This is a genomic window from Vibrio tapetis subsp. quintayensis (assembly GCF_030409945.1).
GTDB classification, from domain to species: domain Bacteria; phylum Pseudomonadota; class Gammaproteobacteria; order Enterobacterales; family Vibrionaceae; genus Vibrio; species Vibrio quintayensis.
On record NZ_JAUFQV010000012.1, the window covers coordinates 57672 to 288357 of the forward strand.

Genomic DNA, 230686 nt, shown 5'->3' on the forward strand with positions numbered 1-230686 from the left:
AAGGCGCTGGTGTGAAACGCATCGCGTTGGCGGCGGAGAAAGGCTAATGCTGCGATTATTCATCGCGTTGCCTTTCGCTGCGGCAATTGCATTGAGTTTGTTTACCTTCATGGCATGGATGGTTGATAACGGTCATCAGCGAGCGGCAGATAACGAGTCTCCCCTTGCATTTGATGTCGTGATGGTAGAAGAAGAGCGTGAAGCGCAAAGAAGGCAACGAAGTGTTCCTGAAAAACCGAAGACTCCACAGCCTCCAGCAGCAACCACGCTAAAAACCAACGTCGCACAAACGGCGACGCCACCGATGCCTGCGATGCCGGATTTGTCTTTGCAAGGAGTGAATCAAGGGCTTGCGATTAATTTGCCCCAGTTTTCTGACTTTGGTTCTAATCAACAAGCGATGCCATTGTATCGCGTTGAGCCGCGTTATCCGTCAAGAGCTTTAAAGAAAGGAGCTGAGGGCTATGTGCTGATGTCATTTACCATTGATAAAACAGGCAGACCAACCGATATTACGGTAGTTGAAGCAAAGCCAAGACGTCTGTTTGAAAGAGAAGCGAAACGCGCTCTGCAAAAATGGAAGTATCAGCCGAAAGTTGTGGATGGTCGAGCGATCGCTCAAATTGGACAAACCGTGAAATTGGAGTTCAAAATAAGCCAATGATGAAGAGTATATTTGCCGTACTAATAGCGGGCTGTGTGTCGTTTTCTAGCGTGAGTATGGCACAGCAACTAACTCGCTATAATGCGAATAAAGTCCAGCAAGCTCATGAGCTTCAGCAAGAGGACAAAATTCAGCAAGCCATTGATATTTTGGCACAGCTTGAGCCTACTAAAGAGTACGATAAAGCATTTGTACAACGCATGCTGGGTGTATTTTACTGGCAAAATGGTGAGACTAACCAAGCGATTAAGCAACTCACGGCTGCGGTTGAAAGCGGAAAGCTGCAAGACTCGCAAGCTTGGGTCACGCAAAAAATGTTGGCCGATATTTTGTTATCTACCGAATCGTTCAAACAAGCCTTACCGCACTATTATCAGCTTGTAAAAACACGACCAGAATCAGAACCAGAATTACAGCTATGGCTTCGAATTGTGCAGGCTCATTATAGTCTAGAACAATGGAGCAAAGTGCTTACGGCGATGAAGTCTTACGAACGTGTGCAAAAGCAAGATGACGTACAACCTCTGACGATTAAGCTTGGCGCTCAGATGCAACTTAAGCAGTGGAAATCGGCGTTGCCGACGTTGCAAAGACTCATTACTTTACAGCCAAGTAAACTAGCGTGGTGGCAACAAACTGCAGGCATTCAGCTTCAGTTAAAACAATATAAGCAGTCGCTAGCAACCCTTTCATTAGCGAAAAGACAAGGGATAAAGCTACCTGATCAAGACTTACGAACCATGGCGCAGCTTTTTGCTCAACAAGGTGTTCCGGAGCAAGCGGCATTAGCTTTAGCGCAAGTAGATTCAGCTAAAACAGACGCTAAGTTACTCGCAGACCAAGCTAATTATTGGCAAATGGCGAAAGAGTGGCAAACAGCGACACAATATTGGGCGTTGGCGGCGAAATCGAACAACAAATACCGTTGGTCTTTGGCACAATTGTTATTGCAAGAAGGGCAGTACCGACAAGCGCTGGTTGAGCTGGAAAAAGTCTCTGGTAAAAAACACCCGGTTGAATTAGCAAGAGTAAGAGCCTACTACAAGCTAGAAGAAGTGGAACAAGCTCTAATTCATGCAAAGCGCGCTCATGCACTTAAAGCCAGCAATGAAAGCAAAGGCTGGATTCAGTACTTGTCTCAGCTACGCACAATGGAAGATAGCGATCAGGGTATCGGCCATCTGACCGCGAGATAGAGTTTCCGCTTAAAATGACATTAACGAAAAACGCTCGTAATGTGAATTACGGGCGTTTTTTGGTTTTGAACCTCTTGTTCTTTGGCTCTATCCCACAATTAGATATTGAGCTTAGAAGCGCTTTTATCGGCAATCACCAATTCTGTATAGCCAGTTGCATCATCGAATTCGCGTGAGAACGCTAGCGTAGGGTAGTGATGGATGACCAGCTCACCTGTGGTATCGATCAAACTGCCCTCCAGTAAATGGCCTCCGAAAACTCTACCCTTCGTGTCAGCGACTGAAATGTGAATGTGCTGATGATTAGGCGTTAACGTGCCCATTAACGAGACGATTTCTAGCGGTTCATTAAGCTGTAAGGTTTTCTCTGCACCAGCCAGTCGCAAGTTAACTGAATACAAACAACCCACACAAGACGCGATACTGCCAGCTTGGATATTTTCATCGGTTACTATCTTAGCAATCGATGTTTTAAGGTCTGCGCCGTTTGTTAGTCTTGTCGCGATTGGCATTAGCATAGCTTGTTTCCGTTGTCAGTCATTGGTTATTGGTTAAGTTCGAGTTGGTCAGATTTCATAGTTGGCTTTATTGCCAATATCAAAGTGCAAGGGCATTCGCCACTTTTGAACAGAAAGGTACAGCATAATTGTTCCCGCAATAGCAGAGCAAATCATCATACCTTGCCAATATTCAAGCATTACAAATAAGGTGTTTAATGCCAGTAAAATTGGCACAAGTTTGAGGCCATAGACGTTAAAGCAAAATGATTCTTTGAGGGCAATGCCTGAAAAAGTAACGAATATAAAACCTAAAGCAAGCCAGTAAACGCTGCTTTGTATACCACACAGCATGATCAGTAAACCAAGCCACGCTGACCAGACGATAATGGCTCTTACGTGTTTGTTATACACATGCAGGTTAGCCGCTGAGAGTGCACATGAAATACACATAACGAAGATACTTGCCCACTGCACGGAATCAGGTAGTGAAATGACCCCAAGTTTATTTGATGCCACAAGTGAGCAACACAGCAAAGCCAGTGAAAACAGAGTAATCCCAGAACGGTAAAGGCAGACGCTGAGTTGGTCTAGTTTATCTAATTTTTCTTGATGCTCTGTGTTAGCCATTGTCTATTCCAATTGATTCGTTGTGGGTATTCTAACAGTGATGTAGCAGGTGTTCGGATGTTTTGCTCTACATTGACGAATTTATGGTGCCAATAATGACATTATCGGTATTTAGTCTTAGGTTGCTCTATAAAGCTGATCGATAACAGCGTAGGATCACACTACTTTAGACTCAATACTAGGTCAGCACTTCGGTGCATAAACATATTAAATAATGAAACTAACAGCAAAAGCATCCCTAAATAACGCGTTACTTATTTCTATTACCACACCGGAATTTAAAGGTGATGAGGCGAAAGAGTCTCTCGCTGAACTTGCTCGTTTAGTGACAACCCTAGGGTTTAAAGTGGTTGGAACTCAGTCGCAAAAGCAGAGTTCAACACAAAATCTTAATGTCCTAGGTGTCGGTAAGATGGCGGAAATCGCCCACCTAACGGGTTATCAAGGTTCTATAGAAGAGGAAGAATACGACGAGTTTTTTGATGAAACGGATTTTTCCGACCTTTCAGAAGACGATTTACCTTCTTCACTTGCTGATGTTGTGGTGTTTGATTGTGATTTAAGCCCATCTCAGTTGCGTAATGTCGAAAGTCATTTAGGCGTAGAAGTGTTTGACCGTACCGGCATCATTATTGAAATATTTAGCCGCCATGCACGCACTCGCACGGCGCGCCTGCAAGTTGAAATTGCTCGCCTTAATTACTTAGTTCCACGATTGCGTGAGTCTGCAAGTGGTGATAAAGAACGCCAAATGGGGCAGGGTGCTGGTGAAACCGCGCTAGAGCTCGATCGCCGTAATGTACGTGACCAATTAGCCGCTCTAAAGCGCGAATTGGTGAGTGTACAGAGTGAATTGAAGAATCGCCGTACACAAAGATCAGAGCTGTTTTGTGTTGCTTTGGTTGGGTATACCAATGCGGGTAAATCCTCAATGATGCGTGCCATGACGGCAACAGAAGTGGTCGGTGAAGACAAACTGTTTGCCACTCTTGATACCACAGTGCGTGCACTGCAGCCTATTACTCAGCCGCGAATCTTAGTTTCAGATACCGTTGGCTTTATTAAAAAGCTTCCTCACGACTTAGTTGCTTCGTTTCATTCTACGTTAGCAGAAGCGCACGATGCGTCATTGTTACTGTATGTTGTTGATGCCTCTGATCCGTCATTCCGTGCACAACTTGATGTTGTCCATGAGGTGCTAGGGCAAGTTGGCGTAGAAGGCAGCGAAAAACTCTTGGTACTGAATAAGTCAGATCGCTTGAGTGAAGAACAACGACAAGCATTGCTGGAAGAGTTTCCTGATGCAATGCTAACCTCTACTCGCGATCCTCTTGATATCAAAAAGCTGCACAAATACATTGTGGGCGTTGCTGAACAAGGCATGATCGAAGAAGAGATTATAGTGCCTTATACGGCCAATGGCATAATGGGCGAGATACGTTCTAGCATGAGTGTGACGAAAGAAGAGTACGATTATGAGCATATTAAACTCACGGTACGCTCAAGCGCGATTGATTTGGCAAGGCTGAAAAAGCGTATGAAGAATCTTTAGAGTATGTATCGTGGCTAAATATGCCTTTAGCTTAATCGCCACTATATAAGTGTTCTGAAAACCAACAAACCTCGATGATTCATCGAGGTTTTTCATTTAGCGGCATTGATTTCGTCCTATCGTTTAAGCGTTAAAACGGAATCCTTAACGAAAGGTTCCTAATTGTAGGTCTATCACTCACCTCGCAACTTATCTCTATATTCACGATACTGCGTGATGGCTCCATAGAGGTTATACGCAATACCAAGCCAGTTAACTGCAAAGGTTAATGCCATCAAGGGAGTTGTTATGGGGAGGACCAAAGCCATCCATAGCGAGAGAAGCAATATTAAATAAGAATAAAATTGTCTCTTCATCCTAACTCGGCTGATCAGTTGATAGTGATCGGGTAATGGGATCATTGCCATTGGGTTTTTCATCATGAGTCTTTGTAAGTGCAAAGAAATCAGGAAGGGCACTATCTTAAGTAACATGCCTTGGATAATGGCTAACACAAACCCAAAGCCAAATAGAAAACCTAATAATACTTCTAATTTAGTTTGAAGTATCAGTGTCCACGCGGGTTTAGCGACGGGCAGTATCAACCATAACAAGAGAGCGCATGCCAACATCAAGTTAGTTAAACCAATTTGCCAATAGTTGATGACGACATCGGGCAATTTACGTTTACGTTTGGTCAGATGTTTTAGGGTGATGAGGCAATATAACAAGACAGCAGTAATGCATAGTAGCCATCCTCCAAGCCCAAGTAGGCTCCCCCCTAACGTATCACTTAATGCGTCAAAACTGGCAACAACTAACCCGATAACGAGCATGATGATTACAGAATTTCGACACTTTTTACCAAACGCTGGGGTAACGTGGAACATCGGAATGACTTGAAAACTCACCGCCATGACCAACAGTATTATCCAGCCAAAGCTACCAAAGCCAGCATGCAAATTTGTCAGAGCTTTTCCTGCAGTAGGAGAAACACCCCACAGGTAACCACCGAGTAGAACCAACCCAATGATGACTAAGCTCACGAACGCCAAGACTGCCAATAAAATAGGCATACGGGTTTGCTCACCTTTTGCTTGTGTGATCAATAACCAAGCCAGTGTCAGGGCGAAGTAGCCAAGGCTGAGCCCGAGCAACACAAAAGGGAGCAGAAAACTCAGCCAACCGAGAAAGGCGGCCGCTAAAGCGAGAACGCCGCTGGCGAAGGTCGCGTGGAACAGATGAAGCTTCCAGCCAGTAATCGGAATGGCGGCGCCACATAAGACGGGCATTACTTGAAATAGTGATCCAATCATGACCATTGCCATCACGCCCAGAGCAATCAGGTGAGTGATGGCAAGAGTGGCTGGCATCCAACGGCTGAGCCAAAGGGTTTCGCCGTGCAGTGCAATTAACATGGCTGCCAATAATGCAAAGACAGGTGCGGTTAGGTAAAACCGAATCGGGGATGAAATCGCTGGAATGGCGTCAAAGTTAAGGCCGGTCATTCTCATTACTTGTCATGCTCGCTGCTGGATTTGTGATTGCCTAGTTTTTTAAGTGCCAGTTTTTCAAGATCTAGTTTCTTAAGATCTCGTTGGTCTTTCGAGCGCGAGTTAAGAGACAAGTGTTCAGCCAAGGCTTTGGCTTTGCTGTCTTTAAGCTGCCAAAAGTAAATCTGATAATGAGAAGAGGTGATCTCGTCACAAAAGTAGTCAAAACGTCCGGCGAGCATGTCGAATAACGGAAAAGGGATGCGTCGGTGCTTAACCGACACTACTTCGCCATTCGCCAGTTTCTGTAGAGCGGCCGTGATCAGTTGCATTGGCTGCGGTGGCTCCAATTCACTGACATCTAATGATGTTACCTGCTGTAAATCCATTCCGGCCTCATCGTTTGTTTTATCAATAACGAAATGACTTATTGAGCTTTCATCTTATCAACGATCTCTGCACTGTTGTTAAGGTGGCTATCTGTCATTGGGTAGAGGATTTGCTCTTCTTTCATGTTGTGTTGCTGAATGAAAATCATGATGCTTTCACTGCTGCCCATTGCACGCTCAATGTCTTGTTGCTCAATGGCAGCCGCCATTTGTTGCATCATTGCTTTAACTTGAGCATGCTCTTGTCGCATCACCATGGTTGGGCCTGCCGTCATTCCTGTTTGTTCTTCAAAGGCTGGAAACAAGATCTGTTCTTCAAGATCAAAGTGATGAAGGGTTTCTTTTTCAAACTGTGCCCATTGTGTCGCAAAGGCTGCCCAGTCTTTGTTCGCTAACATAGCTTCAGCTTCTACCAGAAGGTCGTCGCATGTTTTATGGTGCTGAGTCATGAAGCCTTGAATTGTTGCCATGATGGATTCCTCATTACAGATGTCGTTACCTTCATAATATCGGTCGGAATAAGCCAAGACTATGCCAATAAAGGGGTAGTTCCACCTTGGTTTGATTTACATCATTATTTACCAGTAAAATTGTTAGGGTTTTATCCATGTTAAATATCTATTTAATCGTATTTCAATGTTGTTTAGATAGTTGCTTTCTATGAGTAAGAATGAATAGGAATTGATTTGGTCTTGTATAAAAATGAAGGCCAGTAGAGGGGCTACTGGCCTATGAAGGATTGTCTAAAAAGGAACGTCTTTAAAAAGAACTAAAGCGCTGCCTTTTTTGCCTCAGCAACCCAAGAGTTGAATAAGTTTTGGTTTGCTTTTATCCAGCCGTTTACGTGAGATTCAATATCCGAAGAGCTGTTTTTACCTTTGCTCATCATCATATTCTGTGCGCTGACATCATTGATGTTTAGCTTGATGATTTCGAACAGTTTTGCTGCTGAAGGATTTTGCTCAGCAAAGGCCTTGTTTGCGATGATTCGCATCGAGTTCATTTCAAAACCGTAGTTTTTACCGTTAGATAACGTGGTATCTACGTTTTTACGCTCACCGGGTAGAGCAGAAAACGGCACTTCAAGCCAAACCACATCTTCATTAGGAACGAGAACACCACTTACCCAGTATGGGGTCCAAGTATAATAAAGGATCGACTCGCCATTCTTATAGCGGGAAATGGTATCAGCAATGATAGCGGCGTAGTTACCTTGGTTGTGAGCAACAGTGTCGCGCAATTTATAGGCGGATAATTGTTCTTCGATGACTAATTCACAGCCCCAGCCAGGGTTACAGCCAGTCAGGTCTGCTTTTCCATCACCATCGGCATCAAAAAGTTTTGCAATTTTAGGATCGTTTAGTTGGCCGATATTGGTGATGCCGTATTTGTCGGCAGTTTTTTTATCGATGAGGTAGCCTTGAGCGGCGCCGCTGACGTATTGGCCTTGACGGTAAAACTTGTCGTCACCGCCAGACATGGTGTATTTGTCTGCATGTAGAGGGAACCAACCAACGGCAAGGAAAGTAGCATCACCTTTTGCTATCGACGTATACCCCACGTTGTAATCAACCTCTTTGGTTGGTTGAACGTCATAACCCAGAGCTTCCAATGCGCGATTGACGATCAGCGTTTGGAACGTTTCTTCTGCCACTGTCGATTGAACAGGTTGAACTTTGACGCCTTCACCGGGTAACTTCTCTGCCCAAACGTTAGACGACATTGCCAAGCAGGAAACGGCGCTGGTGGTTAAGATTCTCTTCCATGAATGATTCATTTTATTTCTCCGTAATTTTGGTGATGTTGGGTTGTCTTTTGTTCTTTGCAAAAATGGTGAGTAAAATCGATACTGGCCCCGTGTGGTACCAGCGTAGTTTCGTGTTACCTGCGTTAATGCCTAATACTTGAGTAATTCGATCTAGCAGGATGGCAAGAATCACAATGCCTAACCCGCCGACAGCAGCAAGGCCCATATCCAGTCGGCCAATACCGCGTAAGACCATTTGACCTAGGCCGCCTACCGCAATCATTGACGCGATGACAACCATAGAAAGTGACAGCATTAATGTTTGGTTCACGCCCGCCATAATAGTCGGTAGCGCAAGGGGTAATTGAATACGATAGAGCATCTGTTTGCGGCTGGCACCAAACGAATGGCCGGCTTCGATAAGCTCTTCGGGAACTTGTTGGATGCCAAGTATGGTTAGGCGAACAACGGGAGGTAGGGCAAAAATGATGGTTACCACGACACCAGGCACGTTACCAATACCGAATAGCATGACGATAGGGACTAAATAGACAAATGCCGGGGTGGTTTGCATGGCATCGAGGATGGGGCGGATAAATTTGGCTGCGGTGTTACTTTGTGCAAGCCAAATACCGAGTGGTAGCCCTATCAATAAGCAAAAGAACACCGATGTCATGACTAAAGAGAGGGTGACCATTGCTTGAGACCAAGCGCCAATTAAGCCAATAAATATCAGTGACGCGGCGGTCGCAAAACCGAGGCGGAGATTAGAAAATTGCCACGCTAGCATAAATAAAATTAGCAGCATGAAGGGTGACGGCGTAGAGACCAGAGCGGTTTCGAAGGTGGTGAGGATGAAGTCTATCGGCACTCGAATGGCTTGGAATACGGGACGGCCATGTTCAACCAGCCAATTTAATCCGGCTTCGACCCAAGTATCGACGGGTAATATAGCTTCTTCAAACGGATTCATGATATCGAACGGTTTGGTTTCAACGACTTCGCTATTGAGCCAGTCTGCTGAAGCGGGCGTCTCTGTTGATTGACCCCATGGGTCACTTTGTTCAGCCGCTGGTTGTGACCATGGATCATTATTGGTTTGTTCTGATGACATTGTCTATCCCTTGTCTAGCGTCTGAAGCAGTCGTGATTTGGTCACAACACCAAAATAATTGCCATCTTCGTCCACAACTGGAACGGAGTAGGGCACGCTAGCGACATCACCTAATATGTCGTTGATTGGTTGGTTCGGCTTGATTGTTAAACCTTCACTAAGCTCGGCACTAGCAAGAGACAATCCGTCTTTGTGGGCTTGGCGTAATGAATCCATAGAAACGATGCCCGAATAACGACTGGTTTTTTCTACCACGATGCCGTATTCCCGATCGTTGTCCATTAAGATTTGTAAGGCGGATGCCGGGCCGTCATGTTCTGATTTCTTAAATACGGCGGCTGGTTTTTTACGGGCAATGTCTTTTGCGGTGAGAACATTGGCGACATTGACTCCTCGGAAGAAGGCTTCAACGTAATCATTTGCAGGGTTACTTAAAATATCGTCAGGGGTGCCAACTTGAACCACTTCACCGTTTTGCATGATGGCGATGCGATCGCCTATTCTCATGGCTTCATCGAGATCATGGGAAATAAAGACGATGGTGCGTTTGTCGTCATTTTGTAGGCGTATAAGCTCATCTTGCATTTCAGTTCTGATCAGAGGATCAAGGGCTGAAAAGGCTTCGTCCATTAATAGGATATCTGGATCGCAAGCTAATGCTCGGGCAAGGCCAACACGTTGTTTCATACCACCAGATAACTCATCAGGATAAGACTCTGAGTATGCGCTTAACCCGACTCTCTCTAATGCACTAAGAGCACTTGATTTGCGCTCCTCTACTTCTACATCAGCCAGCTCTAGGCCAAAGGCTGCATTCTCGATAACAGTCATGTGCGGCATGAGAGCAAAGTTTTGAAATACCATAGAGATGTTGTTGCGGCGAACCTGGCGTAACTCTTGTTCTGAGATGTGAGCGATATCTTTGCCACGTAGAAGCACGTTGCCTTTGGTTGGCTCTATAAGACGATTGAGTAGGCGAACTAAAGTTGACTTGCCTGAGCCTGATAACCCCATTATGACGAAGATTTCGCCTTCTTTGATGCTGAGAGAAACATCATTAACACCGATTGTTAGGCCTGTCTGGTTAAACACTTTATCTTTGTCTGCGCCTTGTTCAATCATGGTAAATGCGCGATCAGTGTCTTCTCCAAACACCTTGTACAGTCCCTTAACTTCCAGTATGGGGGCCATGTTTTTAGTCCTTATAGGGCTTTGTTTAATTTAATAATGATTAGTGCTCTAAATAATCGAACACTAATTATCAAGGTTCATATAATTTGTACTGGTAAGAATGAATATGAATGTATTCTTACCAGTTAAGCAATGAATGGGTTTATTGGTATGTTTTTTCGACGTTTTTTGATTGGTTTCGATCGTTGGGGGGTTGTCTTGTTAATGCGTCAGAGTGTGGTTTATATTTACATGACGATGCATTTTTATGGTTTTTTTGTAAATAATGCTTTGTGTCCGAATGTTTTCACCCTCCTGACCTAACTCGTGACGAGGCTAACGTCGTAAAAGGTGCTGCTAGTGAAAGGGGCTAAAAAGGAGAGCCTATGTTTCAACGGGGAGGGGATAAAAAAGCCATTTTTTTGAAGAAAATGACTTTTATTCTGATTGCGATACAAACCTGTTTTAGAAGTTCATACCGTTTATTGGCTAGAGGACATTGTTCGGCCCAGACATTATTCGATAGGGAGCAGATCGATGAAGTCTTGCTCAAGAGATTGTCGGAAGAAGTCGGGCATTGTGTCCATTGTGAAAATAGCGGCGTTTTCAAAAATAGTGGTCGAGCCACTTAGTGTCCAGTAAGAGCTTCCTTTGCTGGTATTTACTTTGACTTTAAAACGCGTTGAAGTGGTAGTGACCATTTCTCTAATCCTTATAAAACACATCTCAACATGCTACCACTTTCATTGTGAGAGACCAGCCCTTTAGTTACTGTATTTTATGATTTTTATCGTTTGTAAGTGCCTTGTAATTCACCGGATATTGCCTTGTTAAAAAAGTATTTTCTGAATGTAGCACTATGCGTTTGTTCTATTTCAAAGGAGCAATAGTTAACTCTTCACGTTTGTAAATATTGTAAATTGAATGCCAATGAAAACTATTATCACTTACAATTTTTGCCATTAAAATAGCCTGTTCATTGTTGTACCCATGCTCAAAAACAAATCTGTCCAGCTGTGGTCTCGCCGACTGCATGTCTATATTTCCATGGCGTTATTGTTGGTGGTGCTGTTTTTTGCGGTCACTGGAATTACTCTCAATAGACCTCACCTGTATGTAAAAAACACACCTGACCTACAAACCATAACGTTATCTATCCCTAGCGAGCTTTTTCATTCTCAAGCGGGTCAATACGTGCCTAACGAAGCCCCATTGGTTGAATACCTCAGAAAAGAAGCCGCTCTTTCAGGACAAGCTTCCGCTTTGAGTGTGTTTACTGAGATTGAAGACGGTGAATTGGTAGCGGGAGAAATCGCGGTGGATTATAAAGGCCCCGGTTATAACGCTGCCGTGTTTATCGATATGGAGTCGATGACCGCAGAAGTAGAAACCACGAATTACGGTTTGATTGCGATGTTGAACGATCTGCATAAAGGGCGTAACAGTGGCGAAATATGGCGATGGTTTATTGATATAACCGCGGCGCTAATGGTTGTGTTTGTATTGACGGGTGTGTGTTTACTTATTCCCAAAAAACGCACGTTAGCGACGTCATTAAAGTGGTTCGCCTTGGGAAGCAGTATTTCCTTAGCTTTGATTATATTCGCGGTGCCTTAGATCTGGCGTGACGAGCGCTCTATTGAAAACGGAAGAATTAGGAAACAAACATGAAATTATGGACAAAATCGGCAGTGTTCGCTCTTTCTGCATTAAGCGCGGCTTCAATAAACGCGGAAACGTTACCTTCAAATGCACAGTTAGATGTTGAGTTTTCACTACCAACGATTGAAACCTCAATGTACGCCCGTCCTTATGTTGCTGTTTGGATTGAAGACAGTAAAAGACAACCGGTGCGCACTTTAGAGTTGTGGGTAGGTAAAGATGAATGGCTAAAAGACTTGCGTAGCTGGTGGAGAAAGGTTGGCCGGTACGACAAAGCGCTAGTGGATGGCGTAACTTCCGCAACCAGACCTGCCGGTGATTACCGTTTCGTCTGGGATGGCACCGATGAAAAAGGCAACCGTGTAGAAGAGGGGAGTTACACCTTCTATGCCGAAGTTGTACGAGAACATGGCGGCCGAGATTTATTACGACAAAAAATTCAGCTAGGTCAAAAAGGATTTAGCAAAACAATTGAGCCAACAGCCGAAACTGGTGTGGTGACGCTTAGCTACAAAGTCAGTAGCGCCAAAATTAAATAGGGAATTAACAATGACAATCATGAATAGTAAATTGAAAGCTGTCGCTTTGACATGCGCTGCAGTTGCTGGCTTAGCGGTGTCTGTATCGGCTAGTGCACACCCGCGCTGGATTCTACCTTCGCACTTTACTGTATCTAAAGAGGGTGGCGATTGGTTAACTTTTGACGTGACTGCATCCCATGGTGCATTTGTGTTTGATAAACCAGCCGGTAGCGAATCAGCACAAATTTTGATGCCAGATGGCCGCAAAGAGCGCCCTAATTTCGTGATTCGAGGAAAGCGCCGTTCAATTTTTGACTTTGAGTTCATTGAGCAAGGCACTCATAAAGTGGCTGTAAATGGTACGCCAAGTTATTGGACGAAATACAAAGCAGGCCGTCGTGATACGGTTAAATGGCTACGCGCAAATAAAGCAGAACGCGCAGTTGATTTACCTGAGAAGTCGCGTGATGTGATCACTCAGCTAAGCTTCACCCGCGCAGAATCTTACATCACAGTTGGCAAACCAACTCAAAGTGCCCTTGAAATTGAAGGTAAGCTTCTTGAGCTTAAGCCACTTACGCACCCAGCCGATATCGTTGAAGGTGAGCCAGTTGAATTCCAATTTTACTACAATGGCAAGCCTCAACAAGGAGTCACGGTAGATGTGACTCGCGAAGGGACTTTGTATCGTAACCAGCAAGATCAGCTTGATCTTGTGAGTGACAAAGACGGTGTCATTAAGTTTACCCCTGAAATCGCTGGTCGTTATTTATTACGAGCAAACCATAAAGGTGAGCTTGTAGGTAACCCACTGGCGGACGTTAGTAGTGTCAATGTTCACTTAACGTTTGAAGCTGTTCTGCAATAATTTTTGTGTTTTTCCCACGGCTGGTTGTCAGTCGTGGGTTTCTTTGGTTGTCGAGGTTGTTATGACAAATAAAATAATACGCCCTTTTTTAGCTGTAACTCTGTTTTTTTCCATGCAAGCTCACGCGCACTTTCCATTGATGAATTGCTGGTTTGATGCCTCTAAAAATGTGGTGTGTGAAGCTGGGTATAGCGATGCCAGCAAAGCGGTTGACTACACGATTAATCTCTATGATTACGACGATAACCTAGTTGATAAAGCGCAAACGAATAAAGCGTCTCAAGTGACTTTTAGCCAACCTCAAGGCGATTTTTACATTGTATTTGACGCGGGTCATGAAAGCCCTGTTGAAGTCGATGTTGTTGAGATCAAACAAAAATGATCATTGAGCGTGTGACCCCAGATAACGGTGGCCGTGAAGGGAAATGGGTAGCTTTGTCTGTCAGCTGTATTTTACTTTGTGCTGCATTGCTGTTGTCCTTGAATCATACAGAATCCTCCACTCCTGCTGTCGCGAAACATCAAATTGCGTTAGAAGACATCGAACAAAACTCTCTAGGATTGATCGCTGATCTGCGTCTTGCTCATGAAGAAATCAGACAATTACATGACGAACGATCTGAAAACTCTGAACGTGAACGTGACCTCTGGGCATCCATTACTGAGTTAAAAGAACTGTGGGTTGCGCCATTCATTGAGGATAAGAGTTGGCAATTTCAAGGGAAACACCAGTGGAAGCGTATTGCTCCTGGTGCATACCAAGGAATACATCAGTCTACGGACGGTGCGAAGTCTATGGTGCTGATCTCTCAACATCAGCAGCCTGAGTTATGGTTAGATTTACATAATCACGCCAAGCCTTTTGCTAAAAAGGAAATCGAATTAACTCAAGCTCAGTTGATCGAATCCGGTTGGGTCAACATTGCCTTTAATACTCGTCATAGTGCCAACGATACGCATTAATTCTGCCACTCATCAGTGATAATAATATGAAAAAAATAATTTTAACGCTTCTCTCATTTTGCTTGATCACATTCTCTACCTTTTCTGCGTTTGCAAAAGAAAAGCCCGTTGTGGGCATAACGCTTCAACCTTATTACAGCTATGTGAAGGCGATTGTTGGCGACAAAATGACGGTTCTTCCGTTGGTTGATGCAGGCTTTAATGCACATAATTATCAACCTCAGCCCAATGATCTGCGTCGCTTACGAGAGATGGATATCATCGTGGTTAATGGCATTGGCCATGATGATTTTGCCATGAAAGTGATAGCGGCAGCCGGTAAGGATGAGCTGACCGTGATTAAAGCAAATAAAGATGTGCCTCTACTGCCAGCTATTGGTCAATCTGTTGGTAATGGTGCGGTGAACCCTCACACTTTTGTTGGTTTATCGACCACTATTCAGAAGGTGTACACGATTGCGAGCGAGCTTGGCAAAGTTGACCCTGATAACGCGAAATTCTATCGTGCCAATGCTCGAAAATACGCCACGATTTTCCGAAAAATGAAACACGAAGCGATGATGGCACTGGGTGACTTAGATACTTCAGGAATGAAAGTAGCGACGACACATAATGCCTATGGCTATTTACTACAAGAATTTGGCGTAGACGTAGCAACGGTTATAGAACCCGCTCACGGTGTTGAACCAAGTGCGAGTCAGCTACAAGAAACCATTGAAAAAATTCGTAAATCTGGAATTGATATTTTGTTTTACGAATTGAATATGCCGAACCGCTATGTCGACACCATAGAGCAAGCAACGGGCGTTCAGCTTTATCGATTCTCTCATATGACTCACGGATCATACCAAGATGGAAAAGTCGAAGTAGAAACCGCCGCTAATCTGGCGACCTTAGTTGAGTCGATGAAGTTTGCTGCAGCCAAAAAGGCAGGCGAGTAATGGGCCCGAGTATCGAGTTAAAGCAGGTTGCGTTGAAATATGGAGACAACACCATATTGGAAAGCATCGATCACCAATTTGAGGCGGGAAAATGCCACATCGTGATGGGGCCAAATGGTGGTGGAAAAACGTCGTTGTTAAGATCGATTTTAGGTTTAACGCCATTTACGGGTGACATCAATATTCAATGGCCTGAAAAAAAAGGGCGATTGGGTTATGTTCCTCAAAAAGCCATGTTTGAAGCCAGCCTACCGTTGACTGTGATGGATTTTATTCTGTTAAACCAAAACACATCGCCATTGTTTTGGCGTCAGAGTGAGAAAGCAAAACAACGAGCGCTTGCGCAATTATCCCGTGTGGGAATGAGTAGCCGCTGTAGCCGTCGTATGGGGCAGTTGTCTGGAGGTGAACAGCAAAGAGTGCTGTTTGCTCAAGCGTTATTGGATGACCCTGAACTCTTGGTATTAGATGAACCGACAACCGGTATGGATGAGCAAGGCGTACGCTACCTTGAGTCTTTAATCACCGAATTAGTTGCGGAAAACCGAACCATTTTGGCCGTACACCATGATGTGAGTGCAGTACGTCGCTTGAATGGTACGGTGCACGTAGTAAATCGCCATATGGTCGACAGTGGCAGCGTTCAAGACGTTCTAACACCGGATAAGATTGAACGCTTGTTTAATCATTATTCAACTTCTCCGATGAGCGCAACTCAAGATACAAAACAGAAGGTGGCATCATGATGGATATGATTCGCCAGTGGGCGATGGCAGGAGTGGAAGCTGGCTGGTTGAGTGAAAGCTTTTCGTATGCTTTTTTGGTCAACGCGCTTGTTGCCGCTTTGATGGTAGGGCCTTTATTAGGTGGTCTTGGCACATTGGTGATTGCGAAGCGTTTGGCGTTTTTCTCTGAAGCGGTTGGCCATGCGGCATTAACCGGGATTGCACTGGGTGTGTTGTTAGGCGAAACTCCGGATAACCCAATCATCGGGTTGTTCAGCTTTTGTATGGTTTTCGCCATATTACTGCATTTTGTGAGAAACCGAACTAACGTGCCTTACGATACGCTCGTTGGCGTATTTTTGGCTCTAGCGCTTGCCGTTGGTGCCGCCTTGTTAATGTACGTGGCTCGTAAGATAAACATTCACCTGCTAGAAAACGTGCTATTTGGCTCAATCCTTACGGTAACGGACAATGATTTGGCTTTGTTAGCGTTAAGTTGTTTAGCGATCATTCTTGTCCTGATCCCAACCTTTAATCGCATATTGTTAACCTGTATCAGTCCCGATATAGCAAAGGTAAGAGGCTACGCCACCACATTTTATGACTATCTATTTGTCATGATGGTGACCTTGGTAACGATAGCATCAGTAAAAATTATAGGGGCAGTATTAGTGGGTGCTTTACTGTTGATCCCTGGCGCAACAGCGCGGCTACTGACCCAAAGTATGGGCCGGTTTGTTGTACTATCTGGCGTGTTAGCTACAGTGAGTTGTTTGATTGGCACATTGTTGCCAATGGAGCTGAAACTGCCGGTTCCTTCAGGTGCTGCCATCATCATAGTTGCGGCCATTTTCTTTTTAACTGCGACCTGTTATCGCATGATTCGTAAAGGGTAATTTCATGTTTAAACATTTTTTACGTCGCTATCGAATGCGCACAATGAGCCGTATTTTATTTGTTTTGGCATTGGGCTTAACGAGTAAAACCGTATTGGGCAATGATATTTTAACGGCGACGCCAGTGACGTATATGTTGGCGCAGGAGTTGGTAAAGGGGACGGGCATTAACACCACTTATTTGCCGCCTAAGCGTTACAGTGTCGCAAGACTGCCTAATTGGTTTGAAACTCGAGGCGAAAAGACGGTGGCAACGGCGGCTGAAAAAGCACAGGTCGCGATTACTCTAAGTGCCGTTTGGCCGCAAGACCCGTTATTTATTCATGCAAGGCAAGCCAATATCCGCTTAGTGGAAATTGACGCGAGCCAAGCTATTTCACCTAGAGCGACCGGCGTAGCGGCAATCCAGTTAGATGATGGCTCTATATCACCTTACATGTGGCTTAATCCAGCGAACTTGAGCCGAATGGCCATGATTGTGAGTGATGACCTAAAGAAAGTATGGCCGCAACATGCGCAGTTAATTGGAGATAACCGACAAGCGTTGATACGTAACGTGAGATCATTGATAAATCGCCAGCAGACGGCATTGCAAGAAGCGGAAATAGACACCGTTTTGCTGCTGTCTTCTGATTTAGAAGATTTTGCCGCGGGTCACCAGTTGTTTGTGGTCGAAAGGTTGACCAAGCAAGAGTTAGATTGGACCGAAGAAGACAAACAACAGATACGCCAATTATTGGAAGAAGATCCGAGTGTTTGGGTTCTGACATCGCGTAAGATGAACGCAAACTTAGCTCAACTACTTGGTGAGCATTCTAACGTTTTGGTCGTGGACAATATTGATCGCTGGGGCAGTAAAGGCATAAGTGGAGAAGAAGCCCTTAACCGCTGGGACATTACTACTCTGCCATAGTGTGAATAACCAGATGAGAAGTTAGAAAGAACAGAAAGTACAAACGCAGCCAGTTCATATTGATTAATGAACTGGCTGTTTTTTTAGGTTTTTATTTAAGTCTCTTCGCTATGCTTCTTAAAGTCTGTCATTAACTGGCTTGTTCACTTTGCTCAACGTTGGGTTGGCTGACATGCAGTGATTTTTCCTGACGAGAAAAGAACATAAAAGTGGCGGCCATCGCTACGTAACCAAAGGTCACATCTGGGTTTGGCATAATAGCCAGTGTATGAGCATGGATTAGGCCAATGCCACTAGCAAATGCGGCGAGCAGTGCTGCAACCGCTGCATTCTTGGATTGCCTTTCAATAGCAAATACCGCCATGCTACAAAGTAACATGCCCGATAATATAGAGCCTGAACCTAGTCGCTCTAACCCAACGTACAGAACGTTACTGTTGGCAAGGGTATCCATGCCGAGTTGAGCCGCATTCGTTCCTGCGGCATTTAACGCAGAATCCACCATGGTCTTTGCCCATTCCGCGATACTAGGAATGAATGCCAATATAATTGCTGGTGCATGTTTTGGTGAACAAACTTGAAAAGCTTGCGAACCGATCAACAAACCGATGTACAGCAATATAGGGAGAATGGCTGGCAATGGAATAAGTGCCAATAGCAGGCTGATAACACCAAACATACAGATTGCACCAACGCTGATGCCCGTTGCCATGGAGTAGCCAATACGAGCCCCTATACTCTTCCAACCTGGGTGACCAATATAAACAGCTGGTGGGAACGGGCTACCAAAGCTTGCACCAACCAAAGCGCCGATGCCATCGGCCAGCAACACTTGGCGAAGGTTGTAGCTGTCTCCGGCTGATTCTGCGCTTTCTACGTTATTCATGGCTTCAACAAAGTTGAAAATACCCAGTGGAATCGCCGTTGCCAAAAACGGAGTCACTACCAATAAACCTGTCATGACATCAAGTGAGAAAAGAGGGAAATAGAATGAAATGTTCTCATTTGCCGCTTGTAAGTTTTCAATGGCGACAACGTCTTGGCCGAATAATAATCCGCCCCATCCTAATGCAACGCCAACCACCATAATGGCTAACCCGCTGGGAATACCAAATGGCAGTTTATAATTACCAGCCCAGGTCACTAAGATCAACGCAAGCGCAATCAGTGAAATCCAAGGCGTTTCGAACATGCTAAACGCAGGGCCCATCGATATGAAGGCAATAGAAATCCCTGCGAGGGTGCCTAGCATGGCGGCTTTGGGAGTAAAGCGGCGTACAGCAGGCCCAACAAAAGCGCCGATGATGACAATAATACCAATAATGAAACACCAAGCGAGGCCAGCTTGCCACGCAATGATTGGGTCATTCGTTTTTAAGTAAGTAGGTAGCATCACCAAGAAGACGACAACAAACATGTGAGGCACTGATGGGCCATAAGGTAGAGCGGTAACATCGGTGCGGTTTTCTTTTTTTGCAAGACGATAGGCCATGTAAGCGTAATAGAGATTGCCCAACGGTAGCGCGAGGCCTAATGCTGGAAGTATTCTTCCAAAGACTAAGTCGTCTGGGAAGTTGAGTACTAACAGTGAAAGCTGGGTGAGTACCATTACGTTGAGCAAGACATTAGTGAAAAGCCCAAAAAAGCCATTCCAATCACTTTTTTGCCACAGGGGAATGTGAGTATTATTCATCATATTTTCCTTTAGATGTTTAGGGGGCATGGTTAGTTGTTAAGTGCGTTAAGGATGTCTTGTGAGTGAGAAACCCATCCGACAATGGCACCTTGTGCTTGGATCATATCGAGTGCGTATTTTTGAAATTCAGGAAAGTAAGACGCAACACAATCTTCAGGGATGATGCACTCGTAACCTCTGTCATTGGCTTCTCGTGCCGTTGTGTTCACGCACACTTCAGTGGTAACACCACAAATAATAAGAGTCTTTATTTGCTGACTTTGTAAGATCAAGTGCAGATCGGTTTGGTAGAAAGCCCCTTTACCGGGTTTGTCTATGATAGGTTCGCCGTTAATTGGATAGAGTTCAGGAATGATGTCGTGTCCGTATTCCCCTCTAATGAGAATCCGTCCTTTGGGGCTGTCAGTGCCGATGAACGTGTGACCTCCACGTGTCAGTTTCGCTGGTGGACAGTCTAAAAGGTCTGGTCTGTGGCCCTCTCTGGTATGAATGACGGTTAGTCCTATACTACGGGCCTTTTCTAATACCGCCATACAGGGTTCAATCGCACTTCTTACTAGGCTGACGTCGTTACCCAGAGCTTCGCCAAACCCTCCTGGTTCAACGAAGTCACGCTGCATATCAACCAAAATCAGCGCGGTAGACTTTGCTTCGAAAGGGAGTGGGAAGGGTTTAGCATTAAATGTGTTTTGCATAGTATCGTTACCTCTTTGATGTATTAGGTAACTTTAGCGATAAGCACGCATTGGCATTGCACTTAGTTTGGTAGTTGTGAAGTTGGTTTTGTAAATTTTAGAATCGTTGCGGTAAAAGCGAGATAAAAAAACAAAAAGGCTCAGCTAGGGACAGGGACGCTAAGGATAAGAGTGTTAGAGGTCAGAATATGAGGCACAAAAAAAGCCGAATCATCGGCTTTTCATTTTATAGAGTTAGATCGTTATTCTGTTCTATATTTTATTTTTATTCTGGTAGTGCCAGTAAAGAATTCGCAAGCGAAGGTGCTAAATTCTGTATTCAACATAACGAGATTTGACTGGTGTGTAAATGCCTATTTTATGAACTACTGGAAGAATTTATATATATCTGTGGAAATTGAAGTAGCATCACTTTTTAGGTGGCTCTGTTACATGGTTTGTATAATAGCCAAAACAGATTATGTTGTATGGCTGTGCTGGTTAATGGAAGTCACGAGACTTTGTCACTAACTTGGCTGCGTTATCGGTCAAGTCAATGAGTTTACCTGCAATCACATGAGTTACTTCTCCCTCACGTTCTAGAATCCCTTTTACTTTCAATATCCTGGCGGTTAAATAAGCTTGTTTTTGCGCTTTTGCAGTGCCAGCCCATACCACCACATTGATGTTTCCTGTGTCATCTTCTAAGGTCACAAAGGTGACACCAGCGGCTGTTCCCGGAGATTGTTTTCCCGTTACGACGCCAGTAACGGTGACTAAAGATTTATGTGACATGGAGAGTAAATCAGTCATGCGAGTGAAACGCCCGAGCTTGCCGGCTTCATCAAGTAGGGTGATGGGGTGTTTATTCAGCGATAACCCGGTTGCGGCGTAGTCTTCATTAAGAGTACTAAATTCATCAGGAGTGTATTGATGCGCATCATTACTGGGGGCAAGGTTTCTAAATAGAGGCAAGTCATTGAGGTTATCCATGACAGCCCAACGAGCAGAAAAACGGTCCCCTGCCAGTACCTTTAAAGCATCTGCTGAAGCCAGCAATTCGATGTCGCGGCGACTTAAACCTGCATTTTTAAGTTCACCACTGTGACGGTAGCCTGATACTGGGCGCTTCTGTACTAGAATTTTAGCACCGTCAAAACTGAAGCCTTTGATGAGGCGAAAGCCCAAGCGAATTAAGAAGTCGCCATTGTCATTGATAACCAGGTGATCATATTGTGATTGATTCACACAAATAGGTAAAATACGAATGCCATGGCGCTTAGCGTCTTGAACCAATTGAGAGCAGCTATAAAACCCCATAGGGTGGCTATTTAATAGTGCCGTATAGAAAGCCTCGGGGTAGTAATATTTTAGCCAAGCGGACGTGTAAGCCAGCACTGCGAAAGACGCCGAATGACTTTCGGGAAAACCGTATTCACCAAATCCACAAATTTGGTCAAAAATACGTTCAGCATAAGCCGTTTCATATCCCCGTTCTTGCATGCCATTGATTAACTTGGATTTAAACTGCATGAGCTGACCGTTCTTTTTCCAAGATGCCATCGCCCGGCGAAGCTGATCCGCTTCGCCTCCTGAAAATCCAGCTGCCACCATCGCCAGTTTGATGACTTGTTCTTGAAAAATAGGTACGCCCATGGTGCGTGAAAGTACCTCTTTAACTTCTTCTGACGGGTAGCTTATTGGCTCTTCGCCATTTCGTCGTTTCAAAAAAGGGTGCACCATGTCTCCTTGAATAGGCCCCGGGCGTACAATGGCGATTTGAATGACCAAATCATAATAGGTTGCGGGTTTAAGGCGTGGCAACATACTCATTTGAGCTCTAGACTCAATTTGAAAAACACCCACAGTGTCGGCTTTTTGCAACATGTGATAGACGTTCTTATCGTCTTGCATACGAGTGATATCAGCAATCGAAAGCGAACGGCCGTGGTGATGCGAAATTGAGTGGAAGCACTTTCGGATCGCCGTGAGCATGCCAAGGGCCAGGACATCTACTTTCAATAAGCCTAAGCTCTCCAAATCGTCTTTATCCCATTGGATCACGGTTCTATCGCTCATGGTGGCATTTTCCACAGGAACCAACTCATACAAAGGGCCGGATGAAATCACGAAACCACCTACGTGCTGGGACAAATGGCGAGGAAACCCCATGATCTCATCAACCAAGGCGATAAATTGCTTGCCTTTGCTGGCGTTAGGGTCGAGTCCGAGTTCAACAATTTGGGCTTGCCAGCTATCACGCCCTTCACGGCGATTGATGTTTTTAATGAAAAAATTGAGCTGAGTTTCAGCAATTCCTAGCGCCTTTCCGACGTCTCTTATGGCGCTTTTGAAACGATAGGAGATCACGGTCGCAGCAAGAGCGGCGCGTTCTCGGCCATATTTAGCGTAAATGTATTGGATGATTTCTTCACGACGTTCGTGTTCGAAGTCGACATCAATATCGGGCGGTTCGTTTCGCTCTTTACTGATGAAACGTTCGAATAAAACGGAAATTTGGCGAGGATCAACCGAGGTGATTTCTAGGCAGTAACACACCACGGAATTGGCTGCGGAACCTCGCCCTTGGTATAAAATACCTTGGCATTTGGCATACATCACGATGTCGTGAATGGTTAAAAAGAAAAAGGCGTATTTAAGCTCATCAATGAGTGTGAGCTCTTTATCAATGATGCTCTGAACCTGCGCTGGTAGCCCATTAGGGAAACGAAATTCACAGCCTTGAACAACAAGGTGTCGCAAATAATTCATCGCAGTAAAACCATCGGGGACTAATTCGCTGGGGTATTCGTAACGAAGCTGATCGAGGTTGAACTGGCAGCGTTCCAAAATATGCATACTTTCTGCTAGCCATTCGGCCCGAAAGAGCTTGTTCAGCTTTTCTTTTGAGCGCAATGTTCTTTCGGTATTAGACAACAGGCGCTTACCGGCTTTTTCAATGCTGGTGCCATGTTTCAAAGCGGTTAAGACATGTTGCAGTGGTAGGCGGTTAGCGTTGTGCATCAATACGCCTCCGCATGCGGTTATTGGCAGGGAGTATTCTCGGCTGAGTTGCTGGCAATGAGCAAGGTAGCCGGCATCGTCACTTTGTAAGTGCCGCTGCAAGCCAATCCATAAGCGATGAGTGTGATGCTGTTTTAACCATTTTCCCCATTCATGGTCGTTTTCTTTATTGCAAGGTAACCATAAAATTAAGCAGTGTTTGACCGACATGAGATCCCAGTCAGATAACGTATACTCGCCTTTTGGACTGCGTCTTCTCGCATTGGTGATGACTCGGCATAATTCAGCGTAGGCTTCGCGGGTAGGGCATAGCAAAATCACTTCCAACTCGTTACCGAGACGAAATAAGCTCCCAACGATAAGTTTAACGTTTAACTGGTGATCTCTGATGGCTGTGTGAGCGCGTACTACGCCGGCAACAGAGCACTCATCGGTGATCGCAATACCTGCATAACGTAAGAAATCGGCTTGAATTGTGAGTTCTTCAGCATGAGAAGCACCCTCTAAAAACGAGAAGTTAGACTGACAAAATAGCTCAGCGTATTGCATAGTATGTCCTACTCATGATTACCGATGAATCATTAACTAAAATAACCGTGAACAAACCAGTGCTGTTCTCGATTGCGAAATATCCATAACCACCGCCCGAGTTCGCTGCGAGCAATAAAGTAGTCCCGCACCATTGCGTTATCATCCCACCACCCAGTGGCAATTCTCTCTGGGCCTTGAATTAACGTCACCTGTTCATTAAGTCGTTGTGGAATTGGTAACATGAAGCTGGGCCTTGAAGTGGTATTTGATGCCACTTTTTGGCTTGGTTTTGGTTGTTTTTTTATGAGAGGGTCAATGTATTGGTTTGCGACTTCAGGCCGTGCGTCATCGGCTAATTGAATGCCTTGAATAGCACCTTTGCCAAGTTTGGCTTGCAAGAGTGACAGAAGTTCAAGAGAGGTGGTATTTCCCTGTTTTCCTGCAAATAGATCGTCATTAGACCCAGATTGTTCAGCTACGTGAATAACAGAAAGTTCAATGGCTAAAACGGGTGCAGTTAACGCAATGGATTCTAATGTCAGTCGTGCTAATTTTTGCCATTTCGAGGCTAAATAGTCCCCTTGAGCTGAAAATACACGCAGAGAAAGAATGCCGCCATCTCGTGAGTGAAGTTGGATCTCTAGTTCATTGGCCAGTTGATCGCGTAATTTTAGGTAATATTCGAGCTGTGTGAACAGTTTTTCCAGTGGCTTTTCCAGCCATTGCACATTGTCTATTTCAAAGAGTAAATCGAGATGGCGTAGGAATGATGATGGTGGGTGGTAGAACTCAATAGGGTGCTTAAATTGACCAATCAAACGGCCTATATAGTTGACCAAATCAATATCAAAACGTTTAGCCAGTTCGGCCATAGGAACGGTTAACAGATCGCCAAGTTTCTGTATACCCACACGCTCTAGTTTACTGACGGTTTTATGGGGTAAACGGCTCGCATTCAATGGATATTTATGGATGCAAGCGAGTAGGCTGTGGCGATCGGAGTTGATGCGGTTTGCACGATTTTCTGCTAATAACTGCGCCATCAACGGTGAGTAGCCACTAGCAAAATCATAGTGCAAATTTAGGGCGTTCAAATGTTGCTGCACCGTATGCCAATATTTATCGAGCCCCTCATAAAGGCTTAGCATATTCGTGACACGAAGTAAGACCCCATTTGGCTTAAATAAAGTGATATCACACGTGACCATATAGAGCCAATGAGCGATCTCTTTTAATTTTCGATGCTCAATGCTGGCTTGATATGGATGCACCTGCAGCGGATGACAAAGCGAAGCGGCGGTGCCTAAACCCATGTTGAGTCTAATACCAGCTTGTTGAGCTTGAATATTATATTGAACAACATGATGATCTTGGCCATCGACGACGATAATCGCTGGTGGTTTATCGGTGTTGTCTGGGCTTTGTGGGCTTTGTGGGCCAAAATAGCTGTCCAGTTGTAAGCTCGGAAAATTAAGATAAATCCACAGCATTACGCTCACCCTCGCTTTGCTTTTGGGAAAGATAAGATGGTTGAACTTGGTTGTTTTAAAGTCAGGTTAGGCCAAGCCGCTGCCATATTGATATGAAAAGAGCCTTGTGGCCAACCGCCTTTGTGTTTGATAATTTTTGCCTCTAAACCATATTGATCCGGCGTGAGGGCAATACTCAATGACACGGGTAAGGAAAGTACATTTGGCTGCTTCGATTTAAAGATGAACTGCACTGAGTTTCCTGTCTCACAAGCCACTTGTAAGCGTTTCGCTTGATGTACCTCTAAGCTTTGTTGCCACAATAAAACGCAACCACAAGCGCCGCTTTTTAAGCATTGTTCTGCCGCCCACAAGGCATCTTTATGGTTTTTAGGGCTAATGATAATAATTTTGGTTAAATCAAAACCTTGGCTTGCTAAAAACTCAGCACTCAAAGTGCCGGGTGCCTGAATGAAAGCGATTAAACGCTCTTCACAATGATTGTGCATAAATGATTTCAGCAAGCGTAACTCACCGATGCCGAGTTCTGTTTGGATTTCGATCACGCCATTTTTGGGCAAGCCACCATCCAGCTTATTATCAAGCTCTGGGTAGCCAGTAGGTAAGACATTTAGTGGGTTTCTAGGCTCATTGCCCCGCCAAATCAAGCGCTTATGTTCTAATAGTTCGATGATGTCATGCATAATAAATACCTGTATATATATACAGTATAGGCTCATAAAAATGAAACTAACAGCGTTTTCATTTTTCATCAAGACTTCATTATCTTTTACTGATAAATTATCCTGAGAAACTTTAATCATGGACTAAACAGAGGTGGTGGTCATGGTTAGCAAGTTAAGAGGCCGTCCAAAAACGACTTAATACGAAAGTTCAGCAAGTGAATCACCGCAAGAGATCGCCATTCAATAGGCGTAATAAATGGCATGGACAGCAATATGGCGACTTTTATTAGTGATCAAATCAATGCGAGTGATTAGGTGGCACTTTAGGTCAATTTAAAACCTAATCGTTATTGTATCGGAAATATTAAAATAGCTCGCAGCTGCGGGCTTATTTTTGGGGCAAATTTAACCCAAACTAATTTCATTCCATGATTTGAGTGTGACGCGAGCAATGTCGCCTTTTATAATGCATAAGTACACTGACATCTAACTTACAAGATGTAATTAGGTGTATATATGAATTGGTTTTCCTCTCGGTCATTAAGAAGCAAAATGATCTCTCCTGTGGCGAGTATGGTCATACTCTTCTCGGCTATTACCCTCTATAACTCGCAATTATTTTCCCAACAAACTCAGGCAACAGAGAAGCTGAATCAATCAATCCAGCCGGTTATGGATTCACTGGAAGATGGCTATAGAGATTTGTACCAAGTTATTGCGGCAGCGCAAGGCTTGATGTTAGCTAATGGGGAGGAAGTTGAAATTGAACACCATACGGCAGAGTTTAAAGATAACGCGTATCGAGCGGTCCCTCGCTTGGAAAGTATAGGGCGTCTTATTGATCTTGGTATTTTATCGAATAGCTCAAAGCCAATGTTGAAAGATCTATTAGCTGCGACTGAACAGTGGGTAAAAAGCTACGAACTGATGTTTCAGTCACCACTGCAAGCCAATAGCATTTATGCCACTAATAAGAACCAACTTAACCAAGAGTTTAAGACTATTCGTAAGAATTTAAAATCGTTAAGTAATGAAATTGAGAATCAACAAATAACGTTGCGAGAGCAGATATCAGAGTCTGTTTCGCGTTCTAAAATGGCATTGGAAGTTGGCAGTATTATCGCGATATTGATAGGTATTGCCTTAACTTGGTTATTGTCAGGCTGGATAGTCGCTCCCATACATAGACTAAACAAAACTATGTCGGAAATTGCGTCTGGTGATGGGGACCTGACTCAACGAGTCTCTGTGGAGTCAGGTGACGAAGTCGGCGAATTAGGTCGAAACTTTAATGCATTCGCTGATACGGTTCAGGTAACAGTGGCAGATGTGGTTGACTGTTCCATTCAAATTCGCAATGAAATGGAGCAATTTGCTATCTTAAGTGAAAAGGTCGCAACAGGGGTTAGCTCACAGCAACAAGAAAGCGAAATGGTGGCAACAGCAATTAATGAGATGCGCGTAACGAGCACAAATGTGAGTGATAATGCCTTGCAAGCTGCGGAAGCGAGTGAAAACGGCAGTGTCGAGGTGGTGGCCGCGGGAAGTATACTAAATCAAACGGTACAGTCGATACACGGCTTAGCTGATGAAATATCAACAGCGAATCAGGTGATCAATAAGTTAGATGATGACGTTGCGAATATAGCTTCTATTTTGGATGTGATTCGAGGCATAGCAGAGCAAACTAATTTACTTGCGTTAAACGCTGCGATTGAAGCTGCGCGTGCGGGTGAACAAGGTCGAGGCTTTGCAGTGGTTGCAGATGAAGTTCGTGCACTAGCGAGTAAAACTCAGGTGAGTACGGGGGAAATTCAAACCATGATAGAGAAGTTGCAAAGTGGTGCAAAACAAGCGGTATCAGTGATGGAATCGAGCAAGAAAGGGGGGGAGAGTACCGTAGAGCAGGCACAAAGTGCAGTGACTTCTTTAGCTGAAATTAATCGTTCTATTCAAGTTATTAATGAGATGAACGCTCATATTGCAACTGCTGCAAGCCAACAAACCTCTGTCAGTGAAGAAGTGAACCAAAATATCCAGCGCATTGCAGAAAACAGCCAGTCGATGGTAGAGGTAGTAGAGAGGGCCGATGAGGCCTCAGGTAACCTTGCTCAACAGTGCGAACGATTGGATACTTTAGTCAGTCGGTTCAAAATTTAGTTATTAGGCATCCTCAATGAGTTCCAATGCAATAGTATGGATTGGCAGTGTATTCGTATTTTGGTTTTCTGTGTTGAGGTCTTCATAAATTAGACGTAAAAGGCGCCAGGTGATGTGGTCATCTGGCACTTTTTTATCATGTATAACATTAGTTATTGATGCACGGTAATAGATTAATGGAAAACCAGTACTTTAACGCTTAAACACGAATTCATCGACCATTGTGACCATTCGGCCAATTTCTGGTTTAGTGATGGTGTCGTTTGCGCCTAGCTGTATGGCCTTTTGACGGTTATCATCACTCATTAGTGAGGAGAACATCACGATTGGCATGTCAGCGTAGGTTGCGTTATCACGTAGACGTTTTAATAAGTGCATGCCATCCATTTTAGGCATCTCTACATCACTGACTAAGCCATCAACAAACTCGGAGATAGGAACCCCTTCCTCTTTCGACAGCTTTTCAAATTCAACGAGTTTTTCTAACGCCTCACCACCATCTTTACAAGCAATGATGTTGTAGCCCGCAGAGCTAAGCGTGTTTTCAATTAAGCTACGAATGAACGCAGAATCGTCGGCAATCAGAATCGTACGAGCTTGACGCTTGGTTACCATGCGTTGGTTTAGATCAACAGAGCGATCAGACATAACATCGTATTTTTCCATGCTTAATTCTGGATTGATATCAGCAATGATTTTCTCGAAGTCGAGGATCATGATTAAGTGCGTATCTTTACGTACAACCGCAACCACACAGTCGTTCTCACCCGCTTCTAAAAACTGGCTCGGAGACTCAACGTCTTCCCATGAAATTCGATGAATACGGCTGATGCTGTCAATAAGAAAGCCATTCGTCATTCGGTTGAAATCAGTAACAATAACGAACTTTCGCTCAATATCGGGCTTAGTCGGTACACCTAACCATCCCGCTAAGTCTACCAAAGGGGTAAGCTTGTCTCGTGAAGAGAAGACGCCAACCATGTGAGCTTGGGCGTTCGGATAATCCGTTGTTTCTGGTACTTGGATAACTTCGCGAACTTTAGCGACGTTAATTCCGTAATAACATGTTTTAGTTGAACCGTCTGGCATCACTTTTTGCAAATGAAACTCTATGATTTCGAGCTCATTGGTGCCACTTTCTGTGAGGATGCTGCTGTTTAAATTTTCACTCATAGTTACCACATTTTTCATTGTTACTGCGATGCAGTGGTGTTTTATCTATTTTAGTATAAGTAGAGCGGGATAAATATCTTAATTGCTATTATTTACTCTACAAACACCAGTCAGCGTATTCTAATAGTATGTTTTTTATTCGATCCTAGTCGCGTTGATTATGATTTAACACAAACGGATTGAGCATCTTTAATTTGTTCAAGAATGCGTGTAATTGGAACCGCATGGCTATATAAAAAACCTTGGCCGACTGTAATCCCTAATGTTTTTAGCTTCTTCTCTTCATTGGGCGTTTCGATGCCCTCGGCGATGGCTTGCATACCAAGAGTTTGGCACAAAAAATTGATGACCTTGATGATTTGTACTGACTCAGGACGTTTATCCAAATCCATCACAAACTTTCGGTCGATTTTTAGCTCATCAAATCCGTAACTTAACAAGTACTCCATGGACGAAAATCCGGTGCCGAAATCATCAAGAGACAGACGGACATCGAGTTTACGCAAGCGCTGAAGAGTATGAGAAACCTGCTGCCCTTGTTGTACTTTCGTCAGCTCAGTCAATTCTAAAACCAGGCGAGACAAAGGGAACTGATACTGTTTTGAGAACTGCATTAATAGCTCAACAAAGTTAATTTGAGCAAGAGACTGAGGCGATATATTGACCGCAACAGAGAAGCCCTCTGGCATTTGATGAATATGATCTTGCCACTGCTCAAATATCTTTTCGATAATGGCAAAGGTGAGTGGCAAAATGGCACCTGTATCTTCTGCTCTAGTAATGATTTCCCAAGGAGATGATAGATCCTCTTGCTTTAAGCGAAGTAGTGACTCAACACCAAAAACCTTGTTATTTTCAATCTGAATTTGAGGTTGATAATAGACATGGAAATCTCGGCTTGCTAGCAACTCTTCAATCCGACCATCAATATAGATTTTGTGCTTTAATCGTTCTTCAAAGGCTAAGTGGTAGTCGGAATAATCGAGCTTAGATTCTTTGGCCTCTAACAGCGCTATCTCTGCGTAATGTATCAATACTTCAGGGTCAGATGCATCCAGAGGGTGACGAGCAAGGCCAATATTAATGGCTAAGTTAAGCTCGGAAAAGGCTCGGTTTATATTGTGGAACGTTTCGCGACTGGACACTTTTTCGCTAGAAGGAATAAAGACAAAGAAATCATCGCCACCCAACCGGCATACGATGGAATCGCTGCCATGACATTGGTTTAGTGCTTGGCTAACCTGTTTTAAAATATTATCGCCATGTTTTTGGCCGAATTTTAAGTTGATGCTGGAGAAGTTGAGAATATTAACACGCACAATCGTCCCGTGCTGATGACCCCCATCGAGTGCGGTACTGATATATTCGATGAATGCTTGGCGATTGAAGTTACCCGTTAATGGATCTTTTTTTGCTAGGGTACTGAGCAAGTCGTTATTTTCATTGATGGCATCGATATATCGCGCTGCATGCTTAGACGATAAATTGTAAGCATCAACAAGTTCAGATATTTCGTCTCTCTCTTTTATGACTTGGTCATGAATTTCAGGCAATCGCTCTTGGTCATCTTGCACTAAGGAAAATTGCGAAGACAAAGATTTAAGACGAAAAGCGATGGTCTCATGGAAAGTGCGGCGCAGGATATACAACAACGACAGAGAAATAATAAAGATAGTGAGTAAAAAAGCGCCGACGGACAAGGCAAAAAACTGAAAGGCATATTCTGGGTTTACGTAAGCTTCAATATGACCAACAGTGATATTCTCTCCCTCTGCTGTCACATATTCCAACGGGAATCGGTGATCCCATTCACTCCATATGAGTGAAGTTTTCGGAAGATCTAAGTCAAGAGTTTGAGACAGTAAATCGCCTTCTGACCAAATTGAAAAATGGCAGAAAACTGGGTCATTACGGAAAGTTGAAGTGATGGCTTCCAATTGCTCAAAATCAAAATTGAAGATGGCCGATGCCGTGGAAAGCTTGATCGAATCAATACGCGAAACGGCGTTGCTTCGCATTTCATTTATAGCAAGAAAGTAACCGCCAATAGATAGTACAACCACCGCAGTAAAAGTCAGCAATAGTATCGGTATTCTTATTCGACTGGCTACTTTGCTGACGATTGAAACAAAAGGTTTGGTGCTCATTTCATCCTTATCCTGCGTTGCATGTTCACGTTGAACGCTCTATTGAGATATTAGTTATTTACTTAGTATAGTCATTAAAAATAATTAGATACCAACAATAGATTGCGATTTAAAGAGGAAATTTGCAGTTTTGTATGGTCGGTACGGATTAAAACCGTAGTGACAGACCCAACAAGCAATCAGCAGGGTATCTGTAAGCCCATTATACTGAATTCTGCCTAATAATATTGACTGATTGGTTTTGCCTATTGATAAAAAAGATCAAATCGATTTAGTAAAATCAAGAAATTAGACGACACTTAACCTATACCCAACAATTAAATGCGACGGAACGGGTTAAGGAGCGAATATGGAATCGATCAGAATTAAAGATTATATGGTACACAAAGCGGTCACTTTCACGGAAGAAATGCCATTGAGCGCTGCGTTAGATAAAGTGATGCGTTCCGAGCACATGGGTGGCCCGGTAATCAACGAAAACAAAGAAGTGATTGGCTTCTTGTCTGAACAAGATCTGCTCGACAAGTTGGTTGCGGTTAGTTATTACTGCCAAGATTCACATATTGTCAGTGACTGTATGCATCGAGAGGTGCTGTCGGTCAAACCTGAAATGCCGATCATTGAGTTGGCGGGCATGATGAAAGTCGGTAAGCCGAAAATGTATCCTGTGGTGAATGACCAAAACAAATTTTTAGGGATTATTACGCGAACCGAAGTACTTCGAGCGGTAGGAGCGAGTATTAACGATTGCTTTAAACATCCTGTTTAATGATACTTAACCACTTAATAGGGCGCTTATGGCGCCTTATTTGTTTTTATGATGCTCAATTTTATACTTATTTCAAATGAAACGGATACCCGCTTATGGTAACGCAGCAAGCAAAATTTGTTGAAGGCTCAACAATGAAACATATTCTGACGATGTCAGGGGCCGGTTCTATCGGCTTGTTAGCTTTGTTTGCGGTAGACCTGCTCGACATGTTGTTTATCAGTATGTTGGGTCAAGTTGAATTGGCGGCAGCGGTTGGCTTTGCGGGAACGTTGTTGTTTTTTTCAACCTCGGTATCTATTGGTTCATCGATTGCAATGGGGGCGATGGTTTCAAAAGCTCTAGGAGCAAAGCAACAGCAAGATGCGAAGCGAAAAGCCAGTAATATCTTAACGGCCGCCTTTTTGATTAGCTTGCTGGTCACGATCGTCATGTACCTGAACATAGAAGTGTTACTCAGTGCGATTGGTGCGCAAGGCTTTGCGTTAGAGCGTGCGACAGCTTATTTGGAAATCATTTTACCAAGCAGTCCATTACTCGCGTTGGGTATGGCAAGTGGTGCCGCATTACGAGCCGCTGGCGATGCTAAACGCAGTATGTGGGCAACACTTTCTGGTGGTATTGTTAACGCGATATTAGACCCCATTTTTATTTTTGGATTCAATTGGAACGTAGAAGGTGCTGCTGCTGCATCGGTTGTGGCTCGAATTACCGTATTAGCGTTCTCTATTATTCCTCTTTATCGTACGTATAAACTCATTCGGTTGCCTAACTTAGATGAGTTGAGGCAGGACTTGCGCTCTATCTTGACCATTGCGGTTCCCGCCATTATTACTAATACCGCTACCCCAATAGGCAATGCGATAGTGACAGCAAACATTGCTCATTTTGGAGAAAACTACGTGGCAGGTTTTGCCGTCATTGGTCGTGTTTCACCCGTCGCGTTCGCGGTTATATTTGCACTATCCGGTGCTGTTGGCCCCATCATAGGGCAAAACTACGGAGCGCAAAGAATCGATAGAGTAAAAGAAACTCTGATGAATTCTTTGCTATTCGTTACCGTCTATTGCATCGCAGTATCCATTATTCTTTATTTGGTTCAAGACGCGCTAATTGCTGGCTTTGCACTGACCGGAGACGCAGCCATTATTGTAGCGGCCTTTTGTTCTTATATTGCGTTCAGCTTTGTGTTTAACGGCGCCCTGTTTGTTGCTAATACGTCATTCAACAATTTAGGTAAGCCCATTTATTCAACGGCACTTAATTTAGGTAAAGCCACGCTAGGCACATTGCCGTTTGTGTACTTCGGCGCGCAGTGGTTCGGGGCGCTTGGGGTTTTATATGGACAAGCGGTAGGGAGCATTGTATTTGGTGTTTTAGGCATTATGGTGCTACAGCGACACATTCAGTCAATGATGCAAGAATTTAGCTATGAACCAGAGCTCGATCCAGCAACCACGTCTGTCAATATGACGCCATTTTGCAATTGTGACCCTGTGTTAATTGAAGAAGTCACCAGCCATAAATCTGTGAGCCAAATAGCAACTAAGCCAGAAGTTTAACTGCGTATTCAACCGATTGCTGTTTCCTTGATCTACCTCTAGGTCTACTTGTAACTGCAGATGAATAATTGTGCCATTCAAGGTTTGAATTGCACAATTACCTCTCGGGTATTTACAGTAACAGGAAGTTTCGTTGTATTATGCGCCAGTACTTAAAGTTTATTATCCCTCTTCTCATTCCCGCTCTCATATTATTGATGCCATTGTCGGCATTTCCATTTGAAGGCATAACCATTATTCAGCAACGTGTGATTGCTATCTTCTTGCTTGCGGCATTGTGCTGGGTGTTTGAGCCCATTCCTATCTATGCCACTTCAGTGGTGATCATTGTATTAGAGCTGCTGTTACTTTCGGATAAAGGGCTCATCTTTTTCCGCTATGCCCAAGATGAAGCACATTTCGGTAACCTCCTGAAATACAGTGACATTATGGCGACCTTTGCCAGTCCAATTATCATGTTATTTTTAGGGGGCTTCTTTTTGGCAATGGCGGCCACTAAATATCGTTTGGATGTCAACTTGGCTCGTGTGCTGCTGCGTCCGTTTGGCTCCCAGCCTAAGTATGTGATGCTTGGCCTTATGCTAATTACAGGCATATTTTCGATGTTCATGTCGAATACCGCGACAACGGCCATGATGTTGTCTATTTTAACGCCAGTCATTGCCGTTTTTGGGCCAAAAGATCCGGGGCGTATTGCTTTTGCCTTGTGCGTTCCTGTTGCGGCGAACATTGGTGGTATCGGTACCCCAATTGGAACGCCCCCTAACGCCATTGCTCTAAAATACCTAGTGGGTGATAACCTGATCACGTTTGGTGAGTGGATGGTATTTGGTGTGCCATTTGTGATAGTGATGATGGCGCTAGCTTGGTTTTTAATTAAACACCTATACCCAGCTCAGCAGCAAAATATTGATCTCAACATTAAAGGAAAGTTCCTAAAAACGCCGAAAGCCATTACGGTTTACATTGTGTTTGCGGGTACCATTCTGCTTTGGTTAATGGGATCTAGCCATGGCATGAACTCTTACACCGTAGCCTTGATCCCTGTCGCTATTTTTTCTCTTACTGGCATCATCAATAAAGAAGATCTGAAGAAAATTTCGTGGGACGTACTCTGGCTCGTTTCCGGTGGTATCGCACTTGGTTTGGCTTTGGATAAAACGGGTTTAGCACGTTTAGTGGTTCACAGTATTCCGTTTGACGCTTACTCACCTTATGTTGTGTTATTTGGTGCTGCGTTCTTATGTTTGTTGATGGCGAATTTCATGTCTCATACCGCAACCGCGAACTTATTAATGCCAATAATGGCGGCGCTTGGTGCGTCCATGGTAAGCCTTGCTCCTTTAGGTGGTGAGATGACTCTGATTTTAGTCGTGACTTTTGCGGCATCCTTGGGCATGTCTTTGCCTATCAGTACGCCACCGAATGCGTTGGCGCACGCAACGGGTAATGTTGAAAGTAGCCAAATGGCACGCGTTGGTATCGTACTAGGTGTGGTGGGTGTGCTATTGAGTTTTGTAATGGTATGGGTACTTCACTCTGTTGGGCACATTGGGTAACGTATGGCACTTAGTCGATATCAGCAGATCATTGAAGCGTACTTTACCGAGCCAAATAGGCAAGTGGAGATAGCAGCAGGTCAGCCAGTGCTTACCCAGAGCGGCCATAACGATAGGCTTTACTTCGTGGTAAGTGGTGGGCTGCAAGGTTTTTATCAAGATGAAGAAAGCCAGCAGCAGATCCAAGTATTTACAGCATCGACGGGAGCCTTTATTGGGGTTCACAGTTTTTTTTCAGAGACTTATCTTGCTTCATCAACGGTGGTTGCTAAATCTAACTGCGTTTTAGCATGGATAGATCACAGTACAGAAGCCATCGAGCCTGAAAAGCATGGGCCGCTGTCGGCCCAGTTTACTCCGATCATTGTGAATGAACTCTCTCAACGTCAACGGCGCGCAACACAAGAAACCATCGCTAAAGAGCGAGCGTTAAAACAGCTGCACACGGCTGAACAAATGACCACGCTTGGCCAATTAGCTGCCGGCATTGCGCACGAGTTGAATAACGCGGTAGGTGTACTCAGCAGTAAAACCGAACGGCTTCTCAATGTCATATTGGAGCTACTTGAAGAAAACAATAATCAAGCCAGTGAGTTTGTTGATCAGGGCTTACTTTGGGGACAAAAAATTAGCTCAGCGGATGTGAGAGTACGTTCAAAAGAGTTGATAAAAGAGTACGGGCTAGAAAGGGAACAAGCGAAAGCGATTGCACGAGCCGTACCTAACGGAGACGTAAGCCGTGGCTGGTTAGACAATACAGAACAAGCGATTCGGTTTTGGAACATAGGGCGAGATCTGCATGACATGCGTATTGCCGCCAAGCACTCGGTCAGTATTGTTAAGTCGGTTAAGCAGTTAGGCCGTACCGATGTAGAAACCAAAGAATGGGTTGATATTAACGATAGCTTACGTAAGTCGCTAGCACTATTACAAAGTGACTTACGCAGAGTGTCCGTGCATTTTAGCCCTGCTGAGTTACCTAAATTTATCGGTTCTGAGACCGAGTTAGTTCAGATTTGGGCGAATATCATTAAGAATGCGTGCGATGCAATGTCTGACACTGAGAACCCTAAAATTGACATTGTTAGCCGTTTTTCAAGTAACAAAATTTTGGTCACTATTAGTAATAATGGCCCGGAAATACCCGAAGTGATTCGCCGGCAAGTTTTTCAACCCAACTTCACCACTAAAAAAGGCGGGCTGTCTTTTGGTTTGGGGTTAGGCCTATCGATTGTTAAACGGATCGTGAGCAGCTATGAGGGTTCCGTTGTCGTCAAAAGCAGCCCAGAAAACACGGTGTTTCGGATAAAATTACCCAATGAGGATGGTTATGGAAAAGCTTAATTTAATTTGTGTCGATGATCAGCGTGAAGTATTAGGCGCAGTTTTGCAGGATTTGGCACCGCTTTCTAGCTGGGTCAATATTGAAGATTGTGAGTCAGCGGATGAAGCGCTGGAGTTGATGGACGAACTCGATGCGGAGGGGGAGTTTATTGCACTTGTCATCTCAGACCATGTGATGCCAGGCAAGACAGGGGTAGAACTACTGACGGATATTTCGGTAGACAGCCGTTTCGTTAAAACCAAGAAAGTACTATTGACCGGTCAAGCAACGCATAACGATACCATTACCGCTATCAATAAAGCTCGTATAGAGAGTTATTTTGAAAAACCGTGGCAAGGTAAGGAGTTATTAGAGCGAGCAAGAACGCTGTTAACCGAATACATTTTTGACAATGGGCTCGACTACTCAGACTATCCATCTGAGCTGGATCAAAGTGTCGTGCTTAATCGCCTACGTTAACCAACGGAATTGACTCTCTTTACAAAATAAAGCCTTGACCTTGGAGTTAACTCCAAGGTGTATAGTTAGAGCACATTAACCATAAAAGGAATAAGCCATGTGCTCTCAACATACGGCTTGTCGCTCTGACAAAGCACAAAAAGCCCCATTCAAAGTGAGCAGCTGCTCACCTGCAACACCCTCTAAACTCGCGATAGAAGCGGAAGGTGTTAGCTGCTGTTCGACAGGAAGTGATTGTGGTTCATCGGGCGCCGCATCGATTCAAAGCCCTGATGACGAAGAAGGTGTTGCCCCCTTAGCTTCCAAAAGCTGGGTGATTCAAGGCATGGATTGTCCTGCATGTGCACAAAAAGTAGAAAAGGCGGTCAACAAAATTGATGGAATAGCTTCTGCCCAAGTTCGCTTTACGACTCAAAAACTGGTGGTGAAACTCAATAAACCACTGGATCAAAATATCATCGTCGACGCTATTGAAGCCATTGGTTTTACTGTTCAAGGCGTGGGTGAAAAAGTGCATGCATCTACGGCGAAACAAACCGGGTGGCGTGGCATTCTCAGTAACAACTTATTGCTCATCAGCCTTTCTGTCGCGATGCTTCTTAGCGCAGCTGTTAATCAACTCTCTCCGGAATTAGGGAAATACCTGTTTGCTGCCGTGTGCATCGTGGGCTTGTACCCTATTGCCAGCAAAGCGTTTTCAATGGCGAAGTCGGGTACGCCATTTTCGATTGAAACTCTCATGACGGTTGCGGCGATAGGGGCGCTTTACCTTGGTGAAACCGTGGAAGCAGCCATGGTATTGTTGTTATTTTTGCTAGGAGAGCATTTAGAGGCCTATGCATCAAATCGAGCAAGAAGTGGCGTGCAAGCACTCATGGCACTTGTGCCGGAAAATGCCACGGTTATCCGTGATGGTGAAAGGGTTGAAGTAGCCGCAAGTGAATTAAACATCGGTGATGTCATAGAAGTTGCGCCCGGCGACAGGCTTCCTTCTGATGGCATGTTATTGGATAGCAGCGCAAGCTTTGATGAAAGTGCGTTAACGGGTGAGTCGATTCCCGTTGAGCACACTAAACATGAAGCAATCATGGCCGGGAGTGTTGTGGTTGATCAAGTGGTTCGTATTCAGATTTCTTCGGCTCAAGGTGAAAATGCCATTGACCGAATTCTCCACTTAATTGAAGAGGCGGAATCTCGCAAAGCGCCACTCGAAAGATTCTTAGATAAATTCAGCCGTTGGTACACACCATTAATGATGCTGGTGGCGTTACTCGTTATCATTACGCCACCGTTGTTATTTGCTCAACCGTGGGAAACGTGGTTATACCGTGGGCTTGCCTTACTCCTGATTGCTTGTCCTTGTGCGTTAGTTATTTCAACCCCTGCTGCCATCACATCTGGATTGGCAACTGCGGCAAGACATGGCGCGTTGATAAAAGGAGGAGCGGCATTAGAGCAACTAGGCCGAGTGAACGCTGTCGCTTTTGATAAAACGGGTACATTAACTCAGGGTAAGCCCCAAGTTACCGACGTTGAAATTACGGCGGATATGATAGAAGAAGATCTACTCACCTTAGCGGCGGCGGTGGAAGTGGGGTCGAATCACCCACTGGCTAAATCCCTAGTCCAGTATGTTGAATCTAAAGGAATCTTAGTTCCGGAAGCAACAAATAAAAAAGCCATTCTAGGGCAGGGTGTCTCAGGGGTTGTTAATGGTAGCGAAGTACGCCTTATAGCGCCAAGCAAGCTTGATGTTACGTTGTCTGAATCGATGCTTAAGCAGATTGAACAGCTAGAAGAGCAAGGTAAGACGGTGGTTGCTGTATTAGTAGCAGATGCAGCTAAAGGGCTCATTGCTTGGCAAGACACCATCAGAGAAGACGCAAAACAGGCCGTGGCTAAATTAGATAAAATGGGTATTCGCTCAATCATGTTAACTGGTGATAATCCCGTTTCAGCGCATGCGATTGCAAGTCAGGTCGGTATGGAGTACCAAGCAAGCTTATTGCCTCAAGATAAAGTAACCTATGTTGAACAGCTTGCTAACGAAACTTCGGTAGCAATGGTGGGGGACGGCATCAATGATGCTCCGGCGATGAAAGCGGCCTCGATAGGTATTGCCATGGGAGGTGGTACGGATGTGGCATTAGAAACCGCAGACGCAGCACTGACTCACAATCGTCTGGCTGAGTTACCGTTTATGATTCAACTTTCGCAAGCTACACTAAGAAACATCAAACAAAACGTCACGCTGGCGTTGGGTCTTAAGGGTGTTTTCTTGGTGACGAGTTTAATGGGCATTACCGGACTGTGGGTTGCAGTACTTGCAGACAGCGGTGCTACGGCGTTAGTGACGTTAAATGCATTACGCTTACTTCGTATGGATCGAAAGTAGCCGTCATGACGTTAACGGTAGCCAACTAGCGAAGAATACGGTACAGGACTAGAATGATGTTCTGCTAAGCGAAACAGCATAACTGCATCATTGTAATGAAATAGAGCACTTTCTCATGTTGAGGCAGTGTTCTACATATTTATAAGCAAGCAGGTTTATAAATAGCTAGATTATAAGGTCAGTTAATATGATCGTTCATACGTATTCACTGTAACACTGCGCAATGTTAACAGTATAAATGTGATGCCAATCGGTTTTCTGTGCAAATGCAAAGGATGGCTCATCATCAAGTGTGAATCTGATCACCATTTAAACCTGTTTAGTCAGTTAAAGTAATTCCTGTATTCAAATAATAACGACAACGCGCTATCCATTATATAACGCGACTAAAAGGAGTCCCCTATGTCTCAAGCTGTATTCCACCTAGGTATTACTGAATCTGATCTTGCTGGTGCTACATTGGCGATCATCCCTGGTGATCCTGCTCGTGTACAAAAAATTGCAGAAGAAATGGAAAACCCTGTTTTCTTAGCAAGTCACCGCGAATACACGGTTTATCGCGCTGAATTAGATGGTAAGCCTGTTGTTGTTTGTTCTACCGGTATCGGTGGCCCGTCTACGTCTATCGCTGTAGAAGAACTAGCACAGTTGGGTGTTCGTACTTTCCTACGCGTGGGTACTACTGGCGCAATTCAGCCTCACGTTAACGTTGGCGATATGATTGTATCAACAGGCTCTGTACGTCTTGATGGCGCGAGCCTACACTTTGCTCCTATGGAATTCCCAGCGGTTGCTGACTTTGAAGTAGCAACAGCAATGAAAGCGGCAGTAGAAGAATCTGGCGCGGATGTTCACATGGGCGTAACGGCATCAAGTGATACGTTCTACCCAGGCCAAGAGCGTTACGATACGTTCTCTGGTCGTGTTGTGAAGCGTTTCCAAGGTTCAATGCAAGAATGGCAAGACATGGGTGTTCTGAACTTTGAAATGGAATCAGCAACACTGTTAACCATGTGTGCAAGTTCTGGTTTAAAAGCAGGCTGTGTTGCCGGCGTAATTATTAACCGTACTCAAAAAGAAATCCCAGATCACGAGACATTGAAAGTGACAGAAGCGCGTTCAATTAAAGTGGTTGTGGAAGCCGCGCGTAAAATGCTGTAACACGTTAATTTAGTTAGCTAAAATTGAAAGAGTAAAGATTAATATCTTTGCTCTTTTTTTATATTTATCAATAATACGACCCGAAAGTAATTTATAAATTAGATATGAGTCGAAAATATCTAATAGTAATGAATCGTTACATATCGTCATGTCTAATACTGCCACCGAACTAATGTAAACTCTAAAAAATTGAGTATTTAAAGGTATTTATTCTGTTTATATGGGGATCCTTCCCGGTATTGGATAATTTTTACATCTGTAAATTTGGTCATATCTAGTTTTATTCACTGATATTTCAATATTTAACACCAGTCACTTTCCCCTCAATTTATTTCTAATATTTGCGATGGACAGCAAAAAGTTTATAAAAATTGAGTTTTTATCTTAAAATTCAAGTGATTGATAGGTCAGTTATCATCTGATAGCGTTTTATTAGCACCCAGGATGGCGTGCCATATTAAGGATAATCAAGTCACAGGATAGATTGATGAAAAAAACACTATTAGCAGTTGTATTACCTTCGTTGATGTTTGCAGGATCAGTATCTGCAGCTACAGTTTATAAATCAGAAGAAGGTAACGCTGAATTTTACGGTCAGTTACGTACTGAACTAAAAAAGAAGCCAAATAAAGAAGTGACGCTTGGAGCGGGATCATCTCGAGCGGGTGTTAAAGCTGAATATCAATTGGTCGAAGATATTAAGGTCTTTGGTAAAGTTGAATTCGGTCTTCAAGGCTCCGGTGATTATGTAATGAAAAACCGATTGCATTATGCTGGTATTAGCGGTGATTTTGGCAAAATTACCATAGGTCGCCAATGGATAGTCTCCGATGATACATATGGAGCGGATTACTCGTACTTCTTTGGTGGTTCAGGTATGCGTCACGCCACCCTTTCTGGCGCCCGTCATGATTCACTCATAAAATATAACTACACACACGATAGCTTTTGGATCGCGGCTAACTATGGTCTAGATCAAGACGATACACATCAAGAGTTAGCTGAGCTCTATGCCGGAACTGCATTTGGTGACCTAACACTGCATTTTGGTGGTGGTCAAAATACCTCGAAAGGTCATAAAGTCGGCTCTGATGATAGTGATCCAGCTAACGTAAAAGACGTGACTGCAGATCTTAGAAACACCTTCTTTGAAGGTACTATCGAATACAAATTTGGTGATGCACAGGTTGGAGCGACCTACTACAACGCGTTAGTTGAAGATTTAAATTCACCGGCTCAAATTGACGAAAATGCGTTCAGTTTAGCGGGCATGTATTCAATTTCTGATAAAGCAACGGTTTATTCAGGTTTCGAATATGTTTCTCAGAAAACAAGTGGTCTTGATACTGAAGATGGTGATGGTAAAAACGTATACTTAGGAACGGTTTATAAATTTAATAGCTGGGCTCGAATTTATGGTGAAGTAGGTCACGGTAAAGGTACCACGACAGGTTTTACTAACAGAGGCTCAGATTCCTTTGTGGGCCCAACGTCGGTGAAAGATGGCGAAACCAACTTTGCTATCGGTGCTCGCCTTTACTGGTAAGCAAAAAATTATATAGCTAAGTTAAAAAAGCCCAGTATCTCGATGAGAGTACTGGGCAATTTAAAATTAGTTACTTATTAACAGCTCGTAGCTTACTAGGCTAGATCTTCGTAGCCGCCAGCTTCTTTAAACCAAGTGGTCAAATAGTGCTTTAGGTTTTTCAGCTCATCAGGTCCGATTAACGCTAGGCCAAGATCTTCAGCACGAGTAATGTCGTTGTGACGTAAAGGTCTGAAGCTCACGAGCATCGCACGGGCTTGTAGGCCGCCTAACAAGTCTCGCAGTGATTCAAGCTTGTAGAGCGTGTCATCACCATCATCTCTCATGCCTTTGGTCTTACATTCGATAATGTGCAGCTTGTTGTTAACTACGGTTGCTACGTCAAGTTCGTTACGCACTTCTCGTTCACCCAGTTGGCGATAAACTTGAACATTAAGAGATCGGTCTTGAATCGTAGGGATCTCTTGTTGAATCTGCTTTACAGTGCTGTGAACCAGGTTTTCAAGCCATTCACCATTGGAAAAGCGACGTGCATCTTCGCTTTCAAATGTCAGTATGCCTTTCTCATAAGTGGCAAGTTCAGTCTCTACCAAATCTTGAATGAGCATATCCAATTCACGGTAACTCTGCTGTTTCTCCGTTAGGCCTACATCAAGTTTTTGCTCTTTTCGACATGTAGTAGCAAGGTAGTTAAGTGTTGCTAAACCAGGCCCAAGCTCTAATGCATTGCTAGCCCAACGAACACCTAGGTCATGTAATTTCGCGTCAAGTTGTTCTGGGATTTCCTGTTCATTGAACTCGCTTCTCGCGCCAAATATAGTCAGGTAATCCTTTATTTTTATATGGTCTTGAACTTGAGCTTCATCTTTGCCGTCTGGGTAAAGCCAGCATAATTTGTCGCTGAACGGCTCAACAACGAAAATCGGCCAGTGATAGGTACGGAACACTTCGTAAACAGAAAGTAAACGGTGACGTAAACCACAGCTGGCGTTGAGTTTTACTTTTTCGCCACGGGCTTTAAGGTCGGCAGCAAGGACTTGAATCGATTCTTTGATGAGAGAGGTGCTTACGACACTTGGAATTTCAAAAAACTCGGAAGTGATATCGCGAGTTGCTAACACTGAGTTTAGTCTTAAGTACATGTTCTCTTGGCTTTTGTCACCAATAAAAACAATGTGACGGCTGATCGTGCGTTTATCAAACAATGGTGTGATAAGACGAACCGGATCTTGGTCAATAATACCTACATGTACGGCCATATCATGTCCTCAACATAAGGCCTGCTGGAAAATTAGAATGAGTGAGAAGATCAGCAAGCCACATATAAGATGGGGGCTTTTTGATAAAAAAACAAGAGCAACCTATTGCTTAGGTTGCTCTTTCTTGAAATTACTTAAAACGAGCTTCTCGCGATGGAATATCGCTTATCGAATTTATAGCTTGAAGCGATGGACGATCTCACTCTGTTCTCCAGAGAGCTTGGTCAAATCTTGGCTGACCGTTGCGATTTCGTTCATGGCTTGGTAGCTCTCGTTGGCAATGTGGTTTATGTCTTCGAGGCTGCGTGCGATATCAGAGGTGGTGACTCGTTGCTCGTCAGCCGCTTGAGTGATATGAGTACTCAGTTGGCTGATTTCTACAATCAACGCTTGTATTTCTTCCATTGCGCTGTTGGCATTTGACGCTTGCGCTACAGACTGTTCCATATCTGACATGCAGCTTTCAATCACATTACCTGCGGACTTAGAAGAAGACTGCAGGTTGCTGATCATACTTTCAATTTCGCTGGTCGACTGCGTTGTTTTTTGCGCCAAAACACGAACTTCATCGGCAACAACCGCGAAGCCACGGCCTTGTTCGCCAGCACGAGCGGCCTCGATTGCCGCGTTTAGGGCGAGCAAATTGGTTTGTTCTGCAATATTACGAATGACATCGAGAATCGATCCAATTTGGCTGCTCATACGCTGTAGGTCGGTGACGGCATCGACAGATTCTGTTAAGCGAGATTCTAGCTTATTGATCGTGCTGATATTGGTGCTCATGATTTCACGGCCTGATGCTGAAGCACTTTCAACTTGAAGAACCATGTCTGTCGAGTTTTGGGCACTTTGAGCCACTTCATTTACCGATTGCTCCATTTCTGTCATTGCAGTCGCAACCGTAGCTGTTTGCTCTCGCTGAGCATTCAACTGGCCTTGCGCTTTGACGGAAGTCTGGCTGTTACTGTTTGCCACGTTAGTCAAGTCGTCAGCGGCATCGTTTAGTTCTTTTAGAATACCATGCAGGCTGTCCGCAAGCGTATTGATGTGGCGGCTTAGTTGACTAAACTCATTGTTGTTGCGAATATCGATTCGCTGGGTGAGATCGCCTTTCGTTAAGCTTTCTAGCGTAGATAACATGCGAGTCAGCGGTTCACGTACACTGTGTGCAACATTCCAACCGATACCCAGTGCCACCAAACAGACAACGAAACCAATACCGATGGCTTGAATATAACCTTCTTCATAAATTTCGCCCGCTTCAGCAAGCGAGGTATCAAGCTGCTTAGCCGCTGTTGCATTAAAGGTGGCAAGAATGTTCATTGCGTCATCGATCTTAATTACAAGGTTTGCGATGTTGTCATACAAACGCTCTTTTGCAGTTAAATAAGCAAAGTGTTGATCCAAAACACCACCAGATTTACCCACATCTTGGGTAAATTGTGCCACTGATTTGTCGAACACATTTTTGATTGCAGGAAGTTGAGTAGCGAGCCCACGGTAGGCATAATTTAGGTGAGTGACGGCTTTCTTATTACGTGTCACGGCTTTTTTTACAAACGCGGTGTCACTGCTCGCCAAGGCATCAGACGTTACGACTTCGGCATCTTTTAGCTTAATAAAGTAACTCTTTGCCATCACTTTTACAGCAATTTTATCTTGGTCGTCGACATACTCTTTCATGCCAACGCTAAGTTCAGTTTGGAGTTTCTGGAAACTACGAGAAGATTTTTGAACGGCTTCTTGAGCGGCGAACATGGCTTGGTAGTTATCCATGGCTTCTAGCGCTTCAGCGAAGTAACTTTTTTCTAATACTTTAAGTTCTTTAATTCGCGGGGCGATTTCTGGCGTACTTTTACTAATAGATTCTAATTGAGCAAGCGTTGTCTTGAATTCATCTTGAGCCGTCACAAAACTGTTACGCGAAGCGCTCATTTTTTCTTGGTTCTGTGTGGTTAGAAAATCTTTAAAAGATTTGTCTGCGGAGAGTAGTTTAACGCTCGTCTGATTTGACAGTGCTACAAGCGGTAAAGAGGTGTCTGATACGTTTTCAAAGTTAGAATGAATTTTGTTCATTCCGCCCATCATGATGGCGATTGTCGCTACAAACAACACCACAATGAGTGTAAATCCGGCGTACATGCGCCTGATTACAGATCCCTGCATGATTTTCTCTCCATTAATTTCAAAGTGTAAAGCAAGAGGTAAAATGACCTCTAAAATGTTTTTATTAAGAGCTCATTCTACGAAGTCTGTTTTGCTTTTACTTTGACCACGGGCTCAGTTCTGGAATTTCTCTAAGCTTATGCTTAAAAAGCATCGATTTATGAACGGTGTTTTTAATTGAGTTATCGCGAGTCATAGCGCATACTAAGCTCCGAAATTAACAAGGATTTAGTGGCGCTATAGTCTCATTGTTTTGCATCCTTACTATGAATATAAAAGTGGAGTATCTAATGGCTGAAGAAACTATCTTTACCAAAATTATCAATGGTGAAATACCAGCAGATATTGTCTTTCAAGATGAGCTAGTGACTGCATTTCGCGATATCAATCCAAGAGCGCCTAAGCACGTTCTGATTATTCCTAATAAGTTAATTCCGACAACAAACGATGTTGAAGTTGAAGATGAATTGATGATGGGGCGCATGTTCACTGCGGCTCGTAAGATTGCTGAAGATGAAGGTGTTGCTAAAGATGGCTATCGCCTGATTGTTAACTGTAATGCTCATGGTGGACAAGAGATCTATCATATTCACATGCATATTGTTGGTGGCAAGCCACTTGGTCCGATGTTAGTTGGCTAATTTTCAACGGTATAATTTGTTCTGTGAATGAAACTCTTATTTGTTTTAGGGGTCACTCTTTAGTATTAACTTCAAACTGGGGGAAGTTTGACTTCTTTAGTTCGTAACATAGTTGTTGCTTCAATTTCAGCGACGCTGACTGCTTGTGCTTCTATGAGTGCCGGTAATTTGTTCAGTCATTACAGCGCCCAGCATTCAGGTGTTTACCAGTCTGTTAATCAGGGGCAGTATCAAGCAGCGCAAGACTCTTTGACCGATCTTGAGTCGGAATTGGCCGGTCCCATTCTGGATAATATGGAACGCGGTAGAGTCGAGTTACTTAACCAAAACTATGCGCTGAGTTTGGCTAGTTTAAAACGAAGTGATCAAGCGGCTAAGATTCAAGCTGATCAACCCGTTATTTCCCTTAGTGAAACGGCGGCTTCTGTTGGGGCTCTGGCTGCTAATGATAATTTGACCAGTTATGAGCCTGCTGATTATGAGTTGGGCTTTCTGCATTTATATTTGGGTTTAAATTATCTAAAAGGCAATGATCTAGAAGGCGCATTGGTTGAAATCAGGCGTGCCAATATGGTTCAAGAGCAAGCAAAAAAACGCCGCGAATCAGAGTTAGAGTCGGCTGCGAAGTCTGGCGACGCGAATGGCATGAATGATAACTTGGGCGCTATCATGGCCAATTACCCAGCGGCGGGTAAAAAATTGCAAGCGGTACAAAATGGCTATTTGCTGTATTTCTCGGCTTTACTGTATGAAGCAGCGAACGATTTAAACAGCGCGTACATTGATTACAAGCGAGCGCTGGCGGTCATGCCAGACAACCGTGAAATTATTGATGGCACCTTGCGAGTCGGCCACCGTTTGGGAATGAAGCAAGATTTAGTGAAACTTGAAAAGCGTTACGGAAAATATAAAAAGCCAAGCCAAGATAAAGGCCGGGTGATTATTATTGATGAGCAACGTGTCGTGCAAGCGATGGATAGCTGGCAATTTTCATTTCCTTACTATGACCGAGATGCCAAACAGTATTTTTATTACAACTTGTCTTTGCCATACTATCCGAACACACAAGGATATAGCTTAGATGAGTTAACGTTAGACGATGCGACGTTAATGCAGTCTCAGTTGGTGGATGTGAATTTAATGGCAGGCAATAATTTGTCTGAGCGTATGCCGAGTATCATCATTCGCCAAGCATTACGCGTAATAGCGAAAGAGCAAATTCGACGTGAAGCGGCAAAAAATCAAGATGATGTGGGTAACGTATTGCTGAATTTGTGGAACATTTTGACAGAGCAAGCAGACACAAGAAGTTGGCAGACATTGCCAGCAGAAGTATACAGTAGTAGTAAGCTCGTCAAGCCGGGTGCTCACAGCGTGAATGCCAACGGGAAAAATTATGAATTTAAAGTATCAGCAGGGCGCACTACGCTGGTATGGGTATCAAGACAAGGCCAAGGTTCAACTATCTGGCATAAGCAACTAGGGGCAATTAAATGAAGAAAATCTGGATTGTAGCGCTATCTGTATTCGCCGTAATGGGGTGTGCGGAGCAAACCGCAGGCCTCAGTGTAGATGGTCAATCTCAACGAGTTATCTTTAACGATAGCGTACTAGGCGGGAAAATTGATATTGAACAAATCGATACCGATGAGGTCAATGGTCATGCACGCGCGGTTGTGATGCTAACTAGCAAGTCGTCTGGTAATCAAAATATTCAATATCGCTTTTATTGGTATGACGATAAGGGCTTAGAAGTAAACACTAAGCTTAGCCCGTGGAAACAAAAAATTGTTCGTGGCTACGAAACCATCTCTATTTCAGAAGTATCTGTGAATCCGAACGCAACGAATTATCGTGTTCAGATCCGCAATGCAGATTAATTAAGGAAACATTATGAATAAAAGTATCATTGCATTACTTGGGCTTGCAGTTGTTTTAGGTGGTTGTTCTAACCAAGTATCGTATGGTGATGCTCAAGCAGTAGAAACCACAACGATTGACTTTGGTTCTACGGATCTGCAAACCATTGCGGGTCAAATGGTCGACAGCATGATGATGTCTGGCTCAGTAGCGGCAATTACTCGTGAAAGCCGTCCTATCGTATTTGTTGAGCGCATCAAAAATAAAACCAGCGAACACATCGATACTGAATCGATTACGGATTCAATCAGCACCAAAATGCTGAACTCGGGTAAGTTCCGTTTCGTTGATATGGATCGTGTTGAATCGGTTCGTGAGCAATTGAACTTCCAAAACGACGATGAGCTAGTGAACCAAAGCAGCGCAATCCAATTCGGTAAGATGGTTGGCGCGCAATACATGCTTTATGGCAACTTATCTAGCATCGTGAAAAACGAAGGCAGCGACCAGGATGTATACTACAAAATGACGATGCGTCTAATGGATCTTGAGTCTGGCTTGATTGAATGGGCTGACGAAACGGAAATCCGTAAGCAAAAGTCTAAAAGCTTCCTAGGTCTATAATACTAGCACTTAGAGTTTAGTACTTAGGGCGTATAACAGGAGCAAGCAGTGGCAAAAATGAGTTGGAATGAAGCGTTAAGGCTTGATGATTCATTGGCGTCACTAATTGAGTTTTTTGTTTTGCCTCCAATAACCACGGAGTTGTTGGCAGGTGGACTTAGCAATCGATGCTGGAAACTTTCTGACGCTCAAGGTCGTCACTATGTGTGGCGACCTATTACAACCATTTCTACCTCATTTGGTGTCTCTCGCACAAATGAATACGTGTTACTCAATGCATTAGAGCACTATCCGTTTGCACCTAAGCCGATCCTATTGAATCAATCGGGTTTATTAGTGGAATGGTTGGAAGGGCAGGTTATGGTTGGCCAGATAACTCCCCATGAGCTACTAACAACACTGGCTGATGTTCATCGAACACAAATCAATGACAAACCCATCCAAAAATTCAATTTGGCCGAAAAAGTTGATTTGTATTGGATGCAACTCGAAAACACTGCCGAAGAATCTCACCTCGAAAGCCTATACAAGCGTTTCCGTAAGCCTCCTTATGTCCCAAATACGCGCCGCTCGCTGTGTCATTTTGACCTCGGGGACTACAATTTGATTCGAACGGAAAAAGGGATAGGGGTAATCGACTGGGAATACGCCGCAGTAGGTGACCCATGCATGGATATAGCGATGACATGTTCAGTTGCGGGTCTTTCCATTGAAGAAAGCGTTGAACAGTACTGTAAGGTTCGTGGCATAGCGGATGAAGAGTCGTGGCTTCAAGGCACGTTAGAGTGGCTGCCATGCACTCAAATGATGGGTATGTTGTGGTATTACCTTGGATTTCAACTCTGGGGAGACGAGAGTTATCTGCAAAGTGCCCGAGAAATGAAGCAAACGTTAATAGAACAAACTTTAACCTAGGCTTGCCTGCAATTCGAAATAATGCAAATAAGATCACTTTTTACACATAAGATTTCACATTCACCCGCTTCCAAAGCACCTTATTCGTGGTAGATTGAACTCATAACAGCACCCATGGAACCGGGGGGATACTATGATTATATATTTACACGGCTTTGATTCAACAAGCCCAGGTAACCACGAAAAAGTATTACAACTGCAATTTATCGACGATGATATTCGTTTCGTTAACTACAGCACTCGTCATCCAAAACACGACATGCAACATTTGTTAAAAGAAGTCCATAAAGTCATTGAACAAAGTGACGATCCAAATCCACTTATTTGTGGTGTGGGTCTAGGCGGCTTTTGGGCTGAGAGAATTGGCTTTTTGTGTGGGATTAAGCAAGTGATGTTTAATCCAAATTTGCGCCCAGAGATCAACATGCAGGGCCGAATTGACCGACCTGAAGAATACGAAGACATTGCAACTAAGTGTGTTGAAAAATTCAGAGGGAAAAATCGCAAACAGTGTCTAGTTATTTTGTCTGAAAATGATGCTATTCACGACAATAAAGCGCATGCGAGTGAGTTGGAAGAATATTACGACATCATTTGGGATGCGACGCAAGAACATAAATTCAGCAAGATCTCTCAGCATTTACAAGCAATGAAAGCATTCAAACAAAGCTAGTGCCTTGAGTAAATCATCATTCATATCTTTGGTGACTTGTTAGTTATCAAATAAAAAGCACCGCGAGGTGCTTTTTTTATTCAACGATTCCTTTAATTCTTGTACAAGCCTTCACCAATTGTCCCCTTAAAAACGACTTTCTTGAAAACACCCATTGCCTAAAAGGATTTGACGCTTATAATGCGTTTACACTAAGTTTTTTTGATAAATATCAAAGAAAGTTGATATTAGCGTGCTAGATAGCCGAATTTCGACTCCAGATCACTAAGTTGAGCCCCCGTTTGAGTGCGCGCTCCTTGTGTCTCTTTAAAGAATCCCATGCTTTGGTTTCTGAGTTATCAGTGACGGGGGCTAAATAAAGTTTTAATTTGAAAAGGAGTGTCATCATGACGCGTATTATTGTTGTAGGTGGCGGTGCTGGCGGTTTGGAATTGGCGACCAAACTAGGACGTACACTAGGACGTAAGAACAGAGCTAAGATTACCTTGGTCGACCGCAAAGGCAGTCACTTATGGAAACCTTTGCTACACGAAGTCGCAACGGGTTCGCTGGATGAAGGTGTTGATGCTTTGAGCTATCGCGCGCATGCTAAAAATCACAGTTTTGATTTTCAGATGGGCAGCTTAGAAGGCATTGACCGCGATCGTAAAGTGATTGTGTTGAGCGAATTGCGTGACGAGAATCAAGAGCTTTTGATCCCACAGCGTGAGCTAGAGTACGATATTCTAGTGATGGCGATCGGTTCTACTTCTAATGACTTTAATACTCCAGGTGTTCGTGATAACTGTATCTTCCTAGACAGCCCTGAACAAGCACACCGTTTCAGAACAGAAATGAATAACCAGTTCTTGAAACTACACGCTAAGAACGGTCAAGGCACTGTTGATATTGCCATTGTTGGTGCTGGCGCGACAGGAGTTGAGCTTTCAGCAGAACTTCACAATGCAATAAAAGAACTGCGTACCTATGGTTTTGGTGACTTAGATTCTAGCAAGCTTAACGTAAGTCTAGTTGAAGCCGGTGAGCGTATTTTACCTGCGCTTCCACCCCGTATCTCATCTGCTGCGCATCAAGAGTTGACTAAGTTAGGTGTAAATGTTCGTACCGCAACTATGGTGACGCAAGCAGACAGCGAAGGCTTAACAACCAAAGATGGTGATAAGATCCCAGCACAAATCATGGTGTGGGCGGCAGGCATTAAAGCGCCAGATTTCATCAAAGACATCGCGGGCCTTGAAACGAACCGTATTAACCAGTTAGTGGTTAACAACACATTGCAAACCACGCGTGATGAAAACATTTTTGTGATCGGTGATTTGGCACAGTGTACCCAAGCTGATGGTTCTTTTGTTCCACCTCGAGCTCAAGCTGCACACCAAATGTCGACTCAAGCCTACAAGAATATTGTCGCAAAAATGAATGGCCGTGCGTTAACGCCGTACGAATATAAAGACCACGGTTCGTTAGTTTCTCTTAGCCGTTTCTCTACGGTGGGTAGCCTGATGGGTAACTTAACCAAAGGCTCTATGATGGTTGAAGGACGTATTGCTCGGGTAGTGTACATTTCACTTTACCGCATGCACCAAATGGCGCTACACGGCATGTTAAAAACGGCATTGATGATGTTAGTGGGACGAATTAACCGAGTGTTACGCCCAAATCTAAAACTGCATTAATCCAGAATAAAACGTAACACCGAGAATAAAAATGCCAGCATTCATTGTGATGCTGGCATTTTTGATTCTGGGACTAGGTGCTTGATACTCAAATGTTGACCGTTACAGTCGGGTGATTATTCAGTATCAGCCCAGTTGAACTTACTTTCATCGACCCCATCTTTTGCTTCTTTAATGCGTTCACGGCGGTCTAACTCAGCGGCGCGTGCTGCGTCAATCTCCTGCATGATGGTATCGACGTCTGCGTCGATGGCGCTCTCTTCAAATTGGCCAGTCAGTTCGCTCTCCGGCGTTAACAGGCCTTTTTCAAATAGTGCCCACATTTCCTTAGCGTATTCTGTTTTCATTAGCTCAGGGGCATACTGAGCGTAATAATCGCGAATATTATTGATATCACGAGCTAACATCCACTCGGCGTTATTGTTGGCTGAGGCATCTACCGCTTGAGGTAAATCAATGATTACCGGACCATACTCATCAACGAGTACATTAAACTCAGATAAATCACCATGAATGAGGCCAGCGCATAGCATTTTAACGACGTATGTCATCATGGTTTGATGATCTTCACGAGCTTGCTCTGCAGACATTGTCACATCGTTAAGTCTAGGTGCAACATAACCTTCGTCATCAGTAACCAATTCCATAAGCAGTACGCCGTCGAAACAGCCATAGGGAACGGGTACTCTCACACCCGCTTCCGCAAGTTTGTATAGTGCATCTACTTCTGCGTTCTGCCATACCTTTTCTTGTTGATCGCGGCCAAAACCGGAGCCTTTTTCCATTGCTCTGGCTCGGCGGCTATTTCTAACTTTGCGGCCCTCTCTGTAAGCAACGGCCTGTTTAAAACTGCGTTGGCTGGCTTCCTTGTACACTTTGGCACAACGAATCGTATCGCCACAGCGCACTATGTACACTGAAGCCTCTTTGCCACTCATGAGTTGGCTGGTCACTTCGTCGACCAAACCATCGTCAACTAAGGGCTGTATTCTTTTGGGTATTTTCATAGCGCCTTTATACCTTAGTTAGCCGATGGATGTAAAACTAATGCGAGTAACCAAGGCTGTTTATTATCAGAACCACAATTTTTGTGCCGACAAGAGTCAATATCCGGTTTGTTCGAGTCGTTGAGCGGATGAACGTGAGTCTGTACAGGGTTCGAAACTGGCAAAATCATGGCTCCTATCGTCATGCGTGAAAAATTGGGGTATCTAGTGTTTTCAAAATACTGAGTTCTGTTGGTGCTAAATGTAAAAAAGCCAGCACGAATAGGCTGGCTTTACGAATCTGGTCAGTTGATATGGCTTACACCAACTTCATCTCTTGAATGATATCTGAAGCGATTTCTGGCTTCGTGCTGGTCGGTTTGGCGTGAAGGTCTGCCTTTAGTTGCCCTTTACGGTTGCTAAGTCCCGTTTCTAGCTTTTTCAATGCGGCTGCGATAGCTGGATACATAACATCGTTTGTTGATTTCGCTGAAACGCGAACGCCTTCGTAGTTAGTGAAAATTTCTACTTCATGTTGGCCGTGTTCTTTAGTCACGATGATGTCGCAGCTGATCAGTTGTGGAAAGTGAGCGGAGACTTTCTCAAATTTGCTTTCAATTTCTTTGCGTGAGTCTTCATTGATTGATACATGGTGTGTTTGAACATTTACTTTCATATAATTATACCTTTCCAATCACTGTGTTCTTTAAACTTAGCAAACTCCACGCACTTTGACCAAGTGTAGATTTGCACATGTGTGATTGAGTTCAGCGTTATGAAATAATATTGTCGTTACCCCTTGAATACGAGCCATGTTGCAAGAATATGTATGGGCAGCAAAAGAATATATCCGTACACGATAACTTGCTAGAGACGGCCACTGTTTGAATTATGAACAGGTTAGATCAGGCTAAGTCACTCGGAATCAAAGAAAAAACCAACCCATCTCTTATTTGATCATCATGAATGAACCGATTGCGTGCTACTCCCTCTTCCAGGGCGCCCAATTTCTTTGCTACCGCATGACTGGCGATGTTTTCTGTATCACAGACGATTTCGAGTCGAGTTAGCGCTATTTCTTCAAAACAGAATGAACACAAGCCTTGAAGCGCTTCACTTGCGTATCCTTTTTTCTGATGTTCATCGCTAATCCAGTAACCGATGGTTCCCATATTAAAAGAGTAGTAGCGCTCGGTTAATGCCACCATACCGATGAGCTCGTCATTGTGTTGTAGAAAAACACCAAAGCCATAAGACAAGCTTTTAAGCCAATTTACACGATTTGCTATCAGAAAATCGTATCCGTCTTGCTGGTTAAAATGCGGATGACACCAATCAACCCATTGATGAAGTGATGGGGAGCGCCGAATCATCTCACAGAACTCGTTGAGGTGATCGTTGTTAATCAGGCGTAATTCAAGCCTACTGGTATGGATGCTGTCGTCGACGGATATATGCATAAGTTAGGTATTAATTAGCCCTTATGCGTGAAGCGATAAGGGCTATAATCGTAAGAATGTATTCGGTTACTGGAATTAGGCTTGAGGCACGCGACGTACTTGGATGATCATGCCCATCAATGGGTGATCCAAATAGTGAGTTTCTGTACTGCGCATACGACGCTTTTGATCCATACGATAGCTTTTTAAGTATTCTTCTACCTGTAGAGTCGGAGACACAGACTCTAGGTTGCCAACTTGGATATTGGCATTGGCGTCTTGTTGGTCGTTTTCGAGATCCAACTCTTGAGACTCAAAGCTCACTTCACGAATACTTGGTGCTTTAAAGTCCACGTCTAGTTCCGCAAACAAATAGTGCTGTACATAGACTTGAAGCTTTCCATCAAGTTCGTAAATTGGGCTGTGAATGGTTTGTTCCTTGATATCATCGCTCAATCCCTCAACGGTATTGGTATCCACTCTAGCGTTACCTGCGTCATCAAAATCACGAGAGAAGTCTTTGCCAGCTTGAATGTGAAATACTGGAGCGGCATTTCTGCCTTGATCGCCTTGTCGCCAAGCAACATGCAGCATTGGCTTAAATGCTGCATGTTTATTCAACGCTTGATATTGTTTATTTAACTTATATTGAGACGCTGGCAGTAGCTTCGCCCCTCTTTTTTGCATCGCGAGGCTGTTTTGAAACGAGATGGCATTATTGGCATTGATGCCATCAGCGTGATTTGGCCAGGATTCATGCACTTGCTCTGGATTCACTGATCGTTTAAAGATAATGACTTCAATATCAAATTGCCTTTGAGCAAATGATTGAAACGATACAAAAAATAGCAGGATTGGGATCAGTTTGTTCATTTTGGCTCCGTCACCTTTAAGCCGAAAGTCTGGCTTAAAGGTTTTTTGATTGATCTAACAATTTTACGAGTAACAACCTATGCAGGTAATCGGTTTTGAGCAAATTGCTCTAATAAATCGTTGATAAAGCGGATGCGTTCCCGTCTATCCGTTAATGGTACCGTAAACTTAAGCTTAGTTGGACCTTCCATTCCAAACTTTTGCGGAGTGGATTGCAGCAATTTAACAAGATACGCAGGGTTTATGTCAGCCGTTGGATAGAATTCAACAAAACCACCTTTAGGGTGCGCTTCTAATTTCTTAATATGCAGTTGTCCGGCTTGGAGTTTAATTTCACTGACCGACAGTAAGTTTTTGGTGGCGTCCGGTAGCGTACCAAAACGGTCAATAAGTTCTACTTTCATTTCAGTCAATTCATTCAAGTTACCGACAGATGCGATGCGTTTATACATAGATAGTCGCATGTTGACATCTGGGATGTAGTCATCTGGCAGTAGGGCAGGAAGTCGAAGCTCGACTTCCGTTTGGTCTCGGAGTAGCTCATCTAATGATGGCTCCTTGCCTTCTTTCAAAGCCTCTACGGCTTGTTCAAGCATTTCCATATAGAGCGTAAAGCCGACGGAATGGATTTGACCACTTTGGTCATCACCCAATAACTCACCTGCGCCACGAATTTCTAAATCGTGGGTGGCCAATGTGAAACCAGCGCCAAGATCTTCTAATGACGCAATGGCATCGAGACGCTTAATGGCGTCTTTGCTCATGGCTTTTGGGTGAGGGGTCAATAAGTAAGCGTAAGCTTGATGATGAGAACGACCCACACGGCCTCGCAATTGGTGCAACTGCGCCAAGCCGAGGTTGTCGGCTCTGTCCATAATGATGGTGTTGGCCGTGGGTACATCAATGCCCGTTTCGATGATAGTGGTACACACCAGCAAGTTAAACCGCTGGTGGTAGAAGTCGTTCATCACTCGCTCAAGCTCACGTTCTCGCATTTGCCCGTGTGCGACGGTGACCCGAGCTTCAGGGATCAGCTTTTCCAAATCGGCGGCGACTTTCTCAATCGTTTCCACTTGGTTATGCAGGAAGTAAACTTGGCCACCACGCATAATTTCACGCAAGATGGCCTCGCGTATTACGCTATCTTCACTTTCTCGAACAAAGGTTTTTATGGCTAAACGGCGTGCTGGCGGTGTTGCGATTATGGACAAATCACGCATGCCGCTCATTGCCATGTTTAGCGTTCGTGGGATGGGTGTTGCGGTCAACGTTAGAATGTCTACGTCGGCTCGCATTGCTTTCACTTTTTCTTTTTGGCGCACACCGAATCGGTGTTCTTCATCCACAACGAGTAAGCCAAGATCGCGGAACGTAATGTCGTCTTGGAGTAATTTATGCGTGCCGATAATAATGTCGACTTTGCCCTCGGAGAGGTCTGCCAAAATTTGCTTTTGTTCTTTAGCCGATTTAAAGCGAGATAGGACCTCGACTCGTATAGGGAGGTTGGCAAAGCGATCTCGAAAGTTTTCAAAGTGCTGCTGGGCTAACAAGGTAGTCGGCACCAATACCGCCACTTGTTTATTATTGTCGGTAGCTAAGAAGGCGGCGCGCATCGCAACTTCTGTTTTACCGAAGCCTACATCACCACAAACAAGGCGATCCATTGCTTTAGCTTGGCACATGTCAGACATCACGGCGTTGATGGCCATGGCTTGGTCATCGGTCTCTTCAAATGGGAAGCTAGACTTAAAGGTGGCATATTGCCCGCGATCGAGTTTGAATTTATGCCCCGGCTTTAACTCACGCTTGGCGTAAACATCGAGTAATTCCGCCGCGACATCGCGTACTTTTTCTGCGGCTTTTCTGCGGGCTTTAACCCATGACTCGCCACCTAATTTGTGAATAGGCGCTTTGTCTTCAGCACCACCTGAGTAGCGGCTGATCAGGTTTAAAGACGCAACAGGTACGTAAAGTTTAGCTTCGTTTTGGTATTCAAGCGTGACGTATTCAGTGATAAGTCCGCCAGCTTCTAGTGTTTGAAGGCCAATGTAGCGGCCGATACCATGGTCAAGGTGTACCACAGGTTGGCCTGGTTTTAATTCGGCTAAATGGCGGATAACCGTATCGCTGTTAACGGCTTTGCGATCTTTCTTACGGCGCTGAATAACGCGGTCGCCTAATAGATCGCTTTCGCAGATCAGTGCGATGTCTGGATCTCTATGAATGAACCCGTGCTCAGCCACACCGAGAATTAATGAGACTCGGGCTTTGGCTTTGCTTGCCTTGGTCAGGTTATCTGCGGCAGTTGGTTTTAATTTGATGCCTTGCAATAGTTCAAGCAGGGCTTCGCGTCGACCCTCAGATTCAACGGAAAAGACGACCTTACCTTCAAATTGCTCAATAAATTGACGCAATGCGGCAAGGGGTTCTTTATTTTGGTGTTGGGCATGTAGAGCGGGTAACGGTGAAATGTTAGGGTTAGCGCGACCCGATTTCTCTTCGATTTTATTAACATTAAGTCGAGCTTGCGGCATGACTTTTAGCTGGCTAAACAACTCATCTTTCTTCAGCCACAATTCTTCTGGCGGTAAAAGAGGGCGCAGCGGGTCGACTTTACGTTGCTCGAAGCGATGATCAACATCGGCCAAAAAATGGTCGATGCTTGGTTCTAAATCGCCTATGGAGATCAGTAGCGTGTCGTCGGCGATATAATCAAACAGGGTTTCTGTTTCGTCAAAGAACAACGGCTGCCAGTACTCTATTCCAGACGGCCATGTGCCTTTGCTGACTTGCATGTAAACAGACTCGGGTTCGCGTCTCGCTTCAAAGCGTTGACGCCAGCGACTACGGAACGCTTCAATGGCGGTTTCCGTGGTTGGGAATTCATGAGCAGGTAACAGGCGAATATGGCCAATATCTTCGATTGAACGCTGAGACTCAGGGTCGAAAGTTCGAATTGAATCTATTTCATCGTCAAAAAAATCAATTCGGTAAGGGTCTGCGCTGCCCGTTGGGTATAGGTCGATGATCGAACCACGGCTTGCGTATTCACCGGGGCCAAACACTTGGTCTACGTTACGGTAGCCTGACTTGTCTAATTGAATTCTAAGCGTTTCTATGTTGTACCGATCACCGGATTTTACCATCAAGGTATGTTGCAATAAAAAGTCTCGTGGTGACTGTTTTTGTAACAGGGTACTGATGGGTACGACCGTGATGCCATTTTTTTGATTAGGCAGTCGATACAAATGCGCGATTCGATCCGAGATAATGTCTTGGTGAGGCGAAAAATTATCATATGGCAAGGTTTCCCAATCAGGGAACAATTGAACGTCTTGCTCTGTAAATTGTTCGACTTCGCCAGAGAGTTTTAGAGCCATTTGAGGATCAGGTACAACCAAAAGCGTGTGGCCTTTGTGTGCGTCTGCAAGCTCGGCTACAGCGATGGATAATGAAGCACCGGTGAGGTTTCCGACGTGTTTTTTATCACCCGCTTTGGTCGGTAAAGCGAGAGAGAGTAATGAGGATTTAGGCATAAGAGGAATTATTTATTCTCGTCACGATCGCGGGAGCGTTGACGCAAAAGTTTTTGTTGTTGAAATAGCGCCGCTTTGATGAGGAGGTCTTGGTCTTCATCTCGTAGACGCACAAAGGAAATGGTCATCATGCTGTGTTGATCCGATGGCTCGCTATTGCTGACTTGACCATAGCAATAAATAGCGGCGGCTGGGCGCTCTAGAAACAGTTTTACTCGAACGAGTTGCCCACGTTTTAAAGGACGATTCGCAAGGTAGCTGAACTGGCTGGCACCAAAGCTTACGGTTGTGTGAGCGAACTTCGCTTCATTTTGTTGCGACAGCATAAACGTAAGTAATAGATTCAATTTGCTGTTCTGAGCGTCTAGAAGTTGCACTACGTAGGTTAGGTCGCTGTTTTTAAGCTCGTTAATGGCCCTGTCCGTTAAGGTATCGAGCGTACTAAACTCTGAAGCAACCATAAAAGGGGTTGGGATTTCAGTAATAAAATCATCCATCTCTGGCAAAGTATAGCCGTCGACTAGAGGCTCGACATTGGCGGTCAATCCGTGCTGAACGGAGAAAAATTCTTGTGGGTCCATACTTCACTTCCTTTTAGGCTAACCTTTTGATTATCGCAGTGTTGGCGAATGAATCAAGAAAACTTCACCTTAGTGTGTGAGGTTTTAGTCATTAATCTGCCATTTTACTAAGAAACGCTATAACTGACCGCGCTTTATCGTTACATTAACCGCTAGCATTTATCTAAGGTTTTACTCTATGTTCCATCCAATTTCGGCCTACATCGGTTTGCGTTATTTACGTGGCCGATCAGGTGACCGATTTAGCCGCTTTGTCTCCTATATGTCTACGGCGGGCATCACTATTGGCGTTATGTCGTTGATTACGGTGCTTTCTGTAATGAACGGGTTTGAAGCGCAGTTAAAAGGCCGCATTCTTGGGGTGCTTCCTCAGGCCGTTGTTTCAACCCACGATGGGAAAACAGAGCGTTCTGAACAGCCACCTGAGTTTCTCACCAGCATGCCACACGTGCAATCCGTTCATCCAATTGTTCGAAGTGAAGCGGTAATTCAAAGCCCAGTGCAACTGTCGGCTGGGTTACTTATCGGGATTGATCCGAGCCAAGATGACCCTATTCAGTATCATTTAATTGGTGGCCAACTGGCGTCTTTGCAGGCGGGCGAATACCGCGTGTTTTTAGGCCATGCACTGTCAAGGCAGTTAAACGTGCGGGTTGGTGACAAAGTGCGCTTAATGGTAACGGGTGCGAGCCAATTTACGCCGCTTGGGCGAGTACCAAGGCAGCGAAATTTCACCGTGGCTGGGTTGTTTAATACTGGATCAGACATTGACGCTCAATTGATGGTCGCCAACATTGAAGATGTCGGTCGTTTGATGAAATACTCCCAAGACACTATTTCTGGTTGGCGCTTGTTTTTTGAAGATCCCTTTGTGGTTTCAACGTTAGCTAAGCAACCGCTACCTGAAGAATGGCATTGGAGCGATTGGCGAGAGCAACGTGGGGAGCTATTTCAAGCCGTTAAAATGGAAAAAAACATGATGGGGCTGATGCTAGGTCTAATTGTCGGTGTTGCGGCGTTTAACATCATTTCTGCGCTGATTATGGTGGTGATGGAAAAACAAGCCGAAGTGGCGATTTTGAAAACGCAGGGCATGACTAATCACCAAGTATTAATGGTGTTTATGGTTCAAGGCGCGAGCAGCGGTATCATCGGCTCACTCGTTGGTGGTGGTCTAGGCATAACCTTATCGTTATATCTGAACGACATTCTAAAAATGTTTGGTGTCAGTTTGTTTTCTGTTGGTACTGAACTGCCTGTATTGATCATACCAACACAAATTATTACCGTTATTGTACTGGCGATATTGCTCAGTATTGTAGCAACGCTTTTCCCTTCTTACCGCGCATCGTCGGTAAAACCTGCCGAGGCCCTACGTTATGAGTGATCTTTTACATTGCCAATCTGTTTGCAAAACTTACCAAGAAGGTGGGATGGAAACAGAAGTGTTAAAAGGAGTGAGTTTCTCACTAAAACAAGGGGAGTTAGCATCGATTATTGGGTCTTCTGGCTCAGGGAAAAGTACCTTACTGCATATTCTTGGTGCGTTAGATGATACAACCTCCGGCCATGTCACTTTCCGTGGTGAGCAACTGGATAAGCAAAACAGTAATAAACAGGCCAGAATTCGCAATCAATATATTGGCTTTGTGTACCAGTTTCATCATCTTTTGGCGGACTTTACGGCGTTAGAAAACGTGGCAATGCCTTTGATGATCGGTGGGATCAATGTTGTTGAAGCGAAAAAGCGAGCGAATGAATTACTTGAAAAAGTTGGGTTAGGTCACCGCGTTGAGCATCGACCGTCAGAGCTTTCTGGTGGAGAGCGTCAACGAGTGGCGATTGCACGAGCCCTGGTGAATAAACCTGCTTTGGTCTTAGCTGATGAACCGACCGGGAACTTGGATCATTCTACCGCTTTGTCTATTTACGATTTGATGCGTGAACTGAACCAAGAATCAGGCACGGCGTTCCTGGTGGTTACCCACGACAGTGAACTGGCCGGAAAAATGGATCGTCAATTGTCTATGAAAGACGGTCTGTTAACGGATGACAACGAAATGAAAGAGAAGGTAGCAGTTGATGCATAAGTGGTTATCTCTTTTCATTGGTGGTCGATTTAGCAGGGCCAAAAAGCGCAATAAAATGGTGTCGTTTATCTCATTGTCTTCAACCGTAGGGATTGCTGTCGGTGTGGCGGTGATTATTATTGGTTTGTCCGCAATGAATGGCTTTGAGCGTGAATTGCAAGACCGAGTGCTTTCTGTTGTTGCTCATGGCGAGTTTGAAGGAGTTAAAGAGCCTGTCACACAATGGCAAGACATTATCTCTATCGCAGAAAGCAGCGAGCAGGTAGAAGCGGCTGCCCCTTATGTTCGAATGACGGGTTTAATAGAGAAGGGTGCCAAGCTTAAAGCCTTGGAAGTGCGAGGCGTTGATCCTAGCTCAGAGTCTCGAGTGTCTGATCTTTCTCGTTATATGACGGAGAGTGCGTGGGGAAACTTCAAGGCAGGCGAAAAGCAAGTGATCTTAGGTAAAGGCATTGCGCAAAATATTGGCGCTGAAATAGGTGACAGTGTCACACTGCTGTTGCCTCCTGCCAGTGATGATTTGAAAGTACGTTCACCGAAAAGAGTGAGACTAAAAGTCACTGGGTTATTAGCCCTCGGTGGTCAAATTGATCATGGTTTGGCCTTGCTGCCAATCGCAGATGCCCAAGCTTATACTGGCTTAGGCAACACAGTAACGGGTGTATCGGTGAAAACGACCGATGTCCTGCAAGCTGACTCGATCATTCGTGAAGTCGGCAGTCAGTTACCTGTCTACGTGTATTTGAAAAGCTGGAAGCAAAAATACGGCTTTTTATACCGCGATATTCAACTGGTACGCACCATTATGTACCTTGTGATGGTGCTTGTGATTGGCGTAGCCTGTTTTAACATCGTGTCGACATTAATGATGGCGGTGAAAGACAGGGCCGGAGACATCGCCATCTTGAAGACAATGGGGGCAACAAACGGGTTGATCAGGCGCATCTTTATTTGGCAGGGAGTATTCTCTGGAGTGACAGGCAGTATTGCTGGCAGTTTAGTCGGTTTAGCCGTTGCGTATAATTTGACACCTTTACTTAAAGGGTTAGAAACGCTGATTGGGCATCAATTCCTATCAGGAGACATCTATTTTGTTGAGTTCTTGCCGTCACAAGTGAACATGATGGATGTGGTGATGGTATCGGGCACGGCGATTGTATTGAGCCTACTGGCTACCTTGTATCCTGCAAGTCGCGCAAGCAGTATGAATCCAGCTGCGGTACTAAGTTCGAAATAGTCGGATTTACGTCCATATGCGGTTATTGGAAATCGCAGGTGGGATGCATAAAAAAGGGCCGAAAGGCCCTTTTTTATATTTTGACAAACAATTCAATTACATGAATGTGTTTTACGTCTCGAAGAATCACGCAGCCCTAGCCAATAGTCTTTGAATTTAGCGTAGCTTGAATCTAATACTACGTTTTTGCCAGCTCCTGACGACTGAATATCGCCAAAGCCCTTTGATACCAAAATAACCGATCATGGCTGAAACAACGCCGCATATGGCGCAACCAAGAATGAACGGAGGGCCGATGGTCGACATCTGGCTCATGATGAAATCCCAGGACAGTTCAAAGTGAAAAGCTTGAGGTGGCACAGACATTGCAAGAGCGCCAACTTTGTAAGCAAAGTAGAACATAATGGGCATGGTGATCGGGTTACTGATCCACACTAAGGCAACAGACAGCGGCAGATTGACTCCGCAAAGAATAGCAGCGCCTGCAGCCATGATCATTTGGCTTGGTAATGGAACGAAAGCCATAAATAGACCCACGGCAAATGCACCTGCAGCCGAACGACGGTTTAAGCACCAAAGGTTCGGGTTATACAGAACGTTGCCAAATATTTTTAAAGCCTTCTGACGTTTTATCAATTCGTGATCAGGCATAAAACGTTGAATTAATTTCTTCGGCATAAGGAATGATGGCTCACTTTTCTTGCTGGACAATGGTTTCTTTTATCGCAATGGTTTGTTCATCGGCCCTTTGGACAACCATGCCGCACCCCTCGTGGTTAATTCCGCTAGGCATTCTCATACCCATTACGCTACTAACGCCGCTTCTTGGCTTTCTTCGAGGAATACTTTTTGCTGCAGTCGTAGTGCTTTCACACGCATCGTTATACCAGCAACAGATTGATGTCTTATTCGACGGCAGTCAGGATACTACCATAACAGGCCAAATTGATAGTTTTTTTAAGCCATTAACTCATGGCTATCAGTCTTCTTTTGTTGTGAATCAATTAAATAACCGTCCACTGCCTATTTATTATAAGCAGAGGTTACAAATCTTGTGGCCAAATGACGAAATATTGCTCAATAAGACCGAATTACCGCAACTTGGTGAACGTTGGCGGCTTGATGTGGCACTAAAGCCTGTGCTGGGTCGCCTCAATATCGCCGGTTTCGATAAAGAAAAGCACTTCATCTCGCAGGGTTGGCACGCCAATGCTGTTGTAAAAAGTGCGCAAAGAGTAAATAGCAGTCAGTCATTGAGAGCGAAGCTTCATGCGCAGCTCTTGAGTCAAAGTGAACACCTCGATTCACAGGCTTTCATTATGGCCCTTACTTTTGGTGACCGACGCGGTTTAAATTCTGACGATTGGGGGGATCTCAAAAACAGTGGGCTGGTTCATTTGATGGCTATTTCAGGGCTGCATATCGGTCTTGCATTTGCAGTGGGGTATTGGATTGGGATAGCGGCCAATACACTGCTGATGCTGCCCATTGTTCCCCATTTGAAATACCCACGACGTTGTCTAAGCACTTTGCCTTGGCTGCCTTTATGTATAGGCGTGTCGTTTGCGTTTGGCTACGCTTGGTTAGCTGGATTTAGCTTGCCAACTCAGCGTGCGTTATTCATGTGCTCGATATTGGTGTTGTTTCATTCATTGGGTTTGCATTTTAATGCATGGAAAGTCATTCTAATCTGCTTGTGTAGTTTATTATTCTTCGATCCGTTTGCCATAATGTCCTCAGGTTTTTGGATGTCGTTTTGTGCTGTAGCTGCTATCTATTTGTTTATCGGTACATGCAAATTTGGCCGTGGTTGGACAGAGCGATTAAAGCAGTTGTTCTATTTTCAGTTTTGGATGTTGGTGGGTATGTTACCGATCAGTATCTACTTGTTTCAAGGGGTTACTTTATTGGCGCCACTCTACAATCTCGTGTTTGTGCCGATGGTGGGTGCCGTCGTTATGCCGCTGATTGCTGTTGGTCTATTTTGTATGTCACTTTTCCCTTTCATTGCTGAAATGATTTGGGCGCTTGTAGACGTTACATTAAGGCCGATTCTTCACTCGATGACTTTTGCGAGCAACGCTTGGATAGCGATCGGCAGTCAATGGACGGCCTTAAGCGTACTGCCTCTGCTGCTTTCCTGTGGTTATTTAATTTTCAATCGTATGCAACTAGCAGTGATTTGCACGGTTTTCTTGCTGATCTTTTGGCCATATCGCTCCCGAGATGGCTGGTACCTACACGTATTAGATGTTGGCCATGGGCTAGCGGTGTTGATTGAAAAAGATGGTGATGCGGTACTTTATGATACTGGACTTGCGTGGCCTGGTGGCAGTTATGCGCAAAGTGTAATCAATCCAGTGCTGCAAAAGTTGGCCATTCAAACATTAGACGGCTTGTTATTGAGTCACCTCGATAGTGACCATGCAGGAGGGCGAGGTTATGTAGAAGAGGTTCTTGATCCTAAATGGAAACGTGCCAGTCAGTATCTACCCGGTTACGAGAGTTGTATAAAAGGGGATCACTGGCGCTGGAACGGGTTGCAATTTACGGTTCACTGGCCACCTAAAATGGTTAAACGAGCCCACAACCCACATTCGTGTGTGATTACCGTGGATGACGGCCGTACACAAGTTCTGTTAACCGGAGACATCGATGCCGTTAGTGAAATGATCTTGGCAAGAAATAAAGCGCTGTTGCGAGCAGAAATCATGTTAGTGCCTCATCACGGAAGCGCCACCTCTTCTAAAGGACTTTTTGTCAATCAGGTGAAACCTAAACTCGCACTTGCTTCTTTAGCGCTCGATAATCAATGGGGAATGCCCGCGAAACAAGTTTTGAATCAATATCGTTCAATCCCCTCAAAGTGGATGGATACAGGCACCTACGGCCAGATAAGCATTCACTTTAAAAACGACGCGTACCAGGTATCTAGTGCTAGAACTCAGCTTTCACCAAGATGGTATAGGCAGATCGTGCGTAACAGAGTAGAATAGGGCAAAATTTTAACGAAAAATAATAAGTTATGTCGCACGAACAAGATCAATCGACCAAACAGACTTTTAAGCGCCTGTGGCCTTATATTTCTCTTTTTAAAGCAGGTATTGCTGTCGCCGTTGTTACTTTGGTTATCAACGCATTAAGTGACACTTACATGATATCTCTACTTAAGCCCCTGCTAGATGACGGCTTTGGTAATGCAGATTCTAATTTCTTACGTCAGATGCCGTTTATTATTTTGGCCTTGATGCTGATTCGTGGCACCAGTGGGTTTATCTCAGCGTATTGTATGAGCTGGGTGTCAAATAACGTCGTCATGTCTTTGCGTCAGCAAATTTTTAACCATTTCATGAAAATGCCGGTGGCGTTTTTTGATAAAGAATCGACAGGCAGTTTGCTCTCTCGCATTACTTACGATACTGAGCAAGTGGCATCGGCGACTAGCCAAGCATTAGTTAATATTGTTCGTGAGACTGCCAGTATTATCGGTCTTATCGGTCTTATGGTGTGGAGCAGCTGGGAGCTATCATTGGTGTTGTTGGTGGTAGGCCCTGTGGTAGGGATCTCGATCAGTAAGGTCTCTAAGCGCTTTAGACGAATTTCAAAAGACATGCAAACCGAGATGGGTAATTTGACCACCTCTTCCGAGCAAATGCTTAACGGCCACAAAGTCGTATTGAGCTACGGCGGTCAAGACGTAGAAAAAGGTCGTTTTGAATCCGTCAGTAATCGCATGCGTCAGCAAACCATGAAAATGGTGGTGGCTCAGCAACTGGCGAGCCCTGTGATCCAAATGATCGGTTCAATGGCTCTTGTGACGGTGTTGTTTCTAGCGAGTGTTGATTCTATTCGTGCAGACTTAACCGCAGGTACATTCACGGTTGTATTCTCTGCCATGTTAAGCATGTTGCGCCCTCTTCGTGGGTTAACGGCGGTTACGTCTGATTTCCAACGTGGTATGGCGGCTTGTCAAACGCTGTTTGGCTTAATGGATATGCCAACAGAAGAAGACAATGGCAAAGTGACGAAGCAAAAAGCGTCAGGCGACATTGAAGTGAAAAACGCGACGTTCACTTACCCAACAAGTGAGACGCCCGCACTGCGTGATGTAAGCTTTACATTGCCTGCAGGGAAAACAGTGGCGTTAGTAGGTCGTTCTGGTTCGGGAAAAAGTACCATTGCTAACTTGTTTACTCGCTTCTACGACTTAGACGGCGGTCAAATAACGCTAGATGGTAATGATATTCGTGATTATGAGCTGAAAAATCTACGAACTCATTTCGGCTTAGTATCTCAGCATGTTCATTTATTTAATGACAGCGTAGCGAACAATATTGCTTATGCGGCTGAAGACAAATACAACCAAGAGCAAATCGAACACGCGGCTGAATTGGCTTATGCTCATGACTTTATTTTGGGCCTGGATCAGGGTTATGACACGGTGATCGGTGAAAATGGTGCCAACCTTTCTGGTGGCCAACGTCAGCGTTTAGCCATTGCTCGTGCATTACTGCGTGACTCTCCGGTACTTATTTTAGATGAAGCAACGTCTGCACTGGATACAGAGTCTGAGCGTGCCATTCAATCGGCATTAGATGAACTGCAAAAGAACAAGACGGTATTGGTTATCGCGCACCGACTGTCTACCATCGAAAATGCAGATGAAATACTCGTGGTCGACAATGGTCAAATCGTGGAACGTGGTCATCATTCAGAGCTTTTAGAGTTGGGTGGGGCATACGCGCAGCTACATAAAATTCAATTTAGCGAGTAAAGGCTAAATGATCGATAAGATTTGGTTTGAACAACACTGGACGAGATGGCTATTTTGGCCAGTGTTGTGGCCACTAAGCCTGTTGTTTGGTGCGATCAGTCGAAAGCGTCGTCGAGATTTTCAATCGGGTGTTAAACCCAGTTATCGAGCGCCTGTACCTATTGTGGTCGTCGGCAACATTACCGCTGGTGGTAATGGTAAAACACCGGTAGTAGTTTGGTTGGTCGAACAACTGCAAGCTCAAGGTCTGCACGTTGGTGTGGTGTCTCGTGGTTATGGTGGTAAAGCTAAACATTATCCGTTCGTTGTCCAACACGACTCTCATACAAATGAATGTGGCGATGAGCCATTATTGATTCGTCGCAGAACTGGCGCGGAAGTGGTGGTAGACCCAAACCGAAGTCAAGCGGTACAGACACTATTAGCGCAAGCGGATAAAACGAACCCGGTTGACGTCGTGATCACCGACGATGGGCTACAGCACTATGCTTTGCAACGAGACATTGAAATCGTAGTGATTGATGGTCAACGTCGCTTTGGCAATCAGCAATTGCTGCCTTTAGGGCCATTACGTGAAAACGTGGCAAGGTTACCAGAGGTTGATTATCTTATTACTAATGGTGGCGTAGCACACACTGGCGAGTTTGCAATGCAACTCAAACCGAGCATGGCCATTAATTTGGTCACTGGTGAGCACAAGGCTGTAAGTGACTTAACCAATCTTGTGGCTTTTGCAGGCATTGGCCACCCGAAACGCTTTTTCAATACTTTGAGCGCTCTTGATGCTCAAGTTGTGAAAACACAAGGATTTGCTGATCACCAAGCCATCACTAAATCGCAAGTTAATGGGCTATTGCAACATGGCGATCATGTCATCATGACCGAAAAAGACGCCGTTAAGTGTGCGACGTTTAGTGACAAAAATTGGTGGTATCTTCCGGTTTCTGCTCAGTTACCGGAAAATGCACGACAAATTATTAGAAAAATTATAGAGGTAAAAGAACACTATGGATCATCGTCTTCTTGAAATCGTAGCTTGCCCATTATGCAAAGGTAAGCTGACTTATGACAAAGATAAGCAAGAGCTGATATGCAAATTTGACAAGCTTGCTTTCCCTATCAAAGAGGGGATCCCTGTGCTGATTGAGCCTGAAGCTCGCACTATGTCGATGGACGAGGGGAAGTAATGTCTTTCACGGTTATTATCCCCGCACGTTACCAGTCAACTCGTCTACCGGGTAAGCCACTAGCCGACATCGCGGGTAAGCCTATGATTGAATGGGTTTACCAACAAGCGATGCGCTCTGGTGCCGAGAAGGTCATTATTGCGACTGATGATAGCCGTGTGGAAGCGGTGGCTCATGGGTTTGGAGCGGAAGTCTGTATGACGTCACCCAGCCATGAATCAGGTACAGAAAGACTCGCTGAAGTGATCGAGAAAATGTCGATTCCCGAGTCGCATATCATTGTGAACGTTCAAGGTGATGAGCCGTTGATTCCACCTGAGATTATTCGTCAAGTCGCGGATAACTTGGCAGGCAGTGAAGCGCCGATGGCAACGCTGTCGGTTGATATCACTGATGAAGAAGAAGCGTTTAACCCGAATGCAGTAAAAGTGATTACTGACGAAAAAGGATATGCACTTTACTTTAGTCGTGCGACCATCCCATGGGACAGAGACTCGTTTGCAAAAAATACGTCTAAATTGGCTCAACCGTTGCAACGTCATATTGGCATCTATGCGTATCGTGCTGGTTTTGTGAACACTTACATTAACTGGCAGCCGAGTGCACTAGAGAAAATTGAGTGCTTAGAGCAATTGCGCGTGCTTTGGTACGGTGAGAAAATTCACGTGGCGGTGGCGAAAACTGCGCCCGCTGCAGGTGTTGATACACCGGAAGATCTAGAAGCCGTAAGACGTATTTTAGAATAGCGAGGCAGTAGCATAACTGGATGGTAAAATAGCCCGTTAAAATAAGTAGTTAACGAGCGATTTAATAAACATAAAAAGCCGCTAAATGAAATTAATCCTTATGATGGTTTTTTCATCTAGCGGCTTTTTCAATTTAGATTCTAAATGGACGTGTGCATATTCATTGTATATGTTGGTTTATTGTCGACTTTATGCGTCAGAAATGGTGACTCAGCTAAAGCGCTTTTGCTCTCAGTGGAGTGTCTAATGGTAAATAAGTTCCAAGGTAAGCTTTAGCTGCGCGTTTGGCTTCACTTTCCATGCCCTTGGTAATAATGCCATATTTCATTTGGGAGATAGTGAAAATCGTGTCGACGATTTCAACCCAAATAAAGAAGATATCTGATTGTCGGTCAAAGCTAGGCAATTGAAAGAAATGGTCCAATATCGTAAAGATTGCGATGGCGATATCTTCATCGTTTTTACGGTCTTTTTGCTTAATACTTGCCGATGTTTTACCGGATATAAATAGTTGACGGGCAGGGGGTTGAGTTTGATAAAAGTGAATGGCGCGGGTAACAAGGATATCAACGATGTTATGCCATGTATCTACTTCCTCATCAGCAGGAATTTTGCTTAGTTCTCTAAGCAGCAACTCGCCATACTCGATGGCTACCTCTGTGTATATCTCATCAATATTGGCGTAAAAATGGTAGGCCGAACTCTTGGGAATGCCGGCTTCTTTAGCAATGTCAGCAAACGTGACATCGCCAATATCGTTTTCAGTTAGCAGTTTTCGTACTGCCGCCTTTAATAATTCTCTGCGTTTAACGCCTCGGTGTTGCATAGGAATCCTTTCGCTCAATGCTCTTTTCGCCCTTTATACTGTCACTAATGCAGAGAAAAAAATAGTCTATTTTACAAAATGACCAAGTTGCTTTTCTAAAGCGTCTCGTACTTCTTCACCACCACGTACAATCACATGTCCGATTGGGTCGAAGTGAATAATATCGTGGATACTGACACTTTTACTTAACTCTTCTAAGACCACCCAGGGAGATGGAAAGGCATCGAATTGAAAGTGGGTGGTTAGTTCGCCACTAAACACCATTGCACCGCTATTTTTGCTATTACAGATCATGGCGTGTGAGTCATTATTAATTGTGATCACTTCACTTTGTAAGTTCTCAATACTGAGCTTATCGTCATCGCCAGTGAGCGATTGAATCAGCTGGGCCGTAATATTGGTGTTGGTTTGGATTTCAACTTGCAAGCCTTGAATGTCGATGTCATCGAAAAAGCCATGCAAATAAATGGTAGAAATGAACTGCTCGAGGATAATCGGAGAGTCAAAGCGTATTTGCCACCATTGCGCCCCAGGTTGTGGTAGGAACGTTCGCTCTCTACTACGAGAAGCCATAAAATTGGCGGTATGATTAGAGAGTTTTTCGATATGACAAAGGCTTAATGTTGGATAGTTATCTAATTGTGCTGGCTGCATAGCTACTACTCCTTGTGCAACAGAGTGAGTCGTCCGGATTCACGTTATTGTTATACCACTATTCATCTGTGTTAAAAAATTTTGCCACATCATTAAGCGGGTGAGGGGTCACATATGTAGCATTTTTTTCTATGCTGGGAGCATACTCGCAAAGAAACGAAAACGGCGATAGAAATGGTACCTTTAGTCATTGATGTTGTTACTCGATTGCAAGAAGCGTAGTACGTGTCGTAGAGTCTAGGGTCGGCGTATGAACAGACAAAGCCTGCGGTTAAGCAGGCTTTCTAGTGTTCGTTTGGTCAAAAATGGTTCATTTGCCTGAGCGGCTATTTAAAGCCAGTACGACTATTTAAAATGAGTCAGATGGATATCTTGTTTAAGCAGAAAATCTCGGTATCTGTCGCTCATTAAGTAGTTATACTCTTGACTTCGAGCGGCAGCATGTTCGACATCTGCGCCCTTCGTGGCAGGGTGACACATGATCAAACCTTGGTGGGGTAATGATTGTAACCATCCTTCCATCATGCCTGAAAAATCGGCCTGTTCACATATGGAGTATAAACCAGCAAACCCATTATTGTGTTTTAAGTTATGGCCTTGAATTTTCTGCTTGAACCCAAGATTTAGTAGCTGAATCGCCACGGCTTTAATAGCTGAATCATGGCCGCTAAGAGGTACGGAAGGGTCGCGAACCCAGATTTTTCCATCAGAGTATCGCCTTGATAGTTCATTCAATACCACATCACGAATCTGCGGAAAAGCATGAACATGTTGATGGCCATCCAAATAATCAGGTGCCTGGTTTAACGCATCTTCATAGTTATCAAGCTGAGCCTGCAGCGTGCTTAATAGCGTTTGTTTATCAGAACGCCTTGTTAAGGCATTGAGCATTAATGTACCGAGCGAATCAATGTGACCCAAATCGAAATGCAAACCCAATGCGGCATCGGATTGATAAGGCTTCAGTTGCTGGGCTGAATGCTGCCAATTGGGCATTAAAGTCATGCAGCTGGTCGCAGAAATTCGCTTGTGTTCCAGCAAATCAATAATGGCCGTGTCGACTTCAGCAGACATGGCGAAATCATCTGCGCAAATAATCAGGTTTTTCATCAGGACTCTTTCGTTGATTCGGTTTCGTCGCGTTCATCTTTGCTTTGTTGGTATTCTTCAACGATATAAAGAGGGCGCTTTTTAACTTCAGAGAATACGCGAGCCAAATAATCGCCCATGATACCGATAGACAGTAATTGAATACCACCGAGGAAGAAGATAGCAATGGTCAGTGTTGGCCAACCTGGAACGTCTGAGCCAAAAATCAGCGTTCTAAGCATGATCATAATGCCGTAGCCAAAGGAGAGTGCAGAAATTGCCGCACCAATCACCATCCAAATTTTTAGTGGGATGCTACTGAACGAGGTTAATCCCGTCATTGCGAGCGAGGTTAAATCGCGAAAACGGAAGCTGCTGGTACCACTGAGGCGGTCGACGACTTCAAACGTGACTGATTTGGTTTTGAAGCCAACCCATGCGTATAACCCTTTCATCATGCGTGTGCGTTCTGGCAATTGCTTTAATGCCTCAACGACATTGCGGCCAATAAGACGAAAATCGCCAGCGTCAGGATGAATGTGTACATCGGAGATTCGATTCAGGAGGCTATAGTATACTTTGGTAAACGCGCGCTTTGCCAAGGATTCATCTTCACGGTTATCACGGACACCGTAAACCATGTCGTAACCCTCACGCCAATGTTCAATGAATTGCTTCACCACTGATAACGGGTGTTGACCATCCGAATCCATTAAAATAACTACGTCGCCACGGGCATTGTCTAGGCCAGCACTGATAGCGATCTCTTTACCAAAGTTACGTGATAGTTTGACGAGGGAAATTGGGTACTGCTTCGACAGTTCTTTTGCCGTAGCGACCGTTTCATCGGCACTGCCATCGTCAACAATTAGAATCTCAACTTCGTTGCAGTAATCTTTTAGAAAGTCGTAGGCTTCCTGAACCACCTGAGGTAAGTTTTTCGATTCATTATAAGCTGGCAATAAGCATGTAATGATGTTCGGGTTCTCACGGATAAATTGTACGTTTGAGGTGCTTTGTGAGTTGCTCATAAAAATTCCGCAGTTGGCTATGGTCTAAATTCGAATTATCGATGTTATTATCTTTATTCAGTATATCTATGACAACATAACAATCAAAATTGTTTCATTCTGTTGCCATATTAGAAATTAGGTTGAATTAAATCGACCTCAACCACCTTTGTCAATCGTAATCGAATATAAATATTACAGGCTATAAACACTGCCTCATCAACTGGTTGCAGTAATCATGGCTTAAAAAAAAGCCCATGGCGTACATGGGCAAATGGAGGTTGTTACTTACTCTGAAAATATGTGAACGCGGCAATCGTTATATGCCGCTGCTGTATCGTTCCTTATCCGGACATGTCCCTAGAATTTCGTGACCACCCGTTTCGTTTTCTTGCTGTAAGATGACATCAAAGCCCCATAGGCGATGCAGGTGCTTAAGTACTTCAGGGTAACTTTTATGCAGTGGCACTCTGTTTTGAGGGACGTATTGTAAGATGAGTGAACGGTCGCCTCTGACATCTACATTCCATACTTGTATGTTTGGCTCTAGATTACTCAAATTGTATTGAGCGGCGAGTTTCTCACGTACAATTTTGTAGCCAGTTTCATTGTGTATTTCACTTATCTCAATGTAGTTTTTCCGGTCATCGTCTTTGATTGAAAAGAGTTTGAAGTCTCTCATTAATTTAGGAGAGAGATATTGGCTAATAAAGCTTTCGTCTTTGAAGTTTTCCATTGCGAAATGCAACGTATCTAACCAGTTACTGCCCGCGATTTCAGGGAACCATTGTTTGTCTTCTTCCGTTGGATCTTCGCAGATCCGACGAATGTCTTGGAACATAGCAAAACCGAGTGCGTAAGGGTTAATACCACTGAAGTAAGGGCTATTATAAGCCGGTTGTGCAACAACGCTGGTGTGACTATGAAGAAACTCTAGCATGAATTTGTCCGAGACCAATCCATCGTCATAAAGGTGGTTTAGGATGGTGTAGTGCCAAAATGTCGCCCAGCCTTCATTCATTACCTGAGTCTGTTTTTGCGGATAAAAATATTGGCTAATTTTTCGTACAATTCTCACAACTTCACGCTGCCACGGCTCAAGAAGAGGTGCGTGTTTTTCGATGAAGTAAAGAATGTTTTCTTGTGGTTCACTGGGAAATCGAGGACGTTCTTGCGTTTCTTTTTCTTCAGACCGTGGTACGGTTTTCCATAGGTCATTGACTTGAGACTGTAGGTACGCTTCTCTAGATTCCTGCCGCGCTTTTTCTTCAACGATAGAGATTTTCTCTGGGCGTTTATAGCGGTCGACACCATAATTCATTAGGGCATGGCACGAATCGAGAAGTTTTTCGACTTCATCTACGCCATGTTTGGTTTCGCATTCAGTGATGTAATTGCGAGCAAACAGCAGATAATCTACGATTGAACTGGCGTCCGTCCAAGTTTGAAACAGATAATTGCCTTTAAAGAAAGAGTTGTGTCCATAACAGGCGTGAGCCATAACCAACGCCTGCATTGTGATGGTATTCTCTTCCATGAGGTAAGCGATACATGGATCTGAGTTGATCACGATTTCATAGGCAAGCCCCATTTGTCCGTGTTTGTAGTTTTGTTCCGTTTGAATGAACTTCTTGCCAAATGACCAGTGATGGTAGTTGATCGGCATACCAATACTAGAATAGGCGTCCATCATTTGTTCCGCAGTGATTACTTCGATTTGATTCGGATAAGCGTCAAGGCGGTAGTGTTCAGCCACACGTTTGATTTCTTTGTGGTAGTCGTCGAGTAAGTCGAACGTCCAGTCCGGTCCGTCGGGCAGCATTTTGTTTGTTGTTGTCGTCATAGCGCACCTCCCTATGCTGTCTCTTTATGAAACAGCTCCCTAAATACAGGGAAAATATCATCCACAGTTTTAATGTTTTTCATGGCGAAATTGTCGAATGTTTCTTCTAGTTTTTCATATTCATGCCATAACGTTTGATGGCTGCGTCTGGTGATTTCAATGTATGAGTAATACTGGCAAGTGGGCAACAGTTGGCTAACCAGCAGTTCCTTACATTTTGGAGAATCGTCAGCCCAATTGTCGCCATCGGACGCTTGCGCAGCGTAGATGTTCCATTCGTTTCTTGGGTATCTATCTGAAACGATGTCATTCATCAGCTTTAATGCACTTGAAACGATGGTTCCGCCAGTTTCTTGAGAATAGAAGAATTCATGTTCGTCTACTTCTTTGGCCTGGGTGTGGTGACGAATAAACACCACTTCTACGTTTTCATAGGTACGGGTTAGAAATAAATACAAGAGTACGTAAAAGCGTTTAGCGATGTCTTTCGTCGCTTGATCCATCGAGCCTGATACATCCATTAAGCAAAACATGACAGCCTGGCTGGATGGGATAGGGCGTTTTTCATAGTTTTTAAAGCGTAAATCAAACGTGTCGATAAACGGCACGCTTTTTATTTTGTTACGTAAGCTATCTATTTCGTCTTTTATTTCTTTTTCCAGTAATGGTTTTGCCGGTTCTTCATTTTCTATTCGACTCAATTCTGCTTCCAGCTCTTTAAGCATCCGACGTTTACCCGACGTCATGGCCGTTCGCCTTGCGAGGGACTGTTGCAGTGATCGCACGACAGAGATGTTGGCGGGAATGCCTGCGGTTTGAAAACCGGAGCGGTGGGTTTTCCACTCAGTAATTTTGTTTACTTGGTTTTTTTGAAGATTGGGCAGCGCTAAATCTTCAAATAAAATGTCTAAGTATTCGTCCTTGGAAATCTGGAATACGAATTCATCTTCGCCCTCACCATCTTGGCTCGCATCGCCCTCACCAGCTCCAGAACCTTGATCGCCACCTTTCGGGCGCTCTATCTTATCGCCAGGAGAGAATTGGTCGTTGCCTGGGTGTACGCGGTCTCTAACACCGCCTTGTCCTTGGTGAAAGGCAGGTTCATTGATGTCTTTACTTGGAATAGCGATGTCTTCACCGGTATCGGTGTTGGTGATGGAACGACGATTGACGGCATCAGATACCGATTCTTTAATCTTCTCTTTATGGCGTCTTAAAAAGCGCTGTCTGTTAACGGTGCTTTTGTTTTTGCCATTGAGCCTACGGTCAATAAATTGCGCCATAAGTTACTCCCTCTGAAACGTCAAAGTGTCAAACTCCGTGATTGAAGCGAAAGCAGGAACATGGCTCCTGCATTTCGGTTCAAGACACTGGTCTACTGATATCCTTTTCTAGTGGTGAAATTATCCAGCCACGCAGGCTACGATGATTTACGCACTCGTAAATACCATTCAGACAACAAGCGCACTTGTTTCTTGGTGTAGCCCTTCTCCATCATACGAGCGACAAAGTCGTCGTGTTTTTTCTGATCATCAGTCGAGGTTTTTGCATTAAACGAAATAACCGGAAGTAGCTCTTCCGTATTTGAGAACATTTTCTTCTCAATAACCGTTCTGAGTTTCTCGTAGCTAGTCCAAACTGGGTTGTGTCCGTTGTTATTCGCTTTGGCACGCAGTACGAAGTTAACGATTTCGTTGCGGAAATCTTTTGGATTACTGATGCCCGCTGTTTTTTCGATTTTCTCTAGTTCGTTGTTTAACGCGCCACGATCAAACAGTTGTCCGGTGTCTGGATCTCGGTACTCCTGATCTTGAATCCAGAAGTCGGCATAGGTGACATAGCGGTCAAAGATGTTTTGGCCGTATTCAGAGTAGGACTCCAAATACGCAGTTTGGATTTCTTTGCCAATAAACTCGACGTATTTTGGCACCAAATAGCCTTTCAAGAACTCCAAGTAACGCTCACCAACTTCTTGTGGGAATTGCTCGCGTTCCACTTGTTGTTCAATGACATAAAACAGGTGTACTGGGTTAGCCGCCACTTCGGATTGGTCAAAATTAAATACTCGTGACAGAATTTTGAAAGCAAAACGAGTGGATAGCCCTGACATGCCCTCATCAACGCCAGCAAAGTCACGATATTCTTGATAACTCTTGGCTTTAGGATCGGTGTCTTTCAGGGTTTCGCCATCGTAGACTCGCATCTTAGAGAAGATCGATGAGTTCTCTGGATCTTTGAGGCGAGAAAGAATGCTGAACTGAGCCAGTGTTTCCAATGTACTTGGAGAGCATGGCGCTAATGACAGTTCACTGTGTTCGAGCAGTTTTTGGTAAATTTTGATTTCTTCGGAAACACGAAGACAGTAGGGCACCTTAACAATGTAAACTCGGTCTAAGAAGGCTTCGTTATTTTTGTTGTTGCGGAACGTCTGCCACTCCGATTCGTTTGAGTGCGCCAAAATCATGCCATCAAATGGCAGGGCAGAAAGCCCTTCGGTACCGTTGTAGTTGCCTTCTTGCGTTGCCGTAAGCAGTGGATGCAACACCTTAATGGGTGCCTTGAACATTTCTACGAATTCCATCAAGCCTTGGTTTGCTCGACATAACGCACCAGAGTAGCTGTATGCATCAGGATCGTCTTGAGAGAAGTGCTCCAATTGGCGAATATCTACTTTACCCACTAGGGATGAAATGTCTTGGTTGTTCTCGTCTCCAGGTTCGGTTTTAGCGATTCCTTTTTGGTCTAGAATGGACGGTCGAACTTTCACCACTTTGAACCTAGAAATATCGCCACCGAATTCATGCAATCTTTTGGCAGCCCAAGGAGACATGGTGGAACGAACGTAACGCTTTTGAATGCCATATTCAGATTTGAGCAGTTCGCCATCTTCGTTGACGTCAAACAAACAGAATGGGTGGTCGTTGACTGGGCTACGCACGCCGTCAGCGGACAGGACGTAAATCGGCATTTTTTCCATTAGGGCTTTGAGTTTTTCTGCCAGAGATGATTTACCACCACCGACAGGGCCCAATAGGTAAAGAATTTGTTTTCGTTCTTCTAGCCCTTGTGAGGCGTGTTTTAGGTAAGAAACAATTTGTTCAATCGCATCTTCCATGCCGTAAAAATCTTTGAATGTTTCGTAGCGGGAAATGACTCGGTTGGAAAAAATCCTGCTTAACGTTGGATCTTGTGCAGTGTCTATGATTTCTGGTTCACCAATGGCGAGTAGCAAACGTTCTGCTGCGTTCGCGTAAGCGCTTTTGTCTTCTCGACAAAGTGATAAGAAATCCTGAAGTGAAAGCTCTTCATCCTTGGCTGCTTCGTAGCGAGCCTGGTAGTGGTCAAAAATGCTCATAGCGAATACCCCTCTAAACCTGTCCTATCGACACGGAAACAGCGAAAATGTCACATCCGTCAGTAATTAAGGTTAGACAGGTATCTTTAACTCTGCCTGCTTTTTCGCTATTTATTTGTGAAATATTGTAAAGAATATGTAGAGAGTTGTTGGTAAATGCGGCATGGCGACAAAACGGAGGATGTCAAAACCTGAATTCTTTTTTTTCAAAGAGATAAGGTCATGACCTATTAAATAATTACGCAATATCTCATCGCAGCGGCGTTTACGGTCAGGAGCACGTATAGCGAGAGACGAATATGCACTGTAATACGTATCAATTATTGTGATAATGATTTCTTGTAATACTGTTTTAGCGCTGGTTTAACTAATCAGTATTCGACAAGTTTATTTTGGTTTGAAACTTGGAGGCGATAAAAAGCTAAAGGCCATTCGTTAACGTATGTAGCATGGAAGATAAGGGTTACTGAGCGATGGATCCTCATCATTTGTGGCGAATAAACACATGACAGAGCCAGGTGAATGAGAAAAAAAGCGCCCATTAATCAAAGCGCTTTTTTGTTGTCTGTTAGCTAGTTATTCTCTCGCGACTATGCGTTGAATATTTGCTTAAACTCAGCCGATGATAGGTGATACTGACGAGGGCAATTTTGCCATGTAGTCAGCATACGACGGTATTTGTCTAGCATTGGCATTTGCGCATTGAAGTGGTGGTCACCTTTTTCAAATTGCGTGTATAGCCCTTCAGAGTCGATCAAAAATCGGACATAGTTGACTTGTTGTGCTTCTGACGCGATATCAAAGCCTAAGAATATCAGACGGCGCTGATCAACATTGTTTCGCTCTGCATCATCCAGCATTTTATTGGACTCTTGCATAGCATGGTACATTTCCATGATGTTGATGATTTCGCGACATTCGTCTTCTGTAATACAACCGAATTCTTTATTGAGCTCTTGCATTTGTAGCCCATAACCACGCTCTACAATGGTCTGTAGACGCTGATACTTTTCAGAGTTGTCCGGAGTTAATCGTGACATCAAGTAATATTGATTCGAAAGGATCAGACGTTGAGCGTCAGTCATTTCCATAGAGAAGCCTCATTTTATAGTTTATTTGTCTGGCAATAGAGTAACAGTTATTAGACACAATGAAACATGATCTCAACACGGTTTTAATATTGATAAGGTCTGACTGGCTAATTTTTCCGCTGTTCTAAAGGGGAGGGGCTGAAAAAGAGAAGCAAGCATGATAATTAAAAAAGCCAGCAAATATGCTGGCTAAATAATACGCGGATAATTGTATTAGTATTTAACGTTATCGTTGTACTGCTCGAGGATAGACTTGATCTTATCCATGGTTTCTTTTTCTGGAGGATTAACACCATCAAGTGGGTAGTCGTAGCCTAACGCTTCCCATTTATGTGCGCCCAATTTGTGGTACGGCAGCAGTTCAATTTTTTCGACGTTATCCATGTCTTTAATGAACTCACCAAGTAGGTGGGCAGACTCTTCATCGTCCGTATAACCCGGTACCACAACATAGCGTATCCATGTTGTTTGGCCAACCTTATGCAAATAACGAGCAAAATCCAAAGTTCGCTTGTTTGATACACCCACTAAATCTTGGTGAATTTCATCTTGCATATGCTTAATATCTAGCATGACTAAGTCGGAGACTTCTAAGATTTCATCGATGACATCCGTATGCTTACGTACGTGGCCATTGGTATCTAAACAAGTATGAATGCCTTCAGCGTGAGCCGCTTTAAAAAAGTCGCGTACAAACTCTGGTTGCAGTAGTGCTTCACCACCAGAACATGTAATACCGCCACCGGATGCTCTCATGAAGTGTTTGTATGACTTGGCTTCATTGATGATTTCTTCGACTGTGACTTCTTTACCATCATGAGTATCCCAAGTATCTCGGTTATGACAGTATTTGCAGCGCATTAAGCAGCCTTGCAAGAACACAATAAAACGAATTCCTGGGCCATCGACGGTGCCACATGATTCGAAAGAATGAATACGACCAGCTGTAGACATGAGCATTTCTCTTAGGATTATTTTTGCCGTTATTTTATTACAATTTGGGCACTTTAAATAGTCATTCTTGTTTGATTCTCGGAATCAAACAACGGAATTATCAGTGCCAAAGTAAGCGTACTGAGGTATTGATTTTTAAGTGTTATAACATCCAAAATAGCGACAGAGAGGCCGCGGCATGGAGATTGTGTTGATCTTCTAAGTAATCTGGAGATTTTGCGACAACGGTAAACCCGATACCCAGTCCGTGATAATAGCCGACAGCACCAATTTGCGCAGTACTTTGCCAGTGCTGTATGGATACAGGGTACACTTCTGGTGGGGTGGCGCCGCTTAACGTTAAATCCTGAAAACGGTAACGCGCTTCAATGCCAGTAAAGTAGAAGTAGCCAGCTTGGTCTTTAGGAGCATATAACGTCTGATTGGGCTGAGCATAGCTGATGGTTGTTGAACCAAATGTGGACGCCAAGTTAGATCCGTACCGCCACAGTACTCCAGACGCGATTTCAGGCTGAAAATTACCTAATTGTACTCGATTTATCCAAGTAGTTTCAAAGCCACTCGAATCCATACTACTGTCGTACAAAGCATTATGTTGTTGATAGTTAGCACCCCAAACAAGCGGTTCTTCCACTTGATATTGCCAGCCTGCTGGCCGTGGAGAACCGATCAAATCATGAACCCATCGTTGAGACATAGAAGCCAGAGATTTTTCGCCTAACGTACCCAGCATCAATTCAATATTTTGATGTTCTTTCGGTGAGCGTATTGCTAGACGAGTGGTAAGGTAGGACAACCCGGCATAGGGGCGCTCGTTAGGTGCAGGTTCTAGTTGACGGATGTCGGTTGGTGTCCATATTTTTTGGCTCAACGACACACCTAAGTAATAGTCGGAATTTTCTTTTTCTAGCCAAACAAGAGGCGCACTTTTTAGCTTGGTTTGTACATCAAAAAATAATCCGTTTGAATAGTCTTTATCGGTTCCAAGCATACCGTCGTTATCTAAATGTACGCTAATCGTTGTTTCTGCATGAGCCGCGGATAACAAACAAACAGAAAGGCAAGCAGCGCGCAGAAACGATGTTGAAAATTGAGATAACACGTTGTTCATCATTCACATTATGGCAGTCAAAGGCAATAAGCAGTATATCGTAACGTTAGATCACTAACTGAGACCTTGCCGAGCTCTTGGTGAAATTTCAAAAAACATGGTAAAACCCTGCGAAATGTAGCTATATTGTTAATTAGTGTGCATTGTTATGTTATTGTTGATTCTGTAAGTAACATGGATAAGTTGTTGCTTAATAAGCAGAAGGGATTTACATGAAAAGTATGAATTTGTCGCAGAAACAAAAATCGTTCATTTATTTGGGCCTGCTCATTATTGGGTTCATCTCTTTGGCTTGGTACACGTTGTCCGCAATTGAAAAAGTGGGAGAGCAGTATCAGCACAGTAATGAGATTTCATCGGGAGCCTATGAAGTCAAGCAAACTCAGGTTCAGTTGTTGCAGTTGATCAGTCATCTTGATGACATGACAGCAGACCAAGTGCCTGTGGCTAAGCAAACCAGTGATGATATTTATGAGCTGATTAAAGTGAATCGAACTTTTCTAGAGTCAGTGGGAATTTCGACCGATGCACAGAAGTTAGAAGTAGCGGTTGCGGATTACCGGTCAGCATTGATGCCTTGGCTGGATATTAGAGCCGAAGTAGGATTTAACATCGATGACGGTAAGCTTGGCAACATGAACCAATTAACCACACAGATAGAAACGAAAATACTGGAAACTGGGATGGTGAGCATTAATTCCGACTTTCAAAATATGGTGAAGATGCAACAAACTTATTTACTGCAGCCAAACGAAAAGAACCTAAAACTGTTCAACCGTTCACTCGCCATGTTCGAAAATATGTCTAATAGCTATGCCATGTTGGACTTGTACGAAAAAGAACTCGAGCAATTTAAAACGGACTTTAAGCGTGTGAGTGAGTTATCCGAGCAACTGATTCAGGTTGAAGAGACGCTTTTTTTTCAACAAGACAACGTGAAAAACCTCATTCATGACATTTCAGGAAAGCTGGGGCAGATCAGTGAATCCTATCAAACCTCGGCATCTGAGCGGTCGACTCGTACCGAATTTTCTGTCCTTATCGCTTGTATCGTATTAGCGGCGGTGACCTTACTTATTTTCGTAACCTTGAATCGATCCATTGCCCGATCTGTCGGTGCGATTTCTCAAATATTGGAGGGTATGTCTAATGGTGATTTATCAGAACGATTGGCAACAACAGCAAACACAAACGATGAGTTTAACCGTTTGGCTATCGCGATTAATCAAACCTGTGAAAACTTGGGTGTGCTCGTTAAAGGCGTACAAGATAGTAGCCATGCCTTGTCAGAAAATGCAACCCAACTCAATGATGGTGTTGATGGCTTAGCAAAGAATCAAAGTGATGTTGTTCATCAAACTCAAGTGCTGGCGTCTGCTACCGAAGAGGTCAGTGTTACAACACAAGAGGTCTCCAATAGTTTGGAGATGGTGGTTCAAGTAACAGAAACATCAAGTCAATCAGCTCATGAGGGAGGAGTGGTCATTACTCAAGCGATCGAGTCACTTGCGGATGTCGCGACGGTTCTGACCAATGCGGCAGGTAACATTAAGCGATTAGAAGAAGCATCTGAAAAAGTAGATTCTGTTATGGATATTATTAACGGTATTGCAGAGCAAACGAACTTATTGGCGTTGAACGCAGCAATTGAAGCGGCAAGGGCAGGAGAGCAAGGGCGAGGGTTTGCCGTTGTGGCCGACGAAGTAAGAAACTTAGCAGTTAGAACAGTGGATGCCGTCGGAGAAATATCGGGTACCATTGAAACAATGAAAAAAGAAAGTTCGGAAGTGATTGGTTCGATTGCACAATGTGAAGGTTCTATTGAGCAAGGGCAAGCAAAAGGCCAAGAAGCCATTGATGCGTTAGAGGCGATCACTGGTAAGGTATCGGAAGTTAATCACCAGACAGAAGTTATCTTTAATTCCATCCGTGAGCTCGCGACAACCAGCCAATCAATGGCCGATAGTATGTCTCAGATATCAAGCTCCATGGCATCAATTGAAACCAGTAACGGCCAGTTGAGAGAAACAAGTGGAAGAGTGGAAGATCGCTCAAATCGACTCAATCAAGATTGTGAGCAGTTTAAGTTGTGAGGGCGAAGTGCTAAAAGCGAAGTATTAAAAGCTAAGTGCTAGAAGCGAAGTATTAATAGCAAAGTGTTAAAAGCGAGGTATGGAGGGCTTAGCACTTCGAACTTAGCTTTTAGTACTTGATAATACTTGAAAAAAAAGCCCGCTCAATGAGCGGGCTTCGTTTATTCAATCAACTGAGAATTATAGAGACTCAGTGAAAGTACGTGCGATTACGTCAGCTTGCTGCTCTGGAGTCAGAGAGTTAAAGCGTACAGCATAACCAGATACACGAATCGTTAACTGAGGGTAGTTCTCAGGGTGCTTAACTGCGTCTTCTAGAGTACCGCGGTTAAGAACGTTCACGTTAAGGTGTTGACCACCTTCAATGCCAGCTTCGTGGTGGAAGTAACCATCCATTAGGCCTGCAAGGTTAGCACGTTGGTTGTCTTCTTCTTTACCTAGCGCGTTTGGAACGATAGAGAAAGTGTAAGAGATACCATCTTGTGCATCAGCGAACGGTAGTTTACCTACAGAAGTCAATGACGCTACAGCACCTTTCTCATCACGACCGTGCATTGGGTTAGCACCAGGAGCGAAAGGAGCACCAGCACGACGACCGTCTGGAGTGTTACCCGTTTTCTTACCGTACACAACGTTAGAAGTGATAGTAAGGATAGACTGAGTAGGGATCGCATTGCGGTACATAGTCAGTTTACGGATTTTGCCCATAAATGTAGAAACAAGTTCACATGCGATGTCATCAACGCGTGAATCATTGTTACCAAATTTAGGGTAGTCGCCTTCGATTTCGAAATCGATAGCAATGCCGTCTTCATCGCGTACTGGTTTAACAGTAGCGAACTTGATTGCAGACAATGAGTCAGCTGCAACAGAAAGACCAGCAATACCACATGCCATAGTACGACGAACGTCACGGTCATGAAGAGCCATTAGAGACGCTTCGTAGCTGTATTTGTCGTGCATGAAGTGAATGCTGTTTAGTGCAGTCACGTATTGCTTAGCTAACCAATCCATGAATGTGTCTAGGCGACCCATTACATCATCGTAGTTAAGAACAGCATCAGTGATCTTGTCGCCAACTGGGCCAACTTGCATCTTAAGCTTCTCATCAACGCCGCCGTTGATTGCGTAAAGCATAGTTTTTGCAAGGTTAGCACGAGCGCCGAAGAACTGCATTTGCTTACCAACGATCATTGGAGAGACACAACAAGCGATCGCGTAGTCATCAGAACCTAGGTCAGGACGCATTAGGTCATCATTTTCGTACTGGATAGAAGAAGTATCGATAGATACCTTCGCACAGAAACGTTTGAAGCCGTCAGGCAGTTGCTCAGACCAAAGAACCGTGATGTTTGGCTCAGGAGATGGACCCATAGTGTATAGGCTGTTTAGGAAACGGAAGTTCGTACGTGTAACTAGCGTACGACCATCAACACCCATACCACCCATAGATTCTGTAGCCCAGATTGGGTCACCAGAGAACAACTCATCGTACTCAGGAGTACGTAGGAAACGAACCATACGTAGCTTCATTACGAAGTGGTCGATCATTTCTTGAGCTTGAACTTCAGTGATAGTACCTGCAGCGATATCACGCTCGATGAAGATGTCTAGGAAAGTCGAAGTACGACCAAGAGACATTGCAGCACCGTTTTGAGATTTAACAGCAGCTAGGTAGCCGAAGTAAGTCCACTGGATAGCTTCTTGAGCAGTTTGAGCTGGCTCAGAGATATCGTAGCCGTATTTCTCAGCCATCACTTTGATTTGGCCTAGAGCACGGTGTTGCTCAGAGATTTCTTCACGAAGTTGCATTGTTGCAGCAAGGTCTTCGCCGTTTTCGAAACGCTCTTGAAGAGAAGCAAACTGAGCTTGCTTGTCTTTCATTAGGAAGTTGATACCGTAAAGTGCAACACGACGGTAGTCACCAATGATACGACCACGGCCGTAAGCATCAGGAAGACCAGTCAAAACACCAGACTTACGACATTTTAGGATATCAGGAGTGTAGATATCGAAAACGCCAGCATTGTGCGTTTTACGGTACTCTGAGTAGATTTTTGAAACCATTGGGTCAAGAGTTTCACCGTATGCTTTACAAGAACCTTCAACCATACGCACACCACCGTTAGGGATGATGGCACGTTTAAGTGGCTTCTCAGTTTGTAGACCAACGATAGTCTCTAGATCTTTTTCGATGTAACCTGCATCGTGAGCAGTGATGGTAGAAATAACAGAAGTATCAAAATCTACAGGTGCTTTAGTTGCATTCTCCTGCTTGATGCCTTCCATTACTTTAGCCCAAAGCTTGTCAGTTGCTTCAGTACCTTCAGACACTAGGAAAGCTTCATCGCCTTCATATGGTGCGTAGTTTTTCTGAATGAAGTCGCGAACGTTTACTTCGTTTTGCCAATCACCTTCAGCAAAACCTTCCCAAGCTTTAGCAAATTGCTCTGCCATGACATACCTACCTTTTTAGTAGAAAAAACACGTACTGATTCGCTGGAGAGCCAGCTATCACCAACATAGGTGAGCAGTACACTCTTTATTTAAATAACAATATGGTTGACTACGATATGCTTCGCAGCTCATGGTCATACATATTGTCACTTTTCACCGTAATTTCAAGCTTACTATAAAATTTTTTAGTAAACCTTAAACTAAATCAATAAAAACTAAAATCTTGATACAAAGTTTGGGCAATACAAGGTGTATTGCCCAACATTATTTTAACGGTTCTCTAGCATTTTACTATTTATAGGGCTAATGCGCTATTTATAGAAAGGCAGGGATTCCGTATTGTCCTTCTAACATGCCAACAGCAAGCATCGCAATCAGACAGACAACGAACACGCCAATAGGAATGATGATTTTGTCTGCAAATGACATACGTGATGCACGCGCTTTGTCACCGATTAGGCCATTGTTGTCTAGGAACATGGTCAGTGCCCATGCCAGTACAGGGTTAGCAACAACAGATGCAAAGATACAGATACCAGCGGCTTGAGAGTCTTTGGTGTCTTTTACCATTTGCATACCTGCTTCAAGTAGCGGCAAGAATACGCCGACTAAAAGAGCAACACGCATTACTGGAGGCCATACAGCAACATCCATTGGGAAACCAAGAATCGCAACAATGATACATAAGCTACCAAGTAGAATAGCACCACCCGGGATAGGGCGCTTCGCAATTGCTGCTGGGATCATGTATGTACCCCAAGATGAAGTGATGTTACCACCACCGACAGCCGTACCAACCATTTGGCGAATTGAACACATGGTCATTGTGTCATCGACGTCCATGAGTACTTTTTCAGTACGTTTAGGGTAGTTTAGCTCTTGGAAGATACGGTGGCCTAGGAAGTCTGGCGACCACATAGCAACAGCAAGAATCGCGAACGGTAGAGAGGCAATGAAGTGCTGGAGGTTAGGTAGGCCTAGCTGCCAACCTTCTGTCGTGCTGCCCCACCAGTAAACTGGGTTTAGGTTAGGTAGGCCCATTTCAGTTTCAAAAGTAAGGTCGAAACCTGCACCAAATACCAACGCTACGAGAAGGCCAGTGACGGCACAAACTGGGATTGCTAACCAACGCATGTTGATTTTTGCTAAAAATGCGTAGATGCCGATAGTGATACCAAGAACGATCAGTCCAACATAACCCATGCTACCCGCGGCAACATCAGCAGACTGGAGGCCTGTTGCCCACGATTGAATAGAACCAATTTGGCTCATTGTTCCGGTGAAGCCCAAGAATATAAGTAAGCCGCCTGCGGTTCCTTCGGAGGTGAGGTTTACTAACTTGGAACCTCCTTTAAGATAACTCAGGATTAGACCAAATACGCCAAGTAAAATTGCCAATGCAAGAGGGTGAGCGCCTGCTAATGCAATCGCACCGATCAGTGGAATCATTGGGCCGTGGTTACCAGCAAGGTTAGCTCGTGGGTTGATAAAACCAGAAGCTAGCACACAGAAGAGTAATGCAGGAATAAGCATTTCTACACGTGCAACCTCGATTGCAAACTCTTTACCTAAGTTTACATGGTCCCAGGCTTGAGTTAGGCCATCAGCCCAAGACATCATTACCGCAGAGTACATGGCAATAATACCAATAGTACCGGCTAAAGCAGGGACAAGATCTTCTAGTTCGAAACGAAAATCGCGGCCAGGGAGGTTCAAACGGTAACGACGCGGCTTCATGATCTGAAGTTCGTGGTCTAAATAATCCGAACGGTTTTTAAACTCTGATGCAGGACGATGCAACTCGCTGTAGCTCTTCTCTTCTTGAGAGGCTGAGTTGTCTTTCGATACGTCTGACATAGATTCCTCATATTATATAAGTAGGTTTTTAAAAAGTATCATTGGTTAGCCCTATGACACTCATTGCAATTCGTGGTAAGTAACACGTCAATTGTGCGCCACTGTTACAAACATTGAAACTATTATGTTGAAAATATTATTCTTATTTGTACTGGCGGCGAGTTTAACAATAGGCCTTTTTTTAGAGAATGATCTTGATCACTTTATTGCATGAGTTGAAAGAAAACTACAGTAAAAGGCGGCCAATATTGCGACTTGAGTCATTAAATGTAATTAGTTTACACGTAATTAAACAAGCTATTACTAGGCGGTAAGGATTAAACAGATTGTCTCGCAATAATATGATCTTTGTCATTAACCAGAATAAACCGAATAAAAAACATTCGAAAATGTGCGCATTGCTGCGGCCAAAATTCGAAGTGATTGTTTGTTCAGCGGCACATTAAATGCAACTTGTTGCTATTAACGGGAAGGTAACATTTTGAATACATGCAACATCACTGAGATGAATATGACATTTCATTGTTCTAGTGGCATAGTACTTGCTAATGATTCTAGAGTTAATTTATGTACCAAATTTTGACGCTATAGCGTGTCAGGGGATGAAATGAAAGCATTTAAGTGGTTACCAGCCGTTGCAGCTGTGTCATTAGCGTTAACTGGGTGTGGGTCGGATAGTAAGAGTGGTGGCGGGCCTGGGCCTACACCGCCTCCCACGACTAAGTATACTTGGAAAATTGTTAATCTTTACAAAGATCAAGCGTCGAATGTCGCTCCAAGTTGCGCAGTTTTCAAAAAGCATATCGATGAAGTGACACCTGCAAATAGTTATGTTGTAGCGGCGCGCATGGCAACTAGTGGTTATAAAGTCACTTACCATAGGGCTAATGGCTCTATTATTGCCGAGTACACTCTATCTGGAACTGCTTTGTCGGCTTTAAATGGCTCTATTACTATTAATGCCGATAATTTACCCGACGATGGCTATGTTGCGATAGAGGAATGGGAAGGGAAGAACGCTGGAAATAGAGAAAGCTACATCTTTGCCGTACAGAAAGATCTTCTTCAGGATATGACTATTACGATCCGAGAGCCTCAAGACGGTAATGCTTGCTATACGGGAGATGATGTACCCGATGCGTTAAAAAACAATCAAACAAAAATTTCGGTGTCATCTAATGGTGGACCGAAGTGGATTCAAACTAGTGCATCAGACGGAAAAACATCAACCGGAAATGAGAGTCAACTGCTTGGGTTGCCAGTGTATGCAAACTCTCCAGCGTCTGAGAGAAAGTTAGTGACATCATTTGCAACGATTTACAACAGTGAGTCGGACAAACTCGATGACCTTATTTCATATGGGGTGGCAAATAGTAGTGATGTGTATACCGGAAGTACAGCACCTAATATAGTGGCTCTTGGAGGGGCGACTGAATTTGCGAACTATAATTTGACAATAACGGATCTGACCGTTGCATCAACGGGTGTCGTTTCAACTGTTTTGGATAACAAGGTTTACGCTTGGCAGCCAGTGTTTAATAAAGCTCCTCAGCTATCTCTTTCGTATGCTCCGTCAGATTCTAGTTTGAGTCATTGGAGTATGAGTTTAGAAACAAAGCTGTTAGCCGCAAATGGGAGCTGGAATTTCTCCATCGGAAAAGTCGTTGATGGTAATGCTATGGACTTGCAACGTCCTACAGATCTTTCAAATTTTTCGTCAACGGATATTTCTACAGCGCGCTGTGTAGCAGACTCTAACGGGTATAGCGTGCATTGTTTAGATGCGAATAGTTTTAACGCAGGTAGCTGGCAGGTTCAGAGGACTCATGTTAGAGCAACAACTGACAACAGCAAAGCCATGTTCCAGACTATTTACGCGAAACCAAGTCAAACTCAGGTGCTAATTCAAAGCGAAACCGAAAAAGTATCCACTGGCGCAAGTGATAAAGTTGCGGTGGGTTTGGCTAAGAGTAATGGTGTAGATAAAAAAGCATTGATGAAGGATTTAGCTAGCAGGAGTTTAGATGTTGGTGTGATTGTTGATGACTTGGCTCCGGACGCCCATAAATATGATTTGAACGGCGTTTTACTTCTTAATTCGGAGAGCAATGCGTTGGTTCTTGAGCAGATGCAACTTAATAGAGATTATGTGACAAATAGCGTTAATTGGCCGTAATTCGGCCTAGTGATTAATAGATCTCAAGCCTCCACACGGAGGCTTTATTTTTACCTCCTATTCACGCTATAGACAGAATATTCTTGTATTGTGAATATAAATGCAGTTATATTAGCTAAATAACAAAGAATAAAAAGTTAATAATATGTTGCAAGAATCCATTCTTGGTGCTAGTTTGTAACAAAAATAAAATAAAGGCCGGAGTGCCTGCAGTCATATTTTGCCTTAATTAGGTATTGCACAGGGAGTAGTCGCGCATGAAGGATTCAGCTGCGCTGGATATCAAAGAGCTGCACAAAACGTTCGGTCAGAATGAAGTACTAAAAGGCATCTCATTAGAGGCGCACAAAGGGGATGTTATCTCCATTATTGGCTCTTCCGGTTCCGGTAAGAGTACCTTTCTTCGTTGTATTAACCTGTTAGAAACCCCAACCGCGGGCGAAATCTGGGTAAATGGCGAACTTATCCAAATGAAAAATAATCGACAAGGCGAGTCCGTTCCCGCTAATGAAAAGCAAGTCCAACGCATCCGTTCGCGATTGGCTATGGTTTTTCAAGGGTTCAACTTGTGGTCTCATTTAACTGTTCTTGAAAACGTCATCGAAGCGCCAATACATGTATTGGGTGTGCCTAAAGCGCAAGCTATCGAAAATGCAGAAGCTCTACTTAAAAAAGTCGGGCTGTATGAGCGTAAAGATTATTACCCAGGTCACTTGTCTGGTGGACAACAGCAACGCGCTGCGATTGCCAGAGCGCTAGCCGTTGATCCTGAAGTGATGTTATTCGATGAACCAACCTCAGCGCTCGATCCAGAGTTAGTAGGGGAAGTCCTTGGCGTAATGCGAGATTTGGCCGATGAAGGTCGAACTATGTTGGTAGTAACACATGAAATGGCGTTCGCCCGTGATGTGTCGAACCACGTGATGTTTTTGCACCAAGGTAAAGTCGAAGAACAGGGTCATCCTGAAAAGCTGTTTAGTAACCCCGAGTCAGAAAGGCTACAGCAGTTTATATCGTCTATATATTAGGTTACAGGTTACAGGTTACAGGTCGTCGGAGGTTAGGCACTTCTGTCAGTCGTTATTCTTAAGCTGTAACCAAATAAAATATTATTCAAAAAAGTAAAACACAACATAAGTACAATCACAGGAGTATGGAAATGAAAAAGTGGTTATTAGTTGCAGCAATCGCTGCTACAGCGGCAACGGGTGTTGCACACGCCAAGGATTGGAAAACAGTACGTTTTGGTATTGAGGGCGCTTACCCTCCATTTAGCTGGACAGAGGCTGACGGCTCTTTGAAAGGTTTTGATGTAGATATGGCAAATGCACTTTGTACCGAGATGCAAGTGAAGTGTAAGCTTGTCGCTCAAGATTGGGATGGCATCATTCCTTCTTTGCTGGCTCGTAAATACGACGCCATTATCGCAGCGATGTCTATTACTGAAGAACGTAAAAAGAAAATCGACTTTACTGGTAAGTACGCACTTATCCCGAACAAATTTATTGCTAAAAAAGGCGCTGGTCTGAACTTTGATAACCTCGATGGCGTAAAAATTGGCGTTCAACGTGCAACCACTCATGATAAGTACATTTCAGACAACTATAAAGATGTTGAAATTGTTCGTTACGGCACTTTTGATGAAGCTTACCTTGATCTAGCAAATGGTCGTATCGCGGCCGTATTAGGCGATGCATCAGCACTCGAAGAGGGTGTAATTAATAAAGCAGGCGGAGACGCGTATGAGTTCGTTGGTCCTTCTTTGACTGATCCTAAATGGTTCGGCGAAGGTTTTGGTATTGCTACTCGTAAGCAAGACAAAGACCTAACCAACAAACTGAATGCGGCTATCAAGTCACTTCGTGCGAAAGGCGAGTACCAAAAAATTGCCGCTAAATACTTCAACTACGACGTATACGGCAATTAATGTCTTACTAGGCTAAAGGCTAAAGGCTAAAGGCTAAAGGCTAAAGGCTAAAGGCTAACTCGTCGGTGAGTGGTTAATGGTGGATCTGTCTGGTGACTTGCTTGTAATTTGAAGTCAGTACTGTCATCTACTATTTTCCACTCATCCTCAAATCAGCTCGTTGTATTGCTGGAAAAAATTATGCTGGATCTTCAAGGATATGAAGCCTCCATTCTAAAAGGGGCGTGGTTGACCGTCGAAGTTGCTGTGTTATCTCTGCTACTAGCAGTGATACTTGGTATGCTCGGTGCGTTGGCTAAAATGGCACCGTATCGCTGGGCGAGAGCGGTTGCTACACTGTACACCACCATCATTCGTGGCATCCCAGATCTTGTCTTGATGATGCTTATCTTTTTCGGTGGACAGATCTTACTGAACAATAGCCTCTATTCGGTTAACGAATGGCTTAACGAGTGGATGACAGGACGTAATCCTGCACACGAATGGACGGCATATCTCCCAGATTACATCGACGTTAGCCCATTTGTTGCTGGCGTACTGACAATTGGATTCATCTTCGGTGCATATATGGCCGAAACTTTCCGTGGTGCCATCATGGCCGTTGATAAAGGCGAGATGGAAGCGGCAAAAGCATACGGCATGAGTGGTGTGATGGCTTTTCGCCGAATTTTGCTGCCGCAGATGATTCGTCATGCATTACCTGGATTTGGTAACAACTGGTTAGTTTTACTCAAAACGACCGCTTTGGTGTCCATTATCGGTCTTGAAGACATGGTTCGTGTAAGCTCACTTGCCGCTGGATCAACCAAAATGCCATTCACATTTTATATGACGGTAGCTGTGATTTTCCTATTTTTAACTGCAGTTTCCACGGGCTTGTTAAAGCTGGTTGAACGCAAATTTAGTATTCACACGAGGTAGATATGGATTTCTCCTTAATAATCGACAGTCTGCCCATTTATCTTGATGGTTTGTGGACCACAGCGTGGTTAGTAAGCATTGCTTTGGTATTGGGGTTGTGCGTTGCCATTCCTCTCGCGGTTGCTCGAAATAGTCAGAACCCAGTATTAAAATACCCGTGCTGGGCATACATTTACTTCTTCCGCGGTACGCCGTTGTTGGTGCAGCTATATTTGATCTATTACGGAATGGATCAATTCTTTCCGGTAAAAGACACGCTATGGGAACACGCATGGTTTTGTGCATTGATCGCTTTCGTGCTGAATACGTCGGCGTACACGTCAGAGATTATTCGCGGAGCTATTAATGGGCTGCCGAGTGGTGAAGTGGAAGCCGCAAAAGCTTACGGAATGAGTACATGGAAAACCTACAAGCGCATCATATTACCCAGTGCACTGAGGCGTGCTCTGCCTGCTTACAGTAATGAGGTGATCTTTATGATCCACGGCTCTGCAGTGGCTGGTATTGTTACTATCCTAGATTTAACTGGGGCTGCAAGGTTAGTGAACTCACGCTACTACGCTCCATTTGAATCATTCTTGACTGCAGGCCTATTTTATATGTGCCTGACATTTATCGTGCTATTCGCCTTTAAGAAAGCAGAGAAGCGTTACTTAGCTTATATGCGCCCCTTAAGTTAAGCCGTTAACACGTTACGATCGAGACATGAACAACCAAAAATACAGCATATTATGTGCTGTATTTTTTGTTTTTTGACTATCGCTCCAAGAACCTGTTTCAACTTATCATCTATATTTAGAGTTACTAAACCATTGAATAACTAAATACATGATTAACAAACCTCTCGATGAACTGTCTTCGCTACGAATCGCTTCCATTTGTCTGATTACCCTACTGTTAAACGGCTGTGGAGGAGGAGGGGATTCCACTGAACCGGCAACCCCTCTAACGGCTGTACAGAAAGCAATATCAACGGGTAACGCTTTATTGGTAGACGATCCTGCGGAGTTTTTCTCCCATTCAGAGACAATTGTGGCTGGTGAAAAAGCAAAGGCTAACGCCATAATACAAACCCTGTTTAATTTGACGACGGATGGGCAATTGATGGCCGCCTCTTCAATCTCATTGAACAGCATTACATGGAATCCGTCCCATGATTCTGCTCGGTTGGCATCTAACTATGGTTTTAATCAAGATGTGTTACAAACGAATAAGGCTTTCACTACGGGCTATGACGATCAAACAGTGACCATCGGCGTTGCTGGGCAGCTAAAAGAAAGCAGGAGCAAATATTTGGTGTTAGGAGGCAATCCTATGAGAAATTACGCCTCTAATGCTGTCAATCTCAACGACCAAATGCATACTTGGTTGAAAAACAGCGTTTTTTGGCTCGTGGACAATAAGCCAACAAACCGACTTAACGTAACAATGGCGCAACTGGATGAGTCTTATTATTTTAGGGACGAAAGTGCGACTAGAGCCTGGTTTACCCAGCAGTTCGGTGACCAAATTACCGTCAATGATGCTAACGATTGCGATGGAAGTAAGCTTAAAACGTGCGTTGAGGCAGGGGTTGATCTACTGGTAGTGTCACAGAAAGTGAACAGTGGTGATCAGCAAGCGGATATTTTGGCGGGAATCGATGCAGCAATCAGCGCTAATACGCCGATTCTATACCTCCACTTAGATGGTGGGCTGACCGACCTAGGTAAAGCGATATTTGAAAAACTTCACGTGACTTATATTGGTGACAACTATTGGACTCGTGTGGGGTTAGATGGGTGGGACGGAACGCACCTTTATGATCAAGTGCCCAGCCACATTGCCGAGCAGCAAGCATTATTATCTCGTTTGTCTAATCGGTCATTCTCGGTTGACTTAAATGGCTGTGATGATAAATCTTGCACCGATGAGTCGAAAATGGCTCAAGAGTTTTATGTGGGTGCCAATAGTATTCGAGAACAATTGAAAACGTTGGATGTTGCAAAGACCGATGTGTTCGCTAGCCCATATTACGAATATGAAAAATCCATTATTTTACTCGCAGACAAGTATCGACAAGATATTCGCTTTCCAATGGATAAAACTACCACGGATACCAACGCATTCCTGCGCTCCTATTTTGCAGACAGCAGCCAATATCACACACGAAAAATAAACCCAAAGCAATTAGATATGGGCAATTTCAGTAGAAGTGATTTTAGTCATATTACTCCAACGTCTGTTATCAAAAGTATGACTTCTAAACCCCACTTTCGCTCTGCTGGTGTTTATGCACTTCCGGGGCAGACATTCAGCGTGACGAGAAAAGACAGCAGTGCTGTTGAAACCAAAGTGTTTATTAATAGCTTAAGAAGTGGTGCAACCCACGAATTTGCCACCAACGGCTACACGAGACCAAAACACTTACAATCGAATCAATATTTGCTGGAACCTAATCAAACAATATTTTTAACCTCGGCTTACGGCGGGCCTGTACATATTACGTTTAATGCAAACGATCTTCCTGTTGAATTGCAGTTTGACCAAGTGGCGCAACACCCCGTTTGGCGCAGTTCAGCCGATGACGAAACGTTTGCAGTCGCGCTGGAAAAAGGGGATTTTGATTGGGCAGAATTGGTGACGCCCGGTTTTGAAGTGCACTCTAAATTGGATAAAATGCTCCAGTCCATCGGTAATAAAAACTGGACGTCTGCACAAGACATGGCGAACGCCACTGAAACTTACGTGCATAACTTTCCTCATGTTCTTGCTGCTTTCCAAGGGACTGGGATAGACCGAGTAGCCGAAATTTCAGATTACGCTGAAACTAAAGGATGGCAGGTCGACAGTATTGATATCGCGAAGCACATGAATGCCGACCAAGCCACGTGTGGATCTGGTTGTTCTGGAAACCCTTATGATGCTTATTGGGCCTTTAATCCGGTAGGGCATGGCGATTTACATGAGTTAGGGCATGGCTTAGAAAAAGGGCGTTTTCGATTTTCAGGCTGGGATTATCACGCGAGCACGAACTACTATTCTTATTACAGCAAATCAATGTTTTTCGTGAAGACAGGTAAGGAACCCGAGTGTCAGAGTTTAGACTTTAAGACGTTTTTTACTTATCTGCAGGAAAGCAGGAATCAAGGCGATCCCGCACAATATATGCGAGATAAAAACCTCACTTCTTGGAGCGCAGGCGCACGTATTTTCATCCAAATGATGATGTCGGCGCAGGAGCAAGGCGTATTAAACAACGGGTGGCATTTGATCGCTAGGCTGCACCTTGCTGACAGAGAATTTACCCGCGCTATTAAAACCGAAGAAGCTTGGCAAGCCAAAAACGTGAGTTTGGCAATGAGTGATTATTCTTTGAGTGAGAGCAAGGCGATCAGTAACAACGATTGGTTGCTGATTCAGATATCTAACGTACTTGGTCGAGATATGCGAAATTATTTAAACATGTGGGGGTTAGAGTATACCGATAAAGCCGCAGAGCAAGTGCAGGCCTTATCTTTGACGCCAATGCCAATGAATTACTTTGCTTCGACCAATACGGGCTACTGTAAGGACATGACACCGCAGACATTAGCTGTTGATGGTTCAACCGTTTGGCCTGATTAAGCTGATGGGTTGAAAATGGGGAATGAAAACTGAAAGTACCCTAGTTCAGAGTTTTTACTTTCGGTTTTATGAGCGTGATTTATGAGTACTTTTTAGTAAAAATAATGATACAAGCCATAGCTCTATTGAATTATGGCTTTATTTGACTTGAGGGGCTTTATTCACACCAAAATTTTACTTAAACGTAGACCAAATAGGTGCATGATCAGACGGTTTTTCAATACCGCGCAGTTCATAGTCTATGCCAGCTTCAATACATTTTTTAGCAAGGGAAGGTGTTGCCATTACCACGTCAATACGTAGGCCACGATTGTCAGGGAAGCCCTTAGAGCGGTAATCAAACCATGAGAATTGATCGTCTACTTCTGGGTGTAAATTGCGGAACGTATCTTCAAAACCCCAATCTTTTAGTCTTTGCAGCCACTCACGTTCAATCGGTTGGAACGAGCATTTTCCGGTTTTTAACCAGCGTTTTGCATTAGGAGCACCAATGCCAATATCCAAATCGATTGGGCTGATGTTAATGTCCCCCATAATGATTAATTGCTCATCATTGGTATGATGATCGTTCAAATAAGTCATTAAGTCTTTATAAAACTGCTCTTTATACGGAAATTTAGTTTCATGGTTGATGTTATCGCCTTGAGGGAAATATCCGTTTAACACCGTTACTTTTTCGCCATTATTTTGCTCGAAAGTTGCCATGATCATACGTTTTTGATGTTCATCGTTATCCGTTGGGAACCCTTTTTGAACCGACAGTGGCACTTGCTTACACAGCATAGCGACGCCGTAGTGGGCCTTCTGACCATGGAAATAGACCTTGTAGCCCATTGCCTCAACATCTTCGACTGGAAACGCTTCATCGTGGACTTTAATTTCTTGTAGCCCAATCACGTCTGGATCGTGTTTGTCGATGATAGCTTGAAGTTGATGCAAGCGTGCGCGTAGACCATTGATATTAAAGCTGATGACTTTCATGATGAAGATTTCCCTAATTAATTCAGCACACACCTAGGTGCGATTGATTTTCAATTATAGCGAAATTTGAAGTGAGATTACTAGCGTAACACCGTGATTTCTACTGACTCGTTTTTTACGACTTATGAAGTCTTCGGTTGAGCTAAATAATGAAGAGTTGCCTTCGGTGATAATCAGACTTTTATTGTTATTTGCTTTTTATCGTCGGCGCATATCAGAGTATTTCTTCAGTCTGTTTGTTTATTAGCCACTATTATCAATAGAGTCGTTGATTATTAATGTCTCTATTCGGCTGGTATTTTTAGTTTGTTGTTGATAGATTAGCAGTGTAAAAAACTTGTTACATGCAGCCATCGGAATGGCGCTATTTATCGCAAACACAAGGAGAAGTAGGTTATGCGATCCCTTTCTGTCTATTGGAAGATTACCCTGTTAGCTGGGCTATGCTTAGTATTAACATCTTGTTTCCTTATTGGGTTTTCGATCTACAACGCTACCTCTAATCAGCGTGTGATAATTGAACATAGTTCGTCTTCGGTCATAGATAAGTCTCAGCAGATTTTGATTGGTATCGCTAAACTTAATGCTGCAGAAGTAAAAACGTACCTAGATGAAGCGCGCCATCGTTCTGAAATGCTCGCCGAGACTGCGCTATTTATGAAAGCCAACGCCGAAGAAAACTTTACGGGCAGCGAAGAGGTACGTACTTCTCTTAATGAAATGATGCGTCGAGTGGTGAAAGAGTTCCCAACTGTGCGTGGCGCTTATCTGGTCTTTAATCCTGATGAGTTAGACGGCGAAGACGACAATTACCACGGTGCCGATTATGTCGGCTCCAACGATTCAGGTCGGTTTGCAAGCTATTGGCAGATTTCAGCAGACAATGAAAGCGAGCAAAAAAGTGCGGTGTTGAGCGAGAAAACATTGGCCGACGGATCGCAAGCAGAACGTTTTTCGTGCCCATTGTTATCGGGTAGCGCTTGTGTGACATCCCCTCGAGTGGAACAAACAAGTTCTGGTAGTTCGTTGCTTGTGTCTTTGTCTGTTCCTTTGTTACTAGAGGGAGAAGCGATAGGCTTTTTAGGTATTGAGCTGGCACTGGATCAGTTGGTCGACACAGTGGTCGCGTCGGATAAAACCTTATTTAACGGTTCTGGAAGTATCGCAATAATGAGCCTTGATGGAAGTCTCGTTGCGTCTGACAACCCATCCGCTGCGATTGGCCAGCCTTATCAGAATAAACATATCCCCAGCGACAAACTTACAGAATACCTATATGGCGACGATGTTATGACGCAGTGGAGTCAAGACGGCAGCGTATTGTCTGTTTTCGCTCCGATCAAAGTGGCTAACCAAACGTGGGGCGTAATTTTAGAAGCCCCTCGCGACAGTGTACTGGCTGACGCCATCAATCTAGATGCTGTTATTTCTGACTTAGTGGATGGCGGCGTTTGGCAGGAATTAATGGTTGGTGTCGTACTGGTGATTATCGGCCTAGTACTGATTGCTATCATGTCGTTCAGTTTGGTGAAGCCAATTAAAGAAGTGGTGGTGCGCCTGCAAGATATTGCATCGGGTGAAGGGGACTTAACGCAGCGCCTTACGGTTAATTCGACTGATGAAATCGGTCAGCTTGCTCTGGGTTTCAATCAGTTCTTAGAAAAACTCCAACTTACGATTAAAGAAGTGGTGGCGACGTCTCATGACATTGCCAACACCAGTGTTCAAGCCGGAGATGCGGCAGGTGCGACCCATCAAAGTAGCGAAGATCAATTTAAAGAAGTAGACCTAGTAGCAACGGCCAGTGAAGAGTTGACTCAAACTGCAGGGCTTGTTGTGCAAAACGCAGACATAGCCGTGAGCGCGGCCAATGAGGCAGAAATTTCTGCGAAACAAGGTCAAGCTGTAATTGAGCAGTCGGCACAGGAAATGGCGGGGCTGGTGTCTCGCATGAGCAGTGCTGTACCTGTGGTTGAAGAACTGGCGTCCAATAATAAGAACATCACTGAAATCTTAACGGTGATAGAGGGGATCTCAGAGCAAACGAACTTACTGGCTCTAAATGCAGCGATTGAAGCCGCAAGGGCAGGAGAGCAAGGCCGTGGCTTTGCAGTGGTAGCAGATGAAGTCCGCACACTGGCTAGCCGAACGCAAGAGTCGGTGAAAGAAATTCACAGTGTGATTGCTCAAGTACAAAAAGGGACTGAAGACGTGGTGAATGTGATTAAGCAAGGTAATGAACTTGCCGAAAATACATCGATTCAGGTTGGTCAGGCCGTAGATGAAATTGGTGCAATCTTTGGAGCGATAGGCTCAATTAACGATATGAATAGCCAAATAGCAAAAGCGGCACAAGAGCAGCAGTCAGTATCCAGCGAACTGAATCAAAACGTGGCGAATATTCGTGATTTGAGTGAGAGAATTTTGAATCAAGCTGAATCTTCAGAACGCGTTAGCCAAGAAATGGGCGCGATTTCTGCTAGGCAACAAGATTTAGTCGGCCAATTTAAGGTGTAATTCTTCAAAATCAAACAGGGATCGCAATGCTCCCTGTTTTTTTTCAGGTTTTACTCACAATTAAATGTCTTTTGCTTCAATCCAGATAACGGCATCTTGTGATAGCTCTTTACCCTTGTACTCTGTGTCTGGACCACTACCTAAACATGCAAACCCCCATTTTCCGGCTTTAGGAATACCAAAGGTAAATACGCCGTTAGGGTCGGTAATTGCAACGATCGCTGCTGCTGGAGCATCACGATGGTTCTTTTTGCTAAATGCATTCGCTTTAGAGTCGATATCGGTATTGAGGAACTCAACTTCACACTCAGCGCCTGCTACCGGCTGACCTTCTGAAAGCAGCTGGCCCGAGAATGTGCTTCCCGCCAAGACTTGATATGGTTTATTTAGAGGGACAATCTCCGTTTTTAACCCCAATGGCGCTTCCCAACCAGTCGGCATGCCTGATTTGTTGATAAAGCGCTTAGTGATTTGCTGAATGTAAACGTCTTCGCCTTTTTCATAATACGGAGTTGGCGTGAGTGCAAAAATGTAATCGCCATTACGACGAATTTTGTAATCAGTCTGGTAGGCTTTCGCGCTGTTATCTGGACCCGTCCAGGTAATTGGCTTAAGGGTTGATAGTAAATCAGTTTGCTTCCCTTTAAACGTGACAGAAAATGCTTCAGGTTTGTCCATATCCATCACGTGGCCATTTTCCATTGGATGGCCAAATACGAGCTTCATATCAACAGTTGCCGGGTTTGCAAGCATGGATTCTGGCGAGTAAATCATTTGGAAGTGAGCTTGGGATGCAGCAGAAAGAGAGAGTGCAGCAATACCTGCGGCAATGGCCAATTTTTTCATTGTCTTAATTCCTATTTAATTTTGATAGATCCAATTAATAATGAGTTGCAGTGCATTACTCGACGATATCTTCGCCGTTAATGGTGATCAAATGCCCTGGTCCGGCGTTGAATTCAACTAAGTAATCACCGTCTGGTTTATTGAATTCGAATTCACCATCTTCATTCATTTTACCTTTAACTAATGCTTGATTATTGGCATCTTTTACAAGCATTTCCACACCAGAAGCTGATGAACCATCAGAAAACCCTCCCTCACAAAGTACCGTGCCGTCGCCGAAGTCATAGCATGAGCATAGAGGTGTATGAGCGTTTGCTGCCATGGGTAGGCTAGCTGCGAGTAGTAAACCTAGTGATAGCGATTTCATTTTTAAATCCTTTAAAACAACGGGTTGTGATGGTTGCGTTCTATGTTTATCGGAATCCTACCTATGAGTTAAATATTTTGGAATAGAGAATCACTCTCATTTGCATCTTAATTGATCTCGATCATTAATTTGATAACGATTCTCATTACGAGTTGAGGTTGGTCGGCTATATCAATAACATATAGAAACGGTTTTATGTGGAAATATTGTTATGGAAATATCACTTGCTTGTGTGCCTCGTGGTACAAAAGGAAAAATTGTAGCTCACGAAGCAAAAGGAAGTGTTCGTCAACGCTTACTTGATCTTGGCCTTATTCCACCTTCTGAATTCGAAGTGGTTCGCTACGCACCTCTCGGTGACCCAATAGAAGTTAGGGTGGGGTCAAACAGCATTATCTTGCGTCGTTCTGAAGCAAAGACTGTAAAAATCGAAGTAGGGCAGTAAACATGCAACACAAGAATATCTTATTAGCGGGTCAGCAAAATGCCGGAAAGTCGACGTTGTTTAATATGCTTACCGGCGCAAGACAACACGTAGCCAATTATCCTGGTGTGACGGTTGATAAAATTTCAGGTTCGTTTTCTGATGACGAAAATCGATACACAATAACCGATTTACCCGGCACTTACAGTTTGACCAGTTTTTCATTAGAAGAGCGTGTTGCGAGGCAAGCCCTAAGGGAAGATGACGTAGATGTAATCGTCAACGTGGTAGATGCCGCGAACCTAACACGATCATTAAACCTTACTTTACAGATATTTGAACTGAACAAACCCTGCGCCATTGTGTTGAACATGATGGATGTTGCGCAGAAAGAGGGCGTAACAATAGACTCCGTTAAGCTAGCGGGATTACTCGGTGTGCCTGTAGTTGAAAGCATTGGCCGAAAAGGCCAAGGGAAGCAGGGAATCACCCAAGCCATTGATGTAGCAAAAGTAGCAAACATTCCAGAAGTCTACTCGGAAATTACCGAAGAAATTGCAGCGCTTCAACATTTGTTTACACAGTTGAATATTAGGCAAAGCCTTAATCATAGGTGGCTAGCGCTACGCTTACTGGAGGGTGACTCTGAAGTCACAACCTGGCTAAACGAGCTAGGTGCAGGTGAAGCGTGTCGAAACATAGCGTTAAATGCACAGCAGCGGATTACCGGTGAGCTTAACGATTATTTCGTGCCCAAAAGGCATGCTCAAGTTTTGGCGTTGTATAAGCAGTGTGTCGATGTTGATCTTAGTAAGCGACCAGAGAAGTCGTTAAGTCAAAAAATAGACTCAGTCGTACTTCACCCTATGCTCGCTCCAATATGCTTGTTACTTACTGTTTTCGCAATCTATCAATGCTCAATTGTGTGGGGTTATGAGCTAACAAACTATACGTGGCCGATTCTAGCAAGCGCACGAGAATGGATAGCCGGATTTTTGCCTGCCGCTGGTTTCCTGCATGACCCTTACACTCGTTCCTTGGGATTATGGGTTGTAGATTCAGCCAATACGTTGTTGAACTATGTGCCCATCTTTCTGATTCTTTTCGCACTCATCGCGATATTGGAAGACTCTGGCTATATGGCGAGAATCGCGTTTATTTGCGACAAAGTTTTGCATCGGTTTGGCTTACATGGGCAAAGTACTCTGCCCATGATATTAAGCGGCGTGTTTGCTGGCGGCTGCGCAGTTCCGGGAATCATGGCGACCAAAGGGATACCCGACAACCGAGCAAGAATGGCGACTATTTTGACCGTGCCGTTCATGAATTGCCTAGCCAAAGTCCCGTTATATACTTTGCTACTGAGCACCTTCTTTAAACAAGATAAAGCATTGATGATGTTTTATATTTCTACGTTCACTATTATCGCAGCTCTATTAGTGGCTAAGTTGCTGACTAAAACTGTACTTAAAAGCAGTGAAACCGCACCATTTGTAATGGAATTGCCAAGATATAACTTACCCACTCTTAGAAGCGTACTAACCCGAGCCATTGAGCGTACGTGGACGTATGTAAAGAAAGTCGGCACCATCGTTGTTGCAGTCTCTACCGTTATTTTTGTATTACTGCAATTTCCTGGAATGGAAGCCTCAGAGCAGTTTCAATATCAACAACGCGCAGAACAAGCTGTAACGAAATTCTACAAATCCATTGAGTCGACGGACTATCGTCAGAACATTAATGACGATTCGCTGCCTTTGCTTGTTAATTACTTTACCGACTTTAAGAGAGCGAAATTGAATGCGTCTGGTGCTAGCGCCTCCAAAGCCGTAAATAAAGATTTCGCCCTGCGTAACCCTGATTTTTTCTCAATCGTTGTGCCGCCCAAAGGTGACAAAGCGGCGAGAAAGGCGAATCGATCCTTACGTAAGCTCGCATCTGAACGTAAGAAAATTCGTCGAGAAATGAAAGAACTTCAATTGCAGAATTCGCTACTCGGGAGTTTTGGGCGGTCTATTGAACCCGTCACTAAATACGCAGGGTTTGATTGGAAGATCAACGTAGCGTTATTTTCATCATTTGCCGCAAGAGAAAGCAGTGTGGCGACCTTAGGCGTGTTGTTCCAACCAGATGAAGACAGTAACGATAAGCTAGAAACTCGAATCGGTCAGTCTGAAGATTTTGCCAAGCAAGGTGAGTTAGCGGCCGTTGCCCTGATATTGTTCTTTGCACTCTATCCACCTTGTTTGGCTACTGTGATGATGATCAAGGTGCAAACAGGTCAGTATCGTTGGATGGTTTTATCCATGGTATTGCCAACCTGCTTAGGCTTTGGGGTTGCAACATTGGTACACACTGTCGGCAATGCACTCGCGATCTCTGGTGTGGCTGCGATGACATCCATATACTTTACTGGTTTGTTTTTATTATTAGCGGTTGGATTTTATGGGCGGTTCCAGCAGAAGAGAAGCCCTAATATAGGCGCGCACGCGACCTAACGAGAGGTAATCACTATGTATGAGGCATCGACATCATTCACGGATGCATTCTTGGTTATAGCGGTTGTGTGTGCCGCAGGCTATTACTTATACCGTAAATGGTTCAAAAAGCGCGGCCAGTGCGGAGGATGCTCGGGTTGCCCTTCGAGCAAAGGGAATAAGTGCGATAAATCGTGAAGTGTTGTGAGTGGTTCTTGATCGACAATTGAGTGATAGTTAAGCGATATTTGCTAATTATTGTCACTTCAAAGGATAATGGGCCTTTAAATTAGTAAGAGTCTGGTTTTATATAGCGCCTTTTCTTATTATTTTGGTGAATTACATAGTACTTTTGGTTATTTATTACTGCTCGATGATTCAGGTACATTGAGCGGCATCTAATTAAAAGAGTACTAATAATGTCTGTCTTTAAAAAACTTTTGCTTACCTCTCTTGCTATCGCCACTACGTTTACCTCTAGCGTTTCACTTGCTCAGGAAGAAGTGAAAGTGGGCATGTCTGGCCGCTATTTTCCGTTTACTTTTGTCAAACTAGATGAATTACAAGGCTATGAAATTGATGTTTGGAATGAAATTGGTAAACGTGCTGACTACAAAGTAGAGTTTGTCACATCTAGCTTTTCAGGCCTGTTTGGTATGTTAGAAGCGGGTCACATTGATACCATCAGTAACCAAATCACAATAACGGATGCCCGCAAAGCCAAATACGCTTTTTCGGTACCTTACGTGGTAGACGGCGCACAAGTTGTGGTACGTAAAGGCCGTGAAGACATTCAAGGCATTGACGACCTTAAAGGCAAAAAAGTTGCCGTAAACTTAGGCAGTAACTTTGAGCAATTATTGCGTCAACACGACACAAACAATGAAATTAACATCATTACTTACGACAGTGGTTTTGAGCAGGATGTTGCATTAGGCCGTACTGACGCGTTTGTTATGGACCGTGTCTCATCAACTCAACTGATCAAAAAATCAGGCTTGCCGTTGGCTTTAGCAGGTAAGCCGTTTGAAACGATTGAAAATGCGATGCCTTTCTTGAATAAACCAGAAAAACTGGCCATTAAAGCGAAAGTGGATCAAGCGCTGACTGAAATGAAAGCCGACGGTACTTTATCTCAGATCTCTCAGAAATGGTTTGATGCAGATATTACTAAATAATGAACGGTTTTGACTTTGATTATATGCTGGCGTTATTTCCGATATTGATAAAATATTTGGGAGTAACGCTGCAAATGTCATTGATAGGCTTTGCTATTGCACTGGCTATATCGATGGTTTTGGCGCTAGTGCGAGTCTTTAAGATAAAAGGCCTTAATGCGCTGGTTGTGGTGTACATCTCGTTTTTTCGAGGGACGCCATTATTGGTTCAGCTGTTTTTACTTTATTACGGTCTGCCACAAGTCTTTCCTATATTCATAGGAATGGATGCTTTCAGCGCTGCGGTGATTGGGTTATCTCTGCACTTTTCCGCTTATATGGCAGAGAGTATTCGTGCCGCTATTTTAGGTATTGATAAAAGCCAAATGGAAGCGAGCTTAAGTGTCGGCATGACTCAGTTGCAAGCGATGAAAAGGGTCATATTGCCGCAAGCTGCTCGTGTCGCAACGCCATCTCTTATGAATTACTTTATCGACATGATCAAAAGTACTTCGTTGGCATTCACTTTGGGCGTGGCTGAAATTATGGCGAAAGCGCAAATGGAAGCATCATCAAGCTTTAAGTTTTTTGAAGCGTTCCTTGCTGTTGCTCTGATTTACTGGATTGTTGTCGTGTTCTTTACTCGCATTCAGACTGCCCTAGAGAAAAACTTGAATAAGGCGTTTGTCCGATGATACGAGTAAGCCAATTGAGTAAAAAATTTGGTGATCACGAGGTGCTTAAGCAGATTGACCTTGAAGTAGAAAAGGGCGAAATCGTGGTGATTATTGGGCCGTCAGGTACCGGAAAATCCACATTACTGCGTTGTTTAAATTATCTTGAAGCTCCGACTACCGGTCATATTTCTATTGGTAATGTCACGGTTGATGCGCAGTCGGTTAATTCTAAAGTCATTCACCAGCTCAGATCTCAAAGCAGCTTTGTATTTCAAAATTACGCGTTGTTTGCCAATAAAACGGCATTGGAAAATGTCGCTGAGTCGCTGATTACCGTTTGGAAAGAGCCTAAGGCTACAGCGCTAAGTACCGCAGAAAAACTGCTAGAAAGCGTAGGGATGAATGAGCATCAACATAAATATCCTGCTCAGCTTTCTGGTGGTCAACAACAACGAGTCGGTATTGCTCGCGCAATGGCTTGTAAAGGCGATGTTATTCTATTCGATGAGCCGACATCCGCGCTCGACCCGGAATGGGTTGATGAAGTACTTACGGTAATGAAGCAACTCGCTAAGCAAAAACAAACCATGATAGTTGTGACTCATGAAATGCAGTTTGCCCGAGAAGTAGCAGATAAAGTGATATTTATGGAAGGTGGAGTTATCGTGGAGCAGGGGCCACCTGAGCAAATTTTTGGTCAGCCTCAACATGAAAGGACACGTGCCTTTGTTGCCAGAGCGACGAATAGTCAATAGCGACCAATCGTTACCGCTTAATCCTTAAAAATAGAATAAAATGGCCCCGTTATTAAACGGGGCCTTTTTATTATTCGCTGAACCAGTAGCCTTTGTTTACAAGCTCGGTCAATATAGTGATAACACTCGTTATGTCTTCACAAGACTGGATGCTTTCATTGGCTAGCTGTTGGTTATCACACAGTGCATGAATCAATGGCTGTTGTGGCTTCGTTACTTGTATGACTTCACCGTTAATGTACGCGGTGTTTAAATCATGTTGGTGGTAGTAGGCTCTTAGTCCAGATACGCGTTCAAATACGCCACCGTGCTCAAGGTGGTTTTGAATTTCTTCACTCGTCCATGCATCTTCTGGCGCGACCACATCTAGCTGGTGGCGAGACTGACTGAGCAGGCAACCCATAAACTTATCGACAAACGATTGGTCTTCAAGGGCTTTGTTCAGCATACCTTTGAGGTGGTCTAAATCATTGGTTTGGATCAAACCGCTATTTTGTTGAGGCTGTTGATCTGGGTTATGCAGGTGCACATCGCCAATATCATGAGCTAAAACAAAATCGGCAAAGTTGCTGATGAGCTCTTGTTCTTTTGGTGAACGGTAACCAACGGAATAACTCATTGATGCTTCTAGTGCATAACCATCATGAGGGAAACCGGGTGGAATGTATAAGATGTCACCTGGTTCTAAAACATCATCTATGATGGCGTCAAAACCTTCAATTTGACGAAGTGCAGAGTGACGACAGGTTTCTACGTATTGACCTTCATCTTTCGCACCAACGCGCCAGTGTCTTTTACCTTGTCCTTGAATGATGAACACATCGTATTGGTCGATATGAGGACCAACGCCGCCGCCGGCAACAGAGTAACTGATCATCAAGTCATCAAATAGCCAATTTGGCAGTGCGCTAAACGGTTTAACCAACTGAGCGGCTTCAGTGTGCCAGTGATTGGCGGCTTGAACGATGAAAGACCAGTTAGTCTCGCCAAGCTCTGTGAATTTCTCTTCTTTAAAAGGACCATGTTCGGCTTGCCATTGACCCTCTAAGTTCGAAACGAAACGAGAGTCGATTTCCTCCTCCATGGTTAAACCAGCCAGTTCGTCTGGGCTCATAGGGTCTTCGAAATTGGCGAAACCACCTTTGATGATGGTGGGTTTTTTCTGCCAAAATTCAGTGAGGAATTGTTCTAAAGAAAAGGAAAGCTGATACATAAATAGTCTTCATAGCGAATTATGCGCGCATTGTACCAGCTTATTTCGGCGACCAATAAAAAAAGAGCCACCTTTCGGTGACTCTCATTACTCGATTAAGAAAAAGGCTTTCCCTGATTCTTTAAGTTTGCGCTTACAGCTTGTCAGTTAGCTCGATTGCTTGACCGATGTAGTTTGCTGGCGTCATTTCTTTCAAACGTACTTTTTCAGCTTCTGGAAGCTCAAGACCGTCGATGAAGTTACGCATAGCTTCGCCGTCAATTCGCTTACCACGAGTCAGCTCTTTTAGCTTCTCGTATGGCTTCTCGATACCGTAGCGACGCATAACCGTTTGTACTGGCTCTGCCAAGACTTCCCAGTTTTTGTCTAGTTCTGCTAGTAGCGCTTCACGGTTTACTTCTAGCTTGCTAATACCTTTCAGGGTAGAAGTGTAGGCAATCACTGCGTAGCCAACACCAACACCTAGGTTACGAAGAACCGTTGAATCTGTCAGGTCGCGCTGCCAGCGAGAAACAGGCAGTTTTTGCGCAAGGTGTGAGAACACAGCATTGGCAAGACCAAGGTTACCTTCTGAGTTTTCAAAGTCGATTGGGTTCACTTTATGCGGCATGGTTGAAGAACCGATTTCGCCAGCAATGGTTTTTTGCTTAAAGTGGCCCAATGCAATGTAACCCCAAACGTCACGATCAAAGTCGATTAGAATAGTGTTGAAACGAGCAACAGCATCAAAAAGCTCAGCGATGTAATCGTGAGGTTCGATTTGCGTTGTGTAAGGGTTCCAAGTCACACCAAGAGATTGTGTAATGAACTCTTCCGCAAAGTTGTGCCAGTCAAGCTCTGGGTAAGCAGAAAGGTGAGCGTTGTAGTTACCCACTGCGCCATTTACTTTCGCTAGGATCTCAACGTTTTCGATTTGCTTGTATTGACGCTCCATACGGTACGCAACGTTTGCCATTTCTTTACCCATCGTAGATGGAGAGGCTGGCTGGCCGTGAGTACGAGAAAGAAGAGGAATATCACGGTATTCTTCTGCTAGCGCGCGTAGAGCGTTAATGATGTTGCGGATCTCAGGAAGAATAATCGTCTCACGCGCTTCTTTAAGCATAAGAGCGTGTGATGTGTTGTTGATGTCTTCTGAAGTACATGCAAAGTGAATGAACTCATTCACAGCGTGCAGTTCAGGAACACCCGCTACTTTTTCTTTTAGGAAGTACTCAACCGCTTTAACGTCATGGTTGGTTGTGCGCTCGATCTCTTTGATACGTGCAGCATCTTCTTCGCTAAAGTTAGCAGCCAGTTCGTCTAGGAACTTATTTGCTTCGGCGCTAAAAGCAGGCACTTCTGCAATGGCATTTGTCGCTGCAAGCTTCTGTAGCCAACGGACTTCAACGATAGTACGGTACTTAAGGAGGCCATACTCACTAAAGATACTGCGTAACGCAATCGTTTTACTTCCGTAGCGGCCATCTACTGGTGAAACAGCCGTCAGTGCTGACAGTTCCATGGTGTTCTCCTGAATTGATTAAATGGGGGTTAAATTCTTGCTAATAATATTTGGGCTTGCTCGATCATTTTCTTGCGGCCAAATATTAAGTGACGTCGCTTACCACCAGTTTGGCGCCAAAGTACTGCGCTACGAATGCCAGAAAGCAGCAGAGCACGAACTTTGTGTTGATTGGAGGTTTGCTGTAATACGGTAGGGGTGCCAGTAACTTGGATTCGTGGGCCAACAGGGCTGATAACATCAAGGTAGATGCTCGCAAGGTTACTGATCATGTTTTCGTCGAACAAATCAAAATGTTCAGTTTGGCGTTGTGCCATTTGAATGCGGTCACCCAATTGAGACATTGCATCACGGCGCGTATCAAGCTTGCGCTCGAGTGCCATTAGGCTAATAAGGTAACGTGTGACTTCACTTCCAGCAGGGGTGCTGTCGATGCCTTCAATAAGGCATTCTAGTCCTATTTTTAGGTCAGCTTCAGTGCCAAACACATCAAGAGTATTAGAAGGATTGGTACTTAGAATAGCGTTAACAGAGGCTTTAAACGCGTCTGAATCACAATGACCGTTCTTTGCAACTTCTTGTACAAGTGCAACAGCTTGGCACATACCGGCAAATGCGATGGTGCGGTCATAAAGTGTATTAGCCACGTAACTACTCCTTAAATTTACTTTTTATTCAATGCACTGCGTTTGCAGTGCATTGATACTGATGTTCAAAAGCTAAATGCGTGCTTCGATGATCCCGCCACCTAGGCAAACTTCGCCGCTATAAAATACAGCAGATTGACCTGGAGTAACAGCGACTTGCGGTTCATCAAAGATGACTTTGATGTTTTCATCATCCACAGGAATGATGGTGCAAGGGATGTCTTCTTGGCGATATCTGGTTTTCACAGTGCAGCTAAGTGGTGCTTTTATTGCTGCGCGGTCAACCCAATGCAGTTGAGAAGCAAAAAGGCCTTGAGATTTAAGCAGTGGGTGTTCGCCACCCTGAACAGCGATTAACACGTTACGCTTGAGATCTTTTTCAGCAACGTACCACGGATCTTCGTTGCCACCGCCGCCTTTTTGGCCACCAATGTGCAAACCTTTGCGTTGACCGAGGGTATGGTACATCAAACCTTGGTGTTCGCCGATAACTTTACCTTCAGGTGTTTCAATTTTGCCCGGCTGAGCAGGCAGATAACGAGAAAGGAAGTCGGTGAATTTACGCTCACCAATAAAGCAAATACCGGTTGAGTCCTTTTTCTTCGCAGTGATTAAGTCTTGTTCTTCTGCGATACGACGAACTTCCGGTTTTTCTAAGTCACCAACAGGGAATAGGCTGCGCGCTACCTGGTCTGAACTTAGGGTGTATAAGAAATAGCTTTGGTCTTTATTGGTGTCTAATCCACGCAACATTTGAGGCTTTTCGCCTTCAACGGTTGGGAAGGTACGACGGACGTAGTGACCCATTGCGATGTAGTCCGCATCAAGCACTTCGTCAGCGAACTCTAAAAACGCTTTGAACTTAATTTCTTTGTTACAAAGGATGTCGGGATTAGGTGTGCGTCCGGCTTTGTATTCCGCTAAGAAGTACTCGAACACGTTGTCCCAGTATTCGGAGGCAAAGTTGATCGTGTGTAGATGAATACCGAGCTTGTCGCAAACAGCCTGAGCATCAGCTAAATCTTCTGCTGCTGTGCAATACTCTTCGTTATCATCTTCTTCCCAGTTCTTCATGAACAGGCCTTCAACTTGATAGCCTTGTTGCTGAAGCAGGTAAGCGGAAACAGAGGAGTCAACACCGCCGGACATTCCGACAATTACTTTCTTTTGGCTGTTATCTGACATGGTTCTCTACCACAAAAATTACTTGGCTGCAGATTCTATCAGAAAGATTTTGTTGGTGACAGTTCCGAGAGCTAAATCACAGTTTATTCTCTGGGTTTTAGCTCTTATTTGAACAAAGTCTAACCATTTTCGTGAGCTTGGTTACGGGCTAGAGTTGAACGTCTACTTCTTTGTATTCACCTGGTTGTAAATCGTTTAATTGCCATTGGCCCATTGAATGCCTAATTAATCTCAGAGTAGGGAAGCCGATATTGGCGGTCATGCGTCTTACTTGGCGATTACGCCCTTCAATTATGGTGACGGCTAGCCATGCGGTTGGGATGGCGGCGCGAAAACGAACCGGAGGGTTCCTTTCCCACAGCGTTGGTTCATCCAAAATTTCTACTTTTGCAGGCAGTGTCATGCCGTCTTTGAGCTCAACCCCTTTACGCAGTTTATCTAAGTCTTCTTCACTAGGATCCCCCTCAACCTGAACCCAGTACGTTTTTGGTGACTTGGAGCTAGGCTGAGTGAGCTTCGCTTGTAAGATCCCATCGTTTGTTAGTACCAACAAACCTTCACTGTCTCTGTCTAGGCGACCCGCGGCATAGACATCTTTGACGGTAATGTAATCCGCAAGGGTTTTTCGGCCGTCACCGTCGGTGAATTGACTTAAAGTGTCATAAGGTTTGTTAAAAATCAGTACTTTTCTATCAGCCGCACTGATTCTCGGCTTTGACTCTGTTCTTTGCTTCTTTCTGTTGCTCGATGAATGGCCTGCACTTTGTTTAAAACCCGGTTTGCCAGAGCGGAGTGCGGGCTTCGAGTTTGTGCTGCGAGAACGGAATGACATGTTAACTACCTTGCAAAAATGTAAATAATCTGTGCGTCAAAGTTTAATTTCCTTTCAGGCTACGCTATCATTTGGCCGCCGAAAATATGGAATCTTGATCACTGTAAATAAGCGAGTTAGACGCAATTGTTTAATTATAAGTGAGTTACAAAAGCGCGACACCTTTTAAATAGTATGATAAACAGTTAGGTGTTTGCAAAAATCGTAGTCAGTCATAGAGGATGTGTAAACCACGATCACTCTTTTGTTAGGGCGATTTCGTACTGGCTAGCGATACAATTATGCAGTCTATTTCTCATCCAGTAGCTGCTGTTAGAATTTATAGGGAAATTTCATGCCAACAAACAAGCCGACAATTATCTACACCATTACTGATGAAGCTCCAGCACTCGCAACGTATTCGTTGCTTCCTATTATTCGTGCTTTCACTGCTTCTTCAGAAATCAATGTAGAAACTCGCGACATTTCATTAGCAGGGCGTATTATTGCGAACTTCCCTGACTATTTAACGGCAGAGCAACGCATTGGTGATGCTTTGGCCGAGTTGGGCGAATTAGCGAAAACTCCAGAAGCAAATATCATTAAGTTACCAAATATCTCCGCCTCTATTCCACAGTTGCAAGCGGCAATTAAAGAGCTGCAAGCGAAAGGTTACGCACTTCCAAATTATCCAGAAGAAGCAACAACAGATGAAGAGCGTGCGGTTAAGTCAACTTATGACAAGATCAAGGGCAGTGCAGTAAACCCTGTACTTCGTGAAGGTAACTCAGATCGCCGAGCGCCACCTTCGGTTAAAAACTATGCGAAGAAAAACCCACACTCAATGGGTGCATGGCGTGCAGAATCTCTATCTCATGTAGCAAGCATGGACGATAAAGACTTCTTTGGTAGCGAAAAGTCGGTCACGATTGATGGCGCAACGAACGCACGTATTGAGTTTGTCGCTAGCAATGGTGATGTGAGCGTACTAAAAGCGGATCTTGCGCTACAAGATCAAGAAATCATCGATGCATCTGTTCTTAACAAATCGGCATTGGTGTCTTTCTTTGAAGCTCAAATTGAAGAAGCAAAACAACAAGATGTATTGTTGTCGCTACACTTAAAAGCAACCATGATGAAAGTCTCTGATCCTGTGATTTTTGGTCATGCGGTGAAAGTGTACTACAAAGACGTATTTGCTAAATATGGTGACGTTTTTGATAAGATCGGAGTTGATGTTAATAACGGTATTGGTGATGTGTACGCAAAAATCACCGCACTACCTGAAGCACAACAAGAAAAGATTAAAGCAGCACTTGAAGCGGTTTACCAAACTCAGCCACCGCTGGCGATGGTCGACTCTGATCGCGGCATTACTAACTTACACGTACCAAGTGACGTTATTGTTGATGCATCAATGCCAGCAATGTTGCGCTCATCTGGCCAAATGTGGGGCCCAGATGGCAAGCTGAAAGATACTAAAGCTTTGATCCCAGATCGTTGCTACGCAAGCGTGTATCAAGCGGTTATCGATTTCTGTAAAAAGAATGGTGCATTTGATCCGACAACAATGGGCAGCGTACCAAATGTTGGCCTGATGGCTCAAAAAGCAGAAGAGTATGGTTCACACGATAAGACTTTCATTTTGGAAGAGGCGGGTGTGATTCGAGTAGTAGATGCTTCTGAAAACGTATTGCTAACGCAAGATGTTGAAGAAGGCGACATCTTCCGTATGTGTCAGGTAAAAGACGCGCCAATTCAAGATTGGGTTAAGCTTGCAGTAACACGTGCACGTGCGACTGGTGTTCCAGCTATTTTCTGGCTAGATGCAAATCGCGCACACGATGCAGAGCTGATTAAGAAAGTAAATGCTTACTTGCCAAACCATGATACCGATGGCCTAGATATTCAAATCTTGGCACCGCTAGCCGCGACCGAGTTCTCACTCGTACGTATCAAAGAAGGCCTAGATACCATTTCTGTAACGGGCAACGTTCTTCGTGATTATCTAACGGATTTATTCCCAATTCTAGAGCTTGGCACGTCAGCTAAAATGCTTTCGGTTGTCCCACTCATGAATGGTGGTGGTCTGTTTGAGACCGGAGCGGGTGGTTCTGCGCCTAAGCACGTTCAGCAGGTTGAAAAAGAAAATCACCTACGTTGGGATTCATTAGGTGAGTTCTTAGCCTTAGCGGCTTCTCTAGAGCACCTGAGCCAGGTATCTGGTAACAAGCGCGCTCAAATTCTTGCTGATGCATTGGATAAGGCCACTGGCCAGTTCCTAGATTTGAATAAATCTCCATCACGCCGTGTTAATGAACTTGATAACCGTGGTAGCCATTTCTACTTGGCGACTTACTGGGCTCAAGCGTTAGCAGATCAAGCACAAGATGGTGAGCTATCAGCACAGTTTGCGCCAATTGCAAAACAAATGGCTGACAATGAGCAGGCTATCGTTGCCGAGCTTAACGATGCACAAGGCGTTGTTGGAGACTTAGGCGGTTACTACGCGCTAGATGACGAGAAAGTTGCGTCTTTGATGCGTCCTAGTTCGCTGCTTAATGGTGTGATTGACCAAGCTTAATAGTTTTAGCAATCTAAACACTCAAAACCGCCTATTCTGTTAGGCGGTTTTTTTATGCGTTTAAACGGTTCGGACTCTCGGACTAAATAGAATTATGTTGTGAATGGCGTTTTGAAAGAACAAAAATGACGAAACCCGCTAAATGCGGGTTTCAAGTGCTCATACAAATGTTGGACTTAACAAAGCCAATTATTTTGCGGGTTCGCCTTCGATAGGGACGACAGAACTTGCATGAGAACCTTTTGGCCCTTTTTCTACTTCATAGGCAACGGGTTGGCCTGCTTTTAGCGTGCGATACCCATCCATTTTGATTGTAGAGTAATGAGCAAAAATGTCGCCATCCTCTCCTTCTGGACAAATAAACCCAAATCCTTTGGCATTATTGAACCATTTTACTGTACCTGTAGCCATGCTTTACATCCCTCATGCATTCGTTACTAACTGATGTTGTTACGTCGACGCTTACTATTTGTACTGATTAGTGCGCTTTACAATTGTGATGAACGTCCATTTGGGACGATCTAATTTTTAACGCACCAGCACACAATTTAGTCAATGAGTTTCACTAGTCAATAGTTTTTGTGAATAAAGTCTAACAATTTGACAAAGATTTCATTTTTGAGATTAACAATTTTGTAACTAACGGCTTTGCGGGCTTGTAGGAGTTCACATAACTAATGGAGTGATAGTTCTATCATTACAATGGGTTTGCAATTCTTTGTGCTAACCCAATAGCAATGTTTTATTTGCAGGGATACAATTGCTGCATTAGTCTTAAATAGAAGGTGTTTTTTGGGAGTGCATTTTACTTTCGCATCTTCGCAACAACCGACGATACCATGAGCAAACATTATGAATGGGTCACTCCAGACTCAGATTTACTGGAGAAAGAAAAAACCGAAATCCGTCCGCCGGCAATGTACAACGTAATTTTAAATAACGATGACTACACACCGATGGATTTTGTAATCGAAATACTTGAACGTTTCTTTTCTATGGATTTGGAAAAAGCAACACAAGTGATGCTCAAAGTACATTACGATGGGAAAGCAATATGCGGTACATTTACTGCCGAAGTTGCTGAGACCAAAGTGGCGCAAGTCACTATGCATTCTAATGAAAACGAACATCCGCTGTTATGTACAATGGAGCAGGCATAGAGCCTGCGTGAGCAACGAAAGTTGTTCTTTTGGGAGGTACTTATGCTAAATAAAGAACTAGAATCGAGCCTAAACAGTGCTTTTGCTCGTGCGAGAGACAAACGTCATGAATTCATGACGGTTGAACATCTGCTTCTCGCCTTACTCGATAACGAAGCAGCCCAGGAAGCACTAAAAGCGTGTCAGGCCGATCTTGATGTTTTACGTCAAGAGCTGGATGCGTTCATCGATCAAACCACGCCTCTCATTCCAGAAAATGACGAGACCAGAGAAACTCAACCAACCTTGAGTTTTCAACGAGTTCTTCAACGCGCCGTTTTTCATGTCCAGTCTTCAGGGCGCAGCGAAGTTACCGGAGCCAATGTCCTCGTCGCTATTTTTAGTGAACAAGAGTCTCACGCTGCCTACCTTTTGAAAAAGAATGACATCAGTCGTTTAGATATCGTTAACTTTATCTCTCACGGCATAACTAAATCACCACAAGGTGGAGAAGATGCCTCTTCGTCATCCAATATGTTTGGTGAAGAAAGCCCTGCGGAAGAAGCGAATTCAGAAGATCGTTTAGAAAACTTTGCTGTGAATCTCAACAATCTTGCTCGTCAGGGAAACATTGACCCATTGATTGGCCGCGACAAAGAATTAGAACGAACGGTTCAGGTTTTATGTCGCCGTCGAAAAAATAACCCATTGCTGGTGGGTGAAGCGGGCGTAGGTAAAACAGCCATCGCAGAGGGTCTTGCGTGGCGCATTGTTGAGGGGTTAGTGCCAGACGTTATTCAAGACAGCGTGATTTATTCTTTGGACATTGGTTCACTGCTTGCTGGTACTAAATATCGTGGTGACTTTGAAAAACGTTTTAAAGCGATTTTGAAGCAGCTAGAAAAAGAAGACGACGCAATACTGTTTATTGATGAAATTCACACCATCATTGGTGCTGGTGCTGCCTCCGGTGGGCAAGTTGATGCTGCTAACCTAATCAAGCCTCTGCTTAGCAGCGGTAAGCTGCGTTGTATTGGCTCAACGACGTATCAGGAATACAGCAATATTTTTGATAAAGAGCGTGCATTGTCGCGTCGATTCCAAAAAATTGATGTGGTAGAGCCGTCGTTAGACGACACAACTAAAATCCTTATGGGGCTGAAGCCTAAGTATGAAGAGCATCACGATGTTCGTTATACCAAACAAGCTGTACGTGCTGCGGTAGAGCTTTCAGCTAAGTACATTAATGAGCGTCACCTGCCTGATAAGGCGATTGATGTTATTGATGAAGCGGGTGCTCGTAGCCGTTTAACACCCGCTAGCCGTCGTAAGAAAACCGTGGGTGTGTCAGACATCGAAAACATGGTTGCGAAAATGGCTCGTATTCCAGAAAAATCGGTCTCTTCTACTGATAAAGACATTTTGCAGAAGTTAGAAAGCAAAATGAAAATGTTGGTATTCGGACAAGATCCAGCCATTGAAGTGTTATCTGAAGCCATCAAGCTAAGCCGTGCAGGTTTAGGTGCGGATCATAAACCCGTTGGCTCATTCTTGTTTGCAGGCCCTACTGGGGTGGGTAAAACAGAAGTGACGGTACAACTTTCTAAACTATTAGGAGTTGAACTACTGCGATTTGATATGTCGGAATACGGTGAAAGACATTCGGTGAGTCGTTTGATTGGCGCTCCTCCAGGTTATGTCGGTTACGACCAAGGTGGCCTGTTAACTGACGCAGTCATCAAACACCCTCATGCTGTGGTGTTGCTGGATGAAATCGAAAAAGCACACCCAGATATCTTTAATCTTTTACTTCAGGTTATGGATAACGGCACACTTACAGATAATAACGGCCGCAAAGCGGATTTCCGCAACATTATCTTGGTGATGACGACTAATGCGGGAGTGGCTGAAACAGAGAAGAAATCCATTGGTCTTATCCAACAAGATCACAGCTTTGATGCGATGGGTGAAATCAAAAAAGTATTCACGCCAGAGTTCCGTAACCGTCTAGACAATGTCATTTGGTTTAACAGCTTAGACGAAACAGTGATCCATCAAGTCGTTGATAAATTCATTGTTGAACTACAAGCTCAGTTGGATGCTCGTGGCGTATCAATGGAGGTATCTCAAGATGCTCGTCATTGGTTGGCAGACAAAGGATACGATAAAGCAATGGGTGCGCGTCCAATGTCTCGTGCTATCCAAGAGAGCTTGAAGAAACCGTTAGCCAACGAACTCTTGTTTGGTTCACTGGTGAAGGGCGGTGCTGTTCGTGTTTCATTGAAAGATAATGAACTTGTTTTTCATTATGAAAATGAAGAAGAAGCTATTCACTAGTTAGGCTAGTTAGAATCAATTAATTAAAAAGCGTGCTGGAGACAGTGCGCTTTTTTTGTTTGTTTGCAGGTGCTTGTCTATATATATCGGATACTGAGGCTCTATGGGCCTAGGTAAGGTCTTACAAGGGGTATTGGTAAAAGTACGAGCTTGTTAACTTGTTACATCAGACGAGGACGATAATGAAGGTTTTGAGCAATAAAAAACGGAGCGCTAAGCTCCGTTTGGAATTCATATCAATATAAAGCGAAGTGCTCTATGAAAGATTAACGAGCACGGAAGACGATACGGCCTTTCGACAGGTCGTAGGGAGTCATCTCTACAGTAACTTTGTCACCAGTAAGAATTCGGATGTAGTTCTTACGCATTTTTCCAGAAATGTGAGCCGTCACTACGTGACCATTTTCAAGCTCAACACGGAACATAGTGTTCGGTAGAGTGTCAAGGACAGTGCCTTGCATCTCGATTACGTCTTCTTTAGCCATTTAATCCTCTTTAGAAATTAGGCATTATTTTTTAACGGACGAATAGTGCCCTTAAAAATATAAAAAGTAAAGTTGCGGCGTATTCTACCCCCGCCACTGCTTATTTACTAGCTTTTGATGAGGTTGGAAGCGGACTTTGTAATTCATGGCGGCGCAATCGTCGATTTGATAGCCTAAATATAGCCACTGCTTCCCACTCTGCTTACAATGTGCGATTTGCAATAGCACACAGAGGGTGCCTAAAGAAATCTCACTATCTGGGTCAAAAAAAGTGTAAAAAGCCGATGAGCAGTCAGACATGACGTCTGTAATGGCAACTGCGATGAGTTCTTCAGCTTGGTATACGTGCAAATACTTTGTATTTAACCACTGATTTTTGGAAAATTCGGAGAATTCTTCACGTTTGGGAGGAAACATAGAACCAGAACGGTGGCGCTGGTTAATATAACGCTCATATAATTCAAACCAATTAGGGTCCATTTCATCTTTCATTTCCCATTCAATATCACCCGCTTTAGCAATTAAGCGCTTGTGGCTCTTTGAAGGACTATAGCCAGCAATATTTACACGCAAAGACTGACATGCTTGGCACTCATCACACTGGGGTTTATAAATAGTAGCACCACTGCGCCGAAATCCATTTGCCATTAACAGCTCATAACCTGAGTTAGTATGCAGCTTTTCATCCATAATGACGGCAACGCGCTCTTGTTGATCTTCTAAATAGCTGCATGGGTGATTTTCAGTCAATCCAATTCGAATTAACGTTTTGTCTTTCTCGTTCACGTCAACTCCTCGGATTGTGGGCTGAGCAACCATTGAGGTTCATAACATCCATTCGATACCTCTTTATTACGTAGAGTACTGAGTTCTTGTAAAAAATCACTTCTCAGACATTCTATCGCTCCCAGCGACTCTAGGTGTTCATTCATCATTTGGCAGTCGATTAAAACCCCCTCATGACGATTCAAATGTTCGCATAAGTGCCACAAGGCGATCTTAGACGCATTGGTCTGTAGGCTGAACATTGACTCACCACAGAATACCTGACCAATTTGCAGCCCATAAAGCCCGCCAATAATTTCATTATTTTGCCATACCTCCACGGAGTGGCAGCGGCCTAAGTCTGCCAACGCTTGGTAAGCTTGTTGCATCTCAGGTAGAATCCAGGTCTCTTCTGCTGGTCGCGTGTCGGCGCATAACCGGATAATGTCGTGTGTAGCTTGATTAATGCTGACCCGATAATTGGACTTCCGGAAAAACTTTTTGAGACTTTTTGCCGGTTTGAATGTCTTAGGATCAAATATGGCACGTACTTTTGGGCTCCACCATAAAATGGGGTCACCGTCGCTAAACCATGGAAATATACCTTGATTATAGGCAGCCAGTATCCGTTTAGGGTGCAAGTCGCCCCCCATAGCAAGTAAGCCATCAGGATCTTCAAGTGCTTCATGGCAAGGTGGGAAGTTCTCAGGGTTTCCGCTGAGTTCTGGTAGATATATCGTCATGATTTTATTCTGACACTTTTTAGAGGTAAGTATAATGAGAAATTGGTTTTTATTGGTGTTACTTGTGCCTTTTTTTGCTCAAGCAGGATATAGCCGAAATCAAGCAAGGCAAGTTGAGGAAGTAGTGTACGGCAAAGTGGATTCAGTGAGGTACATTTCTCAAAAAGAAATCATAGAATCAAAATCGTCGGGTTGGGATACCTTGCTGGGCGCCACGATTGGTGGTTTAGTGGGTAATCAATTCGGAGGCGGTAGAGGCAAAGAAGTGGCGACTGTTGTCGGCGCTGTTGCGGGTGCTGGAATTGCAAAAAATCGCGCTGAACAACAATATAGCGTGGAATATAAACTGGTTGAAATACTGATTAAAACCGATAAGGGAGATTTGGTCGATGTGATCCAAGATGTAGATAGCAATATGTTGTTCGAGCGAGGAGATTCGGTGCGAATCTTATACTTCAGCAATGGTGTTCGGGTCGATATCGCTTACTGATTGCGCTCCCTAGATAGGCTTTGGTAAAAAATGTACTAGCAAAGCAAGACAGCCTCTAGCCAAGGCAATTCTTTTTCGCTAGTCTGCAAGTACGAAGAATTTTAAATGCTCACGTGCGGTTAACGTGAGCACGCACAGGAAGAACATACACTAAATGGAAAGCCTTACTTTACAACCTATTGAAGTGGTATCGGGTGAAGTTAATCTACCCGGTTCAAAAAGCGTATCGAATAGAGCCCTTTTATTGGCGGCTCTTGCTAAGGGCAACACTCGTCTAACGAACTTATTAGACAGTGATGATATTCGCCATATGCTTAACGCACTTACTAAACTCGGTGTTTCTTACCAACTGTCTGAAGATAAAACAGTTTGTGAAGTCGAAGGGCTTGGTCATGCCTTTAAAACCTCGCAAGCAATGGAGTTGTTTTTAGGCAATGCCGGTACAGCGATGCGCCCTCTAGCTGCGGCTTTGTGTTTAGGGGAAGGCGAATACGTACTAACTGGTGAGCCGCGAATGAAGGAGCGCCCAATTGGCCACCTTGTTGACGCGTTGAAAACTGCTGGGGCTGATGTCGAGTACCTGGAGAGTGAAAACTACCCGCCGCTTAAAATTAAATCTACTGGTTTAAAGGCGGGTACCGTGTCTATTGATGGCTCAATTTCTAGTCAGTTCTTAACTGCATTCTTGATGTCTGCGCCACTTGCTAACGGCGAAGTAACGATCAATATCGAAGGCGATTTAGTCTCCAAGCCATATATTGATATTACTTTGCACATCATGAAGCAATTTGGTGTTGAAGTGATCAATAACGATTACCAGTCGTTTGTTATTCCAACAGGCCAAAGTTATATTGCCCCAGGTGATTTTTTAGTCGAAGGTGATGCGTCTTCTGCCTCTTATTTCTTAGCGGCTGCGGCGATTAAGGGCGGTGAGATTAAAGTAACTGGCATTGGTAAAAACAGCATTCAAGGCGATATACAGTTTGCCTACGCACTCGAAAAAATGGGTGCAGAAATAGAATGGGGTGATGACTACGTTACTGCGAGAAAAGGCAAACTTAAAGCTGTTGATTTGGATTTTAACCATATCCCAGATGCCGCAATGACCATTGCTACAGCGGCTTTGTTTGCTGAAGGTACAACGGCTATTCGTAACGTTTATAACTGGCGTGTAAAAGAGACGGATCGCTTATTTGCGATGGCGACAGAGCTTCGTAAAGTCGGTGCACAAGTCGAGGAGGGTGAAGATTATATCACCATTACTCCACCTGCTTCGCTCACACATGCAGCTATCGATACCTATGACGATCACCGAATTGCTATGTGTTTCTCGTTAGTGGCGCTCAGTGATACACCTGTGACTATTAACGATCCAAAGTGTACGTCGAAAACGTTCCCAGACTATTTCGAAAAGTTAGCAGGTTTGAGTCAATAATGGCCTAGAAGAATAGGAAAAGCCTTAGTCAGACACTAAGGCTTTTTTGTTGACTATTAATCAACGCTGAATTCTTTTGAAAGCTGGTGTGCAAGGTATTTAAACATGTTGAATACAGCGGTTGTTTTTTCTGTTGGAAGCCCTTGTTCGGACAAAAAATAATCGCCTTTGAATACCAGAACATCTTCTTTTTCTTCAACCGATGTTGCGCGAATGCCTTCGAGGTAATCAGCATGCTCTTGGATCATTTGGTTGGCGATCAAAAGTAAATCGAATTCACTAATTTTTTTCTTGCTCATTGTTAAATACCTCACATTATTTTTGCCGCTAGTTTAGGGCTTACGATAATAAATTCAAGTGAAGCTGTAATCTGTATTTTGTGAGCCATTGCAGAAAAATATTAAACAAAGTTAGTGTTAGTGTGACGTCATGATTAGTATGTCGGCGAATTATAGGACAGACATTGCTTAATAATTGATGATATGTCGACCGTTTAGCGTTGAATTAAAAAAAACAGGTTGACCTTCTTATAAACTCGCACAATAGTAAAAAAAGAAGCAATGAACCAGAATAGTATGCGTTTAGCGCAATCGAATTGAGGACGTTTGAGTCAGTATGGGTAAATCTCTCGTAATAGTGGAGTCACCAGCCAAGGCAAAAACGATTAACAAGTATCTAGGTAAAGATTACATTGTTAAGTCGAGTGTAGGTCACGTACGTGATTTACCAACCGCCGGACAGAGCAGTGGCACCAAAGCTGCGGCTATCTCTACCAAAGGCATGAGCCCTGAAGAGAAAGCTCGTATCAAGAAAGAAAAAGATCGCAAATCACTGATTAAGAAAATGGGTATCAATCCATACAATGAGTGGGAAGCGAATTATCAGATATTACCGGGCAAAGAAAAAGTTGTAGCGGAATTACAGAAATTAGCGAAAGACGCTGACCACGTATATCTCGCAACCGATTTGGACCGCGAGGGAGAAGCTATTGCGTGGCACCTTCGTGAGATCATCGGCGGCGATGAACAACGTTACAAGCGTGTGGTTTTTAACGAAATCACTAAAAATGCAATTCAACAAGCGTTTGAAACTCCTGGTGAACTAAACATCGATGGCGTAAACGCACAACAAGCACGTCGCTTCATGGACCGTGTTGTTGGTTTTATGGTATCGCCACTGCTTTGGAAAAAAGTAGCGCGTGGTTTATCTGCAGGCCGAGTCCAATCTGTTGCTGTTAAGTTATTGGTTGAACGTGAGCGCGAAATTAATGCGTTCATTCCTGAAGAGTTTTGGGATGTGCACGCAGATACCAAAACAGCGGATCAAACCGATTTCCGCTTGCAAGTAGCTCAAAAAGACGGCGTAGCGTTTAAGCCAGTCAATGAAGCACAAGCAAGCTCGGCGGTGACTACGTTAGAAAAAGCAAGCTACGAAGTTTGCAAACGTGAAGATCGCCCAACGAGCAGCAAGCCATCAGCGCCTTACATCACTTCAACGTTGCAACAGGCGGCGAGTACGCGTCTTGGTTACGGCGTAAAGAAAACAATGATGCTAGCGCAGCGTTTGTATGAAGGTGGTTACATCACGTACATGCGTACAGATTCAACCAACTTGAGCTCTGAAGCGGTAGAAACACTGCGTGAATACATTGCGAGCGAGTATGGCAATCAATACCTGCCTGAAAAAGCAAAAGTTTACGGGAGCAAAGAAGGCGCGCAAGAGGCGCACGAAGCGATTCGTCCTTCAAGTGTTGATGTAAAAACTGAAGATTTGAAAGGTATGGAAGCCGATGCACATAAACTGTATCAGTTAATCTGGAACCAGTTTGTCGCGTGTCAGATGACGCCAGCAAAATACGACTCAACAACATTGAGTGTCCGTGCTGCTGAATTCACACTGAAAGCGAAAGGTCGTATTCTTAAATTTGATGGTTGGACTCGTGTTCAACGCCCTATGGGCAAGAATGAAGATCAAATCCTTCCTGCAGTTCAAATTGGCGATAAATTAGATTTAGTGGCGCTTGACCCTAAACAACACTTTACTAAGCCGCCAGCGCGCTTTACAGAAGCTGCATTGGTTAAAGAATTAGAGAAGCGTGGTATTGGTCGTCCTTCAACTTACGCTTCAATCATTTCTACGATTCAAGATCGTGGTTATGTGAAAGTAGAACAGCGTCGATTCTATGCTGAAAAAATGGGCGAAATTGTCAGCGATCGATTAGACGATAGCTTCAATGACCTCATGAACTACGATTTTACCGCTCGTATGGAAGCGAAACTTGATCAGATAGCTGAAGGCGAAACAAGCTGGACTGGCGTACTAGATCAATTCTTTGTGGACTTTACGGGTGATTTGGAAAAAGCGGAACTTGACGAAGAAGTTGGCGGAATGAAGCCTAACAACATCGTTGAAACGGATATTGAATGTCCGACGTGTTCACGCCATATGGGTATTCGTACTGCATCAACAGGAGTATTCCTTGGTTGTTCTGGTTACGCTTTACCGCCAAAAGAGCGTTGTAAGACAACGATTAACTTAGGCGACGAAGAAGGCATCATTAACGTACTTGAAGAAGACGTTGAAACCGCCGCACTTCGTGCTAAGAAACGTTGCCCTATATGCGAAACGGCAATGGACGCGTACCTAATTGACGAAACTCGTAAAATGCACGTTTGTGGTAATAACCCGAACTGTGAAGGTTATGTGGTTGAGTTTGGTGAGTTTAAAGTCAAAGGCTATGACGGTCCTTTAGTTGAATGTGATAAATGTGGTAGCGACATGGTGCTTAAAAACGGCCGTTTCGGTAAGTACATGGATTGCACCAGCGAAGATTGTAAAAACACACGTAAGATTCTAAGAAATGGCGATGTTGCGCCACCAAAAGAAGACCCAGTCCATTTCCCTGAATTGCCGTGTGAAAACTCAGATGCTTATTTTGTTTTACGTGATGGTGCTTCTGGCTTGTTCATGGCCGCAAGTAACTTTCCTAAGTCTCGTGAAACACGTGCGCCGTTGGTTAAAGAGTTGGTTGAATACAAAGAACGTATTACCGATAAATTTAAATACCTAACGACCGCACCGGTTGCCGATCCAGATGGCCGTCCTACGGTGGTTCGTTTTAGTCGTAAATCGAAAGAGAATTACGTTCGTTCGGAGATTGATGGTAAGCCATCAGGCTGGACTGGCCTTTACATTGACGGTAAATGGGAAATAACCGACAAGCGTAAAAAGCCAAAAGCAAAAGCGGACGAAAAGTAAGCGAAACCTTTCGTTTAAAGCTAAATAACTGAAATAGATAATAATGAAGCAGCCGGTTGGCTGCTTTTTTTTGGCTTAAAATTTGACCAATAGGCAATATCACCTAACCTTAATCTATAAAATTATAATTCAAACAACGTCATTTTTGCATTGGACACTTCGATGAATCCATTGGGGTAGTCTGTGGGCTAAGGGGAAAGATTGAGACTAAGAGGCTCGCTGAAAACACGGCTTGTGGTGATTACCCTTGTGGCATTGCTACCGGCGTTTCTGATTATTGTTGTGAATATTTGGTATCAATTCTCTCAAGAAAAAGAGAGGGTTGGCGGTCAGGCACATGCCTTTACCAAGATATTGTTAGAAGACCAAATTGAGCTCATTTCTTCGACAGAATTTTTTCTTAAAGCCATCAGTGTGCGCTCTGAAATCCAAAATCCTAGTTCAGATGAATGCACTCGAGCAGTAAAAGAGTGGGCGTCATTAAGTCCCTATATTGTAAATATTGGTATCCCTCTTGCGAGTGGCGACTTATTTTGTAATGCGACAAGAATGTCACGCTCAGTGAACGTATCTGACCGATTGTATTTCCAGCAAGCAGTGCAAGAGCAGATATTCTCAGCAGGACAGTTTCAGCAAGATCGTGCGGCAGGCATCGCTTCGATTAACTTTGCTTACCCGGTTTATAATCAAGAAAATGAGGTCATCGCGGCGGTAGTTGCCGTGCTTTCATTAGATTGGTGGCATCAACGCCTGACCACATTGGAACTTCCGAAAAATGCAATTGCCCTCATTGTTGATGCTAACCACGAAGTCATCGCATCTGATGGTAAAGATTACACAAGCGATTTGCCTCAATTATTATCGGGCACAGGCAGGGATCCGAACACTCATGGGTTGATTAAGTCTGGTGATATGACTGATTTTATTGACTCTTCAGGCATCAAGCGACTTGCTGTTAGCATGCCATTGATTATTAATAATACAGACACCAAAGCGCACTTCATTGTTTCTTTATCTACAGAGGAATCTTACCGAGTTGCACACCACTCTGCTTTGAGGGCTCTTGTTAGCCTTGTAGTTGGTTATAGCGTCTTCATTGCTTTGCTATGGTGGGGATTTGCGACTAACGTGCTAAAGCCTGTTTATGCGTTGCTGAATGCATCAAAGCGTTACATTGAACGTTTTGACAACAAGAAAAGCCCGAGCCTTGATCAGCTATCGGTATTCTACAGGCAGTTTACTCAGGTAATTCAAGACCAAGAACGATTGACTAACACGGTTATTGAAAATGAACGTCAATTGAGTACAACCTATCAAAGGCTTAATAACTTACTCGATAACTCTCCATTTGGTGTCGTTGAATGGGATCCTGATCTAAGGATTCAGCGATGGTCTGCAGAGTGCACCCATGTGTTTAGCGTGGAGTTTGAACAGGTAAGAAATCGGAAAATAGAGCAGCTAGATACCAATGTTAAATATCATTTTGGGGCCATTGAATCGTTTTTGAAGCTGTACAAAAATGGCAAGTCCAGCATGAAAACTTCAGAAGTGAGCTTTAGGGATGGGGTAAGTGCGGAAAAAGTGCTGCGGTGGCGATTTTCAGCTATATACGATGATTCTAACCACCTCATTGCAATTTTAGGTATGTTTGAAAATGTCACTCAACAAATTGAGTATCAGAGAGAACTTGAATATTACGCCAAATACGATAGCTTGACAGGCTTACCTAATCGGTATTCTATTCTTCAATTTCTCTCTGAACGAATTGCGCAGAATCTTCACTTTTCGATCGTTTTACTCGACATAAAGAATTTTAAAATGGTCAATGATCACTACGGTCATGAATGTGGAGATATGCTGCTCGTTGAGTTAGCTGAACGCATGAACAAACAACTTGAAGCGGGAGAGGCTTTGTCTCGTTGGGGAGGCAACGAGTTCATCTATGTCATTCCTTACACGGTGAAAGATGATGTTTTAAAAAGAGTGGAAGAGTTACGATCTAAACTGGCTCAGCCACTCGCTTTGGGTAAAGGTTCTTATTCAACCCAACTTCATTGTGGGATCAGTTCAACCGATGATAACCATGAAACAGCAGGAGACTTGATTCGCTGTGCTGACCTCGCCATCTATTTTGCCAAAAAGAAAGCAAGTGGCTCTGTTAATGTCTACAACCCAGCTATGTCTGAAATTGGCAGTGCTCAATTTGAGCTAGAGGCTGAGCTAAGAACCGCCTTACGGAATAAAGAATTTGAGCTTTACTATCAACCAATAAGAAACAATGAATCAGGCCTTTATGAATCAGCAGAAGCACTGATACGATGGAATCACCCTGTTAGGGGCATGGTGTCTCCTGCTGAATTTATTCCAGTGGCTGAAGAGTCAGGTTTGATCTTGCCTATTGGCGATTGGGTGTTGGAGAGAGCAATTTCACAAATGAAAGAGTGGCACCTTAAAGGTGTACTACTCAAAGACATTGCAGTGAATTTGTCTGCACTACAGCTCAATGATGCGAAAATCGTCGCCCAAGTCAAATCTCTGTGCGAGCAATATGAATTGTCTCCTCACTTGCTAACTTTAGAGGTCACCGAAACCTCTCTTTTATCGAGTCATACGGACGTGATCGGGAAGATAACAGAACTGAAAGAGTTTGGGATCAAGATCGCACTTGACGATTTTGGTACTGGCTATTCAAGCCTTAGCTACTTGAATGAACTTCCATTGACTAAACTAAAAATAGATCGCTCCTTTGTTGCCAAAATAGGACAAAATGATAATGAAATGTTGCTGGATGCGATATTCTCAATCGCACATGGGTTGAATCTACGTGTGATCGCGGAAGGTGTAGAGACCAATAATCAATTTAATTATATCGTCGCAAGGCAGTGCGAATATAGCCAAGGCTATCTCTTCAGTAAGCCCCTCCCTTCTTCTGACATTGAATCATTACTCAGGCAAGAAATGTCGCTCACATAATCATCTTGGTACGCACCCCTGTAACACCAGTGAAACGTTACAGTTACATAATGTATCTGCGTGGTAAGACCTGTCACAATTCTAAAATTAGTGATTGTAATTGCATATTAATTTCGCTAAAAAGGCTTCATTAAAGCGTACTCTGTAAAATATAAATAAAAGTACGCAAAAATAAAAATTAATAGATATTGGATATGTATTATTCGCTTGGTTTGCTCAATGGATTGAAAATGCACACAAAGTGCCTCTTTTTTCTTCATTATGACAAGTTGAGCTCACTGTGTGAGCAACTTTCCCTCTAAATGTTTTTTAAGTGTAAATCTAGGTGTCAACGTCAATGCCTAGAGACTTAAAATGAAGTCATTTACTTAGTTGCTTACATAGATGTTAAAAAACTATAAATATGGAGATTTAAAATGGCTGGTGTTCTAGGAATGATTCTTGCGGGTGGTGAAGGTTCACGTCTTCGTCCTTTAACGGAATCACGCAGTAAACCCTCGGTTCCTTTTGGCGGTAGCTACCGTCTGATTGACTTCGCTTTAAACAACTTTGTTAATGCTGATCTAATGCGTATCTACGTGTTAACTCAGTTCAAATCACAATCCCTTTACCTGCACATGAAAAAAGGCTGGAATCTATCCGGCATTACAGACCGTTTCATTGATACAGTCCCAGCTCAAATGCGTGATGGTAAGCGTTGGTATGAAGGCACAGCAGATGCTATTTACCAAAACATCCGTTTCATCGAGTTGGCCGATCCTGATCAAGTTTGTATTTTTGGTTCTGACCATATCTACAAAATGGATATTCGCCAAATGCTCGATTTTCATAAGCGTGTAGAGGCAAGTTTAACCGTATCGGCAATCCGTATGCCTTTATCTGAGGCGTCTGAATTTGGTGTTATTGAAGTAGACGAAAACGGTAAGATGATCGGTTTTGAAGAAAAACCACAGAATCCTAAGCCAATTCCTGGCTCGCCAGATGAAGCATTGGTTTCTATGGGTAACTACATTTTTGAATCTGACGCTTTGTGTGAAGAGCTGCGTATTGATGCAGAAATCGAAACATCAAGCCATGATTTCGGTAAAGACATCATCCCGAAAATGTTCCCACAAGGTAATGTTTACGTTTATGACTTCTCAACCAATAAAATCAGCGGTGAGAAAGAAACGACTTATTGGCGTGATGTAGGTAGCATCGACTCTTACTGGTCGGCTCATATGGATCTACTAGACAAAGATCCTCAGTTCTCTCTTTATAACCGTAAGTGGCAGTTGCATACATACTACCCACCACTACCGCCAGCCACGTTCGTAGATGTGGACGAAAGTAAGGTGAACAAAGTAACCGATAGCTTGATCTCTGGTGGCAGCTACGTTCAAGGGTCAGACATCTACAAATCAGTACTAGGTTACCGCAGTAATGTGGCAAGTGGCTCAATGATCAGTGAGTCAATCTTATTGGGAGATGTTAAAGTAGGTGCTGGCTGTAAAATTCGCCGCGCAATCATTGATAAGAATGTTGAGTTGGCACCGGGCACCGTTATTGGTGAAGATTTAGAATTAGACGCACAACGATTCCATGTTTCTCCTGATGGCATTGTTGTCGTCAAGAAAGGGATGAAAGTTGGGTTCTAAAATGGATCGATTGAAAATTTGGTTTACTGTTTCTGAAGCAGAAGGTCTGATCAAAAGTGGAGGCTTAGCCGATGTGGCTAAGGCTCTGCCAAAAGCACTTCAAGCATTAGGGCATGATGTATCAATAGTGCTTCCTGCATATCAAAAACTGCCAGGAAAGTCCGATGCGCCTGTTGTTCTTTCTACTGAGTTGGACTTTTGGCCTCATATTGGTTATCAAGTTCGCAAGTTATCGCTTGATGGCGTCGATGTTTATGCGGTGGAGTGCGACAAGTATTTTGACCGACCTGAGCTTTATGCTGAAGCGAATCAAGCTTACGCAGATAATGGCGAACGTTTTGGTTTCTTTGCCTCTGCTTGCCTAGATATGCTGCCGAAATTGGGTATTAATCCAGACATCATTCATGCAAATGATTGGCATACGGGGCTGGTTCCGTTTTTGCTAAAAACACGTTATGAGCATGATGGTCGTTATCAACATATCCGTAGTGTGCTCACGGTGCATAATGCCATCTTTAAGGGCATCTATTCTTATGATGAGCTTGAGATCATTCCTGAGTTAAACCTGTCAGGAATGGATCATCTACAATATGGCTATGGCCACGTTAGCATGTTAAGGGCTGGAGTGGCGTTTGCTGATAAAGTCAATGCCGTTAGCCCGAACTACGCTGCGGAACTGATGACACCTCTAGGCTCTCATGGCATGGTAGACGACTTTGTTCATCGCAGTGCAGATCTATACGGCATAGTGAACGGCTGTGATTACAGTGAGTGGAGCCCGGTTACGGATAAGCATCTGCCTGCTAATTATAAGCCAACTTTAACCAGTATGGTGAAGGGTAAAGGGCTGAATAAGCGCTGTTTGCAAGAAGAAGTAGGTTTAAAAACCGAAAAATTGCCGGTATTTGGCATGGTTTGCCGCCTGACTCATCAAAAAGGTTTTCATTATATATTACCAATTTTGGAGCAGTTCCTTCGTAATGATGTGCAACTGGTTATTGTTGGTACTGGAGAGCCTGAAGTCGCGCAGCAACTGCATCAAGTAGCCAATAAGTTCCCGACTAAGTTTGCCTTTATTGAAGCTTACGATAATCGTCTAGCGCATTTGGTTGAAGCGGGATCAGACTTTTTCTTGATGCCTTCAGAGTTTGAAGCATGTGGATTGAACCAAATTTACAGCATGTCTTATGGCACGCTGCCGATCGTACGAGCAGTCGGTGGACTTAAAGATACGGTTGTGGACTACGATCAGAACCCTGAGCAGGCGACCGGTTTTAGCTTCGATGAGCCAGAACCACTCGCACTTCTTACTGTTATGCAGCGAGCGTTGATATTGTATCTTCAGCGACCAGATGAAATGAAACGTGTTCAGTTACATGCTATGAATACTGATTTCAGCTGGATTGATTCAGCTAAGTTGTACGATGAAATGTATCGTGCGGCACTAAGATAAGTTCAGCTATATTGATATAAAAGACCTCTTCGTGAGGTCTTTTTTTTGCCCTTAGCCCTGTGATCTTGATGGGTACCACCGAATGACGCAATTTGTTGCAATATGCTTTGCAGTTCGTGGGTGTTGAAGTTCTGAGATGCTGATAAGAAAGTATCAAGAAAAAGAGTCACTTAAAATCGATGATGCTCGGTAGGCTTGCTCTGTAATTTATAGAAGAGTTTAAGCTTTTAGCCATTACTATTACTCACGTTGACAGATGTGGTAGTATTTTGCCATCAATACAATTATTAAAATAAATAGATAAGCATATTCGAATGTCTGACGCCTTGCTGTTCCATAAAACCTATCTTCACCCTACTAGTAAACAGTGGGTGGTATTCGTCCATGGGGCGGGCGGAAGCTCATCTATTTGGTTCAAACAAATTAAGGCCTATCGAGAGCATTTCAATTTATTGTTAGTAGATCTACGTGGTCATGGGCGATCGCATCAACTAATTAAAGACATCATTAACAGTGATTATACGTTTAAAGATGTCTCTCAAGATGTCGTGAAAGTGATGGACCACCTTAAGATAAAATCAGCACACTTCGTTGGGATGTCTCTTGGTACTATCATTGTCCGTAATGTCGCTGAAATAGCGGCAGACAGAGTATCGAGCATGGTACTCGGTGGAGCGGTAACCCGTTTTAATGCTCGTTCACAAGCATTGGTAAAGCTAGGGGATTGGAGCAAAAACATCTTGCCATATATGTGGCTGTATCGCTTGTTCGCTTATATCGTAATGCCTCAACGCAGCCAAAAAGAGTCTCGACACCTCTTCATTAGAGAAGCCAAAAAGCTGTGCCAAAAAGAATTCAAACGTTGGTATACCCTGGCGGCGGATGTTAATCCGTTAATGCGCTATTTCAAAGACCAAGACATTCCGATACCCACGCTTTACCTAATGGGGGATAAAGACTATATGTTCATCCAACCGGTAAAAGAAATGGTAAAAGTTCACAAGAAAAGTGCGCTGATCGAAATACCAAATTGCGGCCATGTTTGTAATGTTGAAAAACCAGAAGCTTTTAACAGACAATCTATCGCGTTCATTCAGCAACACGCGTATTCTTAACGTACGGTACTCTTTTAATCCCTCCAGAGTACCGTTTCCCTAGCTTGCTTAGCCTTTACAAATCTTGTGCACCACAACTCCAGCAACAAGAAAACTGTGGCTCTATCGATTCACCGCATTGTTTACATTGCCAAGGTGTTTGCCCGTTGGACGTTGAGTCAAGGTATTGCTGTATGAGGCTTAGCGATTGTTGATGTTGGTTTTCATCTAACAGCCATACATAGGGCTCACTGTCTTCCCCAAATGGCAGCTCGCCTTGAAGCCCAAATAAGCCCTCTCCGCGAACTTCACAGTGTATCCCTTGTGTTTTTAATAGCTCACATACGATGTGCGCTTCTGGTGGTATAGAAGCAGAAAACAACTTCATGCAATTTGACCTTCTTGGTTACTTAGCTAGCTTTATTCTGCACGGAAGTTTGAATTTTACCCATGACCCATTTAGCGACGACAGGGAAAATACCTAGCAGTGCAAACGACAGTAATACAGTAGGGGATACGATACCGGATAAGCTTTCTATCTGAGCCAACTGTGTACCTGCATTAATAAACACCGCTGTGCCTGGGAGCATACCGAGCTGGCTAACCAAATAGAATTGCAGGGTCTTAATCGGTGTTAAGCCCATGACTAAGTTGATCAAGAAAAATGGAAATACAGGGATCAAGCGCAGGCTGAACAAATAGAATGCTCCGTCTCTTTTTACCCCGTCATTAATCGTTTCTAACTTAGAACCAAAACGGCTCTGAACCCAATCACGCAGTAAATAACGGCTGCTCAAAAATGCCAGAGTAGCCCCTAAGGTGCTGGCAAACGAAACTAAGATCAGCCCAGTAGTGAATCCAAAAAGTGCTGCGCCGAGTAAGGTTATTACCGTGGCTCCGGGAACAGAAAAAGCAGTGACCAATACATATAGCGCAAAGTAGCTGACTGCCGCAATGATGAAATTGTTCTCTATATATTCACCTAACGCCGCTTGTTGAGCTTTGGCGTTTTCAAGCGTTAGATATGGACCAAAATTGACCGCAAGTGCGACAATTACGGCAATAAAGACTATCCCTAAAACGATCTTCTTATTCATGCTTATTCCCTATTAAGAATCGTTGTATAAACCTTAACAAGTATGACAGAGGAAATGAGATAAAACTTTCATTTGATGTAAAAAAACCGCGAACTTTTCAGTTCGCGGTTATGTTTATTCAAGTTAATGTGGTTCAATTCAACTGTTCAATGAGCTCGTCTCTGCGCTGTTTAGGGATGACAGACCAATGTGTCCCGTTTATCGCGCCTTCCAACGCCCATAGAAGCTCTACGCCTACTTTTCCTGTATGAGTTTGGCTAATCGCTCTATAAGCGTTAGCTGCACCATGAGAGCGTAATTCGTCAGCGCTGTTGATCCCCGCTTTCTTAAGCATTCTTTCTGTGCCCAAGCGTAAGTTAGGTAAATCTTTCAATCGTGTCGGTTTTACTTCGGCTTGCTGTTGTTTTTCAATGTTAGCAATGCCGAGAGCCTTGAATGCAATATCTAGGATTTCTTGAGGTGTTTCCCACATTTGAAAAGGTAAGGCAAAATACTTGGTAACGACGGGAAAGCCACGTTTTTTATAGACATAAGGCTTCATGCCTTGTTGCTTAAATGCGAGCGCATTAGCAGCATCAGCTCTTATGTGTAGAGTGTCATTTACGACTAAAGCAAACATAGTGTCGTCTGCAAAGACACCAAAGCCACCAAACATAGAGCGAGATTTTATCTTCCCTAAAGTCTCAAATAGCTTAAGTGAGTTTTTTAATATCGGTTTATCCATGCTAATAATCTCGGTTTAGAAACAACGTCACCAAAATCAGGTCCGAGAAGTGAGCAAAACTATACAAGAACTCTATGTGCTGTAAGTAAGCAATACAATACTTGCATATTTGCCATCGGCGACCCCGCTACCATATCAATACTGATTTAGGCCGGAAGTTTTGCGTCCTACTTTTTCAAGTAGTTTGCCCTGTGCGTGACAATAAAATCATAGTGAAAAATCGGAACAAACATCACAATTGAGGTTTCTTAATGTGACATTGGTTCAAATAAGAGTGTTCATAATATGAAATCGCTCTCACATTTGAAGTAAGAGCAATTAACCATGAATTTATTAACTATTTGTTAGTTTAATTTTTTAACAGATTGACGTTCAACAATCTCAGGGTGCATTTCAAACACACGTTTATCGTGTTCTTTGTCTTTAATACGCTCAAGTAAAATTTCAAAAGCGGTTTTACCTACACGACGTTTCGGTTGGTGCACTGTGGTTAACGGTGGCGAGAAGTAGCCTGACATTTCGATGTTGTCGTAACCAATAACCGACACATCTTCAGGGACGCGTATGCCTTTCTCTTGTAAACGACTTAATAGGCCAAGTGCCATGGTGTCGTTAAAGCAGAATACCGCAGTAGGGCGCTGTTCCATCGCAATGATTTTATCGGCAGCAACCACAGCCATATCACATTCGAAGTTCCCCTCAATAACAAGGTTGTCATTGAAGTTGATGTCTGCTTCTGTTAGCGCTCGCTTATAACCGGCGATACGCTCTATACAAGCGAGTTTGTCTAAGTGGCCACTTAAACAGGCGATGTTAGTATGACCATGGTCGATAAGATATTTAGTGGCTAAATAGCCGCCTTCTTCTGAGTTATCGATGATCTTATCGGCATGTGAACTTTCAGGGCCCCAATCCATGATAACTTTCGGAATGTCAGCGTGAGAGTCGAGCATCCTACGCAATTCTTCAGTTAGGTCTGAGCACATGACCAAGATGCCATCTACGCGTTTTTCTGCAAGCATGCGAATGTAGTCACGTTGTTTTTCGTAGATCCCCCCAGTGTTACACAGGATGAGTGTATAACCTTGGCGATAGCAGTAGCTTTCAACACCGTCGACAACTTCGGCAAAAAATGGGTTGGTAGACTGAGTCACTAACATGCCAATTGTGCGGGTTGTATTGCACTTTAGGCTGCGTGCAACAGCGCTTGGTGCATAATTCAGCTCTTCTACTGCTTTATTCACTCGCTCTTGGGTCGCTTCTGCAACAAAACGAGTTTTATTGATCACATGTGAAACCGTCGTAGTCGATACACCGGCAATACGCGCAACATCTTTAATTGTGGCCATAAAAATTTCCTGTCGAGCCAGCACCGGTTGAGTTTTAGTTTAATAGGCGCTGACCAAATTTAATTAATGCAAAAAATAAAACCGCTCAATAATAGGCGGTTTTCATGGAACTGGCGTGTTTTCATATTTTATCGTTTGCGATCACAATTTTAGACCGATTCAAACCCTCTGACAACGTTATTTGTTTCAAAACGACGATGTATTCATTAAAACAGTGAATTCAGGTTTGAAAAATGATAACTGATAGAGCGTAGAGGTGAAGAACGGAGGCAAGAGTTTACCCCCGGAGAAAGAACCGTGTTATTCGCCTGAAATATATTCACAATCAAGTTTTAGGAATGCGAGTAATAGCTCTGCTACGCAGGCATAAAAACCGAATTCATCGTACTGACGGCATCTAGCGCTAAACTGGGGTACCCAAGTCAACAGGTGTTGATCAATGAACTGCTTTTGCTCTAATAGAGCCAGTTCAAATTGCTCATCACTGTCTATTTTATTTGAACGCACAATTAGGTTTCCAAGGAAATCAAGCTCTAACGCTAGGTGATCGGCGGGCTCATTAAAACCTTCACGCTTTGTTATTCCTTTGCTCTTCATGAGCTGATCCATTTGCTGAGCAGGTTTACCGTTGAGTAAGCCTTCAGTGCCAATATACAAAGAAGCGTATGGCAGTGCTGCATTTTTCGCCGTTGTTAAGAACAAGCCGCAAAAGTCTGCAGATAGTTCTAACTGAACGTCGACTCGATCTTGCAGGAGGTTAAGGGATTGAATGAGTGCTGATGTTGCGTCTGTTAGCTGAGGGTTTTCACCTAAGCCAGAAATGAAGCCTCTGATCTCAGCAGTGTGGTACGCCGTTAATTCATCTTCAGTCAACTCTTGTGCGAATAGGCTCGATAGCCACCAATATATCTCCGCACGCTTTTCGTTGAACGCTTTCGTTTCTTGCATAGGGATAACTCTCTTAAAGTACTGATAGGGTGATTCTAACGGATTAAGATGAACAGAACTAATCCAAAAAAAGTCAGTTAATGACGGAATATTTTCAAATGTTAACAGGGGCTCTCAAGGTTGCTCTGAATCAATAAAAGCGAAAAAATAACAGTTATTTTAACCTATTTGCTAGATATGTAACGGATTGTGAATAGAATAAACAGAGAGTGTAGATGAAAATATTATAAGTGGTGTAGATGAGCTATCACGTTTTAGTCGTAGAAGATGATGTGGTCACGCGTAGTAAGTTAGCGGGTTACTTTCAAAATGAAGGGTATACCGTGAGCGAAGCGGAAAATGGCGAACAAATGAGAGCCATTTTAAGTGAGTACTCCATAGATTTGGTTATGTTGGACATTAATCTTCCTAGTGAAGATGGCCTAATGCTGACGCGAGAGCTTCGTAGCCAGTCAAATATTGGTATCATTCTGGTGACGGGTAGAACCGACAGCATTGATAAAATTGTTGGTTTGGAAATGGGCGCAGACGATTACGTCACCAAGCCGTTCGAACTGAGAGAGTTACTTGTTCGAGTTAAAAATTTGCTTTGGCGAATTTCGCTGGTGTCTGAAGCATCTTTACGTGATATTCAAAAAGAAGAATCAGGTCAACTGGTTCGTTTTGGCGAATGGACGTTTGATGTGCAAAGAAGGTCGTTAAGTTGCAATGGTGAGCCGGTTAAACTGACGAAAGCTGAATATGAATTGCTCGTAGCGCTGTCTTCGTACCCAAATAAGGTGCTAAGCCGTGAACGAATTTTGAATATGATCAGTCACCGTGTGGATGCACCAAATGATCGCACCATCGATGTGTTGATTCGCCGGATGAGGGCCAAGATGGAACAGGACCCTAAAAACCCGCAAATCTTCGTAACCGTACATGGCGAAGGCTATATGTTTGCTGGTGACTAATCCGTTGATTAATATTATTTACGGGTAATAAAAAACCGAGATTAATGTCTCGGTTTTTTTGTATCTAATGTATGACTACGATGCTAGTTGGCTGTCGCATTACTGTCGACGGCAAAATCACGCAGAGTTTGCCACCAAGTCCCGAGCTTTTCATGCCAGAATGTTTCTGTCCATTCTAGGTATTGCGCGCTAGGACGATACTGATTCCATGGTTGCATTTCAGCGTTATTGGCCAAAAAGTTGGTTGGTGCGGCAAAAGGGCTAATACCGGCATCTTCAAATTCACGTAGAGCACGGCTCATGTGGCTGGCTGACGTGACGAGAACCAAATTTTTGTTCGCAACGAATACTGCAGCTTGCCTTGCTTCTTCCCACGTATCTTTTGCTGATTCAAGCAAAATAATATCCGTTTTAGAAACGCCTAACGCTAACGCGACTTTAGCCATCATGCGAGCATGGCTGATTTCAGAACCCCCAGAATAGCCAGACAAAATGAGTTTAGCGCCAGGATACATGCGCAGAATACGTATGCCTTCGGCTAATCGCATCAAGGCTGTTCGGCTTAATTCTGACGTCGGAGGAATGTCGTCATCAACGATGTGACCATTACCTAGCACCATGACATAGTCAATCGGCTCTTCAACGGGGAGAAAGCCTTTGTGTTGGCGCTCCATTGGCATCAGAAGAGATTGGGCGACGGGTTGGAAAGATGCCAAGAAAATCCCTGTAAAGGATAAAAATATCAGTAGGCAACCTGTGCCTCTGCGCATAGTGAACATGACTAACAAAAGGCCTAGCAGACCGATTATCAGAAAGGCAGGAAGGGGCATTAACAATGCAGAAAATACTTTTTTCAGCTCAAACATACTTAAATAGTCCGAAAAATCATCACTTGGTTAGGAAAAAGGCGAACAAGTCTTTATTACTTCTTATCCTGTGACAGAATAAGCGGCACGAATACACATCATAACCTAAGCAGCCGTGACTGAAGATCGTAATTTCGACGATATTGCCCACAAATTCGTAAAAAATATTTACGAATCGGGTAAGGGCGATATCCGTCAAACCATTGTTTGGGAAGATTTAATACTAGCACTTACCAGCCTTAATGATAAAAAACATTGTTTAAATGTACTTGATGCTGGTGGTGGATTGGGGCAAATCTCTCAAAAAATTGCACAACGCGGACACCAGATCACATTATGTGACTTATCTTCGGAAATGTTGAAGCTAGCGAAAGCAGATATTGAAAAAAATAAGCTGATTGATCAGTATCGGCTGGTTCATTCTGCGGTGCAGGATATTGGTGAGCACATAGATGCCCCTGTTGACCTACTGATTTTTCATGCCGTAATGGAATGGTTAGCTTCCCCAAAAGAGGCGTTAGGAACACTATTGGAGCAAGTTAAGCCGGGTGGTGTCGCTTCGGTGATGTTTTATAACCATCATGGGTTAGTGCTCAAAAACGTTATTTGTGGCAACATCCCGCACATATTAGAAGGGATGCCACACCGACGTAGATTCAAGCTACAGCCTCAGAAAGGCTTATTGCCCGACGATGTCTATCGATGGATAGAAGACGCTGGGTTTGAAATCTGCGGAAAATCGGGTATTCGCTCTTTTCATGACTATGTTGGTCAAATGGAATACAAGGGCGATTATCAATACGAAGATATACTGGAACTTGAACGCCAACTGTGCCGACAAGAACCATACCTCTCTCTTGGTCGATACATACATGTATGGGCGAAGAAGAAAGTTGAATAACAGGATTTACAATGAGTGATACAACTCAAGATGTTGCACAACAGCCGCTTGATGAGCTGGTAGGTTGGGTAAAGCAGCACGATTTTTCGTTAAACCTTTCAACGGAACGTTTAGCATTCTTGATTGCATTAGCTGTGCTAAGTAATGAAAGGTTTGACGAAGAGTTGGGCGAAGGAGAGTTGCATGATGCATTTGCCATTGTCACTCGATTATTTGAAGAGTCTGGAGATGCCTCGGCATTTCGAGCAAATAACGCCATCAATGAATTGGTAAAGCAGCGCTTACTGAGCCGCTTTACCAGTGAGTTGACTGAAGGTGCAAGCATTTATCGCTTGAGCCCTTTAGCAATAGGGATCACAGACTACTACGTTCGCCATAGAGAATTCTCTAAGCTGCGTTTGTCGATTCAGCTATCCATGGTGGCGGATGAGATGGCAAAAGCCATTACCGCAGCCAAAGAAGGCGGGACGGCAGGACATTGGCAGAAGAACGTTTATGGCGTCCTGAAATACTCAGTAGGAGAGATCTTCGACCAGATCGACCTTAACCAACGGGTGATGGACGAACAACAACAGAGTGTAAAAGACCAAATCGCGGCCTTGTTGACTCAAGATTGGCGTGAGGCCATTAACAGCTGTGAGGCTTTACTAAATGAAACCTCAGACACGCTAAGAGAGTTGCAAGATACCTTGCAAGCTGCGGGCGATGAAATGCAAAGTCAGTTACTTGATATTCAAGAATTGGTGTATGGCAAAGAAGAGTTAAACTTCATCGAAGAAACCTTATATGGGTTACAGATGAAGTTGGACCGTATCGTGAGTTGGGGACAACAAGCGATAGATTTATGGATTGGCTACGATCGTCATGTTCATAAGTTCATCCGAACCGCCATCGACATGGACAAAAACCGCGCATTTAGCCAAAGGTTACGTCAGTCGGTGAAAGATTACTTCGACGCTCCGTGGTTATTAACCTATGCGGATGCAGAACGCTTGCGTGACTTACGTGATGAAGCACTGATCCTGCGTGACGATGAAGTAACGGGTCACGTTCCACCTGAAGTGGAATATGAAGAATTTGAACAAGTAAATGATGAGTTGTCTGAGCGTATTGCCTTAATGCTACGCCAGCATAAAGATCAAGGAACACCGATTGATCTAGGACGGGTTTTGCGAGATTACCTCTCAACACACCCATACGCTCATCATTTTGATTTAGCGAGAATTGTTGTCGACCAAGCCGTCAGATTAGGGTATTCCGAATCTGACTACCGAGCGATTCAGCCGGATTGGCAAGCGATTAACGAATTTGGCGCAAAGGTACAAGCAAATGTCATTGACAAATACTGATGAATATATGCCAGAGAAACTGGCAAAAGCAATTTCCAACCCGTTATTTCCTGCACTAGACAGTGCGCTACGTGGCGGACGTCATATCTCTTTTGAAGATCTGGATAACCACGCGTTATTGATGGATTTCGAAACAGAGTTGGCGCTTTTTTACCAACGATATAATGCGGAATTAGTGAAAGCACCGGAAGGTTTCTTTTATCTTCGTCCGCGTTCAACCTCTTTGATTGGCCGAAGCGTTTTGTCAGAGATGGATATGCTGGTGGGTAAAGTACTGTGTTTCTTATACCTCAGCCCTGAAAGATTGGCCCATGAAGGTATTTTCTCTAATCACGAACTGTACGAAGAGTTGTTGTCTCTTGCAGACGAGAAAAAACTGATGAAGTTGGTCACTAACCGTGCATCAGGCTCAGATTTAGACAAAGAAAAATTGCTTGAGAAAGTGCGCACCTCTTTACGCCGTTTACGCCGCATCGGTATGACCATGCCAATTGGTGAAAGTGGTAAATTCCGCATCAGTGAAGCAGTTTTCCGTTTTGGTGCCGATGTGCGCGTTGGGGATGACGTACGCGAAGCTCAATTACGTTTGATCCGTAATGGCGAAGCGGTTGTGCATCAACAAGAACCTGATCAAGCAAGCTTACTGGACGATTCAGAACAAGCACAAGATCAATTACAACATTCAAATGAACAAGAAGTAGAGAGCGAAGCATGATTGAAAGAGGCAAGTATCAATCACTAAGCATGATCAACTGGAACGGCTTCTTTGCTCGTACTTTTGATATCGATGGCTTGGTTACTACGCTTTCCGGTGGTAACGGTGCGGGTAAATCGACCACGATGGCCGCGTTTATTACGGCGCTGATCCCTGATCAGAGCTTACTGCACTTTAGAAATACAACCGAAGCGGGTAGCTCTCAAGCATCCCGTGATAAAGGGCTTTACGGTAAACTGCAACCTGGCGCCTGTTATGCGGCGTTGGATGTCGTTAACTCACGTAACCAACGCCTGTTATTCGGCGTAAAGCTACAGCAGGTAGCGGGTCGTGACAAAAAAGTCGACATTAAGCCGTTTGTTATTCAAGGCTTGCCGAGCGACGTTAAGCCGACGGACATCCTGATCGAAAGTGTGTCAGATAAACATGCGCGTGTTCGTCAGATCAATGAAGTAAAAGAAGCGGTTGCCCAATACGAAGGTGTGTCTTTCAAAGCATTTTCATCAGTGGTTGAATACCATTCGCAAATGTTTGAATTTGGCGTATTACCGAAGAAACTTCGTAACAGTGGCGATCGTTCCAAATTCTATCGTTTGATTGAAGCGTCTTTATATGGAGGTATCTCTAGTGCAATTACTCGCTCACTTCGAGATTATTTATTACCTCAAAACGGTGGTGTGAAAAAAGCGTTCCAAGATATGGAATCGGCTCTGCGTGAAAACCGCATGACCTTAGAAGCCATCAAAACCACTCAATCGGATCGTGACCTCTTTAAGCACTTAATTACTGAGTCTACCAACTATGTAGCCGCAGATTATATGCGTCATGCCAACGAGCGACGTAATAAGCTTGATCAAACCATGCGTTTTCGTGGTGAACTGTTTGGTTCTCGTGAAAAACTGCTAGAACAAAATAGCCTACTGAACCGCGTTCAAGAAGAACTTGAAATGCTGGTGGAGCAAGAAACTGGCCTAGAGCAAGATTTCCAAGCGGCATCGGATCATTTGCAACTGGTTCAAAACGCCCTGCGTCAGCAAGAAAAAATCGCCCGTTATAAAGAAGATCTTGAAGAGCTAAGTGAGCGACTTGAAGAACAGATGATGGTGGTTGAAGAAGCGCAAGAGCGCGTGATGATGGCGGAAGAGCAAGCACAGATATCGGAAGAAGAAGTAGACAGCCTGAAATCTCAATTGGCTGACTACCAACAAGCTCTGGATGTGCAGCAAACTCGCGCATTGCAATACCAACAAGGGGTAATGGCACTAGAAAAAGCCAAGACCCTCGCTAAGTTTGACGAATTAACCCCAGACAACGCGAAAGCACTTCTTAGTGAACTGCAGCAATCGGAATCGGACAAAACGTCTGAACTGTTAGCAGTAAAACACAAACTTGATATGTCTTCAGCGGCAGCAGAGCAGTTTGAACGCGCTTATGCCTTAGTGAAAAGCATTGCGGGTGACGTGGATCGTGTACAAGCTTCTCATCACGCAAAATCAGCAATACGCCAAAATCAAAACGCACAGCAATTGTTGCAAAACGAGCAGCAGTGGCAAGCTCAATATCGAGATCTTGAGCGTAGTCTTGATCAGCAACGTCAAGTGGCTCAGTCTGTTACCGAGTATCAGAAACAGCATCAAGTACAACTTGAAGACGAACTGGCGTTGGAAGAAGAACGTGAGCGCCATTCTGCTCGTGTAGAGTCAATGGAGCATGAACAAGAGTCACTTCGAGAGTCGCGTAGTGAATTACGCAGAGCGGAGCAAGACGCCAACGCTGAAATTAATAAGCTAGAAGCCATCGCTCCAGCTTGGATTTCCGCAAATGACGCGCTAGAAAAACTGAAAGAACAGTCAGACGCTGATCTTTACGATAGCCATGCTGTCATGTCGCAAATGCAGCAAGTACTTGAGTCAGAGAAAACGCAATCGCTAGCCAAAGACAAACTCGCTGAGCGACGTAACCAACTGGATCAAGACATCGAACGCTTAGCATCACCTGGCGGTTCAAACGATCCTCGTCTTAAAGGCTTGGCGGATACCGTTGGTGGCGTATTACTTTCAGAAATTTACGATGACATCACGATAGAAGATGCGCCGTATTTCAGCGCTATGTATGGGCCCGCTCGTCACGCAATTGTTGTGTCTGATCTTGATGGCATTAAAGAAAAACTCATTGAGTTAGATGACTGCCCAGAAGATTTGTACATTATCGAAGGTGATATTGATGCCTTTGACGACAGCTCATTCAATGCCGACGAACTCAATGGTGCTGTGTGTGTACAGCTAAACGATCGTCAATTACGTTACTCCCGTTTACCTGAGATCCCGCTGTTTGGACGTGCTGCTCGTGAACAACGTTTAGAGCTGCTACGAAGCGAACGTGAAGAGGTTCAAGAGCAACATGCGAAAGCCGCGTTTGATTCTCAGAAGCTTCAACGTCTTTACCAGAGCTTTAATAACTTTGTTGCTAAACATATCGCGGTGGCGTTTGAAGCAGACCCAGAGCAAGCGTTGGAAACAGCGCGAGATAAACGAACGCAAGTCGCCCGTACTTTGTCGGAACTTGCCAATAAAGAACAGACTCAACGTGCTTTATTAACGGCAAGTAAACAAGCACTTAAATCTCTTGATTCGTTAGCACCACTAATGGGTTTGGTGGAAGATCAGACCCTTAGTGATCGCTTTGAAGAAGTAGAAAGTAAACTTGCACACCTCGGTGAAGCAAAAACGTTTGTTTCGTCTCACGGTAAATCCGTACAGCAGCTAGAAAAAATTGCTAATGCATTGGAAGCGGATCCAGAACAATTTGATGCACTCAAAGTCAGTTACGACATTGCAGATAACGCACTCCAGTCACTTAAAATCACCATATTTGCACTGGCAGATTTGGTCGAACGTCGTCACCATTTTGCGTATTCAGATTCGGTTGATTTGCTTAACAAGAGCAGCGAACTGAGTGACCAACTGAAAACTAAGTTAGTCGAAGCTGAGCGTGCTCGAACACGAGGCCGTGACGGCTACAAGCAAGCTCAATTGCAAATGAACCAATACAACCAAGTGTTGGCATCATTAAAAAGCTCTCATCAAGCAAAAGCGGAAACCATGCAAGAGTTCCGATTGGAACTGCAAGAGTATGGTGTGAATGCCGATGCCGGTTCAGAAGAGCGAGCAGTAGGGCGTCGCAACGAACTGCAACAACGCTTACACAGCTCCCGTACACGTAAGAGTGAATTTGAACGCACGATTACGTCAACTGAGCTAGAAATGAAAGCGTTAGCGAAACGTTTGAAGAAAGTTCAAAAAGAGTACGTTGAACTTAGAACTTACGTTGTTGCTGCGAAAGCAGGTTGGTGCTCAGTACTTCGTCTTGCGCGTGAAAATGACGTGGAGCGTCGCTTGCATCGTCGTGAACTGGCCTATATGTCGGCAGATGATCTTCGTTCAATGTCGGATAAATCGTTAGGTGCCTTGCGTCTTGCTGTTGCTGATAACGAAGATCTAAGAGATTCGCTAAGAGCATCGGAAGATAACGCTCGCCCTGAACGTAAAGTATTGTTCTACATTGCGGTTTATCAACACCTTCGTGCTCGCATTCGTCAAGACATCATTCACACCGATGATCCTGTGGAAGCAATTGAAGAAATGGAAGTTGAGCTTGCTCGACTAACCGAAGAGTTGACCCAACGTGAAAATCGTTTGGCGATCAGCTCTGAGTCGGCAGCGGCCATCATTAAGAAAACTATTCAACGTGAACAGAACCGCATTCGCATGCTTAACCAAGGCTTGTCGAACATTAACTTTGGTCAGGTGAAGGGCGTTCGCTTAAACGTAAATATCCGTGAAAGCCACGAAGTCCTGTTAAACGGTTTAGCGGGTCACAAAGAGCAACATCAAGACTTGTTCGAAAACCCGCGCTACACCTTCTCAGAAGCGATGGCCAAGCTGTTCCAACGTGTGAATCCTCATATTGATATGGGTCAGCGCTCACCACAAGTTTTGGGTGAAGAGCTACTAGACTACCGTAATTACTTAGAATTAAGCGTTGAAGTTAATCGTGGAACGGACGGTTGGTTGCAAGCAGAGTCTGGTGCGTTGTCAACGGGCGAAGCGATTGGTACTGGTCAGTCTATCTTGTTGATGGTGATTCAAAGCTGGGAAGAAGAGTCACGACGTTTAAGAAGCAAAGACATTGTACCTTGTCGCTTATTGTTCTTAGATGAAGCGGCTCGTCTGGATACTAAATCAATCAATACACTGTTTGAGCTTTGTGATCGTTTGGACATGCAGTTACTTATTGCAGCGCCAGAGAACATTAGCCCAGAGCAAGGCACAACCTATAAACTGGTTCGTAAGATTTTTAAAGATCACGAGCACGTTCATGTAGTTGGATTACGAGGGTTTGGCAACAAAGCGAAGCCGAAATCAGAAGCGCAACAGTTGATTGAAGAAGCGGATTTAGCTTAAGTCTGAATACGTAATATAAAACTCAAAGCAAAGCGTCTCTATTTTTAGAGGCGCTTTTTCATGTCTAGACCATTATTTTCTGAAATTCCACATTTACCATTTGTCGTTCTAAATAAAGTTGCACTTTCTAATTGTACACTGTTTTATTGTCGTGTATCGTATTTGAAAATCAAATGATTCAACGAATTAAATTATAGAAAGGTATGTGGTATGCGTTTTAAATCAGTGGTGTCAGCTCTACTTCTAACACTTGTTGCGGTGCTTCCTTCAATAGCGAAAGCTGATTATTCAGTCGGTTATGCAACACTTTCAGATAAGTCAGGAAAGAGCTGGAATGGTATTTCATTGACGGGGCAACAAGGAGGCTTTGGCTCTACCGACTTTATAATGACCACGTCTTTATTATTCGGCGGCGAAAAAAATGATTCGATGCTATGGACATTAAATAGCGGGCCGAGCTTTAGAATTACTGAATCGTTTGCACTTTATGGTCTTGGCGGAATCAGTTATTTAGATACAGATTCAACATCAGGAAGTAGCAGTAAATTAGGGTTTAACATAGGCGGAGGCGCAAGGTTTTATTTAAACCCGAGACTGGTGATTAATGCAGGCTTAGAAAAAAGCTTAGTGTCAAATGACGTTGTTTCGAACCCAACGTCTTTCAACTTAGGTGTCGGTTGGATGTTTTAGCCGTTTGCTTTATGCAGCGCCATTCGATGAGCGACGAGTCATCTCATCGAATGGCATGACGAGAAAAGCTAAATGGTAGGTGCAATCTGTATTGGATCACTGGTCGTCGTAAACCGAGCATGATATAAGCTCATAAAATCTTCTCGAATTAGCTGTTCTAGTTCGCTTGCACGCTCTGTGGGGCAGAACAGCATAAAATGCACAACTTGTTCACCCATAGAGGTAGTAGTTATTTCAATATGGGGTTCGGCACCAGGTAAGTCGAGACCGGCATGGCGCTCAATAACCATGTTATATCGCTTCGCAATATCAATGAAGTCTTCACAGTGATCATCAATTTTGGCCAACATCGCAGGAATCATAGGGTAAAGATTATGAAACTCAGCAACAGTGATGGCGAAGTTATGATAAACATAACGCTTCATGAAGTTTAGGTTTTTTACCGGAACGCTGAAGAAGATACTATTAGGTAAGGTGGCTGTTTTACCGGTGTAGTGATAACGACCATGATGAAGATCGATTTCCTGCACAACCGTTGCCATTAAGTTATGTTCAATAACTTCGCCACAGGTAGGGCCGACTTCGATCCAATCTCCAATACTAAATGAACGCGAACTAGCACGCTGAATAGAACCTGTAAAACACAAAATAATCTCTTTAGATGCCACCACGACAGCAACGGCAATCGCAGTTAAAGAGAGTGCGAATTCGCTGATCTCATCTTGCCAGACGACAAATAGCATAATGATGACAAAAAAGAAGGTGCCATTCTTGGTGCGCGAAATCCATTTCCTCTGCTCAAGAGATAAAAAGTTAACGTCCCCTCGAATCAAGATGATAATCACCTGACGAGTCAGGATCATCGCAACCAACAAAAGCCCGGTGAGTAGTAATTGGTTAGACAGTAGATAGTCTATAACTTGTTGAACTTGCTCCACTGTATGCTCCATATTTTGTTTATTTGAACTCACTATACAATAACTCAAACCAGATGGGGATCAGAGAAATGGCCCCAGTTTGTCTTTGATAGCAGCGTGGGATTCTATTACCTCTGCTGGGATCTCTTGAGCGATCTGAAACCCTTTTGCAGGGTAATCACGAATACGTTCAAAATCTTGCAATAACGCGGACACAACTAGGTCGCTAGGCAGTATGTCATTGAAGTAGTTACCAAAGGATAAGTCAGATGAACAAGACACTAGACTTTGATAACAACGCGGCCACTGTTTTGCAAACGTCGCGTAGGCACGCCTTGCCATAAATGGTTTTTGTACCAGAATGAAGCGCGTTGGTTGGTAGTCTAACTGTGCAAATAATGCGGCGGTAAAAAGGATATTCTCCCCAGAATTGGTCGACTCGGTTTCAAGGATCACATCTTGTTCTGGAACGTCCATATCTATGGCTATTTGAGAGAAAGCCTCAGCTTCAGATGTGTCAAATATCCCTTGCGTAAACCGGCCAACACCACCAGAGAAGACTAGCTTAGAAGCATAACCATCTAGGTAGAGCTTTGCTGCATATTCGGCCACTCGAATGTCGTTACTGCACATGCAGAAAATGCAGTCGGACTTAACCGGTTGATGGTCTAATCGCATGTAATCCCAAAGTGTGTTGATATTTTGATATAGAGACATAAAGAGACCTGTTGTTAATGTATAGGTTGACCTGAAAACATTGAGTGATTAAAGAGCAATACAATTAGGAATGAAAGGCGTCCAGTACGGATTGATAACGGAACTGATAACCCAGCGATACTATTTTATCTGCTTTGATTGTCTTGTTCGGTTCATCTACGATAGGAGGCAAAGGCAGATCAAGCTTAGCGTCACGGATTGCAGCTTGGTAAAACTGTGCTTTGTCGACTGAGTTAGGAGTCGTCGCATTAACAATTTCCCCATTTACATGCTCTAATACAAATTGAGTCGCACTGATGGCATCGCTCAAGTGAAGCATGTTTGCTGCAGCTGTACAGCTGACAGTTTTTAATCTGGTGGCAAACCGTGCAGGGTGGCGTTCTGGACCAAAAAGACCAGAACAACGAACAACGCAATAGTTCAACCCACTGTCGATGACGTATTGCTCTGCTTGAAGCATGATTTTGGCTTTGTCGGAGAAACTCACGTCGTTAGAGGCGAGTTCCAAGCTCGCTTTGTCCTCAGTCATATTATCTGGTGTTGACGGATAAACCGTACTGGAGCTGATCATGAGTAGCTTTGAAGCATTAGATTGTTGTACCGCGTTCGCTAATGTTTTCCATTGCAACGCATAAGCATCCCCACTTCCTGAGCGAAACCCTGGCGGAAAACTCCCAATAACAATATCAGGGTTAAAATCGAGAAGAATGTCATCTATTTGTATAGAGTGTGATTGAGGTTGATCATCGTTATTGGCTAACTTACAGACATAGCCTGTTAATGAATTCGTAAGGATGGGTTGTAGGTTTTCTTGAGAGGTTTTAGTCACGGCGACGAGGTAACCGGATTCTTGTAATTGCAGTGCAAGTGGTAACCCTAACCAACCTGCACCGATTATGAGTACTTTTTTGTTCATGAAGTTGAGTCTCTTTTATTAGGTACTTATGTTTAAGTACCTAATTTTCAATTACTCAATTTCTAAGCACTTAGTTTAAAAAGGGTCGTGTTTAAGCTGACAGTACGCGCAGTACTTTTTCTGCGTGTTCTGCTACTTCAATACCTTCATCAGTAAGGTAACCACCATCTGCCTGTGTGCAAAGTCCTTTGGCGAAGAGTCTAGCGACGGCGTTACGGACCTCTTCAGCGGCTTCATTATGTACTTTAATGCCAGTTGCAGCGCTGCTTAGGTCAAACTGAAGTAAAAGGTTTAGTTCAGCGATATGATCTTGATTAAATTTCATCTTTGTTTTCCTTAAATCAAACAAACGAGTTTTTAACACCATAAATCGCATAAGGGCTAGGAACAACAACAAGTGTCGAGAAGTGTTACATCAGGTCAAATTGGCGTTTTTTAGTACACTTGAGCGAGATCAACAGAACACCGTAGAATGTTAGAGTTGTTTCAAATATATGTATTTTTGAGCTAATAAAACAAGTATTCATGATTAAAATTACTTATAGTTAACTGGCTCGGCATTGGTATTGCGAATACCTATGGTCATTTATTGAGGTTAATTGGTAAGACAGCCTTTAAATGCAATACCTTTGCAGTGAATGGAGACACCACATATTAAAAATGAGAATGGATATGAAACTAGCACGTACAACGTTGGTGATGACAGCTTTACTTGGTTTAGCTGGCTGTCAAAGTACATCAGAACAACCCAAAGAGGTTGGCGTTACAAATCAAGAGTCAAAAACTGACTCATACGCAATTTACGAACAGACCAAATCTGATTACGAAACTTGGCTTGCCACATTAAAAGGGGCTAAGTCATTAAAGCTCTATTCCCCCGATTTATACAGCGAATTGCTAGAGTCATGGGAGGAAGCGGTCGAGATCTATGAAGATGTAGCGGTAGATCCAGCCAAAGCAACTGAAAGTTATTCCGTCTTTTCTTCTGGTACCTATGCTGAGAATTTTTCTGAGCGCCTCGTTGTCGTTGAAAACAATCATAAGAAATTACTGGTATTGAAAGAAACAGCCGATGCGTTGTTAGCGGACTCTATCGCGCAGATGGCTTATTTGGATGACATCGGAGCTAAAAAAGCGTACAGCAGTGAATATGCGTCCGTTAATCGCACTTATAAGGCTTTGTATGAAGATGTTGAAGATGGGGACTTAGATGACGCCCAAACCAACCAAGTGAAGTTCTTAGCGAAGGCAAAAGGATTGGAACAAAAAGTCGTTCTAAAAGAATTTGTCGCTCCGTTAAATACGCAATTAAGTAAACTCCGCAGTGAGGGTTTTAATCGCGTTGCTGCAATTAGCTATGCGAAAGCAAAAGCAGAAATCAGCGTTGCGGATAACACAGTAAAAGCAAATACTCGTGATCTAAAAATCATTACTGAAGCTGTTGCAAATGCTCAGTTCGAAATTGATCACGTGAAAAACACAGCTGCGGAAGTGAAGCTATTAGCGAACGTCGATGACGAAAAGTTTGAGCCAATTATTCTAGAGTTTGAAGGAAAGTTACTGACCATTTCTCATTCGATCAATGGGTCTGATTTTAGAGACCAGCCTTTGCGAGTTCAGACCGAGCTTATTGTCGATGCGATTAAGCAGTTGCATAGCGAAAACAGTACAGACGAACTAGAAAGTAAGATAGCCGCTTTGAACAAGCAAAATGAGACGATGAAAGAGCAAGTGGCGCAGCATAATGCGGTATTAGCCAAAGAAAAGGAACAGCAAGCAGCACTGAACAAACAACTAACTCGAACGGAATCGCATATAGCGAGCTTGGAAGAGTTGATCGAAAACTATAAACAACAACTTCCGAAATCTAACGAAGTACCAGTCGCAGAAAATGCCCCGGTTTCTGAAGACGCAGCCGCAGCAGAGAAGGCGAGTGATTCCGCAAGCGCAGAAAAATCAACCGTGATTACCGAAGTTGAACCAGTTGAGGTAAGTGAAAGTGTTGCGGAAGTAGCAGCAGAAGCCGTCAACTAAATTTATCCATATCGGAAAAATCGAACATTAAAATCATTAATCCCGAAGTGAAAGTGGATTAAATTAAGTAAAAGTTAAAAAAAGCACTCGAAATGAGTGCTTTTTTTATGTGTTTATTGTGATTTATACATAATAATATGTCCGCAAGGATCTCATTTAAAACATTTTTAGTAAACATTCAAAAACCACTTGAATAAAAGGGAGAACGGAGCGAGTATCCAGCGAACTACTCAATGCACTGACCAATGTTAGCCAAATGAACATGAACCAATTTGATTCTTTATTGCCACCACAAATGGCAGAACGCGCCGCTGAAATCGGGGTTGGTAAAGCAACCAAAGATCCAATGAAAGCCTTTTTACTCGCCATTACAGCGGGCTTACACATAGGCATCGCGTTTTTGTTTTATACAACGATCACAACGGGGGCAGAGAGCTTACCTTGGGGGTTTACTCGGTTCATTGGGGGGATCGCATTTAGTTTAGGCTTGGTGCTGGTTATCATTACTGGTGGTGAACTGTTCACCAGTTCGGTTCTTACCCTAGTGGCACGAGCAAGTGGAAAGATCAGTTGGACAAACTTGATTAAGCACTGGGGCATTGTTTATTTTGGCAACATGGTGGGTGCCATTTTGTTAGTGGGTTTAATGCTCACTGCAAAGCAGTACATGTTCGATAGTGGACAAGTAGGCATTAATACCATGCATATTGCTCAGCATAAATTGCACCATGGATTTTGGCAGGCCGTAGCGTTAGGCATTATGTGTAATGTATTGGTATGCATTGGCGTATGGATGACATTTAGTGGAAGAACGTTAACGGACAAAATAGTGGTGCTGGTTTTGCCTGTTGCTATGTTTGTTTCCGCAGGGTTCGAGCACTGCATTGCCAATATGTTTCAAGTGCCAATGGCCATCGGTATCAAAACTTTTGCATCGCCCGAGTTTTGGCAAATGACGGGGACCAATGCGGCGGACTTTGCTGATTTGAATATGGTTGGGTTTGTCCTTAATAATCTCATACCCGTAACGCTTGGTAATATCATCGGGGGTGGTGTGTTCGTTGGTATGGCCTATTGGCTCATTTACCTGCGAGATTAGTGTGTTGTTTCTTTACTAGACTGACAGAAAGCTGAATGGTGTAACGAGAGCCTCGCTATTGCGGGGCTTTATTGTAATTAGATTTCGCTAACGTGTTGTATCTGCATAAGGTTATCCACAATTTCTGTGGATAACCTAGTTAACACTCGTTTCGACGAGAGAGTGCATAGAGTTGAAAGAAGATTTATCGCAGGAGTAATGACGTAAACGTGGGCTGTTTTTCGTTGAAACCAAATGCAACAAATTGATTATTCTAATTTGGAAGCGTCAGTGTTTTCGTGCTGTTATCAAAAAATTAGTACTTAACTAATTGAATTTAATAAGTTGTTGTGCGTTTTAAAATTCCTATCGTTTAACCGACAATATAGTTTGACATAAGATGATGTTAACAAGAATTAAACCGTAAAGAGTTGATAGTTTAGAGTATCTAATCAAATTTAAAGTGATTAAAAATTAAACAATGCAATTCTAAGAACTGCTGCCAAATGGGTGAATAGTTATTCGTCCTTCTTTAGTGATGCTTCTTCTCAAGCAAAGCTGCAGTGAAATAGTAACGGATACCGTTAACATGACGAATATCGCAATGAGGATCAGAAGTTGATATTTGATGGCGATGATAGGGCTAGCGCCGCCTAATATCTGTCCCGTCATCATTCCGGGTAGCGTGACAAGACCGGTGGTGCTCATCGAAGCCAAAATTGGAGCGAGAGCTTTTTGCATTGCTGCTTTAACAAAGGGGGCGCTTGCATAGAGCGGAGAAGCGCCAAGTGAGAGTGCTCCCTCATATTCAGATTTACGCTCATTAAACGCCGAAAATAGATTCTGCAGTGCCACGATATTACCTGCAAGGCTGTTACCAAGTAGCATGCCGCAAAGAGGAATCACATATTGAGCACTGTAAAATGGAGCTGGGCGTATGATAGCAAGGCAAAGTATTACGATAAGAGGAAAGAGCCCGGCAATGAGCCCAAGTACTACTGGCCATAAGAGCACGCTCTTAGGTAATTTTGATTTGTCTAGGATTGCACTGGCACCAATGAGAACCATGACCGAGACCCATACGAGGTTGAGCAATAAGCTATTAAGTGTGAATACAAATTCTAAGTACAGCCCCACCAGCAAAAGCTGAGACACCATACGAATCACACTAACCGACATCTCTTTCCCAAGCTCAAGTTGATAGAAATGATTTAAAGCATAGGGAATGAACAGTGTTGTGCTAAATAGCAGCATTTGCCACCAGGTAATATCGAGAGCTTCTTGCATACCTAACTCGTTGAATCTATTTTTTCCATTATATCGACAAACGCTCAGAAAAGAGAATTTTCGTGAGCGAAAGGCGATTTTCTATATTGCTTTCTGGTAACAATCTCGTAACAAGTGGCCGGCTTTAACGTGATAAAACGGGAAGTATTGGCCGACTTTATCTACTCATAAAGTGTTACTTTGGTGTGATTTACGTGCTTCAAGTTAACGATTTTGCTGCTATATTAACAATTGAGTAACCATAACAATTCTTCACATCTATTCACATATTTACACATGAAATGGTAATTAAATACAACTCTGTGTCACCTCAAAAAAGTGTTGTGTAGCAAGAGTTAAAGCTGACTAATTCATTGATGAATGCGATTGTCATGTTCTAAAATTTACCAATACGAGATGTGAGTGTACTTGGTCTTAGGACGGGGTATAAAAAAATTAATCACTTCAATAGCAGGCAAATGTATGAGTAATGTTAATAACGTAGCGGAGAAAGAAAGTCGCACTCTAGAGTGGAAGTCATTCTTACTGATCACCGTAGTTCTCTTCCCAGTTTTAAGTGTCGCCTTTGTGGGTGGGTACGGGTTCATCGTTTGGGCGATGCAAGTATTCTTCCTCGGTCCTCCAGGTGTACACGGTTAACCCCATTTTTATACGAATAATATAAAGAGAACGAATTATGAAAGCGTTTATTGTAAAAATCTGGCGAACGTTAACTCGCCCAGCGGTTCACATCAGTTTAGGTGTGCTGACCATGGGTGGGTTCATCGCAGGTGTTATCTTCTGGGGTGGTTTTAATACCGCATTAGAAGCGACAAATACCGAAGAGTTCTGTGTGAGCTGTCATACCATGCGCGACAACGTGTATGTTGAGCTTCAAGAAACGGTGCACTGGAAGAATACTTCTGGCGTAAGAGCAACGTGTCCTGATTGTCACGTACCCCATGAGTGGACCGCAAAAATTGCACGTAAGATGCAAGCTTCTAAAGAAGTATTTGCGCAAGTATTTGGCGACTTAGGTACACCAGAGAAATTTGAAGAACGTCGTATTGAATTGGCTAAACATGAATGGGATCGTTTTTCTGCTAACAAATCTCTAGAGTGTAAAAACTGTCACAATTACGATTCAATGGACTTCGACAACATGCGCCCAACAGCGCGTATTCAAATGAAGAATGCGGCTGAACGTGACCAAAGTTGTGTTGATTGTCATAAAGGCATTGCGCATAACTTACCGAAAAACATGGACAGCTCTGGCGGTATGATTGGTGAGCTTGAGCAACTCGCTTCAAATACAGATTATTCTGCAGGTAACAACCTAACGAGTGTGCGTCATCTTCCTATGTATGAAGATGCTGACATGACAGTAGAAGCTGGTTTGTTAAACCCGGCATCTACAGTGAAAGTTGTGGACGAAAAAGGCGAAGCCGTTCAAATTGAAATTGCGGGTTGGCGTAAAGCGAAAGGCTTTGGTCGTGTAATCCAAGAAGACTTTGGCTTGAATATTCCAGTCGGCTCACTATTAAAAGAAACCGCGACTAACGAAAATATGGTTCAAACATTTGAAACCAAAGAAGACGACCTAACGGGTCTACCTTGGCAGCGTGTTTCTACCAAGCTTTGGATGAAGAAAGAAGCGATGTTAGCTGACGTAACGCCTATCTGGGAAAAAGCCGGTCAAGCGTACCAAACAAATTGTTCTGTTTGTCACACACAACCTGCTGAAGCTCACTTCACCGCAAATGGTTGGCCGGGCATGTTTAACGGTATGTTGGCATTCGTAAACTTTGACAGGGATAGTGAAGCGCTTGTGCTTAAGTATCTACAAAAACACTCTTCAGATTTCGCTGAAGGCGATCACTAAACGTCACACGGAGTATAATTAATGTCTATTACACGAAGAAGTTTTCTTAAAGGTGTAGCAACGACCAGTGCGGCGTCAGTAATTGGTCCTAGCCTATTGGCTTCAGCCTCAGCGAATGCTGCAGAAACAACGGGAACCTGGAAAGTGTCTGGTTCTCACTGGGGCGCATTCCGCGCCCACATCTACGGTGGCAAGGTTCAAGAGATCAAGCCACTAGAAATGGATACGCATCCAACAGAAATGCTAAATGGCGTTAAGGGAATTATTTATAGCCCTTCACGTGTGCGTTACCCAATGGTTCGCCTTGATTGGCTGAAAAAGCACAAATACTCGGGCGAGACACGCGGTAATAACCGTTTCGTACGTGTAACTTGGGATGAAGCATTAGATCTTTTCTACCGTGAGTTAGAGCGCGTACAAAAAGATTACGGTCCTTGGGCTTTGCACGCAGGCCAAACTGGCTGGCGTCAAACGGGTCAATTCCATAGTTGTACAAGCCACATGCAACGTGCTGTGGGCATGCATGGTAACTTCATCACGAAAGTAGGAGACTACTCGACCGGTGCGGGCCAAACTATCATGCCGTACGTGCTTGGTTCTACAGAAGTGTACGCACAAGGTACCTCTTGGTCTGAAATCCTAGAGCACAGCGACAACATCGTGTTGTGGGCTACCGATCCGGTGAAAAACCTGCAGGTAGGTTGGAACTGTGCAACGCATGAAGCGTACCCATACCTAGATCAGCTAAAAGAAAAAGTTGCCGCTGGTAAAGTGAACGTTATCTCTGTTGACCCAGTGAAAAACAAAACTCAGCGCTTCTTAGGCAATGACCACATGTACATCAACCCGCAGACTGATGTGGCGTTTATGATGGCAGTGGCACACACGTTATATAATGAAGACCTGTACGACAAAGAGTTTATTAAAACGTACTGTCTTGGTTTCGATGATTTCATCGGATACGTGAAAGGCGAAACAAAAGACAAAGTTGAGAAAACGCCTGAGTGGGCCGCTGAAATCTGTGGTGTAGAAGCCGATAAGATCCGCGACTTTGCTCGTATGCTTGTAAATGGTCGTACACAGCTGCTGTTTGGTTGGTGTATTCAGCGTCAAGAGCACGGTGAGCAGCCTTACTGGGCTGGTGCTGTGGTCGCTGCGATGTTGGGCCAAATTGGTCTGCCTGGTGGTGGCATCTCTTACGGGCACCATTATTCAGGTATCGGTGTTCCATCAACGGGCTTTGCTGCTCCTGGTGGCTTCCCACGGAACCTAGACCAAGGTATGAAACCAAAATGGGACAACAACGATTTTAACGGTTACAGCCGTACCATCCCTGTTGCGCGTTGGATTGATTGCTTGCTAGAGCCAGGGAAAGAGATCCGTTACAACGGCAACAAAGTGAAGCTTCCTGATTACAAAATGATGGTGATTTCGGGTAACAACCCGTGGCACCACCATCAAGACCGTAACAGAATGAAGAAAGCGTTCCAAAAACTGCAAACTGTGGTGACGGTTGAATTTGCGTGGACGGCAACATGTCGCTTCTCAGATATCGTACTACCAGCTTGTACGCAGTGGGAGCGTAATGATATCGACGTAATGGGTTCATACTCGGGTCGTGGTTTGCTAGCGATGCATAAACTGGTTGATCCCGTGTTCCAGTCACGTTCTGACTTCGACATCTTTACTGAACTTTCGCGTCGTTTTGGTCGACACAAAGAATACACACGCGGCATGGATGAAATGGAGTGGGTACGTTCACTTTATTCTGATTGCCGTAATGCGAACAAAGGCAAGTTTGACATGCCTGAGTTTGATGAGTTCTGGGAAAAAGGGGTGCTGGACTTCGGTACCGGTAAACCTTGGGTTCGTCATGCGGACTTCCGTAAAGATCCAGAGATCAATGCACTGGGTACACCATCTGGTTTCATTGAAATCTCAAGCCGTACGATTGGCCGTATGGATTATGAACACTGTCAGAATCACCCTATGTGGTTTGAAAAAACAGAACGTTCTCACGGTGGCCCTGGTTCAAGTAAGCACCCATTCTGGTTACAATCCTGTCACCCAGATAAGCGTTTGCACTCACAAATGTGTGAATCCGAAGAGTTCCGTGCAACGTACGCGGTTCAAGGTCGTGAGCCTGTTTACATCAACCCAGTTGATGCAAAAGAAAAAGGCATTAAAGATGGCGACCTAGTACGCGTATTCAATGACCGTGGTCAATTACTTGCAGGTGCTGTGGTAACAGACAGCTACCCACAAGGCGTGATCCGAATTGAAGAAGGCGCATGGTACGGCCCATTAAACGAAAAAGTAGGTGCAATTTGTACTTACGGCGATCCAAACACACTGACGATGGACATTCCAACCTCTGAATTGGCTCAAGCAACCTCAGCAAATACTTGCTTGGCTGACTTTGAGAAATTCACAGGAACTGTACCGCCAGTGACCTCGTTCGGCGGACCGATCGAAGTCAGTTAGTGTCTGATTTACTTTTTTAACAGATGGCCTGCTAGCGATAGTAGGCCATTTTTTTATTGGTATCATTTTAATCTTCTGGTGGGTGTTTAAGTGGTGCGATACGGTAAACTTGTAGTTTAGTTACAAAAATTTCGTTTAAGGAATAGATATCGCATTGAGCATGATTTACTGTAGGTTTTGATTGTCATCTTATTGATTTTTATCTATTTAAGTTGCATTGGAAGCTTAAATATTTGATATCAACATGCTGGTGTTTAAAGGGGGTTTATTTGATTAATGGTGATTTATTACTGAATTAAATTCGAGATCTGGTTAGTATAGCGGCTCATTTTTATACGCGTTTTAGCGTTTTGAGGGGCTATGAGTCAACCTACAGATAAATATAGTATAGAAAATACCGACTATACAGTTGGTCAAGATAATGTTCAAAAATGGGGGTTTGATGTTCACAACCCTGTCTTCGGCGTTAGTGCCGGTCTCATTCTTCTTTTTTTAGTGGCCCTCCTTGTTGTAGACCCTTCCACTGCAAAAAGTGCGTTAGATGGTGCTAAATGGCAAATCATTGGAAGCTTTGATTCGCTCTTTATGTGGTCAGGTAACATCTTCCTGATCTTCTGTATCGGCTTAGTTTTTTCTCCGTTTGGTAAAATTCGTATTGGTGGTAAAGACGCCAAACCAGATCATTCTGGCATGTCATGGATCGCGATGTTATTTGCGGCGGGCATGGGTATCGGTTTGATGTTTTGGGGGGTAGCAGAGCCTGTTGCTTATTTTACCGGTTGGTATGAAACACCACTGGGCGTTGAAGCTTTTTCCGATGAAGCGAAGAAAGCCGCGTTGGGTGCGACAATGTTCCACTGGGGTCTTCACCCTTGGGCTATTTATGCTGTGGTTGGTCTTTCTATGGCGTTTTTTGCCTTCAATAAGGGCCTACCATTATCAATACGTTCCGTCTTTTATCCGCTGCTCGGCGACAAAACCTGGGGCTGGTTCGGGCACATTATCGACATATTGGCGGTACTCGCGACACTATTTGGCCTGGCAACCTCTTTAGGGTTGGGGGCTCAGCAAGCGGCGAGTGGCATTAGCCATGTGTTCGGTGTTGAAGCAACCATTTACCTACAACTTGGCGTCATTCTGTTTGTTACTACGCTTGCGGTGTTCTCGGTTGTACGTGGTATCGACGGCGGTGTTAAGGTGTTGAGTAATATTAACTTACTGGCAGCACTTGCATTACTATTGGTCGTGATCGCGGCGGGTATTACCATATTCTTCGATTCGTTGTTTTTGACGGTGACAGGTTATATTGAAAATATCTTGCCGTTGAGTAACCCTCATGGTCGTGAAGATGAAGCTTGGATGCACGGTTGGACGGTATTTTACTGGGCTTGGTGGATTTCATGGTCACCTTGTGTTGGTATGTTTATCGCTCGCGTTTCTCGTGGGCGCACTGTTCGAGAGTTCGTGACCGCGGTTATTGTAATTCCTACCAGTATTACTTTTGTTTGGATGTCTGCATTTGGTGGTATGGCAATTGATCAGGTAGTGAACAAGGTTGGTGAACTGGGTCAGAATGGTTTGTCGGATTTAACTCTGTCACTATTTTATGCGTATGAAGCGATGCCAATGAGTTCAATTTTGTCGTTTTTATCGATTATCTTGATTATGGTGTTTTTCATTACGTCATCAGATTCAGCATCATTGGTTATCGACAGTATTACATCCGGTGGCAAAGTAGATGCACCTGTGCCTCAACGCATTTTCTGGGCATCGACGGAAGGCGCGATTGCTGCTGTATTACTATGGGTCGGCGGTACTGAAGCGATACAGGCTCTGCAAGCAGGAACGATATCAACGGGTTTACCGTTTACCATAATCTTATTGGTGATGTGTGTGAGCCTAGTACTTGGTATGAAAACAGAGCTTGAGAAATACAAGCCAGCTTACGCACAAGCTTAATATTTACATGTGCTGCTAAAGCTGAATTACAAAATGGCCCGCTGATGATAGCGGGCTATTTTTTTAGTTATGGGGCTACCTGAATTAAGAGAGCGGAACTTCGATGCGATTTAATGTAGGAACGTTTTGAGCCCGTTATCGCACGTAGCGTTGAGATCGCCAGCCGGATTAATGAGGTGAGGCAAAATCTTCGGCAAGTTAAGCTCAATGTCTTTATCTTTGACTTCGCCAATTACCGTGTTGTACCAACCTAATAACCCCAATACCGCATAGCCAATAGCGTCATCATTTTCGTTGTTTTCGATAATGATTTGAAGGAAACGTAATACCGCTAAATCGCTAGAGGTGGCTTGCTCTAATGTTTCGTTATAAATATCAGTTATCTCGCCAACTAGGCCAGTAAACTCCGTTTCGATTGCAACGTTAAATGACCCACCATCAACGGAAATTCTCATATTTTCTACCCTGTTATTTCTATTGTGCGAAAGCTTACCGAATGACACAGCCCTTGTCGCTACAAAGGCATCGTTATTTTAGAAAATGGGATGGCAACCGATTCACATCGACACGATTGGTATTAATCTAATGGCTCTCGAGAGCGTCTTCGGGCATGGCGCTTTTTCGGGCGTGACTAATAGCGTCCCAAATTTGGTCGGGTAGTTGTGGGTGTGATGCCATGAATTGATGACTGAAAATCAAATAATAGTCTTTGGTGACAATCGCAGGGCTCACTCGTTCTACATTGGTCCAATTCTTTTCTTTAAGGAACTTTTCGGCGATTGTATCTTGAATTGCAACGGTCGTTAAACGGTGGGAACGGAGCATTCTAAAAAGCTGCTCGGTGGTTTTAACTTCATGAACGTTGACGTTTTTATCTTGGAGTACATTGACAATCGAATACCCCAAATGAGCGCCAACCATCTGTTGTGACTCCTGTAAATGTTCGAGCGTAATGTCTTGAGTGTTGCCTTTTAGTTGATAGTAGTAATATCCGATTGTGGCGATGCGTCGGCTTCTATCCGGCTGTTCGCCAATCATTGGGTAATGGGCGTATTGTGCGCGATCTGAATTGTAGGAAAAAATGAAGCCGCCATCGACGGTGCCTTTTTGAATATCGTGTAACACTCGCTTGCCTGGAAACCGAACATATTTTAAATCGACATCTATTTTCTCTGTGGCTAGATTGATGATGTCGAGGGCCAAACCGGGTTCGTTAGGTATTTTTCGGCCATTACCGAGCTGAAAAGGGTGTGACTCAACGTCTGAATAGGCGAGTTGGAGCGTAACCGACGCAAAAAGTGAGGTTGGTAAGAGTACAAGGGTCAACGTAATGCACAACCGGGCTATAAATTGGTTCATTTCTTACTCCTATCTATATCTAATAGAATAGAAGAGTGTGATGGTTTTTTCAGTAAATACTGTCAGTTAATGAGATCTTCTTTCAATATTATAATTACTTATAAGTTAAAGAGTAAGCTGCTGTTTGTATATGCATCGCTTGAAGTGTGTCTTTCAAACAGCAAGCTTTCAATGTGTTACATCTCAAATAAGAAGTAATACCCATACCCTACTATTAGTGCGGGAACGGCGGAATAAAAGGTCGCTACTAACGCGGCTTTTGGTGCAAGGGCGATCGCAGGGAATAGCGCATCACCGTCATTTGATATTGCATTGGCGATTTGAGTAGAAAACGGCACGGCTCCGGTTAAATACATGCTTGTCACCAATATTTGAGGGCCACAACCGGGCAATAAACCTACGGCTAAGCCGACTAACGGCATGAATACTCCCCAACCAGAAAAGGTCTCTTGTAGGTTAACTTGAGTAAAGAAGGTGGTCAGCTCGAAAGCAAGAAACGCAACAATCACCCATGCACTGACAAAGTTGGTATCTTGTGCGGCTTTTTGAATAGGATGAGAGGAAATGCATTTATTATCTTCCGATACTGTTGAGCGATAATCTTCAATTTCTTTTGTTAACGACCAAAGCAGCATAGAGGCAATCGCAAATAAGCAACCGGCCCATTCAATAGTGTTGTCCGGTAGAGATGCTAGATGATTGACATCTACCTGAAATGAACCCAGTACCGCAATGATCGTCGCGGGTACAATTAGCACTTTCCAAAATAGCCCTTGTAAGTTGATGGCTTTGTTTTCCATCGCAGAATGACCGACGTTTTCTTTCCCACAAGACTGAATAATAGAATCAGACGCAGATTTGATCTCCGGACGTAGAAAGTCGTCTTTATGTATTTTGTTAACGATAAGCCCTGAGACAAAACCGACGACAACGCCGATGGCAATCACCCCTAATCCGGTGCTTGGTTGGCTTGCTAGCAGCAAAAACGCGGCGTCACCCATGGTGGAGGTTAATACGGCAACAATGGCACCAAAACCCACGCGTCCGCTAATGAATTGGGTTGTAACGACTATCGCTCCTCCGCAACCAGGCAGAGCACCAAGTAAGGATGCAAACAAAACCTGATAAGTACGAGATCCATTATAGAGTTTCGTCACGGGGTTGTTTTTATTTATCCACTGCGACAGGTAGTGATAAATCACGAGCGTAAAAGCGACGTAGGCAGATACGGCCCAAAAGGCATCAGATAGGGTGGCGACGGTGACGTCTCTTGTGGTTTCAGAGGCGATTAACGCAATGAGCGCAACAGGCAAAATGAGACGTTTATGAGACAGTTTGAACTGATTTATCGAAAATGAATTCGAGCGAAACAAAGAATGAATGTACGGCATATTAACCCCAAAGCAATGCGAATAATTCCCATTATATGCAAATGAGAATTATTATCAATAACTTCATTGCGTAATGTTTACAATTTTTTTGCGACGCTAATAACTTGTTTCTCGCCGCTTTGTACCGCTTTTGACCAAAGTAGAAGGGGGAATTGATGTACAACGAATGACAAACTGCAAAAATCCAGTAAAATATAGGGTTGAGAATTTAACAAGGTCGATGATGTCGGCCAAAATAATGAATTGTATAGGAAGAAAAATGATTCTAGTTGTTGGTCATAAAAACCCAGATAGCGATAGCATTTGTAGCGCACTTGTAGCAACGGAGTTGTTGAAAGCTCGCGGTTTAGAAGCTAAGCCAATTCGCCAAGGCGAGATCAACCGCGAAACTCAGCACATTCTTGAAGTGGCTGATGCTCCAACTCCTGAGCTTTGTACTTCTGTTGCTGGTGAGAAAATCTGGCTAGTAGATTACTCTGATCTAGCTCAAGCGCCTGATGACGTTGCTGACGCTGAAATTCTAGGTATTGTTGATCATCACCGCCTAGGTGATGTCATGACAGTGAATCCAATGGAAGCGTGGATTTGGCCTGTTGGCTGTACTAACACTGTGTTGTTCAACATGTACAAAATTGAAGGTCACGCGATCTCTGAGCAAATTGCAAAACTGATGATGTCTGCAATCTTGTCAGACACAGTAGGCTTTGCTTCGCCTACTTGTACTCAAAAAGATAAAGACGCAGTAACAGAGTTGGCAGAAATCGCAGGTGTGACCGACCTAGACACATTTATCAAAGAGCTATTGATTGCAAAAACAAACATTGAAGGTTTGTCTGCAGCAGAGCTTGTTGAAAAAGACCTTAAGGGTTACCCATTCAACGGTCGTGATGTTGTTGTTGGCCAAGTTGAGCTGGCGACTCTTGAGCAAGTAGACGGCATGATCGAAGCATTAGAAGCGGACCTAACTCGCCGTTGTGATGAAGATGGCCTAGCGTTTGCCGCTGTGATGCTTACAGACATTACCACAGCACAGACTCGCCTAATTTATAAAGGTGAGTGGGCGGCTAAGCTTGTTAAGCATGAGAAAGAAGGCATGCTTATGATGGAAAACACCCTAAGCCGTAAAAAGCAGGGTTGGCCGTGGCTACAAGGTGAGTTGGTATAATTACCTACTTACTGCAATAGTTTTTAACGCCTGCTGATTTATCGGTAGGCGTTTTTATTTTATAAAGGTTAAAGCTATGACTAAACAACTGGATGCTGCGCAAATTGAAACCATTAACAAATACGATGGTGAACAGCGTTTTAACTACTGTATTAAAGAAATCGTTGCTAATCGCCAAGTGTGGATCTTAAAAGATGAGCACGGTTGTGTCATGCTAAACACAGAAGAAGACGACTGTGTGCCAGTATGGCCAAATCAAGAATTTGCTGCGGCGTGGGCTACTGGTGAGTGGGAAGCGTGTGTTCCTGAAGCTATCTCTCTAAACAAGTGGCATAGCCGTTGGACGACAGGCTTAGAAGATGATGAACTTTCTGTTGTTGTGTTTCCAAACCAACAAGAGGAAGGTGTGATCATCTTCCCTGATGAATTTGATTTTGAATTGAAGAAACAATCTTCAAAGCAAAAATAATTCAAAGATTAAGGGCATTAAATATGCTCTTTTTTTTCGTTTGTGCATCAAGACATCCAACCACTTAACTGAACAGCAAAATATTAGATGCCATTTGGCTTATAAACTTTTATCCTACAACTGTTTTTAAAAGGGAAAAAGAATAATGATTATCAAACCAAGAATTCGTGGTTTTATTTGTACCACAACACATCCAGTTGGCTGCGAAGCAAATGTAAAAGAACAGATTGCCTTCACAAAAGAGAAAGGCACTATCGAGAATGCACCTAAACGTGTGCTAGTGATCGGTTCTTCAAGCGGCTATGGCCTGTCTTCTCGTATTGCTGCTGCGTTTGGTGGTGGTGCTTCTACGATTGGTGTTTTCTTTGAAAAAGCAGGGACTGAGAAAAAGCCGGGCACGGCTGGCTGGTACAACACCGCCGCTTTCGATAAGTTCGCTAAAGAAGAAGGCCTATATTCAAAAAGCCTAAACGGTGATGCTTTCTCTAACGAAGCGAAGCAAAAGACAATTGATTTGATCAAAGAAGATCTTGGTCAAATAGACATGGTGGTTTACTCACTAGCGTCACCTGTTCGTAAAATGCCTGAAACTGGCGAGGTGATTCGCTCATCTCTAAAACCAATTGGTGATACATACACATCGACTGCCGTTGATACCAACAAAGATCTGCTTATTGAAGCAAGCATTGAGCCTGCATCAGAGCAAGAAATCCAAGACACGGTTACCGTTATGGGTGGCGAAGATTGGGAACTGTGGGTACAAGCACTTTCTGAGGCCGGCGTTCTTGCAGAAGGTTGTAAGACGGTTGCTTACAGCTACATCGGTACAGAGCTAACTTGGCCTATCTATTGGGATGGCGCGCTAGGTAAAGCTAAGATGGATTTAGACCGTGCAGCAAAAGCGCTAGACGAGAAGCTAGGTCAAACTGGTGGTAGCGCAAATGTTGCGGTACTTAAATCAGTCGTGACTCAAGCAAGTTCTGCGATTCCTGTTATGCCTTTGTACATCGCAATGGTATTTAAGAAGATGCGTGAAGAAGGAGTACACGAAGGTTGTATGCAACAAATCTATCGCATGTTTAGCGAGCGTCTATATAAAGCAGACGGCAGCGCGGCAGAAGTAGATGAATGTAACCGCCTACGTCTTGATGACTGGGAATTACGTGAAGATATCCAGCAACACTGTCGTGACCTATGGCCACAAATCACCACTGAAAACCTAAAAGAACTAACAGACTACGTTGAGTACAAAGAAGAGTTCTTGAAGTTGTTTGGTTTCGGTTGTGAAGGCGTAGATTACGAAGCAGACGTTGCAACAGACGTTCAATTCGACGTTCAAGATATCTAACAGATCTTAGATGAAAACAAAAAGGCGCTCATGACGAGCGCTTTTTTTTAAGCGAAGTACTAAAAGCGAAGTACTAAAAGCGAAGTACTTCGCCTTAGCCCTTCGCTCAAGTCAGTATGATTAGTACTGTGCCTGCTAGGGTCATCAATATATTCGCGATAGCGTAGGTGCCTGCATAACCAAGAGCCGGAATAGTTGATTTGGCTTGTTCGTTTACCACATCCATTGCTGGGCCACACGTACGGGCACCGACGATGGCGCCTATTAGCAAAGCTCGGTTCATTTTAAGAATGTAGGCTCCTACCAAATAAGCGACCATTACAGGTATCACGCTGATCAATAGGCTCACAGCGATGATCTGAGGGCCAACTTCGGCCATGTATTTGAAAATACTGTCACCGGCGCTTAAACCGATTCCAACCATAAAGAACATTAACCCTAGATCTTTCACCATATTCAGTGCCCCCTGAGGGACATAGCCAAAAGTAGGGTGGTTAGCTCGCAAGAAACCAAGGGTGATCCCTGCCAATAATAGGCCAACCGCGTTACCAAGACCGAAAGTGACTTGCCCAAAGGTCATGGTAATAAGGCCGAATAAAATGCCCAGAATAAAGAAGCTACAGAAGGCCAATAAGTCGGCCATTTGGCTATGAATAGAAATGAAACCAATTCGCTCAGCTAAGCCAAATACACGGCTTTTCTCACCGCTGACTTGCAAGATGTCACCTTTCGCCAATACGATGTTTAAATCCATTGGCATTTCAATTTGAGCACGAACTACACGGTTAAGGAAACAGCCGTATTCAGCTAAGTTGAGATCTGACAGCTTCTTCCCTGCAATGCTGTCACTTTTAACCACGATCTCTTCTTCAACAACACGGAGGTCGAGTAGGTTACGATCGAATACTTCCTTGCCATTTCTAAAGCTTGGGTCCAGCCTAGCGTGACTGTCGGGGAAACCTACCAATGCAATTTCATCGCCTTCTTGCAAAATAGCATCGCCATCTGGGTGGGCAAGAATACCACTGCGACGGATGCGCTCAATGTAACAGCCTGTTTGTCGGTAGATACCCAATTCACGCAAGTTTTTGCCATCGGTCCATGCCACCAGTTCGGGGCCAACACGATAGGCTCGTATGATTGGTAGGTACACTTTACGTTGAGCACTCGAGTCTAACCCGCGTTCTTGAGCAATTTGAGTCGCTGAATCATGTAGGTTTTGCTTTTGTAATCTAGGCAGTAACTTGACCAACAAAATCATGCTAGTAAGACCGACTAAATAGGCAATCGCATAACCAACTGAAATGTTCTCACGTACTTTCTCCATCGTCATTCCTTCAGGAATGGTCGCCAGGCCCGTCTTCAGGGCATCTTGAGCCCCTACTAGGATTGGCGTGGATGTAAGTGACCCCGCCATCATGCCAGCAGAAAAACCAAAATCGAGTTGAAGGTATTGATTAACGAATACTGAAATAGCTAATGCCGTAACGAGTAAGGTTAAGCTAAGGATGAAATAGTGCTTACCGTCGCGAAAGAAAATGCCGAAGAAGTTCGGGCCTGCTTCTATACCAACACAATAAATGAACAGCATAAAGCCAATAGTGAGTGCGTCCGCATTGAAGCTAAAGCCAAGGTTGCCCATGAAAATAGCACTGATAAGAACGCCAATGGCACTGCCTAATTGGAGCCGGCCGAACTGAATTTTTCCAATGGCTAACCCAATAGCAAGTACTAAAAAAATCAATAAGATAGGGTTTTGTTTAAGGAGAATAATAATATCTATATTCACTGCTTTAACTCAATCATTTTGCTGAGAAGGAGGAAGGTCTTTGTTGTGGTGAAGTGTAACTGAAAGTATAGGAAGTAAGAACCAGATTATGCCAATTTTACAGATTTATTTACTGTCAGAATTGCAAGTATAAAAAAAGCCCGCTGAATGCGAGCTTTTTAAAACGACCACTTATTATAAGCAGGCGATGATATTAGTTAAACAGACCTAGGTTTTCTTTAGCGTATGCTTCAAATTCTGTGCAACCGCCAACGTGGTCTTGATCTACAAAAATTTGTGGAACAGTTTCAACTGGCTTGCCCACTGTTTTCTCAAGATCAGCTTTGCTGATGCCTTCTGCGTGAATATCTACATAACGGTAGTTAAAATCTTCACGGCTTTCTTTTAGTGTTTCTGCGATTTCTTTTGCACGTACGCAAAAAGGACAAGCTGGACGGCCAAAAATTACTACAAACATACGGTTCTCCTTTGTTTTCGTGCTTGCAACTATGCCTTAATCAGCAAGGGAAATAAAGTGAGAAAAACCTTTTGTTACGATAGGCACAGCCTATTAAAATATCCGGCTCGTTTTGTCGGAATTCTATGTGACGAGTCGCGTATTTCAGCTAAGTCGTCGTAAATATCCTAAACTAATTGAAGCAAATCAAAACACGGTGAATATTTTCAGCGCAATCTGAAAGACAGTTTATTTCGGCTGCAAGGAAGTAGTATGTTTCAGTTTATGACATCGGCCAAAATTATTTTTGGTGAAGGCGCATTACAATCGTCACTTTCAGTTATTAATCAATATGGCTACAACGTTCTCTTAGTCACAGGTAAGGACACCGTTCGCTCTCAAGTTATTGTCGAATACCTTCAATCTCAAGCATTACGTTATCAGCAAGTCTCAGTGTCAGGTGAGCCATTTATCGCCATGATAGAAGAGATTGCGTTGCAGGGGCGTAAGTTTAAACCTGATGTCGTCGTTGCCCTCGGAGGTGGCAGTGTCATTGATACCGGTAAAGCATTAGCGGCGGTCATTCCTAACCAAGGCAGTTTATACGATTATGTTGAAGTGGTAGGTCGAGATGTCCCGCTTAAGTCTAAACCACTTCCTTTTATCGCTATTCCTACTACCGCTAGCACAGGTGCGGAAGTGACACGCAACGCAGTGCTTAAGTCAGGCCAAGATCAAGTTAAAGTGAGCTTGCGAAGCCCTGAAATGCTAGCAGATGTGGCAATCGTCGACCCGACATTGTCCTATGGTACCGATTTGTATACCTCTGGTAGAGGCGCGATGGATGCATTTACGCATCTCATGGAAGCTTACGTTTGTGGTGACCCAAACCCGATTACCGATATGATCTGCGAAGAAGGCTTAAGAAGGTTAAGCAGCTCTATTGTGCCAGCGTGTTTGTATGATGATCACGAGGCTCGCTCAGATTTGTCCTTTGCGGCCATGTTGGGTGGTATGGCAATAACCAACGCCAAGCTAGGAGCGGCGCATGGTTTGGCTTCTGCGTTAGGGGGGAAGATAAAAGCTCCTCACAGCGTTATTACTGCACGTTTAGCACCGCATGTGATGCGAGAGAACATTTCAGCTGCCCGGGCTAACAAACGGACAGATATTTTGCAGCGTTATCAGATGCTGTCTCAGATCGTCACTGAAAATAGTAATGCTTCCGTTGAGGATGGTATTGAATGGGTTGCGACTATGTTAGAGACCTTAGAACTCCCATGTTTGACCGAGTTCGGTGTGTGCCAAACAGCATTTGAGGTGGTGGCACAAGATGCAATGCGTTCAGTGGCGATCAAAGGTAACCCGATACCACTGACTCAAGAACGTTTAGAGTTCATATTGAGCCAAGTCTGTTCATGTGATGGTGCGGTGTGCAGCGAGGCTCACTTAGAGGAACAGGCGTCTTCTGCGACGGTTCTCCACTCAGATATGCCCATCTCTTCAAGGTTAGTGAAAGGTAAGCAGCAAGAGCAGGGGAGTAAGTAACGGTTTGATTTCTACTTAGGTAGGAAGCAGATGAGTAGAAAGAAAAATGGAGCCAATCGGCTCCATTTTTTTAAAATTGCTGTAGTTTATCGTAGCGTGAATCTTTCAGCGCTTCTTTCACTCGCTTGAGGTTGTTTCTAAAACCACTACCGCGGCGAAGTGTAAAGCCTGTTGCCAGCACGTCAATAACCGTCATTTGAACGACACGGCTTGCCATTGGCATGTAAACATCGGTGTCTTCAGGGACATCCAATGAAATCGATAAAGATGATGCGCGATCCAACGGAGAATCTTTGGCAGTGATCGCAATAACCGTTGCGCCATTTTCACGAGCAAGGTTTGCCACTTCCACTTGGCTTTTGGTTCGGCCAGTGTGGGAAATCAAAACGACCACATCGTTATCTGTACAGTTAATGCAACTCATTCTTTGCATTACGATGTCTTCAAAACACGTAATCGGGATGTTAAATCGAATAAACTTGTTTTGAGCATCACGTGCAACCGCAGATGAGGCACCTAAACCAAAGAATGAAATGCGCTTGGCTTGAGTTAGTAGGTCAACCGCTCGGTTCACTTGCATTGAGTCAATGCTGTTTTTTGCCACATCCAAACACGCCATAGTTGATTCGAAAATCTTATGGGTATAAGCGTCAGGGCTGTCGTCTTCCTCTACGTTACGGTTAACGTAAGGAGTACCGTTTGCCAAGCTTTGTGCTAAGTGCAGTTTAAAATCAGGAAAGCCTTTCGTATCCAATCTTCGACAGAAGCGGTTTACGGTTGGCTCGCTCACGTCAGCCATCTTGGCGAGAGTAGCAATACTAGAGTGAATAGCCGTCTGGGGAGAGGCCATGATCACTTCGGCTACTTTTCGTTCCGACTTGCTAAAGTTTTCCAGGTTTTTCTGTATTTTTTCTAATGTATTCATAGAGTTCACGAGGGTATAGAGAACATCTTTACTGACTCAAACCTACCATCAGATATTGTCTTTGATGGGGGATCATTAAAGGCGAAAAGAATAGGTCACTGCGAGTCAGCCGCTTAACTTCGAGTATAAACGAAGCGAATCGTTTGCTTTAGTAAAAGGCACGAATTTGGTTAACTAAATGTCTAGAACATGACAGGCCTCAAACAAAGTTTCAGTCTACTCAATGGTTTGTACAAAAACTGGTCGCAAATATGGCCAAATTCGCACAAATTCTGTTGTGCGAATTACAGAATGAGAAAGAAACTTACATATCTGAAACTTCAATTAGTCACAAAGCGACTGATTGATGATGACCTGACTGACTTGGTTAATTTCATCGAGTAATGTGTGTTGGCGTGCAGCAATGTCTCTTTGCTCTATTAACACAGACCTAAGGATATCTTTGGTGGTCAGTGGATTGGCAAGCACAACGCGAAAAACAACAGTTGCGCGTTCGTCCCATTGTTCGGGTGTTAATCGAGTACGAGACACAAATGATTTACCGGTTTCACGTTGCTGCTTTTGGATTTGCATGGTGAGTTTGTTGAGCAACTCATTCAATTGATCTTTTTGGTTAACACTTGCCGATGCCAGCGCTTGTTTAACGATAGGAGGTAAATAGCGATAGGTTAGCAAACACAACTCGGGCTCAGAGATAAGCTCGAAGTCAGTTTGTTGAGATATCAGGTCAGCAAAGAAACTGGCTTTTTCGATGCTTTGGTCGATAAGAAGCTCGTAACCTGGTCGGCTGATGATATGCATCGACGCATAAACAAGCATCGCCATACCAGAGCGGCTTCCCTCCAACGTATGGCTGCCCAAATCTTTAGAGCCTTTACGAAGAATATACTCTGCGTGATGTTCAATGGCCGATAGTGCATCGGGGTCTTTAAACAACACCATGCCAGCACCCATTGGAATATAGAGCTGTTTATGGGCATCGATGGTGACCGAATCAGCTTGTTCAATTCCGGCAAGTAAATGGCGGTGATTATTGGACATGAGTGTCGCACCACCCCAAGCTGCGTCGACATGAAAGTGACAACCCTCTGCCTGCGCAATTCGAGCCATGTCTTCCAAAGGATCGATATTGCCTGTTTCTGTCGTGCCCGCAACACCAACAATGGCAAAAGGCAAAATGTTCTGCGCTTTTAACTCGGTGATCTTCTCTTGCAATGCAACAGGGCAAATTCGGTTATCAGGGTTAGTTTTCACCGCGACTAAGCTATCACGCCCTAAGCCAAGCACATCGGCTGACTTTTTAAGCGAGTAGTGGCCCCGCTCGGAAACAAGGATCGCAAGCCCGTCATAGCCGTAATGCTTCATGGCTTTAAACAGGCCTTCTTGCTCTACGCCTTGAAAGTCACCATCAGCTTTAAGTGCATTGTTACGAGCGACCCAAAGCGCAGTGATGTTAGCAATGGTGCCACCAGAGCAAAATGCACCTAGAGAATGGTTCGCACTGTGCATCCATTGGCCGTAGAAATCTGAAGTGTTTTGATAAATCAGCCCATGAAGCATACCCAGAACTTGGCGCTCTAACGGCGTGAATGCTTTAGACGTTTCAATTTTGACCAAATTTTGGTTGAGCGCGATCATGATCTTCGATAACGGCATCAAAAAATAGGGCAATGCAGATGTCATGTGGCCAATAAAGCTAGGCGAAGAGGTATGAACCGAGTGTGAGACAAGGTTATCAAGTAAGTGTTGGGTGTGCTCAGACACAAACTCAGGCTGTTCGGGAATATAAGGGTTAGAAAAGTTCTTTTCTATTTCCCACAGCGGCTTTTCCTCAGCGACGATATGTTCGCGAAGAAATAGGTTGAGGTTTTGTGAGAGTTCTTGTTCGATGTGACCCAGCGTGGAGTCAGGAGCTTCGGGAACTGTGAAAATCTTAAGGAGACTTTCGAAGCTTACATCAGCAGTTTTATTATCTACCATACTAACTTTGTTTCTAAGTGTACTTGTCTCAATAGCGGGTCAATCTAAACGAAAACGGGAACGATGTCCCGTTTTAATTCTGCAAACGAAAATTTCACCAATCGATATGATGAATAATTAGTCGCACTGAGTTTTGGCTACCGCGCTAACTTTTTCGTTGTAACGGCTCAAGGCCTGGTCGATTTTGTTTGGATGACTGAGTAAATCGGCAAGAGCAGCACGCAGTTCGTAATTTTGAGCATGCGGCAGGGCTTGTCTGTCTGCAAACGTGACTTTAGCCAGCTTCCCAAGCGTGTCCTCACGAGTCGTTAACTGCTTGATATCGGCTTGTTCTAGTTTGAGCCAGCTTTCTACAGATACATTGGTATTGACCTTTGCTGGCTCGTTAACCAAGTAATAATGTACCGCTTCACGGTTTAGTTCGAAATGGTTGGTACGGCCTTCTAAAAACCATTGGCTGACTTCAGCTAGCTGTGGATTTTGTTCTGTTGTTAAGGTAACTAAGTCTTGATACCAAGCCAAAGATGCGTCGATATAGGCATCGTATTTTCCTTGTTGGCAGGTAGTATCAGCAGCAATAGACAGCGTAGAAACACTGGAAAGCAGTACAGCAAGAGCGAAGCGTTTCATGTTAATTCCTTTTGTTATTATGCAGGGCTATTTTAATAAAATGTTATTTATTATCAACGAAATTTCGCGTGCTTTATGAGAGCGAGACGAAAAATAACATAAATACTGGTACCAATATGCTTAAGATGAAGCCACTTACGATGGCAATGGGTACACATTTAACCCCACCGCTCGACTGAATGATTGGCAAGGTGAAATCCATTGCGGTAGCGCCTGCGTATCCAATGGCAGTACATGGGAATTGCCTGATGATAAGAGGTATAGCCGCCAAAGCGATGAGTTCTCGTCCTAGCTCTAATAAAAATGAGGCACCACCCAATACCGGGCCATAAGCATCGCTAATTAAAATGCCCGACAACGAGTACCAACCAAAGCCAGAAGCCATAGCCAGACCTTGGGTGATCGGTAAACCTAACAATAGGGCCGAAAGTACGCCGCCAATCCACGAGGAAATGATGATTACAAGGGCTATCACCATGCCGTGCTTATTCAGCAGGATTTGACGTAGAGTTAAGCCGCTATTTCTTAGCTGAATGCCAATAAAAAACAGTAGAGCAAGTAAGATCCATTCACTCCATTGGTCAACATTGGAGAGGTCAAGAGGAAGCATCAAGCCTACAATTAAACCACCGCCAACTACGACTATCAACTTGATGGACTCCATCGCCATGGCTGACAGTGGCAACTGTTTACCCGTTTGTTCGGTTTTAACTGGCATGAATTTGTCGATAAAAGGAAGAGCCAGTAGATTACATGTGCCGATTATCAAGAAAAACCCAATTGCGTAGGTTAGGATACTTTTGATGTTACCGCCCAAATTATCCAATGCAGCTAGGCTAAGACCCATGATAAATAGGATCAAATAAATAAGGTAGTGGGTGGTTTTGTTCACAACATTTAAAAAACGTTGATTTGAAAACGGCACTAAATACCCAACAATGAGAGGGGCAAAGATATAGAGCATCCCTGAATACATGTAAATCCTTAAAATCGTTTATTGCAAGCCCTCTAAGGCTTTACGTATTGTCCTAATATGCGGGATTATCCCTTATCACCCGATGTTTACTGAGCACTACCGCCATTTCCTCGCCACTTTATGTGTGGACTATAAGCCCATTCGAACGATTAGGTTTAGCTTAGTAGCTTCCATTAAATGAGGAGGGGATAAATGGGCGTAAACCATTGTTTGCTCTATATTCTGGTGTCCGAGAATATTTTGCAAGTCAATTATGTTACCTTCACTAATCATCTCGTATGTAGCCGATCTCACCTCGTCGAACGTTCCCTGCCGTTAACCAAGACGATTAGTTCATAACGTTGACAATCCAATACATTTCTAAACAGACGATTACAGCCCTTTCTTGTATGCTTTATGTTGACTAGTTACTGGTGATGCGGCTAAGGAACTTATGCTTTTGCGCGTGGGTCTTACGTCTTATTGAGCTAAGTCGCTATATGGACATCTCTTCGTCTTTTTATTAATCAATATGACACTTTTTAAAATAGAAACGATGCATCGTTTTTGATTTTATGAGGTCTATTGAACATTCAATTTTGTTCACTATCAGCTTTAACGTGCCTATGCACAGCGCACAGCATTAAGTTGGTAGAGTTAACACGGTATCTACTATGAGTAAACGTTTGGCCGCCCTCGCTTTAACTACGATAAGTTTTGCTGCCGGGGGGTATTTTTACCTAAATTCGTCGACTCCAGATGGTGTCGCCTTGCCCCTCATAGTGGCACAAGATGGGGTGATCGCAAAGCAAGCGATCGCGGTAGGAAAAGTAGTTCCAGCGCATTCTATCTCTATCAAATCACAGTTAAATGGCATTGTTGGCGAGGTTTATCATCACGTTGGTGAAAGTGTTACTTTAGGCACTCCACTGATCAAGATTAAGCCAAATCCAACCCCTACTGCACTAACAAATGCGATGACGGAAGTGCTGCGAAGTGAAGCGAGTTTAGATTCGGCACTGCAGAAGTTAGCCAACTTACAAAGTTTGGTGGAGCAAAAAGTCATCCCCGATAATTACGGTGATTACGTTCAGGCAAAGTCGGATGTGAAGTCAGCTAAAGCCGACTTACAACAAAAAAAACAAAATCTAGATTTAATACGAAGTGGTGAAGCCGCAATTGGCGATGCTAAACTTTCATCGACAATTCTAGCCCCAATTGACGGCACTATCTTGAATCTAAAAGTTGAGGTAGGAGAGCCCATTATTTCCACCGAGTCAAATCAAGCCGCAACAGAAATGATGTCTATGGCTGATATGGGCAATATTATTTTTAAAGGTAGCGTCAGTGAGCATGATGCTGCGCAGTTAAAAGTTGGTATGTCTGCCAGCATCACGTTAGCACCGTACCCTGGTGAGAAAATCATTGGAACCTTGAGCAAAGTTGCGGTCCAGTCAGAAAAGCTCAACACTCCCGGTTCAACATCAAGTTTTGATAATGGTTTTGAAGTTGAGGTAAGTAACATTCAATTTCCTAAAGAGATCACACTGCGCTCTGGTTTTTCGGCGACGGCCAAAATTACACTGCAACAATCAAATGGTGGAACCACCATCCCTGAACGTTCTATACGTTTTGAAGCGAGCCAACCTTTGGTGCTGATCCCAGATGATTCTGAGCAAGGTTACCATTCTCGGCAAGTTGAACTTGGTCTGTCGGACGGCGTTAACGTTGAAGTTTTGTCTGGCCTTGAGAGTGGTGAAGAGATCGTCGATAACAGCATGATGCAAGGTGGAGGCGCCAATGCGTAATGTTAAAGGTTGTTGGTTCTTGGTGGCTTTGATTGCGGTTGGTGTTAATGCACAGCCCACGTATGCGATGACCATAGAGCAAGCGTGGCAAGCGGCGAAAAAGTTCGACCCGAGTTATCAAAAATCTCAGCTCGATGAGCAGATAAGCGAAACCATGGTTCTCAGCGCGAAAGGCGAACTTTTTCCTTCTTTAAGTACTGGCGCGAATGCGGCTTGGAATGAGCACGGAAAATATAATAATAGTTACGATGTCACGTTTGAGCAGACGTTATGGGATAGCAGTAAATGGGCCAATTTAGATCAGTCGCAGGCAACGCATTTAGCGGCACAGTTGAGCGTGGCTCAAGCTTACAATACGTTAGCCGAAAAAGTCATTACGGCTTACCTTGAATTAGCTCAGGCCCAAAGCAACCTCGACCTTGCTAAACAAAAACGGCTAGAGTCCAAGAAAATTTACGACATAACTCAGAAGAACTATCAAGCAGGAAAGATTCGACTTTCGGAAGTGGAAGAAACCAAAGCGAATTATATTGATGCTCAATCCATTGTTTTGGCGAGTCAATCTGAGTTACAACAGAAGAAATCGGGCTTAATGCTGTTGACCAACGAGTCACCGACTGTGGTGGATGAAATTGCGGCTGATGCATTAGTTAAACCTGAGTTGGCAATGAATGATCAGCAACGCTGGGTCGAATTAGCCAAGAACAGTAGCCCAGAGTTGTTGGTTGCAAAACAAAAAGTAACAGCGGCGGAATTTGGACGAGAAAAGGCACAAGCAGGTTATTACCCAACACTTTCAGGGAAGTTGACATACAGTGATGGCAGTGAAAGAAGAAATGATAATTTAAATGCGGGACTCAATGTGCGTTTACCGCTTGATCTTAATGGGTCAACGCGAGCACAAGTTGATAAAGCAAGCTTAGAAATATTATCGGCTAAGCAAGATGTTATCCAGGTAGAAGTTAGACTTAAAACTCAGGTCGAACAAGATTTTCAGCAACTATACATGGACTGGCAACGAGTAGAGATTGCCCAGCAACAAATACTGACTCAACAGACCGTGCTAAAGGCCAAGGAGCTCGAATTCAGTGCCGGGCTTTCGCAAGCATCCGACGTGATACGCGCTCATAATCTTCTGTTTGATAAGAAGAATAAACTGCGTAGTCAACTATACCAATACTGGAAGCGTCGTGTTTCTTTGCTAAAAACCGTGGGCCAGCTTGATGATACGGTCATTAAACAGTTGTCTATGGCGCTGCATTCATGATTTCGGTTTTGCAGCAAACACTACAAACCTTACTTGCCCATCGGCTACGAAGCTTGTTAGCGGTGATTGCGATTGTTTGGGGGATAGTGTCAGTTTTGGTGCTGGTGGCGCTGGGTGAAGGTTTCTATCAAGTTAATTCAAAGTCTTTTTCCATGCTAATGAATAACACCCAATTGGCATTTGTAGAGCAAACCAGCAAAGAGTGGCAAGGATTACCTGCGCGAAGGGAGCTGCGTATTTCTAAACCCCAGTTAGAGATGTTGGCGGAACAACCCGTGGTTCAATCCGTTTCCGCAGTGTATGGCAAATGGGACGCAACGGTAACGGATACGGTAGGCGCGCCAATGCCAGGTAACGTAAGCGGTATCGATGATAACTACATTGCATTGCGTAACCTCAAGCTGGCGGTTGGCTCTCGGGCGATTTCTCCAACTGATGTGATCAATCATACTAAGGTCGCCATACTCGGCTGGCGCTTGGCATTGATGGGTAATGTAAACCTTGGAGATAACGTTAATGTAAACGGGATCCCCTTTGTTGTTGTCGGCGTGACAGAGCAAAGCGAAGGGTTCTTTCAAATGGGCAATGAGGATGATCAGGTGATGATCCCAAATACTACTTTTCAAGATTTATGGCAAAGCCCTCCCTTTATGTTGATCATCGAACCAAGCGAGTCAGTATTGGGCTCGATTTTAAGAACAAGTGTTCGTTCTTTCTTTGCGGCGAAACAGCATTTTGACCCAAGCGATCAAAATGCGATTTATATGCCGGATATTGGCCAAGAAACCCAGTTTTTTAGTGCAATCTTACGTGGCATTCAATTGTTTCTTGGTGCCAGTGGTGCAATGACTTTGGCGGTGGGTACGATAGGCGTCGCAAATATCATGTTTTTGTCTGTCACTGAAAGAACCAGAGAGATAGGCGTCCGGCTCGCGATTGGCGCGACACCGCGCAATATTTTAAGTCAATTCTTACTTGAAGGTGGGATATTAGTGGTTGTTGGTACTATCTTAGGAATGGTTTTTTCCTATGCAATAGTGTTTGTGCTTAACCTTATCGGTATGCCCGAATGGTTAGGTCAACCTGCGATCACTGGCGGCTCGATCGCTATGTCACTAATGGTCACGTTTATCTTGGCGTTATTAGCCGCGTATTTTCCAGCCCGCCGAGCCGCCAATTTAACTCCCGTACTGGCCCTAGTGGCAAGAGCGTAAAATGCAGTTTCCAATTAAACAGATATTTCATGAAATGGCAGCCGAAAAGCTGCGATTATGTTTAACCATCTTTGCTGTGGTTTGGGCCACGGTGTGTATCACAACCATGTTAGCTGCAGGTGAAGGATTAAGGCAGGGGCTGATAAGAAGCTCAGAAAGCGGTAATGGTAAATTGATTTACCTAACCGGTGGCTACGCGAGTGAGGCGTACGGCAATTTTCATAAAGGTAAACCACTCACTTTAAAGATCGAAGACGTCGACATTATTCGCGCGCTACCGTCGGTACAAAAAGCGGTGCCATCAGTGGTTTGGAATGAGCGGGTGACCTATCAAGATAGACGAACGTGGCAAAAGCCGATTGCAGTGACGGCTGACTATAAGCAAGTGATGGGGTTTCATACCATGCTAGGCAGCCGTTGGTTTAATCCAATGGACATGCGAGAGCAGAGAAAAGTGATTGTAATAGGGCATGATGTTGCGGCGAGATTGTTTAATAAAAGTGTCGCTGATGATTGGATTTCATCGCCAAAACTGACGGCCGATCCGGTCGGAATGCAGGTTAAAGTCGGTGCTAATCAATTTACGGTGATTGGCGTGCTGAAAAAAAACAGTGCCTACGTTGAGCAAGGAACGCCAGTTAATGAGAGCATCTTTGTGCCTATTACAACGTGGCAGCGTTTTCACCTAAATGCTGCCATTGGTGCTATTAATATCGTTCCTGCAAAACACGCTGATAGGCTCAATGTTGCCTCAACGGCGAAACAGGTTATTGCGCGTAAAAACGTCGGAAATTTACAAGATAGTGAACTAGTTCAAGCGACCGATATGTTGCTAAGACAAAAAACCATGCGTCAATTTTTACTTGGGCTACAAGGTTTTCTTGGCATCATTGGCTTGGTAACGCTCGGCGTCGCGGGGATTGGCATTGCCAACGTTATGTATGCCACAGTTAAAAAGGCGACGCGTGATATTGGTGTGAGAATGGCGGTTGGCGCAACCCCAACGACCATCAAGCTTCATTACTTATTACAATCTTTGTTGACCATGGCCATTGGGGGCGGCATTGGCCTGCTACTTTCATTCTTGTTGGTCAAAGCATTGGCAGCGATATCCCTTGAAGGCAACATGCTTTATGACTCGTTAGGACAACCAGTATTGGAGTTATCATTGCCAATCCTCTTGTTGGTGGTTGTCGTACTCGCATTTGTTGGCGTTGTTTCGGCATGGTTTCCTGCTCGTCGTGCGGCGAACATTACGCCCCTTGAAGCTCTGCAAAGTGAATAATCTCTGCAACATATTCTAGAGAACCCATATGACAGATACACAACTGGTCAATCTGACCAATATTAGTAAGCATTATCAAAGCGGTGAAGAGACAATTAAAGCGTTAGATGATGTGTCGTTGAGTATTTTAAGCGGTGAGCATATCGCTATTCTCGGCCCTTCGGGATCGGGTAAATCGACATTGATGAATATGCTAGGCTGTTTAGACAAGCCTACATCGGGGCAATATATTCTTGCTGATCAAGATGTTTCTCAGTTATCCAGCCATCAATTGGCAGGTATTCGAAATCAAAAAATTGGCTTTGTCTTCCAAAGCTTTAACTTACTCGAATATGCCAGTGCGCTAGATAATGTTGCGTTGCCCCTTGTATACCGAGGAGCAAATGCAAAAGAAAGGCGTAAAAAAGCCAGCGAACTACTGCATAGAGTAGGGCTTGGAGATAGGCTTCATCACAAGCCAAATCAACTCTCTGGCGGTCAAAAACAACGAGTCGCTATAGCCAGAGCGTTGGTTAACGACCCACAAATTATTCTAGCAGATGAACCGACGGGAGCGTTAGATTCCAAATCTGGAGCTGAAATCGAACGGCTATTTAAAGAGCTTAATCAAGAAGGAAGAACGATAATTGTTGTCACTCATGATAATTTGTTGGCTCAGCGAACAGCACGTGTTGTTACGATTAAAGATGGCAATATCGTGTCGGATATAGTGTTAAGTAAATAAATTAAGCCTGTGTAAATAGTTAGACAAGGCAGATTTACCCAGTGATCGGCTTAACGATTACGGGTAAATCTTCTCACATTGAATCTCTGTTTCGATACCTGCCCGCCGAAACGAACAGCACTTCAACGTTGTATTGACCAAATAACGATTAGGTCTCTGTTTCTGAATCATAATTTTCGAAGCTGATTGCGTTCAAAATAGAGAATGCAGAGGCTAAGAATAAACCGAGTATCCAAATAAAATACCACATGAAAAGCTCCTTAATACAGTGAATGGCCATTACGTTCAACATACTCACTATCGAGTCGTCCAAACATGGTGCGATAACTAAAAGCCGTGTAACAAAGAATGATTGGCACCATCATAAACGCTACGCCTGTCATGATGTTCAAGGTCAGTTCGCTGGATGTTGAATCCCACAGCGTTAGGCTATGGCTTGGTTTTATACTGGATGGAATAATGAATGGGAACATCGCGAACCCAGCCGTTAAAACGATACAAGCGTTAGTAAGACTTGAACTAATGAAGGCAAGCGCATCCCACTTCAATCTTGCACTGAGCAAAGCTAATAAAGGAGTGATCACACTGCCAATCGGTGCAAACCACATCCAAGGGTGAGTCTCGAAGTTTGTTAACCAAGCACCTGTCTTTGCCATCGCTTGTTTGTTTAACGGGTTTGAAACGGCACCATGACTCAGTTCACTAACAATCAGATACCCATCAATATGGCGTATCGCTAAACCACCAACCACCATAAGGCAAGCCACCAGTACCGCACTCATCTGCGCAACTAATTTTGCCTTGTTATATAGTGCATCTGTCGTTTTCATCATCAGCCAAGCACTGCCTTGCAACAACGCCATCAATAAACCAACGCAGCCACACAGCAGCGCAAACGGATTAAGTAGATCAATGAAAGATCCGTGGTATTCAACCATAAGTAAACTATTGAGCGAAAAAGGAAGCCCTTGTATTAAGTTGCCAAATGCGACACCAAATAAGATCGGCGGAAAGAACCCTGAAAACGAGATGGATAAATCACATACTTTCCGCCATTGGTCGTTATCTATCTTGGCTCGATACTCAAGCGCAAGAGGACGTAGCCACAATGAGATAAGAGCCAAGTACATCGCAACATACAAGCTTGAAAACGATGTGGCATACACCAATGGCCAAGCGGCAAACAAAGCGCCCCCTGCGGTAATTAACCACACTTGGTTTCCGTCCCAATGGGGAGCAATGGAGTTAATCATCACTCGTCTTTCGGCGTTGGTTTTACCGATAATCGGCAATAGCGCACCCACTCCCATATCGAAGCCATCGGTGATCATAAAACCAATCAGCAGCACACCAATCAGAACCCACCAAATTAAACGTAATGTGTCATATTCGAACATGAGTCAGTCACCTTATTGTTGAACTTGTTGTGCCAATTTGGCTTCAAGTGATGTTGTTTGTTCATAGTGATAACGGCCCGTTTTTAAACTGCTTGGGCCTTTTTTGGCGACGGTAATCATCAAGTAGCTTTCAACTATGATAAAGACCGTATAGAGGCTAATAATTAACGCGAGAGACGTAAGCAAGTTATCAACGGTTTGCGAAGATGCCGCGACTGCGACAGGGAGAATTTCACCGACCGCCCAGGGTTGACGGCCATACTCCGCAACAAACCAACCCGCTTCGATTGCCACCCAAGGTAAAGGAATTGACCAAAGTGCCGCCTTCAATAACCAAGGCTTTTGAGTGATGTTTTTACGGTAGGTTTGTAAGAAGGCAGCGCCAAAGACAAACAACATAATAAAGCCACAGCCGACCATGATTCTAAATGACCAGAACAGTGGCCACACGGTTGGGATTGAATCATCGGCAGCTTGTTGGATTTGCTGCTCTGTAGCGTCAATAACTGTATCGGTATAACGCTTAAGAAGCAGGGCGTATCCGAGGTCATGCTTGGTTTGATCGAAGGCCTGTTCTAGCTCATCAGAGGTATCGCCAGCTCGCAAACGTTCAAGCAATTCATAAGCCACAATACCGTTTCGAATACGTACTAAATGTTGATCACGCAAGTCGTGAAGCCCCGTCACCTCCTCATCCAAAGATCGGGTCGCAATAATCCCCATTACATAAGGAATTTTGACAGCGAAGTCAGTTTTTCCTTCCTCTTGGTTTGGTAATCCGAACAAAGTAAAAGCGGCCGGAGCGGGCTCGGTGTGCCATTCCGCTTCAATGGCTGCGAGTTTCACTTTTTGAACGTCGCCCAACTCATAGCCAGATTCATCGCCTAGTACGATTACCGAGATGATAGATGCGATACCAAAAGATGCTGCCACGGCGAAAGAGCGCTTCGCAAAAGCAATGTCTCGACCTTTCAGTAAGTAATATGAACTCACGCCAAGGATAAACATTGCACCACAGGTATAGGCCGACGCGACAGTATGCAAGAACTTAACCTGAGCAACGGGGTTAAGTACCACTTCGGTAAAGCTGGTCATTTCCATACGCATGGTTTGGTAATTGAACTCTGATCCAATCGGATTTTGCATCCAACCGTTGGCGACCAAAATCCATAGTGCAGAGAAGCTTGAACCTAACGCAACCAGCCAAGTCGCGACAAGATGTTGGCGTTTTGATAGCCTTTCCCAACCAAAAAAGAAAAGACCGACAAAAGTGGATTCAAGGAAGAAAGCGACCAGCGCTTCTATAGCTAAAGGAGCACCAAATATGTCGCCGACATAGTGAGAGTAATAAGACCAGTTGGTCCCGAATTGGAACTCCATGGTTAAACCTGTCGTGACACCTAAAGCGAAGTTAATACCAAACAGTTTGCCCCAGAATCGAGTCATGTCTTGATAGATCTGCTTACCGGTAAGTACGTAGATCGACTCCATGATCGCAAGCAAGCACGACATACCGATAGTTAAAGGGACGAAGAGAAAGTGGAACATAGCAGTTAGCGCAAACTGTAATCGCGATAATTCAACTACATCAAACATTTAAACTCCAAGCATCATAATGATGGCTTTCATATTAAGAATTGGAGCGTATTTCAACACAGTTTTCGCGAACCAAACTAGAACAGATTTACCGTTAAAAAATAGAACAGATGCGTTTATTTAATAGACGGCGGGCAATAACTCAGCAGACTATTTAGGCCTGTGATGCCATGGTTTCAATCAGACGGCCGAGCGTTTGTATTGCCTCTGTTATTTTGTCGTCACAAGCGTATGAACAGTTAAGACGAATGTGATGGGAGAACCTCTTGTCACTGCTGAATATAATTCCCGGAGCGACAGAGATGTTGTATTCAAGTGCCAGTTTATAGAGCTTCTCGACACAAATACTATGAGGTAGCTCTATCCATACAAAGTAACCACCTTGATTTTTATGGATAATCGCGCTCGAAGGCAAACTGTTCTCTAATAGCTCTAGGTGTTCTTTTTTCCTTTCATTTAAGCGCTTGCGAAGCTTTTTAAGGTGGTTGTCATAACTATAGAACGTTAGGTAATGAGATAAGCCAAGTTGAATGGGAATACTGCTAGAAAGCGTAGATAAGTGCTGTAATCGTTGAATTGTTAGTGCTTGTTTTCCCGCTACTACCCAACCAATTCGAAAGCCGGGGGAGAGTGATTTGGAAAAAGAGCCACACAGCATGATCTGTTCATCGGCGTCGTACGCTTTTGCCGGCAATGAACTTTGATTACCAACGTGAAGCTCTCGGTACACATCGTCTTCTATCATCGGGATCTTATGTTGATTCACTAATTCTGCTAATCGCTGTTTGTTACTGTCACTCATTGAATAGCCAACAGGATTTTGCGATTCCGTCATGAACCAGCACGCTTTGATGTCCATCGAAGCAAACACCGACTCTAGCACGTCAAGGTCAATGCCTGTTTTAGGGTCGATTGGGATCTCTACAGCGGTAAGGTTGAGCCTTTCGATAGTCTGTAAGGCGCCATAAAACGCTGGATACTCTATTGCGACCAAGTCACCTGGCTCGGTGCAAGATTGTAGACATAAATTGAGTGCTTCCATTGCCCCAGAAGTAATCACTATGTCGCCTGGCAATACATTTAATCCGCTAGCTTGATAGCGTTGAGCGATTTGCCTGCGTAACGTCTCACTGCCCGGAGGTAAATTGGTAAGCATACTATTGTCAGGCATTTGGCGGCTGGCATTGGCTAAACTGCGTGACAGCGCTTGATGCGGAAATAAGGCTGGGTCTGGAAATGCTGAGCTAAGTGGAATGATGCTGGGATCTTTGGCTCGTTGAAGCACATCGTAAAGCAAGTCACTGATTTTAACAGGGTAGGGCTTGATGGCTTTTGGCTTTGAATGATCCGAAACGAATACGTTCCTGCGCGGTAAAACAAAATAGCCAGACTTAGGCTTGGAGCGGACATAACCTTGGTCTTCAAGCTGTTGATACGCTTGCAGTACCGTTTCTATGCTGAGTTTATAGCGTTTACACGCATTTCTAATGGATGGGATTTTCTCACCACTTAACCAAATATTTTGCTCTATCTGGTTTTTGATTGTATTGGCGAGTATTTGTGATTTCTTCATCGAAAAGTTCTTTAGTGTTTAACTCGCTTAAGAGTAGCGAATTCATTGTATTTAAAGTAAACCAAAGCGCTAGCCTAAACACAATTATCTTTTCGGTCGACCTAATCTGATGAATTTAAGGCTATTTATCATTATCTTTAATTCTTTCAATTGCTTGTACTCGCTTGAGCTGTTCTGGCGGGAAGGTATTTGATCTTAATTCGGAGATGGATGCCAGTTGCTCGTCACGACTGAGAGTGACATCATCGAAGATGTCATTCCGAAGAGAAATATAGGCGTCAATGGCTCCAGAAAAGCGCTCCCTTTGACGATCTAACGCATCAAGCCTCTGCGCTGCTTCATCACCCACTAATTCAGCTCTATTTAGGTATTTGTCTTGGGAGTCTAAAGAATTAGCTTGTGATAGTTGCGTTAGGAGAACTTGGTTTTTGTGGCTTTTCTGAACGTAGTCAGGTTGTAATTGAAGCTCATTTTGAAGTTTTTGTTGATAGTCATCTCTGTCTATGCTGTTTTCTTTGAGCTGCAGTTTTTGTAATGCTAACTCTCTCATACGGTTGTCATGTTCAAAAAGTAATTGCTGCTCTTCTTTGCTGAAAAACTGCGCCTGTAATGTTAATAGAGCTAGATGGATTTCTTGCAAATTCAATAGACTCAGATCGGTCATATTGGACGATAAATCAATGCCTTCCAATGCTGATTTATAATCCAAATATTTTGCAAACAGCGCTTTGTCTATAATGCTGTTACCTTGATGTTCCGAGAAATGAACGACCTTATTTTCCATACTTTTTAGGTCAGTTTCTGCAATGCCGGACATAAAATATTCCATGGCATCTTTTGTTGAACTGACGTCGATTTCGGTGTCTTTTTGCGACTCAACCTGTACGGTGTTGGCCGACTGTATTGAATTAATTTCTGTTAATGTAGGTTCATTCGTTGGTAAGAAATAAAAGACCGCACCAAGGCTCCCCGAGGCGATCATTAACGTTAGTGTGGTCTTTTTCATAGCTATCCCTTGGTTCAGTTAACGCTTACAAACCAGCAAGCTTCAAACGGTTTGCATGTTGGCGGTATAAAGTCACAGGATCGGTTTCAAATAAATGATGGATACCCAGTAACCCATTAATTTCATCAAGGTGGTTCATTTTGTAATTGTCACCAATCACTTTGCCCAAGTGAGCACTGCACGTTCCCACCAAGCCATCATTAGGGCCGTCAAACGCTAAGCCCAAAATAGTGATTGCGCCATCGGTCGGGTCAAGAAGGTTAGTAAAATTTGAAGAACCCGTCCAAGAATAATAAGACACTCCATTGCTCGCTATCCAATCACCATCACCACACTCAGAAGTTGGAACGCCTTCTGGGTAAAACTGGTTAAACGCCAAAGATCCTTCCGTCGTTAAGGCATCAAGTGATGCAAGACCATCTTGTCCTAAATCGTGGCCACCAGAAAGTAAGTTAATTAACGTCGTTAACCCACTCGCGAGCTTGACTGCAATGGCTTCAGTCGTCGATCCTTCCTCTACGTTCCCTCTTAATAAATCAGCAACTTGAGAACCTTTATGCACGCCACCAATACTGGTAACTGACGCGACAAGGTCTGGTCTTACAGAAGCAACATAGCGAGCAGTTGGACCACCATGACTGTGCCCAACTATGTTTACTTTATCGGCTCCTGTGGCTGCCAATAGAATCTCAACTTGTTCTAATAATTGTTCACCGCGAATTTCTGAACTGTTTGTCGCAGATACTTGAGCAACATAAACACTCGCCCCATCTTTTGTGAGTGACTCAGGCACGCCATAGAAGTAATCAACTCCCGCCAACGTGTCGAAGCCAAATAAACCATGTACCAAAACAATTGGGTACTTTGTTTCGGTATAACCTCGGTTATCTAATGCTGATGCACTTGTTCCCGCATGCACGCTTAAACTGGTCATGGACAACGCAGCCAGAAGAATTATCTTTTTCAATGTTCTTTTCCTTAAACAGATTAGACCTCGGATGAGATAAAAACGTAGGAGAAGATTGATAGAAGGAAAATTTTTGAGATGTAATTTCGTGAGGCCAGTTTTGTATTCAACAGAAGTCATTAACACAATTATATGCAATCACTAAATTAGGGAATAGGCTTGCTAAACAGGAATTACCCTACGTTAGTTTGTCGAATACCTTCAAGCAGGGAGGAGGAGGGGGCGTCTTTGCAAAGGAATTATTCACCAGTACAGAGAGTTAACAAGTTTTATCTAATAAGCAGTAAACGCTGCAGTAGCACAAGATCTAATCAGTATTTTTAATGCCAGTCCGATTTTTACTCATTCGCATTTGATTAACCAAGAAATTAACAAATGTTGCTAGGAAAATACCAAGAACCACGCCACTAGTATTCGCGAGCATATCTAACCATTCGCCGTGGCGATTCATATAGGGCTGAACCAGTTCAATTACACCACTGTAACCGACAAGAACAGCAGCATAGATCTTCCAATGTTTTGGTTTTCTTAAAGCAATAGGGAACATCAAGGCTGCATAGGCAATAAAGTGATGCGTTTTGTCTGTGCCTGGCACACTCGGTAATTCTTGAACGGGTGAAAGAGATAAATAGGTAACGATCAGTCCCAATACAATGACTAAAATAGCCCAATAGCGGTTAATTATGTCGATGAATTTCATTTGGTTTGTTCTTAATCGTTGAGGTCATGAGTATGCTTTGAGGAAGATAATAAGCGAGAATCTAGCCGATGTTGTCAGAAACAACAACGGCGTTTAGTTGTGGTGGCTGTAGGATTACCTACGATTAAAATGAGGTCGCTCGCACAATGTCGTTCAATTTAGCTTGGAATTGTGCATCGCTTAGGTTGCTCAGTTCGAATAAGACTTCTGCGCCAGTGACGTCAAACTCGACGTGGTGGTCGTCTATGGCCTCGTCGTTATTGCGGAACATCAATAAGTGATGTGCGATTCTCGCGATATCAAGATAACTGACTAACTGGTCTTTGTTGCTGTATTCTTTATTGGTGGCCACTTCAATGAAGTCACTGTCAAAACCCCACTGTTTAAGTACCAATTGACTTGTCACCGCGCAGCGAGATTGGAAAATCTGCATGGCTAAATCGTAGTTTAGATAATTACCGCGATCCAAATACAAGTGATATTCGCTGACTAAACAGAAAAGGCCAATATCCGCCAATAGACCAGTAAGCAGTGCTTTTTCGGGTTCTAGATAATCAAAGTTACTTTCTGTATCAAGGGCTTTATATCGGTCGGTGATCATCACCATGGTCGCACCGAGTTTCCTGGAAATAGCGGCGCTGTCGATAAGAACGGTGTTGCACTCTTTTTTGAGATTTACAGAGTGCTTAAGTTGTTCGATGGCTTGTGCGGTCACGATGTCACGTACGCGATAAATCCCCAAGCGTGATACAGCGGTGTTGAGATCGGTACAGGTAATGTTTCTTCTGTTGAATACGACAGAGTTCGCAACACGGATTACTACGGCGGTAAGACCTGGATCTTGCAGCAGGCTATCGGAAATATCAGCGATACCTGTTGACTCCAACGTGCACAGTTTTTGAATCTTGAGTACAACTTCAGGGATCGGCGGTAAGCTGATTCGACCTGTATTGATAGACTGCTCTACCAGTTGAGCAAACTCAGTTTCAAGTCCTTTCAATAGAAGCTGATTGTTGTCCGGGAGCCAGTAAAAGGATAAGTGATTCATTGGGTTCTTTTATCAGTATTAACTTATTTAAGTTTAACTTCTCCTGTGGGTAATAAGCAACAAAATGCGTTGTGAAATAAGTGTAAGAAACCGTGTCTTTTCGACGATGGTTTTTGTTCTTTATAATTATATTTGCGTCAATTACTGTAGTTTCACTCAGGTTCTGTGATCTCGGGTGTGTTGAATTTGAGATTTATTACTTTCCGTGTGATCGGTATCCACACTTATTTCTCAAAGATAAGTATCATATTTGTAGGTGAATTGAGGTTCAAACTACGGTTCACTTTTGATTGCCTTTGGTAATCTTTTTAGCCGCATTTTTGGCTAACGCTCTAAAAGTCATTTAATGACGCTTGTGTTTTGATCGGGGGGTTAACACATAAGTACGGAGATCACGGAACATGAAGGAACAATTGTTCTATGCATACGCAAAAAAATTTGGTTCTTATCAAAAACGTTCAATGTTTGGAGGAATAGGGCTTTTCAAGGATGGAGCAATGTTTGCGCTTATCACAAATGAAATTATTTTTGTGCGCGGTGGTGGAAACCTTGACAGTAGACTTACTGAGCTCAAATGTGAAAAATACAAACACGTTAAAAAGCAAACAACAGCAACAGTAAATTATTATGATATTACTGAATTATTTGATAATGGCTATGATGAGCTAGATTCAATTGTTCAGGGGTCGATTAATTTTTCTAAGCAACAACGAGCATTTCAAAAGTCGAAAGATAGCAGAAGGCTACGTGATTTACCCAACATGCAATTGACCTTAGAACGTATGGTCAAAAAATCAGGGGTAGATGATGTGGGTACGTTCATGCGTATGGGGGCGGTGGATGTATTTCGCCAAGTAAGGCATACCTATGGAACGGACGTTGATATTCGTTTACTTTGGAAATTTGCTGGTGCTGTAAGAGGTTGTCACTGGAAGTTGATTGAAGAGCAACAACAGCAAGAATTACTTGAATCACTGTGATGATTTCATCTGTTCATTTGCCGGTATTCTGAATAGGTTTTTGAACAAACTGAAAACAATGTCCTATGGCTAGGTCATGGAATAAAAAAAAGGTTCACGAGAGTGAACCTTTTTTATGTCTATCTGACTCTGATACGAGTTATTGCTTGATTAGAACTTAAAGCGAGCGGTCATCATCATGTGATCACCGTAGAAGTCATTTAAAATACCTTCAATGCCCAAAGAGAACAGCTCTGTAGAGTGGAAGCGAGCGTAAACAGAACCTGTGAACTGTTCTTTATCTTTAATTGACATGTAACCGCCTTTACCACCTACTTCAAGCTGCGGCCCAAGCCATTGACGAACACCAAGGTTTAACTGCATGCCGGTTTCGATGCTCTGGTTTTTATCATCAACAGTACGCAGTAGCATTTCACCCGTAATGTCAGCCCAGTTATTTACTGGAGCGTGAAAACCAAAGCCAGCGGATGCGTCGAAATCACCCTTAAATTTTGAATCTAGCTTACCGATAACATGCGCATTAGGGTGAATCGACTTGCTAAAAGCGCCACCTAATGTCATTGGGCCAGCGCCAATGCGGGCTTCTGCGTAATCGTAATTAAAGTTGCTCATCACAACGGTATCTTTATCTGCGGCGATTACTGTAGACGATACCGCGATAAGTCCAATAGCTAAAAGAGTCTTGCGCATAATTTAGAAAAACCTATTATATTGTTGTTGAGACGTACTGGGTTTAGCAAGCAAACTCAAACATACCTGATGATCGTTAAACCATAGATACACGTCTTCTAATCCTTGATTCAATGGCATATATCATAAAGCATCTCGCCTAGGAATCATCATAAAAATGTGAATTCTTGTAACTATTCCCCAAACTGACTGCGTTTATCAGAGATAGCATTGAAGATCCGCTCAGTATTAAGGACTCTCCCCCAAGGCATAAGTTCAGGCTCATTCTCTATCATGTAGGTGGTCAGTTGCTCTGTAACGACGTTGACTAGGTCATCTCCTTGCCACGGTTTTGCGATGTAAAAATCTAAGCTAGCGTGGTTGATCGCTTCAACTGTTTCTTCAAGGCCTGCTTGCCCTGTAAGAAGTAATTTACGAGCGTGCTGTGTCGCGACCTTTTTTTCTAATTCAATCAGAAAGCTGATCCCGGTTTGTTCTGGCATGATGTGGTCACATAGGATCAATGCCAAAGGGATGCCTTCTTCGGCAAACTCGGTAATCACATCTTGTGCTTCAGCAACCGACTCAGCGGCTTCAACAACAAAAAACTCTTCAAAGGACGCTAGATCTTGAGTCACGCTATCAAGGACCTCACGCTCATCATCTACACATAAAATGAGATATTTTTTCATGACTCTATTCCTTATTTGGTTGTTGAACTGCCGCCATATCATCAATAAAATCAGGGTGACAGGTCGGTAAGTAGACGATCATTTGGGTAAACGACTTTGCGTCGGACTCGACGTCGATCCAGCCTCCGTGCTGGTGGACAATTTGTTGGCAAACTGAAAGCCCAATACCCAAGCCGAAATTTCCTTCGCGTTTGGTGGTGTAGTTTAACTCGAAGATGTGCTCCATAATGGCTTCAGGAATGCCATGGCCGTTATCTTTGACGGAGATCTCAGCGAAACTTTTACCGTCAATGTTTTTGATTCCGGTAGAAATAGTGAGTTCACCGTTTTCAGGAAAAGCATCGATGGCGTTAGAAATCAAATTGGTCCAAACTTGTTGTAAAGAAATAGGTTGGCATAGTACTTCAGGAATGCGCTGGTAATTCTTGGTGACTTTGAATCTTTTCAATTTGTTTTCAAAGATAACCAGAGTGTCTTCTAACCCCTCATGCAAATCAACAAAATGCAATTTTTCGTCATCCTGCCTTGCATAGCCTTTTAGGCCTTTAACCATGTCGGCAATACGTTTGGCACAGACATTTATCGAACGTAGTGTGCTGCCGGTAACGTGATAATCTTCGAGTTGTTTGATGTCAGCGGGAAGGTCTTGGCTTTGTTTGAGCAACCGAGCAAGGTCGTCAGTATTTTGGTGTAAATTAAACTGCACTAGCTTTTTAGCTAACTGCCGGTCTCCCAATTGTGCAGCGAGTTGTTTTGATTCTCGCCTTACTTCAGCGGTAGACATAGGGCGAGAGCCCAGAGCATCTTGCAAAATCTGTTTGCCAATACCAGAGGCAAGGCCTTGTGTGGAATTCACGGTTAAGCTGGCAATTTTGTCGGTCAGCGTCTCTGCTCCGCGTAAAATCGCCGCAATTGGGTTATTGAGTTCATGGGCAACACCGGCAACCAATTGGCCTAATACCGCCATTTTTTCGCGCTCAATCAGTTGTTGGTGCGCGGTCTCTAAAGACTCCAGAGTTTTCTGCAATTCTAGTTTGGTATTGATACTGCGTTGTAACCGTCGATTAAAGTGCCTGAGCAGTAAATTCGTAAACAGTGGCAGTAGGTCTGTGTTGGAATGCATGACCTGAGAAAATACATCTCTATCTAGTTTAATAACTTCGGTTTGGGTGAGCGTAACAGCGGTAGAGAAAGAGTGTTCACCGGAAACGAAAGACATGCCGCCAATGATGTTGCCTTTTGTATGGCGAACTACCTCCCGCTGCACCCCTAATTCGTCTTTCTTGTACAGTGCGACTTCACCTTGGGTGATAAACCAGAGAAAGCGGTTTGGCTCGCCCTCTCTGGTTAATAAATGATCTGCCGAATAGCTTCTGATTGCTCGGGTTTCATCTTTGGTCGTAAAAAATTCGTGGAGTGAACCGATAACTTGTTCTGCGAGTTGAGTGTCAGAAAGGTCGTGAAAATCATGGATAAACCCAGCACGATAAGAGCGCATTCTGTTATCTATATGGGCACGTAGAATTCGGTTTTGATCCAGTAAATGGCTGTAGGCGAGCCAGTCCTCGTTGTCTTTTTCTAGTATGAAAGTCGTGAGTTCTTTGATGGCTGATTTGTGCACAGTACCAGACGGAAAAGGCTTGGTTATACAATGATCGAGCCGGCCCTCGTTAACGGCGGCTAAGATTGATTCGATATCTTGGCCGTCGCTGAGCAATATTTTCCGAGCACTCCGAGTGGAGGGGCGTTTATCCAGTTGCACTAAAAACTCAGAGCCTTGAATTGCCTCACTATCGCAGGTGATGACCAATGCCACAATTTGGTTTGCTTGTTCGATAAACTCTAAATTGCTTTCTGCTTCTGCTACTGAATCTGCTCCATAGATATCGAACCGGTGAGAAAAAGCAGACAGCTCATTTCTAAGCTGCTCAATGCTGTGTAAGTCATTGTCTATAAATAGTAAGGCGTATTGGTTCACGGCAATCACTTTTGGTTTTTTATCAATGTAACAAGAAAAATTGCTACGAGATGAGAGCTAGCTAAAGTTATTCATCACCTAGCTAAAATTTGATTCAAAAGGCTGATTTAACGCAAACTTTGTCAGTAATAAGTAAAACTGCACATTTTTTGCGTGGCTTCATGTGAATGCCTTTGAAAGATAAACGGTGCCTATGTACACTGATTTCTTTTTCCGTTATTGAGTAATAAATGCAGCAATTAAGAAAATACGGTGCCATAGGTGGCGCAATTGTTATCGCAGCCATTTGGCCATTGGCAGTAGGGCAAATCGCCGAGAAAGTCATGACGGATGGAATTGCGCAACTTAGTAACAGTAAAATGAGCGCCGAAGTCATCGAATACGATCGTAGCTACTTTTCGGCTCACGCGACAACGCGTTTTGTTATTACTGACGAAAATCTAAAAACGCAGCTGGAACGAGATGGCATCCCAACAGAGTTAACGTTAACTCATCAAATTACTCATGGTTTGTTATCTATCGATGCCCAAAGCGATACGTTAGATAATCCGATCTTTACGTTTAGCTTAAATACCAATACTAAGCTTAATGGCAATACAACGTTTGCTTTGAACGGTAGCCCAATTGAATTTAAAGACCAAAATGGTGGCCAGCTAACCATTGATGGTTACACGGGGGAGGGGTCTATTGCACTTGATGGCGAGTCGTCGGTGCGTTTTGAAGTGCCAAATTCTGATGTGATTTTTGCTAATGGTGAATCACTTCTCGTGGAAAAATTGGTACTAGAGGGCGAGGGGCAAAAAGGGCTGGGGATTTGGCTTGGTAATCAGAATATCCAAATTAACGGCCTGTCACTTGACACAAATGACCCACGAAATTCATTTTCTGCAAAACAGATCAGTTATACGGTGAACGCCTATCAAAATGAAGCGGGCGATAGCTTAACCAATACCCAAAAAATTCAGCTTGAGAATGTAACACTGCCGGATGTCACCTTTAATCAAATTGATGTGGATTTTGCTATCCAAGGGCTTAATAGCTCAGCTTTTGAAGGTTTGATGGCGCTATATCAACAAAACCAGGTATTGAATGAGCAGGAAATTGAACAAGCGATACCGCTGCTGGATTCATTAGTAGAGTCAGGTGTTCGTGTTGAATTAAACAATCTTTCTGTAGCATCGACCAACGGCGATATGCAGATGAATTGGCATTTGGCCATTCCGAAAGGCTTAGCAAATGTTTCTCAAAATCCAACCTTGATTATTAATCAGCTTACCGGTGAATTGAGTTCGTCTACATCAACGGATCTGGCTAACACATATCCCGTTGTCCAAGAGGGTATCGATGAGATGATGATTATGGAATTTGCAGATGAGTCTGCCGATGGGTATGCAGTAAAAGCCAAATTAGAGAATGGTATTGTGACTTTTGATACGGGCAAACAAATGTCGTTAATGGCCTTGTTTATGCCCTTGATGGTCAACGGGCAATAACCAGATATCTAATAGAAATAGGCATTAGCAAATAAAGAGAGGTCAAATGACCTCTTTTTCGCTTTTGTCGTTGCGCAAAAAATGGTATTACTCTGGTATAGATCTTAGAAACCAACGCAGGAGCATACGCTATCATGGAACCTATTTATAATTTTAGTGCTGGCCCAGCTGGCTTGCCAAAGCCAGTGATGAAACAAGCCCAAGGAGAATTGATCGATTGGAATGGCTTAGGTACTTCGGTGATGGAAATCAGCCATCGAAGCAAGGAATTTATCGAGGTTGCAAATCAAGCGGAGCAAGATCTACGCGACTTACTTGATGTGCCAAGCAATTATAAAGTGTTATTTTGTCAAGGCGGTGCTCGCGCTCAGTTTGCTGCTGTTCCTTTGAATTTATTGGGTGATAACAGCAGTGCTGACTATGTCGATGCTGGTTACTGGGCGGAAAGTGCCGTAGCGGAAGCTGTAAAATATTGCACGCCAAATGTTATTAATGCACGCACCGAAAAAGACGGTAAAACGGCTGTTGTTCCAGCAAATCAGTGGGAAATTAATGAAAATGCCGCTTATGTACATTTTTGCCCGAACGAAACCATAGATGGTATAGAGATAAACGATTTACCCGTCACGGACAAACCTATTGTTGCTGACATGTCGTCTACCATTCTATCTCGCAAAATTGATGTGTCGAAATACGGTGTGATTTATGCTGGCGCACAGAAGAATATTGGCCCTGCTGGTATCGCGATTGTTATCGTACGAGACGACCTGCTAGAACTGGCGAATCAAGCGTTACCTAGTATTTTGAGCTACAAGGTTCAGGCTGAAAAAGACTCCATGTTTAATACACCGCCGACCTTTGCATGGTATTTGTCTGGTTTGGTATTTAAGTGGCTTAAAGAGCAAGGTGGCGTAGAGGCGATTGAAGCAGTAAATAAGGCGAAAGCAGATTTATTGTACGGTTTCATAGACGCCTCACCGTTCTACCGTAACAACGTTCATCCTGATAACCGTTCACGTATGAATGTTCCTTTTCAACTCGTGAAGCCAGAGCTAGATGCGACTTTCTTAGAGTTAGCTGAAGCGAAAGGCTTAGTGTCATTGAAAGGCCACCGAGCAGTGGGCGGCATGCGAGCTTCTATCTATAACGCGTTGCCACTAGAAGGGGTTGAAGCTTTGGTAGAGTTCATGAAAGAATTTGAACAAGCGAACGCTTAGTTTCTAAAATGCTAAATGTTGAGTCCGAGTGTTAATACACGCGGACTTTTTTATGGGCGCTATAAATTTGTTTTAGAAAACAAAAAAGCCGCTCAGTAAAATGAGCGGCTTGATAGCTTCGTGTTTGGTTAAATTACGAGGTTAGTACTCGTATTTACTCTCACGTTCGGCGGCTTCTTTTTCCCATTGTGGAACAACGGTTTTCAAGAAGGTATCTTTGTCAGACTTCATCTTGTCCATAGGCATGCCCAGTGCTTTTTGAGCAGCAGCTTTGGTCGAGATATCTGGAATTTCAATCGGCTCTAGAATGCCTTTCTTCGCAAGTAAACGTACAAGCTTAGTACGAGCATCAGCAGCACGGTCAACAGCTGTACCTAGAATCTCTAGTGCTACTTCAGGTGCGTGCATGTGAACACCATGAGACGCGATTGCGTAATCCCAACGCCATTGTGCATGACGGATATCAAGTAAGATATCTTGCATTTCTTCTTCGGTTGCGCCAGCATCCCAAGCGGCACCAGCCTCAAAGTGAGCCGCAACAATTTGTTTTTCAGCCGTCAACTTCATATTGGTGACTTGTTGTTTACGAGTCCCGACAATTTCGATCATCGTTTCTTTGCTTTGAGTATGACAGTTCGCACACGTGTCTTCGAAACGGTCTAGTGGGTTACCGATCTTGTGATCAGTATAAACCGTACCGTCTTCTTTAGTTACTTTAGGCATATGACAGTCAGCACAAACGACGTTGTTCTTACCATGGATGCCGTCACGCCAAGTTTCGTACCCTGGGTGTTGGGCTTTTAGCATTGGCGCTTTAGATACTTTATGCGTCCAGTCTTTAAAGTTAAGTGCATCGTAGTAGGTTTCCATTTCGCCCACTTTTGTGCCGTTATCCCAAGGGAATTTAACCCCTTTAGTTGGCCCAGTGAAATAGTACTCAACATGACATTGTGCACACACGGACGCTTGCTGATCTAAGCGAGATTGGTCGTCAAATTTCTTGCCAATCGCTTCAAATGCGCGTTCTACGTATGGACGAGTAATGGTTAGCGCAGGCTCGCCATTTTTAAACTCTTCGCTTTTGGTATCGTGACAATCGGCACATCCAATAGGGTTGATAATTTCTGCGCCTAATCGAGCCCACTTGCCCTCAAAGTAGCCATCTTCACCACGCTCTTCTATTGTCCGAGCGACATCAGGGCTCTTACAGCTCCAACACGCCATAGGCATAGGCCCTGAATTGGCATCGGTTGGTGCGCCAGTACGAAGGGTTTGTCTTACGTCATCGACAGCATAGAAATGACCACGAGCTTTGTTATAGTCTTTAGCAAAGCCGTAACCTGCCCACATGATAACCATGTTAGGATCGCTCGCTAGGGCGTCATCTAACGCTTTACTTTCAGAGGTTGCTTTCCAAGAGTTGTATTGATCGGGATGGTTCTCTTCGTAAGTTTGGTTACGAGGATCACCGATTTCATTTGCTTCTGGTGCAGCGAGGCAGCCCATACTAAATAAGTAGCTTGAGCCAAACAATAACGCTGCAGCCGAATTCCGTATCCAGTGCTTTTTCACAGTTGCTTCTCCGTAAATTTGTTTTTATTACCTAGCGTTGCATTTCAAGGTAGCCAAAATAAAAATTGGAGAACTTTTAATATGGTAGACGATATATATTCTCACGCTAAGTTCATTTATTTGCTAAATTGTTTTAGATCAATTATCCATAGTGATCCATGCCACGTTATCCATTTTATACCCCTAAAGGGGTAGGTGGGGTTGCGGCGTAGTTTATATTTATAAAATAGCTAACTTCTTTTATTACTAGTGACTTAGGTATTTTAATTAGTGAATTGGCTCACTATTTTGTCTGAATTTTGTGCAGTCATATTTAGTTACAGATATAATAAGCTCAGATAGCGTTGCGGCTCATCCGAAATAAGAATTGATTTCATTTAAGAGTTATTATCATTTAATTCTTAGGGTCACTTTTTGTTTGCCAAAATATAGTTTTGGTTTAAGGAAAGGAAAAACATGGGCAATATTAAATTGACCATAGCCATGATGCTAAAATATCTTCTAGTATTATGTCTCTATGGGTTTTCATTCAATGTTGCTGCCGATACTTCTGAAACTGCGGTTCAAGAAGTTGACACAGCGCGACACAAAGTGTCGTTGATTCGAGATCCAGATTACAAGTGTACGCAATGTCACAAGGATGCGAAGCAAACATTATTCGGTTCTCACGGGGAAGACGCGCAAGCGATCATCGGCCGTGAGGTAAATTGTACTGAGTGTCATAGTAGTATTTCTCCAGATCACCGTGATGGTGCACCTGAAGTCATCAAATACTCTGCCGCACAATCAAAGTCTGGCACAGAGAAACAACTCCTTAGTCACAGTCAAATTTTATCTGCTAATAGCCAATGTACCGATTGTCATCAACCGAAAGATCTACAGGAAGACAGCTGGACACACGATGTCCATGCAACTAACTTGACGTGTTCAAATTGTCATGTGGTTCATGGTGAAAAACAGGGTGTGCTTAGCTTAGAGCGCAAAGACAAGATTAAACTGTGTGTTGATTGTCATTCCGATGTTACTCAGTTAAAAATGAAGAAACCGGAGGATGATTAATATGAGTTGTTCTAGACGAAATTTCATCACAGGCGCTGGCGCGGTTATCGTGACTACAGGAGTAGCAGGAACGGCGGTTATTGGCAGCAGCAAGTCATTGGCCTATTCAATGGAAGATGGCAAAAAACGTTACGGTATGGTCTACGACGAAACAGCCTGTATTGGCTGTACTGCTTGTATGGATGCCTGCCGTGAAGTTAACAATGTACCTGAAGGCGTATCACGACTAGAAATTACACGAGGCGAACCGAAAGGAGAGCAGCCGAATGTAGATTATCAATTTGATCGTGTTTCTTGCCAACATTGTGAAAATGCACCTTGTGTTTATGTGTGTCCTACTGGGGCTGCCTATAAAGACGAAGCAACCGGAATTGTAGACGTTCATAACGATAAATGTGTCGGCTGTGGATACTGCTTAGCGGCTTGCCCATATCAAGTTCGTTTCTTTAATCCTGAAACCAAATCAGCGGATAAATGTAACTTCTGTCGAGACACCAATCTAGCCGCTGGAAAACTGCCTGCGTGTGTTGAGTCGTGCCCGACCAAAGCGCTGACATTTGGCGATCTCAATGATCCGAAAAGTGAGATTAACAAGGTTATTGCAAATAACCCCGTATACCGCGACAAATCCCATTTAGGAACGAAACCGCAGCTATACAAAGTCGCACATGAAAAAGGAGAGGTGAAGTCATGAGTACTTGGCAAGCTGCATTTCAATTCGACTCACTGGTCTGGGACTGGATCATCGCTGTATACCTGTTTTTAGCTGGTATGTCGGCGGGGGCGGTCATGATTGCAATCTACTTAAAACGAAATGTAATCGAAGGTAATCCGGCTGAAAATGGCATCATGAAAGCAATGGCGTGGGTAGCCCCATTCGGCATTGTGGCTGGTCTGCTTATTTTGGTGTTCCACTTAACCAAACCGTTGTCTTTCTGGAAAATTATGATCTATTACAATCCGTCGTCGGTGATGTCGATGGGGGTTATCTTATTCCAGTTATATCTCGCGGTGTTGTTTGTTTGGATAGGGATCATTTTCAGAGAAACGATCGTTAACTTCCTTAAAGGGCGATTTGCTTTTGTGGATGGTTTACTAAAATCATTCGGACGGTTTGAAAACGTAATAGAAATCTCGTTAGGCGTTATGGCTGTGATACTCGCAGCATACACTGGGTTCTTATTGTCGGCGTTAAAAACGTATCCAATGCTAAATAATCCAGTGCTGCCATTGTTATTCTTGTTTTCAAGCCTTTCTTCTGGTGCGGCGGCAAGTTTACTGTTTGGGGTTGTGGGTTTCAAAGAAAGCCCGACCAGTCCGAGTGTTCGCTGGGTACATAATTTTGAACGTCCAGTCGTCATATTCGAGCTGTTTGTATTGGTCACTTTCTTTACTGGCTTAATCTTCAGTGGTGGGCAAAGCGAAGCTTCTGCTTGGTTTGCGCTGACTGGCGATTTTTGGTCATCGTGGTTCTGGTGGGGGGTTGTTTTATTCGGTATGTTAGTACCACTTGGGTTAAATGCATTTTCTCCGAAAGCGCTGCGTCACAGTCCGCTATTTATTGTGGTTGTAACTAGCTTAAGTCTGCTTGGTGTATTGATGTTAAGAACCTTTGTACTCTATGCTGGACAAATGACCGTCGTGTAAGCATGAATACCTTGCTACTTTTCAAAGGGTAGCAAGGTAAATTAAGGAACTTATGGTAGCAAGCGTTGGCGTTTTTGCACTCGCAGTATGTGTGATAAGCGCGTTAATGGTCGTTGTTGTTGGATTAACTACTTTCACATCTCGGCTACGTTGTAATCTGCACGTTGATGTCCCTGTGCATCTCGCATTCTTCTCGAGCCTAATCGCCATTTTGTTATTGGGTTACGCTTTCGTATCTAATGACTTTTCTCTCACGTATGTTTCCTCACATTCCAACACACAATTGCCGATTTTCTTTCAGATTGCGGCTGTATGGGGTGGGCATGAAGGATCGCTGTTGTTTTGGTTAGTGACTTTATCGAGCTGGAACAGTGTCATCGCGCTACAAAGAAATCGCATTCCCAATGATTATAGAATTCGAGTTTTGATGATCATGGGCGCAATTATTACTACCTTTGCGCTGTTCATTCTCTTTGCGTCTAATCCATTTGCAACGAATGCGGTACTGCCCGTTGAGGGGCGGGATCTAAATCCTATGTTGCAAGATATCGGGTTAGTTCTTCACCCTCCGTTGTTGTATATCGGGTACGTGGGCTTCGCTGCCACGTTTGCATTTGCGTTTGCTGCCCTGCTAATGCCTCAAATTCCAGAGTATTGGTTCAAGCTATGCCGTGCTTGGAATGCGGTGGCTTGGGTATTTTTAACCTTAGGTATAGTGCTTGGCTCATGGTGGGCTTACAAGGAGTTAGGTTGGGGAGGCTGGTGGTTTTGGGACCCGGTAGAAAATGCCTCTTTATTACCTTGGCTGACGTCCACGGCATTGATGCACAGCTTGCAAGTAAGCCATGCTAAACAACAACTTAAAGGGTGGAGCTTTTCATTGGCCATCATTACTTTTTGTCTGAGCTTACTGGGTACTTTTGTGGTGCGTTCCGGGGTGCTCACGTCTGTTCATGCGTTCGCTGTTGACCCAACGAAAGGTTTATTGCTGCTCGCTATCTTGGCCATCTTATTATTTGGTGCGTTAACGGCTTTAATTCTACGCAGCGAAGAGATTGTCAGTAAAAGTATTACGGCCTTTTTTTCTAAGGGGGGCGTTATTTTGCTCGTTTGTGGCATCTTAACGGTCGCGACCCTAGTTGTGTGGCTCGGTACTTTTTATCCAATGGTTTATCAGTTGCTTGGACTAGGAAACATTTCGGTAGGCGCCCCGTATTTCAATCAGATGATATTACCGCTGACATTCATTGGATTGTTACTCATGCTGGTGCCGGGAATCAAATCTGTACCAAGTGTTGCTATCAAGAGCACAATTTTAATTGTAGCGGCGTTACTCGTTGCATTATTGATATTTATCTATCCACTGTCTTTGTCGCCATTGCTCATTTTTGGCTCGTATCTGTGCATGGTGGTAGTCATTATTCACGCGTTACCGGCTAAGGTGACTGGATTATTCGGCTCAATCGCGATGAGGATTGCTCACATTGGTTTGGCCATTGCGATTTTTGGCGCATTAGGTAACGCACAACTTTCTTATGAAGTCAGTGATAAAATGTATCAAGGCAGTAAAGTGGAGTTTAGAGGTAGCCACATCACGTTTGATGATCGTACGCTCTTTATTGGGCCAAACTACACCTCTGAGCAAGTGCATTTTGTACTATCTCGAGACGACCGTGTTCAGGCTAGGTTGCTCCCAGAGAAACGCCACTACCAAGTTAGAAACATGTTGATGAGTGAGCCTGCCATCTATTCAGACTGGCTGGGCGACGTTTACTTAACACTGGGTGAAAAGCTCGACAATCAAAGCTATGCGGTGCGTATTCAATATAAAGCTTTCATTCGTTGGATTTGGTTTGGCGGGTTGTTAAGTGCTTTTGCCGTGTCTCTTGCTCTTATCCCTAATAAAGTATTCAAAACAGAGAAACGTTATGTCGAAAAAAGTAAAGCTCAGTAGTCTATTCGTTGTACTGGGTGGATTCATCGCTTTGTTGTTGTTTGGGCTGGTTTCCGAGCCCGATAAGTCTAATCAGGCCTTGATGGAACAAGCTTTTCCCACGTTCACGTTACCCCTATTAGAGTCGGCTGAGATCAACGCGACTGAACAGGTATTCAAAGACAGCAAATGGACGCTGGTAAACGTGTGGGCGTCATGGTGCGTGGTTTGTGCAAAAGAACACGATTTCTTGAAACAGTTAGATGATCGTGGTTACTTTATTTTAGGGCTCAATTATCGCGACGATATTGCAAGTGCGGCTCAATACTTGCAAACTCATGGCAATCCTTATGAAGTCACCTTGTTTGATCGTGATGCAGATTTAGCATTAAGATTGGGAGTGATAGGCACCCCTGAAACTATCTTGGTTGATCAATTCGGAATGGTAAGGCAGCGGCATCTTGGCGAGTTAACTGCGATGGTTTGGCAGAATAAATTTATGCCGATAATGGGAGCTCGCTAATATGACAGCTCGCAACTGTTATGTGTTCATCCTATCCTGTTTGTTGAGTGTTTATTCAGTGACGGCAATGGCGGAAGTCGCCTTGTTTTCAAAGGCTGAAACAGAAAAAATATCGAAAGTAGAGTTGTTTAAATTCGATACGCCGGAACAGCAAAAGCGAGCAATTGCATTGGCTAAAGAACTGCGTTGCCCACAATGTCAGAATCAGAACCTGGTCGAATCAAACTCACCCATTGCCCAGGATCTGCGGTTAAAAGTTTATCAAAAAGTTCAGCAAGGCCAGAGCGACGAAGAAATCAAAGCGGGAATGGTAAAGCAATTTGGAGAGTTCGTTTTATACCGTCCAGAGATTGGCAAGTCGACATTTATGTTATGGCTAATTCCACTGCTGGCGTTTGCATCATTCATTTATTACGTATTTAGCTCAGTGCGTGCAAAAAAAGTGTGATGTGTCTCCATGTTAGAGTTCTAATTGCACAATAAAAAACGAATAAATGCTATGATCTTCGCAATGTAATGCCATCTAGTTCATTAATTGAGCTATAAACGGACGTAAGGTGTAGGCAGTGGAACCGGTAGTTACGCAGTTAAAAAAGGATTTTCAAGCTCGTATCTGGGCGATGCCTGCAAATAATGGGGCGAATTCAACGTTGTCTATCCTGACGAAAGAAGAACTAAATGAACTAGAAAATATCTGGGTTCAACTGGTTATGTGGCAAAAAGAGCAAGCATGAAGCTGCTCATCGACGTCTCGTTCTTCCCCATTGAATGTCGTCACCTCTCTATACCTGCTGAATGACTCGACGAGGTAGGTATTGTTAGGTTATCGACAACTTAGCATTCGTAACTTCTTAGCTATTCGCAACCTAGCTATCTGTAATTAGACACCAGTAACTTAGTCGTCAGTAACCCTGCACCTTTATGTGTGGGGTTTTTTATTGTCTAAAGGATGCCCACAAAGGGTTAAGCTGTTAATGGTAAGTACAGAATGTGCACTGGAATGACTAATTGTTATAATATAACAATAATGGTATAAATATTATCATCATCGTGGTTGAATCTGAAGTGGGGAACCCCCATTTACAATTCAACTTCTCTTTACGTGTTTCTGATAGACAAAAGATACAGATACGGGTGAAGAGCTAAAGTCACAAATAATAGAATAAGTTGGGAAATGTTATGGCGGAAGTTCGTGCCAGAGTTAGCTTAAAAGTCGGCCTCAAGAGCCATATAGACGCAGAAATCCTTTCGTTTCGTGGTTTAGAAACTGAAAAGGAACACGTCGCTTTAATATTTAAATCTGCTGATCAGCAGGCGCATACTCCATTGGTACGGATGCACTCAGAGTGTTTGACCGGAGACGTATTCCATTCATCGCGATGTGACTGTGGTGAACAATTAGACGAAACTTTAGAAAAGATGGGTGATAACGGCGGAATCATCCTGTATTTGCGTCAGGAAGGGCGAGGTATTGGTTTATACAATAAAATTGATGCCTACAAACTTCAAAGCGAAGGCATGAATACGTACGAGGCGAACAACCATCTTGGCTTTGGCGATGACTTGCGTGATTTTAAAGAAGCAGCACAAATGCTGCTAGCGCTTGGTATAAAAAAGATTCGTTTGGTTACCAATAACCCTAAGAAGATCAAAGATCTAACGGATTACGGTATCGAGATTGAAGAGGTGGTCAATACCGAGGCTCATATCAAGAACGGGAACGAAGGCTATCTAAAAGCGAAAGTTTCCCACGGTAAGCATAAGCTCGACATCTGACTGGTGTAAACCACCATTGAGTGCTTGATAAGTATCTTGATGCATAATCAACAGATAAGCCTCACGTATGTGGGGCTTTTTGTTATTTGAAGCTTGAATATAAGCAATAAAAATGTATCATTCTGTTACGAATAATAATGATAATAGTTCTTACTACTTATTTGCTCAACAAGGATGATTTAATGATCACTAAACAAGCTACTACTCAATTAATGGTAGTTTCACTTCTTGGTTTATCGGGTAGCGCTTTTGCCGCAGTTACTCAATCTCAAGTTGTTAAACATTACGCAGACGTTGCTCATGCGACTTATGCGGACGCAACAACGACTGCGAAAGCACTCGACAAATCAATCGACCAACTATTGGCAGCACCATCTGAGTCGACACTTCTTTCTGCTCGTGAAGCTTGGTTGAACGCTCGTGTACCTTACCAACAAAGTGAAGTGTTCCGTTTTGGTAACGCAATCGTTGATGATTGGGAAGGGCAACTGAATGCATGGCCACTGGACGAAGGTCTGATCGATTACGTATCTACGGATTACCAGTACGAGTTAGGTAACGAAGGTGCGCAAGCGAACATCGTTGCGAATGAAGAAGTTCGAGTGGGTGCTAGCGTACTTGATACTAAAAAGATTACGCCTGCTCTCATTGCGGATCTCAATGAAGTGGGTGGTTCTGAAGCGAACGTGGCTTCCGGCTATCATGCGATTGAATTTTTACTTTGGGGCCAAGATTTAAACGGCGCTAACGCTGGAGCTGGTAATCGTCAACACACAGACTTTGCAATGGGTAGTGCATGTACTAATGGCAACTGCGACCGTCGTGGCGAATTCTTAAAAGCGGCATCTCAACTGCTTATCGAAGATCTAGAATGGATGGAAAAGCAGTGGGCGAGCAATCAAAAAGGCAACTACCGTCAAAAATTGTTATCTGAGTCGAGTGAAACAGGCCTTCGTAAGATGTTGTTTGGCATGGGTTCACTATCACTAGGTGAGCTTGCGGGCGAGCGTATGAAAGTCGCTCTAGAGGCAAACTCTACTGAAGATGAACACGATTGCTTCTCTGATAACACTCACAACTCCCATTACTACAATGAGCAAGGTATCTACAACGTATTTACTGGCTTATACATGCGTCAAAATGGTCAATTGTTATCTGGTCCAAGCATCTACGACCTTGTCGCACAGCAAGACAAGCAAGCGGCGAAGAAAATTCAAAAAGATTTCGATATTGCACGCACGCAAGTGAAGCAACTTGTCATTTCTGCTGAGAAAAACGACCAGCACTTCGATCAGTTAATTGCTACGGGTAATACACAAGGCAACGCACTGGTTAACGACACTATCATGGCGTTGGTAGTACAAACGGCTGCAATTGAGCGAGCAGCTAAGATCATTGGTATCGAAAGTCTTAACCCTGATACCGCCGATCACGAGTTTTAATTTAGAAGCAGTAGTATAGGGCTCACGCGTAGTGGGCCCTTTTTTTCTATTAAGGACGTTCAATGACATTTCGTTTATTTACACTGGGATTAATAACGATACTTTCCACCTCTAGTTACGCGTATGAAAAGAAATCTGGCGGCGACACAACAACAAATAAACAAGGCCCCAATGCTCTTTCATTACCCGCAACTAACTTACCTATGGCTTCTCGGCTTGATTTTAGTGTCGGTAATAGCTTCTTTCGTAACCCTTGGGTTCAAGCTCCAGCGTCAACCGATGCCCGTGACGGGTTAGGGCCATTATTTAATACCAATGGTTGCCAAAACTGTCACATCAAAGATGGTCGAGGTCATCCTCCTGAGCCAAACGATATCCACGCTGTTTCTATGTTGGTTCGTTTAAGTATTCCTGCGACGACTAAAGCCCAACAAATGGCGGTGATTCGTGGTGGCGTAATACCCGAGCCGACTTATGGCGGACAACTTCAAGATTTCTCATTACCAGACGCTCAACCAGAAGGCAAAGTGGTCATCGAGTACGATGAGAAAGTCGTACATTTTAGTGATGGTGAAAAAGTGGTTTTGCGTAAGCCGACAGTCTCGATTACGAATTTAGCCTATGGACCAATGGATCCAAATGCTTTGCTTTCAGCTCGTGTTGCCCCTCCGATGATCGGCTTAGGCTTACTTGAAGCCATTCCTGAAGAAACGATTCTAGCTATGTCGGATGTTAACGACAGTAATAATGATGGAATATCAGGCAAAGCTAACCGAGTTTTAGATGTAAAAACGAACACCTTGGAACTAGGTCGATTTGGTTGGAAAGCAGGGCAACCGAACCTGATGCAACAAAATGCCGCCGCATTTAATGGTGATCTTGGTTTAACCAGTGATCTTTTCCCGAACGAGAATTGCACTGATGCTCAAGATATCTGTAAAAAGTTGCCGAACGGCGGACAACCTGAAGTGAGTCAAAAGATTCTCGACTTTGTCGAATTCTATTCTCAACATTTGGCGGTGCCGAAACGCAGAAACATGACGTCACCAGAAGTAGTGCGTGGCCAAGCCCTGTTTGCTCAATCCGGCTGTCAGTCTTGTCATGCCGTCAATATAAAAACGGGCGTGGTGCCAGAGACTCCGGCACTCTCAGAGCAAGTTATCCACCCTTATAGTGATATGTTATTGCACGACATGGGAGAGGGGCTTGCGGATAACCGACCAGAGTACCTGGCAAACGGCCAAGAATGGCGAACGCCGCCACTTTGGGGGATTGGCTATACTCAGGAGGTCAATAATCACACCTATTTCTTACATGATGGCCGTGCTCGTAACTTGATGGAAGCGGTATTGTGGCATGGTGGTGAGGCGAAAAATGCGCAACAGCAGGTGTTAAGTATGTCTAAATCCGATCGTGATGCGCTTATCGCATTTTTAAATTCATTATAAGGTGAATCTAATGACTAAACGAACCGCCGCTTCCGTGATTATATTTGAACGCGTAACGCCTTTAAAGGCGAGCGCCTTAACGATGTTGGCTACGCTATTGATTGGCTGCCAGTCAACAGCATCGACTGGCACTGTAAGTGATACCAATGAATCACAGGAACCTTTGAGCTTGCTCTCGAGTTCAGCCCACTTGAGTCAGGATGTTTATCGTCTTCAATGGGCGTCAGCCAAGCGTTTTGAACAACAATCCTCTCTGCTTGCCGATAGTTTTAATCAATATTGTCGAAACGATAATAAATCTTTGGATGATGTGAAACATCAATGGTCGGCAACCATGCAAGCTTGGATGGCGCTTCAAGGTCAGCAGCGTGGGCCTCAATCTGCGTTGGATCTGAGTTGGAATATACAGTTCTGGCCTGATAAGAAAAACACTACAGGGAGAAAAATGCAGGCACTTGCCAAGCACAGCTCAGACCTAACAGCGCAAGATGTACTTAAAGAAAGCGTTACTGTGCAAGGGCTCGGGGCGATAGAATGGTTATTGTATGATAGCAAGTCTCCGTTGTTATCGGATAAACCATCAGGGTGTCAGTTAGGTGAACCAATTAGCCAAGCCTTGCAATATCATGGGCAACAAGTAAGCCAAGCTTGGCAGACTAACCCGTGGACTGAATTAGATGAAAAGCATTGGCGCAGTGAATATGTCAGCTTATTGTCGAATCAGATCGAATACAGTATGCAGAAATTAAGTCGACCGCTTGCCAAAATAGGCCAACCACGAGCGTATTTTTCTGAATCATGGCGCTCTGGAACATCACTTGCCAACTTAGGCAGCAATGTTGATGCGATGGATAAAATCTATCACCAAGGTGGCTTAGACTCTTTATTACGCGAGCGAGGACGAACGGATCTTGCGGATAGCCTGAGCCGAAATTTCACGCACCTTAAACATGAATGGCCTAGAGATGGCAATATGTTTCAGACCATTGGAACCAAAGCGGGTTATCAACAAGCCTTGATGTTATTGAATCAGCTTGAGCTATTAGACATATTGATCCGCGACGATGTGGCTTTAGAACTCGGCATTGTAGTGGGGTTTAATGCAACCGATGGTGACTGATCAAACAAGACGCCGTTTGCTTCAAGCTGCGTTTTGGGGCTCGGCCCTGCCGCTCACAACGACCCTTGGTTGTGCGTCAGTCAGTACAGCGAAACAACCTGCATTGATTGGGTGTGCCATTAAAGGGCGAGACCGCTACCAAGTAGTGATTGCAGACCATCGTGGCCAACCCATTGTGGCTCACACCTTGCCTAAACGAGGGCATGGTGTCGCGGTCCAACCTAATGGGACACAGGCAGTTGCGTTTGCTCGTAGGCCCGGAGACTATTTCCAGCCTTTTAATTACGTGTCTGGTGAAATGATGCCGTTGGTGGTGCCAAATGCAGAACGTCATTTTTATGGTCATGGTGTTTACTCCAAAGATGGTGGGTATCTTTTTGTTACCGAAGGGGATAAAACCACCAGCCAAGGGTTTATCGGCGTGTACGACGTTGCAGCGGGTTATAAAAAAGTGGATGAATGGTCAGGGTTTGGTATTGGCCCCCATGAAGTGATTCTATTGGGCAATAACCAACTTGCAATTGGGGTAGGCGGCGTCCATACGTTAGGTCGAACACCTCAGAACCTTGAGAGTATGACGCCCTCATTAAGTTACTTAAATATGGACGGTGAGCTTGTTGATCAAGTTGGTTTGTCCAATCATCATCTGAGCATTCGTCACTTGGCTACCGACGCTAATGGTGCGGTGTACTGTGGTCAGCAGTATCGAGGAGAGCCTGATAGTTATCCGAGTTTGGTTGCGGTACACGGTGGTGTAATTGACAGGAAAAGTGGTCATTCAGGGCTAACAATGCTCAATGCAGAACCTGAGGAGTGGGCACGATTCAATCATTATATCGCAAGCATCGCCGTGCATGACAATACGCTTATCGCGACTTCACCTCGTGGTAACTGCTATGGAATTTGGGATCTAGCGAAGAATAAATTGCTCGAGTTATCGTCTTTACCTGACGCCAGTGGTGTGGTGGCCAGCGATGATGGATTTTGGCTAAGCTCAGGAGCGGCAAAGGTTGTACACCAAGCCTATGACCAGCCTAGGCAGACATTTTCATCCAATATCCACTGGGATAATCATTGGAGTGTAATTTAGTCATTTATTAGTCCTATACTTGCTCAGAATTTTGCCATACTTAACTATGTTGTTAAGTATGGCGATGTCAGCGAGGAGCGGGCAAATGATAATTAGACATTTAATTGTTTCGGTTCTGCTGCTTTGCTCATCTTCAGTGTATGCGTGGAGCCAGCACCAATCTCTTGCTTGGGTATCAAGTCATACACCTACGGGCACGGTTTTAGCTCATCACGAGCTATTGGCTCAGATTTATCATGAGAATCAGTACCAGCCTATTTGGTATCAATACGATGCGATCAAACAGTTTGAGACACAATTAGAACATGCCGCATTAGCCGACGTTAGCGATGTGTTTTATCAAAGACTATCTGAGCTCAAAGAGGCGCGTTATCAGAATCGTTGGCAAGAATACGATATTCTGGCCACCGACACCTTACTCACCTTTATTTCTTACTCTCAATTAGCTCAAGCAAAGGGCAAAGGCTGGTTCTTTGGAGGTCGTGTACCTGCGCACCTACCTGTCCCCTCTGAGGGCAGTACCGAGGCGCTGCTGTTTGCCGTAGGAAATGATGGGCTAGAAGCTTTTTTGGAACAGTACGAGCCTAACAGCGCCGTCTTTAAAAGGTACGTGAGCACAATAGATAGGTTAAAGCCTTATGTTGATTTTTTTGTTAGTGACTATATGCAGAGAAAACGACTGTTGCGTAAAGGCGATATCATCACTCATAAGCCGGAATTGACGTATCGACTGGATATCTTAGGTTTTGATGTTCAGCACGTTGATCAAAGTCATAATGTATACGGCAGTGATTTAGAGCAGGTGATTAAACAGTTTCAACAACGGCATGGCTTGAGTGTCGACGGCGTAATTGGGCCAAAAACTATCTACTGGATTAACCGCCCGATGGAAGAGCGCTTGCGTTTGGTCGCGCTCAATGCACAGCGACTACGAATATGGCCAGAGCAGCGCAGCAATATTGTCTTGGTTAATGTCCCTCAGTTTGCGATGACTTATTGGAAAGGGGGCGAGAAAGCGTTTGAATCTGATGTCATCGTTGGTCGTCCGTCGCGTAAAACACCATTAATTAACACGAAAATGGACTCGGTTATATTAAACCCCCGCTGGAATGTACCGCATAAGATAATGGTCAAAGACATCTTACCTAAAGCCATAAACAGTCAGGAATATTTAGCAAGCCACAACTATGAAATCGTAAAAAGCTGGCATAACAGAGAAGTCATTAATCCAGATGAAATTAACTGGACGGAAGTTAACCCCAATTCTTTCCCATATCGAATACGACAGTTGTCGGGGCCAACCAATGCTTTGGGGCAGTACAAGTTTAATACCCCTAATAAAAATGCTATTTTCCTGCATGATACGCCGGCAAAATCTCTGTTTGCTAAAGACAGGCGAGCATTCAGTTCAGGTTGTATTCGGATAGAAGAGGCTGCATCTTTTGCCCAATTGTTGGTCGAGCAGTCGGCAGTGAAACCTCAGTTCAAACAGATGTCGTTACCGGGAGAAGATACCTTAGCCGTTACCTTAACAAGGCGCATTCCGGTGCACATTATTTATCAAACGGTTTGGTTTAAAAACGGTGAGCTTCAATATAGTGACGATGTATACCGTTATGATCATTTGAGTAAGAGTTCAAATTTTGACGCAAAACTGACGAAAATAGTTAATCTCGATAAAGTTCTTTCCGCTCAATAACTAATCAATGAATCGGCACTATCTGGGCCGATTTTCACCTTTTTCCTGGTTTGACCACGGTAAATTTTCTCGGTAGGGTCTCGATCTTGCATTAATTAGCATGTCGATTCGTAACCAAAGTTGAATGAACCAATGTCGTATTCAAAGTTAAACCGTAGAAAATTTATGCAACTTGCTAGTGCAGGATTTGTAACCACCACGTTAATGCCGACTCAAGCGTTGGCGAGCTTAGCCTCTAAACCTCGTAACATCGTTTTTAACAATCTTCATACTGGAGAGAAAATAGAAACCTGTTATTTCGATGGCTCTACTTACATAACAGAAGAGCTCGACCGTATTAACCACATTTGTCGCGATTTCCGCAGAAATGAATCTCATCCTATGGATAAACTGCTGCTAGACAAAATCAGTGCGATTCAGTCCGCGCTTGGCACTAACGCAGAAGTGCAGATCATTTCTGGTTATCGTTCGCCGGCAACCAATGAGATGCTGAGAGGCAAATCTTCGGGTGTGGCAAAAAAAAGCCACCATATGTTAGGTAAAGCCATCGACTTTCGTTTAGAAGGTGTAGCATTAGCAGATGTGCGTAAAGCGGCTATTTCACTTAAAGCTGGTGGAGTAGGTTACTATCCGGGCAGTAACTTTATTCACATTGATACGGGCGCAACTCGATCTTGGTAATACGCGCTACATAGAAAAGTGTTCCAGACTCAGCTTGTCAAATTCAAGGTGAAATGTCATAGTTCTGGGCAATAACCCTTTTCAAAAGAGTAAGTAGAATGAGCCTTAAATACCAAGTTGTGCCTGTCACTTCTTTTTCTCAAAATTGTTCCATTGTTTGGTGTGACGAAACGATGGAAGCTGTAGTAGTAGATCCAGGTGGCGACGTTAAGCATCTAGTCACTATCATTCAAGAGTTGGGTGTTAAGGTAGTTAAAATTCTATTAACTCACGGTCACTTAGATCATGTTGGTGGCACTGAAGACCTAGCTCGTGAAGTCGTAACCCCAATTATTGGCCCACATAAAGACGACAACTTTTGGCTACAAGGCCTCGAAGGTCAAAGCCAGATGTTCGGATTTCCATTAACGGAAGCATTCGAACCAGATCAGTGGCTAAATGAAGGTGATACGGTAACTTTTGGTAATGAGTCGATGGATGTATTACACACTCCAGGCCACACGCCAGGACATGTGATTTTTTACAGCGCATCAGCAAAATTAGCGTTTGTTGGGGATGTCTTGTTTAATGGCAGCATTGGCCGCACGGATTTCCCTAAAGGGGATTTGAATACACTGATGGAATCGATCAAAGGCAAGCTTTGGCCGCTTGGTAACGAAACGACATTTGTACCCGGTCATGGGCCAGAGTCTACGTTTGGAAAAGAGCGTGTTTCTAACCCCTATGTGGCAGATGAAATGCCAATCTACTAGTTTTTACTCGTAAAAAAGCGCCTAAGTGGCGCTTTTTTTGTTTTGGTAGCTTTGCTATCTGAATCACGGAATTTAAGCGACAGGTTGTTTATCCACTCGTTCTGAAGATGAGGCCGCTAGATAACGTCTAGTGAGGCCAATGAACTCTTCGATTGGCCGGTCAAGGTCAGACTCTGAAATAAATATATCGTACCCCCAATACGCCCTTTGATAACGCATTCTATTCGCTATCATTGCCGATAAGCCGTGAAACTCCTCCCCTGATGAAGCAAAATGTGTGTCACCATTGAGCACCATATCCTCAAACTTGGAAATCTCTCCCTTTTGCTTTGCGCCTAAGTAAAGTAGAGCGCGTTGTTCTAGCAATATCTGGGTGGTAATGCGTGGGCAAATACTGTGAATGTATGGAGAGTAATCTTTCAGGCGTATTCCAATCCAAGGCATAGGTTCACACCAACCTTCTCTTTGGTAATGGCAAAGGGAAATCTCGCTGATGTTGTTCCAAGTGACTACCCAACCGCCTTTAAATAAATGTTGCTGAAAATGGGTATCGGTCATGGTGAAGCGAACCCTTGCTTGTTCAAGTAGGTAATAACCAGTGCTAAGGAGTATGGCAACGCCGCACCAAATGAGTAATGCTTGTGTAAGGGTTTGCATTAGGGCGACCAAAAGAAGCGCAAACAGTGTTGCAGCAATTGCAACTCTCTTGTTGAGTGGAGAACCATAATCAAAGGATATGTTGGTTAAGTGTTGTGTTTGCATATAGGCATTTCCTTACCCTATTTGTGCGAGACGATAAACAAGAATAACGCTTCCATGGCTTCCCGTTTATTTTACTGATGTTTGTATAAATAATAGTCGAACAGTGCGTATTTCCCCATTTTTAGCCGGAATTTCGGCTCTAGACTACAAATTTGCCTTCATTTTTGTTATAAATCGCGCTTCAAAATTTTCACCACTGCGCCGAATGCAGTGAAATGGAGAAATACTCGATGAGACTAGCACATAAGCGCAAGGTGCAGATGAAACTGCAGAAGCACATTAAAGCGGCTGTAGCAAACGTAGCGGCACCTAAAGCAACCAAACCAGCGGCAAACAAGATTGTTGCAGAGAAGACGGTTGCGGCGACACCAGCGGCGAAAAAAGTCGTTGCTGCAGCGACAAAAGCTGATGTAGCTCTAACTCCAAAGCAACAACAAGTACTGGATATTGTTGTTAGCAATGCTGAAGGTATTAACCCTAAAGGCATCGGCCTTGTTGCTGGCCAAGAAGATGCAAAAGCAGCTTCATGGGCAACAGGTGCACTTAAAAAGTTATTAGAAGAAAATCTAGTAGCGAAAGAACAGCTAGCGGGTAACAAGGTTATCTACAAAGCAATCTAATTTGCTTTAGCTGTTTGAGAATAAGAAAAAGCCCAGTCATGTTGATGACTGGGCTTTTTCTTTTTATTGATTGGATTCCTGTTTGTTACTCTCGATGTCATGCAAGGTGTGAAAGCCTGACCAAATACGCGTAAATGTCGTTATCCAGCATAACGCGCCAAACACATATGCAAGCGTGGCGAAGTGGCCTGGTAGAAGGCACATCACAATAAAGCAGGCGATGGTTTCTGTTCCCTCGGTAATACCACTCATGTAGTACAAGGATTTGTTTTTATATACTGGGTTTTCAATGTGGTGCTTACTGGCCATGATGGCAAACGCCAGAAAGCTTGTGCCTGTCCCGATAAATGAAAAAATCAGAAACGCACCGGCAATGGCATTGCTCGTTGGGTCAGCTAGTACGAACCCAAAAGGGATCAGTGAATAAAAAAGAAAATCCAAGCTGATGTCGAGAAAGCCGCCTGAATCTGAAATACCGTGCCTGCGAGCCAAAGCGCCATCAAGACCATCGGCTACTCGGTTCAATACAACAAACAATAATGCCAGAGAATACTGTTGCCAAATTAGTGCGGGAAAGGCGCAACAACCTAACATAAAACCAGTCACTGTTGTTTGGTTGGCGGTAATGCCCATTTTATCCAGCAGAGCCGCTCCAAAATTTAACGGTGATCGAATGACTTTAATCGAAAATCTATCCAGCATGATGATTCACCTTTTGAGCTTGGTTCCAAGGCCACACTAAACACATGCCTTGCTCTGGTACATCTGACTGGTCGTGAGTCACCATTACGGTTGGAATGTTAGCAGCGCTGAGCTGTTCAAATATCCAGTCTCTAAATTGGGTTCTTAGCGATTGGTCTAGCTTACTAAAAGGTTCATCAAGTAATGCTAATTGTGGTTTAGCAAGCAGCATTCGAATCAAGCTTATACGCGCCCGCTGGCCACCGGATACTTGATTGGGTAATGAATTAGCCAGAGATTCAAGCCCCAGTTTTTCTAGTGCAGCCAAAGCTTCAACTTGGCGCTGGCGGCCTTTGACAGAATTTGGTAAAGCAAAGGCTAAGTTCTCCCATACGTTCAAATGAGGAAAGAGCAAGTCTTCTTGAAATAGAATGCCGACTTTACGCTTGTGCGGCTCTAGGTTCGAAATATCAGCACCTGCCAGTGTCATGATTCCAGAAAAAGAGAATTCACGGTCTAAATGGCCTGCAAGGGCACTTAATAGCGTTGACTTGCCACAACCACTTGGCCCCATGAGGCTTAGAACCTCTCCGTTATTCACTTTGAAATTCAACGGTTGGAACAATTGGCGTTGTTGGCGATCATAAATGGTGAGGTTTTCTACTGCGAGCGTCATGTATAACCGCTGTCCTTACTGGTTTAATTTGTCCGATTTTTCGATGTTGATGCTGTTTTAGCAAGTAAGCAAAGAAGAAAAATACAAAAGGCAATAGCGCTTGCCATAGTGCGTATATCGCGGTGACACGTCGGTCAAACCCGCTTGAAAGTGCAACGGCTTCGGTCGTAATTGTGGCTATTCTGCCAGCGCCCAATACCAGCGTAGGTAAGTATTGCGCTAGGCTTACGCTCACTCCAATGGCCCAAGCGTAAATGATGGCAGGGAATACAATAGGAGCTTTGATTTGTAGCCAAGTTCTAAGTGGTGATTTTCCAAGGCTTAATGCCGACAATGTGTAACGGTCATCATAGCTTCGCCATGGCCCGTCCAGAGATAGGAACACATATGGGAAAGCAAAGAAGACGTGAGCCCAACACACCCAAAGGTAATAGTAGTCAGCACCTATTAACAAGCTTGCGACTTGAATGCCAAACAGCAAAGAAATTTGTGGAATAAGCAGTGGTATCGCAATCATGAAGCTAGGGACATGGCTTTTATGCTTAAGACGATATTCATGAGTTATCAGAGCTAACAGCAACGCAATGGTTGCCGATACTACGGCGATAGCAACACTATTGCTGACGGTTGGAATAACGCTGCTCCATTCCGTTTGCCAAAAGCGCGAACTCCACCTTGTTGGTGATAAGTCTGGAAACTTCCAACGTTGGGCAAAGCTCCAAATTAGCAATATAGGCAAGCACAACAACGCGGTAATTCCCAGGGCTGCGAACGCCGTTTTGCCGGGTAGCCTAATGCCATAGCGGCCTGAAAACTGCCACTGACGGTACTGCTTCACAAACAGCCATTCTAAAGCGCGGGCAAAGGCGATCATGACAGAACACAACGCAAACAAGATCGCGGCACCAGCTCCGGCTCTAGGTAGCAAGGCCAAGTCAGGTTCGTTGAACCATTGCCAGACTAATACCGCAAACGTTGGCGGGTTGGTTGGCCCCACAACCAATGCCACATCAACGACAGACGCACTGAACGCCAAAACAGCGAACAAAGGAAAGCGCATCTTGCTAAACCATTGGGGTAATAGGCACTTCCACCATAGCTGGTTGTTGTTATAGCCGAGGCTATGGGCAATTTGGGTGGTTTGCTTTATTCGCAGTTGAGCCAGAACTGGCATGCTCATGAGTAGGAAAAAAGTAATTTCCTTAAGCGCTAGTACAGCGATCAGTCCAATTCCTGATTGGTGCTGAATTAACGGAACATCCCAATTACCATTAACGTTAATTGAAAACAACGACAAGCCAGATTCAAGCACTCTTACCATGATGCCTGTTGGAGAGAACAAAAAAGCAAAGCCGATAGCAAACGCAACGTGTGGCAATGCCATTAACGGAGCTAAACTGGTCTCAATTTTTTGCCATGCTTTGGTTTGCCAACAGCTTTGTAAAATTGCGAACGTCGCGAGCAGTGCAAGATAAGAGCTAACGAGTGTGGTAGTAACAGTAAGCCATATAGAGTGCCCAACACCGCTCCAGTCGAACACGGCATTAAAGCCTCCCAAACTTGGCTGAGATAACCCAAGAGGCGGGATATATGCAAATGCCGAGGCGAGCATGCCTACCATTCCGGGAATGGTAGGTGCAATGCAGATGATCAATACCGCCAAATACAACAAGCGCAGCATGAGACTATCTTAGTTCCCGTAACGCTTAAGCCACTCTTTCTCAAGAGCAGCTTGCCAGCTTGGGTGAGGTTCAGCCACGGATTTAAACAGCTTCGTGTTTTTCGCACTCCCCGTTAGATGCTCGCTTTTCAATACCGACGGGTCACCCCAAATGGCGAGGTCGCCCTTACGAGACTGTGCTTCAGGGCTTAACAAAAAGTTAATCGCCACTTGAGCGCCTTCTTTAGCTGTCGCATTCCATGGGATCGCTAGGAAATGGATGTTTGATAGTGCGCCACCATCCATAGCGTAGCTTTTCGTTGTTTCTGCAAGTGTGCCGTCAGCTTGTGCCGAAAAAACTTCGTTTGGATTAAAGGTAATGGCCAAATCAATTTGGTTGTCGTCAAGTAATTGAATAGATTGAGAGCCGTTTGCTGGAAATTGCTTGCCTTGGTTCCACATCGTTGGGTGCAGAGCATCTAGATAAGCCCAGAGAGGTTTGGTCACTAGACGGAAGTCGGCGTCGTTGACTGGTTTCATCAAACTCGCATCGTTATTAGTTAACTCAATTAAAAGGGCTTTAAGAACACTGGTTCCGTGAAATGCTGGCGGTTTAGGGTAACTAATACGGCCTGGGAATGCTTGGCTATAGTTAAGTAATTCCACGAATGATTTTGGGGGGTTATTGAGTTTTTTCTCGTCGTGGATAAACACGAGTTGACCGACGCCCCAAGGTGCTTCTAGCCCTAAGGTTGGCTCAGAAAAGTCACTATCTACTGGTAGCTCTGTGTTGACGTATTGCCAACTTGGTAGTGCCTGTGTAAACGGGCCGAAAAGCAGCTTATTGTTTTTCATGGATTTGAAGTTTTCACCGTTAATCCAGACCATATCTACGCTGCCGTTACTGTGTTTCCCTGCCGTTTTTTCTGCAAGTAAACGTGCGCTGGTTTCAGCAATGTCGGTAACTTTCACATGGACAAATTCGATGCCATAGTTTCGCTTTAGATTCTCGCCAGTCCAGCGAAGGTAATTATTGATTTGCTGGCTTCCACCCCAAGCATGAAAGTAGACGGTTTGGCCTCGGGCTTTCATTTCTATATCTTGCCAGTCCTGCGCAGCAACGCTGGAAAGGGTGAAAAGGGAGGTTAACGCAAATAAGATGAGCTTTTTCATGATTGTCCTTATCTAAAGTTGAGCTGCGAGATGTCTTTTTATAATAGCTATTGAATGACAAGACCGCGTTCCATGCCTATTCCTTTCAAGTATGAACCAGAAATTAGAAATATTCTGGTTTAGCGGAATAAAAAGGAATAAATTTAATGAGATAGGATGATAACAAAAATGCGCTAACTAAAGCGCATTTATGTGGATTTATAGAGATTGTTGTGATGAAGAGATTACGCTTTGCACGTGTCCTTGGTCACCATTTGGTCGATCAATAATTGCCCACGAGGGTTGCGGAGCATCAGGCGATATTTCACACCAATCTCCATATTGCCTTTTACCTCTTTGCTTGAGCAATAATAATCCACTGCATGTGACATTAACTGTTTGGAAGATTGCGGTGCGTCATCAGCATTAAATATCATTAAGATCTCAACGATGCCTTCCTTAGCATTAGCTCGCATGATATTCAGCGGACCGTATTCAATTGGTAAACCAGCACTCAATATGCTTGCTCTTTGTTCAGCAACCAGATTGATGGTTTTCTGTTTATCGTTGTTAGATGCACAACCAGAGACCAGAAGCACAGCCATTAAAGACAGCAAAATGGATGATAGAAAAGACTTAGGCATTGTTATTAGAAGACCTTTTTAAATGGTTTAACAATAACGTTGGCATAGACGCCTGCAGCAATGTATGGGTCGGTGTCTGCCCATGCTTGCGCGTCCTGTATTGAATTGAATTGTGCGATGACCGTTGATCCAGTAAAGCCAGCTTCGCCAGGGTTATCTGAATCAATAGCAGGCATTGGGCCTGCAGTCAGTAGGCGGCCTTCATCCTGCAGCTGTTGCAAGCGTGCGAGGTGTTTTTCACGAACGCTCAAACGCTTTTCTAGTGAATTCTCGACATCTTGAGAAAAAATAACGTACCACATGATTTTGACTTCCTATTCAAGTAATTATTAAGCCAAGATACTAGACCTTGCTGGCAAAAAAAAGCACCTCGTAGAGATGCTTACCGTATTTAGACAATTTATGTGTTTATTGTTCAATAACGCGAGGACGACCTTCGTTATCTATCGCTACGTAATGGAACGTAGCATCACACACTTGGAAGCGATCGCCAACACCATCTTCTTTTACGGGCTTCACCCAAACATCAATGTCGATAGACATAGACGTGCGGCCAATTTTGCTGCATGCACCGTAGCAGCAAACTACATCGCCAACCTTTACTGGTTTTTTAAAGGTGATACTTGAAACCGAAACGGTAACGATACGGCCACCTGAAATTTCTTTCGCAAGAATGCCACCAGCTAAGTCTAGTTGAGACATGATCCAACCACCAAATATGTCGCCATTTGCATTTGTATCGGCAGGCATAGCAAGAGTGCGAAGTAAAAGTTGGCCGTGCGGTGCGTCGTGTGTCTTTGTCATGTGTTATCCATTGTCCGCCTTGGGGAGAATCCAAGGCGTTGATATATTGGTAGTAATTAATCTTTGTTTTTTTGTTGCTTGTCTTGCTGATTACTTTGCTGATTGTCTTCGTCTTTAGGCATGTGTTTGTAGACGTAAATACCCGTTAATAAAGTGAAACCAAAGGTCGCGGCGAGTAAACCAAAGACTTTAAAGTTCACCCAAACATCCAGCGGCAAACTGAATGCGACGTAGACATTAAGGGCGGCACAGAATGTAAAGAAGACAATCCAAGCAGCGTTGATTTTTGCCCATACCGAATCAGGGAGGGTGATTTCTTTAGCTAGCATGCCCTTGATAACAGGCTTGCCCATAAGTTGAGTGATCAATAAGCCCAAAGCGAACACCATATAGACAATCGTCACTTTCCATTTAATGAAGTTTTCATCGTGCAAGAAAATGGTCATACCGCCAAACACCGCAACCATCACAAAGGTAATTAGCTGCATTTTTTCGACTTTCTTATAAAGGAAATAAGTCACGGCGATTTGAATCGCAGTCGCGATGATCAAAGCACCTGTGCCTACATAGATGTCGTACATTTTATAGAGCGCGAAGAAGATAATCAGTGGGATAAAATCAATCAGTTGCTTCATTGGGTACGTATTTCCATCAAATAAATTCCGCCTCAGTCTACCCAAAATACGTGCAATGAAAAATACACTTTAAGTAATTAGCCCCAAAATAGTCAGCAATTGGTGGATAATCAGTCAAATTTCGAGGTTATATCTTCAATAGACAAAAGGCTACCCATAATTGGATAGCCCTTTATTAAGAACGACGGGCCAATACTATATCGACTGAACCGTTAAATAGGGTTAGCGATTAAGCCTGCTGCTTTTCAAACTCTACTTGTTGCTCTTCTTTAGCAATGGCATCAACGATAACGGCACAAGCGGCATCACCTGTGATGTTTAGCGCAGTACGGATCATGTCAAAGATACGATCTAGTGCGAACAACAAAGGAAGACCTTCGATTGGGATGCCAGCGGCAAGCAATACGGCTACCACTAAGAAGCTAGGCCCAGGAACGCCAGCTTGACCAACAGCGCCAAGCGTAGATGTAACGATGATTGCTGCATAAGCACCCATTGATAGGTCAATGTTGAATAGCTGCGCGAAGAAAATTGCTACTAGACCGTAGTAAATTGCATTACCACTCATATTGATTGTTGCACCAAGTGGAAGTACAAATGAAGCGGTCGAGTTTTTAACACCTAGCTCACGTTCAACTGTGTCCATAGTAACGGGCAGGGTGGCCATTGAAGATGCAGTAGAAAGCGCAACGGCTTGCGGCTTCTTCATTGCAACTAAGAATTTTTTAGCCGACGTCTTCGTAAAGATCTGAACCATAAGTGGGTAGACGATAAAGCCAAAGATCAGAATGGCAGCAACGTAGACAAGGAATAATTTGAACACGACCATCAGTGCGCCGAAACCAAACGTACCAACTGCTTCTGCCATTAAACCAAACACGCCGATTGGTGCGATGATCATAACCTTGTTGATCATCCAAACCATGCTATCAACGATGCAGTTTACACCATTGATGATTGGGTCACGTTTCTCTTTTGCTTGCTTAGATAAAGCGATACCAAAGAATAAACAGAAAACTAGGATTTGCAGGATGTTCGCTTCGTTCAGTGACTGGAAAACGTTAGTTGGGATCATACCTGTGATGGTAGCCCAGAAAGTAGGAAGTTCACCTTTTGCTGCGTATTCAGACGAGAACATACCTTCTACACCTGAAACATCAATGCCTAAACCTGGTTCAAACACTTCGCCCATAACCAGCGCAAGTGTAACGGCCATTGCAGAAGTCAACGCAAAGTAACCGAGAGTGACAACACCCACTTTACCGGCGTTAGTGCTGTTACCTAAGCCCGCGGCGCCTGAAATAAGGGCGACGGCGACCAAAGGAATAACCAGCATCTTTATCAAGGCGATAAAGATCGTACCTAGTGGGGCGAACATGGTGGCTGAATCGCCCATCATGGCACCAACGATTGTGCCTACAATCATTGCGACAACGACTTGAAAGCCGATGTTGCTCATTAAACTCTTATTATTTAACACTTCCATAACCTCTGTGCTGCATATTGTGAATTTGTTAGAGATAAATATTAAGAACCATTTTCCTAATGGATAAATATCTCGCAACACTTTCTACACTTTAACCGTGTTGTGATCAATGGAGGTGAAACGTTTACGGTGAGATAAAGAGAAAAAATATGCGATACGGTGATGAAGTAGCCATTTTGAGGCACTGGTCGGACTTTTTGTTAGTTATGTGTAACGTTTCAAAGGCGGTGATAAGGCAAGGGTACATATTAAAGCATAAGCGCACGCTATAGGTTGCTAGCGTGCGCCTGGTGTTGCGGGAATGTTATGGGTTGTGCTGCGGCTATAATTGTGTTGCTGCTTTCATCGAGGTGACAAATTGCGCTAACTCAGCCAGCATTTTGTCCGAATCATCAAGGTTCGATTCGATGATCTTTACCACTGCTGAACCAGAAATAGCGCCCGCAGCACCTGCTGTTATGGCTTGCTTAACTTGTTCCGGTGAGGATATACCAAAACCAAGTAAGGCTGGTGGAGCGTCAAATTGGTTCAATCTGGCTAACATGCTATCAACAGGCATATTGGCTTTTGTTTCTGTTCCTGTCACACCAGCACGTGAAAGCAGGTATGTATAACCACCACCTAATGAGGCCACGTCTTTTAGGGTTTCATCTGATGCTGTTGGTGGGGCGATGAAAATTGGGTGTACACCGTATTTCTCGGCTGCAGCGACAAATTCAGCACTTTCACCTGTTGGAACATCAGCAATCAACACTGAGTCAATTCCAGCTTCGCTGCAGCGTTGATAGAAAGTTTCAATCCCGGCTGAATAGACCAGGTTTGCATACATTAATAGACCGATGGGTAAGTCTGGGTGTTCAGCACGGATTTGAGCGATGAGATCAAAACAGATCTTTGGTGTCGCTTTAGAATCCAGAGCACGGATGTTAGCACTTTGAATGGTTGGGCCGTCTGCTGATGGGTCTGAAAACGGAATCCCAAGCTCTAGGGCGTCAGCGCCAGATTCAACCAACGTCTTCATGATGCGTAATGATTGCTCTGGGCTTGGATCGCCAACGGTGACAAATGGGACAAAAGCGCCTTGTTTTTTCTCTGCTAGGCGAGCAAATAGGGCTTGATAGCGATCCATTATAGCGCTCCTTTTTGTTCTAAAATGTCATGCACAGTGAAGATGTCTTTGTCGCCACGGCCTGAAAGATTCACAACCAGCAGTTGTTCTTTTTCTGGTTCGTCGTGCGCCATTTTTAATGCATAAGCAAGTGCATGTGAAGACTCTAGGGCAGGGATAATACCTTCGTTACGCGCTAGAGACTGAAAGGCTTCTAATGCTTCGTCATCGGTAATCGATACATACTCTGCACGGCCGGTAGCACTTAAGTGAGCATGCTGTGGGCCTACAGATGGGAAATCAAGACCAGCGGAAACCGAATAAGATTCCTCAACCTGACCATGTTCATCTTGCATCAGTGGTGCTTTCATCCCAAAGAAGATGCCCGTTTTACCGTGCTTGAGTGGAGCGCCATGCTGATCGGTATCAATGCCAAGACCTGCCGGTTCTACGCCGATTAAGCCGACATCGGTTTCTTCAATAAAATCAGCAAACATACCAATGGCGTTAGAACCGCCACCGACACAGGCAATCACAGAATCCGGAAGGCGACCTTCGCGGGCTAAGATTTGGTTCTTAGTTTCTTCCCCGATCATACGCTGGAACTCACGAACAATGGTTGGGAAAGGGTGAGGGCCTGCCGCCGTACCCAGTAGGTAATGCGCGGTTTCATAGCTTGCAGACCAGTCACGTAGCGCTTCGTTACACGCATCTTTGAGTGTTGAGCTACCAGAATGAACAGGGATAACTTCAGCGCCCATCAACTTCATGCGAAATACGTTCGGGCTTTGGCGTTCTACATCTTTAGCGCCCATATACACACGGCACTTTAAGCCAAGTAGCGCACAAGCTAGCGCGGTTGCAACGCCATGTTGGCCTGCGCCCGTTTCAGCAATGATTTCGTTTTTACCCATGCGTTTCGCAAGCAGAGCTTGGCCTAACACTTGGTTGGTTTTGTGTGCGCCGCCGTGCAGTAAGTCTTCACGTTTGAGGTATAGCTTGGTCTTGGTCCCTTTCGTTAGATTACGCGTCAGTGTCAGTGCTGTTGGGCGACCAGCGTATTCTTGTAACAAGCCCATGAATTCGGCTTGAAAGTCATCGTCTTGTTGTGCGTCGATGAAGGCTTGTTCTAGCTGATCTAATGCAGGAACAAGGATTTGTGGTACGTACTGACCACCGTATTCACCAAAGTAGGCATCTAATTTAGCCATGAGACTTCCTTTTAAATTTAGTAATGACGAATCGCAGCAAAGGCGTCGTTTAATTTTTGAGTATCTTTTTTACCCGGCGCGCTTTCAACGCCAGAGTTTAAATCGAGTCCGATACAACCAAGCTGAGCGGCTTGTTGTACGTTGTCTGGTGATAGGCCACCAGCAAGCATTATTTGGCGTTCTTGGCCTAACAGTTGCCAGTCAAAAACCTTGCCTGTACCGCCGGACTGAGTACCAATTTTTGCATCAAGTAAGTGGCGAGCAACAGGGGCATCGAGTAACGTTGGCATTGAATCAACGACGCCATAGGCTTTCCATATTTGGGTTGTATTACCTAGTGCATTCGTTAGCGCATCAACGTAGCTTTGGTCTTCATCGCCATGAAGCTGAACAGCGAACAGCCCCAATTCATTCGCGGTACGAGCAACAACATCAACAGGCTGGTTCTGGAATACACCTACGTAATGCAGGGGTGCGCCACTCATGGTTAAGCGAGCCGCTTCGATATCAACACAACGCTTGGATGCTTCAACAAAGATCAAACCACCATAAACAGCGCCGGCTTGATACGCTTTGGCTGCATCTTCCGAGTGAGTTAGGCCACAGACTTTGTTTTCACCTAGCAGTACTTTACGTGCCGCTAGTTCAATGTTGTCTTCCGACATCAGAGAGCTACCAATTAAAAAGCCATTCGCATGTTTAGCAAGATCGCGTACTTGCTGATGGTTATAAATGCCCGACTCGGAAATCACGATGGTTCCTTTTGGCAACTTAGGTGCAAGCTCTTTAGTTCGATTCAGGTCGATGGTTAAATCGCGTAAGTTGCGATTATTGATACCAACGACTTTAGCTTTCAGTTCAATAGCTCGCTCTAACTCTTCATCGTTGCTGACTTCGGTCAACACCCCCAAATTCAGAGAGTGCGCAATGTCGGCCAATTCGCGGTATTCGTTATCGTCGAGCACAGACAACATCAGCAAGATGGCATCGGCTTGATAATGGCGAGCAAGGTACACTTGATAAGCGTCAACCATGAAGTCTTTACAAAGAATGGGTTGCTTAGCAATGGCACGAACTTGTGGTAGGAAATCTACGCTGCCTTGAAAGTACTTTTCTTCAGTTAAAACAGAGATAGCGCTAGCATGACGGTTGTACACCGACGCGATGTAATCCAAATCAAAGTCATCACGAATCAAGCCTTTTGATGGTGATGCTTTTTTGCATTCCAGAATAAACGCGGTTTCATCATGGCTTAGTGCTTCGTAAAAACTGCGATCAGAGGGCTCTAGTTCCGCCTGAAAAGACGAAAGAGGCTGGGACACTTTGCGAGCTTCGACCCATTCGCACTTATCGTTGACGATTTTCGCTAGCACTTGCGCCATATCGCGGTTTTCTTTGGTGATATTTTCCGACATCGTATTAGCCTCGTGCTGCCAGTTGTTCAACAAGGGTAAATGCCTTGCCAGAGTTCATTGCGTCTATCGCTTGCTTAGCGTTGGCTTTAAGGTCGCCATGACCAAACAGTTTCATTAACAGTGCTACGTTGACAGCAACCGCAGATAACTGAGCTTCAGTGCCTTTACCCGTTAGAATATCAGTGACGATAGCGCGGTTTTCTGCAGGCTCACCGCCTTTAATCGCTTCAAGCGGATGTTGATTCACGCCAAAATCTTCTGGGGTTAAAGTGTATTCTGTAATTTTACCATCTTGGATTTCAGCCACGAGCGTTTCACCGTGAATAGCGACTTCATCTAGCCCACTTCCATGTACTACGGCCGCACGTTGCATGCCCATTTCTAGCATGGTTTCTGCAATAGGGCGAACCAATGCAGCATCATAAACACCCATCAATTCGATGTTAGGGCGAGCCGGGTTAATCAGTGGGCCAAGAATGTTGAAAATAGTTCGAGTTTTCATGGCTTGACGTACTGGCATTGCGTGTCGAACACCACCGTGATACTGAGGCGCAAACATAAAGGCGACACCTAACTCGTCAACCGCTTTGCGTGTGTCTTCTGCGCTCATGGCGAGGTTAATGCCAAATGAATCCAGTAAATCCGAGGACCCTGACTTACTTGAAACGCCACGGTTGCCGTGTTTCGCGACTTTGAGGCCACATGCAGCGGCAACGAAAGCGGCGGTAGTAGAGATATTAAAGGTGTTTGAACCATCACCGCCTGTGCCTACAATGTCGGCAAAATCGTAATCTGGTCGAGGGAATGGGCTCGCGTTGTCCAGTAGTGCGGATGCCGCCCCTGCGATTTCTTGTGGGGTTTCGCCCTTGATTTTAAGCGCCGTTAATACCGCGGCCAATTGGATAGGGTCCATTTCACCTTTGATGATGGCATCAAAAAGTTGTTGGCTCTCTTCACGGCTTAATGATTTTTGGTCGTACAGTTTATTGATGATTTCTTGCATAATCTTATCCTAATTCCTTTTAAGCCTGTGCTGGAGTAAGAGCCCAGTCGATGGTGTTCGCCAGCAGCGTAGCACCATAAGTCGTCATGATGGATTCGGGATGAAACTGGAATCCACACACTCTATCTTGTTCTTGTGCAACCGACATAACCAAACCATCTACTTCTGCTGTCACCGTTAGCGCTGGTGACACCTCGTGAGCGACCAATGAATGATAGCGAGCGATGGCCAAGGGTGAAGGTAAGCCTTGATATACTTTATGGTTGTCGTGTTCCATCATTGATACCTTACCGTGGATGATTTCACCCGCACCACCGACTACGCCGCCGTAGGCCTCAACGATAGCTTGGTGGCCCAGGCAAATACCAATCATGGGCACTTTGCTTTTTAAGCGTTGAATCAATTCCGGCATGCAGCCTGCATCGGCGGGAGCGCCAGGGCCTGGGGATAAGATAACCACAGGTTGAGCCAATTTTTCAACGGCTGTTTCAATCACTTCGGCAGAAATGTTGTTTCGGTAAATGGTCACTTCGTGACCCAACGAACGGAATTGATCCACGAGGTTATAAGTAAAAGAGTCGAAGTTATCGACAAATACAAGATCAGCCATCTTAAGACTCCTTATGCGCGAGTTGAATTGCATTGATAACCGCAGCGGCTTTGCCACGCGTTTCGTCGGCTTCCGATTGTGGGTCAGAGTCGTAAACAACGCCCGCGCCAGCTTGAACTTGGGCGACACCATTTTCAACATAGGCCGAGCGAATAACGATACAGGTATCAAGATCGCCTTCGCCAGTAAAGTAACCCACCGCGCCACCGTAGCTGCCTCGGCGAGCTTGCTCAACATCGCGGATTAACTGCATGGCACGAATTTTAGGCGCACCGGTAAGCGTGCCCATGTTCATACAAGCTTGATACGCGTGTAGTGCGTCTAGGTCGCCGCGAAGTTGGCCAACAACGCGAGATACCAAGTGCATCACATGGCTATAACGGTCTACCTTGAGTAAATCGGCAACGTGGCGAGAGCCTGCTTGAGCAATTCGCGCTACATCGTTACGCGCCAAATCCACCAGCATCATGTGCTCTGCGTTTTCCTTGGTGTCAGTGCGCAGCTCTAATTCAATGCGGCTGTCTAAATCAAAGTTAATTGACCCATCGGTATTTTTACCACGGCGGCGTGTGCCTGCTATTGGGTAGATTTCAATTTGATTGGTATCCGTTTCGTATTTCAGAGCACTTTCTGGTGAGGCGCCAAATAAGGTGAACAGCTCATCGTGCATGTAAAACATGTATGGGCTCGGGTTACTCAGCTTTAATGCTTTATAAGCAGACAGTGGTGAAGGGCACGGCAGAGTAAAGCGACGCGATGGCACCACTTGGAATACATCGCCTTTAACAACGTATTGTTTCAAGTCGATAACCGTTTGGCAGAAGTCTTCATCTGAAACGCTGGCAACGGGATCTAGTTCGGCCACTTGTACTGCATCTTTTAATGGCTCAGGATCGTGGCTGTGAGCTTTGATTTCTTCTAAACGAGTCAGCAAGGTTTGCTTAATGTCGTCATCGCCATCAAATTGTGATGCTTGTACTTCACAAGTGGCATTTTGGTGATCAACAACCATCAGCGTCTCAGCAACATAAAACACGTAGTCTGGACATTGGTTGGTTTGTTCGGCATCGCCTAATGGCTCGAAATTGGCAACTAAGTCGTAGGCAAATAGACCACCCATGAAAATAGCGTGTTTGTCTTTGTTGGTTAAATCAAAGCTGTGTTGCACTAAACGCAGAGCATCAAATGAAGAGGCTTCACGTAAACGGCTGTCTTCATCCATATCATTACGAGGCTGCTCGAAATGTAGGGTAAGGGTATTTTGGTCGCTGCTTAGTTTGATTTCCTGAGAGACATTGGATTCTAGACGCGCAAGCAGGTTACGGCCGTTTTCAGTTTTTGCTTCGAACTCGACATCATGACCGCGGCAAACAATGCGTACCGCAGCATCGATTAGCAGAAGGCTTTTTAAATTTTCTTTCGAGTCAATTTCAGCAGACTCCAAAAGTAGGCTATTGGTTTTATTACCACACAGTACCTGAAATAGACGGGTTGGATCTTTTGCGTAAGGTACGCTTTGGTGATAAACACTCACCAGACCTTGCTCAGCAATTGTTATGGCCTTATTCACAAGACATCCTTTTTATCATTCTTAATTCTTTCCTGCCGTACATACTCGCATATTCCCAACGGCGACCCAATCAATGCAAACGTTTATTTGCTGGTTTCTTACGCAGTTGAATGTGAGTCAGTCGACAAAACAAAAAAGCCCGCTTACAAAGCGGGCTATTTGAGTGAGATTCTATAAATTAACTCGACACCAAAGCCCGCCACGAAATTGACCAGATACGCCACCACGAAAGCTCAGTAGAGACCACTGAAACTTTGTCGTTATGCTGTTGGCGAAAATCGGGTAACATGATTGACCTATTGTTGGTGTTTGTATTTGTATTTGCGTACTAGTTAACTAGTGCAGAAGGAAAAAGTCAAGCGATATTATGAGAATTGATTTACATAGTCACACAACGGCGTCTGACGGACGTTTCACTCCTACTCATTTAATTGACCGTGCACTCGATTTTGATTTAGAAGTGTTAGCGATTACCGACCACGATACAACAGACGGTCTGGCCGAAGCTCACGCTTATATCAAAGAAAACGAATTGCCGATTCAGTTGATCGATGGCATTGAAATTTCGACTTTGTGGCAAAATAAAGACATCCATATTGTCGGGCTGAATATTGACGTAAATTGCCCAGCATTACTTGAGCTGATTGAACAACAAAAGCAGCGTCGTACTGAACGTTCTGAGCTAATGGCTCAACGTTTGGAAAAAGTAACCCGAGAGGGCGTACTAGAAGAAGTACGTGCCATTGCAGGGGACGCATCGGTAACGCGTGCTCATTTTGCAAAGTGGTTAGTAGACAATGGCTATGCAAAGAACATGCAGCAGGTATTTAAAAAATACTTAACCCGAAACAATCCGGGCTATGTCCCGCCATTTTGGTGCTCGATGTCTGAAGCGGTAGATGCTATTCATCAGGCTGGTGGGCTTGCTGTTTTGGCACATCCTGGCCGTTATGGGTTGACAGCTAAGTGGGTTAAACGCCTATTGACGTCATTCAGCGAAGCCGGTGGCGATGGGATGGAAGTCGCTCAACCGCAACAAGCGCAACAAGAAAGACGCACTTTGGCTGATTATGCTATACAATACAAACTATTAGCTTCACAAGGTTCTGATTTTCACTACCGATCACCTTGGATGGAGCTGGGCAGAAACTTATGGCTGCCGTCGGGCGTTGAGCCTGTATGGAAAGATTGGGGTTTAACTCCAATAGAGACAGGTAATTGATTTCTATTGTTTTTATATGAAACAATCTACTACAAAGATCACTTACTTCTCTAGATTGGCGTCGCCCTTAATTGACATTACTCTGAAAACCTAGGTTCTCAAAAGTAAGCCTAGGTATTTGAATGTGAGGATTTATAATGAGTCAATTTTTTTACGTGCATCCCGATAACCCACAAGCACGCTTAATTAATCAAGCGGTTGCTATTATCCGTAATGGTGGTGTCGTGGTGTATCCAACCGATTCTGGCTATGCATTAGGTTGCCAGCTAGAAAACAAACAAGCACTAGAACGTATTTGTCGAATTCGTAAACTGGATGATAAGCATAATTTCACTTTGTTATGCCGTGATTTGTCTGAGCTTTCTCTTTATGCCCGTGTTGATAACAGCGCTTTCCGTCTATTGAAAAATAACACGCCGGGCGCGTACACCTTTATTTTCAAAGGCACGAAAGAAGTTCCTCGTCGTTTAATGAATGCGAAGAGAAAAACCATTGGTATTCGTGTGCCGGATAACGTCATCGCGTTAGAGCTGCTAGAAGCTCTGGGTGAACCGTTAATGTCGACAACATTAATACTACCTGGTAACGATTACGCCGAGTCTGATCCGGAAGACATCCGAGATAAACTTGAGCACGTGGTTGATGCTATTTTGAATGGTGGCTACCTTGGCGAACAGCCAACAACCGTGATTGATTTTAGTGATGACGAGATAGTCGTTGCGCGTTCTGGTGCTGGTGATCCAACGCCGTTCGAATAGTCGATAAAATAGCTGACCAGCGAGGCGTTTTCTGCGATAATGCGCGGCTGCCATATTGGGCACCCCTAATTTTTTACATTCGACGTCTGTGAAGACGACACATAGGTAAATTAATGAGCGAAAAATTACAGAAAGTTTTAGCACGAGCGGGCCACGGCTCTCGTCGCGAAATTGAAGCTTTAATCAAAGCGAATCGCGTGAGTGTTAATGGCCAAGTGGCCAAGCTAGGTGAACGCCTAGAAGACGATAGCGCGATTGTGCGTATCGACGGCCACAACGTTGCTGTTAAAGATTCTGAAGAAGTAGTGTGCCGCGTATTGGCTTACTACAAGCCTGAAGGTGAATTGTGTACTCGTTCTGACCCAGAAGGTCGTCGTACCGTATTTGATCGTCTGCCAAAAATCCGCGGAGCCCGTTGGGTTTCTGTTGGCCGTTTGGATGCAAACACCTCAGGTCTGTTACTTTTCACCACCGATGGTGAATTGGCAAACCGCCTGATGCACCCATCACGTCAGGTTGATCGTGAATATCTTGTGCGTGTATTTGG

General features: G+C 43.9%; 203 protein-coding genes and 1 riboswitch (2 of these 204 only partly in view). Of the genes, 104 read left to right on the top strand and 99 right to left on the bottom strand.

Annotated features, from left to right (window positions below):
* The 3 genes in view from QWZ04_RS05145 to QWZ04_RS05155 are tightly spaced (at most 56 nt apart) and all read left to right on the top strand, a layout consistent with a single transcriptional unit that may run on beyond the window.
* On the top strand, positions 1–47 hold the final stretch of the coding sequence (locus QWZ04_RS05145) for an ExbD/TolR family protein (RefSeq protein ID WP_102522385.1). 358 nt of this gene lie to the left of the window's left edge; 47 of the gene's 405 nt are visible here — the last part of the coding sequence; the start codon falls outside the window, past its left edge; its stop codon occupies positions 45–47.
* Positions 47–664 (top strand): energy transducer TonB, encoded by a 618-nt coding sequence (locus tag QWZ04_RS05150; RefSeq protein ID WP_290325630.1) that lies wholly within the window; start codon positions 47–49, stop codon positions 662–664. Before QWZ04_RS05145 ends, QWZ04_RS05150 begins: the two co-directional genes overlap by 1 nt.
* 56 nt (positions 665–720) lie before the next feature.
* Positions 721–1860 (top strand): tetratricopeptide repeat protein, encoded by a 1140-nt coding sequence (locus QWZ04_RS05155; protein WP_290325632.1) that lies wholly within the window; start codon positions 721–723, stop codon positions 1858–1860.
* Positions 1861–1958: 98 nt separating this feature from the next.
* On the opposite strand, the gene QWZ04_RS05160 is transcribed toward QWZ04_RS05155, so the two are convergent.
* Both QWZ04_RS05160 and QWZ04_RS05165 read right to left on the bottom strand, forming a co-directional pair.
* Positions 1959–2378: a PPC domain-containing DNA-binding protein gene (locus QWZ04_RS05160; protein WP_290325634.1), complete on the bottom strand. Its 420-nt coding sequence runs from the start codon at positions 2376–2378 to the stop codon at positions 1959–1961.
* A gap of 48 nt (positions 2379–2426) precedes the next feature.
* Positions 2427–2987 (bottom strand): DUF2301 domain-containing membrane protein, encoded by a 561-nt coding sequence (locus tag QWZ04_RS05165; protein WP_290325636.1) that lies wholly within the window; start codon positions 2985–2987, stop codon positions 2427–2429.
* Positions 2988–3201: 214 nt separating this feature from the next.
* On the opposite strand from QWZ04_RS05165, the gene hflX reads away from it, so the two are divergent.
* Positions 3202–4539, top strand: coding sequence for a GTPase HflX (gene hflX / locus QWZ04_RS05170; RefSeq protein ID WP_290325638.1), 1338 nt, complete (start codon positions 3202–3204; stop codon positions 4537–4539).
* A gap of 173 nt (positions 4540–4712) precedes the next feature.
* On the opposite strand, the gene QWZ04_RS05175 is transcribed toward hflX, so the two are convergent.
* The 7 genes from QWZ04_RS05175 to QWZ04_RS05205 all read right to left on the bottom strand — a co-directional run bounded on the left by QWZ04_RS05175 (position 4713) and on the right by QWZ04_RS05205 (position 11132).
* Positions 4713–6026 (bottom strand): hypothetical protein, encoded by a 1314-nt coding sequence (locus QWZ04_RS05175; RefSeq protein ID WP_290325640.1) that lies wholly within the window; start codon positions 6024–6026, stop codon positions 4713–4715.
* A gap of 5 nt (positions 6027–6031) precedes the next feature.
* Positions 6032–6400: a DUF2249 domain-containing protein gene (locus QWZ04_RS05180; protein ID WP_290325642.1), complete on the bottom strand. Its 369-nt coding sequence runs from the start codon at positions 6398–6400 to the stop codon at positions 6032–6034.
* Positions 6401–6438: 38 nt separating this feature from the next.
* The gene (locus QWZ04_RS05185) at positions 6439–6870 is read right to left on the bottom strand and encodes a hemerythrin domain-containing protein (protein WP_290325644.1); all 432 of its coding nucleotides are present in this window, start codon (positions 6868–6870) and stop codon (positions 6439–6441) included.
* 299 nt (positions 6871–7169) lie between these two features.
* Positions 7170–8177, bottom strand: coding sequence for a glycine betaine/L-proline ABC transporter substrate-binding protein ProX (gene proX, locus QWZ04_RS05190; RefSeq protein ID WP_290325647.1), 1008 nt, complete (start codon positions 8175–8177; stop codon positions 7170–7172).
* Between the two features lies 1 nt (position 8178).
* A complete protein-coding gene (proW, locus tag QWZ04_RS05195; protein WP_290325650.1) occupies positions 8179–9261 on the bottom strand; it encodes a glycine betaine/L-proline ABC transporter permease ProW in 1083 nt (360 codons plus the stop codon).
* Between the two features lie 3 nt (positions 9262–9264).
* On the bottom strand, positions 9265–10452 hold the full coding sequence (gene proV / locus QWZ04_RS05200) for a glycine betaine/L-proline ABC transporter ATP-binding protein ProV (protein ID WP_290325652.1): 1188 nt from the start codon (positions 10450–10452) through the stop codon (positions 9265–9267).
* Positions 10453–10946: 494 nt separating this feature from the next.
* Complete coding sequence (locus QWZ04_RS05205; protein ID WP_290325654.1) at positions 10947–11132, bottom strand: hypothetical protein; 186 nt, start codon at positions 11130–11132, stop codon at positions 10947–10949.
* 289 nt (positions 11133–11421) lie between these two features.
* Between QWZ04_RS05205 and QWZ04_RS05210 the strand changes: the two genes are divergently transcribed.
* The 9 genes from QWZ04_RS05210 to QWZ04_RS05250 all read left to right on the top strand — a co-directional run bounded on the left by QWZ04_RS05210 (position 11422) and on the right by QWZ04_RS05250 (position 17920).
* Entirely contained in the window at positions 11422–12048 is a 627-nt protein-coding gene (locus tag QWZ04_RS05210; RefSeq protein WP_290325656.1) for a PepSY-associated TM helix domain-containing protein, read from the top strand.
* Positions 12049–12098: 50 nt separating this feature from the next.
* The gene (locus tag QWZ04_RS05215) at positions 12099–12632 is read left to right on the top strand and encodes a DUF2271 domain-containing protein (RefSeq protein ID WP_290325658.1); all 534 of its coding nucleotides are present in this window, start codon (positions 12099–12101) and stop codon (positions 12630–12632) included.
* A gap of 19 nt (positions 12633–12651) precedes the next feature.
* Positions 12652–13482 (top strand): DUF4198 domain-containing protein, encoded by an 831-nt coding sequence (locus tag QWZ04_RS05220; protein ID WP_290326199.1) that lies wholly within the window; start codon positions 12652–12654, stop codon positions 13480–13482.
* A 61-nt stretch (positions 13483–13543) separates the two neighbouring features.
* A complete protein-coding gene (locus tag QWZ04_RS05225; protein WP_102522362.1) occupies positions 13544–13864 on the top strand; it encodes a hypothetical protein in 321 nt (106 codons plus the stop codon).
* A complete protein-coding gene (locus QWZ04_RS05230) occupies positions 13861–14445 on the top strand; it encodes a DUF6162 family protein (RefSeq protein ID WP_290325662.1) in 585 nt (194 codons plus the stop codon). Before QWZ04_RS05225 ends, QWZ04_RS05230 begins: the two co-directional genes overlap by 4 nt.
* Positions 14446–14471: 26 nt before the next feature.
* Entirely contained in the window at positions 14472–15386 is a 915-nt protein-coding gene (locus QWZ04_RS05235; protein ID WP_290325664.1) for a metal ABC transporter solute-binding protein, Zn/Mn family, read from the top strand.
* Positions 15386–16132, top strand: a complete 747-nt coding sequence (locus tag QWZ04_RS05240) for a metal ABC transporter ATP-binding protein (RefSeq protein WP_290325665.1) — start codon at positions 15386–15388, stop codon at positions 16130–16132. Before QWZ04_RS05235 ends, QWZ04_RS05240 begins: the two co-directional genes overlap by 1 nt.
* A complete protein-coding gene (locus QWZ04_RS05245) occupies positions 16132–17007 on the top strand; it encodes a metal ABC transporter permease (protein WP_102523938.1) in 876 nt (291 codons plus the stop codon). Before QWZ04_RS05240 ends, QWZ04_RS05245 begins: the two co-directional genes overlap by 1 nt.
* 4 nt (positions 17008–17011) lie before the next feature.
* Positions 17012–17920, top strand: coding sequence for a metal ABC transporter solute-binding protein, Zn/Mn family (locus tag QWZ04_RS05250; protein ID WP_290325668.1), 909 nt, complete (start codon positions 17012–17014; stop codon positions 17918–17920).
* Between the two features lie 130 nt (positions 17921–18050).
* On the opposite strand, the gene QWZ04_RS05255 is transcribed toward QWZ04_RS05250, so the two are convergent.
* From QWZ04_RS05255 to imuA, 5 genes are all read right to left on the bottom strand, one after another.
* Positions 18051–19616, bottom strand: a complete 1566-nt coding sequence (locus tag QWZ04_RS05255) for a hypothetical protein (RefSeq protein ID WP_290325670.1) — start codon at positions 19614–19616, stop codon at positions 18051–18053.
* 29 nt (positions 19617–19645) lie between these two features.
* Positions 19646–20311, bottom strand: a complete 666-nt coding sequence (locus QWZ04_RS05260) for a cysteine hydrolase family protein (protein WP_290325672.1) — start codon at positions 20309–20311, stop codon at positions 19646–19648.
* 480 nt (positions 20312–20791) lie between these two features.
* Positions 20792–23863, bottom strand: a complete 3072-nt coding sequence (locus QWZ04_RS05265; protein WP_290325674.1) for an error-prone DNA polymerase — start codon at positions 23861–23863, stop codon at positions 20792–20794.
* A gap of 32 nt (positions 23864–23895) precedes the next feature.
* Positions 23896–25335, bottom strand: coding sequence for a Y-family DNA polymerase (locus tag QWZ04_RS05270; protein ID WP_290325675.1), 1440 nt, complete (start codon positions 25333–25335; stop codon positions 23896–23898).
* A 5-nt stretch (positions 25336–25340) separates the two neighbouring features.
* Positions 25341–26018, bottom strand: a complete 678-nt coding sequence (imuA, locus tag QWZ04_RS05275; RefSeq protein ID WP_290325678.1) for a translesion DNA synthesis-associated protein ImuA — start codon at positions 26016–26018, stop codon at positions 25341–25343.
* 498 nt (positions 26019–26516) lie between these two features.
* On the opposite strand from imuA, the gene QWZ04_RS05280 reads away from it, so the two are divergent.
* Positions 26517–28160, top strand: a complete 1644-nt coding sequence (locus QWZ04_RS05280) for a methyl-accepting chemotaxis protein (RefSeq protein ID WP_290325680.1) — start codon at positions 26517–26519, stop codon at positions 28158–28160.
* Between the two features lie 192 nt (positions 28161–28352).
* On the opposite strand, the gene QWZ04_RS05285 is transcribed toward QWZ04_RS05280, so the two are convergent.
* Together QWZ04_RS05285 and QWZ04_RS05290 are read right to left on the bottom strand one after the other, a co-directional pair.
* Positions 28353–29333, bottom strand: coding sequence for a chemotaxis protein CheV (locus QWZ04_RS05285; RefSeq protein ID WP_290325682.1), 981 nt, complete (start codon positions 29331–29333; stop codon positions 28353–28355).
* Positions 29334–29491: 158 nt separating this feature from the next.
* Positions 29492–31480 (bottom strand): putative bifunctional diguanylate cyclase/phosphodiesterase, encoded by a 1989-nt coding sequence (locus QWZ04_RS05290; protein ID WP_290325684.1) that lies wholly within the window; start codon positions 31478–31480, stop codon positions 29492–29494.
* 349 nt (positions 31481–31829) lie between these two features.
* Here QWZ04_RS05290 and QWZ04_RS05295 point away from each other — a divergent pair, with 349 nt between their 5' ends.
* The 8 genes from QWZ04_RS05295 (at position 31830) to QWZ04_RS05330 (ending at position 42276) form a co-directional block, all read left to right on the top strand.
* The gene (locus QWZ04_RS05295) at positions 31830–32249 is read left to right on the top strand and encodes a CBS domain-containing protein (RefSeq protein WP_290325687.1); all 420 of its coding nucleotides are present in this window, start codon (positions 31830–31832) and stop codon (positions 32247–32249) included.
* A 95-nt stretch (positions 32250–32344) separates the two neighbouring features.
* Positions 32345–33811: an MATE family efflux transporter gene (locus tag QWZ04_RS05300; protein ID WP_290325689.1), complete on the top strand. Its 1467-nt coding sequence runs from the start codon at positions 32345–32347 to the stop codon at positions 33809–33811.
* A gap of 140 nt (positions 33812–33951) precedes the next feature.
* On the top strand, positions 33952–35370 hold the full coding sequence (locus QWZ04_RS05305) for an SLC13 family permease (RefSeq protein WP_290325690.1): 1419 nt from the start codon (positions 33952–33954) through the stop codon (positions 35368–35370).
* A 3-nt stretch (positions 35371–35373) separates the two neighbouring features.
* On the top strand, positions 35374–36714 hold the full coding sequence (locus QWZ04_RS05310; RefSeq protein ID WP_290325692.1) for an ATP-binding protein: 1341 nt from the start codon (positions 35374–35376) through the stop codon (positions 36712–36714).
* The gene (locus tag QWZ04_RS05315; RefSeq protein ID WP_290325694.1) at positions 36701–37174 is read left to right on the top strand and encodes a response regulator; all 474 of its coding nucleotides are present in this window, start codon (positions 36701–36703) and stop codon (positions 37172–37174) included. The genes QWZ04_RS05310 and QWZ04_RS05315 overlap by 14 nt, the downstream gene beginning before the upstream one ends.
* A 97-nt stretch (positions 37175–37271) precedes the next feature.
* Positions 37272–39569, top strand: coding sequence for a zinc/cadmium/mercury/lead-transporting ATPase (locus QWZ04_RS05320; protein ID WP_290325696.1), 2298 nt, complete (start codon positions 37272–37274; stop codon positions 39567–39569).
* Positions 39570–39971: 402 nt separating this feature from the next.
* Positions 39972–40730 (top strand): uridine phosphorylase, encoded by a 759-nt coding sequence (gene udp, locus QWZ04_RS05325; RefSeq protein ID WP_290325698.1) that lies wholly within the window; start codon positions 39972–39974, stop codon positions 40728–40730.
* A gap of 487 nt (positions 40731–41217) precedes the next feature.
* Complete coding sequence (locus QWZ04_RS05330) at positions 41218–42276, top strand: porin (protein WP_290325700.1); 1059 nt, start codon at positions 41218–41220, stop codon at positions 42274–42276.
* A gap of 95 nt (positions 42277–42371) precedes the next feature.
* Here QWZ04_RS05330 and QWZ04_RS05335 read toward each other — a convergent pair whose 3' ends face one another.
* Entirely contained in the window at positions 42372–43535 is a 1164-nt protein-coding gene (locus QWZ04_RS05335; protein WP_290325701.1) for a DUF1887 family protein, read from the bottom strand.
* A 174-nt stretch (positions 43536–43709) separates the two neighbouring features.
* Positions 43710–45701, bottom strand: a complete 1992-nt coding sequence (locus tag QWZ04_RS05340; RefSeq protein ID WP_290325703.1) for a methyl-accepting chemotaxis protein — start codon at positions 45699–45701, stop codon at positions 43710–43712.
* Between the two features lie 290 nt (positions 45702–45991).
* Between QWZ04_RS05340 and QWZ04_RS05345 the strand changes: the two genes are divergently transcribed.
* The 7 genes from QWZ04_RS05345 (at position 45992) to QWZ04_RS05375 (ending at position 52090) form a co-directional block, all read left to right on the top strand.
* Positions 45992–46342, top strand: coding sequence for an HIT domain-containing protein (locus tag QWZ04_RS05345; RefSeq protein ID WP_290325705.1), 351 nt, complete (start codon positions 45992–45994; stop codon positions 46340–46342).
* An 87-nt stretch (positions 46343–46429) separates the two neighbouring features.
* Complete coding sequence (locus QWZ04_RS05350) at positions 46430–47839, top strand: COG3014 family protein (RefSeq protein ID WP_435433584.1); 1410 nt, start codon at positions 46430–46432, stop codon at positions 47837–47839.
* Positions 47836–48222, top strand: a complete 387-nt coding sequence (locus tag QWZ04_RS05355) for a YcfL family putative periplasmic lipoprotein (RefSeq protein ID WP_290325707.1) — start codon at positions 47836–47838, stop codon at positions 48220–48222. Before QWZ04_RS05350 ends, QWZ04_RS05355 begins: the two co-directional genes overlap by 4 nt.
* A gap of 13 nt (positions 48223–48235) precedes the next feature.
* Positions 48236–48826, top strand: coding sequence for a penicillin-binding protein activator LpoB (gene lpoB, locus QWZ04_RS05360; RefSeq protein ID WP_102522338.1), 591 nt, complete (start codon positions 48236–48238; stop codon positions 48824–48826).
* A gap of 57 nt (positions 48827–48883) precedes the next feature.
* A complete protein-coding gene (locus QWZ04_RS05365) occupies positions 48884–49741 on the top strand; it encodes a phosphotransferase (RefSeq protein ID WP_290326205.1) in 858 nt (285 codons plus the stop codon).
* A 133-nt stretch (positions 49742–49874) separates the two neighbouring features.
* Positions 49875–50414 carry an alpha/beta hydrolase YcfP gene (ycfP, locus tag QWZ04_RS05370; protein ID WP_290325710.1) on the top strand — a complete coding sequence of 180 codons (540 nt, stop codon included), beginning with the start codon at positions 49875–49877 and terminating at the stop codon, positions 50412–50414.
* A gap of 386 nt (positions 50415–50800) precedes the next feature.
* Positions 50801–52090, top strand: a complete 1290-nt coding sequence (locus tag QWZ04_RS05375; RefSeq protein ID WP_290325712.1) for an NAD(P)/FAD-dependent oxidoreductase — start codon at positions 50801–50803, stop codon at positions 52088–52090.
* A 116-nt stretch (positions 52091–52206) separates the two neighbouring features.
* On the opposite strand, the gene QWZ04_RS05380 is transcribed toward QWZ04_RS05375, so the two are convergent.
* From QWZ04_RS05380 to QWZ04_RS05405, 6 genes are all read right to left on the bottom strand, one after another.
* Positions 52207–53097 carry a PA4780 family RIO1-like protein kinase gene (locus QWZ04_RS05380; RefSeq protein ID WP_290325715.1) on the bottom strand — a complete coding sequence of 297 codons (891 nt, stop codon included), beginning with the start codon at positions 53095–53097 and terminating at the stop codon, positions 52207–52209.
* Positions 53098–53395: 298 nt separating this feature from the next.
* A complete protein-coding gene (gene hpf, locus QWZ04_RS05385; protein WP_290325717.1) occupies positions 53396–53752 on the bottom strand; it encodes a ribosome hibernation-promoting factor, HPF/YfiA family in 357 nt (118 codons plus the stop codon).
* Positions 53753–53981: 229 nt separating this feature from the next.
* Positions 53982–54530, bottom strand: coding sequence for a GNAT family N-acetyltransferase (locus QWZ04_RS05390; protein WP_290326207.1), 549 nt, complete (start codon positions 54528–54530; stop codon positions 53982–53984).
* A gap of 81 nt (positions 54531–54611) precedes the next feature.
* Entirely contained in the window at positions 54612–55388 is a 777-nt protein-coding gene (locus QWZ04_RS05395) for a peptidoglycan binding protein CsiV (RefSeq protein ID WP_290325719.1), read from the bottom strand.
* A gap of 77 nt (positions 55389–55465) precedes the next feature.
* Entirely contained in the window at positions 55466–58924 is a 3459-nt protein-coding gene (mfd, locus tag QWZ04_RS05400) for a transcription-repair coupling factor (protein WP_290325721.1), read from the bottom strand.
* Positions 58925–58932: 8 nt separating this feature from the next.
* A complete protein-coding gene (locus QWZ04_RS05405) occupies positions 58933–59505 on the bottom strand; it encodes a PilZ domain-containing protein (protein WP_290325722.1) in 573 nt (190 codons plus the stop codon).
* A gap of 178 nt (positions 59506–59683) precedes the next feature.
* Here QWZ04_RS05405 and lolC point away from each other — a divergent pair, with 178 nt between their 5' ends.
* The 3 genes from lolC to lolE are packed head-to-tail and all read left to right on the top strand — an operon-like array spanning position 59684 to position 62832.
* On the top strand, positions 59684–60892 hold the full coding sequence (lolC, locus tag QWZ04_RS05410) for a lipoprotein-releasing ABC transporter permease subunit LolC (RefSeq protein ID WP_290325725.1): 1209 nt from the start codon (positions 59684–59686) through the stop codon (positions 60890–60892).
* Entirely contained in the window at positions 60885–61595 is a 711-nt protein-coding gene (gene lolD, locus QWZ04_RS05415; protein WP_290325727.1) for a lipoprotein-releasing ABC transporter ATP-binding protein LolD, read from the top strand. The genes lolC and lolD overlap by 8 nt, the downstream gene beginning before the upstream one ends.
* Positions 61588–62832 (top strand): lipoprotein-releasing ABC transporter permease subunit LolE, encoded by a 1245-nt coding sequence (gene lolE / locus QWZ04_RS05420; RefSeq protein WP_290325731.1) that lies wholly within the window; start codon positions 61588–61590, stop codon positions 62830–62832. Before lolD ends, lolE begins: the two co-directional genes overlap by 8 nt.
* A 156-nt stretch (positions 62833–62988) precedes the next feature.
* Here the strand turns inward: lolE and QWZ04_RS05425 are convergent, their stop codons facing one another.
* Positions 62989–63510: a DUF2062 domain-containing protein gene (locus QWZ04_RS05425; protein WP_290325733.1), complete on the bottom strand. Its 522-nt coding sequence runs from the start codon at positions 63508–63510 to the stop codon at positions 62989–62991.
* 5 nt (positions 63511–63515) lie between these two features.
* Here QWZ04_RS05425 and QWZ04_RS05430 point away from each other — a divergent pair, with 5 nt between their 5' ends.
* From QWZ04_RS05430 to kdsB, 5 genes are read left to right on the top strand one after another with little or no spacing between them, the layout of a single operon-like run.
* A complete protein-coding gene (locus QWZ04_RS05430) occupies positions 63516–65828 on the top strand; it encodes a DNA internalization-related competence protein ComEC/Rec2 (RefSeq protein WP_290325735.1) in 2313 nt (770 codons plus the stop codon).
* A 29-nt stretch (positions 65829–65857) separates the two neighbouring features.
* On the top strand, positions 65858–67606 hold the full coding sequence (msbA, locus tag QWZ04_RS05435) for a lipid A ABC transporter ATP-binding protein/permease MsbA (RefSeq protein ID WP_290325737.1): 1749 nt from the start codon (positions 65858–65860) through the stop codon (positions 67604–67606).
* Between the two features lie 7 nt (positions 67607–67613).
* Complete coding sequence (gene lpxK / locus QWZ04_RS05440; RefSeq protein ID WP_290325739.1) at positions 67614–68633, top strand: tetraacyldisaccharide 4'-kinase; 1020 nt, start codon at positions 67614–67616, stop codon at positions 68631–68633.
* Positions 68614–68793 (top strand): Trm112 family protein, encoded by a 180-nt coding sequence (locus QWZ04_RS05445; RefSeq protein ID WP_290325742.1) that lies wholly within the window; start codon positions 68614–68616, stop codon positions 68791–68793. Before lpxK ends, QWZ04_RS05445 begins: the two co-directional genes overlap by 20 nt.
* A complete protein-coding gene (gene kdsB / locus QWZ04_RS05450) occupies positions 68793–69539 on the top strand; it encodes a 3-deoxy-manno-octulosonate cytidylyltransferase (RefSeq protein ID WP_290325744.1) in 747 nt (248 codons plus the stop codon). The genes QWZ04_RS05445 and kdsB overlap by 1 nt, the downstream gene beginning before the upstream one ends.
* Before the next feature lie 214 nt (positions 69540–69753).
* On the opposite strand, the gene QWZ04_RS05455 is transcribed toward kdsB, so the two are convergent.
* The 10 genes from QWZ04_RS05455 to QWZ04_RS05500 all read right to left on the bottom strand — a co-directional run bounded on the left by QWZ04_RS05455 (position 69754) and on the right by QWZ04_RS05500 (position 81463).
* Complete coding sequence (locus QWZ04_RS05455) at positions 69754–70365, bottom strand: TetR/AcrR family transcriptional regulator (RefSeq protein WP_290325746.1); 612 nt, start codon at positions 70363–70365, stop codon at positions 69754–69756.
* Between the two features lie 66 nt (positions 70366–70431).
* Positions 70432–71019, bottom strand: coding sequence for a hypothetical protein (locus QWZ04_RS05460; protein ID WP_290325748.1), 588 nt, complete (start codon positions 71017–71019; stop codon positions 70432–70434).
* A 345-nt stretch (positions 71020–71364) separates the two neighbouring features.
* The gene (locus tag QWZ04_RS05465) at positions 71365–72129 is read right to left on the bottom strand and encodes a ChbG/HpnK family deacetylase (protein ID WP_290325750.1); all 765 of its coding nucleotides are present in this window, start codon (positions 72127–72129) and stop codon (positions 71365–71367) included.
* Positions 72129–73139: a glycosyltransferase family 2 protein gene (locus QWZ04_RS05470; RefSeq protein ID WP_290325752.1), complete on the bottom strand. Its 1011-nt coding sequence runs from the start codon at positions 73137–73139 to the stop codon at positions 72129–72131. Before QWZ04_RS05470 ends, QWZ04_RS05465 begins: the two co-directional genes overlap by 1 nt.
* A gap of 298 nt (positions 73140–73437) precedes the next feature.
* On the bottom strand, positions 73438–74961 hold the full coding sequence (locus tag QWZ04_RS05475) for a SpoVR family protein (protein ID WP_290325754.1): 1524 nt from the start codon (positions 74959–74961) through the stop codon (positions 73438–73440).
* 11 nt (positions 74962–74972) lie between these two features.
* Positions 74973–76244, bottom strand: a complete 1272-nt coding sequence (locus tag QWZ04_RS05480) for a YeaH/YhbH family protein (protein ID WP_290325756.1) — start codon at positions 76242–76244, stop codon at positions 74973–74975.
* Between the two features lie 137 nt (positions 76245–76381).
* Positions 76382–78316 carry a PrkA family serine protein kinase gene (locus tag QWZ04_RS05485; RefSeq protein ID WP_290325758.1) on the bottom strand — a complete coding sequence of 645 codons (1935 nt, stop codon included), beginning with the start codon at positions 78314–78316 and terminating at the stop codon, positions 76382–76384.
* 590 nt (positions 78317–78906) lie between these two features.
* Positions 78907–79407 carry a YfbU family protein gene (locus QWZ04_RS05490; RefSeq protein ID WP_290325760.1) on the bottom strand — a complete coding sequence of 167 codons (501 nt, stop codon included), beginning with the start codon at positions 79405–79407 and terminating at the stop codon, positions 78907–78909.
* A gap of 213 nt (positions 79408–79620) precedes the next feature.
* Entirely contained in the window at positions 79621–80361 is a 741-nt protein-coding gene (pflA, locus tag QWZ04_RS05495; RefSeq protein WP_290325761.1) for a pyruvate formate lyase 1-activating protein, read from the bottom strand.
* 142 nt (positions 80362–80503) lie between these two features.
* On the bottom strand, positions 80504–81463 hold the full coding sequence (locus tag QWZ04_RS05500) for a lipid A deacylase LpxR family protein (protein ID WP_290325765.1): 960 nt from the start codon (positions 81461–81463) through the stop codon (positions 80504–80506).
* Between the two features lie 221 nt (positions 81464–81684).
* Between QWZ04_RS05500 and QWZ04_RS05505 the strand changes: the two genes are divergently transcribed.
* Positions 81685–83565: a methyl-accepting chemotaxis protein gene (locus QWZ04_RS05505; RefSeq protein WP_290325768.1), complete on the top strand. Its 1881-nt coding sequence runs from the start codon at positions 81685–81687 to the stop codon at positions 83563–83565.
* Positions 83566–83745: 180 nt separating this feature from the next.
* Here QWZ04_RS05505 and pflB read toward each other — a convergent pair whose 3' ends face one another.
* Together pflB and QWZ04_RS05515 are read right to left on the bottom strand one after the other, a co-directional pair.
* On the bottom strand, positions 83746–86022 hold the full coding sequence (pflB, locus tag QWZ04_RS05510; protein WP_290325771.1) for a formate C-acetyltransferase: 2277 nt from the start codon (positions 86020–86022) through the stop codon (positions 83746–83748).
* Between the two features lie 315 nt (positions 86023–86337).
* Positions 86338–87879 (bottom strand): DUF3360 family protein, encoded by a 1542-nt coding sequence (locus QWZ04_RS05515; RefSeq protein ID WP_290325773.1) that lies wholly within the window; start codon positions 87877–87879, stop codon positions 86338–86340.
* A 607-nt stretch (positions 87880–88486) separates the two neighbouring features.
* On the opposite strand from QWZ04_RS05515, the gene QWZ04_RS05520 reads away from it, so the two are divergent.
* The 6 genes from QWZ04_RS05520 (at position 88487) to QWZ04_RS05545 (ending at position 96509) form a co-directional block, all read left to right on the top strand.
* Positions 88487–90055: a hypothetical protein gene (locus QWZ04_RS05520; RefSeq protein ID WP_290325776.1), complete on the top strand. Its 1569-nt coding sequence runs from the start codon at positions 88487–88489 to the stop codon at positions 90053–90055.
* 257 nt (positions 90056–90312) lie between these two features.
* Positions 90313–91083, top strand: coding sequence for an ABC transporter ATP-binding protein (locus QWZ04_RS05525; protein WP_290325778.1), 771 nt, complete (start codon positions 90313–90315; stop codon positions 91081–91083).
* Between the two features lie 131 nt (positions 91084–91214).
* The gene (locus QWZ04_RS05530) at positions 91215–91982 is read left to right on the top strand and encodes an ABC transporter substrate-binding protein (RefSeq protein WP_290325781.1); all 768 of its coding nucleotides are present in this window, start codon (positions 91215–91217) and stop codon (positions 91980–91982) included.
* Between the two features lie 180 nt (positions 91983–92162).
* Complete coding sequence (locus QWZ04_RS05535) at positions 92163–92903, top strand: ABC transporter permease (RefSeq protein WP_290325782.1); 741 nt, start codon at positions 92163–92165, stop codon at positions 92901–92903.
* A 2-nt stretch (positions 92904–92905) separates the two neighbouring features.
* On the top strand, positions 92906–93583 hold the full coding sequence (locus QWZ04_RS05540; protein WP_290325784.1) for an ABC transporter permease: 678 nt from the start codon (positions 92906–92908) through the stop codon (positions 93581–93583).
* A 148-nt stretch (positions 93584–93731) separates the two neighbouring features.
* Positions 93732–96509: an ImpA family metalloprotease gene (locus tag QWZ04_RS05545; RefSeq protein WP_290325786.1), complete on the top strand. Its 2778-nt coding sequence runs from the start codon at positions 93732–93734 to the stop codon at positions 96507–96509.
* Positions 96510–96683: 174 nt separating this feature from the next.
* Here QWZ04_RS05545 and xthA read toward each other — a convergent pair whose 3' ends face one another.
* Positions 96684–97490 (bottom strand): exodeoxyribonuclease III, encoded by an 807-nt coding sequence (gene xthA / locus QWZ04_RS05550; RefSeq protein WP_290325789.1) that lies wholly within the window; start codon positions 97488–97490, stop codon positions 96684–96686.
* A 396-nt stretch (positions 97491–97886) separates the two neighbouring features.
* On the opposite strand from xthA, the gene QWZ04_RS05555 reads away from it, so the two are divergent.
* A complete protein-coding gene (locus QWZ04_RS05555) occupies positions 97887–100007 on the top strand; it encodes a methyl-accepting chemotaxis protein (protein ID WP_290325790.1) in 2121 nt (706 codons plus the stop codon).
* A 60-nt stretch (positions 100008–100067) separates the two neighbouring features.
* Here the strand turns inward: QWZ04_RS05555 and QWZ04_RS05560 are convergent, their stop codons facing one another.
* Positions 100068–100853 (bottom strand): DUF4198 domain-containing protein, encoded by a 786-nt coding sequence (locus tag QWZ04_RS05560; protein WP_290325791.1) that lies wholly within the window; start codon positions 100851–100853, stop codon positions 100068–100070.
* 55 nt (positions 100854–100908) lie between these two features.
* On the bottom strand, positions 100909–101220 hold the full coding sequence (locus tag QWZ04_RS05565; RefSeq protein WP_290325792.1) for a hypothetical protein: 312 nt from the start codon (positions 101218–101220) through the stop codon (positions 100909–100911).
* 211 nt (positions 101221–101431) lie between these two features.
* On the opposite strand from QWZ04_RS05565, the gene QWZ04_RS05570 reads away from it, so the two are divergent.
* The 6 genes from QWZ04_RS05570 to QWZ04_RS05590 all read left to right on the top strand — a co-directional run bounded on the left by QWZ04_RS05570 (position 101432) and on the right by QWZ04_RS05590 (position 106710).
* Entirely contained in the window at positions 101432–101665 is a 234-nt protein-coding gene (locus QWZ04_RS05570) for a FeoA family protein (RefSeq protein ID WP_290325794.1), read from the top strand.
* 2 nt (positions 101666–101667) lie between these two features.
* Positions 101668–104142 carry a ferrous iron transport protein B gene (feoB, locus tag QWZ04_RS05575; RefSeq protein WP_290325795.1) on the top strand — a complete coding sequence of 825 codons (2475 nt, stop codon included), beginning with the start codon at positions 101668–101670 and terminating at the stop codon, positions 104140–104142.
* A gap of 15 nt (positions 104143–104157) precedes the next feature.
* Positions 104158–104319 carry a FeoB-associated Cys-rich membrane protein gene (locus QWZ04_RS23475; RefSeq protein WP_353958849.1) on the top strand — a complete coding sequence of 54 codons (162 nt, stop codon included), beginning with the start codon at positions 104158–104160 and terminating at the stop codon, positions 104317–104319.
* A gap of 221 nt (positions 104320–104540) precedes the next feature.
* Positions 104541–105299, top strand: coding sequence for an amino acid ABC transporter substrate-binding protein (locus QWZ04_RS05580; protein WP_290325796.1), 759 nt, complete (start codon positions 104541–104543; stop codon positions 105297–105299).
* Complete coding sequence (locus tag QWZ04_RS05585) at positions 105299–105973, top strand: amino acid ABC transporter permease (protein WP_290325797.1); 675 nt, start codon at positions 105299–105301, stop codon at positions 105971–105973. The genes QWZ04_RS05580 and QWZ04_RS05585 overlap by 1 nt, the downstream gene beginning before the upstream one ends.
* The gene (locus QWZ04_RS05590) at positions 105970–106710 is read left to right on the top strand and encodes an amino acid ABC transporter ATP-binding protein (protein ID WP_290325799.1); all 741 of its coding nucleotides are present in this window, start codon (positions 105970–105972) and stop codon (positions 106708–106710) included. The genes QWZ04_RS05585 and QWZ04_RS05590 overlap by 4 nt, the downstream gene beginning before the upstream one ends.
* A gap of 70 nt (positions 106711–106780) precedes the next feature.
* On the opposite strand, the gene QWZ04_RS05595 is transcribed toward QWZ04_RS05590, so the two are convergent.
* The 5 genes from QWZ04_RS05595 to QWZ04_RS05615 all read right to left on the bottom strand — a co-directional run bounded on the left by QWZ04_RS05595 (position 106781) and on the right by QWZ04_RS05615 (position 112091).
* A complete protein-coding gene (locus tag QWZ04_RS05595) occupies positions 106781–107923 on the bottom strand; it encodes a ribosomal protein uL16 3-hydroxylase (protein ID WP_290325802.1) in 1143 nt (380 codons plus the stop codon).
* Positions 107924–108056: 133 nt separating this feature from the next.
* Positions 108057–109427, bottom strand: a complete 1371-nt coding sequence (purB, locus tag QWZ04_RS05600) for an adenylosuccinate lyase (RefSeq protein ID WP_102522272.1) — start codon at positions 109425–109427, stop codon at positions 108057–108059.
* Between the two features lie 29 nt (positions 109428–109456).
* Positions 109457–110074, bottom strand: coding sequence for a high frequency lysogenization protein HflD (hflD, locus tag QWZ04_RS05605; RefSeq protein WP_102522271.1), 618 nt, complete (start codon positions 110072–110074; stop codon positions 109457–109459).
* 72 nt (positions 110075–110146) lie between these two features.
* Positions 110147–111259, bottom strand: a complete 1113-nt coding sequence (gene mnmA, locus QWZ04_RS05610; protein WP_290325808.1) for a tRNA 2-thiouridine(34) synthase MnmA — start codon at positions 111257–111259, stop codon at positions 110147–110149.
* A 148-nt stretch (positions 111260–111407) separates the two neighbouring features.
* Entirely contained in the window at positions 111408–112091 is a 684-nt protein-coding gene (locus QWZ04_RS05615; RefSeq protein WP_290325810.1) for a pseudouridine synthase, read from the bottom strand.
* Positions 112092–112425: 334 nt separating this feature from the next.
* Between QWZ04_RS05615 and QWZ04_RS05620 the strand changes: the two genes are divergently transcribed.
* Positions 112426–114654 carry an NADP-dependent isocitrate dehydrogenase gene (locus QWZ04_RS05620; RefSeq protein ID WP_290325812.1) on the top strand — a complete coding sequence of 743 codons (2229 nt, stop codon included), beginning with the start codon at positions 112426–112428 and terminating at the stop codon, positions 114652–114654.
* A gap of 189 nt (positions 114655–114843) precedes the next feature.
* On the opposite strand, the gene cspD is transcribed toward QWZ04_RS05620, so the two are convergent.
* The gene (gene cspD, locus QWZ04_RS05625) at positions 114844–115065 is read right to left on the bottom strand and encodes a cold shock domain-containing protein CspD (RefSeq protein ID WP_102522267.1); all 222 of its coding nucleotides are present in this window, start codon (positions 115063–115065) and stop codon (positions 114844–114846) included.
* 428 nt (positions 115066–115493) lie between these two features.
* Between cspD and clpS the strand changes: the two genes are divergently transcribed.
* Together clpS and clpA are read left to right on the top strand one after the other, a co-directional pair.
* Positions 115494–115814 (top strand): ATP-dependent Clp protease adapter ClpS, encoded by a 321-nt coding sequence (gene clpS, locus QWZ04_RS05630; RefSeq protein WP_290325816.1) that lies wholly within the window; start codon positions 115494–115496, stop codon positions 115812–115814.
* Positions 115815–115856: 42 nt separating this feature from the next.
* Positions 115857–118130, top strand: coding sequence for an ATP-dependent Clp protease ATP-binding subunit ClpA (gene clpA / locus QWZ04_RS05635; protein ID WP_290325818.1), 2274 nt, complete (start codon positions 115857–115859; stop codon positions 118128–118130).
* Positions 118131–118396: 266 nt separating this feature from the next.
* Here the strand turns inward: clpA and infA are convergent, their stop codons facing one another.
* The 3 genes from infA to aat all read right to left on the bottom strand — a co-directional run bounded on the left by infA (position 118397) and on the right by aat (position 120123).
* Positions 118397–118615 (bottom strand): translation initiation factor IF-1, encoded by a 219-nt coding sequence (gene infA / locus QWZ04_RS05640; protein WP_001040192.1) that lies wholly within the window; start codon positions 118613–118615, stop codon positions 118397–118399.
* An 84-nt stretch (positions 118616–118699) separates the two neighbouring features.
* Complete coding sequence (locus QWZ04_RS05645; RefSeq protein ID WP_435433585.1) at positions 118700–119434, bottom strand: arginyltransferase; 735 nt, start codon at positions 119432–119434, stop codon at positions 118700–118702.
* Positions 119398–120123 (bottom strand): leucyl/phenylalanyl-tRNA--protein transferase, encoded by a 726-nt coding sequence (gene aat, locus QWZ04_RS05650; protein ID WP_290325822.1) that lies wholly within the window; start codon positions 120121–120123, stop codon positions 119398–119400. Before aat ends, QWZ04_RS05645 begins: the two co-directional genes overlap by 37 nt.
* A gap of 34 nt (positions 120124–120157) precedes the next feature.
* Here aat and QWZ04_RS05655 point away from each other — a divergent pair, with 34 nt between their 5' ends.
* On the top strand, positions 120158–120613 hold the full coding sequence (locus QWZ04_RS05655; protein WP_290325824.1) for an outer membrane lipoprotein: 456 nt from the start codon (positions 120158–120160) through the stop codon (positions 120611–120613).
* A 154-nt stretch (positions 120614–120767) separates the two neighbouring features.
* Positions 120768–122048, top strand: coding sequence for a 3-phosphoshikimate 1-carboxyvinyltransferase (gene aroA / locus QWZ04_RS05660; RefSeq protein ID WP_290325826.1), 1281 nt, complete (start codon positions 120768–120770; stop codon positions 122046–122048).
* 56 nt (positions 122049–122104) lie between these two features.
* On the opposite strand, the gene QWZ04_RS05665 is transcribed toward aroA, so the two are convergent.
* Positions 122105–122347: a YciN family protein gene (locus QWZ04_RS05665; RefSeq protein WP_290325828.1), complete on the bottom strand. Its 243-nt coding sequence runs from the start codon at positions 122345–122347 to the stop codon at positions 122105–122107.
* A gap of 316 nt (positions 122348–122663) precedes the next feature.
* Between QWZ04_RS05665 and topA the strand changes: the two genes are divergently transcribed.
* The 5 genes from topA (at position 122664) to QWZ04_RS05690 (ending at position 132484) form a co-directional block, all read left to right on the top strand.
* Complete coding sequence (gene topA / locus QWZ04_RS05670; RefSeq protein WP_290325830.1) at positions 122664–125306, top strand: type I DNA topoisomerase; 2643 nt, start codon at positions 122664–122666, stop codon at positions 125304–125306.
* A gap of 201 nt (positions 125307–125507) precedes the next feature.
* Complete coding sequence (locus QWZ04_RS05675) at positions 125508–128279, top strand: EAL domain-containing protein (RefSeq protein ID WP_290325832.1); 2772 nt, start codon at positions 125508–125510, stop codon at positions 128277–128279.
* 416 nt (positions 128280–128695) lie between these two features.
* Positions 128696–129916 carry a glucose-1-phosphate adenylyltransferase gene (gene glgC, locus QWZ04_RS05680; protein ID WP_290325834.1) on the top strand — a complete coding sequence of 407 codons (1221 nt, stop codon included), beginning with the start codon at positions 128696–128698 and terminating at the stop codon, positions 129914–129916.
* 1 nt (position 129917) lies between these two features.
* Positions 129918–131369: a glycogen synthase GlgA gene (glgA, locus tag QWZ04_RS05685; RefSeq protein WP_290325836.1), complete on the top strand. Its 1452-nt coding sequence runs from the start codon at positions 129918–129920 to the stop codon at positions 131367–131369.
* 314 nt (positions 131370–131683) lie between these two features.
* Positions 131684–132484, top strand: coding sequence for an alpha/beta fold hydrolase (locus tag QWZ04_RS05690; RefSeq protein ID WP_290325838.1), 801 nt, complete (start codon positions 131684–131686; stop codon positions 132482–132484).
* 55 nt (positions 132485–132539) lie between these two features.
* Here the strand turns inward: QWZ04_RS05690 and QWZ04_RS05695 are convergent, their stop codons facing one another.
* From QWZ04_RS05695 to torD, 5 genes are all read right to left on the bottom strand, one after another.
* Positions 132540–132851 (bottom strand): putative signal transducing protein, encoded by a 312-nt coding sequence (locus QWZ04_RS05695; protein ID WP_290325840.1) that lies wholly within the window; start codon positions 132849–132851, stop codon positions 132540–132542.
* A gap of 22 nt (positions 132852–132873) precedes the next feature.
* A complete protein-coding gene (locus QWZ04_RS05700) occupies positions 132874–133560 on the bottom strand; it encodes a TVP38/TMEM64 family protein (RefSeq protein ID WP_290325842.1) in 687 nt (228 codons plus the stop codon).
* Positions 133561–133693: 133 nt separating this feature from the next.
* Positions 133694–134284 carry a TfoX/Sxy family DNA transformation protein gene (locus tag QWZ04_RS05705; protein WP_290325844.1) on the bottom strand — a complete coding sequence of 197 codons (591 nt, stop codon included), beginning with the start codon at positions 134282–134284 and terminating at the stop codon, positions 133694–133696.
* A 114-nt stretch (positions 134285–134398) separates the two neighbouring features.
* Positions 134399–134483, bottom strand: a riboswitch (cyclic di-GMP riboswitch).
* 145 nt (positions 134484–134628) lie between these two features.
* On the bottom strand, positions 134629–135633 hold the full coding sequence (purR, locus tag QWZ04_RS05710) for an HTH-type transcriptional repressor PurR (protein WP_290325846.1): 1005 nt from the start codon (positions 135631–135633) through the stop codon (positions 134629–134631).
* Between the two features lie 300 nt (positions 135634–135933).
* Positions 135934–136581 carry a molecular chaperone TorD gene (gene torD, locus QWZ04_RS05715; protein ID WP_290325848.1) on the bottom strand — a complete coding sequence of 216 codons (648 nt, stop codon included), beginning with the start codon at positions 136579–136581 and terminating at the stop codon, positions 135934–135936.
* Between the two features lie 239 nt (positions 136582–136820).
* Here torD and torR point away from each other — a divergent pair, with 239 nt between their 5' ends.
* Positions 136821–137534: a two-component system response regulator TorR gene (gene torR / locus QWZ04_RS05720; RefSeq protein WP_290325850.1), complete on the top strand. Its 714-nt coding sequence runs from the start codon at positions 136821–136823 to the stop codon at positions 137532–137534.
* Positions 137535–137617: 83 nt separating this feature from the next.
* Here the strand turns inward: torR and elyC are convergent, their stop codons facing one another.
* Positions 137618–138400 (bottom strand): envelope biogenesis factor ElyC, encoded by a 783-nt coding sequence (elyC, locus tag QWZ04_RS05725; RefSeq protein ID WP_290325852.1) that lies wholly within the window; start codon positions 138398–138400, stop codon positions 137618–137620.
* Between the two features lie 115 nt (positions 138401–138515).
* On the opposite strand from elyC, the gene cmoM reads away from it, so the two are divergent.
* From cmoM to QWZ04_RS05750, 5 genes are all read left to right on the top strand, one after another.
* Entirely contained in the window at positions 138516–139301 is a 786-nt protein-coding gene (cmoM, locus tag QWZ04_RS05730) for a tRNA uridine 5-oxyacetic acid(34) methyltransferase CmoM (protein ID WP_290325854.1), read from the top strand.
* A gap of 11 nt (positions 139302–139312) precedes the next feature.
* A complete protein-coding gene (gene mukF, locus QWZ04_RS05735) occupies positions 139313–140650 on the top strand; it encodes a chromosome partition protein MukF (protein WP_290325856.1) in 1338 nt (445 codons plus the stop codon).
* On the top strand, positions 140631–141365 hold the full coding sequence (gene mukE, locus QWZ04_RS05740; protein ID WP_290325858.1) for a chromosome partition protein MukE: 735 nt from the start codon (positions 140631–140633) through the stop codon (positions 141363–141365). Before mukF ends, mukE begins: the two co-directional genes overlap by 20 nt.
* Positions 141362–145828 (top strand): chromosome partition protein MukB, encoded by a 4467-nt coding sequence (gene mukB, locus QWZ04_RS05745; RefSeq protein ID WP_290325860.1) that lies wholly within the window; start codon positions 141362–141364, stop codon positions 145826–145828. The genes mukE and mukB overlap by 4 nt, the downstream gene beginning before the upstream one ends.
* 210 nt (positions 145829–146038) lie before the next feature.
* A complete protein-coding gene (locus QWZ04_RS05750) occupies positions 146039–146518 on the top strand; it encodes an outer membrane beta-barrel protein (protein WP_290325864.1) in 480 nt (159 codons plus the stop codon).
* A gap of 68 nt (positions 146519–146586) precedes the next feature.
* Here the strand turns inward: QWZ04_RS05750 and QWZ04_RS05755 are convergent, their stop codons facing one another.
* The 4 genes from QWZ04_RS05755 to QWZ04_RS05770 form a co-directional block, all read right to left on the bottom strand.
* On the bottom strand, positions 146587–147456 hold the full coding sequence (locus tag QWZ04_RS05755; RefSeq protein WP_290325865.1) for a mechanosensitive ion channel family protein: 870 nt from the start codon (positions 147454–147456) through the stop codon (positions 146587–146589).
* A gap of 60 nt (positions 147457–147516) precedes the next feature.
* Entirely contained in the window at positions 147517–148152 is a 636-nt protein-coding gene (locus QWZ04_RS05760; RefSeq protein ID WP_290325866.1) for a YdcF family protein, read from the bottom strand.
* 64 nt (positions 148153–148216) lie between these two features.
* On the bottom strand, positions 148217–149068 hold the full coding sequence (locus QWZ04_RS05765) for an NAD-dependent epimerase/dehydratase family protein (protein WP_290325867.1): 852 nt from the start codon (positions 149066–149068) through the stop codon (positions 148217–148219).
* A gap of 91 nt (positions 149069–149159) precedes the next feature.
* The gene (locus QWZ04_RS05770; protein ID WP_290325869.1) at positions 149160–149393 is read right to left on the bottom strand and encodes a TIGR02647 family protein; all 234 of its coding nucleotides are present in this window, start codon (positions 149391–149393) and stop codon (positions 149160–149162) included.
* A gap of 347 nt (positions 149394–149740) precedes the next feature.
* On the opposite strand from QWZ04_RS05770, the gene QWZ04_RS05775 reads away from it, so the two are divergent.
* A complete protein-coding gene (locus QWZ04_RS05775; RefSeq protein WP_290325872.1) occupies positions 149741–151102 on the top strand; it encodes a hypothetical protein in 1362 nt (453 codons plus the stop codon).
* Between the two features lie 256 nt (positions 151103–151358).
* Positions 151359–152201 carry a formate transporter FocA gene (focA, locus tag QWZ04_RS05780; protein WP_290325874.1) on the top strand — a complete coding sequence of 281 codons (843 nt, stop codon included), beginning with the start codon at positions 151359–151361 and terminating at the stop codon, positions 152199–152201.
* 468 nt (positions 152202–152669) lie between these two features.
* On the opposite strand, the gene QWZ04_RS05785 is transcribed toward focA, so the two are convergent.
* Positions 152670–153467 carry an ABC transporter permease gene (locus QWZ04_RS05785; protein ID WP_290325877.1) on the bottom strand — a complete coding sequence of 266 codons (798 nt, stop codon included), beginning with the start codon at positions 153465–153467 and terminating at the stop codon, positions 152670–152672.
* A 462-nt stretch (positions 153468–153929) separates the two neighbouring features.
* Here QWZ04_RS05785 and torE point away from each other — a divergent pair, with 462 nt between their 5' ends.
* The 4 genes from torE (at position 153930) to QWZ04_RS05805 (ending at position 159771) form a co-directional block, all read left to right on the top strand.
* Positions 153930–154106: a trimethylamine N-oxide reductase system protein TorE gene (gene torE / locus QWZ04_RS05790; protein WP_290325879.1), complete on the top strand. Its 177-nt coding sequence runs from the start codon at positions 153930–153932 to the stop codon at positions 154104–154106.
* A gap of 37 nt (positions 154107–154143) precedes the next feature.
* On the top strand, positions 154144–155328 hold the full coding sequence (gene torC / locus QWZ04_RS05795; protein ID WP_290325882.1) for a pentaheme c-type cytochrome TorC: 1185 nt from the start codon (positions 154144–154146) through the stop codon (positions 155326–155328).
* Positions 155329–155349: 21 nt separating this feature from the next.
* A complete protein-coding gene (gene torA / locus QWZ04_RS05800) occupies positions 155350–157812 on the top strand; it encodes a trimethylamine-N-oxide reductase TorA (protein ID WP_290325884.1) in 2463 nt (820 codons plus the stop codon).
* A gap of 360 nt (positions 157813–158172) precedes the next feature.
* Positions 158173–159771: a BCCT family transporter gene (locus QWZ04_RS05805; protein ID WP_290325886.1), complete on the top strand. Its 1599-nt coding sequence runs from the start codon at positions 158173–158175 to the stop codon at positions 159769–159771.
* A 110-nt stretch (positions 159772–159881) separates the two neighbouring features.
* On the opposite strand, the gene QWZ04_RS05810 is transcribed toward QWZ04_RS05805, so the two are convergent.
* The 3 genes from QWZ04_RS05810 to QWZ04_RS05820 form a co-directional block, all read right to left on the bottom strand.
* Positions 159882–160226 carry a hypothetical protein gene (locus QWZ04_RS05810; protein WP_290325888.1) on the bottom strand — a complete coding sequence of 115 codons (345 nt, stop codon included), beginning with the start codon at positions 160224–160226 and terminating at the stop codon, positions 159882–159884.
* 127 nt (positions 160227–160353) lie between these two features.
* The gene (locus tag QWZ04_RS05815; protein ID WP_290325891.1) at positions 160354–161130 is read right to left on the bottom strand and encodes a substrate-binding periplasmic protein; all 777 of its coding nucleotides are present in this window, start codon (positions 161128–161130) and stop codon (positions 160354–160356) included.
* A 176-nt stretch (positions 161131–161306) separates the two neighbouring features.
* Positions 161307–162521: a putative manganese transporter gene (locus tag QWZ04_RS05820; RefSeq protein WP_290325893.1), complete on the bottom strand. Its 1215-nt coding sequence runs from the start codon at positions 162519–162521 to the stop codon at positions 161307–161309.
* A gap of 259 nt (positions 162522–162780) precedes the next feature.
* Here QWZ04_RS05820 and QWZ04_RS05825 point away from each other — a divergent pair, with 259 nt between their 5' ends.
* The 3 genes from QWZ04_RS05825 (at position 162781) to fabV (ending at position 165503) form a co-directional block, all read left to right on the top strand.
* Positions 162781–163686 (top strand): manganese-dependent inorganic pyrophosphatase, encoded by a 906-nt coding sequence (locus tag QWZ04_RS05825; protein WP_290325895.1) that lies wholly within the window; start codon positions 162781–162783, stop codon positions 163684–163686.
* A 76-nt stretch (positions 163687–163762) separates the two neighbouring features.
* A complete protein-coding gene (locus QWZ04_RS05830) occupies positions 163763–164155 on the top strand; it encodes a DUF2750 domain-containing protein (protein ID WP_102521184.1) in 393 nt (130 codons plus the stop codon).
* A gap of 145 nt (positions 164156–164300) precedes the next feature.
* Entirely contained in the window at positions 164301–165503 is a 1203-nt protein-coding gene (gene fabV / locus QWZ04_RS05835) for an enoyl-ACP reductase FabV (RefSeq protein WP_290325902.1), read from the top strand.
* A gap of 106 nt (positions 165504–165609) precedes the next feature.
* Here fabV and QWZ04_RS05840 read toward each other — a convergent pair whose 3' ends face one another.
* The gene (locus QWZ04_RS05840) at positions 165610–167292 is read right to left on the bottom strand and encodes an aspartate:alanine antiporter (protein WP_290325904.1); all 1683 of its coding nucleotides are present in this window, start codon (positions 167290–167292) and stop codon (positions 165610–165612) included.
* Positions 167293–167485: 193 nt separating this feature from the next.
* Positions 167486–167749, bottom strand: a complete 264-nt coding sequence (locus QWZ04_RS05845; RefSeq protein ID WP_102521187.1) for a GrxA family glutaredoxin — start codon at positions 167747–167749, stop codon at positions 167486–167488.
* A 252-nt stretch (positions 167750–168001) separates the two neighbouring features.
* On the opposite strand from QWZ04_RS05845, the gene QWZ04_RS05850 reads away from it, so the two are divergent.
* Positions 168002–169276 carry an iron-containing alcohol dehydrogenase gene (locus QWZ04_RS05850; protein WP_290325907.1) on the top strand — a complete coding sequence of 425 codons (1275 nt, stop codon included), beginning with the start codon at positions 168002–168004 and terminating at the stop codon, positions 169274–169276.
* 70 nt (positions 169277–169346) lie between these two features.
* Here the strand turns inward: QWZ04_RS05850 and QWZ04_RS05855 are convergent, their stop codons facing one another.
* The 4 genes from QWZ04_RS05855 to QWZ04_RS05870 all read right to left on the bottom strand — a co-directional run bounded on the left by QWZ04_RS05855 (position 169347) and on the right by QWZ04_RS05870 (position 173787).
* Complete coding sequence (locus QWZ04_RS05855) at positions 169347–170201, bottom strand: MurR/RpiR family transcriptional regulator (RefSeq protein WP_290325911.1); 855 nt, start codon at positions 170199–170201, stop codon at positions 169347–169349.
* 324 nt (positions 170202–170525) lie between these two features.
* Positions 170526–172181 (bottom strand): pyridoxal-dependent aspartate 1-decarboxylase PanP, encoded by a 1656-nt coding sequence (panP, locus tag QWZ04_RS05860; RefSeq protein ID WP_290325914.1) that lies wholly within the window; start codon positions 172179–172181, stop codon positions 170526–170528.
* 117 nt (positions 172182–172298) lie between these two features.
* Positions 172299–172811 (bottom strand): hypothetical protein, encoded by a 513-nt coding sequence (locus tag QWZ04_RS05865; protein ID WP_290325916.1) that lies wholly within the window; start codon positions 172809–172811, stop codon positions 172299–172301.
* 73 nt (positions 172812–172884) lie between these two features.
* Positions 172885–173787: a LysO family transporter gene (locus QWZ04_RS05870; RefSeq protein WP_290325918.1), complete on the bottom strand. Its 903-nt coding sequence runs from the start codon at positions 173785–173787 to the stop codon at positions 172885–172887.
* Positions 173788–174440: 653 nt separating this feature from the next.
* Here QWZ04_RS05870 and QWZ04_RS05875 point away from each other — a divergent pair.
* From QWZ04_RS05875 to QWZ04_RS05895, 5 genes are read left to right on the top strand one after another with little or no spacing between them, the layout of a single operon-like run.
* Positions 174441–175574 carry an efflux RND transporter periplasmic adaptor subunit gene (locus QWZ04_RS05875; protein WP_290325920.1) on the top strand — a complete coding sequence of 378 codons (1134 nt, stop codon included), beginning with the start codon at positions 174441–174443 and terminating at the stop codon, positions 175572–175574.
* Positions 175567–176841, top strand: a complete 1275-nt coding sequence (locus QWZ04_RS05880; RefSeq protein WP_290325922.1) for a TolC family protein — start codon at positions 175567–175569, stop codon at positions 176839–176841. The genes QWZ04_RS05875 and QWZ04_RS05880 overlap by 8 nt, the downstream gene beginning before the upstream one ends.
* Positions 176838–178055, top strand: a complete 1218-nt coding sequence (locus tag QWZ04_RS05885; protein ID WP_290325924.1) for an ABC transporter permease — start codon at positions 176838–176840, stop codon at positions 178053–178055. Before QWZ04_RS05880 ends, QWZ04_RS05885 begins: the two co-directional genes overlap by 4 nt.
* 1 nt (position 178056) lies before the next feature.
* The gene (locus QWZ04_RS05890; protein WP_290325927.1) at positions 178057–179340 is read left to right on the top strand and encodes an ABC transporter permease; all 1284 of its coding nucleotides are present in this window, start codon (positions 178057–178059) and stop codon (positions 179338–179340) included.
* A gap of 28 nt (positions 179341–179368) precedes the next feature.
* The gene (locus tag QWZ04_RS05895) at positions 179369–180064 is read left to right on the top strand and encodes an ABC transporter ATP-binding protein (protein WP_290325930.1); all 696 of its coding nucleotides are present in this window, start codon (positions 179369–179371) and stop codon (positions 180062–180064) included.
* A gap of 148 nt (positions 180065–180212) precedes the next feature.
* Here the strand turns inward: QWZ04_RS05895 and cydX are convergent, their stop codons facing one another.
* From cydX to QWZ04_RS05935, 8 genes are all read right to left on the bottom strand, one after another.
* The gene (cydX, locus tag QWZ04_RS05900) at positions 180213–180314 is read right to left on the bottom strand and encodes a cytochrome bd-I oxidase subunit CydX (protein WP_102521198.1); all 102 of its coding nucleotides are present in this window, start codon (positions 180312–180314) and stop codon (positions 180213–180215) included.
* Between the two features lie 10 nt (positions 180315–180324).
* Entirely contained in the window at positions 180325–181461 is a 1137-nt protein-coding gene (gene cydB / locus QWZ04_RS05905; RefSeq protein WP_290325933.1) for a cytochrome d ubiquinol oxidase subunit II, read from the bottom strand.
* A gap of 12 nt (positions 181462–181473) precedes the next feature.
* The gene (locus tag QWZ04_RS05910) at positions 181474–183057 is read right to left on the bottom strand and encodes a cytochrome ubiquinol oxidase subunit I (protein WP_290325935.1); all 1584 of its coding nucleotides are present in this window, start codon (positions 183055–183057) and stop codon (positions 181474–181476) included.
* A gap of 154 nt (positions 183058–183211) precedes the next feature.
* On the bottom strand, positions 183212–184630 hold the full coding sequence (locus QWZ04_RS05915) for an aminotransferase-like domain-containing protein (RefSeq protein ID WP_290325937.1): 1419 nt from the start codon (positions 184628–184630) through the stop codon (positions 183212–183214).
* Between the two features lie 121 nt (positions 184631–184751).
* Positions 184752–185636, bottom strand: a complete 885-nt coding sequence (locus tag QWZ04_RS05920; protein ID WP_290325939.1) for a lipase secretion chaperone — start codon at positions 185634–185636, stop codon at positions 184752–184754.
* Between the two features lie 25 nt (positions 185637–185661).
* A complete protein-coding gene (locus QWZ04_RS05925; RefSeq protein WP_435433588.1) occupies positions 185662–186570 on the bottom strand; it encodes a lipase family alpha/beta hydrolase in 909 nt (302 codons plus the stop codon).
* Between the two features lie 340 nt (positions 186571–186910).
* Positions 186911–187303 carry a VanZ family protein gene (locus tag QWZ04_RS05930; RefSeq protein WP_290325943.1) on the bottom strand — a complete coding sequence of 131 codons (393 nt, stop codon included), beginning with the start codon at positions 187301–187303 and terminating at the stop codon, positions 186911–186913.
* 124 nt (positions 187304–187427) lie between these two features.
* Positions 187428–188351 carry an HDOD domain-containing protein gene (locus tag QWZ04_RS05935; protein WP_290325946.1) on the bottom strand — a complete coding sequence of 308 codons (924 nt, stop codon included), beginning with the start codon at positions 188349–188351 and terminating at the stop codon, positions 187428–187430.
* 401 nt (positions 188352–188752) lie between these two features.
* Between QWZ04_RS05935 and QWZ04_RS05940 the strand changes: the two genes are divergently transcribed.
* Positions 188753–189331, top strand: a complete 579-nt coding sequence (locus QWZ04_RS05940) for a TfoX/Sxy family DNA transformation protein (protein ID WP_290325947.1) — start codon at positions 188753–188755, stop codon at positions 189329–189331.
* A 150-nt stretch (positions 189332–189481) separates the two neighbouring features.
* Here QWZ04_RS05940 and QWZ04_RS05945 read toward each other — a convergent pair whose 3' ends face one another.
* The 3 genes from QWZ04_RS05945 to QWZ04_RS05955 all read right to left on the bottom strand — a co-directional run bounded on the left by QWZ04_RS05945 (position 189482) and on the right by QWZ04_RS05955 (position 192670).
* Entirely contained in the window at positions 189482–190021 is a 540-nt protein-coding gene (locus QWZ04_RS05945; RefSeq protein WP_290325949.1) for a hypothetical protein, read from the bottom strand.
* Positions 190022–190194: 173 nt separating this feature from the next.
* Positions 190195–190692, bottom strand: coding sequence for a response regulator (locus QWZ04_RS05950; RefSeq protein ID WP_290325951.1), 498 nt, complete (start codon positions 190690–190692; stop codon positions 190195–190197).
* A 4-nt stretch (positions 190693–190696) separates the two neighbouring features.
* Positions 190697–192670: an ATP-binding protein gene (locus QWZ04_RS05955; protein WP_290325953.1), complete on the bottom strand. Its 1974-nt coding sequence runs from the start codon at positions 192668–192670 to the stop codon at positions 190697–190699.
* Between the two features lie 230 nt (positions 192671–192900).
* On the opposite strand from QWZ04_RS05955, the gene QWZ04_RS05960 reads away from it, so the two are divergent.
* Positions 192901–194163: a DUF945 family protein gene (locus QWZ04_RS05960; protein ID WP_290325955.1), complete on the top strand. Its 1263-nt coding sequence runs from the start codon at positions 192901–192903 to the stop codon at positions 194161–194163.
* 134 nt (positions 194164–194297) lie between these two features.
* On the top strand, positions 194298–195380 hold the full coding sequence (gene serC / locus QWZ04_RS05965) for a 3-phosphoserine/phosphohydroxythreonine transaminase (protein ID WP_290325957.1): 1083 nt from the start codon (positions 194298–194300) through the stop codon (positions 195378–195380).
* Positions 195381–195521: 141 nt separating this feature from the next.
* Here the strand turns inward: serC and nrfA are convergent, their stop codons facing one another.
* Complete coding sequence (gene nrfA, locus QWZ04_RS05970; protein WP_290325959.1) at positions 195522–196952, bottom strand: ammonia-forming nitrite reductase cytochrome c552 subunit; 1431 nt, start codon at positions 196950–196952, stop codon at positions 195522–195524.
* Between the two features lie 456 nt (positions 196953–197408).
* On the opposite strand from nrfA, the gene nrfB reads away from it, so the two are divergent.
* The 15 genes from nrfB to QWZ04_RS06045 all read left to right on the top strand — a co-directional run bounded on the left by nrfB (position 197409) and on the right by QWZ04_RS06045 (position 212122).
* Entirely contained in the window at positions 197409–198011 is a 603-nt protein-coding gene (nrfB, locus tag QWZ04_RS05975; protein ID WP_290325961.1) for a cytochrome c nitrite reductase pentaheme subunit, read from the top strand.
* A gap of 1 nt (position 198012) precedes the next feature.
* Positions 198013–198705: a cytochrome c nitrite reductase Fe-S protein gene (nrfC, locus tag QWZ04_RS05980; RefSeq protein ID WP_290325964.1), complete on the top strand. Its 693-nt coding sequence runs from the start codon at positions 198013–198015 to the stop codon at positions 198703–198705.
* On the top strand, positions 198702–199658 hold the full coding sequence (gene nrfD, locus QWZ04_RS05985; protein ID WP_290325966.1) for a cytochrome c nitrite reductase subunit NrfD: 957 nt from the start codon (positions 198702–198704) through the stop codon (positions 199656–199658). The genes nrfC and nrfD overlap by 4 nt, the downstream gene beginning before the upstream one ends.
* Before the next feature lie 52 nt (positions 199659–199710).
* Positions 199711–201612, top strand: a complete 1902-nt coding sequence (locus QWZ04_RS05990; RefSeq protein ID WP_290325968.1) for a heme lyase CcmF/NrfE family subunit — start codon at positions 199711–199713, stop codon at positions 201610–201612.
* Positions 201587–202114 (top strand): DsbE family thiol:disulfide interchange protein, encoded by a 528-nt coding sequence (locus tag QWZ04_RS05995; protein ID WP_290325970.1) that lies wholly within the window; start codon positions 201587–201589, stop codon positions 202112–202114. Before QWZ04_RS05990 ends, QWZ04_RS05995 begins: the two co-directional genes overlap by 26 nt.
* A gap of 1 nt (position 202115) precedes the next feature.
* The gene (locus QWZ04_RS06000; RefSeq protein ID WP_290325971.1) at positions 202116–202562 is read left to right on the top strand and encodes a cytochrome c-type biogenesis protein; all 447 of its coding nucleotides are present in this window, start codon (positions 202116–202118) and stop codon (positions 202560–202562) included.
* Positions 202563–202680: 118 nt separating this feature from the next.
* Positions 202681–202848: a hypothetical protein gene (locus QWZ04_RS06005; protein WP_290325973.1), complete on the top strand. Its 168-nt coding sequence runs from the start codon at positions 202681–202683 to the stop codon at positions 202846–202848.
* Positions 202849–203293: 445 nt separating this feature from the next.
* Positions 203294–203890 carry a GTP cyclohydrolase II gene (locus QWZ04_RS06010; RefSeq protein ID WP_290325975.1) on the top strand — a complete coding sequence of 199 codons (597 nt, stop codon included), beginning with the start codon at positions 203294–203296 and terminating at the stop codon, positions 203888–203890.
* 182 nt (positions 203891–204072) lie between these two features.
* Entirely contained in the window at positions 204073–205332 is a 1260-nt protein-coding gene (locus tag QWZ04_RS06015) for an imelysin family protein (RefSeq protein ID WP_290325977.1), read from the top strand.
* Between the two features lie 62 nt (positions 205333–205394).
* Positions 205395–206780: a di-heme oxidoreductase family protein gene (locus tag QWZ04_RS06020; RefSeq protein WP_290325979.1), complete on the top strand. Its 1386-nt coding sequence runs from the start codon at positions 205395–205397 to the stop codon at positions 206778–206780.
* A 10-nt stretch (positions 206781–206790) separates the two neighbouring features.
* Entirely contained in the window at positions 206791–207900 is a 1110-nt protein-coding gene (locus QWZ04_RS06025) for an imelysin family protein (protein ID WP_290325981.1), read from the top strand.
* Complete coding sequence (locus QWZ04_RS06030; RefSeq protein ID WP_290325983.1) at positions 207881–208990, top strand: DUF1513 domain-containing protein; 1110 nt, start codon at positions 207881–207883, stop codon at positions 208988–208990. The genes QWZ04_RS06025 and QWZ04_RS06030 overlap by 20 nt, the downstream gene beginning before the upstream one ends.
* An 85-nt stretch (positions 208991–209075) precedes the next feature.
* Entirely contained in the window at positions 209076–210689 is a 1614-nt protein-coding gene (locus QWZ04_RS06035; RefSeq protein ID WP_290325985.1) for a L,D-transpeptidase family protein, read from the top strand.
* A 165-nt stretch (positions 210690–210854) separates the two neighbouring features.
* The gene (gene mepK / locus QWZ04_RS06040; RefSeq protein WP_494338492.1) at positions 210855–211370 is read left to right on the top strand and encodes a peptidoglycan L,D-endopeptidase MepK; all 516 of its coding nucleotides are present in this window, start codon (positions 210855–210857) and stop codon (positions 211368–211370) included.
* Between the two features lie 98 nt (positions 211371–211468).
* Positions 211469–212122, top strand: a complete 654-nt coding sequence (locus tag QWZ04_RS06045; protein WP_290325987.1) for an MBL fold metallo-hydrolase — start codon at positions 211469–211471, stop codon at positions 212120–212122.
* A 72-nt stretch (positions 212123–212194) separates the two neighbouring features.
* Here the strand turns inward: QWZ04_RS06045 and QWZ04_RS06050 are convergent, their stop codons facing one another.
* The gene (locus QWZ04_RS06050; RefSeq protein WP_290325989.1) at positions 212195–212884 is read right to left on the bottom strand and encodes a DUF2982 domain-containing protein; all 690 of its coding nucleotides are present in this window, start codon (positions 212882–212884) and stop codon (positions 212195–212197) included.
* A 230-nt stretch (positions 212885–213114) separates the two neighbouring features.
* On the opposite strand from QWZ04_RS06050, the gene QWZ04_RS06055 reads away from it, so the two are divergent.
* Positions 213115–213504, top strand: a complete 390-nt coding sequence (locus QWZ04_RS06055) for a MarR family transcriptional regulator (protein ID WP_290325991.1) — start codon at positions 213115–213117, stop codon at positions 213502–213504.
* 63 nt (positions 213505–213567) lie between these two features.
* Here the strand turns inward: QWZ04_RS06055 and QWZ04_RS06060 are convergent, their stop codons facing one another.
* From QWZ04_RS06060 to trpL2, 16 genes are all read right to left on the bottom strand, one after another.
* A complete protein-coding gene (locus tag QWZ04_RS06060) occupies positions 213568–214206 on the bottom strand; it encodes a CDP-alcohol phosphatidyltransferase family protein (protein WP_290325993.1) in 639 nt (212 codons plus the stop codon).
* Positions 214196–214861: an ATP-binding cassette domain-containing protein gene (locus QWZ04_RS06065; RefSeq protein ID WP_290325995.1), complete on the bottom strand. Its 666-nt coding sequence runs from the start codon at positions 214859–214861 to the stop codon at positions 214196–214198. The genes QWZ04_RS06060 and QWZ04_RS06065 overlap by 11 nt, the downstream gene beginning before the upstream one ends.
* The gene (locus QWZ04_RS06070; RefSeq protein WP_290325997.1) at positions 214827–216542 is read right to left on the bottom strand and encodes an ABC transporter permease; all 1716 of its coding nucleotides are present in this window, start codon (positions 216540–216542) and stop codon (positions 214827–214829) included. Before QWZ04_RS06070 ends, QWZ04_RS06065 begins: the two co-directional genes overlap by 35 nt.
* Before the next feature lie 9 nt (positions 216543–216551).
* Positions 216552–217694 (bottom strand): ABC transporter substrate-binding protein, encoded by a 1143-nt coding sequence (locus QWZ04_RS06075; protein ID WP_290326000.1) that lies wholly within the window; start codon positions 217692–217694, stop codon positions 216552–216554.
* 224 nt (positions 217695–217918) lie between these two features.
* Positions 217919–218317, bottom strand: a complete 399-nt coding sequence (locus tag QWZ04_RS06080) for a GspS/AspS pilotin family protein (RefSeq protein WP_290326002.1) — start codon at positions 218315–218317, stop codon at positions 217919–217921.
* A 5-nt stretch (positions 218318–218322) separates the two neighbouring features.
* A complete protein-coding gene (locus tag QWZ04_RS06085) occupies positions 218323–218619 on the bottom strand; it encodes a YciI family protein (protein WP_290326004.1) in 297 nt (98 codons plus the stop codon).
* A 106-nt stretch (positions 218620–218725) separates the two neighbouring features.
* Positions 218726–219121 (bottom strand): acyl-CoA thioester hydrolase YciA, encoded by a 396-nt coding sequence (gene yciA / locus QWZ04_RS06090; protein ID WP_290326006.1) that lies wholly within the window; start codon positions 219119–219121, stop codon positions 218726–218728.
* 56 nt (positions 219122–219177) lie between these two features.
* Entirely contained in the window at positions 219178–219756 is a 579-nt protein-coding gene (locus QWZ04_RS06095; protein WP_290326008.1) for a septation protein A, read from the bottom strand.
* Positions 219757–219985: 229 nt separating this feature from the next.
* Positions 219986–221242: a dicarboxylate/amino acid:cation symporter gene (locus tag QWZ04_RS06100; RefSeq protein WP_290326010.1), complete on the bottom strand. Its 1257-nt coding sequence runs from the start codon at positions 221240–221242 to the stop codon at positions 219986–219988.
* A 322-nt stretch (positions 221243–221564) separates the two neighbouring features.
* Positions 221565–222371: a tryptophan synthase subunit alpha gene (trpA, locus tag QWZ04_RS06105; protein ID WP_290326012.1), complete on the bottom strand. Its 807-nt coding sequence runs from the start codon at positions 222369–222371 to the stop codon at positions 221565–221567.
* Positions 222371–223561, bottom strand: a complete 1191-nt coding sequence (gene trpB, locus QWZ04_RS06110) for a tryptophan synthase subunit beta (protein WP_102521237.1) — start codon at positions 223559–223561, stop codon at positions 222371–222373. The genes trpA and trpB overlap by 1 nt, the downstream gene beginning before the upstream one ends.
* 17 nt (positions 223562–223578) lie before the next feature.
* Positions 223579–224976, bottom strand: a complete 1398-nt coding sequence (gene trpCF, locus QWZ04_RS06115) for a bifunctional indole-3-glycerol-phosphate synthase TrpC/phosphoribosylanthranilate isomerase TrpF (protein ID WP_290326016.1) — start codon at positions 224974–224976, stop codon at positions 223579–223581.
* Positions 224977–224980: 4 nt separating this feature from the next.
* A complete protein-coding gene (gene trpD / locus QWZ04_RS06120; RefSeq protein ID WP_290326017.1) occupies positions 224981–225979 on the bottom strand; it encodes an anthranilate phosphoribosyltransferase in 999 nt (332 codons plus the stop codon).
* Between the two features lie 19 nt (positions 225980–225998).
* Positions 225999–226589, bottom strand: a complete 591-nt coding sequence (locus QWZ04_RS06125; protein WP_290326020.1) for an aminodeoxychorismate/anthranilate synthase component II — start codon at positions 226587–226589, stop codon at positions 225999–226001.
* Between the two features lies 1 nt (position 226590).
* Positions 226591–228159 carry an anthranilate synthase component 1 gene (locus QWZ04_RS06130; protein WP_290326022.1) on the bottom strand — a complete coding sequence of 523 codons (1569 nt, stop codon included), beginning with the start codon at positions 228157–228159 and terminating at the stop codon, positions 226591–226593.
* 178 nt (positions 228160–228337) lie between these two features.
* Complete coding sequence (gene trpL2 / locus QWZ04_RS23590) at positions 228338–228448, bottom strand: tryptophan operon leader peptide (RefSeq protein WP_290326024.1); 111 nt, start codon at positions 228446–228448, stop codon at positions 228338–228340.
* A gap of 78 nt (positions 228449–228526) precedes the next feature.
* On the opposite strand from trpL2, the gene rnm reads away from it, so the two are divergent.
* From rnm to rluB, 3 genes are all read left to right on the top strand, one after another.
* On the top strand, positions 228527–229381 hold the full coding sequence (gene rnm / locus QWZ04_RS06140) for an RNase RNM (RefSeq protein ID WP_290326026.1): 855 nt from the start codon (positions 228527–228529) through the stop codon (positions 229379–229381).
* Between the two features lie 137 nt (positions 229382–229518).
* Positions 229519–230139, top strand: a complete 621-nt coding sequence (locus tag QWZ04_RS06145) for an L-threonylcarbamoyladenylate synthase (protein ID WP_290326028.1) — start codon at positions 229519–229521, stop codon at positions 230137–230139.
* A gap of 113 nt (positions 230140–230252) precedes the next feature.
* Positions 230253–230686, top strand: partial view of a 23S rRNA pseudouridine(2605) synthase RluB gene (gene rluB / locus QWZ04_RS06150; RefSeq protein WP_290326029.1) — the 5' end (the start) only. 559 nt of this gene lie beyond the right edge of the window; only the first 434 of its 993 coding nucleotides appear in the window; the start codon lies at positions 230253–230255; its stop codon lies beyond the right edge, outside the window.

What these genes read in the sequence shown, in the direction of transcription:
- focA (WP_290325874.1), top strand. Translation starts at nt 151,359, where the DNA reads ATGAACATGAACCAATTTGATTCTTTATTGCCACCACAAATGGCAGAA.
- QWZ04_RS05375 (WP_290325712.1), top strand. Translation starts at nt 50,801, where the DNA reads ATGACGCGTATTATTGTTGTAGGTGGCGGTGCTGGCGGTTTGGAATTG.
- QWZ04_RS05850 (WP_290325907.1), top strand. Translation starts at nt 168,002, where the DNA reads ATGTTTCAGTTTATGACATCGGCCAAAATTATTTTTGGTGAAGGCGCA.
- nrfB (WP_290325961.1), top strand. Translation starts at nt 197,409, where the DNA reads ATGGGCAATATTAAATTGACCATAGCCATGATGCTAAAATATCTTCTA.
- QWZ04_RS05295 (WP_290325687.1), top strand. Translation starts at nt 31,830, where the DNA reads ATGGAATCGATCAGAATTAAAGATTATATGGTACACAAAGCGGTCACT.
- yciA (WP_290326006.1), bottom strand. Translation starts at nt 219,121, where the DNA reads ATGACAAAGACACACGACGCACCGCACGGCCAACTTTTACTTCGCACT.
- QWZ04_RS06030 (WP_290325983.1), top strand. Translation starts at nt 207,881, where the DNA reads ATGCAACCGATGGTGACTGATCAAACAAGACGCCGTTTGCTTCAAGCT.
- cspD (WP_102522267.1), bottom strand. Translation starts at nt 115,065, where the DNA reads ATGGCTACAGGTACAGTAAAATGGTTCAATAATGCCAAAGGATTTGGG.
- lpoB (WP_102522338.1), top strand. Translation starts at nt 48,236, where the DNA reads ATGAATAAAAGTATCATTGCATTACTTGGGCTTGCAGTTGTTTTAGGT.
- QWZ04_RS05185 (WP_290325644.1), bottom strand. Translation starts at nt 6,870, where the DNA reads ATGGCAACAATTCAAGGCTTCATGACTCAGCACCATAAAACATGCGAC.
- QWZ04_RS05525 (WP_290325778.1), top strand. Translation starts at nt 90,313, where the DNA reads ATGAAGGATTCAGCTGCGCTGGATATCAAAGAGCTGCACAAAACGTTC.
- QWZ04_RS05870 (WP_290325918.1), bottom strand. Translation starts at nt 173,787, where the DNA reads ATGTATTCAGGGATGCTCTATATCTTTGCCCCTCTCATTGTTGGGTAT.
- QWZ04_RS05455 (WP_290325746.1), bottom strand. Translation starts at nt 70,365, where the DNA reads ATGCAACACCGAGGCGTTAAACGCAGAGAATTATTAAAGGCGGCAGTA.
- aat (WP_290325822.1), bottom strand. Translation starts at nt 120,123, where the DNA reads ATGACGATATATCTACCAGAACTCAGCGGAAACCCTGAGAACTTCCCA.
- elyC (WP_290325852.1), bottom strand. Translation starts at nt 138,400, where the DNA reads ATGTTTGAGCTGAAAAAAGTATTTTCTGCATTGTTAATGCCCCTTCCT.
- nrfD (WP_290325966.1), top strand. Translation starts at nt 198,702, where the DNA reads ATGAGTACTTGGCAAGCTGCATTTCAATTCGACTCACTGGTCTGGGAC.
- QWZ04_RS05210 (WP_290325656.1), top strand. Translation starts at nt 11,422, where the DNA reads ATGCTCAAAAACAAATCTGTCCAGCTGTGGTCTCGCCGACTGCATGTC.
- QWZ04_RS05270 (WP_290325675.1), bottom strand. Translation starts at nt 25,335, where the DNA reads ATGCTGTGGATTTATCTTAATTTTCCGAGCTTACAACTGGACAGCTAT.
- QWZ04_RS06060 (WP_290325993.1), bottom strand. Translation starts at nt 214,206, where the DNA reads ATGCTGGATAGATTTTCGATTAAAGTCATTCGATCACCGTTAAATTTT.
- QWZ04_RS05150 (WP_290325630.1), top strand. Translation starts at nt 47, where the DNA reads ATGCTGCGATTATTCATCGCGTTGCCTTTCGCTGCGGCAATTGCATTG.
- QWZ04_RS06020 (WP_290325979.1), top strand. Translation starts at nt 205,395, where the DNA reads ATGACATTTCGTTTATTTACACTGGGATTAATAACGATACTTTCCACC.
- QWZ04_RS06035 (WP_290325985.1), top strand. Translation starts at nt 209,076, where the DNA reads ATGATAATTAGACATTTAATTGTTTCGGTTCTGCTGCTTTGCTCATCT.
- QWZ04_RS05820 (WP_290325893.1), bottom strand. Translation starts at nt 162,521, where the DNA reads ATGCCGTACATTCATTCTTTGTTTCGCTCGAATTCATTTTCGATAAAT.
- QWZ04_RS05920 (WP_290325939.1), bottom strand. Translation starts at nt 185,636, where the DNA reads ATGAAAAAGACCACACTAACGTTAATGATCGCCTCGGGGAGCCTTGGT.
- QWZ04_RS05395 (WP_290325719.1), bottom strand. Translation starts at nt 55,388, where the DNA reads ATGAACAAACTGATCCCAATCCTGCTATTTTTTGTATCGTTTCAATCA.
- purR (WP_290325846.1), bottom strand. Translation starts at nt 135,633, where the DNA reads ATGGCCACAATTAAAGATGTTGCGCGTATTGCCGGTGTATCGACTACG.
- QWZ04_RS05880 (WP_290325922.1), top strand. Translation starts at nt 175,567, where the DNA reads ATGCGTAATGTTAAAGGTTGTTGGTTCTTGGTGGCTTTGATTGCGGTT.
- QWZ04_RS05205 (WP_290325654.1), bottom strand. Translation starts at nt 11,132, where the DNA reads ATGGTCACTACCACTTCAACGCGTTTTAAAGTCAAAGTAAATACCAGC.
- QWZ04_RS05940 (WP_290325947.1), top strand. Translation starts at nt 188,753, where the DNA reads ATGAAGGAACAATTGTTCTATGCATACGCAAAAAAATTTGGTTCTTAT.
- torA (WP_290325884.1), top strand. Translation starts at nt 155,350, where the DNA reads ATGTCTATTACACGAAGAAGTTTTCTTAAAGGTGTAGCAACGACCAGT.
- QWZ04_RS05380 (WP_290325715.1), bottom strand. Translation starts at nt 53,097, where the DNA reads ATGAAAATACCCAAAAGAATACAGCCCTTAGTTGACGATGGTTTGGTC.
- QWZ04_RS05160 (WP_290325634.1), bottom strand. Translation starts at nt 2,378, where the DNA reads ATGCTAATGCCAATCGCGACAAGACTAACAAACGGCGCAGACCTTAAA.
- QWZ04_RS05155 (WP_290325632.1), top strand. Translation starts at nt 721, where the DNA reads ATGGCACAGCAACTAACTCGCTATAATGCGAATAAAGTCCAGCAAGCT.
- clpS (WP_290325816.1), top strand. Translation starts at nt 115,494, where the DNA reads ATGAGCAAACATTATGAATGGGTCACTCCAGACTCAGATTTACTGGAG.
- QWZ04_RS05570 (WP_290325794.1), top strand. Translation starts at nt 101,432, where the DNA reads ATGGAAATATCACTTGCTTGTGTGCCTCGTGGTACAAAAGGAAAAATT.
- lolE (WP_290325731.1), top strand. Translation starts at nt 61,588, where the DNA reads ATGCATAAGTGGTTATCTCTTTTCATTGGTGGTCGATTTAGCAGGGCC.
- QWZ04_RS05335 (WP_290325701.1), bottom strand. Translation starts at nt 43,535, where the DNA reads ATGGCCGTACATGTAGGTATTATTGACCAAGATCCGGTTCGTCTTATC.
- QWZ04_RS05480 (WP_290325756.1), bottom strand. Translation starts at nt 76,244, where the DNA reads ATGGCGCAATTTATTGACCGTAGGCTCAATGGCAAAAACAAAAGCACC.
- QWZ04_RS05865 (WP_290325916.1), bottom strand. Translation starts at nt 172,811, where the DNA reads ATGAAACGCTTCGCTCTTGCTGTACTGCTTTCCAGTGTTTCTACGCTG.
- QWZ04_RS05890 (WP_290325927.1), top strand. Translation starts at nt 178,057, where the DNA reads ATGCAGTTTCCAATTAAACAGATATTTCATGAAATGGCAGCCGAAAAG.
- lolD (WP_290325727.1), top strand. Translation starts at nt 60,885, where the DNA reads ATGAGTGATCTTTTACATTGCCAATCTGTTTGCAAAACTTACCAAGAA.
- QWZ04_RS05615 (WP_290325810.1), bottom strand. Translation starts at nt 112,091, where the DNA reads ATGTCATTCCGTTCTCGCAGCACAAACTCGAAGCCCGCACTCCGCTCT.
- QWZ04_RS05825 (WP_290325895.1), top strand. Translation starts at nt 162,781, where the DNA reads ATGATTCTAGTTGTTGGTCATAAAAACCCAGATAGCGATAGCATTTGT.
- torR (WP_290325850.1), top strand. Translation starts at nt 136,821, where the DNA reads ATGAGCTATCACGTTTTAGTCGTAGAAGATGATGTGGTCACGCGTAGT.
- QWZ04_RS05945 (WP_290325949.1), bottom strand. Translation starts at nt 190,021, where the DNA reads ATGCGCAAGACTCTTTTAGCTATTGGACTTATCGCGGTATCGTCTACA.
- QWZ04_RS05445 (WP_290325742.1), top strand. Translation starts at nt 68,614, where the DNA reads ATGGATCATCGTCTTCTTGAAATCGTAGCTTGCCCATTATGCAAAGGT.
- nrfC (WP_290325964.1), top strand. Translation starts at nt 198,013, where the DNA reads ATGAGTTGTTCTAGACGAAATTTCATCACAGGCGCTGGCGCGGTTATC.
- ycfP (WP_290325710.1), top strand. Translation starts at nt 49,875, where the DNA reads ATGATTATATATTTACACGGCTTTGATTCAACAAGCCCAGGTAACCAC.
- trpL2 (WP_290326024.1), bottom strand. Translation starts at nt 228,448, where the DNA reads ATGTTACCCGATTTTCGCCAACAGCATAACGACAAAGTTTCAGTGGTC.
- pflB (WP_290325771.1), bottom strand. Translation starts at nt 86,022, where the DNA reads ATGGCAGAGCAATTTGCTAAAGCTTGGGAAGGTTTTGCTGAAGGTGAT.
- QWZ04_RS05645 (WP_435433585.1), bottom strand. Translation starts at nt 119,434, where the DNA reads ATGGTTGCTCAGCCCACAATCCGAGGAGTTGACGTGAACGAGAAAGAC.
- QWZ04_RS05340 (WP_290325703.1), bottom strand. Translation starts at nt 45,701, where the DNA reads ATGCAGGGATCTGTAATCAGGCGCATGTACGCCGGATTTACACTCATT.
- QWZ04_RS05505 (WP_290325768.1), top strand. Translation starts at nt 81,685, where the DNA reads ATGAAAAGTATGAATTTGTCGCAGAAACAAAAATCGTTCATTTATTTG.
- QWZ04_RS05470 (WP_290325752.1), bottom strand. Translation starts at nt 73,139, where the DNA reads ATGAGCAACTCACAAAGCACCTCAAACGTACAATTTATCCGTGAGAAC.
- QWZ04_RS05250 (WP_290325668.1), top strand. Translation starts at nt 17,012, where the DNA reads ATGTTTAAACATTTTTTACGTCGCTATCGAATGCGCACAATGAGCCGT.
- QWZ04_RS05265 (WP_290325674.1), bottom strand. Translation starts at nt 23,863, where the DNA reads ATGCAATACGCTGAGCTATTTTGTCAGTCTAACTTCTCGTTTTTAGAG.
- QWZ04_RS05320 (WP_290325696.1), top strand. Translation starts at nt 37,272, where the DNA reads ATGTGCTCTCAACATACGGCTTGTCGCTCTGACAAAGCACAAAAAGCC.
- QWZ04_RS05595 (WP_290325802.1), bottom strand. Translation starts at nt 107,923, where the DNA reads ATGTATCAGCTTTCCTTTTCTTTAGAACAATTCCTCACTGAATTTTGG.
- QWZ04_RS05520 (WP_290325776.1), top strand. Translation starts at nt 88,487, where the DNA reads ATGAAAGCATTTAAGTGGTTACCAGCCGTTGCAGCTGTGTCATTAGCG.
- QWZ04_RS05930 (WP_290325943.1), bottom strand. Translation starts at nt 187,303, where the DNA reads ATGAAATTCATCGACATAATTAACCGCTATTGGGCTATTTTAGTCATT.
- QWZ04_RS05545 (WP_290325786.1), top strand. Translation starts at nt 93,732, where the DNA reads ATGATTAACAAACCTCTCGATGAACTGTCTTCGCTACGAATCGCTTCC.
- QWZ04_RS05915 (WP_290325937.1), bottom strand. Translation starts at nt 184,630, where the DNA reads ATGAAGAAATCACAAATACTCGCCAATACAATCAAAAACCAGATAGAG.
- QWZ04_RS05785 (WP_290325877.1), bottom strand. Translation starts at nt 153,467, where the DNA reads ATGCAAGAAGCTCTCGATATTACCTGGTGGCAAATGCTGCTATTTAGC.
- QWZ04_RS05485 (WP_290325758.1), bottom strand. Translation starts at nt 78,316, where the DNA reads ATGAGCATTTTTGACCACTACCAGGCTCGCTACGAAGCAGCCAAGGAT.
- trpCF (WP_290326016.1), bottom strand. Translation starts at nt 224,976, where the DNA reads ATGTCGGAAAATATCACCAAAGAAAACCGCGATATGGCGCAAGTGCTA.
- QWZ04_RS05425 (WP_290325733.1), bottom strand. Translation starts at nt 63,510, where the DNA reads ATGCCGAAGAAATTAATTCAACGTTTTATGCCTGATCACGAATTGATA.
- QWZ04_RS05750 (WP_290325864.1), top strand. Translation starts at nt 146,039, where the DNA reads ATGCGTTTTAAATCAGTGGTGTCAGCTCTACTTCTAACACTTGTTGCG.
- trpD (WP_290326017.1), bottom strand. Translation starts at nt 225,979, where the DNA reads ATGCAAGAAATCATCAATAAACTGTACGACCAAAAATCATTAAGCCGT.
- QWZ04_RS05585 (WP_290325797.1), top strand. Translation starts at nt 105,299, where the DNA reads ATGAACGGTTTTGACTTTGATTATATGCTGGCGTTATTTCCGATATTG.
- QWZ04_RS05620 (WP_290325812.1), top strand. Translation starts at nt 112,426, where the DNA reads ATGCCAACAAACAAGCCGACAATTATCTACACCATTACTGATGAAGCT.
- msbA (WP_290325737.1), top strand. Translation starts at nt 65,858, where the DNA reads ATGTCGCACGAACAAGATCAATCGACCAAACAGACTTTTAAGCGCCTG.
- QWZ04_RS05565 (WP_290325792.1), bottom strand. Translation starts at nt 101,220, where the DNA reads ATGAAATCGCTATCACTAGGTTTACTACTCGCAGCTAGCCTACCCATG.
- mukB (WP_290325860.1), top strand. Translation starts at nt 141,362, where the DNA reads ATGATTGAAAGAGGCAAGTATCAATCACTAAGCATGATCAACTGGAAC.
- QWZ04_RS05950 (WP_290325951.1), bottom strand. Translation starts at nt 190,692, where the DNA reads ATGAAAAAATATCTCATTTTATGTGTAGATGATGAGCGTGAGGTCCTT.
- QWZ04_RS05830 (WP_102521184.1), top strand. Translation starts at nt 163,763, where the DNA reads ATGACTAAACAACTGGATGCTGCGCAAATTGAAACCATTAACAAATAC.
- QWZ04_RS05705 (WP_290325844.1), bottom strand. Translation starts at nt 134,284, where the DNA reads ATGGATAAACCGATATTAAAAAACTCACTTAAGCTATTTGAGACTTTA.
- QWZ04_RS05230 (WP_290325662.1), top strand. Translation starts at nt 13,861, where the DNA reads ATGATCATTGAGCGTGTGACCCCAGATAACGGTGGCCGTGAAGGGAAA.
- QWZ04_RS06075 (WP_290326000.1), bottom strand. Translation starts at nt 217,694, where the DNA reads ATGAAAAAGCTCATCTTATTTGCGTTAACCTCCCTTTTCACCCTTTCC.
- QWZ04_RS05280 (WP_290325680.1), top strand. Translation starts at nt 26,517, where the DNA reads ATGAATTGGTTTTCCTCTCGGTCATTAAGAAGCAAAATGATCTCTCCT.
- proV (WP_290325652.1), bottom strand. Translation starts at nt 10,452, where the DNA reads ATGGCCCCCATACTGGAAGTTAAGGGACTGTACAAGGTGTTTGGAGAA.
- QWZ04_RS05365 (WP_290326205.1), top strand. Translation starts at nt 48,884, where the DNA reads ATGAGTTGGAATGAAGCGTTAAGGCTTGATGATTCATTGGCGTCACTA.
- QWZ04_RS05690 (WP_290325838.1), top strand. Translation starts at nt 131,684, where the DNA reads ATGTCTGACGCCTTGCTGTTCCATAAAACCTATCTTCACCCTACTAGT.
- QWZ04_RS05555 (WP_290325790.1), top strand. Translation starts at nt 97,887, where the DNA reads ATGCGATCCCTTTCTGTCTATTGGAAGATTACCCTGTTAGCTGGGCTA.
- mukE (WP_290325858.1), top strand. Translation starts at nt 140,631, where the DNA reads ATGTCATTGACAAATACTGATGAATATATGCCAGAGAAACTGGCAAAA.
- QWZ04_RS05240 (WP_290325665.1), top strand. Translation starts at nt 15,386, where the DNA reads ATGGGCCCGAGTATCGAGTTAAAGCAGGTTGCGTTGAAATATGGAGAC.
- QWZ04_RS06085 (WP_290326004.1), bottom strand. Translation starts at nt 218,619, where the DNA reads ATGTGGTACGTTATTTTTTCTCAAGATGTCGAGAATTCACTAGAAAAG.
- QWZ04_RS05590 (WP_290325799.1), top strand. Translation starts at nt 105,970, where the DNA reads ATGATACGAGTAAGCCAATTGAGTAAAAAATTTGGTGATCACGAGGTG.
- QWZ04_RS05300 (WP_290325689.1), top strand. Translation starts at nt 32,345, where the DNA reads ATGGTAACGCAGCAAGCAAAATTTGTTGAAGGCTCAACAATGAAACAT.
- QWZ04_RS05560 (WP_290325791.1), bottom strand. Translation starts at nt 100,853, where the DNA reads ATGAAAAAATTGGCCATTGCCGCAGGTATTGCTGCACTCTCTCTTTCT.
- imuA (WP_290325678.1), bottom strand. Translation starts at nt 26,018, where the DNA reads ATGCATGACATCATCGAACTATTAGAACATAAGCGCTTGATTTGGCGG.
- QWZ04_RS05875 (WP_290325920.1), top strand. Translation starts at nt 174,441, where the DNA reads ATGAGTAAACGTTTGGCCGCCCTCGCTTTAACTACGATAAGTTTTGCT.
- QWZ04_RS05255 (WP_290325670.1), bottom strand. Translation starts at nt 19,616, where the DNA reads ATGATGAATAATACTCACATTCCCCTGTGGCAAAAAAGTGATTGGAAT.
- proX (WP_290325647.1), bottom strand. Translation starts at nt 8,177, where the DNA reads ATGAATCATTCATGGAAGAGAATCTTAACCACCAGCGCCGTTTCCTGC.
- xthA (WP_290325789.1), bottom strand. Translation starts at nt 97,490, where the DNA reads ATGAAAGTCATCAGCTTTAATATCAATGGTCTACGCGCACGCTTGCAT.
- QWZ04_RS05695 (WP_290325840.1), bottom strand. Translation starts at nt 132,851, where the DNA reads ATGAAGTTGTTTTCTGCTTCTATACCACCAGAAGCGCACATCGTATGT.
- QWZ04_RS06050 (WP_290325989.1), bottom strand. Translation starts at nt 212,884, where the DNA reads ATGCAAACACAACACTTAACCAACATATCCTTTGATTATGGTTCTCCA.
- QWZ04_RS05235 (WP_290325664.1), top strand. Translation starts at nt 14,472, where the DNA reads ATGAAAAAAATAATTTTAACGCTTCTCTCATTTTGCTTGATCACATTC.
- lpxK (WP_290325739.1), top strand. Translation starts at nt 67,614, where the DNA reads ATGATCGATAAGATTTGGTTTGAACAACACTGGACGAGATGGCTATTT.
- cydX (WP_102521198.1), bottom strand. Translation starts at nt 180,314, where the DNA reads ATGTGGTATTTTATTTGGATACTCGGTTTATTCTTAGCCTCTGCATTC.
- QWZ04_RS05165 (WP_290325636.1), bottom strand. Translation starts at nt 2,987, where the DNA reads ATGGCTAACACAGAGCATCAAGAAAAATTAGATAAACTAGACCAACTC.
- cydB (WP_290325933.1), bottom strand. Translation starts at nt 181,461, where the DNA reads ATGTTCGAATATGACACATTACGTTTAATTTGGTGGGTTCTGATTGGT.
- purB (WP_102522272.1), bottom strand. Translation starts at nt 109,427, where the DNA reads ATGGAACTGTCAGCACTGACGGCTGTTTCACCAGTAGATGGCCGCTAC.
- QWZ04_RS05215 (WP_290325658.1), top strand. Translation starts at nt 12,099, where the DNA reads ATGAAATTATGGACAAAATCGGCAGTGTTCGCTCTTTCTGCATTAAGC.
- QWZ04_RS05655 (WP_290325824.1), top strand. Translation starts at nt 120,158, where the DNA reads ATGAGAAATTGGTTTTTATTGGTGTTACTTGTGCCTTTTTTTGCTCAA.
- QWZ04_RS06100 (WP_290326010.1), bottom strand. Translation starts at nt 221,242, where the DNA reads ATGGAAGTGTTAAATAATAAGAGTTTAATGAGCAACATCGGCTTTCAA.
- QWZ04_RS05315 (WP_290325694.1), top strand. Translation starts at nt 36,701, where the DNA reads ATGGAAAAGCTTAATTTAATTTGTGTCGATGATCAGCGTGAAGTATTA.
- QWZ04_RS06145 (WP_290326028.1), top strand. Translation starts at nt 229,519, where the DNA reads ATGAGTCAATTTTTTTACGTGCATCCCGATAACCCACAAGCACGCTTA.
- QWZ04_RS05530 (WP_290325781.1), top strand. Translation starts at nt 91,215, where the DNA reads ATGAAAAAGTGGTTATTAGTTGCAGCAATCGCTGCTACAGCGGCAACG.
- QWZ04_RS05345 (WP_290325705.1), top strand. Translation starts at nt 45,992, where the DNA reads ATGGCTGAAGAAACTATCTTTACCAAAATTATCAATGGTGAAATACCA.
- aroA (WP_290325826.1), top strand. Translation starts at nt 120,768, where the DNA reads ATGGAAAGCCTTACTTTACAACCTATTGAAGTGGTATCGGGTGAAGTT.
- clpA (WP_290325818.1), top strand. Translation starts at nt 115,857, where the DNA reads ATGCTAAATAAAGAACTAGAATCGAGCCTAAACAGTGCTTTTGCTCGT.
- QWZ04_RS05475 (WP_290325754.1), bottom strand. Translation starts at nt 74,961, where the DNA reads ATGACGACAACAACAAACAAAATGCTGCCCGACGGACCGGACTGGACG.
- QWZ04_RS05515 (WP_290325773.1), bottom strand. Translation starts at nt 87,879, where the DNA reads ATGTCAGACGTATCGAAAGACAACTCAGCCTCTCAAGAAGAGAAGAGC.
- QWZ04_RS05245 (WP_102523938.1), top strand. Translation starts at nt 16,132, where the DNA reads ATGGATATGATTCGCCAGTGGGCGATGGCAGGAGTGGAAGCTGGCTGG.
- QWZ04_RS05925 (WP_435433588.1), bottom strand. Translation starts at nt 186,570, where the DNA reads ATGACCAGTTTAAGCGTGCATGCGGGAACAAGTGCATCAGCATTAGAT.
- QWZ04_RS06055 (WP_290325991.1), top strand. Translation starts at nt 213,115, where the DNA reads ATGAGACTAGCACATAAGCGCAAGGTGCAGATGAAACTGCAGAAGCAC.
- QWZ04_RS05290 (WP_290325684.1), bottom strand. Translation starts at nt 31,480, where the DNA reads ATGAGCACCAAACCTTTTGTTTCAATCGTCAGCAAAGTAGCCAGTCGA.
- QWZ04_RS05180 (WP_290325642.1), bottom strand. Translation starts at nt 6,400, where the DNA reads ATGGATTTACAGCAGGTAACATCATTAGATGTCAGTGAATTGGAGCCA.
- QWZ04_RS05765 (WP_290325867.1), bottom strand. Translation starts at nt 149,068, where the DNA reads ATGAACAAAAAAGTACTCATAATCGGTGCAGGTTGGTTAGGGTTACCA.
- QWZ04_RS05580 (WP_290325796.1), top strand. Translation starts at nt 104,541, where the DNA reads ATGTCTGTCTTTAAAAAACTTTTGCTTACCTCTCTTGCTATCGCCACT.
- QWZ04_RS06015 (WP_290325977.1), top strand. Translation starts at nt 204,073, where the DNA reads ATGATCACTAAACAAGCTACTACTCAATTAATGGTAGTTTCACTTCTT.
- hpf (WP_290325717.1), bottom strand. Translation starts at nt 53,752, where the DNA reads ATGAAAGTAAATGTTCAAACACACCATGTATCAATCAATGAAGACTCA.
- rnm (WP_290326026.1), top strand. Translation starts at nt 228,527, where the DNA reads ATGAGAATTGATTTACATAGTCACACAACGGCGTCTGACGGACGTTTC.
- QWZ04_RS06065 (WP_290325995.1), bottom strand. Translation starts at nt 214,861, where the DNA reads ATGACGCTCGCAGTAGAAAACCTCACCATTTATGATCGCCAACAACGC.
- QWZ04_RS05995 (WP_290325970.1), top strand. Translation starts at nt 201,587, where the DNA reads ATGTCGAAAAAAGTAAAGCTCAGTAGTCTATTCGTTGTACTGGGTGGA.
- pflA (WP_290325761.1), bottom strand. Translation starts at nt 80,361, where the DNA reads ATGTCTACAGCTGGTCGTATTCATTCTTTCGAATCATGTGGCACCGTC.
- QWZ04_RS05775 (WP_290325872.1), top strand. Translation starts at nt 149,741, where the DNA reads ATGAAACTAGCACGTACAACGTTGGTGATGACAGCTTTACTTGGTTTA.
- QWZ04_RS05855 (WP_290325911.1), bottom strand. Translation starts at nt 170,201, where the DNA reads ATGAATACATTAGAAAAAATACAGAAAAACCTGGAAAACTTTAGCAAG.
- QWZ04_RS05430 (WP_290325735.1), top strand. Translation starts at nt 63,516, where the DNA reads ATGATGGCTCACTTTTCTTGCTGGACAATGGTTTCTTTTATCGCAATG.
- QWZ04_RS05810 (WP_290325888.1), bottom strand. Translation starts at nt 160,226, where the DNA reads ATGAGAATTTCCGTTGATGGTGGGTCATTTAACGTTGCAATCGAAACG.
- QWZ04_RS05665 (WP_290325828.1), bottom strand. Translation starts at nt 122,347, where the DNA reads ATGAGCAAGAAAAAAATTAGTGAATTCGATTTACTTTTGATCGCCAAC.
- QWZ04_RS05885 (WP_290325924.1), top strand. Translation starts at nt 176,838, where the DNA reads ATGATTTCGGTTTTGCAGCAAACACTACAAACCTTACTTGCCCATCGG.
- torE (WP_290325879.1), top strand. Translation starts at nt 153,930, where the DNA reads ATGAGTAATGTTAATAACGTAGCGGAGAAAGAAAGTCGCACTCTAGAG.
- QWZ04_RS05760 (WP_290325866.1), bottom strand. Translation starts at nt 148,152, where the DNA reads ATGTCTCTATATCAAAATATCAACACACTTTGGGATTACATGCGATTA.
- QWZ04_RS05895 (WP_290325930.1), top strand. Translation starts at nt 179,369, where the DNA reads ATGACAGATACACAACTGGTCAATCTGACCAATATTAGTAAGCATTAT.
- hflX (WP_290325638.1), top strand. Translation starts at nt 3,202, where the DNA reads ATGAAACTAACAGCAAAAGCATCCCTAAATAACGCGTTACTTATTTCT.
- panP (WP_290325914.1), bottom strand. Translation starts at nt 172,181, where the DNA reads ATGGTAGATAATAAAACTGCTGATGTAAGCTTCGAAAGTCTCCTTAAG.
- QWZ04_RS05405 (WP_290325722.1), bottom strand. Translation starts at nt 59,505, where the DNA reads ATGGACCCACAAGAATTTTTCTCCGTTCAGCACGGATTGACCGCCAAT.
- mfd (WP_290325721.1), bottom strand. Translation starts at nt 58,924, where the DNA reads ATGCCTAAATCCTCATTACTCTCTCTCGCTTTACCGACCAAAGCGGGT.
- QWZ04_RS06045 (WP_290325987.1), top strand. Translation starts at nt 211,469, where the DNA reads ATGAGCCTTAAATACCAAGTTGTGCCTGTCACTTCTTTTTCTCAAAAT.
- QWZ04_RS06125 (WP_290326020.1), bottom strand. Translation starts at nt 226,589, where the DNA reads ATGGCTGATCTTGTATTTGTCGATAACTTCGACTCTTTTACTTATAAC.
- infA (WP_001040192.1), bottom strand. Translation starts at nt 118,615, where the DNA reads ATGGCTAAAGAAGACGTAATCGAGATGCAAGGCACTGTCCTTGACACT.
- QWZ04_RS05805 (WP_290325886.1), top strand. Translation starts at nt 158,173, where the DNA reads ATGAGTCAACCTACAGATAAATATAGTATAGAAAATACCGACTATACA.
- QWZ04_RS06010 (WP_290325975.1), top strand. Translation starts at nt 203,294, where the DNA reads ATGGCGGAAGTTCGTGCCAGAGTTAGCTTAAAAGTCGGCCTCAAGAGC.
- feoB (WP_290325795.1), top strand. Translation starts at nt 101,668, where the DNA reads ATGCAACACAAGAATATCTTATTAGCGGGTCAGCAAAATGCCGGAAAG.
- QWZ04_RS05225 (WP_102522362.1), top strand. Translation starts at nt 13,544, where the DNA reads ATGACAAATAAAATAATACGCCCTTTTTTAGCTGTAACTCTGTTTTTT.
- QWZ04_RS05355 (WP_290325707.1), top strand. Translation starts at nt 47,836, where the DNA reads ATGAAGAAAATCTGGATTGTAGCGCTATCTGTATTCGCCGTAATGGGG.
- torC (WP_290325882.1), top strand. Translation starts at nt 154,144, where the DNA reads ATGAAAGCGTTTATTGTAAAAATCTGGCGAACGTTAACTCGCCCAGCG.
- fabV (WP_290325902.1), top strand. Translation starts at nt 164,301, where the DNA reads ATGATTATCAAACCAAGAATTCGTGGTTTTATTTGTACCACAACACAT.
- QWZ04_RS05990 (WP_290325968.1), top strand. Translation starts at nt 199,711, where the DNA reads ATGGTAGCAAGCGTTGGCGTTTTTGCACTCGCAGTATGTGTGATAAGC.
- QWZ04_RS05460 (WP_290325748.1), bottom strand. Translation starts at nt 71,019, where the DNA reads ATGCAGCCAGCACAATTAGATAACTATCCAACATTAAGCCTTTGTCAT.
- trpB (WP_102521237.1), bottom strand. Translation starts at nt 223,561, where the DNA reads ATGGCTAAATTAGATGCCTACTTTGGTGAATACGGTGGTCAGTACGTA.
- trpA (WP_290326012.1), bottom strand. Translation starts at nt 222,371, where the DNA reads ATGGATCGCTATCAAGCCCTATTTGCTCGCCTAGCAGAGAAAAAACAA.
- udp (WP_290325698.1), top strand. Translation starts at nt 39,972, where the DNA reads ATGTCTCAAGCTGTATTCCACCTAGGTATTACTGAATCTGATCTTGCT.
- QWZ04_RS06070 (WP_290325997.1), bottom strand. Translation starts at nt 216,542, where the DNA reads ATGCTGCGCTTGTTGTATTTGGCGGTATTGATCATCTGCATTGCACCT.
- QWZ04_RS05175 (WP_290325640.1), bottom strand. Translation starts at nt 6,026, where the DNA reads ATGACCGGCCTTAACTTTGACGCCATTCCAGCGATTTCATCCCCGATT.
- QWZ04_RS05540 (WP_290325784.1), top strand. Translation starts at nt 92,906, where the DNA reads ATGGATTTCTCCTTAATAATCGACAGTCTGCCCATTTATCTTGATGGT.
- torD (WP_290325848.1), bottom strand. Translation starts at nt 136,581, where the DNA reads ATGCAAGAAACGAAAGCGTTCAACGAAAAGCGTGCGGAGATATATTGG.
- QWZ04_RS05535 (WP_290325782.1), top strand. Translation starts at nt 92,163, where the DNA reads ATGCTGGATCTTCAAGGATATGAAGCCTCCATTCTAAAAGGGGCGTGG.
- QWZ04_RS05310 (WP_290325692.1), top strand. Translation starts at nt 35,374, where the DNA reads ATGGCACTTAGTCGATATCAGCAGATCATTGAAGCGTACTTTACCGAG.
- mukF (WP_290325856.1), top strand. Translation starts at nt 139,313, where the DNA reads ATGAGTGATACAACTCAAGATGTTGCACAACAGCCGCTTGATGAGCTG.
- QWZ04_RS05910 (WP_290325935.1), bottom strand. Translation starts at nt 183,057, where the DNA reads ATGTTTGATGTAGTTGAATTATCGCGATTACAGTTTGCGCTAACTGCT.
- glgC (WP_290325834.1), top strand. Translation starts at nt 128,696, where the DNA reads ATGGCTGGTGTTCTAGGAATGATTCTTGCGGGTGGTGAAGGTTCACGT.
- QWZ04_RS06000 (WP_290325971.1), top strand. Translation starts at nt 202,116, where the DNA reads ATGACAGCTCGCAACTGTTATGTGTTCATCCTATCCTGTTTGTTGAGT.
- lolC (WP_290325725.1), top strand. Translation starts at nt 59,684, where the DNA reads ATGTTCCATCCAATTTCGGCCTACATCGGTTTGCGTTATTTACGTGGC.
- QWZ04_RS05935 (WP_290325946.1), bottom strand. Translation starts at nt 188,351, where the DNA reads ATGAATCACTTATCCTTTTACTGGCTCCCGGACAACAATCAGCTTCTA.
- mnmA (WP_290325808.1), bottom strand. Translation starts at nt 111,259, where the DNA reads ATGTCAGATAACAGCCAAAAGAAAGTAATTGTCGGAATGTCCGGCGGT.
- topA (WP_290325830.1), top strand. Translation starts at nt 122,664, where the DNA reads ATGGGTAAATCTCTCGTAATAGTGGAGTCACCAGCCAAGGCAAAAACG.
- QWZ04_RS05285 (WP_290325682.1), bottom strand. Translation starts at nt 29,333, where the DNA reads ATGAGTGAAAATTTAAACAGCAGCATCCTCACAGAAAGTGGCACCAAT.
- QWZ04_RS05700 (WP_290325842.1), bottom strand. Translation starts at nt 133,560, where the DNA reads ATGAATAAGAAGATCGTTTTAGGGATAGTCTTTATTGCCGTAATTGTC.
- QWZ04_RS05220 (WP_290326199.1), top strand. Translation starts at nt 12,652, where the DNA reads ATGAATAGTAAATTGAAAGCTGTCGCTTTGACATGCGCTGCAGTTGCT.
- QWZ04_RS06095 (WP_290326008.1), bottom strand. Translation starts at nt 219,756, where the DNA reads ATGAAGCAACTGATTGATTTTATCCCACTGATTATCTTCTTCGCGCTC.
- QWZ04_RS05815 (WP_290325891.1), bottom strand. Translation starts at nt 161,130, where the DNA reads ATGAACCAATTTATAGCCCGGTTGTGCATTACGTTGACCCTTGTACTC.
- QWZ04_RS05330 (WP_290325700.1), top strand. Translation starts at nt 41,218, where the DNA reads ATGAAAAAAACACTATTAGCAGTTGTATTACCTTCGTTGATGTTTGCA.
- mepK (WP_494338492.1), top strand. Translation starts at nt 210,855, where the DNA reads ATGCAACTTGCTAGTGCAGGATTTGTAACCACCACGTTAATGCCGACT.
- QWZ04_RS05305 (WP_290325690.1), top strand. Translation starts at nt 33,952, where the DNA reads ATGCGCCAGTACTTAAAGTTTATTATCCCTCTTCTCATTCCCGCTCTC.
- QWZ04_RS05260 (WP_290325672.1), bottom strand. Translation starts at nt 20,311, where the DNA reads ATGCAAAACACATTTAATGCTAAACCCTTCCCACTCCCTTTCGAAGCA.
- serC (WP_290325957.1), top strand. Translation starts at nt 194,298, where the DNA reads ATGGAACCTATTTATAATTTTAGTGCTGGCCCAGCTGGCTTGCCAAAG.
- QWZ04_RS06025 (WP_290325981.1), top strand. Translation starts at nt 206,791, where the DNA reads ATGACTAAACGAACCGCCGCTTCCGTGATTATATTTGAACGCGTAACG.
- QWZ04_RS05465 (WP_290325750.1), bottom strand. Translation starts at nt 72,129, where the DNA reads ATGAAAAACCTGATTATTTGCGCAGATGATTTCGCCATGTCTGCTGAA.
- QWZ04_RS05845 (WP_102521187.1), bottom strand. Translation starts at nt 167,749, where the DNA reads ATGTTTGTAGTAATTTTTGGCCGTCCAGCTTGTCCTTTTTGCGTACGT.
- QWZ04_RS05490 (WP_290325760.1), bottom strand. Translation starts at nt 79,407, where the DNA reads ATGGAAATGACTGACGCTCAACGTCTGATCCTTTCGAATCAATATTAC.
- kdsB (WP_290325744.1), top strand. Translation starts at nt 68,793, where the DNA reads ATGTCTTTCACGGTTATTATCCCCGCACGTTACCAGTCAACTCGTCTA.
- QWZ04_RS23475 (WP_353958849.1), top strand. Translation starts at nt 104,158, where the DNA reads ATGTATGAGGCATCGACATCATTCACGGATGCATTCTTGGTTATAGCG.
- proW (WP_290325650.1), bottom strand. Translation starts at nt 9,261, where the DNA reads ATGTCATCAGAACAAACCAATAATGATCCATGGTCACAACCAGCGGCT.
- QWZ04_RS06080 (WP_290326002.1), bottom strand. Translation starts at nt 218,317, where the DNA reads ATGCCTAAGTCTTTTCTATCATCCATTTTGCTGTCTTTAATGGCTGTG.
- QWZ04_RS05770 (WP_290325869.1), bottom strand. Translation starts at nt 149,393, where the DNA reads ATGAAATTTAATCAAGATCATATCGCTGAACTAAACCTTTTACTTCAG.
- QWZ04_RS05960 (WP_290325955.1), top strand. Translation starts at nt 192,901, where the DNA reads ATGCAGCAATTAAGAAAATACGGTGCCATAGGTGGCGCAATTGTTATC.
- glgA (WP_290325836.1), top strand. Translation starts at nt 129,918, where the DNA reads ATGGATCGATTGAAAATTTGGTTTACTGTTTCTGAAGCAGAAGGTCTG.